193 protein-coding genes, 6 tRNA genes, 7 pseudogenes and 2 riboswitches (1 of these 208 cut by a window edge) are annotated in these 213,488 nt (G+C 46.6%); of the genes and pseudogenes, 149 read left to right on the top strand and 57 right to left on the bottom strand.

Annotated features, from left to right (window positions below; translation table 11 throughout):
* The 12 genes from CRO25_RS12935 to CRO25_RS12990 all read left to right on the top strand — a co-directional run.
* A protein-coding gene (locus CRO25_RS12935; RefSeq protein ID WP_373560308.1) for a helix-turn-helix domain-containing protein crosses the window boundary here: on the top strand, nucleotides 1-22 show its final stretch. 914 nt of this gene lie to the left of the window's left edge; 22 of the gene's 936 nt are visible here — the last part of the coding sequence; its start codon lies off the left edge, out of view; its stop codon occupies nucleotides 20-22.
* Nucleotides 23-48: 26 nt separating this feature from the next.
* Nucleotides 49-537, top strand: a complete 489-nt coding sequence (locus tag CRO25_RS12940) for a DinB family protein (RefSeq protein WP_079695255.1) — start codon at nucleotides 49-51, stop codon at nucleotides 535-537.
* A gap of 176 nt (nucleotides 538-713) precedes the next feature.
* Nucleotides 714-1,001, top strand: a complete 288-nt coding sequence (locus CRO25_RS12945) for a hypothetical protein (protein WP_079695256.1) — start codon at nucleotides 714-716, stop codon at nucleotides 999-1,001.
* A 183-nt stretch (nucleotides 1,002-1,184) separates the two neighbouring features.
* Nucleotides 1,185-1,865, top strand: coding sequence for a hypothetical protein (locus CRO25_RS12950; protein WP_256863644.1), 681 nt, complete (start codon nucleotides 1,185-1,187; stop codon nucleotides 1,863-1,865).
* 121 nt (nucleotides 1,866-1,986) lie between these two features.
* Nucleotides 1,987-2,508, top strand: coding sequence for a GNAT family N-acetyltransferase (locus CRO25_RS12955; protein ID WP_079695258.1), 522 nt, complete (start codon nucleotides 1,987-1,989; stop codon nucleotides 2,506-2,508).
* 397 nt (nucleotides 2,509-2,905) lie between these two features.
* A complete protein-coding gene (gene rhaD, locus CRO25_RS12960) occupies nucleotides 2,906-3,757 on the top strand; it encodes a rhamnulose-1-phosphate aldolase (protein ID WP_079695259.1) in 852 nt (283 codons plus the stop codon).
* Nucleotides 3,758-4,041: 284 nt separating this feature from the next.
* Nucleotides 4,042-5,859, top strand: coding sequence for an APC family permease (locus tag CRO25_RS12965; RefSeq protein WP_063564464.1), 1,818 nt, complete (start codon nucleotides 4,042-4,044; stop codon nucleotides 5,857-5,859).
* Nucleotides 5,860-6,261: 402 nt separating this feature from the next.
* Entirely contained in the window at nucleotides 6,262-7,224 is a 963-nt protein-coding gene (locus CRO25_RS12970; protein WP_079695260.1) for a carbohydrate ABC transporter permease, read from the top strand.
* A complete protein-coding gene (locus CRO25_RS12975; RefSeq protein WP_064640050.1) occupies nucleotides 7,221-8,042 on the top strand; it encodes a carbohydrate ABC transporter permease in 822 nt (273 codons plus the stop codon). The genes CRO25_RS12970 and CRO25_RS12975 overlap by 4 nt, the downstream gene beginning before the upstream one ends.
* A gap of 300 nt (nucleotides 8,043-8,342) precedes the next feature.
* Nucleotides 8,343-9,716, top strand: coding sequence for an ABC transporter substrate-binding protein (locus tag CRO25_RS12980; RefSeq protein ID WP_063564461.1), 1,374 nt, complete (start codon nucleotides 8,343-8,345; stop codon nucleotides 9,714-9,716).
* A 487-nt stretch (nucleotides 9,717-10,203) separates the two neighbouring features.
* Complete coding sequence (locus CRO25_RS12985) at nucleotides 10,204-15,759, top strand: S-layer homology domain-containing protein (protein WP_079695261.1); 5,556 nt, start codon at nucleotides 10,204-10,206, stop codon at nucleotides 15,757-15,759.
* A 155-nt stretch (nucleotides 15,760-15,914) separates the two neighbouring features.
* The gene (locus CRO25_RS12990; RefSeq protein WP_064640044.1) at nucleotides 15,915-16,127 is read left to right on the top strand and encodes an immunity 17 family protein; all 213 of its coding nucleotides are present in this window, start codon (nucleotides 15,915-15,917) and stop codon (nucleotides 16,125-16,127) included.
* Between the two features lie 181 nt (nucleotides 16,128-16,308).
* Here the strand turns inward: CRO25_RS12990 and CRO25_RS12995 are convergent, their stop codons facing one another.
* Nucleotides 16,309-18,900 carry a glycine betaine ABC transporter substrate-binding protein gene (locus CRO25_RS12995; RefSeq protein WP_079695262.1) on the bottom strand — a complete coding sequence of 864 codons (2,592 nt, stop codon included), beginning with the start codon at nucleotides 18,898-18,900 and terminating at the stop codon, nucleotides 16,309-16,311.
* Nucleotides 18,866-20,095 carry a glycine betaine/L-proline ABC transporter ATP-binding protein gene (locus CRO25_RS13000; RefSeq protein WP_063564457.1) on the bottom strand — a complete coding sequence of 410 codons (1,230 nt, stop codon included), beginning with the start codon at nucleotides 20,093-20,095 and terminating at the stop codon, nucleotides 18,866-18,868. Before CRO25_RS13000 ends, CRO25_RS12995 begins: the two co-directional genes overlap by 35 nt.
* Before the next feature lie 497 nt (nucleotides 20,096-20,592).
* Here CRO25_RS13000 and CRO25_RS13005 point away from each other — a divergent pair, with 497 nt between their 5' ends.
* The gene (locus CRO25_RS13005; RefSeq protein ID WP_063564456.1) at nucleotides 20,593-21,165 is read left to right on the top strand and encodes a GbsR/MarR family transcriptional regulator; all 573 of its coding nucleotides are present in this window, start codon (nucleotides 20,593-20,595) and stop codon (nucleotides 21,163-21,165) included.
* 97 nt (nucleotides 21,166-21,262) lie between these two features.
* On the opposite strand, the gene CRO25_RS13010 is transcribed toward CRO25_RS13005, so the two are convergent.
* The 4 genes from CRO25_RS13010 to CRO25_RS13025 all read right to left on the bottom strand — a co-directional run bounded on the left by CRO25_RS13010 (nucleotide 21,263) and on the right by CRO25_RS13025 (nucleotide 26,260).
* Nucleotides 21,263-22,891 carry a helix-turn-helix domain-containing protein gene (locus tag CRO25_RS13010; protein ID WP_179132164.1) on the bottom strand — a complete coding sequence of 543 codons (1,629 nt, stop codon included), beginning with the start codon at nucleotides 22,889-22,891 and terminating at the stop codon, nucleotides 21,263-21,265.
* Between the two features lie 198 nt (nucleotides 22,892-23,089).
* Nucleotides 23,090-24,376, bottom strand: coding sequence for a hypothetical protein (locus tag CRO25_RS13015; protein WP_063564454.1), 1,287 nt, complete (start codon nucleotides 24,374-24,376; stop codon nucleotides 23,090-23,092).
* A gap of 152 nt (nucleotides 24,377-24,528) precedes the next feature.
* A complete protein-coding gene (locus CRO25_RS13020) occupies nucleotides 24,529-25,362 on the bottom strand; it encodes an ABC transporter permease subunit (RefSeq protein WP_063564453.1) in 834 nt (277 codons plus the stop codon).
* On the bottom strand, nucleotides 25,355-26,260 hold the full coding sequence (locus tag CRO25_RS13025) for an ABC transporter ATP-binding protein (RefSeq protein ID WP_179132165.1): 906 nt from the start codon (nucleotides 26,258-26,260) through the stop codon (nucleotides 25,355-25,357). Before CRO25_RS13025 ends, CRO25_RS13020 begins: the two co-directional genes overlap by 8 nt.
* A 448-nt stretch (nucleotides 26,261-26,708) precedes the next feature.
* Here CRO25_RS13025 and CRO25_RS13030 point away from each other — a divergent pair, with 448 nt between their 5' ends.
* Both CRO25_RS13030 and CRO25_RS13035 read left to right on the top strand, forming a co-directional pair.
* Complete coding sequence (locus CRO25_RS13030; protein WP_079695265.1) at nucleotides 26,709-28,544, top strand: HSP90 family protein; 1,836 nt, start codon at nucleotides 26,709-26,711, stop codon at nucleotides 28,542-28,544.
* Nucleotides 28,544-29,599 (top strand): hypothetical protein, encoded by a 1,056-nt coding sequence (locus CRO25_RS13035; protein ID WP_079695266.1) that lies wholly within the window; start codon nucleotides 28,544-28,546, stop codon nucleotides 29,597-29,599. Before CRO25_RS13030 ends, CRO25_RS13035 begins: the two co-directional genes overlap by 1 nt.
* A gap of 160 nt (nucleotides 29,600-29,759) precedes the next feature.
* Here the strand turns inward: CRO25_RS13035 and CRO25_RS13040 are convergent, their stop codons facing one another.
* A complete protein-coding gene (locus CRO25_RS13040) occupies nucleotides 29,760-31,940 on the bottom strand; it encodes a serine hydrolase (RefSeq protein WP_079695267.1) in 2,181 nt (726 codons plus the stop codon).
* Between the two features lie 154 nt (nucleotides 31,941-32,094).
* A complete protein-coding gene (locus tag CRO25_RS13045) occupies nucleotides 32,095-33,345 on the bottom strand; it encodes an MFS transporter (protein ID WP_079695268.1) in 1,251 nt (416 codons plus the stop codon).
* Between the two features lie 141 nt (nucleotides 33,346-33,486).
* Here CRO25_RS13045 and CRO25_RS13050 point away from each other — a divergent pair, with 141 nt between their 5' ends.
* Nucleotides 33,487-35,316, top strand: a complete 1,830-nt coding sequence (locus tag CRO25_RS13050) for an ABC transporter substrate-binding protein (protein WP_079695269.1) — start codon at nucleotides 33,487-33,489, stop codon at nucleotides 35,314-35,316.
* Nucleotides 35,317-35,359: 43 nt separating this feature from the next.
* Here the strand turns inward: CRO25_RS13050 and CRO25_RS13055 are convergent, their stop codons facing one another.
* Complete coding sequence (locus CRO25_RS13055) at nucleotides 35,360-36,853, bottom strand: serine hydrolase (protein WP_079695270.1); 1,494 nt, start codon at nucleotides 36,851-36,853, stop codon at nucleotides 35,360-35,362.
* A 295-nt stretch (nucleotides 36,854-37,148) separates the two neighbouring features.
* Between CRO25_RS13055 and CRO25_RS13060 the strand changes: the two genes are divergently transcribed.
* The 6 genes from CRO25_RS13060 (at nucleotide 37,149) to CRO25_RS13085 (ending at nucleotide 45,817) form a co-directional block, all read left to right on the top strand.
* Nucleotides 37,149-38,351 (top strand): outer membrane lipoprotein-sorting protein, encoded by a 1,203-nt coding sequence (locus CRO25_RS13060; RefSeq protein ID WP_079695271.1) that lies wholly within the window; start codon nucleotides 37,149-37,151, stop codon nucleotides 38,349-38,351.
* 460 nt (nucleotides 38,352-38,811) lie between these two features.
* A complete protein-coding gene (gene alr / locus CRO25_RS13065; protein ID WP_064640023.1) occupies nucleotides 38,812-39,999 on the top strand; it encodes an alanine racemase in 1,188 nt (395 codons plus the stop codon).
* Between the two features lie 261 nt (nucleotides 40,000-40,260).
* The gene (locus CRO25_RS13070) at nucleotides 40,261-40,542 is read left to right on the top strand and encodes a CopG family ribbon-helix-helix protein (RefSeq protein ID WP_024630715.1); all 282 of its coding nucleotides are present in this window, start codon (nucleotides 40,261-40,263) and stop codon (nucleotides 40,540-40,542) included.
* 3 nt (nucleotides 40,543-40,545) lie between these two features.
* On the top strand, nucleotides 40,546-40,896 hold the full coding sequence (locus CRO25_RS13075; protein WP_024630714.1) for a type II toxin-antitoxin system PemK/MazF family toxin: 351 nt from the start codon (nucleotides 40,546-40,548) through the stop codon (nucleotides 40,894-40,896).
* A 234-nt stretch (nucleotides 40,897-41,130) separates the two neighbouring features.
* Nucleotides 41,131-43,320: an alpha-galactosidase gene (locus CRO25_RS13080; protein ID WP_079695272.1), complete on the top strand. Its 2,190-nt coding sequence runs from the start codon at nucleotides 41,131-41,133 to the stop codon at nucleotides 43,318-43,320.
* Nucleotides 43,321-43,594: 274 nt separating this feature from the next.
* Entirely contained in the window at nucleotides 43,595-45,817 is a 2,223-nt protein-coding gene (locus CRO25_RS13085) for a Tex family protein (RefSeq protein ID WP_079695273.1), read from the top strand.
* A gap of 152 nt (nucleotides 45,818-45,969) precedes the next feature.
* Here CRO25_RS13085 and cmpA read toward each other — a convergent pair whose 3' ends face one another.
* On the bottom strand, nucleotides 45,970-46,113 hold the full coding sequence (cmpA, locus tag CRO25_RS13090; RefSeq protein ID WP_090808144.1) for a cortex morphogenetic protein CmpA: 144 nt from the start codon (nucleotides 46,111-46,113) through the stop codon (nucleotides 45,970-45,972).
* Nucleotides 46,114-46,346: 233 nt separating this feature from the next.
* Nucleotides 46,347-46,703: a hypothetical protein gene (locus CRO25_RS13095; RefSeq protein ID WP_024630711.1), complete on the bottom strand. Its 357-nt coding sequence runs from the start codon at nucleotides 46,701-46,703 to the stop codon at nucleotides 46,347-46,349.
* A 120-nt stretch (nucleotides 46,704-46,823) separates the two neighbouring features.
* Here CRO25_RS13095 and CRO25_RS13100 point away from each other — a divergent pair, with 120 nt between their 5' ends.
* The 5 genes and pseudogenes from CRO25_RS13100 to CRO25_RS13120 all read left to right on the top strand — a co-directional run bounded on the left by CRO25_RS13100 (nucleotide 46,824) and on the right by CRO25_RS13120 (nucleotide 49,957).
* Entirely contained in the window at nucleotides 46,824-47,285 is a 462-nt protein-coding gene (locus tag CRO25_RS13100) for a SprT family protein (protein WP_072734302.1), read from the top strand.
* A gap of 137 nt (nucleotides 47,286-47,422) precedes the next feature.
* Nucleotides 47,423-48,118: pseudogene (locus tag CRO25_RS13105) on the top strand (response regulator transcription factor); the annotation flags it as partial.
* A 214-nt stretch (nucleotides 48,119-48,332) separates the two neighbouring features.
* Complete coding sequence (locus CRO25_RS13110; RefSeq protein WP_244552174.1) at nucleotides 48,333-49,661, top strand: HAMP domain-containing sensor histidine kinase; 1,329 nt, start codon at nucleotides 48,333-48,335, stop codon at nucleotides 49,659-49,661.
* Between the two features lie 126 nt (nucleotides 49,662-49,787).
* Nucleotides 49,788-49,863, top strand: a tRNA-Asn gene (locus CRO25_RS13115).
* A 5-nt stretch (nucleotides 49,864-49,868) separates the two neighbouring features.
* Nucleotides 49,869-49,957 (top strand) — tRNA-Ser (locus CRO25_RS13120).
* A gap of 115 nt (nucleotides 49,958-50,072) precedes the next feature.
* On the opposite strand, the gene CRO25_RS13125 is transcribed toward CRO25_RS13120, so the two are convergent.
* Nucleotides 50,073-50,771: a helix-turn-helix transcriptional regulator gene (locus tag CRO25_RS13125; RefSeq protein ID WP_072734299.1), complete on the bottom strand. Its 699-nt coding sequence runs from the start codon at nucleotides 50,769-50,771 to the stop codon at nucleotides 50,073-50,075.
* A gap of 100 nt (nucleotides 50,772-50,871) precedes the next feature.
* Between CRO25_RS13125 and CRO25_RS13130 the strand changes: the two genes are divergently transcribed.
* Together CRO25_RS13130 and CRO25_RS13135 are read left to right on the top strand one after the other, a co-directional pair.
* A complete protein-coding gene (locus tag CRO25_RS13130; RefSeq protein ID WP_079695275.1) occupies nucleotides 50,872-51,540 on the top strand; it encodes a flavin reductase family protein in 669 nt (222 codons plus the stop codon).
* Nucleotides 51,541-51,750: 210 nt separating this feature from the next.
* Nucleotides 51,751-52,422, top strand: coding sequence for an MgtC/SapB family protein (locus CRO25_RS13135; RefSeq protein WP_079695276.1), 672 nt, complete (start codon nucleotides 51,751-51,753; stop codon nucleotides 52,420-52,422).
* Between the two features lie 57 nt (nucleotides 52,423-52,479).
* Here CRO25_RS13135 and CRO25_RS13140 read toward each other — a convergent pair whose 3' ends face one another.
* Together CRO25_RS13140 and CRO25_RS13145 are read right to left on the bottom strand one after the other, a co-directional pair.
* Nucleotides 52,480-53,376, bottom strand: a complete 897-nt coding sequence (locus CRO25_RS13140) for a Cof-type HAD-IIB family hydrolase (protein ID WP_079695277.1) — start codon at nucleotides 53,374-53,376, stop codon at nucleotides 52,480-52,482.
* Nucleotides 53,377-53,379: 3 nt separating this feature from the next.
* Entirely contained in the window at nucleotides 53,380-54,156 is a 777-nt protein-coding gene (locus tag CRO25_RS13145; RefSeq protein WP_063564436.1) for a DeoR/GlpR family DNA-binding transcription regulator, read from the bottom strand.
* A gap of 308 nt (nucleotides 54,157-54,464) precedes the next feature.
* Between CRO25_RS13145 and CRO25_RS13150 the strand changes: the two genes are divergently transcribed.
* The 4 genes from CRO25_RS13150 to CRO25_RS13165 all read left to right on the top strand — a co-directional run bounded on the left by CRO25_RS13150 (nucleotide 54,465) and on the right by CRO25_RS13165 (nucleotide 55,414).
* Nucleotides 54,465-54,536: transfer RNA gene (locus tag CRO25_RS13150), tRNA-Glu, on the top strand.
* 113 nt (nucleotides 54,537-54,649) lie between these two features.
* A tRNA-Lys gene (locus CRO25_RS13155) sits at nucleotides 54,650-54,725 on the top strand.
* Between the two features lie 17 nt (nucleotides 54,726-54,742).
* Nucleotides 54,743-54,825 (top strand) — tRNA-Leu (locus CRO25_RS13160).
* 172 nt (nucleotides 54,826-54,997) lie between these two features.
* Nucleotides 54,998-55,414, top strand: a complete 417-nt coding sequence (locus tag CRO25_RS13165) for a helix-turn-helix domain-containing protein (RefSeq protein WP_063564435.1) — start codon at nucleotides 54,998-55,000, stop codon at nucleotides 55,412-55,414.
* A 168-nt stretch (nucleotides 55,415-55,582) separates the two neighbouring features.
* Here CRO25_RS13165 and CRO25_RS13170 read toward each other — a convergent pair whose 3' ends face one another.
* Genes CRO25_RS13170 through CRO25_RS13195 form a run of 6 tightly spaced genes read right to left on the bottom strand, consistent with a single transcriptional unit; the run spans nucleotide 55,583 to nucleotide 60,355 of the window.
* A complete protein-coding gene (locus CRO25_RS13170) occupies nucleotides 55,583-56,545 on the bottom strand; it encodes an urease accessory protein UreD (protein WP_143806542.1) in 963 nt (320 codons plus the stop codon).
* A complete protein-coding gene (gene ureG, locus CRO25_RS13175) occupies nucleotides 56,460-57,182 on the bottom strand; it encodes an urease accessory protein UreG (protein ID WP_053781689.1) in 723 nt (240 codons plus the stop codon). The genes CRO25_RS13170 and ureG overlap by 86 nt, the downstream gene beginning before the upstream one ends.
* 33 nt (nucleotides 57,183-57,215) lie before the next feature.
* On the bottom strand, nucleotides 57,216-57,914 hold the full coding sequence (locus CRO25_RS13180; protein ID WP_063564433.1) for an urease accessory protein UreF: 699 nt from the start codon (nucleotides 57,912-57,914) through the stop codon (nucleotides 57,216-57,218).
* Between the two features lie 15 nt (nucleotides 57,915-57,929).
* Nucleotides 57,930-59,648, bottom strand: a complete 1,719-nt coding sequence (ureC, locus tag CRO25_RS13185) for an urease subunit alpha (RefSeq protein WP_079695279.1) — start codon at nucleotides 59,646-59,648, stop codon at nucleotides 57,930-57,932.
* A complete protein-coding gene (locus tag CRO25_RS13190; protein ID WP_079695280.1) occupies nucleotides 59,645-60,034 on the bottom strand; it encodes an urease subunit beta in 390 nt (129 codons plus the stop codon). The genes ureC and CRO25_RS13190 overlap by 4 nt, the downstream gene beginning before the upstream one ends.
* A gap of 18 nt (nucleotides 60,035-60,052) precedes the next feature.
* The gene (locus CRO25_RS13195; protein ID WP_063564430.1) at nucleotides 60,053-60,355 is read right to left on the bottom strand and encodes an urease subunit gamma; all 303 of its coding nucleotides are present in this window, start codon (nucleotides 60,353-60,355) and stop codon (nucleotides 60,053-60,055) included.
* Between the two features lie 260 nt (nucleotides 60,356-60,615).
* Here CRO25_RS13195 and urtA point away from each other — a divergent pair, with 260 nt between their 5' ends.
* From urtA to urtE, 5 genes are all read left to right on the top strand, one after another.
* A complete protein-coding gene (gene urtA / locus CRO25_RS13200) occupies nucleotides 60,616-61,866 on the top strand; it encodes an urea ABC transporter substrate-binding protein (RefSeq protein ID WP_064640007.1) in 1,251 nt (416 codons plus the stop codon).
* Nucleotides 61,867-62,015: 149 nt separating this feature from the next.
* A complete protein-coding gene (gene urtB, locus CRO25_RS13205) occupies nucleotides 62,016-62,921 on the top strand; it encodes an urea ABC transporter permease subunit UrtB (protein ID WP_063564428.1) in 906 nt (301 codons plus the stop codon).
* Between the two features lie 18 nt (nucleotides 62,922-62,939).
* Entirely contained in the window at nucleotides 62,940-64,034 is a 1,095-nt protein-coding gene (urtC, locus tag CRO25_RS13210; RefSeq protein ID WP_072734292.1) for an urea ABC transporter permease subunit UrtC, read from the top strand.
* Nucleotides 63,997-64,806 (top strand): urea ABC transporter ATP-binding protein UrtD, encoded by an 810-nt coding sequence (gene urtD / locus CRO25_RS13215; protein WP_079695281.1) that lies wholly within the window; start codon nucleotides 63,997-63,999, stop codon nucleotides 64,804-64,806. The genes urtC and urtD overlap by 38 nt, the downstream gene beginning before the upstream one ends.
* Nucleotides 64,784-65,479, top strand: a complete 696-nt coding sequence (gene urtE / locus CRO25_RS13220; RefSeq protein WP_072734290.1) for an urea ABC transporter ATP-binding subunit UrtE — start codon at nucleotides 64,784-64,786, stop codon at nucleotides 65,477-65,479. The genes urtD and urtE overlap by 23 nt, the downstream gene beginning before the upstream one ends.
* A gap of 25 nt (nucleotides 65,480-65,504) precedes the next feature.
* Here urtE and CRO25_RS13225 read toward each other — a convergent pair whose 3' ends face one another.
* The 3 genes from CRO25_RS13225 to CRO25_RS13235 form a co-directional block, all read right to left on the bottom strand.
* Complete coding sequence (locus tag CRO25_RS13225) at nucleotides 65,505-66,158, bottom strand: hypothetical protein (RefSeq protein WP_079695282.1); 654 nt, start codon at nucleotides 66,156-66,158, stop codon at nucleotides 65,505-65,507.
* A gap of 27 nt (nucleotides 66,159-66,185) precedes the next feature.
* Nucleotides 66,186-66,389: a hypothetical protein gene (locus tag CRO25_RS13230; protein ID WP_063564423.1), complete on the bottom strand. Its 204-nt coding sequence runs from the start codon at nucleotides 66,387-66,389 to the stop codon at nucleotides 66,186-66,188.
* A gap of 277 nt (nucleotides 66,390-66,666) precedes the next feature.
* Nucleotides 66,667-67,368, bottom strand: a complete 702-nt coding sequence (locus tag CRO25_RS13235; RefSeq protein WP_179132167.1) for an urease accessory protein UreF — start codon at nucleotides 67,366-67,368, stop codon at nucleotides 66,667-66,669.
* 421 nt (nucleotides 67,369-67,789) lie between these two features.
* Here CRO25_RS13235 and CRO25_RS13240 point away from each other — a divergent pair.
* A tRNA-Leu gene (locus tag CRO25_RS13240) sits at nucleotides 67,790-67,872 on the top strand.
* Nucleotides 67,873-67,977: 105 nt separating this feature from the next.
* A pseudogene (locus tag CRO25_RS34275) lies at nucleotides 67,978-68,043 on the top strand (hypothetical protein); the annotation flags it as partial.
* Here the strand turns inward: CRO25_RS34275 and CRO25_RS13245 are convergent.
* Nucleotides 68,022-68,498 carry a glutathione peroxidase gene (locus CRO25_RS13245; protein ID WP_024629320.1) on the bottom strand — a complete coding sequence of 159 codons (477 nt, stop codon included), beginning with the start codon at nucleotides 68,496-68,498 and terminating at the stop codon, nucleotides 68,022-68,024. The pseudogene CRO25_RS34275 and the gene CRO25_RS13245 overlap by 22 nt on opposite strands.
* A 367-nt stretch (nucleotides 68,499-68,865) precedes the next feature.
* Nucleotides 68,866-69,041: riboswitch (cyclic di-AMP (ydaO/yuaA leader) on the top strand.
* 120 nt (nucleotides 69,042-69,161) lie between these two features.
* Between CRO25_RS13245 and CRO25_RS13250 the strand changes: the two genes are divergently transcribed.
* The gene (locus CRO25_RS13250; RefSeq protein WP_024629322.1) at nucleotides 69,162-69,557 is read left to right on the top strand and encodes a hypothetical protein; all 396 of its coding nucleotides are present in this window, start codon (nucleotides 69,162-69,164) and stop codon (nucleotides 69,555-69,557) included.
* A gap of 158 nt (nucleotides 69,558-69,715) precedes the next feature.
* On the top strand, nucleotides 69,716-70,408 hold the full coding sequence (locus CRO25_RS13255; protein ID WP_179132168.1) for an HAD family hydrolase: 693 nt from the start codon (nucleotides 69,716-69,718) through the stop codon (nucleotides 70,406-70,408).
* Nucleotides 70,409-70,548: 140 nt separating this feature from the next.
* On the opposite strand, the gene CRO25_RS13260 is transcribed toward CRO25_RS13255, so the two are convergent.
* Nucleotides 70,549-71,844 carry an Nramp family divalent metal transporter gene (locus CRO25_RS13260; RefSeq protein WP_063564630.1) on the bottom strand — a complete coding sequence of 432 codons (1,296 nt, stop codon included), beginning with the start codon at nucleotides 71,842-71,844 and terminating at the stop codon, nucleotides 70,549-70,551.
* 446 nt (nucleotides 71,845-72,290) lie between these two features.
* On the opposite strand from CRO25_RS13260, the gene CRO25_RS13265 reads away from it, so the two are divergent.
* From CRO25_RS13265 to CRO25_RS13295, 6 genes are all read left to right on the top strand, one after another.
* Nucleotides 72,291-72,710 (top strand): organic hydroperoxide resistance protein, encoded by a 420-nt coding sequence (locus CRO25_RS13265; protein ID WP_063564421.1) that lies wholly within the window; start codon nucleotides 72,291-72,293, stop codon nucleotides 72,708-72,710.
* 205 nt (nucleotides 72,711-72,915) lie between these two features.
* Nucleotides 72,916-73,161 (top strand): zinc ribbon domain-containing protein, encoded by a 246-nt coding sequence (locus CRO25_RS13270; protein WP_024629326.1) that lies wholly within the window; start codon nucleotides 72,916-72,918, stop codon nucleotides 73,159-73,161.
* 98 nt (nucleotides 73,162-73,259) lie between these two features.
* Nucleotides 73,260-73,538, top strand: a complete 279-nt coding sequence (locus CRO25_RS13275; RefSeq protein ID WP_024629327.1) for a hypothetical protein — start codon at nucleotides 73,260-73,262, stop codon at nucleotides 73,536-73,538.
* A gap of 143 nt (nucleotides 73,539-73,681) precedes the next feature.
* Nucleotides 73,682-74,104: a thiol-disulfide oxidoreductase DCC family protein gene (locus CRO25_RS13280; RefSeq protein WP_079695285.1), complete on the top strand. Its 423-nt coding sequence runs from the start codon at nucleotides 73,682-73,684 to the stop codon at nucleotides 74,102-74,104.
* A 99-nt stretch (nucleotides 74,105-74,203) separates the two neighbouring features.
* Complete coding sequence (locus CRO25_RS13285) at nucleotides 74,204-75,067, top strand: DUF6612 family protein (protein WP_079695286.1); 864 nt, start codon at nucleotides 74,204-74,206, stop codon at nucleotides 75,065-75,067.
* Nucleotides 75,068-76,048: 981 nt separating this feature from the next.
* Nucleotides 76,049-76,432: a VOC family protein gene (locus CRO25_RS13295; RefSeq protein ID WP_079695288.1), complete on the top strand. Its 384-nt coding sequence runs from the start codon at nucleotides 76,049-76,051 to the stop codon at nucleotides 76,430-76,432.
* Between the two features lie 286 nt (nucleotides 76,433-76,718).
* On the opposite strand, the gene CRO25_RS13300 is transcribed toward CRO25_RS13295, so the two are convergent.
* Nucleotides 76,719-77,057, bottom strand: coding sequence for a hypothetical protein (locus CRO25_RS13300; RefSeq protein WP_079695290.1), 339 nt, complete (start codon nucleotides 77,055-77,057; stop codon nucleotides 76,719-76,721).
* A 545-nt stretch (nucleotides 77,058-77,602) separates the two neighbouring features.
* Here CRO25_RS13300 and CRO25_RS13305 point away from each other — a divergent pair.
* From CRO25_RS13305 to CRO25_RS13350, 10 genes are read left to right on the top strand one after another with little or no spacing between them, the layout of a single operon-like run.
* A complete protein-coding gene (locus CRO25_RS13305; protein ID WP_079695291.1) occupies nucleotides 77,603-78,826 on the top strand; it encodes a hypothetical protein in 1,224 nt (407 codons plus the stop codon).
* Between the two features lie 14 nt (nucleotides 78,827-78,840).
* Entirely contained in the window at nucleotides 78,841-80,106 is a 1,266-nt protein-coding gene (locus tag CRO25_RS13310) for a CpaF family protein (RefSeq protein WP_079695400.1), read from the top strand.
* 40 nt (nucleotides 80,107-80,146) lie between these two features.
* Nucleotides 80,147-80,914: a type II secretion system F family protein gene (locus tag CRO25_RS13315; RefSeq protein ID WP_079695292.1), complete on the top strand. Its 768-nt coding sequence runs from the start codon at nucleotides 80,147-80,149 to the stop codon at nucleotides 80,912-80,914.
* Between the two features lie 12 nt (nucleotides 80,915-80,926).
* A complete protein-coding gene (locus CRO25_RS13320) occupies nucleotides 80,927-81,796 on the top strand; it encodes a type II secretion system F family protein (protein WP_079695293.1) in 870 nt (289 codons plus the stop codon).
* 11 nt (nucleotides 81,797-81,807) lie between these two features.
* Nucleotides 81,808-82,002, top strand: a complete 195-nt coding sequence (locus CRO25_RS13325) for a Flp1 family type IVb pilin (protein ID WP_063564414.1) — start codon at nucleotides 81,808-81,810, stop codon at nucleotides 82,000-82,002.
* Entirely contained in the window at nucleotides 81,980-82,657 is a 678-nt protein-coding gene (locus CRO25_RS13330) for a TadE/TadG family type IV pilus assembly protein (protein ID WP_063564413.1), read from the top strand. The genes CRO25_RS13325 and CRO25_RS13330 overlap by 23 nt, the downstream gene beginning before the upstream one ends.
* 57 nt (nucleotides 82,658-82,714) lie before the next feature.
* Entirely contained in the window at nucleotides 82,715-84,865 is a 2,151-nt protein-coding gene (locus CRO25_RS13335; RefSeq protein WP_079695294.1) for a hypothetical protein, read from the top strand.
* Nucleotides 84,862-85,980 carry a pilus assembly protein gene (locus CRO25_RS13340; protein WP_256863637.1) on the top strand — a complete coding sequence of 373 codons (1,119 nt, stop codon included), beginning with the start codon at nucleotides 84,862-84,864 and terminating at the stop codon, nucleotides 85,978-85,980. The genes CRO25_RS13335 and CRO25_RS13340 overlap by 4 nt, the downstream gene beginning before the upstream one ends.
* A gap of 8 nt (nucleotides 85,981-85,988) precedes the next feature.
* Entirely contained in the window at nucleotides 85,989-86,501 is a 513-nt protein-coding gene (locus CRO25_RS13345) for a prepilin peptidase (protein ID WP_072734279.1), read from the top strand.
* A 26-nt stretch (nucleotides 86,502-86,527) separates the two neighbouring features.
* Entirely contained in the window at nucleotides 86,528-88,444 is a 1,917-nt protein-coding gene (locus CRO25_RS13350; protein WP_079695296.1) for a DUF6382 domain-containing protein, read from the top strand.
* On the opposite strand, the gene CRO25_RS13355 is transcribed toward CRO25_RS13350, so the two are convergent.
* Together CRO25_RS13355 and CRO25_RS13360 are read right to left on the bottom strand one after the other, a co-directional pair.
* Nucleotides 88,433-89,344 (bottom strand): TIGR01777 family oxidoreductase, encoded by a 912-nt coding sequence (locus CRO25_RS13355; RefSeq protein ID WP_079695297.1) that lies wholly within the window; start codon nucleotides 89,342-89,344, stop codon nucleotides 88,433-88,435. The two genes, CRO25_RS13350 and CRO25_RS13355, sit on opposite strands and share 12 nt — an antisense overlap.
* A 157-nt stretch (nucleotides 89,345-89,501) precedes the next feature.
* Nucleotides 89,502-89,972: a DUF2621 domain-containing protein gene (locus CRO25_RS13360; RefSeq protein ID WP_063564408.1), complete on the bottom strand. Its 471-nt coding sequence runs from the start codon at nucleotides 89,970-89,972 to the stop codon at nucleotides 89,502-89,504.
* Nucleotides 89,973-90,142: 170 nt separating this feature from the next.
* Between CRO25_RS13360 and CRO25_RS13365 the strand changes: the two genes are divergently transcribed.
* Together CRO25_RS13365 and purU are read left to right on the top strand one after the other, a co-directional pair.
* A complete protein-coding gene (locus CRO25_RS13365) occupies nucleotides 90,143-91,270 on the top strand; it encodes a deoxyribonuclease IV (RefSeq protein WP_079695298.1) in 1,128 nt (375 codons plus the stop codon).
* 22 nt (nucleotides 91,271-91,292) lie between these two features.
* The gene (gene purU / locus CRO25_RS13370) at nucleotides 91,293-92,186 is read left to right on the top strand and encodes a formyltetrahydrofolate deformylase (RefSeq protein ID WP_079695299.1); all 894 of its coding nucleotides are present in this window, start codon (nucleotides 91,293-91,295) and stop codon (nucleotides 92,184-92,186) included.
* 80 nt (nucleotides 92,187-92,266) lie between these two features.
* Here the strand turns inward: purU and CRO25_RS13375 are convergent, their stop codons facing one another.
* On the bottom strand, nucleotides 92,267-92,767 hold the full coding sequence (locus CRO25_RS13375; protein ID WP_079695300.1) for a hypothetical protein: 501 nt from the start codon (nucleotides 92,765-92,767) through the stop codon (nucleotides 92,267-92,269).
* A gap of 433 nt (nucleotides 92,768-93,200) precedes the next feature.
* Between CRO25_RS13375 and tkt the strand changes: the two genes are divergently transcribed.
* From tkt to CRO25_RS13400, 5 genes are all read left to right on the top strand, one after another.
* Nucleotides 93,201-95,243: a transketolase gene (gene tkt, locus CRO25_RS13380; RefSeq protein ID WP_063564404.1), complete on the top strand. Its 2,043-nt coding sequence runs from the start codon at nucleotides 93,201-93,203 to the stop codon at nucleotides 95,241-95,243.
* 141 nt (nucleotides 95,244-95,384) lie between these two features.
* The gene (locus tag CRO25_RS13385) at nucleotides 95,385-95,702 is read left to right on the top strand and encodes a pyrimidine/purine nucleoside phosphorylase (RefSeq protein ID WP_053781719.1); all 318 of its coding nucleotides are present in this window, start codon (nucleotides 95,385-95,387) and stop codon (nucleotides 95,700-95,702) included.
* Between the two features lie 187 nt (nucleotides 95,703-95,889).
* The gene (locus tag CRO25_RS13390) at nucleotides 95,890-97,245 is read left to right on the top strand and encodes a glucose-6-phosphate isomerase (protein ID WP_063564402.1); all 1,356 of its coding nucleotides are present in this window, start codon (nucleotides 95,890-95,892) and stop codon (nucleotides 97,243-97,245) included.
* Between the two features lie 164 nt (nucleotides 97,246-97,409).
* Nucleotides 97,410-98,042, top strand: coding sequence for a YigZ family protein (locus tag CRO25_RS13395; RefSeq protein ID WP_079695301.1), 633 nt, complete (start codon nucleotides 97,410-97,412; stop codon nucleotides 98,040-98,042).
* A gap of 5 nt (nucleotides 98,043-98,047) precedes the next feature.
* Nucleotides 98,048-98,650 (top strand): TetR/AcrR family transcriptional regulator, encoded by a 603-nt coding sequence (locus CRO25_RS13400; RefSeq protein WP_063564400.1) that lies wholly within the window; start codon nucleotides 98,048-98,050, stop codon nucleotides 98,648-98,650.
* A gap of 194 nt (nucleotides 98,651-98,844) precedes the next feature.
* Here CRO25_RS13400 and CRO25_RS13405 read toward each other — a convergent pair whose 3' ends face one another.
* Nucleotides 98,845-99,246 (bottom strand): secondary thiamine-phosphate synthase enzyme YjbQ, encoded by a 402-nt coding sequence (locus CRO25_RS13405; protein WP_079695302.1) that lies wholly within the window; start codon nucleotides 99,244-99,246, stop codon nucleotides 98,845-98,847.
* Between the two features lie 365 nt (nucleotides 99,247-99,611).
* Between CRO25_RS13405 and cysT the strand changes: the two genes are divergently transcribed.
* The 16 genes from cysT (at nucleotide 99,612) to CRO25_RS13485 (ending at nucleotide 114,618) form a co-directional block, all read left to right on the top strand.
* On the top strand, nucleotides 99,612-100,427 hold the full coding sequence (gene cysT / locus CRO25_RS13410; RefSeq protein ID WP_063564398.1) for a sulfate ABC transporter permease subunit CysT: 816 nt from the start codon (nucleotides 99,612-99,614) through the stop codon (nucleotides 100,425-100,427).
* Nucleotides 100,424-101,221, top strand: coding sequence for a sulfate ABC transporter permease subunit (locus tag CRO25_RS13415; RefSeq protein ID WP_064639962.1), 798 nt, complete (start codon nucleotides 100,424-100,426; stop codon nucleotides 101,219-101,221). Before cysT ends, CRO25_RS13415 begins: the two co-directional genes overlap by 4 nt.
* A gap of 1 nt (nucleotide 101,222) precedes the next feature.
* On the top strand, nucleotides 101,223-102,287 hold the full coding sequence (locus CRO25_RS13420) for a sulfate/molybdate ABC transporter ATP-binding protein (protein ID WP_079695303.1): 1,065 nt from the start codon (nucleotides 101,223-101,225) through the stop codon (nucleotides 102,285-102,287).
* Between the two features lie 56 nt (nucleotides 102,288-102,343).
* Complete coding sequence (locus tag CRO25_RS13425) at nucleotides 102,344-103,408, top strand: sulfate ABC transporter substrate-binding protein (RefSeq protein ID WP_079695304.1); 1,065 nt, start codon at nucleotides 102,344-102,346, stop codon at nucleotides 103,406-103,408.
* Between the two features lie 223 nt (nucleotides 103,409-103,631).
* Nucleotides 103,632-105,239, top strand: a complete 1,608-nt coding sequence (locus CRO25_RS13430) for an ABC transporter substrate-binding protein (RefSeq protein ID WP_079695305.1) — start codon at nucleotides 103,632-103,634, stop codon at nucleotides 105,237-105,239.
* A gap of 271 nt (nucleotides 105,240-105,510) precedes the next feature.
* Entirely contained in the window at nucleotides 105,511-106,461 is a 951-nt protein-coding gene (locus CRO25_RS13435) for an ABC transporter permease (RefSeq protein ID WP_064639956.1), read from the top strand.
* A 7-nt stretch (nucleotides 106,462-106,468) separates the two neighbouring features.
* Nucleotides 106,469-107,314, top strand: a complete 846-nt coding sequence (locus tag CRO25_RS13440) for an ABC transporter permease (RefSeq protein WP_053781729.1) — start codon at nucleotides 106,469-106,471, stop codon at nucleotides 107,312-107,314.
* A 222-nt stretch (nucleotides 107,315-107,536) separates the two neighbouring features.
* Complete coding sequence (locus tag CRO25_RS13445) at nucleotides 107,537-108,562, top strand: ABC transporter ATP-binding protein (protein WP_079695306.1); 1,026 nt, start codon at nucleotides 107,537-107,539, stop codon at nucleotides 108,560-108,562.
* Nucleotides 108,559-109,494 (top strand): ABC transporter ATP-binding protein, encoded by a 936-nt coding sequence (locus tag CRO25_RS13450; protein ID WP_063564391.1) that lies wholly within the window; start codon nucleotides 108,559-108,561, stop codon nucleotides 109,492-109,494. The genes CRO25_RS13445 and CRO25_RS13450 overlap by 4 nt, the downstream gene beginning before the upstream one ends.
* A gap of 55 nt (nucleotides 109,495-109,549) precedes the next feature.
* On the top strand, nucleotides 109,550-109,996 hold the full coding sequence (locus CRO25_RS13455; protein ID WP_079695307.1) for a hypothetical protein: 447 nt from the start codon (nucleotides 109,550-109,552) through the stop codon (nucleotides 109,994-109,996).
* A 158-nt stretch (nucleotides 109,997-110,154) separates the two neighbouring features.
* Nucleotides 110,155-110,934 (top strand): MBL fold metallo-hydrolase, encoded by a 780-nt coding sequence (locus CRO25_RS13460; RefSeq protein WP_079695308.1) that lies wholly within the window; start codon nucleotides 110,155-110,157, stop codon nucleotides 110,932-110,934.
* Between the two features lie 133 nt (nucleotides 110,935-111,067).
* A complete protein-coding gene (locus tag CRO25_RS13465) occupies nucleotides 111,068-111,934 on the top strand; it encodes an RNA polymerase sigma factor (RefSeq protein ID WP_079695309.1) in 867 nt (288 codons plus the stop codon).
* Between the two features lie 18 nt (nucleotides 111,935-111,952).
* On the top strand, nucleotides 111,953-112,534 hold the full coding sequence (gene clpP / locus CRO25_RS13470; RefSeq protein ID WP_072734265.1) for an ATP-dependent Clp endopeptidase proteolytic subunit ClpP: 582 nt from the start codon (nucleotides 111,953-111,955) through the stop codon (nucleotides 112,532-112,534).
* A 218-nt stretch (nucleotides 112,535-112,752) separates the two neighbouring features.
* Complete coding sequence (locus tag CRO25_RS13475; protein ID WP_063564387.1) at nucleotides 112,753-113,133, top strand: GntR family transcriptional regulator; 381 nt, start codon at nucleotides 112,753-112,755, stop codon at nucleotides 113,131-113,133.
* A complete protein-coding gene (locus CRO25_RS13480; protein WP_063564627.1) occupies nucleotides 113,133-113,999 on the top strand; it encodes an ABC transporter ATP-binding protein in 867 nt (288 codons plus the stop codon). The genes CRO25_RS13475 and CRO25_RS13480 overlap by 1 nt, the downstream gene beginning before the upstream one ends.
* Nucleotides 113,992-114,618, top strand: a complete 627-nt coding sequence (locus tag CRO25_RS13485) for an ABC-2 transporter permease (protein WP_072734264.1) — start codon at nucleotides 113,992-113,994, stop codon at nucleotides 114,616-114,618. Before CRO25_RS13480 ends, CRO25_RS13485 begins: the two co-directional genes overlap by 8 nt.
* A gap of 186 nt (nucleotides 114,619-114,804) precedes the next feature.
* Here the strand turns inward: CRO25_RS13485 and CRO25_RS13490 are convergent, their stop codons facing one another.
* Nucleotides 114,805-116,226, bottom strand: a complete 1,422-nt coding sequence (locus CRO25_RS13490) for a PLP-dependent aminotransferase family protein (protein ID WP_256863638.1) — start codon at nucleotides 116,224-116,226, stop codon at nucleotides 114,805-114,807.
* 120 nt (nucleotides 116,227-116,346) lie between these two features.
* Between CRO25_RS13490 and CRO25_RS13495 the strand changes: the two genes are divergently transcribed.
* Both CRO25_RS13495 and CRO25_RS13500 read left to right on the top strand, forming a co-directional pair.
* A complete protein-coding gene (locus tag CRO25_RS13495) occupies nucleotides 116,347-117,291 on the top strand; it encodes a DMT family transporter (protein WP_079695311.1) in 945 nt (314 codons plus the stop codon).
* A gap of 40 nt (nucleotides 117,292-117,331) precedes the next feature.
* Nucleotides 117,332-117,637 (top strand): hypothetical protein, encoded by a 306-nt coding sequence (locus CRO25_RS13500; RefSeq protein WP_079695312.1) that lies wholly within the window; start codon nucleotides 117,332-117,334, stop codon nucleotides 117,635-117,637.
* A gap of 111 nt (nucleotides 117,638-117,748) precedes the next feature.
* Here the strand turns inward: CRO25_RS13500 and CRO25_RS13505 are convergent, their stop codons facing one another.
* Nucleotides 117,749-118,552, bottom strand: coding sequence for a Cof-type HAD-IIB family hydrolase (locus tag CRO25_RS13505; RefSeq protein ID WP_076291747.1), 804 nt, complete (start codon nucleotides 118,550-118,552; stop codon nucleotides 117,749-117,751).
* 238 nt (nucleotides 118,553-118,790) lie between these two features.
* Complete coding sequence (locus CRO25_RS13510) at nucleotides 118,791-119,792, bottom strand: lipoate--protein ligase (RefSeq protein WP_064639935.1); 1,002 nt, start codon at nucleotides 119,790-119,792, stop codon at nucleotides 118,791-118,793.
* A gap of 210 nt (nucleotides 119,793-120,002) precedes the next feature.
* Here CRO25_RS13510 and cobD point away from each other — a divergent pair, with 210 nt between their 5' ends.
* The 11 genes from cobD (at nucleotide 120,003) to CRO25_RS13565 (ending at nucleotide 131,214) form a co-directional block, all read left to right on the top strand.
* Nucleotides 120,003-121,151, top strand: a complete 1,149-nt coding sequence (cobD, locus tag CRO25_RS13515; RefSeq protein ID WP_097115767.1) for a threonine-phosphate decarboxylase CobD — start codon at nucleotides 120,003-120,005, stop codon at nucleotides 121,149-121,151.
* Complete coding sequence (locus CRO25_RS13520) at nucleotides 121,132-121,950, top strand: adenosylcobinamide amidohydrolase (RefSeq protein ID WP_079695314.1); 819 nt, start codon at nucleotides 121,132-121,134, stop codon at nucleotides 121,948-121,950. Before cobD ends, CRO25_RS13520 begins: the two co-directional genes overlap by 20 nt.
* A 44-nt stretch (nucleotides 121,951-121,994) precedes the next feature.
* Complete coding sequence (gene cbiB / locus CRO25_RS13525) at nucleotides 121,995-122,975, top strand: adenosylcobinamide-phosphate synthase CbiB (protein ID WP_079695401.1); 981 nt, start codon at nucleotides 121,995-121,997, stop codon at nucleotides 122,973-122,975.
* Nucleotides 122,966-123,613 carry a histidine phosphatase family protein gene (locus tag CRO25_RS13530; RefSeq protein ID WP_179132169.1) on the top strand — a complete coding sequence of 216 codons (648 nt, stop codon included), beginning with the start codon at nucleotides 122,966-122,968 and terminating at the stop codon, nucleotides 123,611-123,613. Before cbiB ends, CRO25_RS13530 begins: the two co-directional genes overlap by 10 nt.
* Before the next feature lie 154 nt (nucleotides 123,614-123,767).
* Nucleotides 123,768-123,916: riboswitch (cobalamin riboswitch) on the top strand.
* A 199-nt stretch (nucleotides 123,917-124,115) separates the two neighbouring features.
* A complete protein-coding gene (locus CRO25_RS13535) occupies nucleotides 124,116-125,117 on the top strand; it encodes an ABC transporter substrate-binding protein (RefSeq protein WP_079695316.1) in 1,002 nt (333 codons plus the stop codon).
* Entirely contained in the window at nucleotides 125,114-126,160 is a 1,047-nt protein-coding gene (locus CRO25_RS13540) for an iron ABC transporter permease (RefSeq protein ID WP_064639927.1), read from the top strand. Before CRO25_RS13535 ends, CRO25_RS13540 begins: the two co-directional genes overlap by 4 nt.
* Nucleotides 126,157-126,978 carry an ABC transporter ATP-binding protein gene (locus tag CRO25_RS13545; protein WP_372828772.1) on the top strand — a complete coding sequence of 274 codons (822 nt, stop codon included), beginning with the start codon at nucleotides 126,157-126,159 and terminating at the stop codon, nucleotides 126,976-126,978. Before CRO25_RS13540 ends, CRO25_RS13545 begins: the two co-directional genes overlap by 4 nt.
* 47 nt (nucleotides 126,979-127,025) lie before the next feature.
* Nucleotides 127,026-128,156, top strand: coding sequence for a nicotinate-nucleotide--dimethylbenzimidazole phosphoribosyltransferase (gene cobT, locus CRO25_RS13550; protein WP_079695402.1), 1,131 nt, complete (start codon nucleotides 127,026-127,028; stop codon nucleotides 128,154-128,156).
* Complete coding sequence (gene cobU, locus CRO25_RS13555) at nucleotides 128,153-128,713, top strand: bifunctional adenosylcobinamide kinase/adenosylcobinamide-phosphate guanylyltransferase (RefSeq protein WP_079695317.1); 561 nt, start codon at nucleotides 128,153-128,155, stop codon at nucleotides 128,711-128,713. Before cobT ends, cobU begins: the two co-directional genes overlap by 4 nt.
* The gene (cobS, locus tag CRO25_RS13560; protein ID WP_079695318.1) at nucleotides 128,710-129,600 is read left to right on the top strand and encodes an adenosylcobinamide-GDP ribazoletransferase; all 891 of its coding nucleotides are present in this window, start codon (nucleotides 128,710-128,712) and stop codon (nucleotides 129,598-129,600) included. The genes cobU and cobS overlap by 4 nt, the downstream gene beginning before the upstream one ends.
* A 72-nt stretch (nucleotides 129,601-129,672) precedes the next feature.
* On the top strand, nucleotides 129,673-131,214 hold the full coding sequence (locus tag CRO25_RS13565; RefSeq protein WP_079695403.1) for a cobyric acid synthase: 1,542 nt from the start codon (nucleotides 129,673-129,675) through the stop codon (nucleotides 131,212-131,214).
* 151 nt (nucleotides 131,215-131,365) lie between these two features.
* Here the strand turns inward: CRO25_RS13565 and CRO25_RS13570 are convergent, their stop codons facing one another.
* Entirely contained in the window at nucleotides 131,366-133,066 is a 1,701-nt protein-coding gene (locus CRO25_RS13570; RefSeq protein WP_079695319.1) for a methyl-accepting chemotaxis protein, read from the bottom strand.
* 334 nt (nucleotides 133,067-133,400) lie between these two features.
* Here CRO25_RS13570 and CRO25_RS13575 point away from each other — a divergent pair, with 334 nt between their 5' ends.
* Nucleotides 133,401-134,798, top strand: coding sequence for an L-cystine transporter (locus tag CRO25_RS13575; RefSeq protein ID WP_063564371.1), 1,398 nt, complete (start codon nucleotides 133,401-133,403; stop codon nucleotides 134,796-134,798).
* A gap of 259 nt (nucleotides 134,799-135,057) precedes the next feature.
* A complete protein-coding gene (locus CRO25_RS13580; RefSeq protein ID WP_063564370.1) occupies nucleotides 135,058-135,741 on the top strand; it encodes a queuosine precursor transporter in 684 nt (227 codons plus the stop codon).
* A gap of 104 nt (nucleotides 135,742-135,845) precedes the next feature.
* Here the strand turns inward: CRO25_RS13580 and CRO25_RS13585 are convergent, their stop codons facing one another.
* On the bottom strand, nucleotides 135,846-136,937 hold the full coding sequence (locus tag CRO25_RS13585; RefSeq protein WP_064639917.1) for a Xaa-Pro peptidase family protein: 1,092 nt from the start codon (nucleotides 136,935-136,937) through the stop codon (nucleotides 135,846-135,848).
* 266 nt (nucleotides 136,938-137,203) lie between these two features.
* Between CRO25_RS13585 and CRO25_RS13590 the strand changes: the two genes are divergently transcribed.
* Nucleotides 137,204-138,412 (top strand): sorbosone dehydrogenase family protein, encoded by a 1,209-nt coding sequence (locus CRO25_RS13590; RefSeq protein WP_079695320.1) that lies wholly within the window; start codon nucleotides 137,204-137,206, stop codon nucleotides 138,410-138,412.
* Between the two features lie 101 nt (nucleotides 138,413-138,513).
* Here CRO25_RS13590 and CRO25_RS13595 read toward each other — a convergent pair whose 3' ends face one another.
* Both CRO25_RS13595 and CRO25_RS13600 read right to left on the bottom strand, forming a co-directional pair.
* Entirely contained in the window at nucleotides 138,514-139,245 is a 732-nt protein-coding gene (locus CRO25_RS13595) for an MBL fold metallo-hydrolase (RefSeq protein ID WP_079695321.1), read from the bottom strand.
* 71 nt (nucleotides 139,246-139,316) lie between these two features.
* Nucleotides 139,317-139,862: a hypothetical protein gene (locus tag CRO25_RS13600; protein WP_079695322.1), complete on the bottom strand. Its 546-nt coding sequence runs from the start codon at nucleotides 139,860-139,862 to the stop codon at nucleotides 139,317-139,319.
* A gap of 129 nt (nucleotides 139,863-139,991) precedes the next feature.
* Between CRO25_RS13600 and CRO25_RS13605 the strand changes: the two genes are divergently transcribed.
* Entirely contained in the window at nucleotides 139,992-140,855 is an 864-nt protein-coding gene (locus CRO25_RS13605) for an SDR family oxidoreductase (protein ID WP_079695323.1), read from the top strand.
* 116 nt (nucleotides 140,856-140,971) lie between these two features.
* On the opposite strand, the gene thrS is transcribed toward CRO25_RS13605, so the two are convergent.
* The 3 genes from thrS to CRO25_RS13620 all read right to left on the bottom strand — a co-directional run bounded on the left by thrS (nucleotide 140,972) and on the right by CRO25_RS13620 (nucleotide 145,953).
* Complete coding sequence (gene thrS, locus CRO25_RS13610) at nucleotides 140,972-142,951, bottom strand: threonine--tRNA ligase (RefSeq protein ID WP_256863639.1); 1,980 nt, start codon at nucleotides 142,949-142,951, stop codon at nucleotides 140,972-140,974.
* A 477-nt stretch (nucleotides 142,952-143,428) separates the two neighbouring features.
* The gene (locus tag CRO25_RS13615; protein ID WP_079695324.1) at nucleotides 143,429-145,189 is read right to left on the bottom strand and encodes a sensor histidine kinase KdpD; all 1,761 of its coding nucleotides are present in this window, start codon (nucleotides 145,187-145,189) and stop codon (nucleotides 143,429-143,431) included.
* Nucleotides 145,186-145,953 (bottom strand): response regulator transcription factor, encoded by a 768-nt coding sequence (locus CRO25_RS13620; RefSeq protein WP_079695325.1) that lies wholly within the window; start codon nucleotides 145,951-145,953, stop codon nucleotides 145,186-145,188. The genes CRO25_RS13615 and CRO25_RS13620 overlap by 4 nt, the downstream gene beginning before the upstream one ends.
* Nucleotides 145,954-146,170: 217 nt before the next feature.
* On the opposite strand from CRO25_RS13620, the gene CRO25_RS13625 reads away from it, so the two are divergent.
* Nucleotides 146,171-147,319, top strand: a complete 1,149-nt coding sequence (locus tag CRO25_RS13625; RefSeq protein ID WP_079695326.1) for a M23 family metallopeptidase — start codon at nucleotides 146,171-146,173, stop codon at nucleotides 147,317-147,319.
* 99 nt (nucleotides 147,320-147,418) lie between these two features.
* The gene (locus tag CRO25_RS13630; RefSeq protein WP_079695327.1) at nucleotides 147,419-147,922 is read left to right on the top strand and encodes a GNAT family N-acetyltransferase; all 504 of its coding nucleotides are present in this window, start codon (nucleotides 147,419-147,421) and stop codon (nucleotides 147,920-147,922) included.
* Between the two features lie 86 nt (nucleotides 147,923-148,008).
* On the opposite strand, the gene CRO25_RS13635 is transcribed toward CRO25_RS13630, so the two are convergent.
* Nucleotides 148,009-148,509, bottom strand: a complete 501-nt coding sequence (locus CRO25_RS13635) for a DinB family protein (protein WP_079695328.1) — start codon at nucleotides 148,507-148,509, stop codon at nucleotides 148,009-148,011.
* A gap of 281 nt (nucleotides 148,510-148,790) precedes the next feature.
* Between CRO25_RS13635 and CRO25_RS13640 the strand changes: the two genes are divergently transcribed.
* The 8 genes from CRO25_RS13640 (at nucleotide 148,791) to CRO25_RS13680 (ending at nucleotide 157,531) form a co-directional block, all read left to right on the top strand.
* On the top strand, nucleotides 148,791-149,204 hold the full coding sequence (locus CRO25_RS13640; RefSeq protein WP_063564360.1) for a hypothetical protein: 414 nt from the start codon (nucleotides 148,791-148,793) through the stop codon (nucleotides 149,202-149,204).
* 2 nt (nucleotides 149,205-149,206) lie between these two features.
* A complete protein-coding gene (locus tag CRO25_RS13645) occupies nucleotides 149,207-150,496 on the top strand; it encodes an ammonium transporter (protein ID WP_079695329.1) in 1,290 nt (429 codons plus the stop codon).
* A 155-nt stretch (nucleotides 150,497-150,651) separates the two neighbouring features.
* Nucleotides 150,652-151,596, top strand: coding sequence for a DUF1963 domain-containing protein (locus CRO25_RS13650; RefSeq protein WP_064639896.1), 945 nt, complete (start codon nucleotides 150,652-150,654; stop codon nucleotides 151,594-151,596).
* Nucleotides 151,597-151,770: 174 nt separating this feature from the next.
* The gene (locus tag CRO25_RS13655; RefSeq protein WP_256336556.1) at nucleotides 151,771-152,238 is read left to right on the top strand and encodes a DinB family protein; all 468 of its coding nucleotides are present in this window, start codon (nucleotides 151,771-151,773) and stop codon (nucleotides 152,236-152,238) included.
* A gap of 338 nt (nucleotides 152,239-152,576) precedes the next feature.
* On the top strand, nucleotides 152,577-153,299 hold the full coding sequence (locus tag CRO25_RS13665; RefSeq protein WP_063564620.1) for a response regulator transcription factor: 723 nt from the start codon (nucleotides 152,577-152,579) through the stop codon (nucleotides 153,297-153,299).
* A 54-nt stretch (nucleotides 153,300-153,353) separates the two neighbouring features.
* The gene (locus CRO25_RS13670) at nucleotides 153,354-154,490 is read left to right on the top strand and encodes a cell wall metabolism sensor histidine kinase WalK (RefSeq protein ID WP_079695333.1); all 1,137 of its coding nucleotides are present in this window, start codon (nucleotides 153,354-153,356) and stop codon (nucleotides 154,488-154,490) included.
* Nucleotides 154,491-154,886: 396 nt separating this feature from the next.
* Nucleotides 154,887-155,675 carry a hypothetical protein gene (locus CRO25_RS13675; protein ID WP_143806544.1) on the top strand — a complete coding sequence of 263 codons (789 nt, stop codon included), beginning with the start codon at nucleotides 154,887-154,889 and terminating at the stop codon, nucleotides 155,673-155,675.
* Nucleotides 155,669-157,531, top strand: a complete 1,863-nt coding sequence (locus CRO25_RS13680) for a transglycosylase domain-containing protein (protein ID WP_079695335.1) — start codon at nucleotides 155,669-155,671, stop codon at nucleotides 157,529-157,531. Before CRO25_RS13675 ends, CRO25_RS13680 begins: the two co-directional genes overlap by 7 nt.
* A 243-nt stretch (nucleotides 157,532-157,774) precedes the next feature.
* On the opposite strand, the gene CRO25_RS13685 is transcribed toward CRO25_RS13680, so the two are convergent.
* The 12 genes and pseudogenes from CRO25_RS13685 to CRO25_RS13735 all read right to left on the bottom strand — a co-directional run bounded on the left by CRO25_RS13685 (nucleotide 157,775) and on the right by CRO25_RS13735 (nucleotide 167,581).
* Entirely contained in the window at nucleotides 157,775-158,242 is a 468-nt protein-coding gene (locus tag CRO25_RS13685; RefSeq protein WP_246318271.1) for a threonine/serine exporter family protein, read from the bottom strand.
* Between the two features lies 1 nt (nucleotide 158,243).
* Nucleotides 158,244-158,939, bottom strand: coding sequence for a threonine/serine exporter family protein (locus CRO25_RS13690; RefSeq protein WP_372828774.1), 696 nt, complete (start codon nucleotides 158,937-158,939; stop codon nucleotides 158,244-158,246).
* Nucleotides 158,940-159,304: 365 nt separating this feature from the next.
* Nucleotides 159,305-159,610, bottom strand: coding sequence for a hypothetical protein (locus CRO25_RS13695; protein WP_063564352.1), 306 nt, complete (start codon nucleotides 159,608-159,610; stop codon nucleotides 159,305-159,307).
* A 64-nt stretch (nucleotides 159,611-159,674) separates the two neighbouring features.
* Entirely contained in the window at nucleotides 159,675-160,718 is a 1,044-nt protein-coding gene (locus CRO25_RS13700; RefSeq protein WP_079695337.1) for a S66 peptidase family protein, read from the bottom strand.
* A 94-nt stretch (nucleotides 160,719-160,812) separates the two neighbouring features.
* On the bottom strand, nucleotides 160,813-162,150 hold the full coding sequence (locus CRO25_RS13705; RefSeq protein ID WP_079695338.1) for a DUF4179 domain-containing protein: 1,338 nt from the start codon (nucleotides 162,148-162,150) through the stop codon (nucleotides 160,813-160,815).
* Entirely contained in the window at nucleotides 162,147-162,662 is a 516-nt protein-coding gene (locus CRO25_RS13710; protein ID WP_179132171.1) for an RNA polymerase sigma factor, read from the bottom strand. Before CRO25_RS13710 ends, CRO25_RS13705 begins: the two co-directional genes overlap by 4 nt.
* Nucleotides 162,663-162,895: 233 nt before the next feature.
* Nucleotides 162,896-163,303 carry an NUDIX domain-containing protein gene (locus CRO25_RS13715; protein ID WP_256336572.1) on the bottom strand — a complete coding sequence of 136 codons (408 nt, stop codon included), beginning with the start codon at nucleotides 163,301-163,303 and terminating at the stop codon, nucleotides 162,896-162,898.
* Nucleotides 163,304-163,504: 201 nt separating this feature from the next.
* Nucleotides 163,505-163,996: pseudogene (locus CRO25_RS33850) on the bottom strand (GNAT family N-acetyltransferase); the annotation flags it as partial.
* Between the two features lie 229 nt (nucleotides 163,997-164,225).
* Entirely contained in the window at nucleotides 164,226-164,636 is a 411-nt protein-coding gene (gene flgB / locus CRO25_RS13720) for a flagellar basal body rod protein FlgB (RefSeq protein ID WP_079695340.1), read from the bottom strand.
* A 181-nt stretch (nucleotides 164,637-164,817) separates the two neighbouring features.
* Nucleotides 164,818-165,633, bottom strand: a complete 816-nt coding sequence (speD, locus tag CRO25_RS13725; protein ID WP_064639879.1) for an adenosylmethionine decarboxylase — start codon at nucleotides 165,631-165,633, stop codon at nucleotides 164,818-164,820.
* 121 nt (nucleotides 165,634-165,754) lie between these two features.
* Nucleotides 165,755-166,333, bottom strand: coding sequence for a DUF1273 domain-containing protein (locus CRO25_RS13730; protein WP_072734237.1), 579 nt, complete (start codon nucleotides 166,331-166,333; stop codon nucleotides 165,755-165,757).
* A gap of 114 nt (nucleotides 166,334-166,447) precedes the next feature.
* On the bottom strand, nucleotides 166,448-167,581 hold the full coding sequence (locus CRO25_RS13735; protein ID WP_063564345.1) for an RluA family pseudouridine synthase: 1,134 nt from the start codon (nucleotides 167,579-167,581) through the stop codon (nucleotides 166,448-166,450).
* Between the two features lie 189 nt (nucleotides 167,582-167,770).
* Here CRO25_RS13735 and CRO25_RS13740 point away from each other — a divergent pair, with 189 nt between their 5' ends.
* Nucleotides 167,771-168,187, top strand: a complete 417-nt coding sequence (locus tag CRO25_RS13740; RefSeq protein WP_063564344.1) for a hypothetical protein — start codon at nucleotides 167,771-167,773, stop codon at nucleotides 168,185-168,187.
* A 111-nt stretch (nucleotides 168,188-168,298) separates the two neighbouring features.
* Here CRO25_RS13740 and CRO25_RS13745 read toward each other — a convergent pair whose 3' ends face one another.
* Nucleotides 168,299-169,009: a GT-D fold domain-containing glycosyltransferase gene (locus tag CRO25_RS13745; RefSeq protein WP_079695341.1), complete on the bottom strand. Its 711-nt coding sequence runs from the start codon at nucleotides 169,007-169,009 to the stop codon at nucleotides 168,299-168,301.
* A 355-nt stretch (nucleotides 169,010-169,364) separates the two neighbouring features.
* Here CRO25_RS13745 and CRO25_RS13750 point away from each other — a divergent pair, with 355 nt between their 5' ends.
* The 5 genes from CRO25_RS13750 to CRO25_RS13770 all read left to right on the top strand — a co-directional run bounded on the left by CRO25_RS13750 (nucleotide 169,365) and on the right by CRO25_RS13770 (nucleotide 174,444).
* On the top strand, nucleotides 169,365-170,054 hold the full coding sequence (locus CRO25_RS13750; protein ID WP_063568332.1) for a glycosyltransferase: 690 nt from the start codon (nucleotides 169,365-169,367) through the stop codon (nucleotides 170,052-170,054).
* Nucleotides 170,055-170,072: 18 nt separating this feature from the next.
* Entirely contained in the window at nucleotides 170,073-171,062 is a 990-nt protein-coding gene (locus tag CRO25_RS13755) for a polysaccharide biosynthesis protein (protein WP_063568331.1), read from the top strand.
* 25 nt (nucleotides 171,063-171,087) lie between these two features.
* A complete protein-coding gene (locus tag CRO25_RS13760) occupies nucleotides 171,088-172,515 on the top strand; it encodes a nucleotide sugar dehydrogenase (RefSeq protein WP_256336574.1) in 1,428 nt (475 codons plus the stop codon).
* Nucleotides 172,502-173,248, top strand: a complete 747-nt coding sequence (locus CRO25_RS13765) for a bifunctional 2-polyprenyl-6-hydroxyphenol methylase/3-demethylubiquinol 3-O-methyltransferase UbiG (protein ID WP_063568330.1) — start codon at nucleotides 172,502-172,504, stop codon at nucleotides 173,246-173,248. Before CRO25_RS13760 ends, CRO25_RS13765 begins: the two co-directional genes overlap by 14 nt.
* Before the next feature lie 80 nt (nucleotides 173,249-173,328).
* The gene (locus CRO25_RS13770; RefSeq protein ID WP_079695408.1) at nucleotides 173,329-174,444 is read left to right on the top strand and encodes a glycosyltransferase; all 1,116 of its coding nucleotides are present in this window, start codon (nucleotides 173,329-173,331) and stop codon (nucleotides 174,442-174,444) included.
* A gap of 80 nt (nucleotides 174,445-174,524) precedes the next feature.
* Here CRO25_RS13770 and CRO25_RS13775 read toward each other — a convergent pair whose 3' ends face one another.
* Nucleotides 174,525-175,049: a DUF5412 family protein gene (locus CRO25_RS13775; protein ID WP_079695342.1), complete on the bottom strand. Its 525-nt coding sequence runs from the start codon at nucleotides 175,047-175,049 to the stop codon at nucleotides 174,525-174,527.
* A 331-nt stretch (nucleotides 175,050-175,380) separates the two neighbouring features.
* Here CRO25_RS13775 and CRO25_RS13780 point away from each other — a divergent pair, with 331 nt between their 5' ends.
* The 10 genes and pseudogenes from CRO25_RS13780 (at nucleotide 175,381) to CRO25_RS13820 (ending at nucleotide 186,140) form a co-directional block, all read left to right on the top strand.
* Nucleotides 175,381-176,247 (top strand): Rpn family recombination-promoting nuclease/putative transposase, encoded by an 867-nt coding sequence (locus CRO25_RS13780; RefSeq protein WP_079695343.1) that lies wholly within the window; start codon nucleotides 175,381-175,383, stop codon nucleotides 176,245-176,247.
* 39 nt (nucleotides 176,248-176,286) lie between these two features.
* Nucleotides 176,287-176,571 (top strand): annotated as a pseudogene (locus CRO25_RS13785) (Rpn family recombination-promoting nuclease/putative transposase); the annotation flags it as partial.
* Between the two features lie 344 nt (nucleotides 176,572-176,915).
* Nucleotides 176,916-178,796, top strand: coding sequence for a DNA helicase RecQ (recQ, locus tag CRO25_RS13790; protein ID WP_072734229.1), 1,881 nt, complete (start codon nucleotides 176,916-176,918; stop codon nucleotides 178,794-178,796).
* A gap of 72 nt (nucleotides 178,797-178,868) precedes the next feature.
* Nucleotides 178,869-180,905, top strand: coding sequence for a B12-binding domain-containing radical SAM protein (locus CRO25_RS13795; protein ID WP_079695345.1), 2,037 nt, complete (start codon nucleotides 178,869-178,871; stop codon nucleotides 180,903-180,905).
* Nucleotides 180,844-181,155: a hypothetical protein gene (locus tag CRO25_RS33035; RefSeq protein ID WP_143806545.1), complete on the top strand. Its 312-nt coding sequence runs from the start codon at nucleotides 180,844-180,846 to the stop codon at nucleotides 181,153-181,155. Before CRO25_RS13795 ends, CRO25_RS33035 begins: the two co-directional genes overlap by 62 nt.
* A gap of 265 nt (nucleotides 181,156-181,420) precedes the next feature.
* Nucleotides 181,421-182,349, top strand: a pseudogene (locus CRO25_RS33855) (tyrosine-type recombinase/integrase).
* Nucleotides 182,350-182,533: 184 nt separating this feature from the next.
* Complete coding sequence (locus CRO25_RS13805) at nucleotides 182,534-183,433, top strand: GIY-YIG nuclease family protein (protein WP_079695346.1); 900 nt, start codon at nucleotides 182,534-182,536, stop codon at nucleotides 183,431-183,433.
* Nucleotides 183,434-183,610: 177 nt separating this feature from the next.
* Nucleotides 183,611-184,510, top strand: coding sequence for a toll/interleukin-1 receptor domain-containing protein (locus tag CRO25_RS13810; RefSeq protein WP_063563989.1), 900 nt, complete (start codon nucleotides 183,611-183,613; stop codon nucleotides 184,508-184,510).
* Nucleotides 184,511-184,727: 217 nt separating this feature from the next.
* A complete protein-coding gene (locus tag CRO25_RS13815; RefSeq protein ID WP_079695347.1) occupies nucleotides 184,728-185,423 on the top strand; it encodes a GNAT family N-acetyltransferase in 696 nt (231 codons plus the stop codon).
* Nucleotides 185,424-185,609: 186 nt separating this feature from the next.
* Nucleotides 185,610-186,140 carry an AAA family ATPase gene (locus CRO25_RS13820; protein WP_079695348.1) on the top strand — a complete coding sequence of 177 codons (531 nt, stop codon included), beginning with the start codon at nucleotides 185,610-185,612 and terminating at the stop codon, nucleotides 186,138-186,140.
* Nucleotides 186,141-186,462: 322 nt separating this feature from the next.
* On the opposite strand, the gene CRO25_RS13830 is transcribed toward CRO25_RS13820, so the two are convergent.
* On the bottom strand, nucleotides 186,463-187,170 hold the full coding sequence (locus tag CRO25_RS13830; protein WP_079695349.1) for a CAP domain-containing protein: 708 nt from the start codon (nucleotides 187,168-187,170) through the stop codon (nucleotides 186,463-186,465).
* A 644-nt stretch (nucleotides 187,171-187,814) separates the two neighbouring features.
* Here CRO25_RS13830 and CRO25_RS13835 point away from each other — a divergent pair.
* The 16 genes and pseudogenes from CRO25_RS13835 (at nucleotide 187,815) to CRO25_RS13910 (ending at nucleotide 203,046) form a co-directional block, all read left to right on the top strand.
* Nucleotides 187,815-188,336, top strand: coding sequence for a GNAT family N-acetyltransferase (locus tag CRO25_RS13835; RefSeq protein ID WP_079695350.1), 522 nt, complete (start codon nucleotides 187,815-187,817; stop codon nucleotides 188,334-188,336).
* 315 nt (nucleotides 188,337-188,651) lie between these two features.
* Nucleotides 188,652-189,035, top strand: coding sequence for a nuclear transport factor 2 family protein (locus CRO25_RS13840; protein ID WP_079695351.1), 384 nt, complete (start codon nucleotides 188,652-188,654; stop codon nucleotides 189,033-189,035).
* Between the two features lie 192 nt (nucleotides 189,036-189,227).
* Entirely contained in the window at nucleotides 189,228-189,995 is a 768-nt protein-coding gene (locus CRO25_RS13845) for a nucleotidyltransferase domain-containing protein (protein WP_079695352.1), read from the top strand.
* A gap of 181 nt (nucleotides 189,996-190,176) precedes the next feature.
* Entirely contained in the window at nucleotides 190,177-190,896 is a 720-nt protein-coding gene (locus tag CRO25_RS13850; RefSeq protein ID WP_079695353.1) for a ferritin-like domain-containing protein, read from the top strand.
* Nucleotides 190,897-190,953: 57 nt separating this feature from the next.
* A complete protein-coding gene (locus CRO25_RS13855) occupies nucleotides 190,954-191,463 on the top strand; it encodes a tetratricopeptide repeat protein (protein WP_079695354.1) in 510 nt (169 codons plus the stop codon).
* A gap of 21 nt (nucleotides 191,464-191,484) precedes the next feature.
* Nucleotides 191,485-191,727: pseudogene (locus CRO25_RS33860) on the top strand (hypothetical protein).
* A gap of 139 nt (nucleotides 191,728-191,866) precedes the next feature.
* Nucleotides 191,867-192,214 (top strand): VOC family protein, encoded by a 348-nt coding sequence (locus CRO25_RS13865; protein ID WP_076290119.1) that lies wholly within the window; start codon nucleotides 191,867-191,869, stop codon nucleotides 192,212-192,214.
* A 226-nt stretch (nucleotides 192,215-192,440) separates the two neighbouring features.
* Complete coding sequence (locus CRO25_RS13870) at nucleotides 192,441-193,121, top strand: transcriptional regulator (RefSeq protein WP_079695355.1); 681 nt, start codon at nucleotides 192,441-192,443, stop codon at nucleotides 193,119-193,121.
* A 36-nt stretch (nucleotides 193,122-193,157) separates the two neighbouring features.
* Nucleotides 193,158-194,327, top strand: a complete 1,170-nt coding sequence (locus tag CRO25_RS13875; RefSeq protein ID WP_079695356.1) for a MalY/PatB family protein — start codon at nucleotides 193,158-193,160, stop codon at nucleotides 194,325-194,327.
* 39 nt (nucleotides 194,328-194,366) lie between these two features.
* Nucleotides 194,367-195,854 (top strand): Na+/H+ antiporter NhaC, encoded by a 1,488-nt coding sequence (gene nhaC / locus CRO25_RS13880; protein WP_097115769.1) that lies wholly within the window; start codon nucleotides 194,367-194,369, stop codon nucleotides 195,852-195,854.
* 78 nt (nucleotides 195,855-195,932) lie between these two features.
* Nucleotides 195,933-196,316, top strand: a complete 384-nt coding sequence (locus CRO25_RS13885; protein WP_079695357.1) for a RidA family protein — start codon at nucleotides 195,933-195,935, stop codon at nucleotides 196,314-196,316.
* Between the two features lie 223 nt (nucleotides 196,317-196,539).
* Nucleotides 196,540-197,592 (top strand): LacI family DNA-binding transcriptional regulator, encoded by a 1,053-nt coding sequence (locus CRO25_RS13890; RefSeq protein WP_079695358.1) that lies wholly within the window; start codon nucleotides 196,540-196,542, stop codon nucleotides 197,590-197,592.
* 609 nt (nucleotides 197,593-198,201) lie between these two features.
* A complete protein-coding gene (locus CRO25_RS13895; RefSeq protein WP_079695359.1) occupies nucleotides 198,202-199,164 on the top strand; it encodes a sugar ABC transporter permease in 963 nt (320 codons plus the stop codon).
* 15 nt (nucleotides 199,165-199,179) lie between these two features.
* Nucleotides 199,180-200,064, top strand: coding sequence for a carbohydrate ABC transporter permease (locus tag CRO25_RS13900; protein ID WP_079695360.1), 885 nt, complete (start codon nucleotides 199,180-199,182; stop codon nucleotides 200,062-200,064).
* Between the two features lie 41 nt (nucleotides 200,065-200,105).
* The gene (locus CRO25_RS13905; protein WP_079695361.1) at nucleotides 200,106-201,731 is read left to right on the top strand and encodes an ABC transporter substrate-binding protein; all 1,626 of its coding nucleotides are present in this window, start codon (nucleotides 200,106-200,108) and stop codon (nucleotides 201,729-201,731) included.
* Nucleotides 201,732-201,774: 43 nt separating this feature from the next.
* Entirely contained in the window at nucleotides 201,775-203,046 is a 1,272-nt protein-coding gene (locus tag CRO25_RS13910; protein ID WP_079695362.1) for a Gfo/Idh/MocA family protein, read from the top strand.
* Between the two features lie 86 nt (nucleotides 203,047-203,132).
* Here the strand turns inward: CRO25_RS13910 and CRO25_RS13915 are convergent.
* Nucleotides 203,133-203,309: pseudogene (locus CRO25_RS13915) on the bottom strand (transposase); the annotation flags it as partial.
* Between the two features lie 57 nt (nucleotides 203,310-203,366).
* Here CRO25_RS13915 and CRO25_RS13920 point away from each other — a divergent pair.
* The 9 genes from CRO25_RS13920 to CRO25_RS13960 all read left to right on the top strand — a co-directional run bounded on the left by CRO25_RS13920 (nucleotide 203,367) and on the right by CRO25_RS13960 (nucleotide 213,149).
* Complete coding sequence (locus CRO25_RS13920) at nucleotides 203,367-204,491, top strand: GntR family transcriptional regulator (RefSeq protein ID WP_079695364.1); 1,125 nt, start codon at nucleotides 203,367-203,369, stop codon at nucleotides 204,489-204,491.
* A gap of 427 nt (nucleotides 204,492-204,918) precedes the next feature.
* Complete coding sequence (locus CRO25_RS13925) at nucleotides 204,919-206,220, top strand: ABC transporter substrate-binding protein (protein WP_079695365.1); 1,302 nt, start codon at nucleotides 204,919-204,921, stop codon at nucleotides 206,218-206,220.
* A gap of 78 nt (nucleotides 206,221-206,298) precedes the next feature.
* A complete protein-coding gene (locus CRO25_RS13930; RefSeq protein WP_079695366.1) occupies nucleotides 206,299-207,234 on the top strand; it encodes a carbohydrate ABC transporter permease in 936 nt (311 codons plus the stop codon).
* Between the two features lie 17 nt (nucleotides 207,235-207,251).
* Entirely contained in the window at nucleotides 207,252-208,088 is an 837-nt protein-coding gene (locus CRO25_RS13935; RefSeq protein WP_063564008.1) for a carbohydrate ABC transporter permease, read from the top strand.
* 341 nt (nucleotides 208,089-208,429) lie between these two features.
* On the top strand, nucleotides 208,430-209,014 hold the full coding sequence (locus tag CRO25_RS13940; protein ID WP_079695367.1) for a chloramphenicol phosphotransferase CPT family protein: 585 nt from the start codon (nucleotides 208,430-208,432) through the stop codon (nucleotides 209,012-209,014).
* Between the two features lie 130 nt (nucleotides 209,015-209,144).
* A complete protein-coding gene (locus CRO25_RS13945) occupies nucleotides 209,145-209,423 on the top strand; it encodes a hypothetical protein (RefSeq protein WP_079695368.1) in 279 nt (92 codons plus the stop codon).
* Nucleotides 209,424-209,559: 136 nt separating this feature from the next.
* The gene (locus CRO25_RS13950) at nucleotides 209,560-210,600 is read left to right on the top strand and encodes an ABC transporter substrate-binding protein (RefSeq protein WP_079695369.1); all 1,041 of its coding nucleotides are present in this window, start codon (nucleotides 209,560-209,562) and stop codon (nucleotides 210,598-210,600) included.
* Between the two features lies 1 nt (nucleotide 210,601).
* Complete coding sequence (locus CRO25_RS13955) at nucleotides 210,602-211,378, top strand: IucA/IucC family C-terminal-domain containing protein (protein ID WP_079695370.1); 777 nt, start codon at nucleotides 210,602-210,604, stop codon at nucleotides 211,376-211,378.
* Between the two features lie 46 nt (nucleotides 211,379-211,424).
* Entirely contained in the window at nucleotides 211,425-213,149 is a 1,725-nt protein-coding gene (locus CRO25_RS13960) for a helix-turn-helix domain-containing protein (protein WP_079695371.1), read from the top strand.
* The last annotated feature ends 339 nt before the right edge of the window (nucleotides 213,150-213,488 follow it).

Consider the following 213,488-nt stretch of genomic DNA (forward strand, 5'->3'; position numbering starts at 1 on the left):
TTCAGATATACTGAGATCGTGAGAATAATAGTAAAGGAGATATCATATATGAATGGAACATTGCAAATTCGGGATCATCTGCTCAATGAATTGGAGACAGGAGTACGTACGGGGGCGAGTCTGATCCGCCTAATCCGTCCAGAGGATTGGGCATACCGCCCGCAGGACAATATGCGTTCACTGGTGGAACTGGTCCATCATTTTATTCAGATCACAGCATCGGACCTTGCCATTATGCAGGAGAAGAGCGAAGCTGAGGTTGGTGTGGTAGAGAATAGCCTGTCAGGGATCGAGGATATTGAAAAACTGGAGGCGATACTTTGGGGCAATTTAAAAGCCTACAAAGCTTATATTGTATCGCTGAGCGAAGAAGATCTGTTGAACCGCTCAACCAAAGCCTTCTATATGGAGCACGGTCATTTGCAGGCTCAATGGCAAATTGAAACGCTAACTCACGTATTCCATCACCGTTCACAGTTGTATAATTACCTCAAACAGCAGGGGCATGAGTTGAACTTTTTCATGCTGTATGCTTAAAAATCTTAGAATATGAGTTTTGTGTAATTAGCTCCGCCTAATGACTGGCGGGGCTTTTTTGTGTCTAGTATTCTAGCGTCTCTATTAAAATGGACGTTATCACACGGTCATTTTACCGTTACATTAATAGATTCCAAACATAGAATACTGTATCAAAGCAAAAGGAGGTGATTTCCATGGCCATCCTTTTACCGCAACAATTTTATGCCTTAGATGCAAGCGTGGGTAAATCGTATTATGAAAACCTCGCTGGAGGCACGAATGCCAGCATCACGGTAAACAATTTTGGTACTGCCCCGGTAGACCTGGTTGTAACTCGTGTTAACGCTCCAGTAATCACGTATTTGATCCCTGCTGGCAACAGCCTTACGTTGTCTGTTGATTTGCTGCTCGTAGCTGCTTTGTTGACTACTCCGTCAGGTGCTTCAACAGGCACAATTCAAATCGCAACATCTGATTTCTAATGAATGTAGCGTGCTTTGTGAACCTCTGTCGGACATGTTGTCGGCAGAGGTTTTTCTTTTTTTATGGATGCATCTGGGGTGGAAGTGATATTATACTAGGGTCTTTATAAATTTAAGTAGTTGTTATAGGAATGATTGATATTCTTATATCAAAACGAAAGGGAGATTGTAATTTTGAAAAAGATGTTGTTGTACGTTTTGGGATTAACCTTGTGTTTATCATTGTTCATGTCTCCGCACGATTCAGATGCAGCCTCTTCAATGAGCACCTTGGAGCTTGGAAATGGAGTAACTTATTACGGTGAAACCAAGAATGGCAAGCCTCATGGCTATGGAACGATGACCTGGGGAAAGAGCAAGACTTATAAGGGAAACTGGGTAGCAGGTAAACGTTCGGGGTATGGTGTCTACAAAGCAGTGACGAGTGATGAGGACCGTGTTACAGACCTCAAGTATGATGGCTTTTGGAAGAATGACAAAAAGGATGGAAAGGGTGAACTGGAGATTAGAGAAATATCCTACGAAGCAACTATGCTTGAAAATCGTATTCAGAAAGGGAATTTTGCTAAGGATCAGTGGATTTCAGGATATGATGTTCGACATGGAGAATACGACCCTCCTTATTACTTTGCGTACAAAGATTCAAATTTAAGTCTTAAAATAATGGGCGGTGCAGAAAATATTTTAGATGGGCTGAAGGACGGTTATTTCTTCTCATTTACATATAAAAAAGGAAAAGTATACAAAGATGTAGGTGTTGGAGATGAATTCAGTCAGAAACTGTTTAGATCTTTTATCAAAAGTGTAGAAAAAGAGATTAAGCCTCATATCAATCAGTTTGAGAAACTGGCTCAGAAATTATAGCTATTAATCTTAGTAATATAACGGGTACAATCAAATTTTTGTTTACATAGGATACTATTTGAGTAATTTATATTAGGAACATCGTGAAGACTGATGTTGTGAAACAGGAGGGTATTGGACGATGAACAGACCAACGTTTCTTGAAACCGAGCGGCTTGTTTTCTCGAACTGGAATGAAGAAGATCGTGCTCTGGCTTCGGCTCTATGGGGAGATCATGAGGTATCAAAGTGGATTAGCAGCAAGGGATTTCTGAGCGAGGATGAAGTGGAAGCGCGATTTACGCAGGAAATAAAAAGGCAAGAAGAGGTGGGAGTGCAATACTGGCCAATCTTTGAGAAAGATTCGGAAGTGTTTGTTGGTTGCTGCGGCTTTCGCCCATATTCTCCAGAAGAAGAGATATATGAATTGGGATTTCATCTTACCCGGGATCATTGGGGCAAGGGCTACGCCATGGAGGCGGCACGAGCGGTGATTGACTATGCATTTGGAGAACTGAAGGCTAAAGCGTTGTTTGCTGGGCATCATCCGGATAATGAAGTGTCACGTCACATGCTGTCCAAGCTGGGCTTTGAGTATGTACGGGATGAGCGGTATGAACCGACAGGGCTGATGCACCCGTCTTATTTGCTGAAAAAGAAATAAAAATGTTCTACATTCAGGGCAGCACAACGAAACGTCTTTAAATATATAGCTTAAATGGATGAATAGTAGCGATGACCTCCATTTTTTGCTAAAGGGGTTTTCATCGTTTTTTTATTTCATTTTCAGCTTCTATTAAGGTAGCAGAGGTAAGATAATTCTTGTAAACCCCTTCTCGTGTTAGATAGATGTGTGACTGACCTCGCCGGACGCCGGTGAGGTATTTTTTTGCTTATTTTTATAAATATACACAAAACAAAGATAAACAAAAATAAATAAAGCAAATAACGCTGTGAATCATTGACTAATAAAAGCAAACAAAGGTATAATGAATGTGAAAAAAGGAACTTACTATGTACGTGATGGGCATTCTATTTTTTATCATGAGGAGAGAATGATGATGAACGTGACCCTTACCAATGAAACAACGCAGGCTGCAGGCTTCCATATCCCATTTGTTCGTGAGATGGCGGAGATTACTCAACATATGTGGAAAAACGGGTGGGATGAACGCAATGGTGGCAATGTCAGCTATCTGCTGGGGGAAGAGGAAGTTGCCAAATATATCGATATCAACCTTGTGATCCGCAAGATCAAACCAGCATTTTCGATGCATGAGCTGGCAGGCAAGTATTTTATTGTGACTGCTTCGGGCAAATATTTCAAAAATGTACTGGCTGATCCGGAGAGCAATCTGGGGTTGCTACGAGTATCGAATGATGGACAGGAGCTGGAAGTGCTGTGGGGGCTAAAGTCGGGAGCGAACCCAACGAGTGAATTGCCTACGCATTTTATGAGTCATATCGAACGTCTGAAAGTCGACTCGAAACACCGGGTTGTGATGCACAACCATGCGACCAATGTGCTGGCGATGACCTTTATACATGAGTTGGATGAAATGAAATTTACAAAGACGCTGTGGCAGATGTGTACGGAATGCGTTGTCGTATTTCCTGACGGTGTTGGTATTATTCCGTGGATGGTGCCTGGATCGAATGAAATTGGACGGGAAACGGCTGAGAAAATGAAGGAATACCATGCGGTCATTTGGCCGCAGCATGGGATTTTTGGAACAGGTACAACGATTGATGAAGCCTTTGGCCTCATTGAGACTATTGAGAAAGCGGCTCAGGTGTATATGCTGGTTGCAGGTCATGAGATCAGACAGAGAATTACGGATGAGCAGCTAGCTACATTGGCCCAAGCTTTCGGTGTCACTCCACGTCCTGGTATATTGGGCATAGAAGTTTGACGGATCGAAATCGTATAAAAGAAAGAGCTACAACACAGCCTAATATGAATGGTCTTTGGTTTATTAAACCGAAGGCCATTTCCTTTTTTTCGGCGAACAAACGCCATTTTGGTTCAAAAACGTTCAAAAAACTGATAAAGCGCGGCTTTGTTATCGATTATTGAATCGTAGAATGCATTATCACACGCTGGCGAAATTCGGGTGAAATGACGTATTGTCAATGGCTCGGCGATTTTGCATAATAACAATGCTTCACAGATGAAAGACGGAAGGAAGTTATGATCATGCTTGGCAAAATGAAGAGAATCTTAATAGGCAAGCCAATGAAATCGGCTGAATTGGATGCAGAAAAATTGGGGAAATGGAAGGCACTTGCCATCCTATCCTCCGATGCACTATCGTCCGTTGCCTACGGTACGGAGCAGATCTTACTGGTGCTCGTTGCGGCCGGATTCGCCGCCTTGTGGTACTCTGTTCCAATCTCCATCGCCGTGTTGGGATTACTCGTCATTTTAATTTTTTCCTACCGCCAGACGATTTTTGCTTATCCAACAGGAGGCGGCGCGTATATCGTAGCCAAGGATAATCTCGGCACGGCTCCGAGCTTGATTGCCGGAGGATCTTTGCTGGTCGATTATATTCTGACTGTTGCGGTAAGTTCGTCCGCAGGGACCGATGCGATTACATCTGCCTTTCCAATGCTTCATGATTACAGCATCGTCATTGCACTGATCATGATTGTATTTCTGACTATTATGAATTTGCGAGGGGTGACGGAATCAGCTTCCGTATTGGCGATCCCCATATATCTGTTTATCTTTTCGATTGCGATTCTGATTATCTCCGGAGGTATCAAATTTCTGGCTGGTGGCATGGAAGCTGCGGCCCCAGAATTCGGAACGAGTATGTCTCATGTGAGTCTGTTTCTGCTGCTGAAGGCATTCAGCTCGGGTTGTTCGGCCTTGACCGGGGTTGAGGCGGTGAGTAACGCCATTCCGAACTTCAAGCAGCCTGCGGAGAAAAATGCAGCAGGAACCTTGATGCTTATGGGATGTATTCTGGGAGCCATGTTTATCGGGATTACGTTACTTGCTTATGGTTACGGGGTGAAGCCTGATCCGAAAGCCACAGTCATTTCCCAGATTGCCGAAGCGACATTTGGCAGGGGTACGATGTATTTTATTATTCAGGGTGTAACGGCCTTGATTCTGTTCCTGGCAGCGAATACGGCCTATTCTGCTTTCCCGCTGCTGTCATTCATGATGGCAAAGGATAAATATATGCCACATATGTTTATGGTTAGAGGAGACCGCCTTGGCTTCTCGAACGGTATTATTTTTCTCAGTGTGATGTCTGCCTTACTGGTTGTCGGATTCAAAGGGAATACAGAAAGCCTGATTCCGCTCTACGCTGTGGGCGTGTTCATTCCATTTACCCTGTCACAGCTGGGCATGATGATTCGCTGGATCAAAGTCAAACCATCCGGATGGGGTGTGAAGCTGCTCGTCAATACGATTGGTATGCTGACCACGCTGTCGATTACATTGATTTTTATTTTCACCAAGTTCACACAAACATGGGTTATCTTTATTTTCCTGCCACTCGTCGTTTATGTGTTCATGCGCATTCACCGTCATTACTGCAACATTGCGGATGAATTGCGGATAGATATTAAGCTGGAGAAACCGGTAAGAAAGGGCAATACCATCGTTATTCCGGTGGCTGGCATTACGAGGGTGGTCATGAATACAATCTCTTACGCCCAGACGATGTCAGATCATGTGGTTGCCTTGTATATCGGGTTCGATGATGAAGCCATCCGCAAGATGGAGCAGAAGTGGGAAGAGTGGAACCCTGGCGTTCGCCTGGTTGTAATTAAATCAAGATACCGCAGTATTATGGGACCGCTCAAGAAGTTCATTGATACCGTGGAATGGAAAACGGCCGAGACGGACCATATCACGATTCTAATTCCACAGTTCATCACCAAGCATTGGTGGCAAAATGTACTGCACAACCAGACCAGCTTCATGATCCGTGCATATCTGATCAATTACAAAGACGTGATTGTCACGACTGTGCCGTATCATCTCAATCGTTAAAAGGCTTCGTCTACACTGGCCAATGGCATGAAAAGAGTATGTCATATGCTTATATGCCATCCATTTTCTTTGGGAGTCTCTACCGGAAATTTTGCGTTAACATTAAATATCCAGTTTTCTGTTAAATTGATTGAGTTGATATCTAATCGTTGTTCATCTTCCCTTAACACACAAAACCGCACGAACCTTCCCGAATCAAGGGAGTTCTTGCGGTTTTTTTGCTGTTTGCTGAGCTTGTTTTGAAGTCTATTTAACGTCCCTTGTTTGGTAAAGTCGCTTGTCCACGATTAACGCTGCGTTGATTCAGAACGGATGCTGCTGTGACAGTTGGCTTTTACACTAGATAATGTGGGTGATGAAGTTCACACACCGAATGCGTAGATCAAGGGGGAAGAAAATCCGATGAGTGAGCTTGACAACCGGATCGGCTTGCCTGCTGCCAGACGGCGCGTATCCAGTACAAGTCAGCGCCGGACAGCTTCGCTGCGTGTGCAGCGAATGCGGGAGAATATGCTGGCCTATGGTTTCCTGGCACCATCGCTGCTTTTATTTGCAGTGTTTCTGTTTTATCCGATGTTCAAGTCGGTGTACCTGAGTCTGCATTCCACTGACCCTACCGGACAGATTGCAGCTTATGTGGGACTGGACAATTTCAAGGCGGTATTCCAGTCCGGACTGTTCCTGCAAGGCATGAAAGTGACATTGCTATTTGTCCTGTTTACCGTGCCAACCGGCATGCTAGCAGCTCTGATTCTAGCGGCATTAACACACAACCGTTTCAAGGGAATGCGTATATTCCAGTTTGTATTCTCTCTGCCCGTGGTATTGTCTGTCGGTTCATCGGCGGTCATCTGGAAGTTTTTGTTCCATCCGACCTTGGGCATGCTGAATTATTTATTAGGAAAAGTTGGGATCGATCCAATTCCCTGGCTGACCAGCCCGGATTGGGCTTTAATATCGATCTCCATTATGACGATTTGGATGAATCTCGGATTCAATTACATTATTCTATCCAGCGGATTACAGGGCATCCCGGATGAAATTTATGAGAGCGCGAAGATTGATGGCGCAGGTCCTTTGCTTACTTTTCGCAAAATCTCGATGCCACTGCTGTCGCCAACCCTGTTTTTCGTCACAGTTGTATCGATCATTGGTGCGTTCCAATCATTTGGTCAAATCAACATTCTAACCCGTGGTGGCCCGATGGACAGCACCAATGTATTCGTATATTCCATCTATCAGGAAGCCTTTGTTAATTTCCGCTTTGGGACGGGCAGTGCGCAGGCGCTTATCCTGTTCGCGGTCATTATGCTGCTGACCCTGATTCAGTTCAAATGGGTGGAAAGGAAAGTGCATTACCAATGAGGACACCATGGACCAAAACATTGCTGTATGTGTTGCTTACAATCTGTGCGGCACTTGTACTGTATCCGGTGCTGTACACCTTTTTCATGGCGGTCATGACGCCGGAGGATGCCAGTGCGTATCCGCCTCATATCATCCCGCAATCGATAGACCTGTCCAATTTCACGGAAGTATTCGATATCGTTCCGATTGGTTCGTTTATCGGCAATACATTCCTGGTGGCAGGACTGACGATGCTTGGTCAGCTTGTTACAGCGAGTATGGCGGCCTATGCATTCGCGAAAATGGAGTTTAAAGGCAAGAACGTCATCTTTAGCATGTTTGTGGCGACGATGATGATTCCTTGGGAAGTCACCATGATCCCGAACTATCTGACGGTGCGCAGTTGGGGCTGGCTCGATACGTATCAGGGACTGACCATTCCGTTCCTGGCAACAGCGTTCGGTACATTCCTGCTGAGACAATTCTTCATGCAGCTGCCCAAGGAACTGTTTGAAGCAGCGAAGATCGATGGCTGTGGGCATATCCGGTATTTTGTGTCCCATGTCCTGCCATTGTCTCGCCCGGCACTTGGAACATTGGCAATCTATTCGTTCCTGAGCATGTACAACTCCTATCTGTGGCCGCTGCTCGTCACAAATACTCCAGAGATGAGAACGGTACAGATCGGGATCTCGATGCTGGAGTTCCAGGAATCCACAGCATGGAATCTGGTGTTTGCCGGCACAGCGCTTGTTATTTTACCGTCGCTGCTGCTTCTGGTCTTCGGCTTGAAACAGCTTGTCCGCGGTATGGCAGCAGGTGCCCTGAAGGGTTGATTAAGTTAAAAGTGTATGGATTTAACGGGTTAGTGGTTTGGATACCCAGGAGCGAATAAACAAGGCTCACTCTTGAAATAAGATGTTGAGAAGATATACCACGGTAGTAGTGAAGGGAACGAAATCGATTCTGTAGAAGCGAAGCGTTCGCCTTTATCCCCGGATTTTCCCCTTTGAAGGGAATTGAATAAAATCCGGGGATAACAGCGATCGAAAGAACGATTCGGACCCGTAACGGCCACTCCGTGTTATCTCCAAGGTTTTATTTTGAAGTGAGCCCCAAAAAAAAGGAGAGCGATTATGATCGGGTTTCGTTTGAAAAAAAGAGGAACATTTGCATTGATGTTGGCTGCACTTATGCTGGTATTGTCCGCTTGTGGCGGAAAAACCGAAACAACAAGCACAACGGGCGGAGCGCAGGCAGATGCTGCAGCTGCTGAACCGGTACAACTGACGTGGTGGCATTCGATGTCGGGTGCAGGGGAGAAAGCCATTAATCAACTCGCTTCCGATTTCAACGCAAGTCACCCGGACATTCAGGTGAAGGCAATCTATCAAGGGAAATATGATGAGAGCCTGAACAAACTCAAAGCTTCCATGGGATCGGACAGTGGTCCGGATATTATCCAGGTGTACGAGATCGGCAGCAAGTTCATGATCGATTCGGGCATGATTACGCCGGTACAGCAATTTATCGATAAAGATAAGTTCGATCTGTCCCAATTGGAGCCCAATATCATCCGTTATTACACCATCGATGGCAAATTAAATGCGATGCCGTTCAACACATCGAACCCGATTCTGTATTACAACAAAGATATGTTCAAAGCTGCTGGTTTGGACCCGGAGAACCCGCCTAAGACATATGAAGAGTTTGAGCAAGCAGCTAAAGCACTGGCGAAAGACGGTAAACCAGGTGCATCCATGGCCATCTATGGCTGGTTTATGGAACAGTTCTTTGCGAACCAGAATGCAGATTATGTAAACAATGGTAACGGAAGAACCGGTGCAGCGACTGAATCCATGCTGAACTCTGAAGCTGGTGTGAAGACTTTGACATGGTGGAAAAAGATGATGGACGAGAAAACCGTCTCTAATCTGGGACGCAGCACTGACGATACGACCGCTGCGTTTACCGCACAGCAAATCGGTATGACGCTGGATTCCACCGCTGGATTGCGCAAAATTGTAGAGGGTGCTGGTGGCAAGTTTGAGCTGGGAACAGGCTTCCTGCCACGTCCAGCAGATGCCAAAGAAGGCGGCGTCGTTGTTGGTGGCGCAAGCTTGTATATTATGAACAACAAATCCGAAGCTCAACAGCAAGCCGCTTGGGAGTTTATCAAGTACCTGGCTACACCTAAGGTACAAGCTAACTGGAGTGTTGCGACAGGATACTTCCCTATTACGACAGCAGCCTACGATGAGCAAGTATTAAAGGATAATATGGCGAAGTACCCGCAATTCCAGACAGCAGTCGACCAATTGCACGCTTCCGCTGATTCGACAGCAACATCCGGGGCTGTAATGGGTGTATTCCCCGAAGCCCGTCAAATTGTCGAAGGAGCGATCGAGACAGTTCTGAATGGACAAGGTACACCGCAAGACGTATTGGATGCAGCAGCGAAGCAAATTACAGACAAGATTGGGCAGTATAACAGCACGGTGAAGAAGTAACTTATTTCTTGAAATAGGACAAACTTTAGGCTGGATATAGCAAAGTTGAAATGTATGGCTTAACTTAGGATTTCATAACGAGTGAGACGTATGCGATGGTCAACCCTGACTGTCGCATCGTTTTGCTGTGAAAATATCTTGAACAAAATTGCTTTAAGGCGAATTGGCTATAGGGATATCTAGCAATATATGTCGAATACAGAGATCCACATCTTTATTATGTCAGTTTAAGTTACTCAATATAGGTTTTTATACACAGAAATTCACTATAAAAGTAATAAATCTGACATATAAAAGCTGTGAAGTAGTACTTTTTTACCTATTTTTATTTTTTGTCATCAATTTTGTGATGTTTGTGTTCTATTTTATATCATTAAAAAAGAATATTGTTTACACGTAATAGAAGTTCAGTTATCTTATATTTGAACTAATGTACAAGCTTCATGAACAAATGATTATGAATTTAAAACATGGAGGTAGGTAAAAGATGCATGTTCTGCAAATGAAGAGGTGGCTCAGGTTGTTCCTGGCCATGGTCCTGCTCATCACGGGTGCCATTCCAGCCGGATTGTTCAGCAGTAAGGCAGCCGCGGCGGATGAGCCGTTAACGGTTGCTCAGGCGATAGCTCGCAACAATGATGGACTACCGGGGACAGTAGAAGGATACGTTATCGGGTACTTTAACAATAATTCTAAAAACCAACTTCAAACCGAAGCTCCGTTTAGTGGAGGAAGTAATTTCGGACTTGCCGATACTCCAGGGGAAAGGGATTTAAGCAAGATTATGTCTGTTCAAATTCCCAGTGATACCTCCGTACGTGACATATTTGGATTAAATAAAAATCCCGAGCTGTTTGGTAAAAAAGTCAGGATAACCAATGGAACGTTAGCTTCCTATCTTTCTCTTCCTGGCCTCAAATACATTGACTCCTCTTCAACAACCTTCCAACTGATCGATGAGACTCCAGTAACTAAAGTGGCAAACGTCACAGCTAATCCTACTTCCGGCGCTGTTCCAACAGGGACCCAGGTGGCCTTGGAAACAACCACAGTCGGTGCAACTGTATACTACAAACAGAATACGGATGTTGATTATCTTCCCTACACCGTGCCCATCACGGTAAATGATGCAACTCACATTGAAACCTACGCAGCCAAAGAGGGGATCGACAATAGTGATGTTATCAGTTTTGACTACACCATCATCGACAACAGCCCTATTTCCATCTCTGATGCAAGAAAAGCAATTGAAAATACGACCGTTACCGTTCAAGGCATTGTAACTTACAGCGAATTATCCGGAAGTGTATCCAATCTGTATATTCAGGCTAACGATGCCGGGATCGTTGTGCGCGGTAATGCTTCTGGTGTGGAAGTGGGAGACCGAATTGAAGTCTACGGCCCAATTACGATCTACAACGGCCTTATCCAGGTTGAAGCAAGCAAATCGGGATTTCAGGGTGGATATATTCGGACTGTCGAAAAGTCACAGGATCTACCTTCACCTGTACCACTCAATTCTTCCCATTTTGCTTCTGGCGCGGGGGGGAGTAAGGGTTCTGGAGGGCAGTATGAAGGGATGCTTGTCGAAGTAAACAATATTCAAGTGACAAAAAGCAACACGCCCACTTACACGGCGACAGATGAACATGGCGGTGAAATGCTGATTTATGCCAAAAACAGCCCGTCTGCTCTCTCCGTTGGCAAATCTTATCATAAAGTGACAGGAGTCTTGACGTACCATTCCACTTACGGTCTGGAGTTGATTCCTCGAACGGCGTCGGATATTCTGGAGGATTTGCTCTCCGTAACAGCGAGCACACCTTCCGGTGGTATTGTAAAAGGAACGGAAGTTACGTTGTCTTCCCCTTATGTAGGTGCCCAAATTTTCTATACACTGGACGGTTCTGAACCAACTGTGAATTCAACGGAATACACACAGCCTATTACGATTAATCAAGATCAAATCATTAAAGCTGTTGCCACTGCTGATAGCAGAGTAAGCACCATTTTTTCTTTTGAGTATACTGCGGTGGATCGACTTGATGGTGTACGTATTCACGAAATTCAGGAGGCAGGCCATTATTCCATCTATGATGGATTGAATGTACAGAATGTAGATGGGATTGTTACATCTCTAGTTAACGCAGATTCATTCTATATGCAATCCATTCCTGGTCAGGAAGATGGAGATCCGGCAACTTCTGAGGGGATTTTAATCTATAAGAAAGATCATGGAATGAAAGTCAAGGACCAGGTAAAGGTTGCCGGCAAGGTGAAAGAGTATGCAGCAAGCGCAACAGACTTGCCAACCACTGAAATTGTAGCTTCTGAGATTAGGTTGGAACAACCCAATGTTGAATTGCCACAACCCGTAATCATTGGAAAAGGTGGTCGCGTAATACCGAATGTCATTGATTCGGATGGATTGAGCGAATTCAACCCGGACGTGGATGCCATTGATTTCTATGAAAGTCTGGAAGGCATGCGTATTCAGTTAGATAATGCTACTATTCTTGGACCTTATTCCTACAATCCTGGATTAGCAGTGACGGTAGACAACGAACTTAATAATCCATTGCAGACCCCGGCAGGAGGACTAATCTTACGTAGAGATGGAGCTGGAGAGTTTGAAAGTTCTCTAAATCCTCAACGCTTATTCATTAATAAAAAACCTTCTCAAGCTGTGACCACGGGTGATAAATTTGCAGGCCCAATTAATGGTGTGATTTCTTATTCGAGTGGTAATTATAAGGTCACCTTGGAAGGCGATTTACCTCTGATTACATCCAGTGGTTTGAAACAGGCAACAACCTCAATTGAATCACAACAAGACAAGTTGACTATTGCTACATTCAACGTAGAGAACTTCAGTAAAAAAGATGCAGCACGTGGAAACAAAATCGGTAAAATTATCGTTAACAATCTAAAAAGCCCTGATATTATAGGGATCATGGAAGTTCAGGATAACGACGGCGCAACAGATAGCGGAAACACAGTTGCGAGTGAGAGCTTCAAAACGCTTCTGGATGCAATTAAAAGCAATAATGGACCAAGTTATCAGTATACCGATATTGCACCGCTAAATAACATGGATGGTGGAGCAACCGGAGGCAACATTCGTGTAGGGTTCCTGTACAATCCGAATCGAGTATCCTTAAAAGCAGGTACCAAGGGTGAGGCAAAAACAGCACTGTCCCTTGATGCAAGTGGAAACCTGTCGCTGAATCCAGGGCGAATTAAACCGGATAATGTTGCATTTGAAGCGTCAAGAAAACCGCTTGCTGCGGAATTTGAATTTAACGGTGAACGTGTGGTCGTTATCGCTAACCATTTCAATTCCAAGGGTGGAGATTTAGCCCCATTTGGTAATGTCCAGCCTGCAACCCGCAGCAGTGAAGTGCGGCGTGCGCAGCAAGCAACGATTGTCAATGATTTTGTAACTGAATTAATTAACAAAGACCCTGACGTAAATGTCGCTGTACTTGGAGACTTCAATGACTTCCAGTTCTCCAAGACGCTGAACATTGTTGCAGGAGACAAGCTGGACAATCTGGTAAACAAACTGCCAGAGAACAAGCGATACTCCTACATCTATGACGGAAACTCTCAGACACTGGATCACATTCTGGTGAGCAAAAATCTGTCCGAAACAGCGGCTATCGAAGCGGTTCATGTGAATGCTGACTTCGAAGATTCCCATGGTCGGGTCAGTGACCATGATCCGTTGCTCGCGCAGCTGAGCATTGGAAGCACGGCAGAAGAGGGCGACTTCAACCTGCGTGTATTGCATACCAATGATACGCACGCGCATTTGGATAACATCCCGCGCCGCGTAACAGCTATTAAAGAAACACGCAATGATAACACCCTGGTGCTGGATGCAGGGGACGTATTCTCGGGTACATTGTACTTTAACCTCTTTAACGGTCTGGCGGATCTGGAGTTCATGAACATGATCGGATACGATGCGATGACCTTCGGAAACCATGAGTTTGATAAAGGCCCAAGCGTACTTAAGAAATTTATTGAAAAAGCAGAATTCCCATTTGTGAGTGCCAATATTGACTATACGAAGGATGCGAGTTTGGGTGGCTTGTACAACAGTACCATCGGAAATCCAGGTGAGAATTCCCAAATCTATCCGGCCATTATCACGGAAGTAAACGGCGAGAAAGTCGGAATCTTTGGTTTGACGACACCGGATACCGTATCCCTGTCATCACCGGGAGATGATCTGAAGTTTAAGGATTACAAAGCAAGTGCGCAGGCGACAGTGAACATGCTGCAAGATGAAGGTATTAACAAAATCATCGCACTGACGCATCTGGGTTACTCGGAAGACCTGAAACTAGCAGAAGCGGTAGAAGGCATCGACATCGCAGTGGGTGGTCATTCACACACAATTCTGAACAAACCGGTGGTTGTAGATACACACACCGATCCGACGCTGGTCGTACAGACAGGAGAATATGACGTTTCCCTGGGTCAACTGGATGTAACGTTCAACGAAGCAGGTGTACTGAAAACATGGAACGGCAAATTGCTGAACCTGGATGCGAAGGATGCCACCGGTAAGTATGTTTACGAAGATGATAAGGAAGCAGCCAAGAAATTAGAAAGCTATGCGAAACCTCTGGCTGAGTTCAAAAAAGAAGTTATCGGTAAAACAAATGTATTCCTGGACGGAGAACGCGGCAGTGTGCGCAAGCAGGAAACCAATCTCGGTAACATGGTAGCAGACGGCATGCTTGAGAAAGTGAAATCTATTGTGAAGGAAAACAATGTTAAAGGATATGTCGCCATCCAAAATGGTGGAGGCATTAGGGAATCGTTCAAGGAGGGGGACATCACCCTGGAACAATTGCTGAAAATGATGCCAAATGGAAACAACCTGTCTGCGCTAAAAATGACAGGTAAGGAAATTACGGCTGCGCTGGAAAATGGCGTGAGTGGTGTAGAAACAGGCGAAGGGCGCTTCCCGCAAGTTTCAGGCATGCGTTTCTACTATGATTCCACGAAGCCGGGCGAGAAAGTTGACGCTATAACCAATACGGTGACCCAAGTCGGTCAACGCGTGCTCAAAGTACAGATTAAGAATGCCAATGGCACGTACACAGACATCGATCCAAACGCATACTACATCGTAGCGACGAACTCGTTTATGGCTAACGGTGGAGACTTCTATCGGTCCATGAGAGCGGCGAAGGATGACAACCGGTACTATGAACTGAACTTGGTCGATTATGAAGTCTTCCATGAACATCTGGACCGTGTAGGTACGGTAAATCAGACAACGGAAGGACGCAGTACCGATCTGAAGGGAGCTCCACTTCCGGGGGATGGCAACGGAAGCAATCCGGGCAGTGGTAATAGTGGTGGAGGTACAACGACACCAACCACACCTGTAACACCAACAGATCCAACAACTCCGACCACGCCTACAACACCTTCCGTTCCGGGGAATGGGAATGGAGGAGGTACTACACCAACCAATCCGGGTATGATTTTGAAAGATATCGGCAATCACTGGGCAGCAGTTGCCATTGAGCAAGCCATTTCCCGGGGAATTGTGAATGGATATCAGGACGGTAATTTCCGTCCAAATGGACCGGCAACACGCGCCGAATTCATTGTAATGCTGGCAAGAGCATTTGAACTTCCAGCCAGCAGCAAGGCGTTGACGTTTAAGGATGCTTCCAAAATTCCAGCATGGGCACAATCCTTTATTGCTCAAGCTGTAGAACAAGGGATCATTAGTGGCTATACGGATGAGACGTTCCGTGCATCCGGCAAAGTATCCCGTGTAGAGATGACGGTTATGCTCGTAAGAGCGCTCGGACTTCCAGTTAAATCGAATGCCACACTAACCTTTGCAGATGCAAATAAAGTACCTGCATGGGCCGTACCTTATATCGCAGCTGCATATGATGCAGGACTGGTGAAAGGTACAGGCAAGAACATGTTTAATCCACTCGTTGAAGCAACTCGTGCTGAAGTTGTAACCCTGTTGATGTCAGCGAGTGAGTTTCAGGCGAAGTAATAAGACTAGTCAATCTTCCTATGAAAAGGAAGCCAATACTCTAATGAGAACAGCTTGCAGACCTTCATCTGCAAGCTGTTTTTTACTAATTAATGACTGTTCATTTTTACCAGAGGAAGGTATAGTAGACAGGATTATATTGAAGGAGTGTTGAAATGCAAGATCAACCGGTTTTAATCGCACTATTGGCTATTGCCGCAGGGATTTTCAGTTTGTTGGGTGGAATCAATAATTGGGATTGGTTTATGAAGAGTTTTAGAGCAGGTCTCTTTGTGAAAACCATTGGACGTCAGGGTGCAAGAGTGGTGTATGGGATTTTTGGTATTGTGCTGATTACCATTGGCGTATTATTGTTGCTGATTGGGTAAGCGTAGAAAAAGAAAAGAAATTTGTAGAGTCTGAATACATAATTCAGTTTCACAGCTTTAAACACCTGATAGCTTTAACCCATTAGCTTACCTAATCAATTAAAAGTTACACTAAAAAAGACCACCGAAATTTTTTCGGTGGTCTTTTTGCTAAATTCAGGTTTATCCATCTTAATCTGGTTTAATTATCTTTTAAATCTTCAATGGAATTGATGTCCATATAGGTTGGTACAACCAGACCTGTTTTGGCACCGTCCATATTTGGACCGAGATCATCGATCTGATCCTTATATTTGTTGAAATAATCTACAGAGGTGAGCGGCAACCATGCAGCTGGAGTTGCATCAACATCACCATTGGCAATGCCGGTCCACATTGGACCGATTTCCACTTGAAGAGAGGTTACTTTGTAACCCAGTTTTTCTTTAAGGATGTACTCCAGCAAGTTCGTACTTGCAATCTCGGAGTCCCAGGCTACGTAACTCAGTTTAATGGAATCTCCATTCACCGGGGTCAGACCTTTGGTCCATTCAGCCACTTTGTCGCTATGCTTCTCTGCAAAAGCTGCTGCGGCTTTTTGGGGATCTTCTCCGTTTTGAATGGCAACCATGATTTCACCCATATCCTCAGGTGTCCAGGAGAAGCGATCCAGGAATTCATAAGCGACAGGTTTGTCTTCCTTTAACCCTTTACGGGCAATGGTATGAATTTGTTCTGCTTCACCGTAGACGCCTTCCGGATCGTCCAGGTATTTCAGGTCATATGCATTGAACATCCAATGCGGTGTCCAACCGGTAACGATAACCGGTTCCTTATTCTTAACCGCTTTATCTAGCGTAGCTGTCATTGCGGCTCCTGAACCTTCAACCAGTTTCCAGTCAGACAAACCGTATTTCTCAATGGCACTCGCTGTGGATTTCATAATTCCGGCACCTGGATCGATACCGATAATTTGGTGATTCACTTCATTTCCCACATTGGCATTCGCCGATGGAGTGGAGGAAGAAGCACCTGTTTCCAAATCTGCAATCGAATTAACGTCTGTCATGTATGCAGGAACAACGAGCCCTGTGCGTACACCGGTCATGTTGGCTCCCAGATCATCCACCTGGTCTTTGTAACGTTCCCAGTAGTCAGCGTGAGTCAATGGCAGCCAAGCTGCTGGAGAGGCATCTACGTCGCCTGAGGCGACACCCGTCCACATAGGTCCAGCTTCAACTTGCAGGGCGTTAACTTTATAGCCAAGTTTGCTTTCCATGACATATTTCAACAGGTTAGTACTCGCAATCTCAGAATCCCAGGCTACATAGCTAAGTTTAAATGCATCACCGTTAACTGGCGTCAGACCTTTGGTCCATTCGTCAATCTGGTCTGCATGTTTCTCAGCGTAGTCTTTTGCGGCTTCTTCTGGAGATGTACCATTTTGGATGGCACTCATCATTTCGCCCATTTCATCTGATGTCCATTGGAAACGGGACAGGAATTCATAAGCAACCGGGTGATCTCCTTTCAAGCCTTTACGTGCGATGGTGTGAATTTCTTCAGCATCACCGAAAGATTTTTCGGGATCATCCAAATATTTTAGATCATATTTGTTGAACATCCAGTGTGGAGTCCAGCCTGTAATAATGATCGGTTCTTCCGCTTTAATGGCTTTGTCCAGTGTGGCGGTCATCGCTGCACCAGATCCTTCAATCAGGGTCCAGTCCGTCAAATGATAATCTTCAATGGCTTTGGCAGCGGATTTCATAATTCCGGCACCCGGATCAATACCAATGATCTGATATTTGACTTCTTCACCTACAGCATTCGCTGGAGTGTTGTTACCGCCGGCAGAAGTACTGTTGCCGCCAACAAAGTATTGTGAGAAACCAGCTACGAGCACAACAAATGTGGCTGCAGCAGTAATCCAGGCTTTTTGTTTCGCTGAGAAGCGTGAGCTTTTCTTACGGCCTGGCATAAACAGATTTTGAGTGAAACGGTCAAGTACGATCGCAAGAACCACGACAGCCAGACCAGCTTCAAAACCTTTACCAATCTGCAACTGTGTTACCGCACGATAGACTTCCGCACCAATACCCTGTGCACCGATCATGGAAGCAATAACAACCATGGACAGCGACAGCATGATGGTCTGGTTAATCCCTGACATTACGGTAGGCAATGCGAGTGGAAGCTGTACTTTGAACAACTTTTGCATGGACGTAGAACCAAAAGCATCCGCTGCTTCGACCAGTTCGCCAGATACCTGCTTAATTCCGAGGTGAGTCAGGCGAATCGTAGGTGGAATCGCGAATATAACGGACGCGATAACACCGGGAACCACACCAAGGCTGAAGAAGGTTACCGCTGGCAGCAAGTAGACAAATGCAGGCATGGTCTGCATAAAGTCAAGCAATGGTGTAATAATCCGGGCTGCAGTTTTGCTGTATGCGAGCCAGATACCGATGGGAACACCAAGCAGAATGGAGACTAATCCTGACGTAATAACGAGGCCCAAAGTATCCATCGATTGGGACCAATATCCGAGGTTATCTACGAGCAAGAAACCGATAACTGTAAACAGGGTCAGTGGTATTCGGCCAACAAGATATGCCAATACACCGAGTATTACAATAAACAGGAGCGGATGGGGGAGCATGAACAGCCCGGAGAAAAATCCGACAACCTCCTGAATAACAACAGAAATGACTTTAAATAATCCGGAGAGCGAGGTGCTCATCCAGTCAACAATCGCTTCAATCCACGATGCTAGTGGTATTTTGGGAATCATTCACAAGTTCCTCCTTTACTGCAACTTCACCGCTTAGTGCTCCAAGCAGGGCACCGCGGACGATAACACCTTGCAGACGGCCGGTTTCGCCAACAACAGCGAGCGGCACATGGGCTGAACTTACAATTTCGAACAATTCATGAATCAGGGTTTCAGGCGCTACAGTCGGCCCATCCGTAATCAGAATATCGTTCAACACTTTGTTTTCGCGCATTGCTCGGGTTGCATCCTCTGCTGTAATAACACCAAGCAGCTTCTTCGAACGGTCAATGACAAACAGGTTGGAAATACCACGTTCGCGCATTAATTCGAGGGCAACACGAGGACCACGGTCAAGCGTAATCGTTTCAGGACGTCGCATAACATGAGATGCGGTAAGGACCTTGGACAAGTCCACGTCTTCGACGAAGCGGGCCACATATGAGTTGGCCGGTTGAATCATGATTTCTTCCGGAGTACCGATCTGCACGACTGCGCCGTCTTTCATGAGGGCAATACGATCGCCGATGCGCAGCGCTTCGTCCAAGTCATGGGTAATGAAAATAATGGTCTTTTTCATTTTATCCTGAAGCTCAATCAGCTCATCCTGCATATCACGACGAATCAGTGGATCAAGTGCACTGAATGCTTCATCCATTAACAGGACTTCCGGGTCATTCGCCAGCGCACGAGCCAAACCTACACGTTGCTGCATCCCGCCACTCAGCTCATCCGGCATTTTGTCTTCCCAGCCTTTAAGGCCAACCAGTTCAAGCGACGTTTTTGCTTTTTCCCGACGTTCATCTTTATCTACCTTTTGAACTTCGAGTCCATACTCCACATTATCAAGAACGGTACGGTGCGGGAATAACGCAAACTTCTGGAATACCATGCTGATCGTTTTCCGACGCACTTCGCGCAATTGTTCTTTGTTCATCTTACGTAGATCTTTACCATGGACAAGAATCTCTCCCGATGTCGGTTCAATCAGACGATTGAACATTCGAACAAGTGTAGACTTACCACTTCCGGACAGTCCCATGATGACGAAAATTTCACCTTCCTGAATTTCCATGTTGACCCGGTTGACACCAACCGTTATCTGTTTTTCTTTGGCCAACTTTTCTTTGCCCCAACCTTGCTCCAGTAATTGTAGACCTTGCTCGGTTTGGGGTCCAAACAGTTTACTTACATTTTTTACTTCAAGTATGGTCATGTTTTCACCCCTTCTGATGTGTTGTGCACTTCGAACGGCTTTCAGCATCCACAAGCCCATACACTTGTGCGCCCAGCCACGAAATCCGGTAATCGTTGCTTCGCTTCCCGTCTTTCTGGGTAACGTTTTGTATTCTAACAATACTTAACCCGTATAGCAACCGAATAAACAGTACATAATGTTTGTACAGTAAAAACTGTACAAAGTTTTCCGTCCATATGCTCCGTCATTCTCCTTATTCTGGCTAATAAGACACCTTTACATTTGATATCGCTTTTTCTACAATAGAAAATGTGCTGAATCTAAGCAGTTTTTTTTGGTTAAAAGATAGTCGTAGGCGTTTGCAACTTGGTCAAGCTCCCATGAAATACATGGGGTAACCTAAAGCCTGTTGGCATATAGGATGTCCTGCCGGATACTTTCCCATGTAAGCCGGATCTTAAACAGTTGCAATTATTTTGCCGAGACTGGGAATGTTGAGAATGGAGGTTGCAAGCATGAGCTTGGACCATTTACAAGAGGAACAGCAGGCAACCGTTCTTAGGATCCGTAAACGCGTCATTGAAGCCATTGGGCGTAATATGGATCTCTACGGCGTTACGCTGTCCACGGGACACTTATATGGATTGCTTTTTTTTGCAGACAAACCTATGACCCTTGACGATATGGGCCGGGAAATGGAAATGAGCAAAACGAGCATGAGTACCGGCGTACGTACACTGCTGGATCTAAAAATGGTGAATAAAGTATGGAGCAAAGGCTCCCGGAAAGACCTATATGAAGTGGAGTATGACTGGCATCAGACGTTTACGGATTATTTTGTGATTAAATGGAGAAAAGCCGTGGAGAGTAACCTTCAGGTACTGCGCAAATCCGTTGATGAACTGAATCGTTTGATTGCTGATCTGGATGAACAAGCAGATGCTGAACTTCTTCACATTCTTAAGGAAGACAAGCATAAGGTGCTTCAAGCAGAGGCCTACTACAAATGGCTGGATCGCTTGATTGATACCATGGAAGATGAAGAAATATACAAACTGGTTCCGAAGGAAGAGATTAAGGAACATTAATAACAGCAAAAGCAAAGAGCCCTTTCCGAATTGGAGAGGGCTCTTTTGTCTTGGGGGTTACGCACTTGTACATTTATAATGAAGAAAAACACATGCTTTACAATTGGCCGATTAATCCCACACGTGATAAGGTCACAAGCTGCTGAACGATCTGTTCCAGTTCGTCCATGATCTGATGGCGTCCGCTGGGGGTCCAGGATCGTACAGACCAATCGGATATATCGTGTACGTTACCTTTCAACACGGCTGGAGATCGATTCCAGGCTGTAGTTTGTTTCATACGCCGAAGCAGTTTCTCACTGGCAGGAGTATTGGAGACGCGGTTCATGAACAGATGATCCGTATCCAGCATGGGGATGCTATCTGCCGCATACTCATCTGTCATTAAGTCTGTACATATGATCTGTGCAGGGTTCAGTCCAAGTTCACCGTAGATAAGGCGATTTAATGGATGCTCGATATTTTCCTGGAGCCGGATAGACTGATTCGTAACCTGCATAAGCATAATACGTTCTTGCCCGAAATGATGCTTCAAACGGAGTCCGATATCAAGGTTGCGAAGCTCAAGCTGTTTGAAATTCTGTAAGGCCTGCTGCTCCCGTCCGACCAGTTCAGCCAAGCGTACATGATTTTCTTTCCATTCATGGGCCTGATCCATGATAACCGTAGGTGCAATACTTTTGAGCTTATCGTAAAAGGGTTGATGATAAAAGTCACCGATAATCAGGTCCGGCTTGGCCTGACGTAATTTCTCCAATTGTGTGGATAGCCGCTGCTGCTGCTCGACTTCATCAAGCTCCCGATCATGGAATCCGTCCATTGCAGCTACGGGAGACAATCCGAGCGAAGAGAGGTTCTCATGAAGTCCCATTCTGGACGCGGTAGCCACGCGAATTTGGTCTTTTTTCATATATAGGCTGGGTGCGATCCCCAAGGTTTGTTTGAATTTGCGGCTAAAATAATATTCATTGCCATAGCCAACAGATACGGCGACGTCTTTGATTACACATGTTTCCTGCTTGAGCTGTTTTTTGGCCTCGTCAATCCGTAAGCGATTCAGATACTCGGTAGGTGACATGCCCTTGGCTTTCTTGAAACTGCGAGAATAGGAGCTTGGCGTCAATCCGGCAATTTTGGCCAGTTGATCCATGCTGATACCTTCACTCATGAACCTTTTCATATACATAATGCTGCGTTCAAGCGCCGGATCGACCTTCTCATAATTTTCTTCAAGCCGGTTCTCCGAGAGATACTGCAAAAGCTCGTGCAGCTGGCTATGTATACTGATAAAGTGATCGGGGTGAACGCCGCGGTAGGCTTCATACAATTGTTTAACTCGCGCTCTGGCTTGTTGGTCATGACGAACCATCAGTCTGCCTGTCTCCCAATCCAGCGGGAAACCAGAAGAGGAGGACATTTTCCATTGGCCACGCACTTGCTGCAAACATACCGTATCCATGCTAAGTATTATAAACTCCGTAACAGCCGAGCGTGCAGCCGCCTCAATCGTTGTTCCTGGCTTAAGAACATACAGTTGATTGGCTTCGGCGGTATAGACTGTATCGTTCAAGACCAGAATACCGTCTCCTTGTAAAATAAGACAGAGCATGGGCCGGGACACCCTCTTGCCCTGCACACGGAAATGCTCCCCGCGCCGTACACGGCACATGGAAGAGAGGAGCGGTAGAGATGAGGTTTCAGAAATGAAGGAAAGCTGTTCAGTCATACGGACCATCCTTTTGTCTTATTTTCTTAATGATAACAATTATCATTCTCATATAGAAGATGTTTTTGAAAAATAGTTTTGGACATGAAAAAAAGAGGATACCCAGAGCCGTGATGGCTTTAGAGTTATCCTCTATATTTGAAACTAGAATGTTGAGATAGCTATAAGTCTCTATAAGTCTATACCCACATGCGTGGGTTAGTTTGGCACGACCAACAGGATATCATCCAGGAAAACGTCGCTTAGCACCTTTTTGCCTGTGCCATTGGCTTGCACATGATACAGCCGATAGAGATCATTTGCGTTGATGTAGAACATGCCCGGAACATCGTCATGAAGCTGGAACGTTGACCATTCCTCTCCAGCAAGCTTGGTTACTTTGAGAGCTGTGCTCACGGAATAAAGACCATTTGTACCGGATAGATATGCAATAGTTGGTGTTCCGTTGGTCAACTGAGCAGTTACGAAAGTGACACTGTTCAAATTCAGGTTGGCAGATTTGGATACCTTGTTCCCGGCGATGGTTTTGGCATACGCCTTTTTGTCTGCATCCACAACGACAACCTTATCCGTACCCAGTGGATTGACCTCCCGGATGCTCTTACTATGAATCTGAAGTGTTTTGCCAGAAGTGGTTAATGCAAAGGCTTTGCCTGTTGAATAATCATAATCCTTGTTGCTATCCAGCTTGATGCCTTTGTTGTACACATACAGATTGTTGCCCCAGCCACCAGCATAAACAGCGTTCACATCCAGCTTTGCTTTGGGATTAACTGCTGTACCTTTGCCTGTATTGTAGTTTACCTTGTACATGATAATGGCGTTGGTAGAGTAGTACTGCTCGTATGGGTCAGTGTTCACCATCAATTGCAGTTCGTTTTTGGCCACGTTCATAAAATAACGACTCTCTACTGCACCAGCAGCAATTCGTTGCACTGCTCCGCTTCCATTGGATGCCTTAGAAACGATCCATGGGTTTCCATTAACGAGCCCGTTATAATATACACGGCCTTTCGTTACGGCGAGCAGCGGGAAATCTGTATCTGCTTTGTCTGCAATTTTGGTGGCAGCGGAAGCTTCGCTATTGCCATTTCCACGATAGATCGTTCCTTTGGAATCCATATAATAGATGAACCCGTTATCCGTAAAGTAGCTCAATACATCTGTCGCATACGTTTCAGCGGAATCACTAGAACCGTCATTGGGAACGCGAAGCAGCGTTGTGGAAGACTCGGAACGAGTGTAATAGAGATAGGTTCCAGCCGCAGACAGACCATCTCCTTCAAAATCAAGCAATACCTCTGTAGTTCCGCTTCCGTCACCGGATACTTTGTACAATACACCATCGGACTCATAATATACCGTAGTTTGGCTGAGGGAAGCTGCATGAGCATTGGCTCCGCCTCCAAGCACTGCTGCCGTGATCAGTGTGAACAGCAGCAAGGTGCAAACCGTGCGATGCATACGTGTAGACCATTTGTTCATAAATCAATCGTCACCCTTCTTTTTATGTATGTAAGTAACACATTATCACCTTACGTTATATCGGTAAACTATGGAAAATATGTTACACATCTCAGTCAGATAAAAACGACAGAAGATCAGATCTTCTGCCGTTATATTCAACCATATTCAGCCTAAATCTGACTTTCAGCCAGCTGTTGACGACTGTTCCACAAAGTAACCAGACGAAGCAAAATGAAACTGATGAGCAGAAGTACTGCTCCGACCAGGATTAACATGAGAGGACTGATAAGCAGCATGCCGCTCGCCTGACCAGCAATCAGCGCAAGCAATGGAAGAACGACCAGTCCTCCGAGTTGATAGGCCTCCTGAAATCCACGTACCTTCGCCGAGATCAGTACATTTAACAGAATGACCACAAGACTGCACGTTGGAACAACCCATAGAACCAGAATGATCCAGTTCAGATTGGGAAACATCCATGCCCCGAACATGGGATACAACAGGATATTGGCAATGATTCCGTAGATAATGAAGGTAATCCAGGATAACAGCAGGGAAGGAATAAGGGCAGCTAACACCTTGCCTTTAAACAACGTATCCATACTCATCGGAGTGAACAGAAGACTTTCCAGAGTCTTGCGCTCCTTCTCGCCTGCAAAACTGTTGGCCGTCAGAATGCTGGATGCCATCACCGGAATGATGAGAAACAGGGGTGCGAACATGTACAAGGCCAGGTAATAGACAATACGATGGTTATCCGTAGGCATCGAAGCAAGCTGCGGAATTCGCCCGGCATGGGTTAGGTTATCCAGTGTATCAAGCAGGAAGCTCATATTGCCGAGGGAAGCAAGTTCCATCCTTGAGGCTGCCCAAATGAGTATCCCAGGCATGATGATCCCGATAACTAGCGGAACGATCAACATGGGCAACCAAAGCTGCACGCTGGCTGTGATAGCTCGAATATCTTTACGAACAAGTGCACGTATGGCTTGTCGGTTATTCATGATGATGTGCCTCCCTAATGGCAAAATAAATACTCTCCAGATCGCTGCCCGTAATCCGGGCCTGATAGACTTGTCCACGCTCACTCAATTGTCGCAGTAACAACGGAATATCTTCACGGGTTTGAAGCTGAAAAACGGCTTTGTTGGCGGAAACCATCTCCGGTGTATACCCTGTTACCGTCTGCCAGCCATTCGGCATGGTCGCTTCAACCTCAATCCGGGGTGAGGTCAGGTATCGGTTAATGATCTCCTGCTCCGTACCTTCCTCAACCTTGCGCCCCTTTTCCATAAAAATATATCGATCACACACGGCCGATAGTTGGGATAACACATGAGACGATACCAGAATCGTCATATGTTCCTCTTGATTTAGCCGACGGATGATTCGGAGGACCATCTGAATCCCATCCGGGTCAAGCCCATTGGTTGGCTCATCCAGAAAGAGAATGGAGGGGCGGTGCAGCAGCACCCGCGCTAGACCTACGCGTTTTTTCATGCCTGTGCTGTAGGTACCTACTTTTCGATGTTGATATTCCTGCAATTCGAACAGATCCACAAGCTCATCAATCCGTGCTTTGGCATGTTGTACACCGAAAGCTTCAGCGAAAAAGATCAGGTTGTCACGCCCACTCATATTTTCATACAATCCACTCTGCTCGGTTAATGTGCCGCATAGGGCGAGTACGTTCTCCGTCTCACGGAAGGGATCGAGGCCGTTAATGCTCACTTGCCCACCCGAAGCGCCGAGAACGCCGTTCATGATGCGGATCAGGGTGGTTTTGCCCGAACCGTTAGGACCGATCAACCCGGTAACGCTGCCTTGTTCAACCGTGAAGCTGACATCGTTCAGTGCCTGATGCACTTTAAATTGCTTAGAAATGTTGCGAACTTCAATCATGCACATTCACCGTCCGATCTGAGTTTGGAGATTATACGTCCAGATGAGATATATCGTTCAAATGGAGGGCCGAAAAATAAAAATTATACGTCTTTAGTCCCAAACGCAAACAGCAACTTCACCCTAAAGTCCGGCGAAATCGGGTCTCAGGTTTGTTTTCACTGTGGTCTATACCATGTATTCTGGTTAAAAGGATGCAATATCTCGTTTCATTGCCATCCATAACGTGGTAATTAGACTTAAGGCCTCTTACATATCATGAATGCCTGAATATTCATCTAACGCCGGTCTTGGTTAGCCAAGGCCGGTTTAACGTCGTTACTTGGCGTATTCATCCAATGGAACGCCTCATTTCTTGTGATTACATAACTATTTCGTCTAACACATCATATGAACACTTCCAAGTAGGAAACATCAGATGTGTTTGGACCAGAGGAAGGTGAGCGAAATGACAGCATCCAATGAGTATCGCTTCCAGGTGAATCTAAGCGGTATGATCCAGATTCTATCGAACCATCTATACAGCAGCCCTAAAGTATTTTTACGTGAATTAATGCAGAATGCGACCGATGCCATTACAGCTCGAACAGAAGCGGAACCGGGATTCCAGGGTGAAGTACGTGTGGAACTGACCGGAACAGGCGAGCAGTTGACCATGATGGTGGAGGATAACGGCATTGGTTTGACAGAAGCCGATATCCATGAATTTCTCGCGATGATAGGTCAATCCTCGAAGCGTGGGCAGCAGGCCTTGCTGGATGGAGAGACTTCGTTTATCGGGCGATTCGGAATCGGATTATTGTCCTGTTTCATGGTGAGTCATGAAATCGTCATGCTGACGCAATCCGCGAAGGGTGGACCTTCGATGGAGTGGCGGGGTAAGCCCGATGGAACGTATACGATTCGGCAATTGGAGACACAGTTGTCTCCTGGAACGAAAGTATATCTGCGTTGTACGCCGGACGCAGCGCATTATTTTGAAACGGAATATGTGAAAGAAGCCTTGTTCTATTATGGAGCGCTGCTGCCTTATCCAGTCATCCTGCATAGTGACGGTGTTCAACATATCGTCAATAGCGAGTCACCGATCTGGTTGATGGAGCCTGGGCTTGCACGTGGACGCAGAGCGGAAGTGCTGGCTTTTGGTGAACGATTGCTGGGAGAGAAGTTTCAGGATTTCATCCCACTGACGACGGCTTCAGGTCGTACAGGAGGCATCGCATTTGTTCTTCCGCATGCAGTTAATTTGAATGCCAAGCGTTCTCACCGGGTGTATCTGAAGCGGATGCTAATCTCGGAGAAGGCGGAGAATATTTTGCCGGATTGGGCCTTTTTCGTGAAATGCCTTATCTGGACAGACGAGCTTCAACCTACAGCTTCACGGGAACATTTTTATGAAAATGAAAAGCTGGAAGAGGTTCGCTCCGAACTTGGCGATGCCCTTCGTAAAGGATTGGCCGACATGGCTGAGCGCCAGACGGAACGGCTGCAAAAGCTGATTCGCCTGCATGCGCTGTCGATGAAGGCACTGGCTGTGCAGGATCAGGAGTTCTATGCCATGATTCACCGCTGGCTTCCATTTGAAAGTACCCGTGGTCATCGGGAACTGGGCGAGTTGATGAGTGAGGGAGAGACGTTGTACTTCACTACCACAGTGGATGAGTATCGCCAGATTCATCATGTCGCGTCAGCCCAATCGATGCTGGTCATTAACGGTGGATACATCTACGACAGCGATTTGATGACAATGCTGCCACAAGTGGTGCAGCATGTACAGACGCAGCGGTTGCAGCCGGATGAGGTATCCATGAGTTTCACCGATGTGCCACCAGCTGAACGGAATCAGTATTATGATGCCTTGCGCCTTGCTGACTCTGCTTTGCAACGTTTCCGCTGCCGTGCAGAGGTCAAGGGCTTCAAGCCAGCTGATTTGCCGGTGCTGTTCACGCTCTCGCAGGAGTCTTCCACGCTGCGTGCATTGGAAAAAGCAAGTGAGGAGAGTACAGAATTATTCTCCTCCGTCCTTGGATCATTGTCATCCGGAATTAGTTCCGCAGGTTATTCGACCCTGTACCTGAACATCAGCAATCCAATTATTCAGCGGGTCCTGACTACACCGGATGCCCAAATGACTCCCATTGCCATTGAGATGTTGTATGTCAATGCATTAATGATGGGGCATTATGCGATGAATCGACAGGAGCTTGAGGTGCTGAATCAGGGCATCGTTCGTTTTATTGATTGGGGTTTGCGTGCGAATACAGATCGTAAGGGGGATGCCTGATGAAGACCGAAATGGATTTTGAGGATTTGATGGATGAGGCCTATGGCCTGCCTAATGGAACAGCGAAGCTTGGCATGCTAGAGGAAGCGGCAAGAGTCGCCGATGTGAATGGCATGGAGGAGGAAGCGTACGAAGCGCGTTCAGAGATCGTGGAGACCGCGACATTCTGCGGTTATCCGATGAAAGCACTGATTGCTTTTTCCTGGCAGCTGGGCAAGTTTGATCAAGAGCCAGAACGCTATGACGAAGAAACGTTAATGTGGTCGTATAAATGGATTTTGGGAGAACTATCCAGCTTCCCGGAAGTGTCTCGCGATAAAATGATGGAGCTGCTGGAGGACTTTGGACGTCGCTTCAAATCATTTGGGTACAGTGAACGTTCGTATTGGTATTATCGATTCCGCATATCCATGGATCTTGGCGATCTGGAGGAGGCGGGTACCAGTTATACGAAGTTCAGAAGTATGGATCGTGACTTTATGAGTGATTGTGAAGCCTGTGAGCAGGACGAGATCATGCGCTACTGGTTATTGGCAGGTGATGATGAGAAGGTATTGGAAGCAGCGAAGCCCATTTTGAAAGGGAGAATGAGTTGTGCCGAAATTCCGCACCTGACCTTATCGGAGATTTTGATGCCACTATACCGACTTGGCAAGATTGATGAAGCTGACAAACATCAGGCCAAAGGCTATCGCATGATCAAAGGACATAATGATTTTGTGCAGAGCTTTGCTGAGCAGATGGATTATCTTGCACGCACGAACCCGGCGAAGGGCATCGATGTACTGGAAGAAAGTATAGTGCTCGCGATGGACCATGAAGATCCGTTTGCCAAAATGATGTTCTATGCCAGAGCAGCACAATTGTTGCGCCGCTGGGCTGATGAATCTCCAGGATACCGATTGCGGCTTCCCGCTTCATTCCCTTATGAAGGAGATTCAGGAGATTTGCGTATACTGGCCGACTATTTTGCGGCATATGCCAAAGCGGCCGCAGACAAATATGACCAGCGGAATGGCAATCAACATGTCTCTTCCATGTTAAGCGAGGTATAGGAGAAGAGGAAGACAGCAGAGCATTCCGGCTACAAATGGTCAGCGTACAAACCAAAACAGGCTTGTTCAGAGGGAGGAAGCTCCTCCTTCGAACAAGCCTGTTTAATTTTTTATGTTATGAGTGCGAGAGTAATACTGTTATTGCAATCTGGTGTTCAGTTTATTCAGGATTCACGGTTGCAGGTGCAGCCGAAGCATCTTCAGCAGGTTTTTCGTCTTCAGGGGAAGCCTCCGCTTTTGACTGTTTTGCCATCAACTCAGCTACGATTTTATCGGTTGGCTGCGTGAACAATTTATACATAATCGCTGCCTCTTCCTGGCGGATCAGTGGTTTGCGGGAGAGGAAGTCAACCGCCCCATCCTCCAGCACCTTCACTTCCGGGCCGTGAATGCCCAACTTGACCATCATTTGGATCGCAGGCACCGCCCAGACATCCGTCTGTCCGGCCAGCTTCACATCTTCGAACAGTTCGTTCGGGTATTTCAGCTGGAAGGTTCTCCAGATCATCACCATGGCTTCCTGACGTGTGATGACCTGATCTGGTTTGAACTGTTTCTCATCGGCACCCGCGATCATGCCGGATTCATAACCTAGCTGAATGTAACCGGCAGCAGGGTGAGTTGCCCAGTCGGTATCCGTAGGTGGCGTCGTTTTGCTGGCTTTCAGCCCGCTCATTTTAAGGACGTCCTCAATGAATTCAGCCCGTGTAACGGCATTTTTGGGTTGAAAAGCTTCATTTGCATCATTTGTATAGTATCCAAGGGATTGTAATCCATAGATGGCTTCAGCATAAGGACTATTCGCCTGGACATCCCGGAAGCCTTGGGGTTTCTGTCCTTTTTTCTCATATCCGAACGGGTTGAGATAAGGTTCTTTCATGTAGATGGTTCCATCTGCATTTTCCTTAAACGCCGTGAACTGGCCTGTTAATTCATCCTTGAAGAGATGATCTTCAACCTGGATCAGATTACGTGGGCCTATGAAAGCATCTGAAATGCTCAATTGTCCGGGTTCTTTCCCGCCATCTTTCAGGGAACTGACAATGGTGCTCAGTCGCAGATCCGCGTATAGACCAGCGAAGCGTTGCAGCTCATCCGCTGATTGAGGTGTATATTCCTTGAATTTGACGGGCTCCGCATATTGCGGGAAGAACGTCTGGATAAAGGCCGGGTAGAAGAAATTACGAAGTGCTCCCGTCTGGTTGTAAGTAAGGAAAACGCCGGTGTTTTGCTCAGGAATAAGGAAGAGATAAGAGCTGAATCCGATCAGGTCGCCAGCTTTGGTAATAATTTTGGAACTGCTGCCTGCACCCGGAAGCTGAAAAGCAGCTTCAAATCCATAAGTGGTATTGGGTAGCAGCGGATGAATGGAAGAACGGTATTGTTCCATGCTTTTTACCGTAGATTCTTTCCAAATACGTTCGTTATCCTTCACACCATCATTCAGGAAAGCGATCATGAAATTCCCGATATCCTCTGCCGTTGAGAGCATGCCGCCTTGAGGCATAGGTGTTGGGGAAAGGGTGTACAGGTCGAGTGGATTATGGCCCGCATCATAGGCTGTTGCAAGTTGGTTTTTGAACTTGCCGTTCAGCAAGAAACTGCTGTTATCCATACCCAGAGGTTTGAAGATATGCTGCTGCATATACGATTCAAAAGGCTCGCCGCTTACATTCTCCACAATCATGCCAAGCAGCAGGAAGGAGAAGTTGTCGTACATGTAGGCGCTACCAGGTTCTCGAACGACAGGTGGCATATGTAACTTGGCATAATCCTCCATCGATACACTTTTGTCAAAGTCATCATGGATGTCTTCCTGCTGCGGGTCGCGAATCTCGAATCCGGTGGTGTGTGTGAGCAGATTCTCTACCGTTACAGGTTTGTCAAAAGGATTATCGAAATCCAGTCCTTTCACATAGGTCTGGAAATCAGCCTTCAAATCCACCTTGCCTTGCTCTACGAGCTGCATGACAGCGGCTGATGTGAATGTTTTGGAGACCGAAGCGATACGAAAGGTGGTATTTTTCGGATCAACGGGCGTTTTACTCTCCAAATCGGAATATCCATACCCTTTCTCTGCCACGACTTTTCCATCTTTGACAACGACTACGGAAGCACCAACATATTGTGCTTTCGCTTCGGCGGAATCAAAAAATGTATCCAGAAAGGCTGTCGCGGACTCCGTTGTCAGCGCTGTCACTTTCCCTTTTTCATTGACCGCAGCAGGTGCAGTCTCGGCCTGCACGGCGGGTGCCCATAGACTGAGGGATAGGACAAACGCCATGAACGCCCCCGTTATGGAGGTGAGCCTGAAGCGGGCGCTTCGATTGGATAAATGCATGTAAACACTCCTTCAAAAGAAAATTTTGTAAATAGGACTCTCCTGTTATTACTGATTACTGGCCCGATAAGTTTCAAGATAGTAGATTGTGATATACACTTCCAATAGAACTCAAAACTACCAGGAGAAAATCCAGCATAGAGGAGCTTGGAATTTATGAGGCATCTGCACAGGGTCGTGGTTCACTTTGAACCGTTGACGTCCGGAGCGACTGACGGAAAAATACGAGAGCACCGATCCCCATCAATACATACAGGCCAGCCATTGCATAGGAAGGCAGGAAGGCCCCAATCGTCAGCCCAAGACTACCCAGCAGAGCGGCTGCATTATAACTCATGCCGTCAGCAGCCATATAGGCAGCACGGTCAGATTCAGGAATCATGCCAGCAAGCATAACATGACGAACAGGCGCATACATGAGCTCACCGATGGTTAGCAGTACAGCGGATGTGATAAGCAGCCAGGCCCAATTGCTGAATGCGAGCACGCCAAATCCAGTAGTGTACATACACATGCCGACAGTCATAATAAATCTGGACTGGAACCGCCCCAGCCATTTGGAGAAAGGAATGGCCATGATTACGACGAGTACAGTGTTAATCGCCATGATCAGACTGAACATCTGCAGACCTGAGATATCCCAATGGAACAGTTGGGCGTTGAATTCACTTTTCAGACGAACGGCGATGTATTTATCCATTTGGAATTCCAACGAGACAGCCAGCACTGTTGCGGTGAAAAACACCATAAATTGTTTGTCCCTAAATACACCGCCATACGTTTTCAGTATATTCCTATTAATTGGGACATCAAGCTGATTGGAGTGTCTATTATCCATTGTTTCATGAATATATAACAACAGAATAAATAGTGTAATCATGCTCTCCATGCATACCAGACTGAACAAAATGAAGCGGAAGGACTCGAACAATAACCCGCCCATGAGCCCTCCAATCGTAATGGCAACGTTGGTGGTCCAATATTGCAGCCCATACACATACTGACGTTCATGCTCACTACTCACGTCTACAATCATGGCATTGGCAATGGGCCCAGTAATGCCAGAACTGATGCTGCTAAGCAGAAACATGACACAAGTTAAAGGAACGGAGTCCATCCACGGGGAGTTGGCGGCAGCCAGCCAGAACAGGGCGAATACCTGCAATATTTGGGCGATGACCATCAGTTTCTTGCGTCCGACTCGGTCAGACCAGTATCCTGCGCCCAAGCCAACGATCATGGAGGCCACAATATTAACAGTTAACAGCATACCTGCCCAGCCTGCACCAATCTGGACACTCAGATAAATCGCCATAAAAGGAATAATGGATTTCTGAGTTAGATCCGTAAAAAAATCAGTAATGATACGAATCTTGATGTTGCGATGCAAATCAGTATATTTCATGTGCAGTTCTCTTCCTTCCCGCTGGTGTTGTCGATGTACCTGAGTATAATGGAGGAAAACCTGAAGAAAAACTGTAGAAGCATACGGGTCAATTTCGCATTTTAATTAGGGGAAGGAAAGGCAGGGATAGTTGTGGAGGTCATGGATCATTATATTCAGCTTCGCGTGGCCTTTTCGAACGTGGACGAAGAGGAAGAAATACACACAACGATTGGTGAGTTGGCTAATCATTTATGTTGTACGATGCGCAATATGAATCTGATTATGAACAAATTTATGGATCATGACTGGATCAGATGGAGCCCACAGCGCGGCAGAGGGAAGACATCAGTGCTCGTTTTTTGCCATCCTCTGTTACAGGCTGTTCAGGAACGATTCGACCGCCTGTTGCAAAGCAACAGGTTGGAAGAGGCCTATGCGCTGGCTTCGGCAATGCCGTTCTCGATGCGAGAAATATTGATGCAAGGGTTGCAAGGCCAGTTCGGTCTACGTTCCGATCACGGCACTCAAGGAAGAGTTGATACATTGCGAATTCCTCAGGAGACGGCTTTTGAGACATTGGACCCGACCCGGGCTTACATGTGGGGAGAAGTTGGAATTGTTGCGCAGGTATTTGATCGCTTGGTGCAGTACAACGCTGAACGCCAAGTCTGTGAACCGAGTCTTGCCGTTGCATGGGAGAGCAACCCTGAGGGAACAGAGTGGACCTTTTATTTGCACAAAGGCATACTCTTTCACCATGGCAGGATGCTTGATGCAGAGGACGTAAGATATACATTTGAACGAATTATTTCCGATCAGGTGAACCCTTGCAAGTCACTGTTTGTTTCCATTCATCACATAGAAACGTTCGACGAGCTAACGGTGCGTTTTGTATTGCGGTTTCCCAACTTTATGTTCCCGGATCTGATGAGCAGTATGAATGCATCCATCTTGCCCCGTGATGTGGAGTTTGACCCGATGTATCCGATTGGTACCGGGCCTTACCGATTGACACGTAATCATCCCAAGCTGCTTGTGCTGGAGGTGTTCCCTTCCTATTTCAGGGGGCGGGTGTTTATTGATCGGGTTGAAATATGGCAGCTTCCCCAGACGGGTCGAGTGGAGTCGGCGATCAAACAGGACTTGTTTCCAGACGGACAGGCTCGCTTGATTCAACATGAGGTTCAGGGCGGTGTGTTTATGACTTTTAATATGCGAAAAGAAGGCCCACAGCAGGATTTATACTTTCGTCAGGCTGTTCAGCAACTGATGGATCCACAAGAGATGATGGGGGCGTTGGCACACACAGGTGTACAGGCTGCATATAGCCTGATTCGGGACAAGTCCAAGGAAAAGCAGATACTTGAACGAATAGAATCGAAGCCAACAGCCCTTTCTGCTGACTTATCTCTCGTAAGAGCTTCAGAGCTGTTACAACGCAGCTGCTACGCAGGCCAGATCATGAATGTGTGGGTAGAGGAAGGCGAGAAAATGGAGACAGACATGGCCTGGTTCGCACAGCGTTGTGCACTTATTGGACTGAAAGTGAGTGTTACGCCAGGTAATCCGGTAGATGCCGTATACCATGATGAATTCGCCTCTTATGATGTGATTTACACGGGTGAAGTGTTCGATGAGCATGTGACGCTGAGTCTATTAACGATGTATACTTTCCAAAATACGCTGTTCCTTATGGCATTGGATGACGAGCGAAAAAGCGAGCTAGAACGTGAATGCAGACACGTCGTTATGATTCAGGATAGTGCTGAGCGGTTGCGTACGCTAATGACGTTGGAGGGGCGACTCATTCAAGAGGCCTTACTCTTGCCTACATACAGCTTCAGGGAAGAACATGCACACCACGTTTCGCTTCAGGATTACCGTGTCGTAGCATACGGTATGCCTGATCTGCGTCGATTGTGGGTGAAGAGAAGTCCAAATACAGAAGAAGATACTGCGAGTTATCCGGCGTATATCCCATTGTGGTAAAGAGTGTAATTACTACAATGGGATAGGCCGGTGGGGGATACTTTTATACTGAAGGTGTCTTTATAAATTCAATTGGATTCGTGCCCGGTTCCAGCAGTAGCGGAATGGAGAGAGAGCTTATGGTGTCCTCTTCATCCGTCTTAAACGTAAAAGTGATTTTCAAGCCAAACAGGACAAGCTCTACGGAAAACGTATCTTTTCCAGTGTATTCCATAGGCATTTCAATGGCATTCAATGTGGCCTGTAACCCATCGTTCGTCTGTTGAATAACGATCTCGCCGTAACCCGGATGATTATAACTTCCCGCATACGCATGGATAGGACGATCATGGGGATGAACCTGAGCTTCCACTGGTTTTTCCTCAACCGAGGTTTCTGGCGTAGTTGGTGTTTCTATGTTGTCTGTTGCTGCTTCGGAATCAGTTGAATCTCCAGTCATTAATTTGGCTAATCTCCCACTCCAATCTACAGGTTTCAATTCAAGCAAACGATCAATAACGTTAAAAGAAATCGTGTAGGGAAGAATGCTTCCATTGGTATTGCAAAGGACTACAACACCGATCTGTTCCTCTGGTAAAAAGGCGACCTGTGAAGCGAATCCATCGATTGCCCCGCCGTGATGAATCATGGCGTTCCCGCGATAAGAATCGATCATCCAGCCCAGACCGTACGTGCTAACAGGCAGCTCTTTGCTGTGGAATGGTGAATCACAAGCCATTTGCGGGCTGTGTGTAACAGCCAACTGTTCTTTGGAAATCAGTTGATTCCCACCCTGTTGCCCTTGATTCAACTGAAATTGCACCCAGGCGATCATATCGACCAGATTGCTGTTAATGGAGCCAGCAGGGCCTACGGCATCAATTTTCCGAAAAGGTATCCGCGTATTCTCACCATTTTGATCCATATAAGGGAAGGCGAAGTCAGGTTGATTCTGCATCTCATCGACAGAGAAGACACTTGAATTCATACCAAGTGGGTTAAACAGGGACTCCTGGACAACATTCTCCCATGAAGTTCCTTTGAGTTGACCCACCAGATAACCAGCGGCCATATACATCAGGTTCTGGTATTGCCATTTGTTCCGAAAGTCCTCATTAGGCTCCAGATACTGAAGCGCGTTTACGAGTTCTTCTCTGCTCCGTGATGAGTTATACCATGCCATATCGTGCCTTGGAAGTCCGGAGCGGTGACAGAGCATATCGCGGATGGTCAGGCGTTCTGTAGCTACCGGATCGAACATTTTGAAGTCTTTCAAATACGTTCTAACAGGTGTGTCCCACTTCAGAATGTCCTGATCCACCAGCAGGGCAGCGGTTGATGCTGTGAAGGCTTTGGTACTTGAACCGATCGCGAATAGGGTATGGGGTGTAACTTCAAGCTGGGACTCCAGATCGCGATAACCGTATCCTTTTTGCAAAATGACTTCATCCTTGTGAATAACCGCTACCGCCACACCTACTCCTTTCCAACGTTGAAGCTGCTCTTCCACAAAATCATCCAATCCATTCAGCAATGAGTGAAGATAGGTTGTGTTCATTATTTTCCTCCAATTTAAAATAGAGTTGTACATCAATTAAGCTACATAATCGTGGTATGTAATTACATGGGTTGGGTTGTTATCTGTATTTACTATGAAGAATCTGGTTGGATTTTACATCCTACCCGAGACTGATTTTGTTACCAGATAGGGTGTTGCGGCACTGATTGATGGAATGCTTGTCAAACTAGTCCGCATATATCGAACAAGTCCCTCATAACATGTACTAATCAAGTAGGGGTTCTGCTGTACGCACAATCCTGAAGTGAAAACATGTGCTAAAGGGGATGATGTCATGCGCCGAATATCATGGATGCTTGCCATGGTATTGGTCTTATCGACCTTACTTGCCGCCTGCGGGAAGAAGGATGCGGCAGCCGTGGTCAAAGATTTGAACGAAGTCGTAGGAGAAATGGAAAGTTATCAGGGGGTAGGCGTTATGACGCTGCATACCGGAGATACGCCGCAGCAGTACAAGGTCGAGGTATGGCATCAAAAGCCTTCATATTATCGTATCGCGTTAACGAATGCCAAAAAGGATGTAACACAAATTGTACTGCGCAATGATGAGGGCGTATTTGTCCTGACACCGAGTCAGAACAAAAGCTTCCGTTTCCAGAGTAACTGGCCGGATAACCAAGGCCAGGTTTACCTCTACGAGACGCTGATCCGCAGCATAACAGGTGATTCGACCCGCCAGTTTGCCGATGAGAAGGAAAGCTATGTATTCGATGTAGCTGCCAACTACAATACACATGCATTGGTCAGACAGAAAATATGGTTAAACAAAAGCGATTACGCTCCAAAACAGGTAGAAGTATCCGACTCGAATGCCAATGTGGTGGTCGATGTGAAGTTCGATAGCTTCAAATTTGGTACCGAATTTGAGAAAGACGCTTTTGATATGCAGCGTAATATGACTGCTGCTACTGAAAATGGTGGCAAGGTTGGTACTGACTCAGGCGCGGCTCCTGCTGGGGAGGGTAAAGAGACTACCAATCCTCAAGCTGCAACAGAGGAAGGTTCTGCATCCAATCCAAGCGGAACCGTTAGTGATGGACAGACGGGTGTGAGTGATAACGCCGAGCAGCAAGGTTCAGAAGATCCAGCCAGTGGGAAAGGAACCGAAGAACCGACATCGGCCGAGCCGGAAGGTACAGGCAGCTTCGGGGTTATTCAGCCGACCTATGCACCGGAAGGCGTCAAGCTGAAAGACGATCAGATCGTGGAAGGATCAGGAGACTATTCGGTTATGCTTCGCTACGAAGGAACATATAATTACACGATTTTTGAAGCGCGGCCGCAGGACAGAGCGGTATCACTTGCGCCATCCAGTGTCGTGGATCTTGGATTCACGCTGGGTATGTTGAGTGGAGATGCCTTACAGACACTTACATGGATGACAGATGGAGTGGAGTACCGGATCACAAGTGCAGATCTTCCACAGAATGAGATGGTACAGATTGCGACATCGATGCAGGAAGAGTCAGGGAAATGATTTGCAAAGTATAGTCGTCCTAACATAAGGAATGCTAAGAAGCATCGGAGATGAATTCTCCGGTGCTTTGCTGCATATACAGGTCTTCGTTCCTGTTTTATATCAGTGATTCGCAGGATTTGATTTTCAGTTGAAGCTATGTGTATCAACAGCCAATGATCCTGCGTAAGATAAGCAAGAATTAGGTCCAGTGTACTCAATAATGCAAAACACGCTTCTACGCGGGAGGAACCGGGTAAATAATACGATATAAGCAGATGAGTTACGTTATGGAGAGATGAATATCTCATTCATGGTCTGGCTTATAGGTCTTATTCCGCGTTTGCTCCCGACTTCAGGATAGCGCTCCTGTATGTGTTTTGGACTACAGATCTTCCGTTCATTTGACAGTCACATGCTTGAGCATTACGATGGAGTCTGACGTGAGCCGGATTAAGATGATTAGAGAAGGTGACTTAACGTGCAAGAACAATATCGGCCGACCCAAGCGGAAATCAATTTGGATCATTTGTGCAACAACGTAGACGCTTTCCGTGAAACATTGCCGCAAGGCAAGAAACTGCTCGCTTGTGTGAAGGCTAATGCCTATGGACATGGGGCAGTGGAGATGGCCAGAGAACTGGAACGAGTTGGCGTGGATTACTTAAGTGTAGCTTTTCTTGACGAAGCGCTTGAATTGCGACAACACGGAATTACCCTTCCGATTCTGGTATTGGGCTACACGCCGCCAGAAGGCATCGCTGAAGCATGGAAACATGATGTAACCATTACGCTGTTCAGTAAGGAAGTACTCGAAGCCATTCAACATCTGGAGACGGGCACATCCTCTCGTAAGCTCAAGGTTCACATCAAAATCGACAGCGGCATGGGCAGACTTGGCCTGTTGCCTGGCGAAGAGGCAGTTGCTTTTATTCAGGAAGCAGCCAAGCTGAAGCAGGTGATGCTTGAAGGCATGTTTACCCATTTTGCCAAGGCGGATGAAAAAGACAAGACCTATACACTGGAGCAGTATCGACGGTTCCGAGGCGTGGTTGATGCGCTGCGGGATCAGGGATGTGTCATCCCGATTATACATACGGCGAACAGCGCCGCTACCATTGATACACCGGAGTTGTCCTACGATATGGTACGTGTGGGAATTAGTCTGTACGGATTGTATCCTTCGGGAGAGGTGAATCATCAGGTAGTGAAGCTGTCCCCGGTATTGACACTGAAGACGAAGGCGGTTCTGGTCAAAACGCTGCCACCTCATTGGGGTGTCAGCTACGGAACCCGTTATGTAACACAAGGGAACGAACGAATAGCGACCCTGCCTATAGGCTATGCAGACGGATTTTCAAGAATGCTGTCAGGTAAAGCACAAGTACTTGTGCGCGGCCGCCGCGTTCCCGTCGTCGGTACGATCTGCATGGATCAGTGTATGGTGTCGCTACAATCTTTTGCAGCAGAAGCAGAAGAAATTCAAGCCGGCGAAGAGGTTGTTCTCATCGGCCACCAATCGGGTGCAGTCATTACTGCAGACGAAGTGGCATCTCAGCTCGGTACGATTCCCTACGAAGTGATCTGCATGATGGCGCATCGAATCCCGCGGGTTTATACCCGTAATGGAGCAGTAGTCGCCAGAATCAACCCTCTTTTGACATCCTGATAGCTCGACTGGACGCTATTACCAATAAACTTTTTTTCAGAACAGAAGGAAAACTGTCGGAGCATCTCGAATTATGAATGATGACTGGGATGAAAAATCCTGAAAAGAGATGTTTGGTCTGTACGAATATTGTTCCCCGTGTTTATAATGGAGTACAGCATACTTGATATACTCGGGGCATATATATTCCTTTGTATAAAAGTTCTGGAAAAACGTAATACTGGTTCACAATGGCGAAAGGTTTGTGGGGGTGGAAGAAAGGTGGCCAACTTGCAGAACACCAAGCGGATCATGATCAGTTTGCCTGATTATCTTTTGCAAGAAGTGGATGGCATCGTAGCGCTGGAGAATTCCAACCGCAGCGAATTGATTAGGCAGGCCATGAAGCTGTATTTGACGGAGCGTAAGAAACGTTACATCCGTGAATCGATGCAGCGAGGGTACATGGAGATGGCGAAGATTAACCTCACCATGGCATCCGAGGCCTTTCACGCGGAGGAAGATGCGGACAGCACTCTGGACCGCTTAGTTAGCGGGGTGTAGACATTGATCGTAAAACGCGGTGACGTTTTTTTTGCGGATCTTTCTCCCGTTGTTGGTTCCGAGCAAGGTGGAGTCAGGCCGGTTCTGGTCATCCAGAATGACATCGGCAACCGGTTTAGTCCTACTTGTATTGTGGCGGCGATCACCGCCCAAATCCAAAAGGCAAAGCTGCCGACGCATGTAGAGATTGATGCGGCGGCACACGGCTTTGACCGGGACTCGGTTATTTTGCTCGAACAAATACGGACGATTGATAAGCAGAGGCTGACCGACAAGATTACCCATCTGGACGAGGAGACCATGAAACTGGTCAACGAAGCCTTACAGATCAGCCTGGGTTTAATCGATTTTTAAGGCACCAGGCAGTTGTTTCTTTGTTCTGCCGTGCCATCCGTAGACAATGGATGTTCCTTGCAGGAACACACAATTTCAGACAGCAATCAAAAGAGCGTACAACAGCCTAATGGCTGGGGTACGCTCTTTTGATTAAAGCTTCATGAAAGCGTAGAACATTGTGAAGCTTTTCGTTATAATGATACCTGAGAAACCGTTTACGTTAATCGACATATATAGAGGTGGAGGAGACACATGAGCATTTATATTGATCAGGAGAAGCTTCAATTTCATCTACAGACTCAAAAGGCAAGCTATGTATTTCAGGTCCTGCCTTCGGGATATTTGGTACATTTATATTATGGCAAAAAACTGCGTGATACCGATCTGAGCTGGCTTCATGTGCGTACAGAGCGTGCTTCGTTCAGCCCAAATCCGGTGCCGGAAGATCGGACGATCTCTTTCGACACGTTGGCAGTAGAACTGCCGGTGTATGGTACAAGTGATTTCCGTAATCCGGCAATCCAATTGGAGCTTGAGAATGGTTCAACCGTTTCGGAGTTTACGTATACAGGCCATCGACTGATCAAAGGAAAGACAGCGCTTACCGGACTGCCTGCAACTTATGTTGAGTCCGACGATGAAGCCGAGACACTCATCGTTGAACTGGAGGACCGTGTTGCAGGGATCAAGATTGAACTTAGCTACACGGCCTTTACGGCCTTTAATGCGATTACGCGTTCCATGCGGATCATTAATGAGAGCGCTACCTCGGTGAATATTGCACGTGCGCTCAGCTCTTCCGTTGATTTCCCGCATGCCGATTACGAATTGCTGCAATTGTCAGGAGCATGGACGCGTGAACGGGACATCGTTCGCAGACCGCTTGCTTCCGGCCTGCAAGGCATCGAGAGTCGTCGAGGCTCAAGCAGTCACCAGCAGAACCCGTTCATTGCACTGATGACACCGGGTACAGACGAAGATCAGGGTGAAGTCTACGGGTTCAGTCTTGTATATAGCGGCAGCTTTACAGCACAGGCAGAAGTGGATCAGTTCCACACCACTCGTGTATCGCTTGGAATCAATCCATTTGAGTTCAGCTGGAAGCTGGATTCGCAGGAGTCATTCCAGACGCCTGAGACGGTCATGGTCTATTCGGACGCAGGTCTCGATGGTATGTCTCAGTCGTATCATAATCTGTATCGCGAACGCCTTGCACGTGGCAAGTTCCGTAATGCAGAGCGTCCGGTTCTGGTCAACAACTGGGAAGCGACCTATTTCGGCTTCAACGCAGATAAGATTGAACAGATCGCCCAGGCAGGGAAGAAGCTTGGCATTGAACTGTTCGTACTGGATGATGGATGGTTCGGACATCGGGACAGCGATAACTCCTCACTTGGTGACTGGATTGTGGACAAGAACAAATTGCCACAAGGCCTGGATGATTTGGCCAACCGGGTAACCAGTTTGGACATGCAGTTCGGACTATGGTTCGAGCCTGAAATGATTTCGCCAGACAGCGAATTGTACCGTGCTCATCCGGACTGGTGTTTGCATGTGCCGGATCGTCGTCGTACGGAAGGGCGTCAACAATTGGTACTCGATTTCTCCCGTCAGGATGTGCGTGATGAGATTGTACGCATGCTAAGCGATGTGCTTGGATCTGCGCCGATCACTTATGTGAAATGGGACATGAACCGGAATATGACGGAAGTGGGTTCTGCATTGCTTCCAGCAGATAGACAGCGTGAGACTGCGCATCGTTATATGCTTGGATTGTACGAAGTCATGGAACGTATTACTTCGGCGTTCCCGAATATCCTGTTCGAGAGCTGTTCAGGTGGTGGCGGCCGTTTTGATCCAGGTATGCTGTATTACATGCCGCAAACGTGGACCAGCGATAATACGGACGCGATATCCCGCCTGCGTATTCAGTATGGTACAAGCCTGGTATATCCGGTAAGTTCAATGGGGTCACATATCTCAGCGGTTCCAAATCACCAGGTCAACCGAATTACTTCTCTAGAGATTCGTGGACATGTCGCGATGTCGGGTAACTTTGGATACGAGTTGGATTTGACTCGTTTCACAGAGGAAGAGAATGCTATCGTGAAGGCTCAGGTTGAGCTGTACAAGGAAATTCGAGGAACCATCCAATACGGAACGTTCCGGCGCTTGCTAAGTCCGTTTGAGGGAAATGAAACGGCATGGATGTTTATTGCCCCAGATGGCAGCGAAGCCGTTGTATTCTACTTCCGTGTGCTGTCTGAACCAAATGCACCGCTCCAACGTCTGAAGTTGAAGGGCCTGGACCCTGATGCGGATTACCGCCTGAAAGGTGGTTCCGAGACGTTTACCGGGGATGCGCTGATGTATGGTGGGATCTCTGTAGGCCGTGCATCGGGAGACTATTGGAGTGAAATGTTCCGCTTCGAACGGGTATAATAAACTGGCGTGAATGCAGTGTTTGTCAGGGGAGACCGGAAGACGTCGGGGAGACGTTTTTCGGTCTTTTCTTATGGTTGAGATGAAGGTTTGATACGTAATCTCAATTGTAAGAACTTGTAACATGGACGAATGCTGGAAATCTGAACGGGATTTTGTGATAATATAGGGGAGAGGAATCTGCATGAATGCAGGTTCGATACTGTGATTACAGCAGCAAAGCTGCCCTGAACAAGCTTCAACTGAACGATTCAGGAAGGAAAGAGGGATTTATTTGTCTGAACAGGAAACGGTTCTGGAACCCAATGAAGAAACAATAAAGGCAGAACGCCATGAACGAATCATCAAACAGGTAGCCAAGGAACTGTCACTGTCCTTGAAGCAGGTCCGCACAACGTCGGAGCTTCTGGACGAAGGCAATACGATTCCATTTATCGCCCGCTACCGTAAAGAAATGACTGGAGAGCTGGATGAGAACCAGCTGCGGCTCATTGAAGAACGCATCATATACTTGCGTAATCTGGAAGACCGCAAAGTGGAAGTCATCCGTATTATAGAGGAACAAGGCAAGCTGACCGGAGAACTGAAACAGTCTATCACTCAGGCAGTTAAGCTGCAGGAAGTGGAGGACTTGTACCGTCCGTTTCGTCAGAAGCGGAAAACCCGTGCCAGTGTAGCGAAGGAAAAAGGTCTCGAACCACTCGCTGTCTGGATCTGGGGTCAACCAAAGCAAGGGAATCCTCTGGAGGAAGCTGCGCGTTATATCAATGCTGAACTTGGGGTAGAAGATGCAGAGGTTGCACTTCAGGGAGCCAAAGACATTTTGGCTGAGAATATTGCAGATGATGCTGCTATTCGTGCATGGATTCGTCGTTATACGCTCGATCATGGCATGCTGACTTCGGAAGCGAAGGATGCTGAGCAGGAGTCTGTATATGAGAACTACTATGATTATCGTGAATTAGCCAAAAAAATGCCTCCTCACCGTATTCTCGCCATTAACCGCGGTGAACGTGAAAACATTTTGAAAGTGGGTCTGGACGTGCAGCCTGAACCGGCTCACCGTCATATGGAAGGACAAATCATCAAGGGTGCATCTGCGGTCCAAGACGTTTTGCGTGCTGTGATTGAAGATGCTTACAAACGATTGATTGCCCCTTCGATTGAGCGTGAGGTTCGTGCAGAACTGACGGAAAAAGGTGAAAACCAAGCGATATCCGTATTCTCGGCTAATCTTCGTAATCTGTTGCTTCAGCCGCCAATTCATGGCAAACGTGTGCTTGGTGTCGATCCTGCCTATCGAACCGGTTGTAAACTGGCTGTGGTCGACGATACGGGCAAGCTGTTGGAAGTGGCTGTTACGTACCCAACGCCACCACACAACAAGAAGCGTGAAGCTGCCGAGGTTTTCCATCGGATGATCAAGCAATATGATATCGGGTTGATTGTTATCGGTAATGGTACCGGATCCCGTGAAACTGAACAGTTTGTTGCCGAGATTATTCAGGAGAACGGGGACGAAAGTCTCGTGTATCTGATCGTCAATGAAGCTGGAGCGAGTGTATATTCTGCATCCAAGCTGGCGCAAGAAGAATTCCCGGATCTTGACGTTGCTGAGCGGAGTGCTGCTTCGATTGCTCGTCGGGTGCAAGACCCGCTGGCTGAGCTGGTTAAGATTGATCCAAAAGCCATTGGTGTAGGCCAATACCAACATGACGTATCTCAAAAAATATTGGAAGAAAGCCTGAAGGCTGTTGTGGAATCCGCAGTTAACCATGTGGGCGTGGATGTGAACACGGCTTCGCCTTCACTGCTGTCCTATGTTGCGGGTGTAAATGCCACCATTGCCAAAAATATCGTGAAATACCGCGAAGAGAACGGCCGGTTCACGAATCGTCGCCAGTTGCAAAAAGTGCCGCGTCTGGGTGCCAAAACCTATGAGCAATGCGTAGGCTTTATGCGGATTGGTGAAGGCGAGAACCCGCTGGATCGCACACCGATTCACCCTGAATCGTATAAAGTCGTAGACCAGCTCTTTAAGGAGCTTCAGGTTGCGCTGGACAAGCTGGGCAGCAAGGAACTGTCTGTTCTCCTGTCTGAGCAACAACCGGAACAGCTGGCTGTGAAGCTGGATGTGGGTGTACCTACACTGCGTGACATTCTGGACAGCTTGCAGCGTCCGGGTCGTGACCCGCGTGAGGAAATGCCGCTACCGATCTTCCGCACTGATGTGCTCAAAATTGAAGATTTGGTGGAAGGCATGGAGCTGCAAGGTACGGTTCGTAACGTGATCGACTTTGGTGCTTTTGTTGATATCGGCATCAAGAGTGACGGACTTGTCCACATCTCACAGCTGAGCAACGGTTACGTCAAACATCCGATGGATGTTGTATCTGTCGGGGATAATGTAACGGTCTGGGTGATGAACGTGGATACCAAAAAAGGCCGTGTCGGCCTCACGATGAAGAAGCCTGCTTCTTCTAAGCAGTCTTCCTAATCCAACACAATGATTGGAAAACAGCCTTCCCTGTAATGGGAAGGCTGTTTGTTGTCAGTTATAATAGTACTGTTGCCCGTACTGTATCCTTCGAAGGGATTTTATGAAAGAAGTGAGAGCTTGAAGTGGACGGGGAGAGTGGCGTCAGATTCTTAGAGTTCGCTGTCCGCGCTGCGCGGGGTGCCACTTGTCGGTTTGTTTCGGTAAAAGAACCAGCATTCGTTCAGCAGCTTGATCTGTCTGCTGTCTTTTTTGTGAAATGCACGCATCAGTTGATTGCAAAGCCATTGAGGCAAGGGTATCTCCTCCTCTTGCATAATTCATCTGTACGTTAGCATATGTGGCAATAGCCTGGACTGTGCGAATTAACCCTTGATGAACTCGGAAAATTCAATATCTATACGGATATGTACTGAAGAGCGGGGCGTATGAATGTAGGGTTGAAAGAAAATGAAAAAAAGCGCAGCCCCTGTTTTTAGGAGATGCGCTTTTAGTTCCATCCTGCATTAATAATAAGTCCATAGGTGGATTAGAGTGATTCCATCTCTTCTTCATACCATTGCTCTAATTGAGCCTGAAGCGCCCGGATCTCAGTGAGCAGGGAAATCAAAGGATATTCACTCTCTCTTAGTGCTGCAAAGCTTTGTTCAAGCGCATTGATATAATCAAGGCCTCCGATGATGGAGAGTTGCTCGTCCAGAAGATCAAGATTGTCACATTCGGCGATTGCCCAAGGCAGAACAGGTACATCTGCTGCGGTAAGTTTGTCAATTTCTTTGTGCAGGCGCAGGTTGAGCGCACTGAGTTGATAAGCGTAATCGGCAGGCATTTCCACAAACTGCAATTGCTGTTCCTGCTGCAGGATGACGTAGCGCATTGTAGGCATAACGAGTAATAATCTCCCCTCATACATTCTACTTGACAGTGTAGCCTACGAAACGGTTAAAATTCAAGTATTATGGCGGAAAAACAAATGGCCCAAGAGGTGTGAAAGGAGGACAAACCGATGGAAAATGAGGAATTGCAGCAATGGATTGAGCAGGTGTCACTCGATCATTTCGGGGTTCCGTTCACTCACGAGGCGCTGTTTAACCGTCGTCTGACGACTACAGGTGGGCGTTATATGCTCAAGAGTCACCGAATAGAGATTAATCCTCATCAGCTCGAAGCCTATGGGCGGGAAGAGGTTGAAAAAATCATCAAGCATGAGCTTTGTCATTACCATCTGCACATTCGTGGACGCGGCTACCAACACCGGGACCCTGAATTCAAAGCCTTGTTGCAGAAGGTGGGCGGTTCGCGGTTCTGCCAGTCCCTTCCGGATGGAAAGGGTAGAAAGCCATTACCGTATCGCTATAAGCTGGTGTGCAAGAGCTGTGGCACGGAATATTTGCGTAAACGCAAAGTTGATCCGAAGCGGTACCGCTGTGGTCGATGTGCCGGCAAGTTGCTATTGAGTGAAATATAGTGAAAATAAAGTCTATCCGAATTATATATAGCCATCTTAAGAAAATTGTAATGTTTTTATTAACATCCTTGTCATTATTTTGTAGTAAGCTGGTGTAGTTCAGATCACCAAAAGAGTAATGGCTAAGGAGGAAAGACAAGTATAGGGTACTTGTAGTAGATGACGATCCCGATATCCGCAACGCGATTGAGATTTATTTGCGGATTGAAGGAATCTTGGTGACTAAGGCAGCAGATGGGCAGGAAGCGATAAGAAAAGTCAGGGAAGAAGAAGTTCACCTCATTGTGATGGATGTAATGATGCCCATTCTGGATGGTATACAAGCAACTTTCAAAATACGCGAGGACTGCAATGTACCGATTATTTTTTTATCTGCCAAAACCGAGGACAGCGACAAAATTCTTGGTCTGAATATTGGAGCTGATGATTACATAGCCAAACCCTTCAATCCATTAGAACTGGTGGCTAGAGTGAAGTCCCAGTTGCGTCGATTTACAGGACTTGGAACACAACAAATCGACCGGGATAATGAACAAGAAATTGAGGTTCGGGGGCTAGTACTTAACAATAGGAGAAAAAAAGTAACGCTGGAAGGTGAAGAGATTCGATTGACTCCAACGGAGTTTCATATTTTAAAATTGTTGATGGAGAATACGGGACGCGTTTTTGCCATTGATGAAATCTATGAACGTGTTTGGAAAGAGCCGGCCTTTCAGCCGGAAAACACGGTGGCTGTACATATTCGCCGAATCAGGGAGAAGATTGAGTTTAATCCCAGAGAACCGAAATATGTAAAGGTGGTGTGGGGCATTGGCTACAAGATGGAAGGTTAATGTGATTCCCTATATGGTTCGATTTGTTTTGATCAGTTGCAGTACCCTCATGTTTTTTTATGCCGTCTCACGAAGTTTCCAGAATATTGATTTTGTTTTTCGAGGCTGGGGTGTTCAGAGTGATCCGTCTTTAATCATATGTTTGTTCCTGATCGCTGTTTTATTTGTGTTTAGGAACCGATTCCCACTGCCTCCGGAGAGCAGATATGTGAAGATGAAGAATTGGATGTCGGTCAGATTAACTATGGATGTACAAATATTGCTTTATTTTGTCATCGGTTTAGCGTTGTTCTATGGAACGATTCTTGTCATGCAGGGGAACGGCATACGGATGAGCCAACATGAGTGGATCAACGACTTTGTCATGTATTTATCTGCATTCCTGTTATCATCCTTGCTGCTCTGTTTTGCTGGGGAGTATGGTAGGGCGGGAATTCGGTTGATCTCAGATCGAGCCGCGCTTTGTCAGATTCTCAATGAATTATGGTTACGTACGACGATCCATATGATACGGGATGAACTGAAACATGGGACCCCACCTGGAAATAGGATCATCAAAACCCTCATCGTTTGTTTTGTATCTCAATTCGTATTACTGATCATTGCGTTTGTGGTAGAGGTATTTAGGTTTCCAATCCTACTGCTGATCGTGGCGTTCAGTGTGATTATCCTGGGTCAGATCGTACGAATCATTCATGGTTTGCAAGGTGTAACACAAGCCGCTTCGGCCATGGCTTTAGGACGTATGGACGTTCAGCTTCCTCAGCAGACAAACGGTATGCTTGACCAACTGACGATGCATATGAACGATATGAAGCAAGGAATTCAGAATACCGTCGAAAAAAGAGTGAGAAGTGAGCGAATGAAGTCGGAACTGATAACCAATGTCTCACATGATTTAAAAACGCCGCTGACCTCGCTGGTGAGCTATGTGGATTTATTAAAACGTAATGAAGGGACTGCTGAGGAAAAGGCAGAATATATTGAGGTGCTGCAACGCAAGACGAAGCGGCTGAGTGTACTTGTTGAAGATTTATTTGAGGCGGCTAAGATGGCCAGTGGGGATGTGGAGCTTCATTTGGAGCAGGTTGATGTTGCGGCCTTATTACATCAGGCTTTGGCGGAATATAGTGAGTCTATCGTACAGTCCGGTTTGATTTTCAGAGTAAGTAGTAGGGATGGTCCGATGTACGCTCACCTGGATGGAAAACGTACATGGCGTGTATTCGAGAATTTGCTTGGTAATGTCACTAAATACGGAATGAAGAATTCAAGGGTATTTATTGAATTATCAGAAGATGATGTGTATGTGATATTGTGTATCAAAAACGTTTCTACATATGAAATGCAGTTTGCAGCAGATGAAATATTTGAACGTTTCAAGCGGGGCGACCATTCCCGGAGCGAAGAAGGATCAGGGCTGGGTTTATCCATTGCGAAAAGTATTGTTGAGCTGCATGGAGGAAGAGTTAACATCGAAATTGATGGCGATCTGTTTAAAGTGACGGTCCATTTTCCAAAATGCATTCAGCAGAAGCAATAAAATAAGCGTTATGACCGACTTTTCTATGCGTTCGAATGAAAGATGCAAGGCTTCCAAGAAAGTCACCGGAGGCATGTTGACTTGGAATATTAATCATGATAAATTTAGGTTATTCAAGAATATTATTCCCTGATAGCTCAGTTGGTAGAGCACTCGACTGTTAATCGAGTTGTCACAGGTTCGAGCCCTGTTCGGGGAGCCATTCTTGGAGAGATACCCAAGTGGCTATAAGGGGACCCTCTGCTAAGGGGTTAGACTGCGTAAGCGGTGCGAGGGTTCGAATCCCTCTCTCTCCGTTCTGAACAAAACATAATCCCCCTCCTCAGTAACCTTTAACGGATACTGAGGAGGGGGATTTTTGATGTATCGTCATTTTGCCAATGTACAAGAAAAGAATGCCCGATTGCGTCCCTATAATGAAATGCCCAATACCTCGTACAAACCCTTCTTGCCAGCTTCCGTGACTTCCACGGAACGGCTGCCTTCCTTCTGGCGGGTCCAGTCCAGCTCAGACAAGCGGCGTCCCAGTTCGTCTCCCAGTACTCCGGAGATATGGTGACGACGCTCACTCCAATCCAGACACTTGCGAGCCACAGCGCGGCGTGATCCGGCTTTCCCTTCAAGCATAATGCCAAAAGAAGTGAACCATTGAATCCCTTTCTCTGTAATGTGGTAATCCTTGGCCTGCTCATCCTCAGGTTCTTCGAGATAACCTTCCCGTAATAAAGCTTCACACAACGATATCCCCAATTTTCCGGCAAGATGCCCATAACAGGTTCGAGCAAAGCTTAGATGTTGAAGCTGGTTGGACTGTTTGAGGGATCTCACTTGTACTGGTGCGGCGATACTTCCCATCGTCTCAATCAGAAAAGCAACCTCTTTGCCTGCGAGACGATAGTATCGATGTCGTCCTTGCTGTTCAACGACGAGCAGCCCGCCTTCTACCAGCTTGGCGAGATGACTGCTTGCTGTTTGAGGAGTAACACCCGCCATGTATGCAAGTTCGCCGGCAGGAAGCGCACGACCATCCAACAAAGCTTCCAAAAAAATAGCACGACTGGGATCAGCAATTAACGATGCAATCACAGAAATATTCGGATAGGTATTCATACTTCGATGATACCTTAACTATTGGTGTATTACAATTAATCATGCATGAATTAGAACCCAAGAGATGGAAGGGATGGATTGAAGAATGGAGGAAGAAACAATGTATACCAATGATAGATCGCAAGAAGAGTTTGGATCAGAGCATCAAGTGGGCTGGACCAGCGAATTGATACAGCACGAGGTGATAAATCCAAGTATTTTGTACTATGGCACACCGGTATTGCTGCTGAGCACGTTAAATGAAGATGGAACGACAAACTTGTCGCCCCTTTCTTCATCATGGGCACTTGGAGACTGCTTGGTACTTGGAGTCGGTATTCAGGGCAAAGCCTTTGAGAACCTGAGTCGTCATCCCGAATGTGTGATTAATCTGCCGGATGCATCCATGTGGGAGCAGGTTGAGGGACTGGGGCGTTATACCGGAATATATCCCGTTCCTGAGGAGAAAAGCAGGATGGGATTTGAGTTTTGCGATGATAAATTTGCCGTCTCTGGACTGACACCCCAAAGTTCAGTTCAGGTTGAGCCGGATAAAATAGAGGAATGTCCGCTCCAGATTGAAGCCGCGGTACAACACATTCGTATTCCCGAACATACACCTTTCATGGCGATTGTGGAAGTGAAAGCGTTGAAGGTACACGCACATACCCGACTGATTTCAGGTTTGAACAAGATTAACCCAGAGAAGTGGAACCCTTTAATTTATAATTTCCGACACTATTATGGACTTGGAGAAAGGTATGGGGAGAGTTTTCGGGCAGAGAAGTGATTTGTGGATTCTGAAATAGCATAGACAATCAATAAGTAATCCAGAATATATGAAGTGGGGCCAGTTGTGGTGCTACTTCTTTCTGTCTATATGAGGCTTCATTAAGGTTTCATGCGAGTAATCAAAGAATTCGGTTATTTTATTAGGCAGGGATTGGGTAAATAGTAAAGAAAGATACATGTAAGCATATACATAAGAGGGGTGATGAACATGGAAATGGAATACTTAATGCGTGTACTCATAGCTGGCATATGCGGCGTGTTGATCGGATATGAGCGCAAGAACCGAATGAAGGAAGCGGGGATACGTACACACTTTGTTGTTGCGGTGGGTGCAGCATTGATGATGATTGTATCTAAGTATGGCTTTCAGGATCAGGCAGGCTGGGCGAATCTCTCGCTTGACCCATCCAGGATTGCCGCACAGGTGGTCAGTGGGGTTGGCTTCATTGGAGCCGGGATGATCTTCACACAGCGCCACACGGTCCGGGGATTGACGACAGCGGCGGGAATCTGGGCGACTGCAGGAATGGGACTGGCTGTGGGTTCGGGATTGTATTGGACTGGGGCTGGGGTAACGCTGCTTATTGTAGTGGCACAGATGCTGCTGCATCGGCCGACACGCTGGTTGGTGTCCGCGAGAACAGAGACGCTGACCATTCGACTGCTAAAGGAAGGGGACACCCTCAAAACCGTTTTGGCTTTGCTTGGACAGGAGAAAATCTCGGTGGTTGGGTTCAAAACAGAACAGCAAATAAGCACAGACTCCGGGGAGGAGACTGTACTTGAATTCACTCTTCAACTGCCTGGATCATATCGGGCCGAGCAATTAATTGTTTTATTACAGGATGTGCCTCACGTTCGATCCGTTGATATGAGGTGAGCCCAGGCTATCGCTGGTTCGTTATGTCGCGCAATGCCGAGCTATCACGACAATCGATTACTGACCGCCTTCAACGACGGTCTCCGGCCGGGAAACGGGCTTGCCTTCAAGAACACACTGAATGGCATGTGCGACACCATGCTCCACATTGGTCAAAGAGATAGCCTTGGCAAGCGCCTTAATCTCCGGTTCAGCATTGCCCATGGCAATACCGAGTCCTGCCATTTTCAGCATGGATACATCGTTGAAGTTATCACCAATGGCTGCTGTATCTTCCATGGAAATGTTCAGATGAGCTGCCAGTTTGCTTAAGGCGTTACCTTTGGATACATCAGGATGCTGCATTTCAAAGTTGTGTTCAGAGGACACCACCATGGCTACATCGGAGCGAGAAGCAAAGTATTCGCGTCCCTGCTGCAATTGAGCCGGATCCATTGAAAAGGCCATAATATTGTAAATGTAAGCTTCGGAAGGGATTTCCTGATGGGAGTTTACGCGGTAATAGTCTTTCTTGTCATAGTGCTTCTTAACAGCTCGAATAAGGCGTTCAATATCCTCCCCAGGACTCGAACCCAGGATGCGATCCATCTCAGCGAGCATCGCCTCGTGGCTGCTTATAGGAGCGTAAATACCCTGTTGTGTGGAGGCCTCGTAGTAGCAATGATGATCTTCCAGCCACTGCATGACGGATGCGGCAGTTTCACGCTCAAGTGGAAGATGGAATAGGCGTTCACCGTTGGCATCGTGGATGGTAGCTCCGTTGGAGCCGATGACTGGTGTGTTAATTCCGCCTTCGCTGCTTATAGTTAATACGTCGGAATAGACCCGACCTGTAGCAATCGTAATCTTCAATCCTTCTTGTTGCGCCTTATGGATTGCAGCTGCGTTTTCCGGGCTGATCTGACTATCTCTGTTCAATAGGGTTCCATCTAAATCGGTAGCAAATAATTTCATATGTTACAACTCCTTTTCAATTGTAGGTTCAGGAATGAGAATCTCGACTTGTTGCTCGGCTAGAAAAGTCCGCCAATCTTGGGAAGGCCATTGATCTGTAATTAACATATCAACGAGTGACCAGTCCGCAAAACGATAACCATAACGCTTATCAAACTTGGAATGGTCAGCGAGTACAATAACCTGTTTTGCAGCCTGCATCATTTTGTGCTTGATCTTTCCTTCTTCTTCAGAGGCACTGAAGCCATCCATCGTAATTCCGCCAATGCCGATAAAGGCTTTGTCTACATAATAATGGGAAAGAGTTTCAATCACTGAAGTACCATAGACATAACGTTGCTCCTTATCGACTTTGCCGCCCAGCAAACGAATCTCGACAGCAGTATGATTGGAGAGAAGATCAGCTGAATAAATGGAATTGGTGATGACAGTACAGGACTTGCCATTTAGATTTTCGGCACAAGTCTGCACTGTAGTGGAAGAATCCAGAATAATGTGTTCGCCTTGGCGGACGATAGCAGCGGCTAGCTTGCCAATAGCTCTTTTTTCATTGGAAATGTGGAGCAAACGATCTTTATAGGATCGGTGCTCGTCTGGTGGAACGGGGAGAATTGCACCGCCGCGCGTTCGGATAATGGCATCCTGTTCTTCGAGTTTGATCAGATCCCTTCGTGCTGTGTCCCGGGAAACGTCAAAGAGGGATACAATATCATCAGCTGAGATGCGATTGTGTTTACGCAAATGTTCAATAATCAGCTGCATTCGTTCTTCCTGAAACAAACGTGCCGCCTCCTTATACGTAGCTGACCGTGTATATAACTGATAGGTTAATTATAAGTACTAATAATGATATTTGCAATATTATAAGTGAATGTAAGTGTATTTAAGTTTTTTGATATTAATTTAACAAAATGCGAAGATTACGATGATAAATTTGTGAAAGACATTTCAGGCGTGAGCAACGCTCTTGACCTCATGGAGAAGGGGAAAAGGAGTGCATAAAAAAAAGTTTGAAAAAAAGTGTTGCACATTTAAGTTGGCCTATGATATACTCATTCTTGTCGCCAAGAAAGACAACTTGTTTACAAGGCCCGTTGGTCAAGGGGTTAAGACACCTCCCTTTCACGGAGGTAACAGGGGTTCGAATCCCCTACGGGTCATTATCTTCACCACCTCAGGGATGTACAATCCTGATGAGGAATCCTCAAAAAGTCATAGCTCCTATACAAAAGAGTTACGCATGGCACACACACATTCGGTGAAGTTACAGCAAGAGACATTAGCTCAGTTGGTAGAGCACCTGACTTTTAATCAGGGTGTCGAAGGTTCGAGCCCTTCATGGCTCACCATTTTTACAATTGAATATGCGGTCGTGGTGGAATGGCAGACACGCTATCTTGAGGGGGTAGTGGGTGTATACCCGTGGAGGTTCGAGTCCTCTCGACCGCATCACAGTAACAAACGTTATAAGATAGACTCTCATGATTATTCATGGGAGTCTATCTTTGTGTTATGAGAAATACCAGAACGTATTCCTGGGATTAAAAGGCTGAGGATTCAGGAAGGTTGTGGTATAATTTAGGTACATGTATTGATTATTACGGTTGGAAGGCGGTTCTGTATGCAGTCGATCTATGAGCGAATTGAACACCTGATTGCCGAACGAGGAATGACCAAGAAGGCTTTCTGCCAACAGCTGAAGATCAGCACGGGCAATCTGGGTGACTGGAAACGCGGTAAATCTATTCCGAGTACGAATAAACTAATTGAGATTGCTTCGTTTTTTGATGTGAGCCTTGATTGGCTCATGATTGGGCGTCCATCCAAGGAGGCGATGGTACGGGAAAAACGGGAGGATTATTTTTTTGACGTGTTGCGGCAATTGAATTGCCAAGAAAGCGAATTATCGACTGTGGAACAGTCTTTTATCAGTGAATATATTGAATTTACCCGTTATCGCAAATCCAAGGAAAGCAGAGATTCAGGCGACTTTCGTTACAAGGGAGAAGATAAGCCCAAAGGAGACGATCTGTTGTAGTACAAGTTAGTGGAAGCTACGACTTGACTGGATTATCTGCGTATATAAAAAAACCTCTGAACACTTCCGAAACCCGTCGGAGAGTGGTCCAGAGGTTTTTTTCTTTGAAACTCGTTGCAACATGAACATGCGATTCCGAAAGTTGTTAGTCTGATAGACGTGTAGCCTTCACTTGCGGAATGTGAGGCTAGGTTTACCCAAAAGATCGGAGCGAAGGGTGTTCCAGATCTGAAGGCATTGCTCCTGAAGTTCCCAAGCAGCCATTCCGAGCAAACGAACACCAATCCCGCCTGTAGCGAGCAAACTAGCCCCGGCAAGCATGCGACCATCTGGGGGAAGGATGGACCGTACGGACTCCAACTGTGCTGCGCCCAATCCGGGGGCAATCATCCATAAAGCTGCAGTATGGGTGTAGTTTAACAACGCTGCGGATGATTTTGGATCGTCCGACTCTGGTTCGAGCCCGAAGCGATCCCATACGGCCAATTGCTTCCCTTGCCAGATTTCTGTCAGACTGCGATATCGCTTGAACTGAAAGACTTCTCCCCGATGAATCCGTCCAGCGGACCAGATATCAGCATACGCAAGTATTGCTTGTTCACCCAGCTCAAAGGTCGTGGTGAGTGAGGATGAGCTGCCTTTAAACGGGATAACGCATTCAGGGAAGTACTCCAGCACCGCTCCTTGCTCCAGTCGAAAGTGATGGTTCACAGATGACGGAACAGTAGGTGTGGGATGAAGCCTCGTGGCTGATGTGCTGCTTAGCATTAAGTGAGTGTTCTGGCCCAATTGCCATTCGGATCGATAATGATCACCGTTCAGCACGCCTGGAGAGACATCTGAGGTGTATACACATAATCCATCTCCGCCACCCGGAGGTCGAAAGGATCGACTGAACCGCAGAGGGGCGCTATAATACCGATCGGTCATGACGGTGCGCCCGCCTTGGAGGGCGAAAGTGGCTCGAAGCTCGCTGCGGCGTATCACGGCCTCTCCGGTACTGCGGTTCGGTCTATGTTCAACTCCATGTGAAGAGGAAGAAGGATTAGTGGCTGTGAGTCGTTCCGTGCTCATGGGTGTGGGTATGCAGATGCGCAGCGGAAGCATCGTCATCCATATATTGATGTTCAAGCCAATGGACGATTTCGGATACCCCTTCACCACTCATCAGGTTCGACATCACATAAGGCCGTCCTTCGCGTACCCGTTCAGTATCATCCTTCATCACTTGCAGACTTGCGCCAACATAAGGGGCGAGGTCGGTCTTATTAATCAGTAGCAGGTCAGAACGTGTAATACCCGGACCACCTTTGCGAGGCAGTTTTTCCCCTTGAGCCACATCAATAATGTAAATGAATACGTCCGCCAGTTCAGGGCTGAATGCAGCAGAGAGATTGTCGCCGCCGCTTTCGATAAAGATCAGTTGCAAGTCCGGGAAGCGTTCAATCAACTCATCAACGGCTTCGAAATTCATTGAGGCATCCTCTCGAATAGCGGTATGTGGGCATCCTCCTGTCTCTACACCGATAATACGTTCCGGTGCGAGCGCGTTCTGACGCAGCAAAATCTCGGCATCTTCCTTTGTGTAAATATCATTAGTAATAACGGCCAGGCTGTAGCGTGTACGCAATGCCTTGGACAGCTTCTCTACTAAGGCCGTTTTTCCTGAACCTACCGGCCCACCGATTCCGATTCGCATCGGGCGACTCCGATCAAATACCTTACGTTCCCACTCCGCATGATGCGTATGATTAGCTCCTCCACACATAACAAATTCCTCCTTGGTTTTGAATTAATGTAGTTAGGACATAAACAGACGGGCTGGCAGGCTCTCGTGCCGCATAGCATAGATTTCCTGGGCAATACCGAAGCTGTGCATGTCTTCCGGGTCGTTATCCCGAATTTGAGACCATTCAGAATCAATATCATTCAAAAGTTTTTGGATAAGCATCTGTGCTTCGGTTTGCCCGATGGGCAGAAGACGCAGAGCGCTATTTACATAAGCATTAACTGAGGTGTACAGATGTCCGGTGACGGCTTCGTCCAGTCCAATTTCCAGCTGATAATTGATGTAGCCGTGAATGGTTGTAATACCGCAAAATGCACCGTGTTCCTGTACGGCTTCATCGATTAGAGAAAAGTCCATCCACGGATATAGTGATCTCGCGAGTTTGAGTAATCGCTTACCCATCTTGTGCCCACTTTCCCGTAGTTCCCTGGGGGTTCGCTGGGCGTGTACACGTTTGTCGTAAAGGGCTAGAAGGGCGGCATCCTGTTGCTCAATGGCTTGGTAGACACCCTTGATGGCAAGACCATCGAGCCGTACGAGGCTGGAATGAAGCTGGCCGCGAATGAATTGTTCAAGCTGGGCGGTGGTCCGTATTCTACCGTCATGAGTGTATGCCTCCAGACCGAACGAGTGGGAGAACCCGCCAATGGGCAAGGCCGAATCCAGCAGTTGAACATAACGGAGTAATTTCGTGCCGCTGTGCATCATCATGCGTGTCCCCCTTTGTCAAAACATGAAATAGCGTTGTGCCATCGGTAATTCGTCTGCGGGCTCACAGGTGAGAAGCTCGCCATCAGCCCGTACCTCATAGGTTTCGGGATCGACTTCAATGAGGGGTGTCACGTCGTTGTGAATCATATCCTTTTTGCTCACTGATCGGCAGCCTTTGACGGGTTCCACACGCTTGTTCAAGCCTAGCATCTCCTTGATTCCTGCATCTGCTGCGGCTTGGGAGACAAAAGTGATCGACCCTTTGGCAAGTGTACCGCCGTAAGCACCGAACATCGGTCTGCCGAATACGGGCTGCGGCGTAGGGATCGATGCGTTGGGGTCACCCATCTGGGCGAAAGTGATCATACCGCCCTTGATAACCATCTCGGGCTTTACCCCGAAATAGGCCGGGTTCCAGACGATCAGGTCTGCCAACTTGCCAACCTCCACGGAACCGACGAGATGGCCTATGCCGTGAGCGATAGCTGGATTGATTGTATATTTGGCGACATACCTTTTGATCCGATCATTATCGGACGGGGAGCCTGAGGTCAGTTCAAGTTTGCCTCGCTGCTTTTTCATCTTGTCGGCAGTTTGCCAGGTGCGAATAATGACTTCGCCAACCCGGCCCATCGCTTGCGAATCGGAACTGATGATGCTGAATACACCAAGATCATGCAAAATGTCTTCGGCCGCGATCGTTTCGGGACGAATACGTGAATCAGCAAAAGCAACGTCTTCAGGGATAGACGGGTCCAGATGGTGACAAACCATCAGCATATCAAGATGTTCTTCTACGGTATTGCGTGTGTAAGGACGTGTTGGGTTGGTCGAAGAGGGGATGACGTAAGACTCTCCGGCAGCGCGAATAATATCCGGCGCGTGTCCGCCGCCAGCACCTTCTGTATGGTAGGTGTGGATTGTGCGTCCGTTAATGGCCGCCAGTGTATTTTCGAGAAATCCGGTCTCGTTCAGCGTATCGGTATGAATGGCTACTTGAACATCATGTTCTCCGGCTGCGGTCAGACAGGCATCGATAGCGCTTGGCGTTGTGCCCCAATCTTCATGCAGCTTCAGTCCAATGACACCGGCTTCAATCTGTTCAATTAATGGAGCGGTGCTGGAACTATTGCCTTTACCTAGATAACCGATATTCATGGGAAATGCCTCTGCGGACTCCAGCATCCGGTGAATGTGCCAGGCTCCGGGTGTACAGGTGGTGGCTTTGGTGCCTGTTGCAGGTCCTGTACCGCCGCCGATCATGGTTGTTACTCCTGAAGATAATGCCGTTTGAATCTGTTGTGGACAAATAAAATGAATATGGGTATCAATGCCTCCAGCGGTCACAATCATGCCTTCTCCGGCAATGATTTCGGTCGATGCGCCAATAACCAGCGCGGGATCGACTCCATCCATCGTATCCGGGTTGCCGGATTTGCCGATTGCGCAGATGAGGCCATCGCGAATACCGATGTCCGCTTTTACAATCCCCCAATGATCGATGATGACGGCGTTGGTAATGACGGTATCAGGTGTGCCATCACTGCGAAGGGCAGATGTGGACTGACCCATCCCGTCACGAATAACCTTACCGCCACCGAATTTGCTTTCATCCCCATAGACAGCGTAATCATGCTCAATCTCCGCCCATAGTTCCGTATCCGCCAATCTGACGGCATCCCCGGTTGTAGGCCCGAACATGGACGCGTATTGTTCGCGGCTCATTCGTTTCATAAAGGGTCCCCTCCGTCCTGCATAGGGGGTGCAAATGTCTTCAGAAATGTTTCTAGTTTCTGTGGATCAGGTGGCTGATCTGCCGATCCTTCGGTTAATCCGTTAAATCCATAAATCTGACGTTTGCCACCGAATGTGGTGAGTTCGACCGGTTTTTCTTCACCAGGTTCAAAACGAACAGCGGTGCCTGCCGGAATATGCAGGCGGTGCCCAAAAGCGGAAAGGCGATCAAAGTCCAGCGCAGCATTGACTTCATAGAAGTGAACGTGAGAACCGACCTGAACCGGACGGTCGCCACGGTTCAATACAATCAGACGCACGGTTAAGCGATTGGGATGACAGACGATCTCATCATCCTGTTTTAAGCGATATTCACCTGGGATCATGGAGTTCTCCTGCCTTTCTCAGCGTATAGGTTCGTGGACAGTGACCAGTTTTGTTCCGTCAGGAAAAGTGGCTTCCACCTGTACCTCAGGAATCATATCGGATACACCTTCCATGCAGTCTTCGCGTGTCAGGATCGTGCCGCCGTATCTCATCAACTCTGCAACACTCATCCCATCGCGTGCACGTTCCATGAGTTCGGAGGTCAACAATGCGATAGCTTCAGGAACATTCAGTTTAAGTCCACGTCCTCTGCGTTCGCGGGCGAGGTTAGCAGCCACGGTAATCAGGAGTTTTTCTTTTTCCTGCTCAGTCCAGTGCAAGGTAATCCGACCTTTCCCTTAGATAGTCTATGTCGTCATGGATCATGTTATATGTTAAATATACTCACACAGGGTGGACCCTTTGTCAATATGGTTCCAATTATATTAGCAGCATGCATGAAATGAGTATGCATAAAATAAAATTGTGTAAGCATTATTGACACGACGAGTGTGACCCTCCATAATTTGGATCAACGAACATTTCGGACATATATGACCTTAATGTTCGTCAATAGACTAAAAAAAGGGAGTGTAGGCTATTGAAGAAGAGGACGGTCAAGTTATGGAGTGTTTTGCTCGGTGCAGTCATTGCGTTGACAGGATGTGTGGAGGGTGGAACGCCGCCGGAGGCATCGGGTTCCGGTGGGGCGGGAGAATCAACTTCGTCCGGAGAACCGATTAAGGTAGGTGTTCTTCACTCCCTAAGTGGAACGATGGCAATCAGTGAAGTGTCGGTTAAGGATGCGGAGATGCTTGCCATTGAAGAGATCAATGCAGCGGGCGGAGTTCTGGGTAAACAGATCGAGCCTGTGGTCGAGGACGGTGCTTCCGATTGGCCTACATTTGCGGAGAAGGCTGGAAAGTTGCTGCAGCAGGATAAAGTAGCCGCTGTATTCGGTGGATGGACCTCTGCGAGTAGGAAAGCGATGCTGCCAGTGTTTGAACAGAACAAGGGTCTGTTGTTTTACCCGGTGCAATATGAAGGATTGGAATCGTCCCCCAACATTTTTTATACAGGAGCCACAACGAATCAGCAGATCGTTCCATCCGTAACTTGGTTGCTGGAGAACAGGGGCAAGAAGTTTTATCTGCTTGGTTCCGATTATGTTTTCCCAAAAACGGCCAATCAGGTCATCAAAGCTCAGCTTGCAGCTGAGGGTGGCGAAGTCGTAGGCGAAGAATATACACCGCTGGGACATACGGATTACAGTACGATTATCAGCAAAATCAAGGCTGCCAAGCCGGATATTGTATACAACACGCTGAATGGAGACAGCAATGTCGCCTTTTTCAAACAATTAAAGGATGCCGGGATCTCTTCGGAACAGTTGACAACTCTGTCAGTGAGTGTGGCGGAGGAAGAAATTCGGGGGATTGGTGCGGATGTGCTGAAAGGGCATTTGGCTTCGTGGAACTATTATCAAACGACAGATACACCTGAAAATAAAACATTTGTAGAGAAATATAAAGAGAAATATGGAGCTGACCGGGTGACGGCCGATCCGATTGAAGCGGGATATGTGGCCGTTTATCTGTGGAAAGCAGCCGTGGAAAAAGCCGGATCAACTGATGTTGAAAAAGTGAAGGAGGCAGCCAAAGGTCTGGAATTCGATGCGCCGGAAGGAAAAGTGACGGTGGATGGAGAGAACCAGCATATCTACAAAACGGTGCGGATTGGTGAAGTGCAGGAAGATGGACAGTTCAAGGAATTGTGGAACTCCGGAGCACCCGTCAAACCTGATCCGTATCTGAAAACGTACGATTGGGGCGCTTCCCTTAGTACCAAATAGCATGGGCATCTCACGTCAGAACTGCTGAATAACAGACGAGGGTGAGACAACACACCCTCTTACAACATCACAGTAAAGCGTTGATGCGAAACGTAAATTGATGTCTTGTATAAAATTTCAGATGTTCACAGCATGAGGAGGGAAAGGCGATGGATATGTTTGTCCTGCAAATGTTCAATGGGTTAAGCATCAGCTCCATCTTGCTGCTGATTGCATTGGGACTCGCAGTTACATTTGGATTGATGAATGTCATTAACATGGCTCATGGTGAATTGATCATGATCGGCGCTTACGCTACATATGTGACGCAAAACCTGTTCATTTCGTATGCTCCGCAAGCGTGGTTCGATGTCTACTTTATTGTGGCTCTGCCTATCGCCTTTGGTGCGGCGGCTCTTATAGGCTGGTTGCTGGAAGTGGTGCTGATCAGGCATCTGTATGGGAGGCCGCTCGACAGTCTGCTTGCTACATGGGGCGTAGGTATGATGCTGCAACAATTGGCCCGAACGATATTTGGGGCGCCAAATGTAGGGGTATCCAGTCCGGCTTGGCTCAACGGAGGTCTGACCATCGCGGACGGTATTGTGTTTCCGTATAAACGTCTTTTCATTATCGCGCTGGTTTCTGTTGTACTGCTGTGCATGTATCTGTACATCTATCGGACTTCTTCCGGGAGACGGATGAGGGCCGTGATGCAAAATCGAAGCATGGCGGGCTGTCTCGGGATTTCCACCAGACGGGTGGATGGCATGACCTTTGCGATTGGTTCGGGCATTGCCGGCATCGCTGGATGTGCATTGACACTCATTGGCCCGATTGGCCCTTCGCTGGGGACGTATTATATCGTAGATGCGTTCATGGTGGTTGTACTGGGCGGTGTGGGGAAACTGGTGGGAACCGTGTGTGGTGCGCTTGGAATTGGCATGTTCAATACGTTATTTGAAACGTATACCTCAGCCTCTATCGGTAAGGTGCTGGTATTTGTCTGTATAGTAGCTTTTCTGCAATGGAAGCCGCGTGGGCTCGTTGCCATACGGACTCGGAGTCTGGATTAATGCGAAGAAGGGGGTTATATGATGTCGGCACTTCTCAAGACAGGTAGTCTGAAAATGAAGATCATCTGGGCGGTTGTCCTGATCATGATGTGTCTGGCTCCACTCATTTCCACGGAATTTCGGCTTAGTCTATTGGCGAAATTCCTGGCCCTGGCCATTCTGGCGATCGGTCTGGATTTAATCTGGGGATATGGAGGGGTGCTTAGTCTGGGCCATGGTGTATTCTTCGGGCTTGGTGGGTACGCCATGGCGATGTATCTGAAGCTGCAAGCCAGCGGTACAACACTTCCTGACTTTATGGGATGGAGTGGTCTTAGTGGTCTGCCGTGGTTCTGGGAGCCGTTCAGGTCATTCCCAGTGGCGCTATTGCTGGGCATTGCCCTTCCGGCATTGCTGGCCTTTGCCCTGGGGTGGTTTACGTTCCGTAACCGGATCACCGGTGTGTATTTTACAATCCTGACCCAAGCGTTAGTCCTCATTACCGTAACGTTATTTGTGGGCAAACAGGAATGGACGGGAGGGACCAATGGTATAACGGGATATAACGCGATCTTTGGTTTTACCCTTCATTCGGCAGGGACAACGATTGCTCTCTACTATATAACGCTTGCTGTTCTGGTGCTCGCCTACCTGCTTTGTCGCCGGGTTGTGAACAGCAGGTTTGGTCAGGTGCTTGAAGCTGCGCGGGATGGGGAGAATCGGGTTCGCTTTCTTGGCTATGACCCGGCAGGGTTCAAGACGCTGGCTTTCGCCCTTTCCGGAGCGTTGGCGGGAATCGCAGGTATGTTATTTGTGCTCCAGGTAGGGATCATTTCACCTTCCATGATGGGAATCGTGCCATCAATTGAAATGGTATTATGGGTTGCCTTGGGCGGGCGTGGGACGCTGATTGGTGCGGTAATCGGAGCTGTGGTACTGAACGCAGCCAAAACGGGCATCAGTGAAGCTTATCCGGAAGGTTGGTTGTTTGTCATTGGTGGGCTCTTTGTAACAGTGGTCTTGTTCATGCCGAATGGACTTGTTGGTGTATATCGTCATGTGGTGCGCTTGCTGAAACGGAGAGGAGAGGTTGTGCATGTTCCAGTCAGTCAGGAAAAACCAAAAGTCTACTGACGTTCCGGTAGTCCTGGTCGCTGAGGAAATTACGGTGGCATTTGGTGGTTTTGTTGCGGTCAAAGGTATGAATCTGAAGCTGCATGAACATGATCTGCATTTTCTGATCGGCCCCAATGGTGCGGGAAAAACAACGATGCTGGATGTGATTTGCGGCAAAACCAAGCTCTTGTCCGGTACAGTGAAGATGGCCGATGGTACGGATCTGACACGTCTGAAGGAGCACCAGATTGTTCGAAAAGGGGTAGGGCGCAAGTTCCAGGCTCCGTCCATCTTTGCTGGTCTGACCGTGCAGGAGAACCTGATGCTGGCTGCGGAGACTCGTCGTTCTCCTTTACAGGCTCTGGGTATTCAACGGTATTCAAAAATAAGTCCGGCAATGGAGCGGATTACGCTCCAGATTGGTCTGCAGGATCGTGTGGACGCACGTGCAGGTGCTCTATCACATGGGGAAAAGCAGTGGCTTGAGATTGGCATGCTACTGCTGCAGGAACCCCGTGTATTGCTGCTGGATGAACCGGCAGCGGGGATGACGGACGAAGAAACACACAAGACGGGTCGCCTACTGCAGGAGATTGCGCGAGAAAGGTCTGTTGTGGTAGTGGAGCATGATATGGAATTCGTCCGCGAGTATGCAGCCAAAGTGACGGTGATGCATGAAGGCAAACTTCTTAAGGAAGGTACGATGGCGGAAGTGCAGGAAGATCCGAGAGTGGCTGAAGTGTACCTGGGCAAAAGGAGGGATGACCATGCTGTCGCTGCAACGAATTGAGTCCGGCTATGGGGAAAGTAATGTGCTGCGCGGTGTGAATCTGGATGTCGAGCCAGGTCAGGTAGTATGCCTGATGGGGCGTAATGGTGTAGGGAAAACCACCTTGATGAAGACGTTGATGGGGCTTCTTAAAACGCGCAAGGGAAGTATTCAGTGGAAAGGTCAGGAATTATCCACCCACGATCCGGCCAAACGGGCCAGGTCGGGGATTGGATATGTGCCGCAGGGGCGGGAAATATTCCCGCAGCTTACGGTAAAAGAAAATCTGTTGCTGGGTCTGGAGACGAGTGCTGCAGGGGTGAAGACGTTCCCAGAGGATGTGCTAGCGATGTTTCCGGTGCTTGCCACGATGTATGGGCGGCAGGGTGGTGATTTGAGTGGTGGGCAGCAACAGCAGTTGGCATTTGCCCGCGCGCTGGCTTCTCGGCCGGGATTATTGCTTCTGGATGAACCGACAGAAGGTATTCAGCCTTCCATCGTAGAGGACATCCGGCAGGTCATTTTGCAAATTAAGGAAAAGGGTGAGATCTCCATCTTGCTGGTGGAGCAAAGCATTGATTTTGTACGCGGTGCTGCAGATTATATCTATGTAATGGACAAAGGGGCAATTGCACTGCAAGGAAAACCGCGAGAGCTGGATATGTCGCAGTTTGAGCACCATCTGTCTGTGTAGCTAAGGTTCATGGCGTAGGATGAGTTCAGGAGCGCTTGTCCAGAATGTTGGAGTACTTCGGATATAGTCTTCGGATGCAATCCGGGCAGATATCATGAGTGAATTCGGCATGGGTGTGCTTCTCCAAATAACTTTCAACAGAGTTCCAGCTGTCCTGTTCATCCTTAATCTGTTTGCAGACAGCGCAGATGGGAAGCAGTCCACGCAAAGTACGCACTTCAGACAGAGCCTTCTTCAATTGGCGTTCTGTCTGTTTCTGTTCGGTAACATCCGTGTGTGCAATCAGTGCAAGATCAGACAGCAGGGATGGGTCGGCCTGAATCAATGGGGTGAGTTCCAGACGGAACCACCGCTGTTCGCTATGAGCGGTTTGAACGGAGATATCGTATGTATAACTGTCTTTAAAAGGTGCAGTGATACTTTTCAACTCCTGAACAATCTTCGCATTTTTTGCTTTCTCCTCGCGTAATGTCCACCCCTCTACAAGATGAAGGTAATGAGGCGGTTCAGGTGCTGTTCTGGAGGGGCTTGTTATGCTCTGTTTGGGAAGCAGTTGCCCAAGTCCATGTTGCCAAGCGGTGTTGCAGCTTCGAATGATCCAGTTGTGATCGACGATGATAAGCTGGTGTTGCATGGACTGGAACGATAATCTCTCCAGATCGGATATTAAGTATCTCATGAAATGAGCTCCTCCTTGGCAGAAATCTTATCTTAAATCATCTGGAATTTCCAAGATGTCTGCGACCTGGTTCCTGAACCGGGTTGCTTTGCGGGTACCGTGAATGAGATTGGACAGACGATATGGCGGAATGCCATACTGTTCACAAAATGTCTTTTGGTCGACCTGGAGTTCGGTTAGTCGTCGTTTAATGGCCCATCCGAAAGGAGTCACAGGTTTCTTTTTGTTCAAAAGGGTTCACCCCTCGTTGGAATGTAGTGTTCAGCTGGTTATTCTTGGTGTAAAATATATAGATATGCGAGCTGTATGTTTTATTATATACGCATTTGCGTCATCTAACAATTAAAAAAGACGTAAATAAGTGTATTTTAATATGGTAAATGGCGTAAATGCGTTAAATAGACAAAATAAATGACATAAAAAACACGCCGGCAATGAGGTTGCGGCGTGTTTTTTTATATTTTACTGTGTGAGGAGGTGGGTTGTATGAAGAAAGAGGGGATGGGGATTAGGCTCTGTATGCGTGAAGCCCTGCTCCAAGCATGTGAAAGCTTGGAAACAACGTTTTCATGGACAATGAGGTTGGTTGTACCAGTCCATCCGCAGCGGAGGCGCTGACGGTATGCCATTCATGCTCCAGGTCTGCGGCCAGGCGAACCAGCAGGTCCTGGGTTGTATCGGTGTTAAGGGGAATCACTTTGGAGGCTTCGGTTATGCAGGCACTCATGGCTGAATGCAGATAACCAAGGACCGCCTCCTCGACAGGGATTTCGAGGTGGTGGTTAATCCAGGCGTGAACAGTGGGGAGACAGCCAACAGATTCATACTTAGCCAGCGTTTGTTCGAGATGGCTAAAATCAATCCAGGGGTGTAGTGCGCGAGCTAGCTTAATTAGTCGTTTGCCCATAATGGAGGCATGTTCTCTAAGATTGACTGGGGTGCGCTGGACATGAACGAGCTTGTCGATGAGGGCTGTACGCCATGCGTCCTTGTGATCTGCGGCGGTGTATATGCCTTTAATCGCCATGCCTTCCAGACGCACGATGCTGGGATGCAATTGACAGCGCATGAATGATTCGAGATCTTCAACACTACGAATGGTACCTTCAGCGATATGGGCATCCATACCGAAGGAATGGGTGAACCCTCCGACCTGGATAGAGGAATCAAGCAGTTTGACATAATCGAGCAGCTTATTCCCACGGTTCACAATCTTTCGCCTCCTACGTTCGTTAAATGTTATGTTAAATAACATTTATACTCCTTTTTGGTTCGTTTTATGTTTGTGAATCCGAATTATATGATATATATATTCACATAAATATCCGCTTTTTGTCAATAGTTTCTTTGTTTTTTGAATATTAAATCTATTTAGTGTTATTTTATATAACTTTATGAGTTACTTTATACTAAGAGGATGTGAAGGATGGTAATACAAATAAAGTAGAGTGATCGGCCTAATCGGGTATACAAACGAGATTAAATTTAATCATATGCACTTCGTAGGAGAAAATGACGAGATTATACGATTTATGGAAGGAAAAGCGCAGTTAAAATGATATTAAGAAAAATGCTTTACTTTTAAACATGAACCGGGTATAATCAATTTTGTTGCCGATTATTTACGACATGCGGTCGTGGTGGAATGGCAGACACGCTATCTTGAGGGGGTAGTGGGTGTATACCCGTGGAGGTTCGAGTCCTCTCGACCGCATCATAAGAACGATAAAAAAGAAGCTTCCCGTATGGGAAGCTTCTTTTTTTGTTTTATTTACAGTACAGATGGGCCAGACAAAAAAAGGTCACCCGTTTCCCCTGAATGCATGCTCATTCTGTCTGCTGGGGTCGGATGGCCTTTACTTGTTATTTAAGCAATTCTTTGATGTCCGCTTCAATTTTATCAGGTGTTGTTTTGGGAGCATACCGTTTCAGAACACGTCCGTTCTGATCCACAAGGAATTTGGTGAAGTTCCATTTGATGGCTTTGGAGCCGAGTACGCCTGGCGCTTCTTTGGTAAGGTGCTGGAAAAGAGGGTGAGCGCTTGAACCATTCACATCGATCTTCTCAAACATCGGGAAGCTAACACCATAGTTCATCTGGCAGAACTCGGCAATATCATCAGAAGAGCCTTTTTCCTGTGCAAACTGGTTGCTTGGAAAACCAAGAACTTCGAATGGGGAGTCTTTAAACTTATCCTGAAGCTCTTGCAGACCTTTGAATTGAGGTGTGAGGCCGCATTGGCTTGCTGTATTCACGATAAGCAGTACTTTGTCACGATAGTTGGACATTTCAACTTCCTGACCGCGAAGGGTGTTTACTTTGTAGTCGTAGACTGACATGAAAATCGCCTCCATTTCATATTCTTCTTTCTTCTATTATATTGATTACAATTAAATAATGCAAAATTAATATTGCTTTTTTAACTCAATTTGAAGCTGTCGTGTATGATCTGTGACTGATTTGCTACCTGAATTTCGCTAAAGAGAGAATTAGAGAGCTTTGATGAGATGGGTGGAGAATGGATACGTTGTAAGCGCTATTATTGATGTGAAATGGCAAAAATCCGTCGATTCGGTGATCTGCGCAGACTTTACACCAATATGGCACGGGTGTATGATTCATATCGTAATTCCAATTTAAATTAAATTTTACATGAAAAACGAAACAAACGATAATATCGCTCTGATTAATGATTATAAAAGAACGATGTTTTAATCGCTGAGTTTCCATTCATTCATGGGTGGGAAACGGGGGAACCAACAGGATGAACTGTCCAGGACAGTAGGCATCCATGGGGTGAATTTTCCGGTGACAGCCGGAAATAGGGCGACTCTCGCGCCCGAATCCGTCAGCTAACCTCGTAAGCGTTAAAGGGAGAGGCAACAAGCCGTACGCTGGTTCATAGTGTCTTTTTGCTATGGATTATTGAAGAAGCGTCCGGGAGGCCTTGGTCCCCCACGCTTCTTTTTTGTTGTCTTTTCACGCCAAGGGAGGAACGAATGATGGATAAAGAGATGATCTTAGTGACTGCTCCAAATGAAGCAGGACGTAAATTTATCAAATTGCTGATGTACAAAAAAATGCCGTTTGCCGTTCTGACCAACAGTGCAGGGGAAGAGCGCAGGCTCCGGAGGATTGGTGTGGAGCATGTCATTCGCATGAACACAGCTGCTGCTCAGAAATGGTTTTTGCCGCAAGGTAGTGTCGGCAATGTTTTTATTTTTGAAAATAGCCTAAACCTGACCTGTCGATATTTACAGATCTGCCGCTCCTGGACATCCAAGTCCCTGTGTGTCATTACGGAACAAAGCCACCCCAAAGGGATCTATCGGGGAATGGGAGCAGACCGTATTGTATATTCCTTGAATGGGGAAGTTGGGTTTCTACTGAATGGCTAGTGCTATTCCTGTGATTGATCCAGTGTCAGCTGCCTGTTATAATTGAAATCATAAATAAACGGAAACTTGAGGAGACTCATGCATGTTGGTGGGTCTTCTTTTTTATGGTTTGGGAAATAGGGATATGGATTTCCTGTGGCTAACGAGGAGGAATAGGCGTGCCGGATGTACGTGGAATACAATGGTTGTTCTTTGATGTGGGGGATACGCTCGTGGACGAATGGGAGCCGGTAGATGATATTATCGGTCAGTTCGTTCGTGAAGCTTGTGCGCTTGGTTATCAGGTGGAGATGCAGACGGTGCGAGAACTATTTGCCGCCTCCTACCGAAATTACGAGCAATGGCCGATGAAATTGGCTATTCGTACCCTTATCAGCGATGAGGGGCACCGGGAACAGATACAGGAGAAGCTGAAGTTCCGCAAAGAGCTTGAGCGCCCTTTTGCGTCAGCCGACGCTGTTCTCCAGACGTTGTCGCAACACTATAAGATTGGTATCATTGCCAATCAGAGTCCGGGGACGGAAAATCGGCTGGATAGCTACGGCTTGCGCAAGTATGTGGATGTGCTGGCCTGTTCGGCTGAAGAAGGAGTGTCCAAGCCTGATCCTGAATTGTATGCTGTAGCGTTGAAACAGGCGGGATGCAAACCTGAGGAAGCGGTCATGATCGGCGACAGGATTGATAATGATATTATTCCGGCTAAGAAGCTGGGTATGCACACGATCCGGATTTTGCAGGGTTATGGCAGATTCCAGCCGGAGCTTGCGGATGCAGAGCGTCCAGACTGGACTATTGAATCACTGGAGGAACTTCTTCCTTTGTTAATGGTAACTCAAAATTCAGACAACTAAATAAGAGCAGTATTTATGATCTATTCGGTATAATTAGGCTGCTGCTCTAACATATAAAAGGCTGATCGTCTCAAGGGGTACGTTACTTGAGTTGATCAGCCTTTTTGAGTTAGACAAAATACGGCGTAATTCCGTTTAACCTAGAACAACAGAATGGTCTGGATAATCAGATACACATTCAGGACAACGATAACTCCGGCAATGATCCAGGAGATGATTTTGAGCCACAGCTTGTTGGCAAAAGCCCCCATGCTTTTTTTGTCACTCGTAAACATTACCAGCGGAATGACGGCAAAGGGTAGCTGCAGAGACAGCACAACCTGGCTAAGAATCAACAGTTCTTCTGTTCCGTGCTCTCCAGCAATGGCTGTTACGATGACGGCCGGGATGATAGCGATCAGACGTGTAACCAGTCGACGAAGCCACGCTGGAATACGAATGTTCAGGAAGCCTTCCATTACAATCTGTCCGGACAACGTGCCGGTGAGTGTTGAGTTTTGGCCTGAAGCCAGCAGGGCTACACCGAACAGGATGCTGGCGATAGTGGTTCCCAGCAAAGGTGTCAACAGATGGTAAGCATCTGTAATTTCCGCCACCTGGGTCATACCCGCACTATGAAACACGGCAGCAGACACAATCAGGATGGCTGCATTAATGAACAGAGCTAGCGTTAAAGCGATGGTTGAATCCATGGTGGAATACAGAATCGCTTCTTTTTTTCCTTTTGGCGTCTGTTCAATCTGACGGGTCTGCACAATGGAAGAATGCAGATACAGATTATGGGGCATCACGGTTGCACCGATAATCCCGATGGCGATGTAGAGCATAGCCGGATTTTGCAAAATCTCGACATTCGGTACGAAACCATGCATGACGCCACCCATATCTGGTTTAGCGAGAAACAGGTCAATCCCGAAGCAGAGGGCGATGGTAGCCATTAGTACAATTACGAGGGATTCCAATGCGCGAAAACCTTTATTTTGCAGCAAAAGAATGACCAGTACATCGACAGCGGTAATAATGACGCCGTATAACATGGGGATGTTAAACAGCAGCTTGAGCGCGATGGCTGAACCAATAACCTCGGCAAGGTCAGTGGCTGCAATCGCAAGCTCACACAAAATCCATAATACGATCACAACAGGCATGCTGAATCGTTCGCGGCAGGCTTGCGCCAAATCCCGTCCTGTGACAATCCCGAGCTTGCCAGCGAGAGACTGTAACACAACAGCCATTAAGTTCGAAATCAGAATAACGGACAATAACGTATAACCGAATTGTGAACCACCCGCAATATCCGTTGCCCAGTTCCCGGGATCCATATATCCAACGGCAACGAGGTAACCCGGTCCAACAAAAGCAAGGAACTTTTTCCACCAAGCAGCGTTCTGAGGCACCTTCATGGAGCTGTGGGCTTCCCCGAGAGATGGGGCCATGCCCGCAGCCAATGGCTCATTTGAAGGAGTGTTGAACGGATTTTTTTTACTCATAATATAATCACCCGACTTTGAAGTATTGATATTCTATATGAAGAGGAACGGTGTCATTCCTTTGATTAAATTGGAACATTGAAACCAAAATCTTAAAAGCGTAATTAAACGACTTCACATATGTCTAAACGTTTATGTTGATACTTACATTGTACTCCTTCAATTATTTTTGTCTAGTGCAACTTTTGTGTATGAGGACAAAATTTACCGGAGAGTGAATTGTGCCTTAGTATATTACCCAACCCTGGATAAATTACCTGTGTTCATCCCCAATGCATGAAAAAGATAAAGATGTAAAAGCTGAATAAGGAGCAACAACGTTTCAAAATGAGCCAGAAGTTTAAATTGAATTGTAGGCAACAAAAAACTTAAAGGTGAAGGAGAGATTCTTAATGGAAGCTTTATATACAGCAACAGCGACAGTTAAAGGTGGACGTACAGGTTCGGTGGCTTCTTCGGATGGCGTGCTCAAGCATGATCTGAAAATGCCAAAAGAACTTGGAGGCTCCGGTGGTGAAGGAACCAATCCTGAGCAGCTCTTTGCAGCGGGATACGGTGCATGTTATGAAAGTGCTCTTGCCAATGTGGCACGCAAAGCAGGCGTGAAATTGGAGAATGTGGTGGTCACAAGTAATGTATCCATCGGCAAAGATCCGGCAGATGATGGTTTCCAACTGTCTGTACGTTTGGATGTGAGCATGCCTGGCGTGGATCACAGTCAAGCAGAGGATCTTGCACGCAAGGCACATGATTTCTGTCCTTACTCCAAAGCAACACGCGGCAATATTGATGTGGTACTTAATGTAGTTTAAGACCTGACTCGTAGGAGTAAAGGGAACATATAGAGCAGGGTATCTTTGGATACCTGATGTTCGAGTACAAGACCCTGCTGGCCTTCGGCAGGGTTTTGTATTTTATAATACAGATGAGATGCAGGAGATTGCATGTTGAACAGCGTACTATTTTACATAATCTACTCTTGCTTGAAGTCATACATTCGAATAAGGGGGAACGACAATGAGTATTGAAGAGATGATAGAACGACGATTTGTATGTACCAAATGCAGGGGTACGGATTGCAATATTAAGGAAGTATCCATGTCAGGAGCAGGACTTAGCAAAATGTTTGATATTCAGCACAATCATTATCTCTTCGTCGCCTGTTCTTCCTGTGGATATGTAGAAGTATTCGATCCGGATGTGTTGAAAGGGAAAAAACAGGGTCAGGTGGGTACCATTCTTGATATTCTATTTGGTGGGTAAATGTGCGTGAGTTGACATCGAACTAAAATTTCTTTAATATGATTTAGTACTAAGAAGTGTCAATGCATGAACCAAATTTGAATTAACAGGTGATATCCATGTCTTATAGACCGCGTATTGCAAATTTAGAATTAGCTAGTGGCAACAAGGAAGACGGATTGTATGAATTTAAAATGAAATTGGTAGACGGTACACAATGCCGTGTATTCTACTCCCATTCCCCGGAATGGAAGCTGACCAATATCAGCCGTCTACAGAAAACACCTTGTCCGGTATGTCGCAAAGATTTCATTTGCAAATGCATGGACCAGTGGGCTGGTGACCTGCACCAACAGATGATCGACGACCAATGGATGGAAAAGGCAATTGCCGAGTAATTGCCAAAACAGATACGAGCGTGGGCATAGAGCCTGCGCTCTTTTTCTATTTTCCGTTATACTTAAATAAAATGTGAAAAAGCGACCGAGATGACTCAAAACGGGTAAGTTATGCTAATAGCACACATGAGGAGGCCACGATTATGACAGTAAATCAAACGGATCAGCATCAGGGACACCCGATTGTGCTTGTGGACGGAGTCTGTCATTTCTGCCAAGGATTAACGAAGTGGATTATCAAGCGTGACCCTGAGGGGAAATATCATTTTGCATCACTCCAATCGGATGTAGCGAAAAAATTGCTGGAGAAGGGCAATTTGTCCACAGACAGCATGGATACTTTTGTACTCATTGAGGATGAAAAATATTATACACGTTCAACTGCAGCGCTGCGTCTGGCCAAAGGATTGAAATTCCCCTATCCATTATTGTACGTGTTGATTATTGTACCGAAATTTATTCGAAATGCCATATATAACACTGTAGCTCGCAACCGATATCGCTGGTTCGGTAAAGATGAAGCGTGCATGCTGCCTACACCTGAAATTAAGGATCGATTCCTTTGAAAGGCTGAAGTGTGACATATTTTATCGGTGACGATTGATTAATAACGGAAATAATTGGGTAATGAGTACGGATCAACTCTATTTTGGGAGGCAAATAACTTGAAGAAGTGGACTACATTAATTATTGGGGCATTATTAGCAGTAAGCATGACAGCTTGCAGTAGCGATGCAGATAACAGTACAGCAACGCCGCCAGCTGGAAACGAAACGTCTAACGAGGGGAATACAACTGCGGAGCAGGAGACAAAGATCCCTACATTGGACGAGTTAATTGAGAAAACGAATGCAGCTACTAAAGATATGAAAAGCTTCACTACGGAAGCCAATATCGATCAAAATTTGAAACTGGTGGCTGGCGAGCAGTCTCAGGATCAACAGGTGAAAACATCGCTGAAGATGGATATCATCAAAGATCCGATGATGATCTATCAGGAGATGAAGATGGAAATGTCCGGACAGGAAGCACAGAATGTGAAGCAGTACATCACTTCGGATAACATTTATTCGCAGGTGGGAAACCAATGGGTCAAAATTCCTGACGAACAAACGAAACCACTGATTGAGCAGATGAAGGCAAGCATGAATCCGGAAGGTGAACTGGAGCAATTCAAAAAGATTGCCGAAGACACCAAGATTACGGAAGAAGGCGACAACTATGTCATTAACGCTGACGTATCCGGTGATAACGTGAAGGAACTGGCCAAAGCGGTTATGGAGCAAAATGGATCGGATGCCCAAACTCAAGCGATGCTTGATCAAATGAATATTACCAGCATGAAAATGAAATATATGATCAACAAAGAAACCTACCTGCCTGCAAGTACGGATGTCAACATGGTTATGAATATGGAGCAGGAAGGACAGAAAATCTCGATGGACATGAAGATGACCAGTACGTTCTCTAACCATAATGGCGTGAAAGAGATCAAGATCCCGCAAGAAGCATTGGATAGTGCTAAATAAAAAGCGTTCGGATAAGCAGGTATGATTCTCTCTGATGAGAAGTTAGCCTGGTAATGCTGCTATGATGTGGATATTCTGGAGAAGGCACTTCTGATATGAATTTGTGTGAACCGACAGGTTCGCTGAATTCAATCAGGGGTGTTTTTCTTTTTGTATGCATTGTGGTTATAGTATTAACAAACGGGTGAGCAGTAGCGGCTTCCATATGGGTAGTGATAAGCCTATAGACTACAGATTGCGTATTTTAGGCATAATTTCGCTTTGGCACATGATTGATCGAGCGGCGAAGTTGCATCTCTTACTTCCGCAGCTCTTCTAAGCCTTCTGCGTAGCGCACCAGGCTGCCAAATTCGTTGTCTCGAAGGTGAGGACTGGGAATGACTGAGGTCCCTTACGGAGCGTTTAAGCGTCATAGCAACCAGATAGGTCAGAGGATTTCCTCAGAGGTCAGCATCACTTCCGTTAACCTAATCCTTTCGTGTCCTCAAATATGACTGATAGAAGCTCTCTCCCTTGGTCATACAGGGTTCGATTGTAGGCGACGTTAAGACTGATTATCCTGGCTGTATCCTCATCCTGGAAGTATCGGCGTTCGAGAACCGTATTTCCCACTGCTGCGTATTGAGAAAAATTTATTTGAGCTTCTTCCTGGCCAAGAAAGCCAGAGTAAATGTCCCACGTAGCGCAACATACCACAACAAACAGATCGTCAGCGAAGAAAGTCTCGATGGCAGTGTCTGCGTGCCGTTCGGTCCGCCGCACGACTTATCCCCGGAATTAGGGGAACTGGGCACGCTTTCATTATGGCTTCGCAGCTAGTTGTTGCGAAGGCAGGTCCATAGCTGCTCTATTTTTTGCTTTTTCTGAACTTTTTTCCCTTGGCGAAAGCGCTTGGATTTTCTACAATAGTTATGTAAGCGGTTGAATTTAGAGTTGGTGGGAAGCTGAAGAAAGTCTATTTCAGGGAAGAAGGTCGAAGAAATGATTGAATATGCACATATACACCACGTGAGTCTGGCTGTACGTAATTTGGAGGTTGCGAAGAAATTCTATTCCGGTTTGCTTCGCATGCAGGAGATTGAACGTCCGCCTTTCAACTCCACGGGCACCTGGTATGCCATTGGTAGTCAACAGCTTCATCTATTACAGCATCCGCAGGGACATACGCTTCGTGAGGCTGGCATTGATACAACAGATGGACATTTTGCGATCTGGGTGAAGAGTTACAAGGAGACTTTGGTCTGGCTGGAACAGCAGGGAATTGAATATGAGGCAAGACCAGATAGTGTTGCAGGGTTCGCCCAAATTTTTGTGCTTGATCCTGACCGCAATATTATTGAGTTTGATGCACCTTATCATTCTTGATTTTTTTGAAATAGGGGACAAAGAGATACTAGAAGAACGATTTTATTTTATGATTTTTAAATACCATTTGTATTCTGAATTGAGAGTTATTGATAAAATAGTACTTATGGGAATCGCCTTCCATATACTGCATGTTAATGCGGTTATTGGATGGCGTTTTTTTTCGAGGAAGGGAATTAGAATAAAGGTCTAATAAATTTACTTTTCTAAAATCTATTAAAATATATTACATAAATTATCATAGGAAAGAGGGGATGAGTTAGATCCCCTCTGATTAAGTATGAGTTTATCGTACAGTGACAGTGTAGAGTACAGTATCACCGTTAGGTAAATAACCAACTACTGTACATACACCAGGTGATAGACCAATTATTAATCCTTGTTGGTTTAAATAAATGCCTCCATAATCTCCGCTAATCCAAAAATTAGAGCCAGCTACGGTGATGCTCTCACCAACTCTTAAGCTAATAGGGACGGAAATTTGATCTGCAAGAGTTATTACATTGGAAGTCTCTGCAAGTGTAGTACTAGGGCTTGGTGTTGTAGCACTAGCCGCAAAAGATGTAGAACCAACAGTGAAGCAAGCAACGACAGTTAATAGACCAGTAATAAGTTTCTTTTTCATCGTTATCATCCTCTCATATTTGGAATACTACTCTAGTATATAGAATATTTATCCAAAAGTAAATTATATTTGGCAAATAAAGTTTTTTATTGGATGAATATTATGTGAACCAAGTATTAATTTTGAGATACTTAATTTTGTGAAACTACTAATAATAATTTATTTTTTTCTCAGTAAAATTGATTAAAATATAGGCTTCTGTGGTGTAACGTTTATGAACAGGGATAATAGAATGCGCGGTGCCAAACACTTTGTTAGACAAAGAGGTGATACAACAAATGGATTTATTGTGACCTGGATGACCAGCTCTATAAGGAGTAGGTAAATTAGTTAGAGTAGATTTTGAGGTTCACCCTCGTCTATTTCAACTTTAGGGTCATTTTGGTTGTTTCAGTTGAATAAATCCCTTGCTCCCCCAGAAATTGTATGCTATATTATCCATACATTCATAGCACGTGACGGAAGCACCGTCCATACACTGCATATTCTTGCGGTTATTGGACGGTGCTTTTTTGTGCTTTTTTTTTGCAGGGAGGGAAGAAGAATTGATTGTTCTTAAGGCAGTACTGGCTTCCAAAGATAGAGAGTATATCAGCGCCTGGCTTGATTTTGTACAAGGAAGTCCTTCCGGCTCCGGTATACGATTTACCGCCTTTTCACAATGGGAAGCGTTCAGGGATCACATGAATGAACAGGAAGGCAGGGAACTGCCGGATCTGGTGATTGCGGAACCGGAATTTCTGAACAATTGGCTGGGTAACGGTGGCGAAACCTCAGGTATTCCATGGCTGATGCTTAGTGAAGGATTAGATGTGGTGGATGAGGATAAACGGCTGATGAAATATCAACCATTGCCTACGCTGATGGACGCTGTTCTTAATGCTTGTCGGCAGCCGCGTCGGAAGAAGGCCCATCGTCCAGGACAGGAGACGCTTTCTATTGGAGTTGTATCAGCCTCCGGCGGGAGTGGCAAAACGGCGGTGGCGATGCATATGGCGAAGCAACTGGGGCTTGCAGGATATGCTGTTCTATATCTCAATCTGGAGACGCTGGATAGCTCAATGCCATTTCTGGAGAAGGGTATGTCTAGAAGTGGGCAGCGTATAACTGATGCAGAAACAGGGCTTTCACGTCTGCTATACGATTTGAAGGTGGGCAGGAAAGAATCAGGCAAACAGGGACAAGTGCAGTCTTCCACCAAAGGGGTTGATGGATACGTGCTTCGTCACGAAGCGCTAAAGTCGGATGTATTCTGGCCATTATCGAATCGGAAGGAACTGCTGCAAATGTCCCGAGAAGATACGAAGAGCCTTATTCGGTATTTGGCGGACTGTGGACAATATGATGTGCTCATTCTGGATGGGGACTCAGGTTGGGATGGACGCAGTGAGGGGATTTTCGATGCTGCCGATGCATTCGTGTGGCTGGTTGAGGATGACATCTCTTCCATGCATCGCTGGGGTCAATGGATGCAGCATATGGAGCGCACGAGGCCGGATCTGCATGAAAGTGTACTGGACCGTGCCCGTTTCATTGTCAACAAGTATCGGGACAACGTTATCAATGCCTTGCCAAGGTCTGATCTGCATCTGGATGCTGTGCTGCCGTATATCCCTTCCTGGAAGCAGCTAAGCCAGGAGGAAGTGATGCTCAGCTCACCGATCTTTCAACGCGAAGTGAAGAGACTATGCGCCATGATCGTACAGGATGGGGAAGAAGAACTGAAGCAGACAGGACGAATCCAGAAGGGTGATGGTTGGTCACTATGACGGATTCATCCAAGATGATACTGGACCTTGAAGAGCAGTTTCAGATCATGCGTCGCGAGGTTACGGCTGGCCTCGATTTAACGTCGTCTGCGGGAGACGAAGAACTGTGGCAGGGAATTGAGCGTAAAGTGCTCTCTGACCCGAAACTGGATGATCTGACCTCCGGGGAGCGTCATACGCTGGTACAACGGTTATTCGACTCCTTTCGAGGGCTGGATATTCTGCAACCCTTGGTGGATCATCCCGAAATTACGGAGATTATGATTAACAGCCACCGGGAGATTTTCGTTGAGCAGGAAGGTGAAGTCAGACAGATCACGCTGGAGTTCGAGTCCAGGGAACGACTGGAAGACATTATCCAGATGATTGTATCCGGGGTGAACCGGATTGTGAATGAGTCTTCTCCAATCGTGGATGCGCGGTTGAAAGACGGCTCTCGGGTCAATATCGTGTTGCCTCCTATTGCATTGAAGGGTCCGACTATGACGATTCGGAAATTCCCAAGTGAACCGATGAAGATGTCCGATCTGATTGGTAAAGGTGCCCTGCATGAGAAAGCGGCAGAATTGCTGCAGCAGTTGGTACGCAGCAAATACAATATTTTTATCGGCGGCGGAACCGGGTCGGGGAAAACTACTTTCCTAAATGCATTATCTCAGTTTATCCCGGCGGATGAACGGATCATCACGATTGAGGACTCTGCTGAATTACAGATTGTCACGGTACCCAATCTGGTATCGCTGGAGACGCGTAATGCCAATACCGAAGGCAAGGGGCAAATATCTATTCGTGATCTGATCAAGTCATCCTTGCGGATGCGTCCAAATCGAATTGTCATTGGTGAGGTGCGGGGGGCAGAAGCGCTGGATATGTTGCAGGCCATGAACACTGGACATGATGGCTCGTTGTCCACGGGTCACGCCAATACGATCTCCGATATGATCAGCAGATTGGAGACCATGGTGCTCAGCGGAGCGGATCTTCCCATTGCGGTTGTCCGGCAGCAGATCAGCTCGGCCATTGATATCTTTGTACATTTATCCCGGCTGCGTGATCGTTCACGTCGGGTGACCGAGATTAGCGAAGTGATTGGCATGCAGGACGGAGAAGTACTGCTCAATCCACTGTTTCGTTTCCAGGAAATCGAAGAAAAAGAAGGCAAGATTATTGGCGGACTCGTGCAAGTTGGAACACTGAGACAAGTGGATAAAATTCAGATGGCTGGGCTAGCGGAATGGTTGAACGAGTACATAGAACGCAATAGTGATGAGTTGAATTGATCGGATAACAACGTGAAATAGTCGATTTTATTGGTAGGTGATGAAGTTGGGTGAGGCCAGACAAGCGTTAACGGACTACACCATATATACGCTATCTCGAAGACAGCGGATTGTCTGCATGCTGATTAGTGGTTTGTTGTTCTTTGGTGTCGGTATTCTGTTCTATCATCAGTGGTTGGCCGGACTGATATTGGCTGCGGGGTGTATATGGGTACCAAAACACTGGACAAAAGTACTGCTGGAACGAAGAAGAATGACTCTCAGTTTACATTTTAAGCAGGCATTATATGCGTTGTCCTCTGCGCTGGCTGCGGGAAAATCAGTAGAGAACGGTTTTAAGGAATCAGTGGAGGATCTGCGCATGCTCAATCCTGAGGCGGATACAGATCTCATTCGTGAATTCACCATTCTGAGGACGCGGATGGAATATGGTCAGCCCATTGAAGAGGCGCTGCAAAACTTCTCGGATCGGGCCAAAATTGAGGATATCACAAACTTTGCCGATGTGTTCATCACATGTAAGCGAACGGGTGGAGATCTGGTCGAAGTGGTAAGGCGAACCTCGGCGGTAATTGGTGAGAAGCTGGATATTCAGCAGGACATCATGGTAGCGGTGGCACAGAAGAAGTTTGAATCTAAAGTGATGTTTGCCGCTCCATTTATTTTTCTGATTTTTCTAAACTTTACGGCCAAGGATTTTATGGAGCCGTTATACAGCGGGATGGGATATATGATCTCCAGCGGGGCATTGGCGTTACTTGCCTGCTGTTATTTGTGGATTACACGCATTATGGATATCAAAGTATAAGGAGCTGACACGATGCTGCTTCCCGTTATTTTCGGAGGGGTGCTCGGAGCAGGGTGGCTGGTGCTTGATCGAACGCGAGGGCAGACCTACCGACATTTGCGCAAACTGGATATGGAAGGAATACGTCTGAAGAAGCTGCATGGCCCCTTTTTGTTTTTACTGGACAAGTTCGAGGTGGGCCGCAGATTGCCTGTGCTCATGTTCCGTATGCAGCATGCCATTCAGAAAATGTATGGCATACAGCATAGTGGAGAGAAAACGATGCTCTACTGTGCTGAGATGCTGACTTATTCGTGGCTGATGTTGCTCGTAGGCTGCCTTTTGGCGCTCGTTGGGGACATGGGGCTTGGGGGTATGGTAGGTGGATTGGCACTCGGTGCTGCACTGCCCTTTGCGCTCTACAAAGATCTTAACATCAAAGTACAGCGAAGAGATCAGGACATACTCATGGAGCTGCCGGAGTTGTTGAACCGAATTGTTCTGCTAGTTGGTGCGGGAGAAACGGTGCAGCGTGCCATTGTTCACTGTGTAGCCAGTCAGGGAGAACGGAATCATCCCCTCTATAATGAGCTGCGAAAGACGGTCGGGGATTGGAACAACGGATACTCGTTTCAACAATCCTTTGAACAGTTCAGCCGCCGCTGTGGTGTACAGGAAGTGACGATTTTTACAACAACAGTGCTGCTGAATTTCCGGCGAGGGGGAGGTGACTTTGTATTGGCGCTGCGTGATCTGTCCCATGTGCTGTGGGAGAAACGCAAGGCCGTTAGTCGGGCTAAGGGAGAACAGGCTTCTTCCAAATTGGTGTTTCCGATGGTACTGATCTTTTTTTCGATTGTGGTGATGATCGGGGCACCTGCTTTTATGATGATGAATATGTAGGAGGAATTGGGATGCTGGAATTAATGAAAAGCAAAGTAATTGGACTTTGGAAGGAAGAGGACGGGCTGGGTACGTTGGAGCTCATTCTGATTATCGGCGTAATTATCATTATTGCATTAATATTCAAAAATCAAATAACAGCATTAATTACGAGCCTGCTTAGTAAAGTGGACACGAAAAGCAATGAATTTTTCCCGGGTAAGTAAATTGAAAAAGGAAGAAGGGAGCTTCACCATTGAAGCCTCCCTGGTCTTCCCTATTGTGTTGTTTATTCTCGTGTTACTTTTATTTTTCTCCATGTACATGTATCAGAAAACATTTCTGAACCAGCATGCGTATGCAGCTTCTGAACGTGCCGCCTACAGCTGGGATAACAGCCACAAGCAGGCGATGACAGGAGAAGTTGTTGCTGGGGAACATGACAACTTGTACTGGAGACTGACCGATGATCGATTGCTCGGAGCACTGTTTGGTTGGGTGGGAGCGGACAATGAGGTTATTGTGTCAGTACCCGCAGGAGAAGGCGGAAGTCTATCGGAAAAGAAACTGTCCCAAGCGGCACAAGGTATGCCCTCTGGCATGAACGGGACAATTGAATATCAGAACTCGCTGATCCAGCGAAAAGTAACGACTAAGCTGGAGCAGGTGATTTCTTTACCGCTGCCTTCTTTTTTATTTGATTCAGGTAACAGTGTACTAACACAAGGTTCATCTGCAGTTGTAGAGCCGACGGAATTCATCCGAACGGTGGATCTGGTCCGTTATTATGCAGCCAAGTTTAAAGGCAAGGGCGGAGCCGCAGCCAGTACTGCCGCTGAAGCGGGACAGGTTGTACAGCATTTTGGCAAAACCAAAAAATGAGGAAAGGAGGAGGAAGCACTGTTCAGAAAAAAAGACGGTGAATCTGGAGCCGTAACCGTGTTCTTGATCTTGATTTTGGCTGGAATCTTTATGTTTGTTTCCATTTTCATTGATTATGCACGTATTGCTGCTTTCAAAGTACAGGCAGAACGAATGACGCATGCAGCGATGAGATCTGTGATGTCAGCCTACGATACTTCCTTGCGGGAGTATGGTCTATTTGGATACGGTGACAGCAGTGGTGACTCCATTATGGCCAAGGTGCTGAATGATAGTGTGAAGCCCTCGGCTGTGAAAGATGGGTTTCCCATTCTGGATATCCAATGGGATACGACTTCACTAAGCATGGAGCGTGAACTGGGCAGATACGATATTTTTAATCGCCAGATCCAGGAGGATATGAAATATCGTGCGCCGGTTGATTTTACCCTGGAAGTGGTCAACCGTTTTAAGCCGATGTCAGAAGAGATGAAAGAAGCTGCTCATACCGTGGATCTGCTCAAAAAATTGCAAAAACTGTATGACAAACGTGAGGAATTGCTGGACGAAGCAATAGCCAATCAGACGGAATCCGCCGATAAGCTGAAGGGTCTGCCTGCACTGATCATGAATCCGCCTTCCTCTGCCATTTACGATGAGATGTTAAGAGAGACGCCAGAGACAGCTACCGAAGCAGCAGCGCGTTATGCGGATTATCTTAACAAAAAACAAATGGATGAAGGGCTGCCATTTAACCAGCAACAGTACATGCTAGAGCTAGCTTGTTATCGGACAGGTGTAGGGAATGTGGCGACAGGCATAAGCACGATCATACAACCAGCATTGCAGGCACACCAGACAAAATTGGAGGAAGCCCAAGCTAAGATTGAAGAAGCTCGCAAGATCAATGAGGAAATGAAGCAGGTAATCGCTGAAGGGGAGAACCGTTCACAGAATGCCAGTTATGAAAACGTAGGCAACTCACCGCTGCCTGGGACGAGCCCTCCGTCTACCGGATCGGGAAGTGAAGCCAAGAGTACACGCTCCCTTGCTTCGGAACTTGTAAGAGCAGACACGCTGTTTGATCAGTTAAATGCACATGTACGCTCACAAAATTCGGATTTCACCAATGTCAGAAATGACAGTATGGAGCTTAATACACAGCTTCGCACTGTTACGGTAATGAGTGGTGTTTCCATTAAACCAGCGGTTAGACAGGCTAGTCAGGTCACGGAACGATACATGGACACTTATGTAAGAAGTGGTCCCTCCAATGTTATTCTCCAAAGCAAACAGCTGTTGGAGAGCGGTCGCGGATCTGATGCCCAGCGCAAAGCGAATGATAAGGAATCCAAAGGGAAGTTGAAGGAAGTTAAACGCATATTGTCACAAATCGAAAAGGGGAGCTCCGGCTCCATGGAAGCCTTCAAACAGCTGGAGGAGTACTACAACGCCAACATCGCTTTTAACGAAGCGAGCCGTGAGGAAGCCAAAAAGGCAGAGATTGCTGGCGATCCGTATGACTCTGGTGGTGATGCCATGAACGGAATGGACAGTTTGTTCGGCGGGATGTCCAATTTACTAGATAGTCTTGGTGATGAATTGTTTCAGAATGAGTACGCACTGGCGTATTTCAATTCCATGGATTTTGGGCAATTGTTGGGCTGGACTGAAGGCAGTGGAGATGCTGGTGAAGTGTTCAAACTGCAAAATCAGGAATTGGAGTACATCGTATATGGTTTTCATAATCCTTCGGGGAACATTGCTGCTGCATATGCGGAGATCTTTGGCATGCGTCTGGCGATTCGAACTGCAGAAGGATTAATTGAGAATAGCAAGCTTGGGAATCCACTACTTGTATTATCTGCTGCAATTTTATACGGAATTACAAACGCTATAGCAGATATGGTGAAACTGGCTAAAGAAGGTAGTGTGGAATTGTCCAAATATATCAAAGTCAAGCTTACATACAGGGACCATCTGCGTTTGTTCCTATTAATGCATAGCAACAATGAACGCAAAATGTCCAGAATGTTGGCTTTGATCCGATTGAATACCGGCGTGAATCCGGATGAGAAGCAGACATACGCTTCAGGAAACATGCGCAGCAGTATTAAATTGTGGTTTTTACCAGGAGTCACAAGAAGTATAGGTGCTCTCATGGGTAGTGCAGACCAAGTAGAGGATGGGCGATTTTTCATTGATCGAAAGGCCGATTATTCCTATTGAGTAATCTGGGTCGTTTCGGTGGAGGGATTATGGATAAGCAGCATCTGCAGGAAAAAATATTGGCACGATTACAGAGTCGACTTACACGAGTGCGTAGACTGGAAAGATTAAAGTCTCTGACTGAGCAGATACATTCTATTTCCAAAGTGCGTTTTCCAAAAAAAGAAGGTTCCCCAAAAAAGACGAGTTCATCAGAAAAGGAAATGGGCAGCATCGTTTTGGAAGCCTCACTGGTTTTGCCTGTATTCCTGTTCTTTGTCATGTTCCTCATTTACATCGTACAGATGTCGTTGGTATCAACAGCATTGCAGAGCACGGCAGGAGAGGCAGTAAAGCAGTTATCCACGAAAATATATCCGGTCTCCCTTGTATTCAGCCCCTCTGATTCCGCAGGTGGTGAAGGTTCGGAGGGTGGGTGGAAAATACCGGAGTTGTCACTGACGGAATGGGCCGAAGAGTACGCCTCTTCACTGCCAGAGCCGCTAAGTGATTGGGTACGTGCAGCTGCTGCCAGGGGTGAACAACCGTTACAGGAGGTGAAGACATCCGTTCTTGAGACAGTACTTGATCCTACCGTTAAACCGCTGCTTGAGCCTTTTATTAATACTTCTGTACTGGATGTAGAGCGTGTGCATGTTAACGGTGTTTCCATACCTGATCTCAAAAATAAAACGAATCCTTACTTTCGGCTTGAATTGAGCTATGAATTGCCTGTTAAAGTCCCCTTTCTAGGGAAATCTTTACGTATTCAAGCGGCTGCGGCAGAACGGGTATGGATCGGAGATACCGGAGAAGGCTCCAATAGTAGTGGGGGAGACGCCGATTCTGCAGGAACAGTAACCGTGTTATCCAAGCCGGAGCCAGCATACATAGGCAACAATGCAACAATTAAGGTCAAAGTAGAGCCCGGAGCCACAGCGAACTTGACCATATTTTACAAGTCCGGTGAAAGTTCAGCCAAGCATATCGGGTGGGCGACTGCTGACGAAAATGGTGTGATTGAGTGGAACTGGTTTGTTGGTACACGTACAACGGAAGGCACATGGACATTTGTTGTAGAGACTGCGGATGGTGCCAAGACGGTGACCGAGTTTAATGTGGCTTCCAGAAAATAAGGAAGGAGATGGTGGAGGTGGAGTGGTTTTACCTGGCCTGTGGTCTGTATGTGATTGCAGCTTTTGTTACAGATGTTCGTTCGATGAAAATTCCAAATCGTTTAACTTTACCAGTGACTGTCGCTGGAGTGCTGGTCCATATTATCTGGGGAGGTTGGGAGGGGTTTCTGTTCTCCGCAGCCGGATTCGCGATGGGGTTTGGTGTCTTATTTCTAATGTATCTAATCGGGGCAGTGGGTGCGGGAGATGTGAAATTGTTTGGAGGAATTGGAGCTTGGACAGGACTGGCCTTTGGCGTTCACGTTATTATTTACTCCGTTTTGTACGCAGGGGCAATTGGATTAGTTATTCTATTGTTCCGAAGGGATTCTGCGAAGCGGATTCGCGGGATGGCAGGAAATCTTGCCGGTTTCTTCATGCTCGGTTCGCTCAAGCTGGTCAATCAGGAAAAGACATTGAAGTTTCCTTTTATGCTGGCCGTATTGCCAGGATTCATTAGCGCCTATATCTACATGATTTAACTAAGCAATGGAAAGAGAGGATTGGCATGTATGGATTAACGAGAGATTTCATTCGAAACGGCGGATCGTTTATGGTTTTGGAGAAAGCGGAAGGGCTGCGAATGGACGAACTGAGCCGTGTGCAGATGGGCATGTTGTCTTCTAATCAAATTCCCCGACTTCTTCCCGTTCATATTCGAGAGGTAGACCGAAATGTAACGTTACAATACGATATTTCAGGATATAAGATGTTACCTCAAATGTTGAAGTCAGGAAAAATCAAGCTGCGTGTGTTATATGGTCTATTGTTTCAGCTGGCAGACACGTTTACAGAGTGTAGACAATATATGTTGGATTCGCGTAAATTACAGATTCAGGAAGAGTACATATTTATCAATGGTTCACTTGAACTGGGAGAGCTTGGCTTAGTATATATTCCAATGGTCGATGCAGTTGAGGTAGATCCGACGCCTCAGCAATTCCGCGAACTGGTTATTAGGTTAATGGCCCATGTTCAGGAACTTCAGGGCGAAGGGATTCAGCGTGTCCTCCAGCTATGTGAGATTGAACAATGGGATATTAGACAACTGCGTGAACTTTTGCTTGAATTATATGCAGATGAGCAGAGTGGTTCAGGCCAGGCAACGTTTATGTCTTCACGTGGGTCATCCGGCTCAAGTGACAGTAAATTAGGAATGCCACTTTCTGCAGTTCCGGAGCAGGGAAATGATCTGTTTTCCAATAGAAGTGGGCAAGATCAGTATCGTCAGTTGGATCGAAATGGCGAAGCTGGGCAGCAGTTAAAATCAAATCATCAACCGAGGATATCTACTGCGGAGGATGACAAACCACTTAACAAACCCTTTTCAGGATTTTCGGGCAGACGTTCACCGATAGAGTCCTCATTGCAAGCGAAAGGTGTTACGAATCCGTCACAGCGCCAAACGTTTGATTCAATACAGGACGATGATATGGAAAAGGACGAGAAGGACAAGAAGCAGGATTCTTCCAAAACGACCTATATCATTCTGGGCTGTATGATTGCCATCGCGCTGGTATGGAGATTCATCTATATGGAACAACCAGGGCAGACACAAAAGATTCTATCTGCATCATTAAGTGCTGGCTTGCTTGGGATCGCGGGTTGGGCATGGGTGACCAAAGGGAAATTCGAAAATTCGAAATCCAATTTGCTACGCAAAAAGATGCCGAATGAAGAATATGCAGATGGCGAATTACAAGAGGGCTCTACCAATAAGAAATCTGCTTTTTTTGGATTGGGAAGAGGCAAAGGTAAGCAGAAAGAAAGCCAAGAAGAGATGTTTCAGGAGAGCTGGCGTTGGAATGCAACTGAAATGTCACCAGAAGGTAACACCTATGGACAAGGTTACACGAGTCAACAGAGCTCTGGTGATATACAAAATGCTCAATCAGAACGGGGGCAATCTATTGAATCTAGGTCATCTGTAGCAGGAAATTCTCGCTTTCAAAATCTACATATACCATCTGAAGCTTCTGATGAACCTTTTGTTCAGCATACTGTCGAATCCGTGGCTGCAACATCGGAGCTCATTCGTCATCATGCGGCGGCTGATGCTACAGTAAATTTGCAGAGTGTTGCTGGCGGAAGCATTACGGGAGCAGGTCTAGTAGTACCTTCCTTTTATCTTGAACGCAGATCAGCAACAGGGGACAAAAATGAACGGATGGATGTCCGAGGAGCATCGTTTGTTATTGGCCGATCGGCGGACATGGTCCAGTGGGTAGATTCAGCAACCGGTGTGTCCCGTGCTCATGTGGAATTGAGCCGGAACAAATCGGGCTATGTCATTAAGGATTTGGGTTCTGTGAATGGAACCATTCTCAAGGGCGATGTTCTTGCTCCGTACAAAGAATATCCACTGGAAGATGGGGATACCTTTACGTTAGCTGAGTCTGTTTACACGTATCGATCAGTCGGATAGACCCCGGTGTTTTAGATCTTCCAGTGCATCGGTTAATGTAGGAAAGGTGAACTGGAATCCGTGATCCAACGCTTTTTGCGGGATAACCCGCTGTCCTTGAAGCAGCACGACAGAGAGTTCTCCGACCAGTGTTTTGATCAGAATTCCGGGTACGGGGAACCAGTGCGGACGATGATACACTTTGCCTACCGTGCGTCCGAATTCATCGTTGGTTACCGGGTTGGGCGAAGAGGCGTTCACCGGACCGGAGATTTCTTTATTTTGGATCGTGAAATCAATCAAACGCACAATATCCATAATATGAATCCAACTGGTCCACTGTTTGCCACTTCCCACCCTGCCCCCAACACCAAGCATATAAGGCAGTTTCATTAATGGAAAAGCACCTTTTTTATGACCAAGCACGAGGCTAACGCGGATTTTCACAAGTCTCACATGTTTGATGGCATCAGCAGCAACTTCCCATTGTTGAGAAACGCGGGATGGGAAATTCACCGATTTTTGAGGACTGTTCTCATCAAATGTTTCTGTAGGAGAGGTGCCATAGATTGCCATGGCAGAAGCCTGTACGACCACCTCCGGTTTGTGTTCCAACGAATCTACCAATTTAGCTACGCGCGCTACAGTAGTCACTCTGGATTCAACAATCTCCAGTTTCGCTTTTGTTGTCCAACGTTGATTCAACGTTTCTCCAGCCAGATTCACCAAGGCATCCATTCCCTCCAGCAAATGAGGCTGTTCCTCTACCTGTTCCCATGAGACATAAGTAAGGTTTTGGCTGGGATTATGTAAATTCGGCAGTTTGCGTGTAATAACTTTCACATGATGGCCTGTCTGAAGCCAGTAATCAACGAGTGCTCCTCCGACAAAACCGGTACCTCCGCAAATTGCAATCTTCATCTTGGCGACCTCCTTGTTATTTTGACTATGCTGACATGTAATATTGGATCGACAAACAGCCCCGGGCGGTAAGCACTGCCTTGCTGGGAATGACTTACCTGACGGAGCATGTTTGCAAATATGTAAGCCTAATACATGTTCGGCTGTATTCCATTTTCTATTTATTCATCAAATGTTTATAAGGCGAATAGTCAATTTGGTTCTTCTCCAAAAATTTCACCAGAAACTTATTATCCCGCTTCGGTGTGGCTATAATGTATCCTTTAATGCAATGATCTCTGGATACTTCAGGTGCATTATTTTCGTACGCAATTTTGCCGATTTCTGCTGCAATGGAATGTTTGGCGATATCTCGAAATGGGCCAGGAACAGGCTCCACAAGCTGGTCGAGAAAAGCTTTTGCTTCATCTGTCCATAAATGACGGCTGGTTTCAACCCAGTGGTTCTGCCAATCGAGTTTCGACTTCCCGTCTGCCTTCGGAAGCACTTTCAAAAACTTGCGCATCATAAAAAATCCGCCAACACACATACTTCCAAGCAAAAGAACGGTCCAGAATGCGATCGTGTTCATAAACCAATTGCTGGGGGAACTACTAGTCAACGTCCAAGCGTAGGAGCCGAAAATCATTGCGGAGTCACCTCGGTTTATTGATTTTCACGGAAAGACGGATTCCGCCCACCCATGTTCCAAATTACAGCTGTAAAAAATAGCCTATATCCCGAATTATAGCGCATTTCTAGATTTATTTCGATAATCGCGTTAGAATAAGGGATAATTCAGAAAAAGGGGGATTAATGATGCTTAAAATCGGCTCCCATGTGTCCTTTTCGGACAAGGGATTATTGAGTGCAACGAAGGAAGCGTCCTCGTACGGTTCCAGTTCGTTTATGATATATACAGGTGCACCGCAAAATACCCGCCGCAAGCCTATTGAGTCCATGTTTATTGAGGAAGGCAAGCTTGCGATGCAAGAGGGCGGAATGGAAGATATCGTTGTCCATGCGCCATACATTATTAACCTCGGATCCTACAAAGAAAACACGTATGAGCTGGCCGTGAGTTTCCTTCAGGAAGAGATTCGTCGTACACATGCGATTGGTGTCAAAAATATCGTGCTGCATCCCGGCGCATTTACGGACAAGGATGCTCATTACGGCATCGGACGTATTGCTGAAGGCTTGAATGAAGTGCTAGACGGAGTGAAAGAGACGGATGTGAACATCGCTCTGGAAACGATGGCTGGCAAAGGAACTGAAATGGGCCGCAGCTTTGAAGAGATCGCTCAGATCATGGAGAAGGTTACACACAATGAACGCCTTACTGTATGTATGGATACATGTCACATTCACGATGCGGGTTATGATATCGTCAACGACCTGGACGGTGTTCTTGAACAATTTGATCGTACGGTAGGGCTTGACCGCATTGCCGTAATGCATATTAATGATAGTAAGAACCCTGTGGGTGCGCACAAGGACCGTCATACACCGATTGGCTCTGGCTGGATTGGTTTTGAGGCTATTAACCGTATCGTGCATCACGAGGCTCTTCAGGGACGTCCGTTTATTTTGGAAACGCCATGGATTGGTAAAGAGGCCAAAACTCAGCGTCCTATGTATGAAGCAGAGATTGCATTGCTTCGCGGGGATGTTGCTGGTCGATTTGGGCCCGAGTTCCTGACAGAAGTGGAACAACTGCATCATTTCTTCAAAGGAAAAGAGATTGAGTCCCGTTCATATGTTCTGGATATCTGGACATTGCTCAAAAATGATGCCAAAGCGAAGAAAGCCGATCCACGTGAGCCGTTGGAACGTCTGTATGACCTCGTGGCTGAAGCCGCATTGTTCCCGCATTTGAATGAAGAACAATTGAATCATCGTTTGATCGCCTGGCTTGCTGGAAAAGATATTTTTGTCACGGCCTAGTTGAAGGAGGAAAAATAACCCGATGGAGATTCACGCTAAACAAGTACGTCCTGATGTTAAAAACCGCGCCGATCGGGCGCGGATGCTCATTTCCTGTCCGGATGGACCGGGAATTGTTGCCGCAGTATCCCATTTCTTGCACCAGCATGGTGCAAACATTGTACAGTCGGACCAATACACAATGGACCCGGCTGGCGGCATGTTTTTTATGCGGATCGAGTTCGATCTTCCACAATTATCGGTGAACCTGTCTAAGCTGGAAGCTGATTTCGAAGAAGTAGCAAACCGTTTCAAAATGGATTGGAGTCTTTCAGCGGTTAGCCGCAAGAAGAAACTCGCCATCTTTGTATCCAAGGAGGATCACTGTCTGGTTGAGCTGTTGTGGCAATGGCAGGCTGGCGATCTGGATGCAGACATTGCGCTTGTTGTGAGCAATCATCTGGATATGAAGGACTATGTAGAATCATTTGGCATTCCTTATCACCATATTCCGGTTACAGCGGATACGAAGAAGGAAGCGGAACAACGCCAGTTGGACGTCATCGGTAATGATATCGACGTGATTATTCTTGCGCGTTACATGCAGATCATTTCCCCGATGTTCATTGAGCATTACCGCAATCGTATTATTAACATTCATCACTCGTTTCTGCCTGCCTTTGTCGGCGGTAAACCGTATGCCCAAGCGTACAACCGTGGTGTCAAAATTATCGGTGCTACAGCTCACTATGTTACGGAAGAGCTGGATGGTGGACCGATCATTGAGCAGGACGTTCAGCGTGTAAGCCACGGGGATGATGTAACCGAGTTGAAACGCATTGGACGTACCATTGAGCGTGTAGTTCTTGCTCGTGCCGTGAAATGGCATGTTGAAGACCGTGTACTGGTTCATGAAAATAAAACCGTTGTGTTTTAAGCTAATGCTTTAATACTGCGCAAGGTTGATTCGTAAAGATACAGTTCAGTTCTATTCCGAAAAAAAGAAAAGGCGGTCCCCTATTCATGTCTGAAAGGGGGATCGCCTTTTTGGTTGTGCTTCTGGCTGTGCTTCCATACATGACCGCACCAACCAACGACCACGCCAAATAACAGATGCCCTGTCAGCCAGTAAAGTATCGCTTTTATATCATATAGATCAGGCACACGACTCGACAGCTGGGAGAGTGGGATATACAGCAGGGAAGAGAGAGCGCCGATCAGGACGCCTTTGGATATCGGATGACCTGAACGCTGAATCCACCATATGTAGAAGTTGCCAATGATTATGGAAACGATAAGATGCAGCCCAAATTCAATGAACTCAGGTAGCGTGGGCGGAAGCCATGGAACAAAATCAATGTTCATCAGCAAGGTATAGACTTTTTCACCAGTGTAAGTCTGAATAGCCTTTAAAAAGAACCCGAGCACCAGTCCGGATGTAAGACCTGTTAAAACCCCGGCTTTCCAGGGTAATATGTGCTTTAGCGAATTTGTTGACTTAGCCAAATGTTCCGGCATATGTGAATCCTCCTTTCCATATGAAGTACAGCCTGATGTGCACAAAAGTCCGATTTTTCCAATCATGATCAAGGACCATTATATGCAAAATCAACTTCGATATCTAAAAAGAGTATGGTTTTCCGCTTAAAGGTTATACTTCATCCGATGGATTTGCGATGCTGGCTGAGCTAGAAGATATGCTGAAATGCTCAGTATGACACTCTTTTTGCGCAACTGGAAACAAATCCCTCGTCATAAACAGCCGAATTTTCCCGATCTTCTAAAAGAAGGTTATGGAAAACCTTCACGCCAAGTGATACAATACAAAAGTGAATAAGTCAAAATGAAACACTCAAGCGGATTCACTTATTGTGAAATTCGGTTTGCTTGTATGATGAGAGGGATTCGCTTGCGCAACCCGACTTATCTAAAGACATGAGGAGGACAAACCATGACTGACAAGAACGAAGCGATTCAAAAGGAAGAGAACAACACCATCGACAACCTGTCGATCACTACCGTACGTACACTGGCGATTGATGCAATCGAGAAGGCAAATTCCGGACACCCGGGAATGCCTATGGGCTCCGCTCCAATGGGGTACCAACTTTTTGCAAAAACGATGACACATAACCCGGACCACCCAACTTGGGTTAACCGGGACCGTTTTGTTCTGTCCGCAGGACATGGCTCCATGTTGCTGTACAGCTTGCTTCACCTGAGCGGGTATGACCTGCCTATGGAACAATTGAAACAGTTCCGCCAGTGGGGAAGCAAAACTCCGGGTCACCCGGAATTCGGACATACTGCAGGCGTTGACGCAACAACTGGACCACTGGGCCAAGGTATTGCAATGGCTGTAGGTATGGCTATGGCTGAAGCTCAACTGAGTGCAACATATAATAAAGACAAATTCAACGTAATCGACCACCACACTTACGCAATCTGTGGTGACGGTGACTTGATGGAAGGCGTATCCCATGAATCAGCTTCCCTGGCTGGACGTTTGCACCTGGGCAAATTGATCATGTTGTTCGACTCCAATGACATCACTTTGGATGGTAAATTGAACCTGTCTTCTTCTGAAAGCATCGCGAAGCGTTTTGAAGCTTATGGCTGGCAAGTGCTGCGCGTTGAAGATGGTAACGATCTGCCTGCAATCCAAAAGGCAATTGAAGAAGGTCAAGCAGATACGCTTCGTCCTACACTGATTGAAGTTAAAACTGTAATTGGTTACGGTAGCCCGAACAAACAAGGTAAAGGCGGCCACGGCGGTACTCACGGATCTCCACTGGGTGCAGACGAAGCTAAATTGACTAAAGAGTTTTACAAATGGGTTTACCAGGAAGATTTCCACGTTCCAACTGAAGTTCGCGAACACTTTGCACAAGTGAAAGATCGTGGTATCTCTGCTAACAAAGCATGGGACGAGAAATTTGCTGAGTACAAAAAAGCATTCCCTGAGCTGGCAGCTCAATTCGAAACGGCAATCAATGGCGACCTTCCAGAAGGTTGGGATCGCGATCTGCCTAAATATGCAGCAACAGACAAAGCTGTATCCACTCGTGTAGCATCCGGTAATGCACTGAACGGTTTGGCTCATAACGTGCCACAACTGACAGGTGGATCTGCTGACCTGGAAAGCTCCACAATGACTCACCTGAACAACCTGGAGAACTTCTCACCTGAAGATTATTCCGGTCGCAACATCTACTTCGGTATCCGTGAATTCGGTATGGCTGGGGCAATGAACGGTATGGCACTGCACAGTGGTGTGAAAGTATTCGGAGGTACATTCTTCGTATTTACAGACTACCTGCGTCCAGCTGTTCGTCTGGCTGCCCTGATGGGTCTGCCTGTAACGTACGTCCTGACTCACGACAGTATCGCTGTTGGTGAAGACGGTCCTACTCACGAACCAATCGAGCAATTGGCATCCCTGCGTATCATTCCTAACCTGACAGTTATTCGTCCGGCTGACGGTAATGAAACTTCTGCAGCATGGGCTTATGCGCTTGAGAACAAGAGCAACCCGGTTGCACTCGTACTCACTCGTCAAAACCTGCCGATTCTGGAAGGTACCGTTGAAGGTTCACGTGAAAACGTGAAACGTGGTGCGTATGTTGTCTCTGATGCAAAAGAAGGCAAAGCTGTTGCCCAAATCATCGCTACAGGCTCCGAAGTGCAACTGGCTGTCAAAGCTCAAGCAGCACTTGCTGAACAAGGCATCCAAGTTCGCGTAATCAGCATGCCGAGCTGGGATCTGTTCGAGAAACAGGACAAAGCATACAAAGAATCCGTCCTACTTCCAGATGTTAAAGCTCGTCTGGCGATTGAAATGGCTCACCCAATGGGTTGGGAAAAATATGTCGGCGACCAAGGCGACATTCTCGGAATCAACACATTTGGTGCATCCGCGCCTGGCGACCGTGTTATTCAAGAGTATGGCTTCACTGTGGAAAACGTGGTTAGTCGCGTAAAAGCATTGCTGTAATAGCTTGAAAAATGCTGTAGGAAGGACAGTTTAATTTCTGTCCTGCCTAGCAGCAAGTGATTTCCGGCAGAGAATGGGCGGGCAACCGCCCTGATCTGTTTTGCCTTTTGTTTTGATTAACTTCAGGGGGAGCGGGTATGCATGTCACAGTTTGATCAAGTCAGTGTAGTGAAAGAGGCCAACATTTATTATGAGGGCCAGGTAACTAGTAGAACGGTTATTTTGGGGGATGGCAGCAAGGTGACTCTGGGTATTATGCTTCCAGGTAGTTATGAGTTCGGTACAGATTCCCGTGAGATTATGGAAATACTGTCCGGCGATCTGAGAGTATTACTTCCCGGAGAAGAAGATTGGCAAGAGATTCAAGGTCAAGCTACGTTCCACGTGCCTGCCGAATCCAAATTTAAACTGGAGATACGCAGCGTTACCGACTACTGCTGTTCGTACCCGGCGGAATAATACAAGAAGGGTAACCAGAACCGCAAGTCGCGGATTCGGTTAACCCTTTTTGCTTCTTAAACTCTAACGACAAAGTTCGGGCTGCAAGCTTGTCAGCCCTGTGGATTTGAAGTATCCTTAGGCTAAGTTGTTTTAGAATGGAAAACGGAAAAAAATACGCTACCGATATCAGGAGGTTTTATAGATCATGGCAAAAAAAGTGAAGTTTGACTACAGCACTGCCCTGCAATTCGTCAATCAACATGAAGTGGACTATTTCGCTGAACCGATTCGTTTGGCTCACGAGCAGCTCCACAACGGAACGGGAACCGGATCGGATTATCTGGGCTGGATCGACCTGCCTACCGCTTATGACAAAGAAGAGTTCTCCCGTATTCAAAAAGCGGCTGCTAAAATCCAAAGCGATTCTGAAGTGCTGATCGTCATCGGTATTGGTGGATCATACCTTGGTGCACGTGCAGCGATTGAGATGCTTACGCACTCTTTCTACAACAATCTGCCCAAAGACAAACGCAAAACGCCTGAAATCTACTTTGCAGGAAACAACATCAGCTCCACGTATGTAACTCATTTGCTGGATCTGGTTGAAGGTAAAGATTTCTCCGTTAACGTTATCTCCAAATCCGGTACAACAACGGAGCCAGCGATTGCTTTCCGTATCTTCCGTGCAGCACTGGAGAAAAAATACGGTAAAGAAGAAGCTCGCAAACGTATCTATGCAACAACAGATAAAGAGCGCGGCGCACTGAAAAAACTGGCGAATGAAGAAGGCTATGAATCCTTCATTATCCCGGATGATGTAGGTGGACGTTATTCCGTTCTGACGGCTGTAGGTTTGCTGCCGATCGCAGCAGCTGGCATCAGCATCGAAGAAATGATGCAAGGTGCGGCTGACGCTTCTAAAGAATACAGCAACCCGAACGTAGCTGAGAACGAAGCATATCAATATGCAGCTGTTCGTAACGCACTGTATCGCAAAGGTAAAGGAACAGAAATCCTCGTGAACTACGAGCCATCCTTGCACTTTGTATCCGAATGGTGGAAACAGCTTTACGGAGAGAGTGAAGGTAAAGACTATAAAGGGATTTATCCTGCATCCGTTGATTTCTCGACTGACTTGCACTCCATGGGTCAATTCATTCAAGAGGGTAGCCGGAACATCTTCGAAACTGTGATTCAGGTTGCTGAAGTATCGGAGCATATTTCGATCCAAGCTGACCCGGATGATCTGGATGGTCTGAATTTCCTTGAAGGTAAAACAATGGACTTTGTTAACAAAAAAGCGTTCCAAGGAACACTGCTTGCACACACAGATGGTCAAGTACCAAACTTGATTGTGAACATTCCAGATATGTCTCCATATTCTTTCGGATATCTGGTATACTTCTTTGAAAAAGCATGCGGCATTAGTGGGTACCTGCTAGGAGTCAATCCATTTGACCAACCAGGCGTGGAAGCTTACAAGAAAAATATGTTCGCTTTGCTGGGCAAACCAGGCTTTGAAGAAGAGAAAGCAGCGCTGGAAGCGAGACTTTCTGAATAATTCATCGGTCTGCTCATATAGTTAAATAAGGTAATGTAATTACATTCGGGGAGTCATTGTGAAGCAATGGTTTCCCGGATGTTAAACCAAGGCAGTTCGTCCGCGTGCGCGCGGGGAACTGCTTTCTTGTAAAATGGATCAAATTGGTGGAAAGTTGGATAGGGATGATTGAACGTTATCGCACGGTTCGAGGACCGGGCAATCTGGAAATTGTAATCAAAAAGTCGCGATTTATCGGTCATATTATGCCGGTCACGACAGAAGAAGAAGCCAACGCTTTTATTGATGAAATCAAGAAAAAACATTGGAATGCTACTCATAACTGCTCGGCGTATATGATTGGTGAGCGGGATGAGATCCAGAAGCAATCCGATGATGGTGAACCAAGCGGAACCGCTGGAAAACCGATACTTGAATTCATCAAAAATCAGCAATTGAAGAATGTGGCTATCGTTGTTACACGTTACTTTGGAGGAATTATGCTTGGAGCAGGTGGGTTAATACGCGCTTATACGGATGGAGCAGTTGCAGCCATAGAAGCCGGGGAAGCGATTACCAAAGTGCTCCATCGTGAAGTGTTTGTTGAACTGGATTACACATGGCTGGGCAAAGTGGAAAATGAATTAAGGAGCCGGGAAGTCCGTACAGGTGAAACTGGGTTCACCGATAAGGTTACGTTGACTTGTCTTCCGCCGGATAGTGAAACCGGGGCATTTGTGGCCTGGATCACAGATTTGACGCAAGGGCAATCCCGGATCACGGAGGGACAGCGGCTTTATTTTATTGAAGGGGAATAAAATATATGGCTAGAAGAGCAGTCGAACAGGAGTTGTCGAGGGAGCGGATACTGGAGGCGGCAAGGCATCTTTTTATTACCAAAGGATACCGTGCCATTTCGATGCGAAGCATCGGCCAGCATCTAGGCTATAGTCATGGGTCGCTGTATTATCATTTTAAGGAAAAGGCAGAGCTGTTTTATGCCATCGTGGTTGAAGATTTCAATCATCTGGGGCATTTGCTGCTGCAAGCCATGGTCAGGCCAGTCATGGGCGGCGTGAGCAAGGTGGAACATATCATGATGGAGTTTATTCGTTTTGGTTTGGAGAATCCGTATCAGTACGAGATTATGTTCATGATTCGGGATGAGGAATTGCTATCGTATTGTCGTACAGAGCAAGGAAGATGCTTTGAATTGTTCGCCTCCATTATTCGGCAATACATGAATGAAGAGGGCTGTACAGAAGAGGATATTCAATGTGTACCACGTACGCTGTTTTTGTCCATGCACGGATTCATATCGTATTATATTCAGGACCGTTTAACCTTTGCAGAGATTGAATCGGCTGCGTTATCTCATGTCAAAGTACTCTGCCGTAATCTCCAACACCAGCCTGGCGTCCAATAAGGCGCTTTTGTCGCACTCCACACTTCAGGGCGGTGAATTGTCATAACATTAATTCTTTATAACGTTGTCTCGCGAAAGTTTTTGCGCGAAGTAGATCATTACAGGCGGGTTACATCCCTAGAATAGGGTGGGCCGCCTGTTTGTTTTTTTATTTTAATCAATGGCAAATCATTAGAAATGGGGTTGAAATGGAGCTAACCTTCCATGATTTTAAGGAAATATTCCCGTTGACGAGGACCATCAAATTCGCAAAAATAGATGCCCTGCCATCTGCCAAGCAGTAATCTGCCCTCATGTATAATCACCGTTTGTGATGGTCCGGTTGTGATCGATTTCAAGTGAGAAGCCGTATTTCCTTCAGCATGCCGATATTCGGGATGTTCCCAGGGGTATACTTCGTTTAGACGAAGCAGCACGTCATGTTTGACATCCGGGTCTGCATTTTCATTAATTGCAATGCCTGCTGTCGTATGTGGACAATAAATCAATACAGTCCCATTCTGCACACCGCTGTCACCGACAACCTGCTCCACCTCCCGCGTAATATCCTTCATCTCATCCCGTCGGGATGGCGATAAATTCTTCGTATATAACATATTACTCCACTCCTTTGCTCCACATTTTATCCTCTAGATTGTACCTTAACCATTCCATACCAAACAAACCACTTAGATAAAGGGGGATCAAAGAAATCTGGGGATAACAGCGATAGGATGGTTGTTCTGGCCGCGTAGTAGGCAGTGTAATTACATATGAATCCATCTCACAGGTAAGCCGATTTTATTCAATAAAAGCATTGACGATTAGCACTGCAAACTGGTAAAGTATCAGATAAGCAAAAACCAAGTAGACTAATGGGAATAATATTAAAGTAATAAAATCCAACTTAGGAAAATGGTTGTACCAAAGCAGGAAGACTGCCGACCGGACATAGAACCGGAGGCTGGGAGGGAATGCAGCAATGAATACCGTTCTTCGTCACAAGGGATGGACTTGGGGATTCCGCAGTACCGTATTGCTATATTTTATCGTACTCATTGTACTTCCAATCATCGGTGTGTACGTCAATTCCTTCTCTGAAGGATGGAGCAACTTTATCCAAAGCATTATGGACCCAATTGCATGGAAAGCCGTGCTGTTAACGATCCGGCTGGCTGTTATAGCTACGGTGATTAACGTCATTTTGGGAACCATGATTGCCTGGGTGCTGACACGTTATCGCTTTTTTGGGAGGTCGTTCCTTAACAGTCTGGTAGATCTTCCTTTTGCTCTTCCTACAGCCGTTGGTGGCCTGATGATTATGCTTCTCCTAGGTCCGATCAGTGCCATTGGCAAATTGGCGGAATCCATGGGTTTTGAAATTGTGTTTCACCAGCCTGCGATTGTGATCGCAATGACCTTTGTTACGTTTCCATTTGTCATCCGTGCGGTGCAGCCTTTGCTCGAAGAGATCGATCCTTCAGAGGAAGAGGCATCCTACACGATGGGTGCGTCGAAGGCTCGCACGTTCAGGCAGGTCATTCTTCCGTCCATGGCTCCGGGCATGATTAGTGGGGGAATGCTCGCATTCTCCAGAGCACTGGCCGAATTCGGGGCTGTTGTGCTGGTGGCAGGCAATATTCCGGGAAGAACATTGACGGCTTCCGTATTTATTTACGGCGAGATCGAAAGTGACAATCCAACCGGTGCCGCGGCCGTGTCCGTACTGCTCTTAACACTCTCCTTCCTGATCCTCTGGCTCATTAATCTGGTGCAGATGCGGGGGAGAAGACGATGAGGCGACTATTAATCGGACTGACGTTTGCGGTGTTCATTGTACTGCTGATCATCCCGCTTGGACGTATTTTTATTGGTGCATTTGAAGACGGGGCAGGAGGATTCCTGGATGGGCTGTTGCGCCCTGAGGCGCTGCATGCCTTGATGATGACTGGACTTGTTGTACTTGTCGTCACGCTGTTAAATACATTGTTTGGCGTTATGATGGCCATCTATCTTGTTCGCGCCGGATGGCTGAGTGACCGGGTGAAAGGGCTGCTGAACAGCATTGTGGATCTGCCCTATGCCGTATCGCCAGTCATTGGTGGATTGATGATTGTACTACTGCTGGGTCCCAACAGCATTATGGGCGCTTTTTTTGAAGGAATCGGATTTAATGTGGTCTATGCCTTCCCGGGTATGGTCATTGCAACGTTGTTTGTCACTTTTCCACTGATGGTTCGAGAGGTGATGCCTGTCTTGCAGGAGCTTGGATCTCAGCAGGAAGAGGCTGCGTCAACGCTTGGTGCATACGGCTGGAGAACGTTCTGGAGTGTTACCTGGCCTTCCATCCGCTGGGCGGTTGTGTACGGTCTTGTGTTGACGGTTGCCCGCTCGCTTGGGGAATTCGGTGCAGTGCTGGTTGTTTCGGGTAACATTATGAACAAAACGCAGACGGCAACAACGCTTGTATATCAGGATGTAGAGAATTTTAACGTAGCTGCCGCAAATGGTGTGGCATTGGTACTGGTTACTTTTTCTGTCGGGCTGCTGCTTATGATGGAATGGGCCAAGAAGCGAAAGGAAGTGCATTGAGATGCATGTGGAAGTCCGTGATCTGAACAAACATTTCGGTGATTTTCATGCGGTAAAAGATGTCTCGTTCGATATTGCCAAAGGCCATCTTATCGGTTTGCTGGGACCCAGCGGAGGTGGGAAAACATCCATTCTGCGTATGCTGGCGGGTCTGGAGAATCCGGGTTCCGGAGAGATTCGTTTTCACGGAAAAGTTGTAAACCATCTGCCTCCGCAGGAGCGAGGAATCGGATTTGTATTTCAGAACTATGCTTTGTTCAAACATATGACGGTATTTGATAATATCGCCTTTGGACTCAAGGTCAAAAAGGCTCCCAAAGCCCAGATCCGTGATCGGGTCATGGAGCTGGTTGAATTGACAGGGCTGAAAGGTTTCGAACAGCGTTATCCACATCAATTGTCTGGTGGACAGCGGCAGCGTGTCGCTTTTGCCAGAGCATTGGCCCCTGAGCCGCAGCTGCTGCTGCTGGATGAACCGTTCGCCGCCATTGATGCCAAGATCCGTCAGGAATTGCGTTCGTGGCTCAGAGAACTGATTGAACGGGTGGGCATCACTTCGATTTTTGTAACCCATGACCAGGATGAAGCGATTGAAGTTGCCGACGAAATCATGATTATCAGCCAAGGGCGCTTGGAGCAGAAGGGTACGCCATGGGATATTTACAAAAATCCAGAGACGCCTTTTGTTGCCACATTTATAGGGGAATCTACCGTTGTGGAAGACGCTTCACAGCTTAAGGGCTTCGAACATGCGGTGGAAGGAGAGCGCACACGTGCACTGATCCGGCCTGAGTATATCGAGATCGGTTTGAAAAACGAGTTTAGCATGCTGTCCGCTACTGAAAAGGGTACAGTCAAACACCTTCATTTCCGTGGAAGTGAATGGATGGTGGAAGTGGAAGTTGAGGGCCATAAACTCATTACGTATCGATCCCTGGAGAAAACAACGCTGCAAGTCGGCCAACAAATTCGAGTGCTTGTGCATCGGGCATATCTGTTCAATGATACCCATAGCTGGGTTGTTGAGAACCGATTGAAGGAAGATCCAATGCCGGTCATCATCTAATCAGAACATCATTTAATTCAGGAATGATCCTTATTTTTGGAAAAGAGGGGCTGCCCATGCAGACGAGGAAGAAGAAATTCAACCCTTTATATGTTGTCCTCATACTTCTGCTCGTCTGCATGACCGTTGGATGTAGCAAGCAGGAAGATGTGAGCGGACAGAACGGAACCTCGACGGACGACCAATCCAATACGCTGGTAATCGGTGCTTACAGTGTAGCCAAAGACGCCGTCGGAGAATTGCTGCCCAAATTTCAGGAAGAATGGAAGGCAAAGACCGGACAAACGGTTCACTTTCAGGAATCCTATGAAGCTTCTGGCACACAAGCCAGAGCCATTGTTGGTGGATTCGAAGCTGATGTTGCGCTACTCGCGATGGAAAGTGATATCGACAAGCTGGTCAAAGCCGATTTGGTCAGCTCCAATTGGAAGCAGGCTCCGAATAAAGGCATGATCACCCGTTCCATTGTAGTTCTGGGTACAAGAGCAGGCAACCCGCTGGGGATTCGTGATTTTGAAGATTTAACCAAGCCGGGTGTTAAAGTGCTTTATCCTAATCCCAAGACGTCAGGCGGAGCACAGTGGGACATTAATGCCATCTATGGTGCAGGGTTGAAGTTATCTGAGAAGGAGCAAGGCAAGAAAGATCCTGCCGTGGCCAAAGCTTTTCTGGAAAAAGTACATGAGAATGTCGAGTCACTGGATAAGAGTGGTCGATCCTCTATGGCGGCTTTCGAATATGGCGTGGGTGACGTTATCGTTACGTATGAAAATGAATTGCTTGCCCGGATTGCCAAGGGTGTAAATTATGACATCGTGGTTCCCAAAAACACGATCCTGATTGAAAATCCGGCAGTTGTCGTGGACAAATATGCAGATAAGCATGGCAATCGTGAATTGGCGGAGGCTTTTGTAGCCTATCTACGAACACCGGAAGCACAGCGCATTTTTGCCAAGCATGGTTTCCGTTCGGTAGACCCTGAAGTGTTTGCAGAGACGAAGTCCTCGTTCCCAACGCCAGAAGGTCTGTTCGATATTAACTACCTCGGCGGATGGGACAAGGTACGCAGTACACTGTATTCCAAACGAGGCGTATGGTACCAGGTGTTAGCCGGGTTGTAAGCCCGTACGAGCATCGTCCTGTTATTGAATTTCAGAAGATGAATTGTCATCCAAACCTTCATTTCACGACATAACGTGAGCTGGAGGTTTTTTGCATTGCTAGACAATAATGTTATTTCATTTAAACCCGATAGGTTAAGTTGGAAAAAATCGTTGCAATTTGTCGAATCCTTGCCTATACTATCTAACAGAACGTTAAATTACAGCGAGGGGAAATATCATAATGAAATCGAAAAAAATGTGGCTGTCATTGATGCTGGTTCTGGTTGTGGCAATCATGAGTGCATGCGGAAGCAGCGGTGACGGAACAAGTTCTTCGTCTAATACCGCAGAAAATACAGCAACAACGGATGATGGGCAACCGAAAGACGGAGGAAGCATCATTATTGCCGTTCAGGACGATCCTAAAGTGATGAATCCGATCTACGCGGGTGACCGTGTAACGTTGACGATTGATCAATCCTTATATGCTCCACTGTTCAATGTGAATGATGGCAAAAAAACGTATGTGCTCGCAGAAAGCGACAGCTTCTCTGATGATCACCTGACGTATACATTGAAGCTGAAAGACGGTCTGAAATGGCATGACGGACAGCCTCTGACAGCCGATGATATTGTGTTCACAATGGACAGCATCCTTGATGAGAAACAGCACAGTTCTTCCCGTAGTCAGTATGTTTTTGATGGCAAACCGGTGAAAGTAACCAAGGTCGATGACCTGACGGTGGAATTCAAATTGCCGGAAGTATCTGCTGCTTTCGAAGGAGCATTGGTTTCTTTCTCTCCAATCCCTAAACACATTTTCGAAGGCGAAGCCGATATTGAGAAAAGCGACAAAAACAACAACCCGATCGGTTCCGGTCCGTTCAAGTTCAAGGAATACCGTCCGGGCGAATACGTAACACTGGAACGTTTTGATGACTACTTTGCAGGCAAAGCTCATCTGGATAGCGTGACGTATCGTGTAGCGAAAGATCCAAATGCAGCGAACCTGGCTTTGCAAAACGGCGAGATTCAAATGCGTATGGTCGACACACAGGATTACAACAAATTGAACGACACAGGCAAATTCAACATGCTGACTTACCCAGAAGGCCGCTTGCAATACATGGTGTTCAACCTGAACGTGCCTTCGATGCAAAAGAAAGAAGTTCGTCAAGCCATCGCTTATGCTTTGGATAAAAATGAACTGATCACCGCTTCGTATTCCTCAGCTGATTTTGCTGAACCGGCTCCGTCCATTCTCACACCGGACACGCTGTACCAAACGGATGATGTGGAGAAATACGACTACAACGTAGAAAAAGCAAAACAATTGCTGGCTGATGCAGGCGTAAGCAACTTGAAATTGCGTCTTGCTTACACAAATACGAACAAACCACAAACAAGCCAAGCGCTGTACATTCAGCAAAAGCTGAAAGACGTGGGCATTGAAGTGGAATTGCTGCCGATGGATGGAACAGCTTATGGTAACCGTACACTGGACATGAACAATACAGACTTTGAATTGTCCTTTGGTGGATACATCATGGGTTATGAGCCAGATGCTTATAAATCTCTCTTCTTGAGTGATGCGGCATACAACTACTCCCATTACAAAAATGCCGATTTCGACAAGCTGTGGAATGAAGCAGCCGTTCAAATTGACGAAACGAAACGTGGTGATTTGTACAAACAAATCCAACAAACTGTAGCAAACGAAATGACTGTATACCCAATTGCCTACACGAATGCTGTAGTGGCTGTGGATAACACATACGGCGGCGTTGAAGATGCAAATCCAAAACCAGTCGTTATGCTTGAAGATCTGTCCAAAATTTATAAAAAATAATCATATAGAATGAACGTATTGTTTGAACCTTTGAGATTTACAAAGAACGTAGAGGGCAGAAAAAATCTGGAGAAACGACGTGTTCGCCTTTATCACTGAATTTCTTCCTCTAGAATACGAAATCAAGAAATCTAGTGATAACAGCGATCGGAAGATTGTTCTGCCATCGGAGTGGCCGATGTGAATCCTTTGTTCAATCCACTTGCGTTCATTCTATATAACAAGCCAATAACGCCGGCCGCGAGGCCGGCGTTGATTCGGAGGTGCCCATGTGAACAACTATATTGTCCGAAGGATCGCACAAGCGATCCCTCTTCTTTTTGTAATCTCCATCGTATCGTTCACCTTGATCAAGCTGGCGCCGGGCGATCCGGTGCTTTCCTTTGTTACCCCGAATATGGGGGCAGAAGATGTGGAGCGTATTCGGCAAAACCTCGGTCTTGATCAACCGATGTACGTGCAATATGTCGTATGGCTCAAAAATGTACTGTCTGGTGACCTTGGTTATTCACTGGTGAACCATCGCCCGGTTGCCGAAATGATTGTTGAACGTTTGCCTGCTACGTTTGGTTTAATGGGGGCATCGCTATTATTGTCTTTGCTGATCTCCATTCCGCTGAGCATGATTGCGGGTTCGCGTCAGAACAGTCTGTTTGACCGTGGACTCAGCCTGATCTCATACATCGGGATATCGATTCCTAGCTTCTGGTTCGGTATGATGCTGATCTATTTCTTTGCAGTAGAGCTGCACTGGTTGCCAAGTATGGGTATGCGAACGGTTGGTATGGACTCCGCTTGGGATATTATCAAACACGGCATTTTGCCATGTACCGTTTTGACCTTCATGAACGTATCCGTGTACATGCGGTACATTCGATCGAATACAATCAGTCAACTGGAAGAGGACTATGTTCAAATCCAATATGCCTACGGGGCAACCAAAGGAACGGTACTGCTTCGTCATGTACTCAAAAATGTACTGCTGCCTGTAATCACGATTCTCGGTATGTCTTTGCCGGAGCTGATTGCGGGAGCGTTTATTACGGAGTCCGTTTTCTCGTGGCCGGGGATGGGATCTCTCGGGATTTCGGCCGTTCACGGTTTGGATTATCCAATTATTATGGGCATTACGATGATGTCCTCTGTGCTGCTGGTCGTCGGAAACCTGGTAGCTGATATCTTATATGGCGTGGTAGATCCACGAATCAAGACAACGGGGTGAGACAAAAATGAATTCAATGCGCTGGCGTAATCTACGGACGCAGTTCCGACAGCAGAAACTGGGCCTTGCGGCTGTCATCATATTGGGCATCTTTGTACTCGCATCCCTGTTTGCGTTTCTGTCTCCACATGATCCAAATGAAATTGTAGTGATGGAGCGGCTTCAACAGCCGAGTGCAGATCACTGGTTTGGTACGGACGATTACGGACGGGATTATTTGGCTCGGGCGTTATACGGAGGACGAGTGTCTCTCGCCGTAGGTTTCCTTTCGATGGCAATTGCCGTTATTATGGGAACACTGGTAGGGACGGTTAGTGGTTATTTTGGCGGCTGGGTGGATAATACGTTGATGCGTATTGTTGACGTGCTCATGTCGATTCCATCCTTCTTCCTGATGCTGATCCTGAACGCATATCTGAAGCCGGGGATCGGTACGATTATTGTCATTATCGGGGTGCTGAGCTGGATGAATATTGCCCGGATTGTCAGGGCTGAGGCGATGTCGGTCAAGCAGCGGGAATACGTACTGTATGCGCGTGTATCGGGTCAAAAGCCTGGCCGGATCATTATGAAGCACATTATTCCCAACATTATTCCAACCATTATTGTCGCAGCAACCATCAACATCGCGAGTGCGATTCTGATGGAATCGTCACTAAGCTTCCTCGGACTGGGTGTTAAACAACCGAACTCTTCTTGGGGCAGCATGTTGAATGATGCACAGGGCTTTATTAGTGAAGCGCCGTATATGGCAATTTTCCCGGGATTGTTTATTTTGCTGACGGTGCTGTCGTTTAACTTCCTGGGGGATGTGTTCCGCGTAGCCTTCGAGCCCAAAGCGAACAAGCGATAGATGATTTTCGACTAAATATAGGTTCGACTAAACATTTTACACGAGAACGGAGAAGACAGAAATAACCTGAAGAAGCGAAGAGTTCGCCTTTATCACCGGATTTTCCCTTACGAAAAGGGAATCAAAAAAATCTGGGGATAACAGCGATCGGAAGGTTGTTCTGTCTTTGGAGTGGCTAGTGTAAATATTCTTTGGTTGAACTTACACAGCGGGGTGAATACAATGACAGATTTATTATCGGTCAAACAACTGAAAACGTCCTTTGCAACTCGGGAAGGTGAGGTACAGTCCGTCCGGGGTGTGAGTTTTACGTTAAAAGAAGGCGAAGTGGTTGGGCTGGTCGGCGAATCCGGAAGTGGCAAAAGTGTTACCGCCCGTTCGCTGATTCGGCTGATCCAGTCGCCGGGCCGGATTACGGATGGTCAGATTCTGTTCCGTGGAGAGGATCTGCTGACCAAGTCGGACAAGGAGCTGCGCAAAATCCGGGGCAACCGCATCTCGATGATTTTCCAGGACCCGATGACATCACTTAATCCAGTGGTTCTTGTAGGCAAACAGATGACAGAGGTCATTCATCGTCACCGGAAAATGGACAAGTCGGCTGCACGCAAGGAAGCGATTGAATTGCTGCGGCAAGTGGGCATTCCTTCTCCGGAAGAACGGATTGACCAATATCCACACGAGTTCAGCGGAGGCATGAGACAGCGGGTAATGATCGCCATGGCTCTGTCCTGCAAGCCGGAGTTATTGATCGCGGATGAACCGACGACAGCGCTGGATGTGACCATTCAGGCACAGATTTTACAGCTGATGCAGGAACTGAAAGATTCCACGCAGACATCCATTCTGATGATTACGCATGACCTTGGTGTCGTTGCTCAGGTCTGTACCCGAGTGATTGTGATGTACGGTGGACTCATTATGGAAGAGGGGCCAGTGGAGCGTATTTTCGCTCATCCCCAGCATCCATATACTCAGGGATTGCTGCGCTCCATTCCGAAGCATGGTGAGGAAGGTGGACGCCAGCGGCTGGCAACCATTGAAGGTACACCGCCCAATCTGCTTCATCCGCCAACCGGATGTCCGTTTATGGAACGTTGCCCACACGCCATGGAAGTATGCAAACAGATGCCTGCGTATACCGAGACTGCACCCGGTCATCGAGCGCTATGCTGGTTGCTGGACGATCAAGGTCGGGAACAACATCAAGTACAAACAGGAGCATCGTCAGAGGAGGTGGAGAAATGAGTACAGGAATCGATCAGCGTGAAGTACTGCTGGACGTGCGTGGTTTGAAAAAACATTTTCCGGTACGTGGTGCTGGCAAAGGCAAAGACGTCGTGAAAGCCGTGGATAACGTCAGTTTTCATATTCACAAGGGAGAAACATTTGGACTGGTTGGTGAATCCGGCTGTGGCAAATCAACGACTGGACGCAGCATCGTGAGACTCTATGATGTGACGGACGGAAGCATTATGTTTGGCGGACAGGATGTTGCGAAAATGAATGAACGCCAGTTGAAGCCTTTTCGCAAACGGATGCAGACGATTTTTCAGGACCCCTATTCTTCACTAAATCCGGGTATGAATGTCCTGCAGATTATTAGTGAACCCATGGAAATTCATAATTATGCTTCCAAAGCAGAGATGAAGGGGCGAGCGCTTGACCTGATGAACCGTGTGGGCCTGAAGCCAGAGCACGCGGAGCGTTATCCACATGAATTCAGTGGAGGGCAGCGTCAGCGGATCAGCATTGCCCGTGCATTGTCGGTGAACCCGGAGTTCATTTTGTGTGATGAGCCGTTGTCCGCTCTGGATGTGTCCGTACAGGCACAGGTGGTCAATATGCTTGAAGATTTGCAGGCAGAGCTGGGACTGACCTATTTGTTTATTGCCCATGATTTGTCGATGGTACGCCACATCTCCAATCGAATCGGTGTGATGTATCGCGGTAAGCTGGTGGAAGTGGCACCAACAGAAGAACTGTACCGTAATCCGGTACATCCGTATACCCAGGCATTGCTGGCAGCAATTCCTGTACCTGATCCAACGGTACGGAACGTTATGCCACCGATCTACAGTGGGGATACCGACCCATCCGCTCGGGGACGGGATGAAGAACCGGAGTGGATGGAAGTTTCACCAGGACACTTTGTATCCGGCTATCGAGACAGGATATAATGGATTAGGAATATCATGGAATAACGATATATAGTGACAGGAAGGTGTGAGTTGGATGAGTGCTGAGTTTAAGTTGTCCCAAAATACAGCCATTCGATTGGAACAGGCTCGTAGCAAAGGCATGTCGGATGCAGCTTTGTTGGAAGCGATACAGGCCAAAGATGTTGCTGCTTTTGATGCCGTGTCTGAGGAGCACTACAGATATGATGATCTTTTCTCCTATGCGGACGAGCATGGCGAGAATCTGGAAGGCGCGGTTAAAGACGGCTACCGGATTACCTTTAACACTCGTGGTGGTCTGGGGATCTACTTGGAGAAGTCCTTCGGATTACAGCCGGAGAAAGACTTCACTGTTGGTGAAGGCATCGTAACCGGGTTGAAATTAAAACCGGAGCAGGCAGATGTGCTGGCAAAACGCCTTGCATCAAACTGGGTGATTACCGAATCCAAAGATGTACCTGAGGGCCAAGAGCTGACGTTGAAGCTGCGGGCTTTGGTTTAGTGAAACAACAGACTGTCCCGTTTGCAGTGAATAACTGCGGCGGGATGGTCTTTTTTTTTTGCAAAAATAGAGGTGGGAGATTACAATTTACATATCATTAATCGGATGGAACATAAATTTGGATGTATTGCTTCCGGGATAGAGAGGGGACTTTCATAATGAATCAGCTAACATTTCTGGGAACCGGGGATGCGATGGGTGTTCCGCGGGTGTATTGTGATTGTGACGTTTGCACAGAAGCCCGACTTACGGGGATCAATCGCCGCAAACGTGCTGCTGTTTTGATTCATAGTGATGGCGAGCACGAACCTTTCATGATTGACTGCGGACCGGACTGGAGATCACAGATGGAAGACCAGGGGATGCGGATGGTGCAGACGCTGCTGATCACTCATGCGCATTTTGATCATATTGGAGGCTTGCCCGAATGGGCAGATGCATGTCGATGGTTGGGTGTAAAAGGGCAGTTGTATGCACCACGGGAGGTGATCACTACCATCCAGAGTCAATTTCCATGGCTCGGTCGTCATATGAATTTCATGGAAACGGATGCGGATATTGAGCTCGGTGGATGGAAGGTGCATTCCTGGAAAGTTTGCCACGGTCATAATGGCTATTCGTATGCGTATCGATTGGAACGTGAAGGATACACCTGGGCGTATTGCTCGGATGCCATTGATCTGAAAGCTGCGGAGAAGCAGCCGCTATACGGGCTCGATCTGCTGGTACTTGGAACGAGCTTTGTTCATGAACTTGCGGAATTCTCCACACGCTCGGTGTACGATATGGTTGAGGCGCAGGAGCTGTTGCAGGATTTAAAACCGGGTCAGACCTATTTTACACATATGTCTCACGACGTCGATGTACGCCAGAATTATGATCTGAATCAGGGGATTACGCTGGCACTTACCGGTCTGAAGGTGAAGCTGGGAGAATAGGACAACAATGCTAAAAATAAATTCAGAAGAGCGTATCCTTTGCCGGAGGTTCTTCGTTTACATAGTGTAAGGCAATTACAGCAAGTGAATTGAAGCAAGATCAATCAGGAACCAACAAAGGGGGGCCCCAAACATGGCCTTTGTGAAGTCCGTGGATTGCAGAATCAACAGACCACATAATGATAAACAGGTTGCACCATTTAGCCATTCCGGTGTTCAAACCGGATATACGTTAGAGCAAACGATTGAAGCTGCGCTTCCGAGCCTGCTGGGCTCGTTGTACGCCTATTGCATGTCATTGACTGGTTCAGTCTGGGAGACGGAGGATCTGGTTCAGGATACATGTGTTAAAGCATTATCCTTTTCAGCTACCCGAAGAACGGGAATGACAGAGGACATGAACTGGGAAGCCTATCTTATCCGTGTTGCACGCAACACCTGGATTGACGCCATACGGAAGCGTGAGAACTTGGCAAGCAAATTGGAAAGCATGAAGCCATTTATGCAGGAATTTGAGGAAGAAGAGCGATTCGAGGAAGTCGAGTCCGCTGTTCAAATCCTTGTGGATGAACTGCCACCGTGGCAGCGAGCGATATATATGTTACGTGATTTGATGGGATACACGACGGTAGAGACTGCTAAACTGTTGGATACGACGGAAGGGGCGGTCAAAGCTGCCCTAAGTCGTGCCCGCTCTGCTCTGGCGAAAGTGAGGCACAGCCTGAACGAAACGGATTCTGATCAGACGAATCGATTGGAGGAACATCAGCAAAATCGAGAGGAACTGCGCAGTTATTTACTGGCGTTCCGCAGCGGTGATACAGCCCGTTTAATTGATCTATGCCTGAATCAGACCGATGATCCGATGGCTGTGGCGGGAACGATTTTGCAGCAGACTCTGCCGTCTCAATCAATGCAGCCAGTGATGTACAGTTATTCAAGCTCCGGTACGAATTCCATGTCGTATGGGGGAGGATATACGGTCAGCATGGTTGCATAAACCGGGGAGGCAAAATGCATGAACGTGGTACCTTATGTTGTTGAACAGACAGCCCGCGGAGAGCGGAGCTATGATATTTATTCCCGTTTGCTGAAAGATCGGATCATTATGGTGTCCGGGGAAATTGAGGATCAGATGGCCAATGCGATCGTGGCCCAGTTGTTGTTTCTGACCGCAGAGGACCCGGAGAAGGATATCCAGATGTACATCAACAGTCCTGGTGGTTCCGTAACTGCTGGATTCTCCATCTATGACACAATGCAATTCGTGAAACCTGACATTTCCACGATCTGCACAGGCATGGCGGCTAGCTTCGGTACGATCCTGCTGGTTGGTGGAACAAAAGGGAAACGGCTGGCGTTGCCGAACAGTGAAATCATGATTCACCAGCCGCTTGGCGGAACACGGGGGCAGGCCTCGGATATGTTGATTCATGCCAACCGGATTATCCAGCACCGTCAGCGCCTCAACAAGCTGCTTGCCGATCATACGGGACAGCCGATGGATCGGATTGAAAAGGATACCGACAGAGATTATTTCCTGACCGCTGTGGAAGCCGTCGAGTATGGTCTTGTGGATAAGGTGATTTCCAGTACGTAAGAAAAAAAGGTACCATACGTGCCAAGAAACACGACTAAAAAAACAAGGAAAATGAACAACAAAGTAGCCTGGGAGGTCATTCGACTTTTCGGGCTACTTTGCTGTTTTGTCTGTATTGGGAAAAAATTGAATGATTATTGACTAAATCCATGTACAGTGTATATATTATATATATACACTATACATGGGCTGGATTGAAACCAGTGAGGTGAGAGAACATGAACATACTAATATCAAACGCATCAAGCGATCCCATCTACATGCAGATTCTAACCCAGATTAGACAGAGCATTTTAAGCGGGGAACTGGTTGCAGGGGAGAGTCTCCCCTCCATCCGTCAACTTGCAAAGGATCTGCAGGTCAGTGTAATTACTACCAAACGTGTCTATGAAGAACTTGAGAAAGAGAAACTGATTGATTCTGTCGTAGGCAAAGGCTCCTTTGTTTCCGGGGCCAATCAGGAGTTTATTCGGGAACAGCGGCTGAAACGAATCGAAGATAAAATGCTCGATATCCTTCGTGAGAGCAAGGAACTGGGCATGAGTGTTCAAGATGTAGTTAAGCATTTTACGTTGCTAGTTGAGGAGGAAGAAGCATGATGAACGCAATTGAGTTGCGCAACCTATCCAAAACGTACCCCTTATTCAAGCTGGATCAGATCACTTTGGATGTAAAACAAGGTTATATTACCGGACTTATCGGCCCGAATGGGGCGGGGAAAAGCACACTGATTAACCTGATCACCGGCTTGATTCATCCGGACTCTGGGAGCATCAAAACATTGGGAAAAGAGATGCCTGCTCAGGAAGTTAACGTTAAAGAACGCATTGGTATTGTTTCAGATGAATGTTTCTATTATGAGCATCTTACGATCCGTGAAATGAAAAGCATGATTGCTCCTTTTTATAAGAAATGGGATGAAAAGCAATTTAACAACTACCTGGAGCAATTCGAATTGTCTCCCAAAAAGAAGATTGAAGAACTGTCCAAAGGCATGAAAATAAAATTTTCACTGGCTATCGCTTTATCTCACGATGCTGAGCTACTCATCATGGATGAGCCTACATCCGGGCTTGATCCTGTGTTTCGGAGAGAACTGCTTGACCTGCTTGCAGATATGATACAGGACGAAACTCGATCCATTATTTTCTCGACTCATATCACGACGGATTTGGAGCGTATAGCAGATTATATTACATTCATTAATAAAGGAAAGATTGTGTTTAATGAAGCAAAGGATGATGTGCTTGAAAGGTACACGATAGTAAAGGGGGACATGAAGCTGCTTGATGCGGACACGCGAGGACAATTCGTCGGAATCCGTGAGACAGCGGTTGGTTTTGAAGGCTTGGCAGATAACAAGGCGGAGGCAGAACGATTATTTGGCAATTATGCTCTTTTACATAGACCCTCCCTCGAAGACCTTATCTATTTTACGGCCAAGGGGGAAAAGCATCATGCTTAACTTGCTTCGCAAAGATTATATCGCTTTGAAAAGCTCGCTATGGTCCATCCTTTTTTATTTTGTTGTATTCAGTGTCGCATTTATCCCGACAGTGGAAATGTCGATGTATTTTGTAGGGATCTATACCGCTTTCGGTTCGATTATGCTTGCAACCATGATTGATATCAAAAACCATAATCATAAATTTCTTGTCACGCTCCCGCTTAGTCGCAGAAACATTGTGCAAGCAAAGTATCTGTCTGCCGTTCTCTATACGCTTTTTGGAGTTTTCGCTTCGTCAGGCGCTCACTGGCTGGTTAACTTTCTTTTTCCCGAACTGAACAAGCCCGACTTTTCGGTACTGGACATCCTGATTTCGATTGGAATGGTGCTGGTTTTAATTTCGATCTATATGCCTCTTTTTTACGCCCTTAGTAAAAAGGGAGCGGGAATAATTAATACGGTTTTCATGATCGTTCTTATTATTTTAGCGCAACCTGTCGCCTCGCTCTTATATATGGCAGGCGAGAACGGAATGGGTCGTGCTTCGGTTTATGTTTTTGTTTCAGTTTGCATTCTTCTGTTGTTCATTGTCTCCTATTTTGTAACGGTCCGACTGTTTGCAAGGAAAGATCTATAGGATGGATGAAGAAGAATTTCAATAAAAAAACTTTAAAACTTACTTTGCCAGTCGAGAACAGCAGAACAGCAGCCCAAAAAGTAAAGTCGCCAAACGGCGACTTTTTGTGTTACAGAAGATTTAAAATTTGTGACCTGCCAGACAAGCTGTCGTTAATCTGCAAATGCAGATTTTGCAAACGTATCATCACGTATTTTCAGCCAACGCAATGAGTCTGCTCATGCCTTCTCGGATTTGCTGCTCGTGAGCATAGGAGAAGGAGAGACGCAGCTTGCGACTGGCGTTCGCATCGGAAGGATCGAATACCGTTCCCGGCACAAAAGCGACGGAATGCTCCATGCATCGGTGAAGCAAGCGCCCCGTATCTACACCTTCCGGAAGCTCCGCCCAGATGTTGAGTCCACCCTCAGGACGAGTCCACTTCCAATTGGTTTGTTGAAGGCACTGTTCCATTACTTCCATCCGTAGCTGAATAGCGGTACGCAGCTTGGACAAGTGCTGGTGCATGCGTGGGGACTGGAAATAACGGAGGAAAAGCTTCTGATTAAGCAAAGGTGATCCGTTATCTGTCAGTGCTTTTACGGCTTGTAATCCTGGCATGAACCGGGGACGGCACATGATTGCGGCAATTCGTAGCCCCGGTACGACATATTTGCTATAGCTGCGAATATAGAGTGTATGCCCTGTAGTATCGTATGTGAAGATTGGCGCAGGAGGCTTTTCCTTGAAATAGATATCATAGGTACTGTCATCTTCCACCAGAAAACATCCGTACTGTTCCGCTAGCTCAGGTAGTTGTTTGCGTTGCTCGGTCGGAATATTGATGCCCGTAGGGTTTTGGAAGGTCGGCGTCATATAAAATACTCTCGGCTTTTCCTGCTTCATCAGGCGTTCAATCTGTTCCAGATCGTAGCCATGAGGATGAATATCCGTAAAAATTAACTTGGCACCTTGTTTGCGGAAAATTTCCATCGCAGGGCCATACGTTGGCCTCTCCATGAGCACACGGTCACCGGGTCTGACGAGACTGCGGGAGATCACATCAATGGCTTGCTGTGCCCCGGAAGTGATCAGCACTTCATCAGCCGAGATGTAGAAACGTTCTCTCGTCGTCAGATGGCTTGCCAAGGCACTACGCAGCTCCAGATCTCCTTGAATCGTGGAATACGTCCCAAGCAGACGGGGATATAAATCCAGCAAATCCCGCATTAATTCTCCCCAATATCGGTTTGGCAGCAGGGCGGGGTCGATCAATGATTTGGAAAATTGGTATTCCGCCTCAAGGGATTGCACGCGGGCAAGTGAATCCCAATGCAACCAGGCAGAGACTGCCGGGTCATCGGCCTGATCTGTCACGGGAGAAGGGTCAGCAGGACTGACATAATAACCGGACTTATCCTTGACGTAAACGTTCCCCCGTTCCTTTAATTCCTGATAGGCCTTAAAAACGGTGAGGCGATGTACACCGAGCAGCTCGGACAGGCTCCGCACGGACGGCAGCTTCTCATGCTCTTTCCACTCTCCGGCTTCGATCCGTACAACCAGATAATGTACCACTTGCTCATATAGTTTCAGGCTGTTATCTGTCATCATAATGGCTTTGCCCACCCGGCTCACGCTCCTTTTGAACTCCATTGTAACAGCAAACGGGAACTAACTGTTCTGTTTTATTCATTCTGTTCTGTGGACAGTGCTATATGATGGAGAACAGATGAAGGAGGGGCTAGCATGGTTGCAGTAGCATTTACCGTAATGTGTCTTATTTTTGGAACAACGTTTCTAGCGATTAAAATTGGCGTGGAGGCAGGCATGCCGCCTTTCCTGTCGGCCGGACTACGCTTTATCATTGCAGGTGCTCTAATGTTTACATGGATGTGGATAAAAGGGAAAGTGAACTTGTCTTTATTATGGCGTAAAGAGATGCTCTTGACGGGTGCGGGACTGACATTTGGTACGTTTGCGACCTTATATTGGGCTGAGCAATATGTGAGCTCGGGTGTTGGGGCGATTCTGTCAGCAACAGGTCCACTGATGATTATGGTGATGCAGACAGCGTTGTTGCGTCAAAAAACGTCTGCACGCATGATTGCGGGCTGCCTGATCGGTTTTGCTGGAGTTATCCTCGTCGTGTTGCCGGGTGTATCGATTGGTGGTAGTTCCCTGTGGCTTTGGGGCTGTATTGCCGTATTGGTGGGTGAAGTCTGTTACTCGGCAGGTGCGTTGTACTCCAAAAAGGTCATTAACCAGTTTAAGGAGGCTAATCCTGTAGCGATCAATGCGGTGCAAATGATGTACGGAGGAGTGCTGTTATCCGCGCTTTCGGCGGTGACGGAATCATGGAACACTACTGGACTGGATTGGATGCCAGCAGTATCATCCCTGATCTATCTGACAGTAATCGGTTCGATGGTCGGGCACAGCTTGTTCTACTGGATCATGTCTCGTACCAACCCGTTATTCCCGGCGACCTGGTTATACATTTCTCCTCCGATTGCGGTCGGACTTGGGGCGGTTCTCTACAATGAACATGTGAGCTGGATTACATGGTTAGGCGTTGCGCTGATCGTTTCAGGTTTGCTGGCGATGAATGAAAAAGTAATGAACTTGCTGAAGAGAGGCAAACGCACAACTTCAACTTCATTGGGTCAGACTTCCAAATCCATGGTAAAATAGGGAATATATATTTTACGCAGGAATGAGGCGAGACATCCATTTGAATAGACAGGGGATCGGTGCTGTTTTATTGTTTGCGGGAATCGTGCTCTATGGCATGATCCATATTGGGACCATTATTCATTTACCGGACGTAACGATCTGGTTCAATCAATGGGGCCGTTATCTGCAAGCCACTTTTGAAACGGGTGGCATCATTGGACTTATCTTGGCCATTCTTTTATTCATTATAGGAGTAACACTCCTGCTTCCTAGGCCATTAGCCGATTTTTCCAAAGGGAGAGTAATGAAGGAGATCAGTGAGCGGAATCGTGAATTTGACGAGAAGTATGGCAAAATAGAATAATTAACAGTTTTATTACAGAAACAGCCCTGCACAAGCGATTCATCACCGTGCAGGGCTGTTTCATTGTATCTTGAAATAACATGTTTTATATGGACTCGACCTCTTAAAAGCTTACTCTGCGTTCAGTACAAACTTCTCAATCACTTGCTTCACGCCGTCTTCGTTATTACTCGCGGTAATGTAATCTGCCAGCTCTTTCAGAGCAGGGATGGCATTCCCCATCGCTACACCAAGACCAGCGACTTCCAGCATCTCATGGTCATTCCAGGAATCGCCGATGGCAATGCACTCGCTCAATTGGTGACCGAAGTGATCTGCCAGGAAGGTTAGTGCATGGCCTTTTGTTCCTTCGCGGTGCATGATTTCAAGGAAGTATGGCTTGGACTTGGTGATGTGTACTTCTGATCCGAGCAGTTCGCGCAGGGCAACCGCAACCTCATCCAAGTAATCCGGCTCATCAATGATGAGCAGTTTCGGTGTTTTTTGCTCGATCACTTTGATGAAATCCGGTTCAATGTGGTACTGAGTACCATTCAGTTTAGCGTAGTCACGCAGCTTGTCGTTTTCTTCACGGGCGTAAAGTTTGTCGTCAATGTACGTTTGCAGGTGCAGATTATGCTCCAGGCAGTAGTCGTATAATTTGCGGGAAGCGTCCTGTGGAACGTAGCGCTCGTAGAGTACTTTTTCGTCCAGCAAGTTTTTCACCAAAGCGCCTTGATACGTAATGATTGGCACGTTCAGCTTCGTTTGGCGAGCGAGTGCTTGTGCAGAAGCATAGGCACGTCCGGTTGCCAGTGTTACAACGACACCATGAGCTACCGCTTGTTCCAGGGCAGTCTGTGTTGCAGGCGTTACTTCCTTGTTATCGTTGATCAGGGTATCATCAATGTCAATTGCGATTAATTTGTAGGTCATCTAGTTTCTCTCCTTTTTATCTGTATCTATACCCGACTTAATCTATATCACTTCAACTAAACTTTTTACACGAGAACGGAGAGGACAGAAAAAACCTGAAGAAGCGGAGCGTTCGCCTTTATCACCGGATTTCCCCTTTAAAGAAGGGGATCAAAAAAATCTGGGGATAACAGCGATCGGAAGGTTATTCTGTCATCGGAGTGGCAGGTGTAAACTTTCTTGGGTTGAACTTATATACCTACTCCTCAAGGAAAATGAGGCCAATAAAGTCCTCCAGCTCCAGGTTACCGAAGTAATGTTTTACATCCAGACCCTTAAGTGCAGTACGCACTTCAGATTCCTCGTAACGCTTGCCACGCAGCATATCTTCGATATCCGCCACATCGCCTACGCCGAAGAAATCACCAAAGATTTTGATATCTTCAATCCGTCCATCTTTGATATTCATGCGCAGATCAATGATGCCGACAGGGAATTTACGTGTATGCTTCACATTGCTTTCCGGGGAAAGCCCGTAGTTCCAGTCCCAATTGTTATAACGCTCAGCAGAGATTTCGTTGATTTTGTCCCAGTCTTTCTCTGTGAGTTCATATTGAGGAACGTCTTGTGGCTCCATACGGAAAATGTGGCGCAACAGCTCGTCCCGGAATTGTTCAATGGTCAGATTGCTGTCAATCAGATCACGAATATTCGCTACACGAGAACGTACGGATTTGGTGCTCTTGGATTTGAACTTCTCCGGATTAACGTTGAGTGAAGCCTGGACGTGGTCGAGGTTCAGGTTGAACATCAATGTACCGTGACTGAACATGCGGCCACGCGTAGAGAATTGGGCGTTGCCCGAAATTTTCTTCTCTCCGACTTGCAGATCGTTACGTCCCGTCAGTTCGGCATTAACGCCAAGCTCTTGCAGGGCTTCCACCACAGGCTGCGTGAATTTACGGAAGTTATGGAAGGATTGTCCGTCATCCTTGGTAATAAAGCTGAAATTGAGGTTGCCCAGATCGTGATAAACGGCTCCGCCTCCTGAAAGACGACGTACGACTTGAACACCGTTATCCTGAACATATTCAATGTTGATCTCTTCAATGGTATTCTGGTGTTTTCCGATAATAATGGACGGGCGGTTGATGTAAAACAGCAAGTAACTGTCATCCATCGGCAGATGCTTCAGAATGTATTCCTCAATGGCGAGGTTTACAGAAGGATCTGTAATGCCCTGGTTATCAACAAACAGCATGGTCATTCCTCCATTAATGTATGTGAGGGATGTATATCCCTTATGTAGTGATGCTTACGGAATCGAAATTCCTTCTCTATTGTAAACGAATTGTCGAAAGGACACAAAGAAATTGAAGCCGCAAAGGGCTTGAATAGCCAAATCAGGATTGACCCCTGCCTGCCACCACATCCATAATAAAAAGGACATGCAGAAAGGATGACGGACAGGATGACCGGTTTAATTGAAGTTTTCGGACATGGCGGTGATGTGGAGACGGCCGCGGCACGTTTTGGAGGGAATCCTGCGGATTTCCTCGATTTTAGCGCAAACATAAATCCTTTGGGTCCACCTCGGGAAGTACTGGAGGCTCTGGAGCAAGGATTACATATGGTACTTCGTTACCCCGATCCGGGCCATCGGGCGTTCAAAATGTTGCTTAGTGACCGACTGGGTTTAACCCCGGATCACATATCTGTGGGCAATGGGGCGGCGGAAAGTATGGCTCTAATCTTACTTGGACTCGCGCCTCGTAGAGTAGGTACGGTAGAGCCCGGCTTTTCAGAGTACAGTGCATTATCCAGACAATTTGGAGCAGAAGTCCACCATGTTCAAGGACGGGAAGAGCTGGACTGGCGAGCAGAACCGGAAGATATTGAGAAGCTGATGGAGCGGGTGGACCTGCTTTTCCTTGGACAGCCCAACAACCCCAATGGGGTACAGTATCCGGTGGACGTTCTGCAACGGCTTGCTCGTAAAGCAGAGACAACAGGCACAATATTGGTTGTCGATGAGGCATTTATCGATTTTATTGCTGAATCACAGCGGCAATCGCTGGCGTCCAGCTTGAAAGATTATCCGCAAGTGATCATCATTCGTTCAATGACCAAGTTTTATGCGATACCAGGCCTGCGTCTGGGTTATGCGATGGGGCGTCCCGAACTGATCCGTGCCATGACAGAGAAACAAGTCACCTGGAGTGTGAATGGGCTGGCACTGATCGCAGGAGAAGCCTGTTTGCGCAGCGGAGAGGATTTTGAACAGGAGACATTGGCACTGGTTTCACACGAGCGGGGGAGATTAACGGAAGGCCTGAAGGCTTTGGGATGTAAGGTGACGCGAGGGGAAGCGAACTTTATACTGGTAGCTCTGCCAGAGCCGTGGACAGCGACGTCCATCCAGGCTGCCCTCGGTGAACGCGGTATACTGATCCGAAGCTGCGCAATGTATCCCGGACTTGGGGAACGACATGTACGTTTTGCGGTCAAGGACGCGGAGGCTAACGGACGTTTGCTGGAAACGATAGGAAATGTAATTACGTCTAATCCGACAACCGGATTAGAGGCAGGGGGACAAAGCGATGGCACTGCCATTCTATAATTATTACTCCCATGTACTAAAGGACCAGAACGAATACAGATCTTCTGTATGGCCAGGATTATTCGTCTCTGCACATGAACGGCATATTAAAGCGTCCAGCCCCTCTGTTGTAACAGCACTCTCCAGTGCCGTGTATGGGGGCGGCATGATTGAACTGGATCGTATATTCAACATCTATGTGGACAAACATTATCGCTGTGACGATCCACCACGTGATATTGCTGATCTGTTGAGTGAATGGCAGGAGCAGCAGGATCAATGTGCCGGTCTTCTGACTGCCGTTCGATTGGAGCACACAGCGATCCAGGAATACGAAAGTGATGAGTTCGGATTACTTTGCTGCACTACAGCAGGGGTATCCAATGCTGCACGGGCGGGTTCTGCAAGAACCGTGTTTGATGCTGCGGGGAATGAGATGAGCAATGGGACGGTGTCCCAGAAAATTGGGAAGGTTTCGGCTTCAACCTATACTCCCGGTACGATCAATATCATGTTGTGGATGAATGGGCGTATGACTGCTGGAGCGATGGTGAATGCCATTCAGACTGCGGTAGAGGCGAAGGCCGCTGCGTTAGCTGATTTCGGTGTGGCCGATTCAGAGAATGGTCTAACCGCAACCGGAACAACAACGGATGCCATCGTACTCGCGGTAAGCCAGGCTGAAGTAAATAAACCGCTCATAAGTTACGCCGGGACGGCTACGGTCATGGGTGCAGCGATCGGCAGGCTGGTGTATGACACGATAATGGAAAGCCTGAAAGCCGCGCAGGAGTGGAAAGAGAGGAATAACAAGCAATGACATCTCTGCTGATTCAATGGGCTTCTTGGCCGATCTGGACGGGAATGGCTGGAGCCTGGATTATTGTAGGAGCATACATATTGGATCGCTGCATCGGAGATCCACGCTGGATTCCTCATCCGGTGATTGGCATGGGAAAGGCCATCTCTGCACTGGAGCGGGCGATAAGATCGCGGGCGGACTCGAACCAGGCTCTCAAAAGAGCGGGCGTATTATTTCCCCTTTTGATTGCAGGCGGTTCTTTTGCACTGACTTGGGGATTGATCTATGTGCTGGGTCTTATTCATCCCGCTGTTGCGGTTGTGGCAGAAGTGGTGTTAATCGCAACCACCATTGCCTCGAAAGGTTTGAAGGATGCAGGTTTGGAAGTTTACCGCTATCTGAGTCAACAGGATTGGCCTGCGGCGAGACGTTCACTGGGTATGATTGTAGGACGTGATACGGCTCATCTGGATGAGCCGGAGGTTGTGCGTGGGACGGTAGAGACTGTGGCGGAGAATATCGTGGATGCCATCGTCTCTCCACTGTTCTATGCCCTGATTGGTGGTGCACCACTTGCCATGGCCTATCGAGCGGTGAATACACTGGATTCGATGGTAGGTTATAAAAATGAAAAATATCTGCATCTCGGTTGGGCGTCTGCCCGTCTAGATGATTGGGCCAACTGGATTCCCGCGCGGCTTACCGCCTTGCTGTTGATTATAGGAGCTTGGTTCATGAAGCTGGATGCCAGAGGGGCTGCACGCATGGTGTCCCGGGATGCAAGACTTCACCCAAGCCCAAATAGCGGTTTTCCCGAGTCAGCGGTGGCCGGAGCGCTGGGCATAAGACTTGGTGGACATAACGTATATCACGGCGTGGCTTCATTTCGCGCATATATGGGCGAGCCTACAAGACGGATGGAAGCAGAAGATATTGTACGAACAACACGGCTTATGTTCTGGTCGGCAGGTTCTTTTGTTTTATTATGTTGGTTGGTCACCTTCGGGATATGGTCTGCTGGAGGTGCACTGTTATGGAGATAGAAGCTGGACATGGTGGCATGCAAAGCCGTGAGATTATTTTGATACGTCATGGTACAACGGCGTGGAACTTGGAAAAAAGGTATCTTGGGCATACTGACATCGGACTGTTGCCTGAGGCAAAGCAGGAGCTATCTTCGCTGCGTGAGCAGTGTAGCGATATCACATGCGACGCCTTGTATTGCAGTGATATGCTGCGTTGTCAGCAGACACTTTCACACATTGCATCGTCCCAAATGGGACAGGCCAAGCTTGATGCCCGACTAAGGGAGATCGACTTTGGTCAGTGGGAGGGGTTGACCTACGATCAGCTCAAGGACAATCCGCAGTACCGAGACTGGATCGATGCGCCGCATGAGGTAACGCCACCGAGTGGCGAGCCTTGGACAGCATTTGCAGCGCGGATTGATTCATTTATGGAAGAGTGTCTGATGTCCTTTTCACCAATACTGCACTCTCGCAGCATAAACGTGCCAAAAGTAGCCGTGATTACGCATGGCGGTGTTATTCGTTATATTGTGTCACGTCTCATTCCGAATCAAGATTTCTGGGATACGCAGGTGATACCAGGACAAGCGATCAAGATCCGGCTGGATGGTGATGGGGGCAACTGGGTTGGAACCAGATTGACTTTTCCGTAAATCGGGTTGTAAGGATGTACAATATAACCTATAATCACAACAGAAGTGTGACTTAGCAAGTGCGTCATTGATGGAGGCTCAACAAGCTCTAGCAAGGATGCAAGATGCTCACTTGAATGGTTGAACAATATTAGCGACCAAGGGTCCCGCGTGCATGCAGCAATGTTTCATGGGTTCATATGAGGCCATGAACGGCAAACGGGTGAAATAGGGAAGCCGGTGTAAATCCGGCACGGTCCCGCCACTGTAAATCAGGATGAATTCCTGTAAGTCAGGTTACCTGCCCTGGACGTATAAACCGGTGTTCCTTCGAGGAAAGGACAGCGTTTCGGGCAGTTCTCTGTGCATTTACAGCGCCAAGCTGACCATGCATAGATCGCCACATGCGAGACGTCATCCCTGATCCTGACCCAAGGATTGGGGATTTTATTTTTTCGGAACACAAATTCAAGCGGAATTGGGACAGGAGCACTACTCACTAGAATGGATAGAGAAGGGGAGAATGAACACAATGAATTTCAAGACATGGAAAGGCGTAGCGTCACTGCTGAGCGCAGCGATGCTGGCACTGACGTTGGCCGGATGTGGTACAACAACAAACGAGGGTACAGGAACCTCGCAACCTGCACAGGAGCAATCCCAGGAACAGGCTAAAACAGATCTCAAAACACAATATCCACTCACGGTTACAGATGCTACGGGTGAATCGTTTACCTTTGACAAAGCACCAGCCAAAATCGTATCTGTATCTCCGGCTGAAACGGAATCCCTGTTCGCACTCGGATTGGACGAGCAGATCGTAGGGGTATCCGACTATGACGATTATCCAGAAGCAGCAACAAAGAAACCAAAAATGGGCGGCATAACAAAGCCTAATGAAGAGTCGATTATTGCAGCTGAAGCAGATATCGTATTTACAGGTATCTCGATGAGCAAAGAGTCGGTGAAGAAACTGCGCGATCTGGGCATTACCATTTTCAAAACAGATCCTAAATCAGTGGATGATGTGATGAATAACATTGAAACTTTTGGTAAAATCACGGATCATCAGGAAAAAGCACAGGAGATCATCACCCAGATGAAAAAAGATGTGGCTGATGTAATTGAAGCTGTGAAGGCAGTTAAACCAGAAGAAAAGAAAAAAGTATACGTTGAATTCTCCCCAGGCTGGACTGTGGGTAAAGGCGAATTCATGGATGAATTGATCACACTTGCCGGAGGAAACAACGTAGCTTCTGACTTGACTGGCTGGAATCAGATTAATGAAGAGAACATTATTGCTTCTAACCCGGACGTCATTCTATATGCGAACGATGTCATTGATGAAAATTCCAAAACATTGGATCAAATCATCAAAGCACGCAGCGGATGGGATCAAATCACGGCTGTGAAAAACGATGCAGTCATCGGATTGGATGCCAACCTGTTGAGCCGTCCGGGACCACGGGTAACTCAAGGTCTGAAAGAAGTAGCCAAAGCGATCTACCCTGATCTGTTCAAATGAGTAAAAAGCTGGCAGTGTACGGAACGGCCGGAATTGTGCTGCTTGTGTTAACCGTGCTCATCTGCACGGGCATCGGTTCGGTTGCCCTGCCTGTCCGGGACATTGCGGGCATCTTGCTTCATCGCATTCCCTGGCTGGGCGACTGGATTGTTCCTGACTGGAATACAGCAGCAGAACAGATTATATGGAAGGTCAGATTCCCACGTGTACTGCTTGCCGTGCTTGTAGGTGCATCGCTGGCGATTGCCGGAACTGGATTCCAGGGGGTTCTTCGTAACCCTCTGGCTGATCCGTTTACCCTGGGCGTATCGTCCGGTGCATCGGTAGGTGCGGCTTTTCTGATTTTTTTCGGATTACAGTATGCGCTGATTGGAATCTGGACTCTGCCACTGGTCGCGTTTCTGACGGGAGTAATCACATTGTGGTTTGTGCTGGCCCTCGCTCGTGAGGGACGCAAAATACCGACACACAGCCTCATTCTGGCTGGCGTGGTCATGCAAAGTTTCCTGGGAGCAGTCGTCTCCTTTCTGTCGACCATGTCGAAGCAGACAATCAATGAAATTATATACTGGACGATGGGAAGTCTGGCACTGCGTGGGTGGTCGTATACGGCCATCCTTTTCCCGTATTTTGTACTGGGGCTGATTTTCCTCTGGAGCCGTGCGCGTTCATTGAATGTGCTTGCCTTGGGGGAACGACAGGCTGCTCATATCGGGGTTAAGGTAGATGGATTGAAACTGTCAGTGTTAGCTGTGGGTACGCTGCTTACGGCAGGCGCTGTCTCCGTATCGGGCGTGATTGGCTTCGTCGGATTGGTCATTCCGCATATTCTTCGGCTCATCGTCGGACCTGATTATCGATTGCTGGTGCCTTTGTCCGCGATTGGGGGAGCCATCTTCATGGTCTGGGCAGATACGATTGCACGCTCATTGCTGGCCCCAACCGAAATTCCGCTGGGTGTGGTTACGGCTTTCGTTGGAGCGCCATTCTTCGCGTATCTGCTGCACCGGAACAAAAAGCTGCGGAAGGGGATGATGCCATGAGCACATTCATGAAAACAGACCTTACCGAGAGCCGGCCGATGATAGAGGTCACGGAAGCTGGTAAAATGTATGGTAACCATCGGGCTCTGCATGCAGTGGACTGGAAAGTCAAAGAGGGTGAATGGTGGGGCGTTGTTGGTCCAAACGGCAGTGGCAAATCGACCCTGATTCAGCTACTTGCCGGAACCGAACAGCCGAACGCAGGCAGCATACAGATTGATGGACGCGACATTTCCTCATACACCCGTAAAGATTTGTCACGTATGATTGCGGTCTTGCAGCAGGATGGTCTGCCGGCCATCTCTTATCCCGTAAGAGATGTTGTCGAGATGGGACGTTACCCTTATCAGAACTGGCTTGGCAAAGAAACGTCGGATGGAGCAGCAGTAGTTGATAAGGTGTTAGAGGAGTTGGGTCTGAGTGACATGGCCGAACGACCTTTGGATGCACTGAGTGGCGGACAACGGCAGCGGGTTGCGCTTGCCAAAGTCATGGCTCAGGAACCCAGGCTATTATTGCTTGACGAGCCAACCACCTTTCTCGATATCAAATATCAATTGCAATTCATGGAGTTATTATCAGCGTGGCGTCAAAAAAATCATATTACGATTGTGGCGGTGCTGCATGATCTGAACCTGGCCGCACAATTTTGCGATCATATTCTGGCGCTGCGTGACGGGACTTGTGTAGGCAGTGGCACACCCCATTCGTTGATGACGGAAGAGAACATCCGGGAGATCTTCCGGGTGAGCCCGGCCATGGTGAATCATCCCGACAATGGATTGCCACAGCTTTTGCTAAGACGAGAGAAGAAATGAATGAAGCGGGGGATACCCTATATTTTAATAAAGGAAGTGCTGGCTGTATGAATAATGAACAGGTGTTGGAACAGTTAATGGGTCGGATCGTGTGTCCACATGAGGCAGTTGCGGCTGAAGCTTCCGCGCATGTGGATGCATTGACGAAGCCACCCGGCAGTCTGGGCAAGCTTGAACAGCTAGTTATTCGTCTGGCGGGGATCACCGGTGAGGCTCGGCCTTGCTTTGATCGAAGAGCTGTCATCGTTATGGCTGCGGATCATGGGGTGGTTGAAGAAGGGATTAGTGCTTTTCCTGCTGAGGTAACGCCGCAGATGGTCCTGAATTTCCTAGCAGGGGGAGCGGCTGTCAATGTACTTGCGCGCCACGCTGGAGCTCATGTGATCTGTGTGGATATCGGGGTGAATGCGGATCTGGATCATCCAGACCTGGTCTCCCACAAAGTCCGCAAAGGAACAGCCAACATGGCGAAGGGTGCTGCCATGACCCGGGGCGAGGCGATTCAGGCCATTCTTGCAGGAGCTGAAGTGGTCTCCACCGAGGTTGCGAAGGGAACGCAGTTGTTTGTGACCGGAGAGATGGGGATCGGGAATACAACTGCTAGCGCTGCAGTGATGTGTGCATTAACCGGAACAGCACCTACTTCAGCGGTTGGGCGGGGAACAGGCGTGGATGATGTCGGTTTGCAGCGCAAAGCCGCCGTGGTCAGCCAAGCCCTCAGCGTGAATGCTCCGGATGCAGACGATGCACTCGATGTACTGTGCAAAGTGGGCGGACTGGAGATTGCCGGACTGACAGGCGTGATTCTCGCTGCTGCTGCAAACGGATGCCCGGTTGTCGTGGATGGATTTATCTCCACCGCTGCCGCGTTGATTGCAAGTCATCTTGCTCCGCTCAGTACAGAATACATGATTGCTTCCCACACATCGCATGAAAGTGGACATGCAGCGTTGCTGCGTGAGCTTGGTCTGAAGCCCATGTTGGATCTGGACATGCGACTGGGTGAAGGTACCGGGGGCGTTCTTAGTCTTCATCTGATTGATGCGTCATGCCGCATTCTAAATGAGATGGCGACATTTGCAAGTGCAGGGGTATCTGGTGGCACGAACGAGACTCAACCTACGGAGTCTTCATCAGCTTCTGCTGATTCCTCTGTACAAGGAGAGGTATCCTCATGAGTGTACTCGTGACAGGCGGGGCGCGAAGTGGCAAAAGTTCGTTTGCCGAGCGTCTCTGTATGCAGCGATCCTCTGAGGCTTGGTATATCGCTACGGCTCAGGCTTATGATGACGAGATGCGTGAGCGTATACGTCTGCATCAGAACCAGCGGGACGAAGCAGGATATCTGTGGCATACGGTGGAGGAACCGCTGGCATTGCCTGAATTAATTACACGCATGGGAGAGTCCCATACAGGTACGTCTGCACCGACCATTCTGGTCGATTGTCTGACACTGTGGCTCAGCAATGTGCTGTTAGCGCATGAACATGAACCGGTGCAGGTGCTGTACGATCATATGGACGTGCTGGTAGCGGCGATCCATTCGTATCCGGGTCTGCTCGTGCTTGTCACCAATGAAGTAGGGGACGGTATTGTGCCGGAGTATGCGCTGGGCAGAAGATATCGGGATCTGGCGGGCATTCTCAATCAGCGGATTGCCGCGATTTGTCGCGAAGTGTTTCTGGTGACAGTGGGTATTGCGATTGAGCTGAAAAGCAGGGAGTATCGTTTATGAGTAAAGGCGATTTTGAACAAAAACATGCGGCCGCGGCCGCTTTTCAATTTCTGTCCCGTTTCCCGGTGAAAATGCAGCTTGATTTCGTTCCGCCATTATTGCGGGAGAGTGTAGTGTATTACCCGCTGGTTGGTGCGGTCATCGGATTATGCGTCTGGCTGGGCGGAGCCCTGACGGGTGCACTGCTTCCATCGTTTCCGGCAGCGGTGTTAACCTTGACGTTATGGGTATGGCTAACCGGAGGCCTTCATCTGGATGGCTGGATGGATACGGCAGATGGGCTACTCAGTTATCGAACCCGTGAGCGAATGCTGGAGATTATGAAAGACAGTCGTGTGGGGGCCATGGGCGTAATCGCCTGTGTCCTGCTGTTGATGATGAAAGCAGCATTGATTGCTGACTTTATCGCTCGTGGCAACTGGGCCTATGGAGCTTTACTCATCCTGCCGATGATCTGGAGCCGTTGGTTCATGGTGTATGCCATGGCGGCTTGGCCGAATGCCCGCAAGGACGACGGACTCGCTGTCCTGTTCAAGGGATTGGGGGAACGGAGGGAAGTCCAGCGTGCACGAAGCTCCGCGGTTGGGCTAACCATTCTGGCAGGTGTGATCACATGGGCTGCGGTATGGATCTTCCAGCCGGATACAGCCATGTTCCAGGTACTGGCGACGGAGAATGGATTGGGGACGTTACCATGGTGGCTATATCCTGTTGCAGCGATCATAGTGGTGCCGCTGGCTGGTTATGTAATTGGCAAATTCGTTGCCGGGCGTATCAGTGAAAGGCTGGGTGGACTAACAGGGGACACGTATGGAGCCATGAATGAATTGCTGGAAGCCGCCCTGTTAACCGTACTTAGTCTGTTGCAGGGATTCTTTTTGATATAACGCTGAGAGTGGAGGTGAGGGAACGTGGAAGATACTTCTGCACAAACGTCCGAACAAACGGCAGCAGTATTAATGCTGCAAGGGACGGCATCGGATGTGGGGAAAAGTGTAATTACGACGGCCTTATGCCGAATATTCAAGCAGGATGGCTTCAGGCCAGCTCCGTTCAAATCACAGAACATGGCACTGAATTCTTACGTCACGGAAGACGGCAAGGAAATCGGAAGAGCCCAGGGAGCGCAAGCCGAGGCATGCGGCATTGAAGCGACGACGGATATGAATCCGATCCTGATCAAGCCGGTTCGGGATATGCATTCCCAGATTGTCGTGCACGGTGTGCCTCTTACACAGATGAGTGCATGGGACTACCGGCAGCATTTCCTGCCCCAAGCCAAACAAACGGTCATGGATGCACTGAATCGGTTGCGCGCGACGTATGATATTGTGCTGATGGAAGGTGCAGGCAGTCCGGCGGAGATCAATCTGAAGGATCGGGATATCGTTAACATGAATCTGGCGGGCTGGGCGGATGCTCCGGTTATTCTGATCTCGGATATTGATCGTGGTGGTGTCTTTGCCTCCATTGTAGGTACACTGGAGCTGCTTGAGCCGCACGAGGTTCAGCGTGTAAAAGGATTCATCATCAACAAGTTTCGTGGAGATCTGTCCTTGCTGCAGCCTGGGTTGGACTGGCTTGAAGAACGGACAGGTATTCCCGTATTAGGCGTATTGCCTTACATAAACGATATTCAGATTGAAGCGGAAGACTCCGTGGTACTGGATTCCATGCGACACGGCAAATCCGGTCAGCAGGAGCTGGACCTTGCGGTAATTCGTTATCCGCGTATTTCCAACTTTACAGACTTTGATGCCCTTTCCAGGGAGCCGGATGTGAATGTGCGATACGTGACTTCTCCCGATGAACTAGGGTATCCCGACGCCATTCTGCTTCCGGGTACGAAGGATACGATCGGTGATCTGACATTTCTGCGTGCGTCAGGACTGGAGCAAGCGATTGCCAGCCAGACGGAGCGTGAACACGTTCAGCTTGTCGGGATATGTGGTGGATATCAGATGCTCGGTCAGCATCTCAAAGATCCATTTGCGGTAGAAGCGAATCAGATTCAGGAAGCCCATGGATTGGGATGGCTGCCCCTATCGACAACATTTCTACAGAACAAACAAACGGTGAGAGCCTCTGGGCATGTACACGGTCTTCATCCAATTCGTTTGCCCAAGGAAAGTGATGCAGCAAACTCGTTGCCGATCAATGGATACGAGATTCATATGGGTGTTACCGAGTGTATTGAGCCTGAACGTGTAACGGCCTTATTCGAAATCGCCCATCCGGGAGGTCAATCCTTCAATGAAGGCTGGGGCACGACTGACGGCAAAGTGTGGGGAACGTACCTACATGGTTTGTTTGAAAGTGATCAATTCCGGCGCTCATGGCTTAATGGTCTACGTGAAGGAAAAGGGCTTGCTCCGTTGCTGGAGACGTACAGCGCACGTGAACGTAAGGAAATGGAGTTTGACCGTGTAGCTGAATCATTACGTTCTTCTTTGGATATGCAGCGTTTATACGAGATTATGGGCGTTCAGGCACCTGAATAAAAGGAAGCATCCTGATGTGCAGTCCAAAAGAATACCCCCATGCGTGGCAACGTTCCCTGAAACCTGGAACGATGCTGAGCATGGGGGTATTTGTGTACCTAATGTTAAAGTTTGATTCGAAGATGGAAATAATGGGTTAAAGGTATTCCGGTTAGTTTATTTTGAAGTTCTTCATGGCGGATTGCAGTTCTACCGCTTGCTCATGTAGATGACGTACCGTGCTGGAATGGGAGTCCATTTCATTCAGTTGGAGATCCGCTGTAGAAGCAATCTCTTGCATGCTTTGACGGGACTTGGACGTGATCTGAGCTGTTTCTTCCACGGAAGCACTGACTTGTTCAGCTCCAGCTGATACTTGCTGGGTAGAGGCCGATACCGTCTGAATGGTCAGATTGACGTTCTGGATCAATTCGTTAAGCTGCTGGAATGCGGAGCCTGCCTGTTGAACCACGTGAGTACCTGATCCAATCTCTTGGGTTACCCGGTTCATGGCATCAACGGAACGTTCAGCATCTTCACGGATAGTACCCAGGTAATCGGAGATTTCCTCCGTAGCTGTCTTGGATTGCTCCGCCAGTTTGCGTACTTCTCCGGCAACAACGGCAAACCCGCGTCCATGCTCTCCAGCACGTGCTGCTTCAATGGAAGCGTTGAGGGACAGCATGTTAATCTGTTTCGTGATTTCAAAAATGGATTGAACGATAGTTCCTATCGCGATCGAGCGCTCGTTCATCGTTTCCACATAACGCAGAGATTCGCTCGCGGTCTGGCCGACACGTTCCATTTGCTGAATGGCATCCTGTGCCAGACGGTTACCGTTAACAGCTTCGTTTGCAGCATCTCCGATCTGCTCGGATACTTCGGCAGAAGAGGAGGCAATATGCATGATGCCTTGCGTGATTTCTTCCATGGCTCTGGCATTTTCGGCTGCGCTGGAAGCGATACTTACGCTGCCTTTCTCGGCACTTTCTGCAGAACGACTGGAGTCTTTCACCATACCGGACATGGATTCTACCCGTTTGAGCAAATCATTGGAGCCTTCCACAACTTCATTGGATGTGGAGAGGGCACGGCTAATCATTTCTTTCAGATTATGAGTCATCGTCTGGAAGCTTGAAGCGAGCTGTGCAATTTCATCCTTACCTTTAATCTGAAGTTCAGCAGTCAGATCTCCTTGTGATATCTGTTTGCTATGTTGAACGAGCTGAATGATCGGCTTGGTTACACGTTTGATCATGCTTGTTGAGATGAGCCATCCGAGCAAAAAGACCAATGCCGTGATACCGAGGCACAACCAGAAGATCTGTGCAATTTTGTCCTGAATGAATTGGGCATCCATGCTAACAGCCATGATCATGTTACTTCCTGCGATCGGAATAAAGGCTGCTTTATGTACACCGAAGGAATCGGCATAAACTTGGCTGATTTCCATTTCTTTTTTCTCAGTGGCCTCATTCATTGCTGCTTCTACTTTAATCTCATCTCCGGCTTTCATGCCCGAGGAGGTATTTGCGATGACAACCGTAGCTTTATCATCCTGAATAGAGACAACGTATGCTCCGTCCAGATTATGCTCTTTGGCTTTGCCAGCCAAATAGGATTCCACGGTCAGTGCAGCACCCTCAGAGCCAGCTCCGCCACTCTGTACTTGCAAAATTTTAGAAGCGGATGTGTTTTTGTATATATCCTGAATGGACGTGCCCAGGACCTTGTCGAACTGTGGAAGCACGTAACTCTGCATAATATTCATGGAGACAGCATAGAAACTGATACTAAACAACAGGGAAGCAACCAGCAGTACGAGGAACAAAGTGCCTCTGATTTTACCGGCAACGGTGCGATTTCGAAACATAGGATCATCCTTTCACGTCATGTTCATTAACATCGTCGCTTTTCCGTTATCTTAAGACTAAATACCAACGAAGAAAGGCCTAATTTTCACGTTGAGAAAACTTGGGAATAAGCGGATATACCTATATTACAAAATTAACCGGAGGTTGAATACAATAATTTTCACGATTCAGTGTATTTTTTTCAGGAATAGATGAATTTATTACACGCATATTACATAATATCAATTAATACCTACCAGAATAGTTTGTTATGTGATATATTGTTGAATATCGCTTTTGAGCGAGTAGAAAACCGGAATATCCGGTTACTCACACTGAGGAGGATTTATACAGATGAATACCTTTTTAATCATTTTGAACGTAGTGGTTATGCTCGCTCTTCTGGGTGTCCTGTTCTGGATGCAGAAGAAACATATTTCCTTTACCAAGCGTGTATTTGCGGGTTTGGGCATCGGGGTTGTATATGGCGTCATTCTGCAACTGATCTACACATCTGATTCTGAAATCATTACCAAGTCGGTCGATTGGTTTAATCTGGCCGGTTCAGGATATGTTCGTTTGTTACAAATGGTCGTGATTCCATTGATCATGGTCTCTATCATATCGGCCATCATGAATCTGAAAGGCAAGCAGAATCTCGGTAAAATGAGTGTTTCGATTATCGCGATCTTGTTGATCACGACGGCTATTGCCGCAGGGGTCAGCATTGTGACAAGCTTGAGCTTCAACCTGACTTCCATTGAGATCGAAGGTGGAGACCGAGAGCTTGCACAGGGGCAGAAGATGGAGGAACGTCTCGTTGACGTGAAGGATCAGACGATTCCACAGCAAGTACTGGAGTTCATTCCGTCGAATCCATTCGCGGACATGACCGGAGAACGTCGTACATCCACACTGGCGGTTGTTATTTTCTCGGCGTTTATCGGTGTGGCGGTGCTCGGATTGGATCGCAAAAAACCACAGCAGGCGGAAACATTCCGAGGTATGGTCAATGCGGTATATGCGGTGGTTATGCGAATTGTAACACTGGTGCTCAGGCTGACGCCTTACGGGATTTTGGCTCTGATTACAAAGGTAACGGCCACCACGAATGCGGATGAGATTCTGAAGCTGATCAAATTCGTGATTGCATCCTATGTTGCGTTGCTCGTCATGTTCATCATTCATCTGATTATCATTGCGCTCTCTGGGTTCAACCCACTCACGTATCTGAAAAAGGTTCTGCCGACTCTGGTATTTGCCTTTACCTCTCGTTCAAGTGCGGCAGCAATTCCGCTTAACGTGGAGACGCAGACGAAGAAACTGGGTGTATCCGACGGGATTGCGAATCTGTCAGCAAGCTTTGGGGCCACGATTGGTCAAAACGGCTGCGCCGGGATCTATCCGGCCATGCTGGCGGTGATGATTGCTCCAACGGTCGGAATCGATCCGCTGAGCTGGGACTTCATTATTACCCTGATCCTGGTTGTCATGATCAGTTCATTCGGTGTAGCTGGTGTAGGCGGCGGGGCAACCTTCGCTTCCCTGATTGTGTTGTCCACGATGAACTTGCCGGTAGCTCTGGCAGGATTGTTGATCTCGGTTGAACCGCTGATCGATATGGGTCGTACAGCATTGAACGTGAACGGGTCCATGACTTCAGGACTTGTGACTAGCAAAATTCTGAAAGAAAACGATCATGATACATTTAATGATCAAAGTCGTGATCTGGATTCAGCCGTTCAGGCGTAATTCAGATTCATAATAGGCGGATGGCAGTTACTGCCACAAGCCATGCAAGAGCAGCCGTTCTTCGGGTTAATCCGGAGGGCGGCTTTTTGCTTTTAGCATCCGTTGGGCATACGGTAAATATCATCTGAAGCCAGTTGGAGTTATTTAGTGCTGTTCAAGCTTGGGGAAATGTGATAGAGTATTCATGTTTTGGCCCAGAGTCAAACCGCGGTTCGTAACCATCCCGCGTAATCAAAACTAGGAAGGCAGTGTATTTATATTGTTTAATTTAGGATGGGGAGCGCTTTTCGTTCTCGTAACGTACGGCTTTTTTCTTTTGTGTTACCGCTTGTTCGGCAAAAAGGGTCTTTATGCCTGGATTGGTGTGGCAACAGTCATTGCCAATATACAGGTGACCAAAACGATAGATATTATGGGTATCGTTCTGACGCTGGGCAATACGATGTATGTCAGCATGTACTTGACCAGTGATTTGCTCAATGAGAAATATGGACCAGGTGAGGCACGTAAAGCCGTATGGTTCGGGTTCTTCACTTTGATTATGACGACAGTGCTGATGCAGATGGTATTGTTCTTTGAGCCAGCATCGACGGACTTTGCACAGGAGTCGATGGAAAAATTGTTTGGTATGCTGCCACGTCTGGCACTCGGTAGTCTGACAGCCTATTTCATCAGTCAGTTCCTGGACGTGCGACTATACACTTGGCTGCGTAAGGTGGCGCCAGGGCGTAATCAGTTGTGGATACGAACCAACGGCAGTTCGATCATCAGTTCGTTCGCGGATACACTGGTATTTTGCACGATTGCGTTTGCCTTCATCTATCCATGGGACGTTTGGCTTGAAATTTTCTTGACCACATACGTGATCAAATTTGTATTGACCGCGGTAGGAACGCCGTTTCTATATGCTGCACGAAGCTTTAAATTCAAGGATGAAGCTTAGATTCGTAGTTAAGTTCTTCTGCAAAATGCTGAATCCAAACACAAAAGTCCCGCAAAGCCATGCATTCATGGTTTCACGGGACTTTTGCTTATGACCAAAAAGGATTAGTCCGTCAGGATTTGCAGCTCTTTCGGATATGTCGTCAGAACTTCTACACCCGTCTCCGTCACAATTACATCATCCTCGATACGTACACCGCCTGCTCCGGTTACATAAATACCCGGCTCAATCGTAAATACCGTACCTTCCTCCAGAATGTCCATGTTCTGACCATGCAGTGAAGGATACTCATGCACGTCAATGCCCATTCCATGTCCAACTCTGTGCAGGAAACGTTCGCCGTATCCGGCTTCTTCCGTAACCTGGCGTGCTGCACGGTCAATATCCGCACAGGTGACACCTGGCTTAACTGCACGAATGGCAGCTTCGTTTGCTGCGAGCACAGTGTTATAGATGGTTTTAAGTTCAGGTGAAATGTCACCAAAGGCAAATGTGCGCGTAATATCTGATGCATACCCACCAGCGTAGACACCCATATCGAACATCAACAGATCGCCATGCTGCAATTTCCGTTCACCTGGTGTGCCGTGTGGCAAGCCTGTTTTGGGGCCAGTGAGCACCATCGTATCGAAGGAAGGGCCGTCTGCACCCAGTTTCTTCATCTGATATTCCATTTCGGCAACCAGTTCGATTTCGGTTACGCCTGTACGAACGTGAGACAGTCCTTGACGAAGTGTCTCTTCGATCAGATGAATGGCGTGGCGAATGCGAGCAACTTCATCCGGTGTTTTTTTCACACGCAAGGTGCGAAGCAGAGGACCGACATCTTCAAAATTGGCAGCACCAAGGGCTGCGGTCAACTGTTCATAACGTGCGACAGTCACGTATTCTTTTTCGAGACCTACACGGCCCAGGCGTCCTTGATAACGCTCAAATAAAGCGTAAGGATTGTCCGTATCTGAATGCGTGGCAATGTTCGAGACCGAAGAAGCGGCTGCTGCAGCTTCCTCGTCAAGTGCAGGCACGATCAACAGCGGATCTTCGCCGCGTGCAAGAACAAGCCCAAGGAAACGTTCATGCGGATTACTCGCAAAACCTGTTAAATAGTAAATATGCTTCGGATCCGTAATCAGCATGGCGTCCAATCCTTGCGTAGACAGACCAGCTTCCAGCCGGGATAAAGGAGTTTGATTCATGAGTTATATGTCCACCTTTCAGTTCGTTCTATCTTTCTATTATAGAAGAATGTCGGGGAAATCCAAATGGAGGAAGGAATGATGACCGAAAATTAGCTTTAACTACCCGTTTGAGTGGTAGGTGGGGAGGGTAATACAGGGCGAAACCGCGAAGGGTTGCTAATTTGCTTACTCAATTACTTACTTATTTACTTACTTTGAAAATGGACAGTCCTTGAAACTAGGATTACACGATATAACAACGACATTAGAAGGGAGATGTATTCATGAATAATCGACTAAGCGTTCCGTTATATGCTTCGTTACTCAGTATGGCTTTGCTAACAGCCTGTACTTCGGGTGACCCGACGACAGAATCGCAGCAGACGTCACAAGGACAGGGTACAGGTCAGGGACAGACAGCGGAAGGTGGTATTAACAGTACTGGTGGTGGGGAAGAGGAAACAGATGAAAATGCTGTAATTCCTTACGAGGCTTCCGTGCTGGTCGACGGACTCAATGTACCTTGGGAGTTGGTAAGCGTGCCTGATGGACGGATGTTTGTAACAGAGCGACCGGGTACCATTCGGGTCATCGAGAACGGAGAGCTGGCATCTGAACCTCTGATTGAATTTTCTGCACCGTTTAATGAAGAAGGGGAAGGTGGCCTGCTTGGACTTGCTGCTGATCCGGACTTTGACAATAATGGCTATCTGTATGCATACCATTCCTATCTGGAGGGTGGTGGTGACATTGCCAATCGGGTGTTGCGTTTGAAAGTGAGTGATGGGAAGGCGACCATAGACAAGGAGCTGCTCAGTGACATTCCTGGCGGCGTGAATCACAATGGAGGACGGATCAAGATTGGCCCGGACAATCTGCTTTATATTACGACAGGTGAACGCTATGAGCCGGAGCTGGCTCAGAACGAAGATAGCTTGGGTGGCAAAATATTGCGGATTGGTCTCGACGGCTCGATCCCAGAATATAACCCTTGGCCTAATTCACCTGTGTACAGCATGGGGCATCGGAACGCACAGGGCCTGGCTTGGAACCTGGACAATAACTATCTGTATGCCACAGAGCATGGTCAGCGTAATTTTGATGAAATTAACCGGATTGAAGCTGGTGAGAATTATGGCTGGCCAGAGGTGGAGGGAGACGATGATAATAATGGCACATATCAGGCTCCGCTTGCCCATAGTGGAGATGAAACATGGGCTCCATCGGGTGTAGCCTTTATAGAGGAAGGTCCGTGGGCCGGATCACTGCTTGCTGCCAATCTGCGGGGTGAACAACTGCTTAAAATTACTCTGTCCGAAGATGGTACACAAGTAACGCAGGTGGAACCGATTTTTAAGAATGAGTGGGGACGTATTCGCAATGTGACTGCCGGAGAAGACGGGAAGTTATACGTGCTCACGAACAACCGGGATGGCAGGGGATCTCCACGCGATGGAGATGACCAACTGATCGTTCTGACGCCGAAACCGTAACATTTACAATAGAAAAGGGGTTGTCCCGTCATGTTTATGACGTATGGGACAGCCCCTTCGATTCAATATTTACGTAAATATAACTTAGTTGCAGGTACCAATTAGTCCGCGCTTTCCGCGAGTTCGGCAATGCGACGACTCGGCTCATCGGTGTACTCGCCACCATGGTAACAAAGTACCTTCTCCAGCTTCAGGCCAAGCAACCTCTTCAAGCTGCGTAATGCTTCAGGCATATCCGGTGTTGCGGGTGGAGCAGGACCCACCAATTCATCATCGACCACACGTAATTCATCGGCAGCGAGCAGGAATTGTTGCTCCCGGAAGTACAAGCAGATATGTCCAGGAGTGTGTCCTGGTGTATGAATGACCTGGATACCGCCTTGTAGAGGCAACATGTCACCGTCCTCTAACACTTTGGATATTTTGAACTCAGTCCGCTGTGAGATCAATTGTTCCGCCATCTCCGCTATAGGTCCAGGCAGCAACGCTTTGCGTTCTGGTGTGAACTTGATCATGGGCTCTTTGCCTGTGATAAACGGAATTTCATCGCTATGCGCCCAGATTTCCACTTCCGGAATAGCATTCACCAAGGCACCAAGGTTACCAATGTGGTCTATATCGGAATGGGTTACAATAATGCGCTTGATATCAGATAGCTGAACGCCTTCATGCTCCAGTGCGGACTGAAGTTCGGCGAATTGGCCAATCATGCCTGTATCCACAAGCGTAATGCCATCTTCATCGCGCAACATAACAGGGTAGATCGGGTTTTTACCCGCAGGTGTAACAATATGAAGATTTAGAACCGTAATATCCATGGGTTGATTGTTCATATTTGTTTCCGGAGCGAATCCGGAGCACCTCCTTTGTCGTGTATGACCATTTTGCATATATCATGTATTCGTCAGTTCTCTGGCTGATTATATTTCAAGTGTTTTCTATACTTCTTCACCGTATCCAGGGTGGATTCAAACTCTTGCCTTGCATCGTGACTTTCTCTAATAATGGAAGCATAAGAAAAGTTGGAGTGAATAAGTTTATTTCTCAGTTGAAACACTTTGGCTATTTCTTCTTCAAATTTCTCTTCTTCCGATTTTAGGGACAGATGTTGATTTTTCAAATCAGCCTGAAGGATCTCGATATTGGATAATGAGCGGTATGCAGGAGTTTTCATCAACTGGATCGAATTAAATTTTTTTTGATACGTTTGCTGGTATAGTTGATTCAGCAGGTCTTCAATGATCGAGCATAATTCAATTGTCCATGAACTATATTTTCGCTCTTTTCGTTTTTGGGTAAGCTCACCAATCTCTTCATCGTTCCACAGTTTATCTTTTTCATACAGGGATGAGTCTATCTTTTGCTGGAGATTGTGAGCTTCCTGTTCGATTAGTGCAATCTCAAGTTTCGCTTCTTTTTTCAGTTTCTTGAAGTCTTCTTTGGTTAGCATACGTATCCTCCCTATAAGACCAATATGTGATCTTTCAATTATCTCATATTGACGTCAGCAGTGCTTAAAAAACAAAAGGATGACTGTCTCAAAATATGAAGAACCTCTGGTTCAGAAGGGAAGTACCTGATGTCCATTCCAACAGCCGTTGTTACGGGAGCCAACTCAGGCATGGGTCTGGCAACCACCATTGAACTTGCAAGGCAAGGGTATCACGTGATTATGGCATGCCGCAGTGAGAAGCGCGGACAGCAGGCACTGGAGGAGGCGCTGCGTCAGTCCGGCTCTACTGCGATAGAACTGATGCTGTGTGACCTGGGGTCACTGGAGAGCATCCGTCATTTTGCCCAATCCTTCCGTGAGCGTTACGACACACTTGACGTTCTCGTTAATAATGCGGGTGTCGTCATGTTGAAGCGTCAGGAAACCTCCGACGGTTTCGAACAAGCCATCGGTATTAACCATCTTGGACATTTCCTGCTTACCTTACTCCTGATCCAACCTTTGAAGTCTGCGAAGCAGGGGCGTATAGTGAATGTTTCGTCTGGTGCCTACAAAGCCGGCAAAATACATTTCGAAGATCCCCATCTGCATAAAGGCTTCAATCCAATCAAAAGTTACGCTCAATCCAAGCTGGCTAATGTGTTGTTCACCCGTGTACTGGCCCGCAAATTGGCGGAAACCCGGATCACGGTCAACTGCCTTCATCCCGGTGCGGTTGGTACAAGTATTGGCGTAGACCGCAATACTGGGTTTGGCACACGCATTATGGCTTTGGTGGGCAAGCTGCCGTTTTTCCTTTCACCTGAAGAAGGGGCACAAACGGCCATCTATCTCGCCACAAGCCCTGAAGTCGCCGGCGTAACCGGGCGTTACTTCTATCAACAAAAGGACCAGGAATTGAAAGCCCATGCGCTGGATGTCGCAGCTGCTGAGCGTTTCTGGACATGGAGCGAAGAGCAAGTCGGACTTAGACCTGAAGAAAAATTGTAATTGCTGACCGCTTGAAGCAGAAGGGGAGACATTCTTGGAACAGAATTAGAGGTAGCCGTTTTCCATATTAACGGCTGCCTCTAACGTTAAGTTTCAGCCCATTCCTGATTAAGCGCTTAGGCTTTGGCCTTCACAGCTTGCTGAATCAGCTCAATAAATGCTTCAATGCGCTGAATGCCTTGATCGCCCTGACCGTATGCACGGACAGAGGCTGATGAGGCATTTTTCTCATTTTCCCCCAGTACAAGCGAGTAAGGCACTTTCTCCATCTGAGCTTCACGGATTTTGTAGCCTAGCTTCTCACTGCGCAAGTCTGTTTCTACTCGAATACCGGCAGCCCGCAGCTGGCTCTGAACTTGAAGGGCATAGTCTGCGTAATGATCCGACACCGGCAGCAGCTTGACTTGCACGGGTGCGAGCCAGAGTGGAAACGCACCTGCATAATGTTCAGTCAGGATGCCGATGAAACGATCGATTGAACCATAGATGGCACGGTGGATCACGACAGGACGGTGTTTCAGGCTATCCTCGCCAATATAAGTGAGATCGAACTTCTCGGGCATTTGGAAATCGAGTTGAATTGTTCCACACTGCCAGCTGCGCTTCAGTGCATCGAGAATGTGGAAGTCAATTTTCGGACCGTAAAAGGCACCATCACCCTCGTTAATGCGGTATTTCACACCGCGCCGATCAAGTACATTCTGCAATGCTCTTTCTGCTTGATCCCACAGTTCTTCCGATCCCATGGAATCGTCCGGACGAGTGGACAACTCAATCTTGTACTCAAATCCAAAGATGTCGTACATACGTCCGATCAATGAAATCGCCTGGTTAATCTCTTCCTCGATCTGCTCTGGCATCACATAGAGATGGGCATCATCCTGACAGAAAGTCCGCACCCGCATCATACCGTTCAGAGCGCCTGAGAATTCATGGCGGTGGACCTGACCGAATTCCATCATACGAATCGGCAGCTCACGATAGGAATGGAGTGTATTTTTGAAAACCAGCATGTGTCCCGGGCAGTTCATAGGTTTCAGGGCAAAAGTCGCATCGTCCACTTCCGAGAAATACATATTGTCCTTGTAATGTTCCCAGTGCCCCGATTGCTCCCACAGACGGTTGTTCATCATGAGGGGAGTACGAACTTCCTGATAGCCTTCCTGCAGCTGCAATTCACGGGAGAATTGCTCCAGTTCTGTACGAACAGTCATGCCTTTGGGCAGATAGAACGGCATACCGGGTGCTTCTTCAGAGAACATGAACAGTTCAAGCTCCTTACCCAGTTTGCGGTGATCTCGTTTTTTCGCTTCTTCCAGCATGTGCAGATGTTCATCCAATTGGGCTTTGCTCGGGAAAGCAGTGCCGTAGATGCGTTGCAGCATTTTATTATCCGAGTTGCCGCGCCAGTATGCACCAGCCACATTCAGCAGTTTGAATGCTTTGATCCGACCAGTGGACGGAAGATGTGGGCCTCGACAGAGGTCGAAAAATTCTCCTTGGTCATAAATTGAAAGCTCAGCGTCCTCTGGTAAATCCTGAATGAGTTCAAGCTTATACGGGTCCTGAATCTCTCCAAAGATGCGAAGTGCGTCCTCCCGGCTAACTACCCGGCGGCTAATCTTTTCATTTTCTTTTATGATTTTGTTCATTTCTTGCTCAATGGCAGCCAAATCACTGATGGATAGAGCATGCTCCAGATCGACATCGTAATAGAATCCATCTTCAATGACAGGTCCGATGCCCAGCTTCACTTGTTCCGCACCGTAGATGCGTTTGAGAGCCTGCGCGAGTACATGAGCTGTGCTGTGTCGGTAACGATACAGACCTTCCGCGCTGTCTAAAGTAACGATGACGAGTTCGCAATCTTGCTCAAGCTCCCAGTCGAGATCGACATTCTTACCATTTACGATTCCGCCGATGGCTTGTTTGCCCAGACTTGTGCTGATGGATGAGGCGACCGCTCCTACAGTGATGCCTGCGTTGTAAGAACGTACAGCTCCGCCTTGCAGGCGAATTTCAATCGGATGCCCGGGTTGCTGTTGATCATTCTTCGATTGGTTGCTGGATTGGCTGTTTTTATTCGGATTACTCATGTGAACCACTCTCCAATATTCAAATTTGAAGCGCAAAAAACACCCGTCCCGGAAAAGGGACGAGTGCGCTCAGCTCGTGGTTCCACCCTAATTTGGTTATGAATGCTCCTGAACACGACCAGCCGCCGCAAGCAAGAACATCATAACCCTCATTGGAATCCGTTATCGGGGATCAGGCGGTGAACTCTACTGACAGCTTTGTCGGGAATTCATGAAGAAGACCGAAAAGCTGAAGTTCGAGGTCACGGCTGCAGAGGGGTAATTCCGGTCCGTTCGCTGAAGAAGGTTTCACCAATCCCTTCTCTCTCTGGGCAGCACGCAAACGGAATCTTGTCTCTGGTCATCGCCAAATATGCAAAATCGATATCAATTGAATTGATCTTAATATCGTTGAAGTCCATATCAATATATTGGAACAGGTGTTATTGAGTGTCGATTATATAGATTGAAAATGAAAAGGTCAAGCGGAATGTTTTTTTACCCATGTTCTGATTGTCCATCCCATATTAATCGAATGACAGTACCCTCACCAGAAGTCGATTGTACTTCAATACGGCCCTGCATCGCTTCAATTAACCCTTTTGTTACCGCCATACCAAGGCCTGATCCGACATCGGACGTACCTGTATCGGTCCCTCGGTAATATCGTTCAAACAGCCTCCAGACCAGTTCCGGGTCCATTCCTTGACCGTCATCGGCAAAATGAACACTGAACTCACCTGTCTGCTTACCCGGATGCACACTAACGGTCAGAGTTGACTCCGCTGGATTATGCAGAAGGGCATTAGCGGTCAGATTATCCACAATGCGTTCAAACGAAGGAATATGCACATGGCCGTATACCGGAACTTTCGCAGGCCGGAAAACAATACGTCCCTCGCCATATACCGGGTTGCGTTCTGCACGCTGGACGAGATCATGAAGTAGCGTATTTACGTCAGTTTCTTCCACAGGTGGCTGGTATCCACCGCTGCGCAATCGGTACGTCATGGCAAGGTCATTCACAAGTCGGTCCATATACATGGATTTATCCAGCATAATGCCCGCAAATTCTCTCACTTCTTCCGCGGACCAGCTATATTTCTGTGCTTCAAGCATATGCGCGTATCCCTGGATGGAGGATAGCGGTGTCTTGAGATCATGCGTTATTCCGGCGATCCATTCCTCACGCAGAGATTCGGTCTGTTTACGGAGCTCTTCATCTTGTTTCAATGTTGCGGATAATGCCTGCATGGAGCGAAGCACTTCGGCATACACGTGGTATTTCCGTTTCCATTTGCCATTTCGTCGCTGACTGCGAGGTATGCCGCCAATGCCTTTGGGTTCTTCATAATGTCCTTGTTCCAATCGTTGGAGCCATTGGAGCATATGCAGCATGGGGGAACCGAAACGATTGGCGTACCATAGGGCCAGCAGAATTAGCAAAATGACAACGGATAGGATCAGCACGATGAGCACTGGGGTCAAAATGAAATTATAGGGATTTTCTTCCCCTGTAGCAGTTGGATCGACAGGTATACTGAGCATCCAGGTCGTGCCATTCTGTTCATCGTAAAAGGTTGCGATCGATATTCCATATCGATTGGGATAACGAATACGCAAAGCCAGTTCCTGTATGTTGTAACTGCTGGGAACGCCCATGGCAGGTTTATTATAAGAGACCAGCTCTTGACCGTAGGCATCCAAAATTTGCAGATAGGCACCTTTGGAACGGATGGCATCCTCTTGTTTGGGGAGAAGTATAAGCTCTCCATTGGTGTAATGACTGTCCTCACGGGCTTGATCGAGTAAGGATTTGGTCTGATTGCGTTCGCCGTACAGCAAGGTGAACATCTCGCCGTTTTTCTCCCGAATCAGCATGACGATCTGGTATGGGAACGGCTTCTTGGCCTCCCAGTAAGCGATCAGCTCTCCAGGCTTGTATTGCTTCGGAACGTCATCCGGTGTATTAAAATCATCAATGACGTAGCCTTTTTCATCCACAACTTGAAGCCATCCCTGATTTTTCTCGACCTGCTTCAGCAGCCTGGGATCATAGCGGACCGTCCCATCGGGCATGATTTCTGCGGTATTAATCAGTTGGTCAAGACCGCTGGTAGCGAAGTCATCCACCAGGCTCACTTCATTCACCTTTTGAATGACCCAGTAGGTGGCTGCCGAACCCAACAGGATGATGAGAACGACTGCGCCAGCAAGCATACCGATAAATCGGGTCATTAATCTGCGACGAATACTCATGCGCGTGACACTTGGTTAGGCTGAATGAGTTTGTACCCCAGCCCCCGGACGTTGACGAGAAACGTAGGGTTAGAGGGATCAGCCTCAATCCGCTCACGAATACGGTGAATATGAACCATAACGGTGTTGTCATCGCTGATGGATTCCGAACCCCATACGCGCTCATACAATTCCGATTTGGTGAAAATACGATTGGGATGCTTGCAGAAAAAGAGCAGCAGCTGGTAGACAAGAGCCGGACAGGTTACAGGCTGTCCTCCAACCTGAAGTTCACCGGCGTGTTCAAATACTTGAAAACGACCAAAATCATATACCCCTTCCTGCACGGCAGGAGATGACGAAGTTACGTCAGAAGAGGGTGTAGTCGCCGTTGTAGTCGCCGCCATTTTGGTAGGTAAATAACGTTTCAGCAGTGATTTGATCCGGGCGACCACTTCCAGTGGATTAAATGGTTTAACGACATAATCATCGCCGCCAACGGCGAATCCGGTTAACTTGTCATAATCCGTTGTTTTGGCGGTCAAAAAAAGAATCGGTGCATCGGTTACCTGCCGCAGGAAGGGACAGATCTCCAGTCCGCTTTTGCCGGGCAGCATGATGTCCAGCACGATGCAGTGATAGGTTTTATTTTCGCAGGCGGTAATCGCCTCTTCTCCAGTGGTAACGGTGTCGATGTCTACAAATTGCTCTTTGAGCAGGACGGTTTTGAGCATATGTAAAATGGCTTGTTCATCATCAACTAGCAGTATGGAGACGTGATCCATGATGTGAAATGACCTCCTAGGGCTTCCTGTTTGTTTATTGCTAATCATACCATCCGAAAGGGCTATGTAGTGTGTGTGCTATCTTAACGGAATCTTAATTATGAAGCCATAGCAGACGCCACAGTTTAACTACATGTAAGGATGGGTTAGACGAAGGATAAGATTCATTCTGTACACTTAACTGGAAAGTATAACGAACACAGAAGGGATGTAGAGAATGAACAGTTTAAAAGAAGGATCTAAAATTCGTGCGAATCACTTAAATGGCGGGGGAAGTCTTCCGAAATCAGGATATGCTGCACATGAGAAGTTACAGAGCAAAAAGAGCTGGAAGTTGCTTGCCATTGCCCTTGGAGCCTGCGTGATGTTGTCTGCCTGCGGTAACAGTAACTCGATTACATCTGAGCAGGCGGAGCAGCAGTCCAAGGAACAGACGACAAATGCCAATGAAGCGAGTGAGAGTACCCATCAGGAAGAGAATTCAGGCACAGAGGTGAGCGCCATCATTACACCCGACAATTTCATCGATACGTTAATGAACGGTTCCAAGGATGCCATTTACAGTCAGATGAGTCCCGAGTTGAAGGAAGCACTAACACTCGAACAGTTTACAACGTCTGCGGACCAATTTCTTGAGGGCGTGACTTCCTTTGATCTAGTGGTGGATGCCAAAGTAAATCATTTAACTGAGTTCGCCTGGAAGGATCAAACAGGAACCAAAGGCATTCAAGCTTATTTTACCGAAGCCAATCAAATTGAAGGTCTGTTAATCCAACCACTGGAACTGCATGAGGATACAGATCAAACGTTCACCAAAACCGAATTTCAATTCCCTATGAAGGGTGAATGGTATGTGTTCTGGGGAGGCAATGATGTGATGTCGAACTATCATTACGAGCATGAAACACAGCGCTATGCGCTAGATATCATTCGCACCAAAGAAGCTTTCAGTTACAACGGAGATGCAAAGGTGAACGAAAACTACTACGCTTTTGGTGAGCCGCTCTATGCAGCTGCGGACGGAACTGTAGTTGAGATCAAAAACGATATTCCAGACAATACCCCAGGCGTGATGAACCCGGAAGAACCAGCGGGTAACAATGTGGTCATTGACCATGGAAACGGAGAATACAGCATCACCGGGCACATCAAGGAAGGCAGTGTGTCCGTCAAAAAAGGGGACAAAGTCAAGCAGGGAGACCTCATTGGAGAGCTGGGTAACTCAGGTAATTCCAGTGAAGCTCATCTGCATTTTCAGGTATCGGACGGCCAGGATCTATTCACTTCCCGTTCTGTTAACATTCGTTGGGCTGATCAAAGCCAGCAGCTGACCCGGGGGAACACGATTCAAGGGCTGCCTGAGTAAGTGTGGAGTTGAGTTGAATGTTGTGGATGACGTCGACTTCCTTCCTCCGTTATAATATCGTCATAAGATAGATTCGATCTGGAGGATGGAGGAGTAGACATGGAGTTGGATAGTGTACAGATTGAGTATGCGTGTCGTGAGGATTTGCCAAGGATTGTTGAGATCTATAATTCCACGATTGAGAGCCGAATGGTGACGGCGGATTTGGAGCCGGTGACCGTCGAGCAACGAATTCCGTGGTTTGAGGAGCATTCATTGGATCACCGCCCACTCTGGGTGATGAGATATGAGGGACAGGTTGTAGCCTGGGCCAGCCTGAGTTCGTTTTATGGACGTCCTGCGTACAATGGGACGGTGGAAGTCAGTGTGTATGTGGATCAGCAGTGCCGGGGAATTGGGGCTGGCGGACGTTTGCTGAACACGATTTTTGACGCTTGTCCTGCGCTTGGAATCAAGACGATTCTGGGCTTTGTGTTTGGACATAATGAACCGAGTCTGGGATTATTGCGCAAGCATGGCTTTGAACAGTGGGGCTATTACCCTGAAGTGGCTGTGCTGGATGGCGTCAACCGGGATTTGGCGATTTTGGGCAAAAAAATATAGCATGTATCAAAATAAATGAAACCTCCAGATCCACAATGCGTGGATTGGAGGTTATTTTTGCTTACATCGAGTAAATAGGGGATGACTTAGGTGTGCGACACGCCAAGCCTTTGTTTAATATCCTGAATCTGTGCCAGATGACGCTCTTCATGATAGCTTGCAAAATCGACCCATTGAGCCAGATCCATCTCACCGAAAACCGGGTGAAGAAAGGACTTGCTTCGCAGCAGTTCAGACTCATGATCTTGTGCAACGTGCATCAATGCTTGATGGGAGTCTTCCAGGTCGTGGCGTACATTCGCCAGCGTTTCTGGTTCCGCAGGAGGCTGGAGATGAGACGGGGCGTTGACAGAGCGGCTGCGATCCAGCGTAAGCTCATATGGTTTTTTGTCCACAGAAACGGTCTGTTCCTTCATTAGCGCGGTGCGGGCTTGCTTCACAATGATGTTTTCCATCAAATTCAGGTGACGGAGAACTTGCATAATACTCCAGTGGTCAGGTGTGGGTTGGAGGTTCAATTGCTCTTCATTGAGTCCAGAGACGGCTTCCCAGATTTGGCTCCGAATGTCGTCATTACGAGTGAACATCGTGCGATCCTCTCCTTTAAATGAGTTCTATGATGTCAGCTTGTGTAAGTGCAGTGCCTAAAATGTGGATGCTTAATACACATCATAGAGGATATGAAAGGTGAATGCGAAGATGTGTTTGAATTACTTTGTTAGTTGAAGTTTTGTGCATGAGAATGAAGCTTTTTTTATAAATGGGTCATATGAAATCATGCCATCGCCAAAAAAGGATTGACGCTAAGTAGTGCTGGACTCTATAATCGATAACAAGTAACTTGATATGTAAGGAGTCCTGACATGATATGTTAGTAATTGACGAGGTGTATCACCATACAGCATTGCAAATATCATCGTCCGATTTATTGTACCTTATCCAACAGCTCAAGGTCAAAAAAGAAAATGAGATCGAAACGCTTAAACATAAAATTGAACAATTCGAACAAAAAAAACGTGCGGAAGAAGTGGCTTATCAGTCCTTGTCGACTGTACGCAAATGGTTCGCAGGCCGCCCTGCATCCCATCACCAGGCGGTGGAATATATGGTCCAGGTGAAGGAGCGTTTTCGCAAAATGGAACAAATCCGGCGGCGGATACGAGAACTGGACCGCATTGCTGAACGAATCAAGCATCCGGACAGCATCGAACGGGATGAAATCGAGCTTACGCCCGAAACGATCCGGGAGATTAGACAGCTTAGGGAAACGGAGGATGTATAAGCATGACTTTGGAGACGTTAAGCTCCGGGATGGATACGGTCTGGGTCGTACTGAGTGCAGCCATGATTTTGTTGATGGAGGGCGGATTCGCGCTCCTGGAGGCTGGCTTTGTACGTTATAAAAATAGCGTAAATATTATTATGAAGGTTTTCGCTGACATTACGATTGGAACGTTGCTTTTCTATGCCATCGGATTTGGCTTGATGTATGGCTCTGATGCCGGAGGTTTTGTAGGCATAACCGGATTTTTCCTCAATGGAGACTTGTCTCACCTGGATGTACCCGTTTCATTGGAAACATTCTGGCTGTTCCAGGCCGCGTTCACCATTGCCGTCATTTCCATCGTATCGGGTGCTGTAGCTGAACGGATTAACTTTCGTGCCTATCTGCTGTACATCATATTGATGACGGCAATCATTTATCCGATTGGTGGACACTGGGCATGGGGCGGCGGTTGGCTCAGCAAGCTGGGGATGCAGGATTTTGCCGGTTCCGCAGTTATTCACGCGTTGGGCGGGTTCTCTGCACTGGCTGCAGCGATTATTATTGGGCCGCGTAAAGGCAAATACACACCGCTTGGCGTGAGTGCCATTGCGCTTCCGAGCAATCTGCCGCTGGCATCTGTAGGTGCATTTCTGCTGTGGTTCGGCTGGTTTGGCTTCAATGCAGGAAGTACGCTCAGTGCGACTGATGTAAGGATCGGTCACATTGCCATCGTTACGATGTTATCTGCTGCTTCGGGCGGTGCGGCTACACTGCTTTACACCTTGTTCCGATTCAATCGTTCAGACGCACCATCGGTCATTAATGGCTCGCTGGCCGGTCTGGTCGGTATTACGGCGGGGTGTGCTTTTGTCAGTGATGTAGCTGCGATATTCATCGGGGCGGTATCTGGATTACTCATGATGGCTGCAACGAATTGGCTGGACCGCAGGCAGATTGATGACCCGGTGGGTGCGTTCCCTGTTCATGCTGTATCCGGGATGTGGGGAACGATTGCCGTGGGTTTGTTTGCAACCGATGGTGGCTTGTTCATGGGAGGTGGCTGGAGGCTGCTGGGTGTTCAGGCGCTCGGCCTAACGGCTTTGGTCGTCTGGGGATTTGTCATGACCTGGATTGGTCTGAAACTGATTGGCAAGATCGTTCCTGTCCGTTCCACGGAAGAAGAGGAAGATTTGGGTCTGGATATTAGTTATCATGGTGTAATGGCTGCACACCAGTCCCATGAATTTTTAGATGGCGAGGAGCATATTCGTGCTTTCCAGAATGATTCACCGAATCGGGATCGTTAAGAATGAACCGACTGGATAATAAGGAAGCAGACTGACACCGGATGTCAGTCTCTTTTTTTGCAAGAAGCAGGGAAAGAAGACTCAGCGGAAGAATATACAGGTGTGAACCTGAATATGTCTCACCATAGATGTATTGTCAGAAGGGGAGGATCTGTATGATTAAACCTGAACAATGTGAACGTCTGACCAGAAAAGCCCGGAAAACTCTTGAGGAGTATGGATTGGGTAATGCTGCCGATCTGCTGTTATCTTCAAGCCGTTGGGGAATTCGCCTTGATGTATCGACAATCGATGAGTATCGCAGAACAGGAAATTCACGTGTAGGTGGAAATCCGGATCTGCCGAGCAACATGAAATGGCCTTTGACACAGGACGGGGTGCCCATGACGTTCCTGGCCCAGTTGAATCTCGTGGATTTGACGCCATATACGCCTAATGATGGGCGCGGGAGTTTGCCCGAACGGGGCATGTTATACTTCTTCATTGGTGTGGATGAACCGGCTTATCATATTGAGCATCGTGTGATTTACGAGCCGGACGCTCATAACCTGATAAGGCGAGAGCCTGATGGCGAAACCGCGCTGGGTAAGGACGATTTTGTAGCACATTCGGTAACAGTGCTGCCTAATCTCGAGTTTCCTACATATGCATACATTGATTCTCTGGCTCTGAATGCAATCGCCGCCCCGCTGTCTGGTGGAACGGTAGCTGTCGAAGGGGAGGAAGGTCTATATGACCGATACCTGGAATTTGAGTCCAGCTGGAATCATCCGAGTACGCAGAACTGGGGTGGCATGTTTGGATACCCTGACGGTCAGCATCCGGATGCCGAACACCAGGCGCTGTTACAGATCGTACTTGGTGAAGAGTATACTTATGACGAGCAGGCGTGTGAGAGGAAGCTGACTGAACATTATGGCGGGGATGAGAAACGGACACAACAAGAGCTTGCGGATACCTTGCTTCTATTAAAAATTGATACGCATGACGCTATCGGTTTTCAATGGTGGGATTGTGGGGAATTGCAATTTTTCATTCGTAAGGCTGACTTGTTCGCAGGACGATTCGATCAAACGTATTGTTCGTTATATTCAAGTTGAGTTCATGTTTGTTATCATCGGAGCAACAAAATGTCCCAAATTCCGTCTATATGGGGGAGGAGGGACTTTTTTTGTTCATTATTGTTGGTTTTCGATCAAAGCTGGTTTATATATAAAGGGGGAATTTATGGTTGATTAGCGATCATACGTTCTATATAATGGGATAAAAAGGGAGTGTTTCTGTTGATTCAGTCTGCATTTAAACATATTGATGTGGCAGTGACATCATTAATCCATTTATGTGACCAACTGTCGGAGCAGGACTTGGCTTTGACTCCGATTGAGGGCAAACGGCCGGTCGGAGAATTGCTTTCTCATCTATCCGTCATTTGTCGTGCAGATGTACATATTTCGGAGGGAGCTTCCGAAGAAGAAATGGCTTTGTTTTACGAGGAAAATCAGCCGAATTCACTGAGTGAGATCAAAGAAGCGCTGATTGCGAATCAGATGTACCTCTATCATCGATATAGACAGTTTAATACAGAGGAATTATTACAGGTGACTGACTCCTATTGGGGAGCTTCGTACAGTCGTCTGGAGTGGCTGCTTGAGATCATGGGACATGTGTATCACCACAGGGGGCAACTGCATACGATGCTGACACTGACTGGAATAGAGCCCAAAGTAGCGTTGTTTGAATAGATAGATCCAGGTCCATAATGTGAGGTTCTGCCTAAATATAGAGCAAGATTTAATAGAATACATAGAACATGTTATCCGGAACAAGCAACGGTTAAGCAAGGATTAGATCGACGATACTATATGTTAATAATAGAGATTGCGAAGTGGAAGAAAACAATACCACTGATGAGAGAGATAGATGAACCTATTCAGAAGCTGCATCGGGTTTCCATAATCGTTTCCATTATGGAGGGTACTCAGTTTACCGGAAATCCAACGTTTTTGCTTCTTTCCGAGGGCGATGATTTTCGCAGATTCATTTCCTAGTGGTATACTTTGATCAAGCAATGATTCAAGGAATGGAAAGGAATAATGCCGTGGCACAGCCAGCAACCATTCTGCTTGTGGATGATGAGCAGGATATTATTAAACTGATGGAGATTTATTTTGGCAATGAAGGATACCGGGTTCTGACAGCCAGTGATGGGATCGAGGCGCTTGAGCAATTGAAGAAAGAGCCAATTGATCTGATCATTCTGGATGTCATGATGCCGAATATGGACGGAATTGAAGCATGTATGAAAATTAGGGAAGAGCAGAAAATGCCGATCATTATGCTGTCCGCCAAAAGCATGGATATGGATAAAATCACAGGGCTGAGCATCGGTGCTGATGATTATGTGACCAAGCCGTTTAACCCGCTTGAACTTGTGGCACGGGCAAAGTCACAGCTTCGCAGGTACCATACCTTCAATGAGGGCCGGGAAAGCAAGGAGCATGAGTGGGTGATTGACGATCTGGTCATCAACACCGATACGCATGAGGTCTGGGTGGATGAGCAGCCTGTTCGCTTGACTCCCCGTGAATTTGCCGTTCTGGAGCTGCTGGCACGCCATCAAGGCTCTGTGCTGAGTATGGAGCAGATCTACAGGCAGGTCTGGAAAGAGGAGTTTATGGAGTCCAACAACACTGTCATGGTGCATATCCGTAAGATTCGTGAGAAAATCGAACTCGATAGCAAACATCCCAAGTTCATACAGACGGTATGGGGTGTTGGCTATAAGATGATCAAACCACAATAAGCACGTGCGTCTATAAGGTTCTTTGGATAAAGAGCGTGAGCAGGGAGTTCCGAGATGAATTCAAAATTAATTAACACAGTCCGGTGGAAATTTATCTACGCATTTCTGCTGAGTGGCATTTTGACGGCGGCTATTTTGTATGGGGGCAGCAAAGTTGTACACTCCATTCTGGCGGCTCAGACCTATCCTAATTATTCGATCCCTGCAAGGGGCATCAGGTGGCTGGTGAACCATATTGGGTCGGTGCCATTAATGATTATGGTTGGCATACTTGGCTTTGTGCTGTTCTTTTTCCTGTTCACGCGCAGGGTGATGCTGGTTCTGGACGAGATTACGGCGGGAATTCAGGAAGTTGCCAAAGGGGAGCTGTCTCATCGGATCGAAGTGAAGACATCGGATGAATTTGGCGTTGTGGCTGCCAGTGTTAATCAGATGGCTGAACAATTGCAGCTGTCATTGCAGGAGGAGCGCAGCGCAGTTGCTGCCAAAAATGACTTGATTACAGGCATTTCTCATGATTTGAGGACGCCGCTGACCTCCATTCTCGGATTTTTGGAATACATAGAGAAGGATCGGTACCAGGATGAAATTGAGATGCGCTATTACGTGAGTATTGCGTACGAGAAATCCTTAACATTGAGGAAGCTGATCGACGATTTGTTCGAATATACCCGTGTCAGTGGTGGTAGCTTACCCTTGTCATTGACTTCCTTGAACCTGAATCCATTCCTGATGCAGCTTGCGGAGGAGTTCGCTCCGATGCTGGAAGAAGCGGGCATGACATACAAGATCATTGATGGACAAGAACCTTTATGGATTCAGGCCGCTCCAGGAGAGCTTGTTCGTGCGTATGAGAACCTGTTCAGTAACGCGATCCGTTATGGGGCACAGGGCAAAGTGATGGAGATTGCGTTGTCTCTTGAAGGTGAAGAAGCTGTGGTGCGCATTAGCAATTATGGTGAACCCATTCCGGCGCAGGATTTGCCGCACTTATTCGATCGATTCTACCGGGTGGACAAATCCCGCTCTCGCGACACAGGCGGCACCGGACTGGGGCTGGCTATTGCCAAATCCATGATTGAATTACATCGCGGGAGTATCACTGCCTACAGTGAACAGGGCCGGACCGATTTTGTTACGCGTTTTCCGGTGACTGCTCCTCCGATGAACAGAGATACAGAGGAACGGTAACTTGAAAGAATTCTCGTCCGATGTATTAGATCTTGCTTGATTCAACATATCTATATAAATTTAACTAAACATTTACACGATAACGGAGAGGACAGAAATAACCTGAAGAAGCAGAGCTAAAAGCTTTCTGAAAGAAAGCTGCATCGAAAGCATACGCTTCGCCTTTATCCCCGGATTTCCCCCTTTAAATAAGGGATTCAAAAAAATCTGGGGATAACAGCGATCGGAAGGTTGTTCTGTCATCGGAGTGGAAAGTGTAAATATTCTTTAGTTCAATTTATATAATTGCTGAATTAAGAAAATGATAAGAAGTTACCCACTTCCTCATTAAGAAATATTCGGTATTCTTAACCTCAATCGTACACATGAACTGCAAAATTGAGGAGGATACCGAATATGAGATTATTATTACGTACAGTCAGATTGAGCTACATATATATTTGCGGAGCAAGCGCGTTACTTAGCGTAGCGCTCCTATTTGTCGTTTATCACATGTTACGTTTTGCCCACCATCATATCCTATCGGAGACAACAGGAATAACTCGCATTATGTACTGGGTGATAAACCATATCGGTACAACGCCATTGGTTATATTCATCGGTGGGGGTATGTTTGCGTTGTTTTTTTGGATTCGATCCCAGAAGATTGCAGATGACCTCAAGGTGATTGGTCGTGGAACTCATGAACTGGCAAATGGCCGAATTCCAGCACTGATAGAAGTGTTGAACGGAGGTGAGTTGCGACAGATTGCCGCGGATCTGAATGACATTGCGATACGTATTCAAGCGGAGCGCTTAAATAGTTCAGACCAGGAATGGATAGATCGAGAGCCGAGAGGCGAAGATTGGTTCAATTCTAGTATGTATGGTGATGAAAGTAGCGGGCAACAAATGGTGTTAGAAAGTGAGAAAAGCCATAAGCAACGTATTCAAGCAGATTTGGTTGGATCACAATCAGGTCGCATAAGTGCCGACCTGCCGATTAAACTGACTCTCTACGGTGTTCGTTCTTCGCTGGATACGATCATGGAAGGACGCTGCCGGGATGAAGCGGAGGTTCAGCGCTGGGTCAGGTTGGCGTATGAACAGAGCTTAAGGCTGGAGCTTGCCCTGGATTCTATGGAAATGAAGCCGCAGGAACAATCAGGCTCCAATCCACATGTATTTAGGGAGCCTGAATGTTGAGATCCAGCATAAGGCGCGGTATCTATCACATATTTGATGCCTCTGTAGTCATCGTTATTTTGCTAGCGGTCGGCTACATCTATATTGTTACTTACGGCGAAGGTGTACTTCGCAATCATCCTGAGGCCATTTCGGTGGCCTCTTCCACCATCATTACCAATGCGGATGGAACAGAAATTTCGAGATTACAAGTACAAACCAAGGGATATGCGGAGTATGCCGATTTGATGGATATGCCCAATCTGTTAAAGCAGGCTTTTCTGGCTACAGAAGATCGACGTTTCTATAATCATGATGGACTGGATTTTATCGGGATTGGCAGGGCGGTTGTGCAGGATGTTTTACATATGAACCTGAGTCAGGGAGGCAGCTCGATTACACAGCAACTAGCCAGAAATCTGTACTTGAACGGAGATAAAACGCTGGTTCGCAAGGTGAATGAAATGTCGATTGCCATGGCGATGGAAAAGAGATTTAGCAAGGATGAGCTATTGGAGCTGTATTTGAATCATATTTATATGGGACGCCAGCAATATGGGGTTAAATCCGCGGCATGGCGCTACTTCGGCATCAAGGATTTACATCAACTGGAGATCTGGCAAATGGCTACGCTGGCCGGAATTCCGAAGGGACCTTCCATATACAATCCGGTGGATCGGGAAGACCTGTCCAAAGAGAGGCGTTCTGTAGTTCTTGGACTCATGCATAAGCAAGGAATCATTACCAAGAAACAGATGGAGGAAGCGCGAAGTGTGGACTATACCCCGCCTAATTTAACATCTGCATCGGCTCCAGGATCAACAGTGCCTGCCTATGTGTCTGCCTTGGATGCGGTAATCGAGGAGGCTTCCCGACTCACAGGCAAGAGTGGAGCAGAGATTGAATCCGCAGGCTGGACCATTCGTACGGGATTGGATGATCAAGCGCAGCTGGCGATGGAGCAAGCATTCCGTGAATCTTCACGGTTCACCGATGATCGTGAGGATGAGCAAGTGCAGGCGGGTATGGTCATACTGGACCAGCATAACGGTGAGGTCAAAGCGATGATGGGAGGGCGTGACCCCGTAAAAGGAGGCATTAACCGGGCAACCACGGATGCAAGGCAACCAGGCTCTGCATTTAAGCCTATTATTGCATACGGACCTGCATTGGAATCAGGTCGGTTTAAGCCAGAAAGCATGCTGCCTGATCAACGCATGAAATATGGGAGTTATCAACCAAGCAACTTGGGTGGGCGTTACAGAGGTACAGTTACGATGTCGCAAGCCATTGAAAATTCCATCAATGCTCCGGCCGTATGGCTGCTGCATGAGACAGGACTGGGACGCGCACATCAATTTGCAGGTCGATTGGGCATTGAACTGGGCAGGGAGGATCTCAATCTGTCGATCGCTTTGGGTGGTTTGCATGAAGGGGTGTCTCCACTGAAAATGGCTCAGGCATATTCCGTGTTTGCTAATAACGGCAAGTTCAATACGGCACATCTGATTCGTGAAATTACGGATTCACGCGGCCGGACAATCTATGCTTTTAAGCCAGAGAACAAACAGGTGATCTCCAACAGTACGGCAACGGCCATGACCGGCATGCTCCAAGATGTGGTCAGTCAAGGAACAGGTAGCCGGGCACAGCTGAGTCAGCATAAGGTAGCGGGGAAGACAGGAACAACGCAGGCTGCATTACCTGGTGTAAGCAAGGAGGCTAACAGGGATCTTTGGTTTGTAGGATATACGAGCAAGTGGACGGCTGCAGTCTGGATGGGATTTGATCGTACGGATGCAGAGCATTATATGAGATCCGGAAGTGGTGTTGCGGCGGATTTATTTGCATCGGTTATGAAGCGTGTTTTGCCATAAAAGAGAATGGTTTACCGTACACCAATGGACAAGGATTGTCCAACAGACATGGGGAGTTCTTTTTTATGGATTGTACAGTTATCACACAAATGGATACAAGGATGAAAACAAAACACTGCAAAATTTGATGATAACGGCTCAACATTGGTTGGAAATATAGAAGACCCGTGAAGGACAGCGTTTACCCTGTCTCCAACAGGCCTTTATCGTTTTAGTTTAGTGATAATATATTCTTCTGCTGTGTTAGGATTTTGCTCGCAATGATTCAGGTATACGACGAATCATCTGGTTCAACACCTCGGACAATACAAGTCCGATCGCGATGGCACCGGATAACATGAGCGCTTTGGCAGCCATCTCCATGGCTGCACCGTAGTCATTTTGCACAAAATTACGCATCGCATTGTAAGCCAGTCCACCGGGAACGAGCGGAATGATACCTGCTACGCTGAAGATAATGACAGGCGCGCGAAACATGCGGGAGAACAGCTGGCTGATGACACCTACCGCGATGGTCGCTGCCAGGGTAGCAGGAACAGCATCCGCAGCATATTCGAGCACAATATAGATGATCCAGCCGATCATGCCGACAAATCCACCGTGAAGCAGCATGCGCCGAGGAGCGTTGAAAATAATACCGAATGCGGCCGAGGCAACAAAGCTGGTCAGGGCCTGTTCAATAAAATGAAGCATAACCTGCAACTCCTCCATCTTACGTAAAAAGTGAAAAAACAACAGCAATGCCGGTACCAATCGCAAAAGCCGTCAGAAACGCCTCGGCTCCCTTGGATAACCCGGACACGAGATGCCCGGCCATCAGGTCACGCACAGCATTGGTAATCAGCAGTCCCGGTACCAGGGGCATGACTGAGCCAATAATGATTTTGTCCCGTTCATGACCCACGCTCATATAGACAAGCAAAAAGGCGAGCAAACCGATGACAAATGAAGCTGTCAGCTCGGCAAAAAATTTCACGAGTACCAGTCGATGGAAGGCAATGACCGCTGCATAACCAATACCACCGCAGAGTACCGCAGGGAGAAAGTCGACCCAGCCTCCACCAAACATAATGGTAAAGCACCCACTGGATAACGCCGCCGCCGTAAGCCGCACAACCGCAGAATAGGAGGAGGGCTGTCCCTCAATTTGTTGTAACAATGCATAGGCATCCTCAACGGACAATTCACCTTGTCCAATACGCCGGGAAACGGCATTCACTTCGGAGACCTTGTGCAAATCTGTGGTTCGTTCAGAGATCCGTATCAGCTTGGCAGGCTCGGTTGCATCAACCGAGAAGAAGATACCTGTGGGCACAACATAACTGTGCGAATGGGGAAGGCCCAGCGCGGCAGCCATGCGTTTCATCGTATCTTCCACACGATAGGTCTCACCGCCGCTTTGCAGCATGATCTTGCCTGCCAATAGACAGATTGCAATCACGCGGGATTGTTCAGTATGATTTGTCCCAACCAGCTCCGTCTCAGACTGAGGCACGGGTGGAGGATCATGAGGGATATATTCCAACCGGATCAAGCTCCGTTCATATGAGATAAGGCTTGGTGCCGACACCATTGTATCATATTTCACACGTTAGCAAGGAAACATACCGCACGAACCACAGGAAGTCATCCAGGTTGCAGAGATTAATGCCATACATTCACACCAAATTGATAACCCGATAACTCCTAAAACCCAAAAAGGCTTCGCTCCCGGGCCTGATAGTTAATGGGAGTGAAGCTTCTTGGGTTAGGCTCAATCGAGACAAAAAACAACTACATCAACAGGGTAATGACCAACAGCTCATACAGCACGAGTGGCAGAATGGTTGGTCCAAACAAGGCACGTGGCTCAGGATATCCATGCATCGGCGTAACCTGGAGATACAGTATTCCCCGATCTGCGCTGATAATGACACCTTCCCATACCTGACCATCGATATTCTGGACTTGCACATTCTTGCCTACATGCTGCCGGGCTGTATGATGAAGCATATTCCGCACACTTTGCACGGATTGGAGCATTGGTTGATTGGCTTGGTATACGACCCGTGCGGATGGTGTGGATGTGGATTCAGACATGATGCACAACCCTTCCTCAAAATCATTTCTTACTTCAAGGTATGCATCTGCCTACAAAAGGTGATCACACAAATGCCATCTCAAGTCTTCCATGCCCATTCTCATAAGCCACATTGCCCAGCGCGCCATTCACAAAAGTTAATTGTGGCGGGATGTGGCCAAGATCCACATCATACAGTACGGGAACATCCATATCTCCGAGAGCCGAAGACAGGGCATCGATGAAGTTGAAATCTCCTGTATCTGTATAACCAGCAGGTCGACCGAACATGAAGCCTTTTACGCCTGCAAACCAGCCTGCCTGTCTCATCTGCCACAGATGACGGTAGATATCACCCGCATTCATCTCACAGCTTTCCAGATACCAGATCGTTCCTTCTTCTGCACAATACTGATCAAGATACGCTTCAACTGGTGCATAAGGTGTGCCAATCAGACAGGTGATCGTATCCATGCAGCCGCCGATCAACCGACCTGAGAATGTAACTTGCGAGTCTGCTCCTTCTGGTTGACCCAGATGTTTCCAGTGAGAAGGAGTATCCAGATTGAACGTCGACAACTCCGGTTTCCATTCCGATTGATAGTGAGTGGAAGAAGATTGAGTAACCTGCCCTCCCTGGCCCGTCTGTAATACATCAATCCAGCGGGCGGTCACCGGATCGAGTTCATTGGATCTTAGATCCACGTAGTTCGTACCATGTGCCGAAGCCGTTCCGGTGATCAGGGTGTATGCGAATAAAAAGGTGCTGATATCCGAATATCCCATAACCCATTTGGGAGGCAAGGTTTTCAAAGCTTCCCAATCGAGAAGGGGTAGAATATCCATAAGGAACTCTCCACCCCACGGAGGAATAATAGCCTGAATCTCAGGGTCGCGGAAAAATGCATTGATCTCGGCAGCGCGATCTTCCTTGGAGGAACTTACACATTTGGCATTATGTCGTAGAAATGGGCTCTCCAGAACACCAAAACCAAGGCGCTCCATGTTGTGCCTGCTCTCTTCAAGGTAATGATGCAAGGATTCACTTACACCGCTGGATGGTGCAGCCACGCCAATGGTATTTCCCGGAGCGAGTGGTTGCGGGTAACGGATAGAACGGTTATTCATTTTGGAAACACCCTTTCTTGTGAACATATCAATTTAACGAATGTTTCCATTATAAAGAATAATTGCGCTTATACCAGCATGATTCTGAAAATGATTAAGGGTTCACCGGGATTTCCATTGAAAATGGTGATTTAAATTTCATTGGATAGGTGGAAATATGCATCTTTATTTCCCCTTTCATCTTAGCCCCATTTTGAATAGTAGAAGAGATAATTGTATGTCTTTCATCTGTTCCATCTCCACTGCTCCAATTGGAGCCTGGAATCTGATATTCTTTACCTGCTTTGTCCATAACATCTCTGAAAGCTAGAATGAACTTGCCTTCCATACTACCGTCCACAGAGAAATGGATAACCAAATCTTTACCAACGACCTTGCTTCCAAGCATCTTCAATCCAGATGGACCGCCTGTAATTTTGTGTGATTTCAGATCAACGACAATATCCAGTTCATTTTTATTCAACCCCGAAAATCCAGATCCTTGTAAAGTCAGCTTTTTCGGAATAGAGAAGTACATGCTTTCAAAATAAATGGATCGTTCATCCTCACCTGTCGTGGTGTTTGTTCTCCATGCGCGGCCTTGTTCATCGACCAATTGAAGATCATCCAGTCCAAAGATCTTCTTTGTATTTTTTGGATCGAATTTTACATCAAGCACAAAACGAGTTGGATAAAGGGTAGCCTGTTTAACATCAATACGCTGCCCATCTACCATTAACGTTTGATTTACCGGGATGATTTTTTTCATACCTTTCGTTAAATCAGTGTCTACTGGGAAAGTAACTTTCCACTCTTTAGAACTCCCTTTATATCTGGATTTAAATACAACACTTAGTTCTTCGGGGGGGGAAGCATCGCCCGTAAAGATAACATCGATATAATTTTCATAAACATTCTCGTCTGAAGTCGGTTTAGGGGAAGAATAACTAAATCCAACAGGAAGATTCTTACCATGCTCATCAAGCAAATCGATGTCATACATACCCTTGTCTGGATCTTTCATGCCTTTCATCGTGTAAAAAATAACCATGCGTGACTCATCTGTAATGATGCTGTCCACGGTCACCGAAGCTCCATCATGCTCATCGGTCACACCAACCTTCTGCAAGAGGGATTGATCGATAGCCATCATTAACCCTTTGTCCTGGCGAATCATACTGACGATGCCCTCCATGCCTGGCAGTTGCTCCACAAAGGACGCAAAAGTGGGGGAGACGCGGATACATCCCGTAAACACGAGGATGATCGCGGCTGCAGATATGGAGCTCATATACCAGCGCAGCCGTGACTTGCGCTTGCGCGCAGCCTGACGAATTCCGGCCTGTACAGCCTGATATGCTTCGGCATCCGGTACAGACATGGCGTCGTATTCTGTTTTACGATCATTCAGACGCTGCTCAATGGCTTCAAATGGCTTCATTTCATCGCTCATGATGTTACATCTCCTTTCGTTTCAAGTTGGTCCCGGAGCTGCCTAAGTGCCCGGTGCAATCGGGATTTTACGGTTCCGGTCGGGACTTCTAGAATATCAGCGACCTCTGTTAAGGAGAAACCTTCGAAATAGCTTAGAATAATAATTGGTTTGCAATCCCGATCCAGCGCAGAGACGGCTGCGGCCAGATCAGGGTCTGCGGGCTGGTCCCAGCTGCTGGGTTCATGAATTTCGGTAACGTGGCTGAACCGGCTCTTGCGTTTGCGTTCGTTTGCACAGTAGTTCAGCAGAATGCGGATTAGCCAAGTGGCGAAATAGGAGGGTTCTTTTAAATTCTTGAGCTTTCGATAAGCTCTGTAGGTGCATTCCTGTATCGCTTCCAGCGCATCGCCCTCGTTGTGCAGATAGGCACAGGCGATCCGGTACAGTCGGCTCTGATGCATCTCCATTAAGGCTGCAAAAGCCTCGGCATCCCCTTTTTGTGCGGCGATGGTCAGTTGAGCAGGGGTCACATGGCTCCTCCTTTCATGGATGTTGTTGCGTATTAGACCGTGCAAAGGGCCAAACGGTTCTTGATTTTGGAAAAAAAGTTATGTATACACGTACTGAGACTACCACAAAGAAGGAAATTGCGCAGAAAACTGAAAACAACCGCCAAGCTCCCCTAATGTTAGAGTGAGGAGTTCGGCGGTTGTTTTGCTTCATATGACTTGTCTGACCGTAATGAGATTCGTTTCTCCCGATTTCAATCTTCCGAATAAAGATGGAGTTTCTTCGCAACTTCCAGACCAGGCACCGCGAAACTAGCAAGTGGCGATGGCAGATCATCCAGCGGGAACCAACCGATCTCACCAATCGCTCCGCCTTCTTCGAGGTTACGAGCAACGCCGCCAATAACTCGAGTTGAGTAGAGGACGGAAATCCAATGTTCTTGTTTTTCAGGTCGGATCGTCTCTGCGGTGCAGAGCAGCTTGTCGATGACAATATCCAGATCGACTTCTTCCTTAATCTCCCGAATGACCGTCGTTTCAATGGATTCGTACGGGTCGACTTTGCCCCCAGGGATACTCCAGGTGTACTGTTCAGGCTGACGATTCCGCCAAACCAAAAGGACTTCATTACGTTCGTTGAGGATGACCGCTCCGACACCAATCCGAGGTTGGACAGGAGAGTTCTCAGTCCCTTTGGTGTTAAGTAAGGACAACGCAGATCCTTCGGCAGCGACCAATCGTGAGTCTGAGTGATCTTCGTTCTGTTTAGTTCCTTGGGCATGAGTGGACTGAAACGCGAGCGGAAGTTTTGTCTGCGTTGACCATTCTTCTGCAAGGATACTCATGGAGATCAGATCATAATGCGTGCCATCCCGTAGAACGGCAGAGCGCTGACGGCCTTCCTCCCGAAATCCGGCTTTCAGATAGGCGCGCCTCGCAGCTTCATTGTATTCAATCACTTCCAGCGCAATCCGGTTCAGATTCAATTCATGGAATCCATAACGAATAATCAGGGCAAGAGCATCACTGCCGTATCCTTTACCCCGATCTTTGTCATCACCAATGCCAATGGCCAGGCGTGCAGAGCGGTTATTCCATTCGATTCGGTAGAGGGCCGTGAATCCGATGAACCGATTGTCCTCCAGTGTACGCAGTGCAAATTCAAAGCCGTTGTCTCTGCGAACTGCGGATGACCCCGTCTCATCCGGCGTTAGCGGAACAGCAATGTCGGTATCCAGATTACGCAAGTAATCATAACTGTCAGTGAAGCGGGAGAGCCGCATGCAGTCTTCTGGGCAAGGAGCGGCCAACCGGACTTTGGAGCCTTGAAAAGCATTTAAATGACGTGGAGCCATGTTGCACCTCTTTTATTGGATATGAAATCATACATTTTATCTCATTATACTACGAAACAGAGAGGATACCGAAAAAGGGCACAAGTAGGGGAGCATATCCTCCTGATTAGGAAAAGAAAAGCGACGCTAAATGCGTTTAATATAGATCAATATAATTCAATATAGATCATCTGGGTATTTCCGAATGTAGACAAAACAAAAAGCAGCCAAAGGGCTGCTCTACCATTCATTATTTCATATCCTGCAACAGGTTTTTCATTTTCTTGTAGTGCCCGCTGACCCGATCAACCATGTAGTTATACATAAGCTGATTCTCCGAGAGGTTCGCCATTTCCTTGTCAATATCAACGTTATTGTTGTTATTATTCATGGATGTTTCGTTGTTCTCGACAATACGGTAGTTTACGATGGAGTCATTGGGATTACTGACCGGAAAGTGTTTTTCATGAGTCCGCTTCATATCGAGCTGATCTGTTTTGCCATTCTCAATGATACGTCTAAGTTCTTCCTCAAACTCCACCGATTTCTTTTTGTAATTGGGTGTGTCTGCATTGGCAATATTTTCAGTGGTAACCTTGTGCTGCGCGTTCAGCGCTTGTAACAGAGATTCATTGCGTCTGGAAGTGTTCGTTTCAATCAACGGCTCAGTCTCCTTCAATGGAAAATGCAATTGCTTTCATCATAAAAAAATGAGCTGCTGCCTGTCAAGTTAGGCAAAAGAAAAGGACAAGCGCATGGCGGAGGTTTCATTACGAAATCCTACCTTTATGACATCTTATCCTTGTTCCAGTCCGTATGAATCAGTCCTCACGAATCAGCAATTAAGAAGGACGATTGATGTTTTTGCCATAATAAATCTCATCCATCTCCAGCTTCAACCACTCCGTAATTTCCTGTTGCTCGGCCTTGCTCAGTTTATCTTTGGTATAACCAAACAGATAATTATCGAGATCGAATTCTTTCAGTTTACACTTGGTGTGAAAAATGTTCTCCTGATAGACGTTCACGTCAATCATGTCGAAGCTGCTCTTGATCTCATCCGGAATGTAATTCTGGATTGAGCCGATCTCATGATCAATGAACAGCTTGCGTCCACTCGTATCCCGTGTAAAGCCACGTACCCGGTAATCCATCGTCATGATATCCGTATCGAACGAGTGGATCAGATAGTTCAGTGCCTTTAGCGGCGAGATTTCACCGCAGGTAGAGACGTCAATATCTGCCCGGAACGTACTGATGCCTTCGCTCGGGTGGAATTCGGGGTACGTATGAACGGTAATATGGCTTTTGTCGAGCTGCATGACGACATTATCGGGCAGAGGGCCTGGAGATTCATCGAAGGATTCTTCAGGGATCTCCACAATGGGGCCTTCCGAGACAAGCATCGTCACACTTGCGCCCTGGGGAACATAGTCCTGTTGGGCGACATTCAGCACATGGGCACCGATAATGTCAGACACGTTGTTCAGGATTTTGCTCAACCGGGCCGCATTATATTGTTCATCAATATATTCAATGTAAGCTTCGCGCTCATCTTTGGTTTTCGTATAACAGATATCGTACATATTGAAACTCAGCGACTTGGTCAGGTTGTTGAATCCATGCAGTTGAATGCGCTGCTCTGGCGTTAATGTCATGGTTGCAGTTCCCCTTTGTCCCATACGACATGGTAATCGCAGTTTTACTACTACTTATACCCAACCTACCGCCAAAAAAAACATATGTACGTCATTCTTTGCTACTCCAGTCGTGCGCAGATCAGAATGAAGAATCTTCATAATCCCCAACATCGTTCATCCGTTCATCTTCGGCGACCGATTGGATATCCTCTGAGGTGACGCTGATGATCGTATAATCTTCATTCTGCTGTTTTTTGACCGCTTTTTCCTTAATAAAACGGGGACTTCCATCCCCGGCATCTTCATCATACACGAGCAGGAGACCGTCGCTTTTGCGCAGCAGTAAGTCATCCCGCGCAGTAAACTGCCACGGGCCGATATACGGCTGATGACTAATCGCACCATAATAGTCCACACCTTGCAGAATGGAGCGATAATATTCCTGTTTGTCTTCCTTCCATTGTTCCTCGGGATTCTGAAAAGCGGTAATGATGGACAGCTTCAGATCCGGGAACGTCTTTTTCAGCTCAAGCACCACTTCGCAGGCCCACAGGTCTACACCGTATTGGCCCGGTGTCAGCACCCATTCCAGCCCGTCTTCGACCAGGGGCGTAAGACGGGAGGAGATCGCCTTTTTGATGAAAGGAATTCCCTCATGCTTCTGTCCAAAGATCTGTAGTTCATGTGCGCGATAACCGGTAATCAGCAAGTTTTTCAGTATCGCTTCCTCCTTTCAGGCGTGGTCAGTCCATCGGCCAGTTCCGGCACCGAGGCTTGTCCAGAATCGGCTGAAATCGCTGAGTCAGCAATGCCTGTTCTTTGAATCATCCCGTTAGTTCGCTGGTGGAGCATCCGTACGGAATGGATAGAGGAACTGTTTCGGAATGTCGGTCTCAAATCTCATCAACTCACCCGACGTTGGATGGATGAACGAGAGAACTCGTGCATGCAGTCCCAGGCGACCCAGTGTTTTGGTATGAGCACCGTATTTTTTGTCGCCTGCGATGGGATGGCCCAGATCTTCCATATGCACACGAATCTGGTTTTTGCGTCCCGTTTCCAGACGGACTTCCAGCAAGGAGAACTCGCGGTTCGACTGTAGACGTTTGTAGTGAGTAATGGCATGTTGTCCATCATTCGGGCGAGAACTAGAATACATTTTGAGCGTTTTGGTTTCTTTCAACCATGAGGAAATGGTGCCCTCTTCTTTCGCAACGGCGCCTTCCACAAGGGCAATATACAAACGTTCCTGTACATTCTCTTTCCAGTTGTCCTGCAGCTTCTGCTGCACTTCTTCACTCTTGGCAAACATCATGACACCTGAAGTGTCGCGGTCCAGACGATGGACAATAAATATTCGGTTCAGCGCGTCGGTACGGCGAACATGCTCGGTCAACTGGCGATAAGCGGTAAGATCATCACTTTTGTCAGCGGCAATGGATAGCAGTCCGGCTTCCTTGCGAATGACGATGATATCATCGTCTTCATGCAAAATGTTAATGCCCGTCAGGGAAGGAGCGGCAACTGCGCCTTCTTTGCTGATCGTTACGATTTGCCCTGGCGTCAGCTCCAGATTAAACTTGGTCACCACTTTCTGATCAACGGAAACCTGACCACGACCCAGAATGGATTTGACCGCATTCCGGCCGGACTTCAAGTGCTTCAGCAAGAAGTTGAGCAGCTCATCCGGTTCAGTAACCTTGTATGGGCGTGGTGGTTCTTGCTTGCGATAATAGGAATTGCCCGAGCGTTTGGCTGCTTTGGGTTTGGGTGCTCCGGCCTTCTTGGGAGCCGCGGAGGATTTGGCGGCTACTGGCTTCTTCGCCGCTCCTGCATTGCGTGATGCGGATGGTCCTGATGATTTGGCGGAAGTAAAAGTGGACCGACCAGACCGTGCTGTGGACGAACCTGCGGATGCTTTCCCCTTGGCCGATGTATTGCCTGTTGGGCGTTTACGTTTATTCATAAATAGTAATCTCCTTCTGAACAGCCTGTACCGCTTGTGTGCATACGATCCGTTCATTTCGTTATGCAGTTCAATATACCATTAACCGAGGGCAAATAAAAATAGGTGGATGGAATCTGTTACCCATCCAGTCCAAAGAGAGTCGAGATTCATAGAATAACGTATCCCATAGCATTGGAGGTGTTACTCATGGGTGTGTTTCTCGATATGAGAAGTTCGATGAACTCGGGATTCGTAGGACAGCCGGGTTTGTCCCTGTCTCCTTCGCCGGAAGCGTTTGGCTCCATTGGTCTGCAGACCCTTGGTGTCCCAAACCCCATTATCACCTTGAATGGCACGGTTGGCGTTACTGGAGAAGTGGGGGATACGTTCGTTGTTGAACTTGTACGGGGCAGTGTTTACGATCCGTTCTTTGTAATCTATCGCGCCGAAGGTACAGTAGGTCAGAACGGTGGCGCTGAATTTCATTCGTTCACTGCACAGGATCTGTCCGCACCGCCTGCACTGGAAAGTGTGTATACCTCGTTTATTTCAGGGGTATCCACATCGGTACGAACCGGACCCGAAGTGTTCTATGGTATTGCAGCCACCAATTGGTTCCTGTGAACAGAAGGTTCAACAGGAAGAGTGTTATCATATGGCATCTTATGATGAACAGACAAAAATCCCGGCTCCAAGGAGTCCGGGATTTTTTGTTGTAGTATCCACTTTTACAAACTAGTTGGCGCGGCCTTTCAAAATGATGTTGTTGGCTTTGCCGAAGTCGATGGCGACTTTGCCCGCAAGTGCCGCTGTCCGCTCCGCAAGGACAACCGCGTTTACGCCACAGGAGAAGAGAGCTACATCGAAGGTATCCTGATTCGTTTGAATCCATTGCAGTGTTTCCTGCATCTGATCCCAGCTGTCGAACCGCAGCGCAGCTGTAATATTCAGGTGATACGGCTCCTGAACGAGCATGGCCCGCAGCTGTTCAATCTCGCGGGTAACGAGCAGTATTCGCTTGCCTGCGAGCATACTCCAGAAGCGGGGCACCTGCGCGAGTTCCCGATTGACACAGGCATGGCAAGTCAGTGCCGGAGAAATGCCGAAATGCGCGAACACCGTGTCGGTCAGCTGTCTTTTGAGATGCTCCGGGGCTTTGATGGTACTGTCCCCGTGTGGAAGAACGCCTACGATATTCGCCCGTTGTAAGGAAGCGGCTACCTCATCCCGGAGCTGCAGATTGGGTAGACGCAGTCCTTTTTGACCCAGATTGGCCTTGATGGCCCAACGCTCTTGCAGAACCTGCTCCGTGGTCCAGACCGTTTCCTGGGACATGACGATATTCTCCCCATCGCCCACACGGACCAGAGAGAAAGGACGCTGCTCTCTCACAGCGGCTTCAAGTTGATCCAGCACACCATCCATTTCAAGATAGATTGCATTCATTCTGGTATAAGGCCCCCTTTGAAAATTCAATTGCTCTATTCTATGTTGCGGATTCGACTACGTATTGTGCGTTCGACCCGCAGGGCGCATCTTCGGGTATATATCAATCTACTTCCGGTACAGGTGAGCGCTGGCGGGCTTATGTAAAAGCTGATTTATGGAAGAACACGTGCAAGTGTCCGGACCGGTTCTATTATTTTTTCATACGTTATAGAGTCGGCTGGATTGACTAGAGCTTCTGTATGGCAGCTTCAAGCAGACAGAGGCCGTTTTTGGCGTGGAAAGGGCTGCAAAGACTATGAAAATAGTCTGACTGAATTGAAAGAAGATCACAGAATGAATGAGGAGGAAGGGTATGTCCAGAAGAGTGGTTATTGAGATTAACTTCAACAATTATGGGATGGACCCGCAGCGGCTGACGAGAGAGTGGTTGGAGCGGCGGGTGGGTATTTTTCGTAGATTCACCTTGCATTGCCTTAAGGCCCAGACGAATCAGGATTTCCTGACCGTGGTGAAGCTGTCCAAGGAATCCGGGGAACTGATGCAAGAGATTCTGGCCGAACAGGAGCCAATGCCTTCCAATATCCGTTTTGGAACAAATATCGAAAGTGTGCGTGCCATTCTGGCTTTTGCCGAGGGAGCAGAGGATATCTATATTGCCCGACTGGATTCGGATGATCTGTATCACAAGACGTTTGTTCAACAGCTCTATGATGTGCAGCCGCAGCCCGGAACGATGGCACTCATTAATCAGAATGGATATCTGTGGGACAGCGTGAATCATGAGATGGCACCAGCGTTCCATCGTTCCCCGCAGTTCTATGTCTACCTATATAAAACGGCGGAGTATGCAGCAGGATACCGGGTGAAGCTGCCGGGCCGAGGAACACATGGCAATGTCATTGAGCTTCCGCATGAGCTGCTAGCTCCGCGCAATTACGTGAATATTGTGCATTCCAGCAATACTTCCATCAAAAAAGTACCGCCCAAAGATCGGTTAAACCGGGAAGAGATGGCTGCGGTATTACGCGAATTCATGATCTGAACAAGGAGGGATTCAACCATGATTAAAGGACAAACGATTCTGATCACCGGAGGAACAGGCTCCTGGGGACAAAAACTGACCGAGGTACTGCTGGAGCAGAATCCAGCCGAGATTCGGATTCTCTCGCGTAATGAGTACGCCCAGATTGCGATGCAACGGGATTTCGGTCATGATGCACGTTTGCGTTTTGTCATCGGGGACATTCGCGACTATCGTGCTGTGGAGGAAGCCTGTCGTGGGGTGGATGTTCTCTTCCATCTGGCTGCACTGAAGCATGTTCCGGTATGCGAGGATCAGCCGGATGAAGCATTCAAGACCAACGTCATCGGCACGCAGAATATTATTCGCGCTGCGATTCGTATGCAGGTTGCCAAAGTCATTGACGTGTCCACCGACAAGGCGGTAGATCCGATTAACGTTTATGGTATGACCAAGGCTCTGGGTGAGAAGATGATGATTCGTGCCAATGGACTGAGCGAGTCCACCCGTTTTGTGTGTATTCGTGGGGGGAATGTGCTCGGAACCAGCGGCAGCGTTGTTCCATTGTTCCGTCGTCAGATTGATGAAGGCAAGAGCCTGACCATTACGGACAAAGGCATGACCCGCTTTTTCCTGACGCGAACGGAGGCCATCCATTTGTTATTGAAGGCGTCTGAGGCATCAGTGGGCGGTGAGACGTTTGTGATGAAAATGAAATCCTGCAAGATGACAGATCTGGCGTCGGTCATGTTGGAACAGGCAGGTCGTCCGGCTCACGATTATAAAGTAACCGGGATTCGTCCAGGCGAAAAATTGCATGAAGTACTCATTTCTCCATTCGAGGCACCACGTACCTACAAATATGACGAGCAATATTATGTGATTTTGCCACAAGAACCGGACAAAAGCCTGACAGATCCGTATAGTGGTCTGCCTCGTGTGACCTTTTCCGAGTATCGTTCGGATAGCGCGATGATGAACCGGTCAGCGATTGCCCAATTTTTGCGTGCAGGCGGCTTTATCGATTAATAGAAGGGAGGCGGACCGTTTGGAGGTGGAAGGAATGGTAGAGAGCAGCAAGCACGAAGGAAATAAGGAAACACAGGAACGTACCACGCTTCAAAACATAAACAACCGCTCCCTGAAAGCTGCCGTCATTGGTCTCGGGTATGTTGGGTTACCCATGGCGGTGGAGATGGCGCAGGCTGGATATCAGGTGCACGGAATTGACATCGATGGTGCGAAGGTGGCTAAGCTGCGTGCCGGGAAATCGTATGTGATCGGCATTGAGGATAAGGTGGTGCAATCCCTTGCTCAGGCCGGGTTGTTCATGGTAGGCACGGATTTCACAGCAGTGGCGCAGGCCGATGTCATAGTTATCTGTGTGCCTACGCCTTTGACCGCCGAGCATCAGCCGGACATTTCATTTATCGCTGCAGCGGTGGATGGCATAACGCCTTATCTTCAGGAGGGCAGCCTTGTCATATTGGAAAGTACCACATATCCTGGCACCACCGAAGAGCGTGTGAAGCATCCGATCGAAGCTGCGAAAGGGTGGAAAGTAGGACAGCAGTTCCATGTCTGTTATTCTCCAGAGCGGGTAGATCCCGGAAGTGTGCATTACGGGGTGAAAAATACACCGAAGATTATTGGCGGCTCCACGCCGTCCTGTCTGTCTTATGGAAAAGCATTCTACGGTTCGTTCCTGAACGAAATCGTTCCCGTTAGTTCAACGACAGTGGCGGAGACGGCAAAGTTGTTCGAAAATACGTTTCGCAGCGTGAACATCGCGCTCGTGAACGAACTGACACCTGCCTGTGAGCAAATGGGCGTGAACATCTGGGAGGTGCTGGACGCTGCGGCAACCAAGCCGTTCGGTTATATGCCGTTCTATCCGGGTCCGGGTATTGGTGGACACTGTATTCCAATTGACCCGATCTATCTGTCCTGGGCCGCTGGCCGTCAGGGATCGGAACTGCAATTCATTTCGCTTGCAGATGCGACCAATCGGCAAATGCCGGAAAGAGTCGTCAAGCGTGCCGCCGAGCTGCTCGAACAGAACGGTTCATCGATGCAGGGAGCCCGAATTGTGCTGGCGGGTATGGCGTACAAAAAAGATATCGACGACTTGCGTGAATCGCCAGCGCTGGATGTCTATAGACTGCTTCGTGAAGCAGGGGCAGACGTGGTCTTCACCGATCCTATGGTGCCTGTGTTCCGCAAGGATGATGGCACGGTTGCTCATGCTCAACCAGCATCACCAGCATTGTGGGCCGGGGCTGATCTGGTCATGATTACGACGGATCATACGGGATTCGATTATCAGGAGATGGCGGATCATGCCAAGCTGATCTTCGATACACGTAATGCCACAGCCGGATGTGTCGGTGGAAATATAGTGGTGCTTGGACAGCCGACTCGGCCGGATGTGAGCCCTGAAAGCTTGAGGGAAACGTCAGGAGGCAGCCATGGCGAATCATGATCGGGTAAGTGAGCGTTATTATGGCGAGATCAATTCGGAGGAATCGCATGAAGCCACACGTACCCGCATTCACTGGATGTGCCGGGAAGCGACAGGTAAACGAATTCTGGATATTGGATGCAGCCAGGGCATCACCTCCATTTTGCTGGCACGGGAAGGCTTTCGGGTAACGGGGATTGATCTGGAAGAAGAGAGCATTCGGTATGCCAAGCAAGAGCTGGCGAAGGAATCGAAGCCGGTACAGGATAAAGTGGATTTTCGTATGCTGGATATTACCCAGTGGAAAGGCAGAACACCGTTCGATACGGTGCTGCTGGGTGAAGTGCTGGAGCATTTTGCCCATCCCGAAACGTTGTTAATGAATATTCATCGCCTTTTGCATGAAAAAGGGACGCTGGTCGTCACAGTTCCTTACGGGTATCATCCGTTCTACGATCACAAGCAGACATTCTACGCCGGGAACCTGGCGATGTGCCTGATGCCTTATTTTGAAGTATTGAAGCTGGAAATTCATCATAAATATCTATGTTGCGTGGCACGCAGGCGGCGGGAAACGCAGCTGCATGTCTCACCTACCACAAGCCAACTGACGGAGTGGATGAAGCTGGATCATGTACATTTTGCCGCCGTGGAACAGAATCACCTTCGTCTGATGAATCAACGCAAAAAGGCGTTGGACAATGCGGTGGAGCAGGTTAAACGTCTGCGTCGTCAGGAGACTGGGGAAGGGTAGCAGATAAGGCTGAGAAGAAAAAAACTGCAATACGCGTAAGACAGGAAGGGGCTTAAACCGTGATCACCATCAGTCTGTGTATGATTGTGAAGAACGAACAACGCACGCTTGCTCGCTGTCTCGACTCGGTCGCCGGCATCGTGGACGAGATCGTTATTGTAGATACCGGTTCATCTGACCGTACGAAAGAGATAGCCGCGCAATACACCGACCGGGTCTACACGTATGAGTGGAAGGACGATTTTGCTGCAGCGCGGAATTATTCTTTCGACCAGGCCACGCAGGAATATATCCTGTGGCTGGATGCGGATGATGTGCTGCTGCCCGCGGAACGGGCGAAGCTTGAAAGGTTGAAGCAGCAGCTGCCGTCCGGCGGTGAGACGGCGGCTGTGATCTTGGGCTATACGCTGGCCGAGGGGCCGGAGGGAAGTCCGCTCGTGACGGACCGACGGTTGCGCCTCGTTAAGCGGGAAGCGGGGTGCCGCTGGCATGGCCGGCTGCACGAGCAGTTAGGCTTCCCGCAGAGCGGTGTCATTACGGCAGACATTGCCGTCACGCACCGCCGCGAAGCGGGCCATCATTCGGCGCGAAACGTGCGCATTCTGCGCAAATGGATCGCCGAAGAGGGCGCAGCCCAGGGACGCCTGCTGTTCTATTATGCAGGCGAATGTTACGACCGCCAGCGTTATACGGCGGCGGTTCGGGCGTATGCGAAGCTGCTGCTGGAGCCAAGCGGCTATCGCGAGGATCGGCTCATAGCCTGCGCGCGGCTGGCGGAATGTTATGAACGGCTTGGCGAGCCGGGGCGAAAGCTGGGTGCGCTGCTGCAATCATTTCAATTCGACCTGCCGCATGCCGATTTCTGCTGTGCAATTGCAGCCTGTTTCCAGGAGCGGCAGGAGCTGGTCTCTGCCATCTACTGGTATATGCAAGCGCTCGATGTCAACAGCCACGATCCAGGTTTGCGTCCCGTGCCTGCGGCATGCCGCACTTGGCTGCCACACGCCAGGCTCTCCCTTTGTTACGCTCACATGGGAAACTGGGAGCAGGCGCTTCTGCATAACAGCAAAGCAAGGGAGTATCTGCCGAATGACCCCAGTCTGATTGCCAATCGGGAGAAGATTGAAGCGATGGTGAGTAGGGGGAACAGTGGGCCGGAAGAGAAAGAGAAAGAGAAAGAGAAAGAGAAAGAGTAGTGTTGATCTGTTCTAGAGGTGGAATAAGAGCAGCCCCGCTTGCCATGAGAGTCGGCGAGAGGGGCTGCTTATTTGTGTTTTTATTTTTCAGGTGCTAGACACCGAACGTACTGGTCTTTCGTACGCAGGCTTTGGCATGCCCAGCCCCAACCGTCATAGATTTCTTCATCGATGTTTAGCGTAATGGTTTCATCTACATACTCATCCCAGTTTTCGATTCGGAGGGTATTTTCACTTTCCCATTCCAGATGGTCATGTCCGTGGTACTCGGCGTGATATATATTTTTTACGGTAGAATCATTCGGATCATTCGTTTTCTTCACGTCGACCCACATAGTAACTCCACCTGCCGCACCACCATAAGGCACGCCGTAAATCTCGGCGGTATATTCTCCGTTTCTTGAAGGCATGGAGTAGCTCAGATCTCCTTGTTCGGATCGATCAAACGTGGAGAAGTAAGGGCGAAGCCAGAAATACAGGAATACAGCGGCGAACAGCACAAAAATCAGTACCGAAAATGTAGTGAATATCGGGTGTCGGCGTATCCACGATTTTGGTGGTGAGATGTTTGAAGAGTCACTAGCATGTGCATGTTGTTTCGACATAAATAAACCGGCCCTCCTTTAATGGTAGTGGGATCGAACGATATAGGGTAATGGATATGTAGGTACGCAAATGTCTTTTCTGTAAGCTAATCATTAATCGATGGTAACACATTGTGAATATTAATTAATAACAAATAAGTTAAAATAATCCTTAATTGAGCGGGAGTTAAGTTAAATGGAGGAAGAGAGCCTTGTTAGCAAATTCAAGACTTGAAGAAGCAGTAAGAGACCGTAGTTTGGTGTGGAATGTTTAACTTGCCCAAAGGTGGTTGATGCTGCAATTAAACATGCCAAGCATGGTATAATAGAAAGAAACGGAGTTGATGGTCAGATGTCTGATTTGCTCGATCCTCGGAACGATTTTGTCTTCAAGCGTATTTTTGGCAGTGAAGAAAATAAAGATGTACTGCTAGTTTTCTTGAACCGAACGTTTGCAGAATCGGGGGAACAGCCGCTGACGGAGATTGTACTCCTTAATCCGTATACCGATAAAGATGCTCCGCTGGATAAACAGTCCATATTTGATATTTGGGCGAAAACAGCTGAAGGTAAATTGATCAACATTGAGATGCAGTTATTTAATAAATACGATATTGAAAAGCGGACCTTATACTATTGGAGCAAGCGTTATTTCAGTCAGTTGCAGGAAGGGCAAACTTACAAGGAACTGAAAAAGTGTGTGACAATTAATATTTTAAATTACTCGTTTATCGAAAATGAGCGTTATCATAATGTATTTCATCTGAGGGAAGACCATACTGGACTTGAATTGAGTGATGATCTCGAAGTTCATTTTATGGAGCTGTCCAAGCTGGATGATCAATCCGTTCCGATGGAAGGTGGTCTGATTAACTGGCTTTTGTTCCTGAAAGGTGCTGACAAATCAAATTGGGAGGTGCTGCAAATGAATGAACCTACATTGAAGAAAGCGATGGATACGCTGGAGTTTCTGAGTCAGGATCGTGAGGCGCGTCGCTTGTATGAAGAACGGCAGAAGTATTTGCACGATGAAGCCTCGATGATTGAGTGGGCTACGGAGAAGGGGATTGCTAAGGGAATCGAAAAAGGATTAGTGGAAGGTGAAAAAAGAAAGGCGATTGAAATAGCTAAAAATATGCTTTCATTCGGCATTGAAGGTCCAATCATTGCCAAAACGAGTGGTCTAACTGAATCTGAAGTTGAGGCGCTAAAAGATTAGCAACGCAACCCACAGAAAAAAACTCGTCCCCACAAACAATGGGAGGTGCTGCAAATGAATGAACCTACGTTGAAGAAAGCGATGGATACGCTGGAGTTTCTAAGTCAGGATCGTGAAGCATGTCGTTTGTATGAAGAGCGGCAAAAGTATTTGCACGATGAAGCCTCAATGATTGAATGGGCTACGGAAAAGGGATTAGCGGAAGGTGAAAAAAGAAAGGCTTTTGAAATAGCTAAAAATATGCTTTCATTCGGCATTGAAGTTTCTATCATTGCCAAAACGAGTGGTCTAACTGAATCTGAAGTTGAGGCGCTAAAAGATTAACAATTGTGTTTTAAATCTAAACAATTGTCTTGTCCCCAAAAGGGCAGGCGGTTGTTTTTTAATTTGTCCTAGAATGTTCACTCACACCTGATTCTACTTGCATTCTTTCCGGATCACTCAGGATATACCGCTGTTACACATTTGCCAAAGATCGTTTTACAGTAAAACGCGGTTGCTCATTCGGGTCTGGGCCGTTAAACTAAAGGGAGCGGCGTTTGCTTGACGGACAAGTCATGAGAACGCCATTTTGTTGTCAAGGATGCGGTATATGCCGCTTTCGGATGTCAGAATCGGATCGGACCAAGCTGGTGGAAGAACACCGGTGATAAGTAAGGAGTCTTTACATGAGTGTGCAAACACCTACATTAGAAGAAGCGCAGGGTCTCCTGCAAAAATATTATGGCTACCCCGACTTCCGTGAGGGACAGAAAAAGATCGTGGCCAGCCTGCTCGAACGTGAAGATACGCTGGGTATTATGCCAACCGGGGGCGGGAAATCGATCTGTTATCAGATCCCCGCTTTGTTGTATTCGGGTCTGACGCTTGTCGTCTCCCCATTGATCTCATTAATGAAGGACCAGGTTGATGCCCTGACCACGGCTGGTATTGCAGCCGCCTATATTAATAGTACGCTCAGCGGCAAAGAAGTGAATGATCGCATCCGCGCAGCGCAGCGCGGTGAGCTGAAGCTGCTCTACGTCGCGCCTGAGCGACTGGAGCTAGACTGGTTCCGCGAGGAGATGGGCTATTTGCCAATCTCGTGCGTTGCTGTGGATGAGGCCCACTGTGTGTCGCAGTGGGGGCATGATTTTCGGACAAGCTACCTGGCGGTAGCGCCGTTTGTGGACAGTTTGCCGGAGCGGCCGGTGGTTGCGGCCTTTACGGCTACAGCGACGCCCGAAGTCATGGGAGATATTCTGCGGCTCCTGCGTTTGCAGGACCCGCAGACGTATGTGACCGGACTTGGGCGAGATAATCTGGCGTTTAGCGTGCTGCGCGGCGAGAGCAAAAAGGACTTTGTCCTGAATTACGCGCGCGAGCATGCCAGCGAGCCGGGGATTGTGTACGCCGCGACCCGTAAGGACGTAGACGATCTGCATCAGCGTTTGCTGCAGGCGGGATTGCCAGCAGGACGCTACCATGCCGGGATGACGGACGATGAACGGTCCCAGAGCCAGGAAGCTTTTTTGTACGATGATATCCGGGTGATGGTGGCGACAAATGCGTTCGGGATGGGGATTGATAAATCCAACGTGCGTTACGTTATTCATAACAGCATGCCGAAGAACATGGAGGCATATGTGCAAGAAGCCGGGCGTGCGGGACGGGACGGAGAGCCGAGCCAGTGCATTTTGTTATTCGGAGCACAGGACATTATCACCCAGAAGTTCTTGATCGAGCAGAACCCGATGGAGGGCGACCGCAAACAAAACGATTACCGGAAGCTGCAACAGATGGTGGATTACTGTTACACGACGCGTTGTTTGCGCAGTGCACAGCTGGATTATTTCGGTGAGGTGCATGAGGACAAGCCATGCGGCATTTGCAGTTCATGTACGGACGACCGTGAGCTAGTGGATATGACGATTGATGCGCAGAAAATATTCAGCTGCATTCACCGCATGCGTGAACGGTATGGTGTATCGTTGGTTGCTTCGGTGCTCAAAGGTTCCCGTGCCAAAAAAGTGCTCGATTACGGCTTCAACTCCCTGCCAACCTACGGCGTGATGGGTAATCGTACGGAACGTGAGATCGCCGAGATCATCAACGTTATGGTGTCCGAAGGGTACCTGATGCTCTCCGAGGGGCAGTATCCAGTTGTTCGTTTGCAACCACTGGCAGTGGAAGTGCTGAAAGGTCAGCGTGAAGTGATGCAGCGGGTGGTCCGCAAGACGGCGGCGACGGCTTCGGGTACAAACTACGGTGGACGTCGCGGACGCGATGCAATGCCATCTGCGGTTAACGAGACGGTATTTGAGCAGCTGCGTCTGATCCGCCGTGATCTGGCGGCGAAAGAGCATGTGCCGTCGTACATTATTTTCAATGATGCGACCTTGCGCGAGATGAGCGTGGTATGTCCAAGGACAGAACGTGACATGCTGGATATTAAAGGGGTCGGTGAGGTCAAGTACCGCAAGTACGGGCTGCCGTTCCTGGAGTTTTTCCAGAAGCAAACGGGCGAAGACGTGGATACGGATGACGATGCTTTTTATGAATACGAGTGAGATGTTGGATGAAGATTCTTACGTTTTGAAATGAAAAATATAGTCTGGTGGTCCAGACAAAGGTTGTGAACCATGAAAGTTATTCTCTCTACATTAAATGCAAAATACATCCATACCTCTTTGGCCTTGCGGTGTCTGAAGGCGTACAGTGAGAAGGATTTTGATATTGAGCTGGCCGAGTATACGATTAAGGACCCGGTCATGAATATCGTGTCCGATCTGTATCAGCGCGGTGCTGACATGATCGGGTTCTCGTGTTACATCTGGAACATTGAAGAGACAATCAAGGTCATTGATATTTTGAAAAAGGTTATGCCTGAGGTGAAAATTCTGCTCGGCGGGCCGGAAGTGTCCTACGACACGGAATATTGGATGAACCGGATTCCCAATGTCGATTTCATCGTGATGGGTGAAGGGGAAGAGACGCTGCATCAGCTTTTGACGGAGCTGGAGGGGGACAAGAAGTTCCACTTCGTCTATGGACTGGCGTATCGCAAAGGGGAAGAAGTCATTCTCATGCCGGGACGGCCAAAAGCGGATCTGAATGATTTGCCGTCACCGCACCGTTTTGAAGAGGATATCCCGGAGCTCGGGAAACGGGTTGTATATTTTGAGACTAGTCGGGGCTGCCCGTTCAGTTGTCAGTTCTGTCTGTCCAGTATCGAGGTCGGCGTGCGGTATTACGATATTGAGCGGACAAAGTCGGACATTCTGTACCTGATTGAGAAGGGTGCGAAGCTGATCAAGTTTGTGGACCGGACATTTAACATCAAGCGGGATTATGCGCTCGAAATGTTCAAATTCCTGATCGAGAATCATCAGGGGACGGTGTTCCAGTTTGAAATTACGGCTGATATCATGCGTCCCGAGGTACTGGACTATCTGGCAGAGAATGCGCCGCCGGGCACATTCCGGTTCGAAATTGGGGTTCAGTCCACGAATGATCCAACGAATGAACTGGTGAAACGCCGCCAGAACTTCTCGAAGCTAAGTCGTACCGTGAACAAGGTCAAAGCCAGCGGCAAAATCGACCAGCATCTGGATCTCATCGCCGGATTGCCGGAGGAAGATTACAATACGTTCCGCAAGACGTTTAACGATGTATTTGCACTGGGGCCGGAAGAGCTTCAGCTTGGATTCCTCAAAATGCTGCGTGGTACCGGTCTGCGTCTGGATGCGGAAAAGTACAACTACACGTATATGGATCACGCGCCGTATGAGATTCTGGGAAGTGACGTGCTGCCGTTCAGCGACATCGTACGCCTGAAGCGGCTGGAGGATGTGCTGGAGAAATACTGGAACGCACATCGGATGGACCATACGTTGAAGTATCTGATGGAGCAAGAGTTCGATTCGCCATTTGATTTCTTCCAGGCGTTCGGGGATTACTGGGAGGGTCAGGGCTGGCAGAAGATCGGTCACCAGCTGGAGAATCTGTTCACCCGTCTGCACAGCTTCCTGGAGTCGCGCAACACGCCGCATATGGATATTGTGCTCGGCTTGATGAAGCTGGATTACTTCCTCGGCCACAAGTACAAACCACGCAAAATCTGGTGGGAAGATCCGCTCCAGAAAGATCAGTGGGCGGGTTATATGAAAACGTTGGCTGAACGTCCGGAAGACGTTCGCCTGCCGCGTATTGCCGGTGCCACAGGCACGGCGTGGCTGGAAAGCAGCGGCACGAGTGCAGTTGCCGCTGCGGGAAGTTCGACTGCTGCCGGAGAAGACTCTGCCGCGGATGCGGCGGGTGTGATCGGCAGCGATGGTGCGGCGTCGCTTCCTGTGGGCGACGCAACATGGTCCGCCGCGGATGGAGCGGCGGACACGGTGGACGGCAACGCTTCGCGTGCGTTGCCGATGACCACAGCCATGACCGCACAGACGGTCATGGGTGCCCGTGCTTTCGCCGACCTCGGTCTCGGCGAAAAAGAACTGCAGAAGCACACCGTATTGGATGTGCTTCCGTTCCGGCTTGAGCGTGTGCTTGCTGGCGCCAGCCCGCTTGCCGCGAAAGGCCGGACGCTGCTGGTCGTAGTGTACCAGCAGCATGAAGGGCAGCAGGCGCAGTATTACACGCTGCCGCTGGGAGAAGAAGCCGCTGCCATGTAGGTGCAGCGGCATTGGGGAGCTGCATGGCCGATGGCTGCATGCAGTGGGGGAAGCACCATGGCTTTGCCGTTCTGGTGCTAAAACGTTGAGCACCGCGGTTATGGCCGCGGTGCAATCCCGTGAGGTGCTGCCCCATTGGGAGCAGCACCTCATCCTTACGCGGCTTGCCACTGCACAAGCCGCGCTGTGCTTCACCTTTTATCAAAACATATATGTTCCGAAAGCATCGGAAGGTCGTCTGATTCCCTAGTGGATGAAGAAGGGCCTTCCTTTTTGTTTTCCGAATTTGGGTCAAAAACATAACCTATCCAAACGAAGGAGAGTTTCCTATGAATAAATATGCTACTACTGAAAAGACGATTACCATAACTAAAGGTTCCTCTGAGTTACTGCGCATTCATATCCCATATAACCCTGCATATATTGAGCGGATTCGTCGGATTAATGGAAGAACGTGGGAAGCCAAACAAAAAGTGTGGATCATCCCATACACCATAGCTGCTCTTCAGGACTTCATGAATCAATTTGATCCAGATGACGTTCTGATTACCCCAGAGTTGTGGGTTGAAAATGAGAATTTACAGCAATGGAAAGCTAGTAAGGCAAACCATCCATGGAGCAAAGAGCCGTTACAGAAGCCATTAAAGTTACGAGGATACAGCCGCAAAACGATTAAAGCATTTTGTAATCAGGTCGAACGTTTTCTGAGTAGCTTTCCCCTTAAAGATACCGATGTGACTACTTCTAAAATTCAGACGTATTGTTTAGGTTTGCTTGAGCGAGGGATCTCCCATTCAAGCGTGAATCAGACGATTAGCGCGCTCCGCTTCTATTGCAAACATGTACTCCATCACCCTACGGAAATCCAGTTTATTTGTCCCCAAAAGCAGACCAAGCTTCCGCAAGTATTGTCGGAAAAGGAAGTCGCTCAATTGCTCAAATCCGTAACCAACCCTAAACATAAGGCCATATTGTTTCTAACCTATTCTTCTGGACTTCGTGTAAGTGAAGTTGTGCGTTTGCGGTGCAGCGATCTTGATATTGAAAGGCAAACACTCATCGTGAGACAGGGGAAGGGCAAAAGAATCGGAGAACGATCCTATCGAGTCTAGCGTGGGATATGGTGCAGAAATACGTCACTGAATATAGACCAACTCGTTGGATCTTTCCAGGGCAATCTTCAGAGCGATATCTTACCGAGCGGAGTGTGCAGAAGGTGTTTGAAGAAGCCAGACAACGTGCAGACATTGTGAAAATGGTTAGTATTCATGTCTTGAGGCACTCTTTTGCTACTCATTTGTTGGAAAACGGAACAGACCTGCGCTATATTCAGGAACTACTTGGTCACACGAGTGCACGCACAACACAGCGATATACGCATGTTAGTACGAAAAATATTCAGCGTATTCAGAGCCCATTGGATCATTTGGATTTGGGAGATTGATCGTTAAATCTCCCTTTTTCACCAAATTCTTCTTCGCAAATACCACTGCTTAGGTTATCATATACGTAGTTCAGAAATCATGCAGGATGTGTGGTATCTACGAAGTACATAGATTAGATGTTAGATGAAACTCTCAAGAGTTGAAAAGTGCAAATACCATTTAGCTGATAAGGAGACTTTAATAATGAGAGGGAAGTCGATCAAACTTTATATTATGGGAGAGAAATACAAGAGCTTAAAAACGGCCGAGCTTAGTAATTGGACAGGCAAAGCATACATTGGTCAAAGAAAACACGTGCAAATGCTCCAAGACATTGAAGAACTGGCTTCGCCGGGTATTTACATATTGATTTCTGAAATAGAAGATTCTTATCAAAAGAAGATTTACATAGGTGAAGCCGATGAAGTAAATAAACGAATGGCAGACCAGTTTAAGCAAAAAGATTGGTGGAACGATTTTGTAGTATTCATAAGTAAAGATGCCAATTTAACAAAGTCACATGTTAGATACCTTGAGAGAGAACTTTATGACATTGCTTTAAAGAATAAAACAACTATTGAAACAACTAACGGAAACACACCACCAGGTTCAAAGTTGCCTATTTCGGAGTGCGATGATATGAGTGACTTTAATGAAAATATTATTTTTGTGCTAAATAATTTGGGGATTATAGACTTTACGAAGACTGAAGTGAATCATCAAAAAATTGAGAATACCAAAAGAGAAAGCGACTATTTCTATATGAGTGTTCCTGGCCCTAAAGGAGAGAGTGCTAAGGAAGCGAAACTTGTGATCGTAGAAGGAACATATAGACTACTAGCAGGTTCCTACATTAGGAAAGATAATGTTAGTAGTTTTGCTAGTCATAATTATGCAAAGTTAAGAAAACAACTTGAAGAAGATAATTTTTTTGAATCCTCAGAGAGTGGGAGCTACTTTAAGTTGTGTAAGGATGTTGATTTTAAATCTCCCTCTGCAGCAGCGGCTATAGTCAGAAACAGTTCTATGAATGGAAGGAAAGAATGGAAATTGAAGAATGGACTAAACTTAGATGAGTTCGAGAATAGACAGATAGAATCTTAATTGTTAGCTTTTCGAAGAAGTGAGAGCATCATCTAACATAATATTCAAGCAGCGGCTCCTTCGGAGCCTTGGTCTGTGAGAAGGATTTCTAAGAGGAATTTCAGCAGACAACCTCTTCGGGGTTCATGAATACAGGAACGGTAGCCGAAATTCTTGCAAATAAAAGGAGAAATAAAAATGCCTAGTATATTTCTTAGTCATACAAGTATTGACAAGCCATTTGTAGAAAAACTTGCAAGAGATTTAAAAAGAATAGGTGTTAATGTTTGGTTTGATAAGTGGGAAATAAAAATCGGTGATTCTATTACATGGAAAATTGAAGAGGGAATTAGAGAGAACGAATTTCTAGGGATAGTATTATCACCAGAAGCGCTAAATTCAGAGTGGGTTAAGAGTGAGCTAGGGGCTGCATGGGTAAAGCAAATGCAAACAAAAAAAGTTTTTGTCTTGCCGATTTTTTATAGAGAATGTCAGATACCATATTTTTTATCAGATCGCAGATTTGCAGATTTCAGAAGTGATTATGAAAGTGGTTTTAGTGAATTAGCTACTATATTTGGCATTGAAGAAACAGAAGCAATAACACAAGATAACTGGAGAAAGTTTGTAAAAAACAAGAAAGTTAATTGGAAAAAATATAAAATTAAAGAATTTGAACAATTAGTAACAACATTAGTTGATAGAGCGTATGACTACAAGTGGTCTGCGTGGGTTGGTGGTACTGCCAATGAATACTCCATAACTTTTTATTGCTCTATTAAACAGGAGAATGCGTATTTAAGCAAATCTATCTCAATTAAGTTAGTTGGAGAAAGTAATGCTTATATGGTAAGTTTTAAGAATGAATCAAATCCTAATAACATTAAAGTAAGTCATTTCGATACATACATTGGCAACTCGGTTGACGCATGTGATGAGTACGTATGGAGATTTATAGATGACTTTAATTCGGAAAATGGTACTCCAACCGGTAAGCCTTATTATCATACTGAACGATTTTCAAGAGGTAATGAAATCCATGAAGCAGCAAAAGAGATCATTAATAAGTTTAATTGGTACAAAGGAGATAAGTTGTAAGTGGTGCAAAGAAGAAAATAACATCGTCTAACAAAGTATTCACGCGTCGTTCTAACTCCATCGGTCCGCAGGAGATTTTGGCAGGGGAGTAGTTTCAGCGGACAAGTCCTGCGAGCCTAAGTCTGACGACCCGTTCCCTCCAGTCACTTAAGGCTCTCGGTTCGTGAATACCCAAACGTTATCCGAAATACTTGAAAAATAAGGAGATTAATACGATATGTATATTGAATTTGAAACATTTGAAAACGGATTAATGAAAATTGAAATTTCACCTCAAGTTAAATTGGTGACATATGGTAGGCTGTTCGAATTCCCAGAGATAAAGCTTGATGAATATACTCCAATATATCACTCTATAAAACTTGTATATCCACTTGATCTTATTGAATTGGAATACTCTTTAACCGAGGAGATTGAGAATCAAATTAAAGCTAAATACTATGTAGAAGATAATCAAATAATAATTGCAAGTTTAAACATTACTGAATTTCCAGATAATTGGAAAAAGGAGATGGAAACATCATGGTTTAATTGGTTAGATGTTCTAGATGGGGATCACGCTATAATTGGTGCAAGGGCAGATCAAATAGTTGATGAAGATGTTTACAATGAACATTTTCATTTTGGAAGTTTATACTATATACAACGGTTAGATGTTCACCCTAATTTTAGAGGGGAAGAGATTGGAATAAAGTTGATTAACCATACATTCAAGTATTTGTTAAGAAATGCTCAAGGTATTGTTTTCTTAATTGCTAAGCCAATGCAGTCAAAGCTTTCAGAATCTCAGTTAGACTTTAACAGTTCAAGTAGACTATCAAGATATTACAAACGGTGTGGTTTTAAGAGGGTAACAAAAGAAAGAAGTAAATCTATTTTAATGGAAGTACAAGTAAACAAAATGAAAATTTGAAAGCAAATCGAAGAAGTCAAGTACTTCGTCTAACATAATATTCAAACAGCGGCTCCTCACGCAGCCTTGGTCTGCTGGATGGATTTCGAAGAGGAATTTCAGCAGACAACCCCTTTGGGGTTCGTGAATACAAGAACGTTATCCGAAAGACTCGCAAATACTATTAATTAAGATAGAGGTGTATGTATGTTTTTTTTACAGATGTCAGGATTCCCTGGTTCAGGAAAGTCGACATTAGCAAGACAGATTAGCCAAACAACTGGGGCTGTCATTGTTGATCATGACATTTCTAAAACAGTAATCTTAAAATCGCTATCATCACAAGGATACACAATGGAAGGTAAAGTAATAGGACAACTGTCCTATGATGTAGATTGGTCGTTGGTGGATTATTATTTATCGAATGGACATAGCGTGATCATGGATAGTCCTTGTTTGTACAGCAATTTATTAGAAACTGGGCTTGAATTAGCGAGAAAACACAAAAAGAAATATAAGTATGTGGAATGTTATGTCGAAGACATTGAATTAATTCGAAATCGATTAAAAAATCGAGAAAGACTTTTGAGTCAAATCGAAGCACCATCATCAGAAGAAGGTTTTTATAGAGCTTTAATAAACAGTAAAAAACCAGAAGAAGAGAATTATATAGTGGTAGATTCATCGAAACCAATCGCAGAATACTTGTCAAAAGTCCTAGAATACATAAACGAATGAAAACAAAAGTAAAGACGATGAAAGCAGAATCAAGAAGGCAAGTCCATTGGATAACACAGTATCTACGTCGCCCTCGGAAATGTCTGGGTTGGAAAACCGCTCACGAATCTTTCACAGAGGAACTGTCGCACTTGGTTTGACAATCTATCACATAAAAAGGGTAGGTGAAATTAATGCAAATAAGATGAAGATGGATAAGATTTACAATTTAATCCGGTTCGAGGAAACAAAAAAACTGGTGGCGTATGCAGGATCTGTAAGTATCAAAAACCTGACATAAATTGCGGGTTTTTGATACTTTATTGTTGGGAGATGAAAGGCGCTACCCAGTAAATTCCTGAACCCATGTGTTGTTATAATAAGCAATACCGATATGAGTATAACTATTATTCAGTATATTTGCTTTGTGGCCAGGGCTATTCATCCACTCCTTCATAACCTGAGTAGGGGTGGTTTGCCCTTTTGCGATGTTTTCTCCAGCGGTATTATATGTGATCCCGAATTCATTCATCATATCGAAGGGGGATCCATGTGTTGGCGAATTATGATCAAAGTAACTGTTGTTGTACATGTCCTGTGCCTTGACCATAGCCACATTTGACAATTCTTCATTCCTACTCAAGGAACTTAATCCTGTTTTGGCCCTTTCTTGATTGACTAGATCCAGAACCTGCTGCTCAAAATCGGTTTTATCCGTAGTATTTTTTTTACCTTCCTGTACTTGTCCTGTTGGCTCCTTATTTTCAGGATTTCCTGCAGGTGCCTGGTTTACTGGATTTCCATCCGGTGTTCGAACCAGATCCAACAAATCCAATGGAATTCCATTTTGGGCTTCTTTTGTTGTAATAGATCTCTCTTGCCAAGATGTAGCTGTTGATGATGCCTGTGTGAGGACAGAGTTTGGTGCAGCAGCATGATCATGAATTGAAATTTGTTTTTGCTCAGGAGTCACTTGTTTTTGCATCATATTGTTATGGGACGAACAGCCTGCCACCAATAATATTATTATTAAAACGAAAAACTTTGCCATTTGCCGACCTCCTAGATCCGTTAGTTAATGAAGTTCCCTGATTTATGTTTTCCTGTATGCCATTTACTTATTCCTAATATGCTTCTCTCCTTTTCCAGTACTTTTTTATGATCGATACCATTTAGATAGCCTTGTCTTTTTTTGTGTCTCGAGGAAAGCGTGTTGCCAATGGTTATGGATAAAGAAGGCCATATCGGGTCATAAATGCATCACGGGATGAATGTTATCTATTTCAATGGGATTCCTGATGATTGGAGTATTTCGATGGATAATTGGGAGAATCTATTCAAACTAATAGACAATTTTATAGAATATAAACCATATGCTGCATCATATAAAACAAACTGAAAGCAAATATTTGATAATTCGATGAAGTCAGCAACTGCGTTTAACACACTATTCAAGCTGTAGGGCTATCGCCCCTTGATTGAAATGTGTATAATTATGGAAGAAATCTCAGTCAACAAACGCCCCAGCCTAAGATAAGAGCTATCTAAGGCCGGGGCGTTTCGTGAATACAAGAAAGTTATGAGAAATCACCGTAAATAAATTACAAGATAGGAACTGTATAATGCTACTCATTATATACAGTTATGGCTAAGTGCTTGAAATATTCGTTTTAACAATCTTATGAGGTGGTTATTATGCAAATAAGAAAAGCAACGATTAATGATGCAGAAGGCATTGCAAAAGTTCATGTGGATAGTTGGAGAACAACTTACAAAGGTATTATTCCAGATGAATTCTTATATAATCTATCATATAAAAAAAGAACTGAATTATGGATCGAAAATATTGAAAGAGAAGATAATTTTGTAGTTATAGCAGAAAACCCAGAAGGAGAAATTATTGGATTTGCAGATTCTTGGAAGAGAGAAACAAATATAATAGCCAATTCTAGTGATTTAACATCTATATACATACTTAAGGAATATCACGGAAGAGGTTTAGGGAAAGAATTACTTAAACAACTATTTCTACAATTTAAATTCTTAGGCTATCAAAAGATATTTGTTGAAGTTCTAGAAGATAATAATACACGATATTTCTATGAACATTATGGAGCTAAATTATGTAAATCAATTCAAATAATAATCGGAGGAAAAGTTCTAAATGAATTAATTTATGAATGGGATAACATTGATGAGGTTTTAGCGAAATTATAAGTTTATTAAACTCTAATTGAAATAAAACCGGATTTAATAATATTCTTGTATTTCATTGGAGTCGATGACATCTCATAACATTATATTCACGCTGCGGGCCTGGTGAGGCCCTGGGTCGACCGGAACAAGAGAAGCAGATTCATAACGAGGCGAAATTCAGTAGAACGGAAGCGGACTCAGGCGACCCACTGAGAGGCTAGGTCCTGACGGACCCAGTCGCTACGTTCCTTTGAGCCTCTCGGATTCGTGAATACAGCAACGTTATCTAAAATCAGGACAAATATGTAATATCAAAATCTAGGAGTGTGATTCGACTTGGAGAACTCAAATTTAAAAGATCTTATTGAAAAATACCTGAGCGCATATAATACGTTTAACATTGATGGAATGATAGGAGTTTTGAATGAAAATATTCATTTTCGAAACATTTCTAAAGGTGAAGTGAATTCGGAAACAAAGGGGATTCAGGAATTTCGCACATTAGCAGAGCAGTCAATTCAGGTATTTTCTCAAAGGCGTCAAGTAATAAAGAACATTATTTTGGCAGGAGATAAAGCAGAGGTTGACATTGATTATGAGGGAATATTGTCCAGTGATCTCCCTAATGGAATGAAGGCAGGAGAAACATTAAAACTTCAAGGGAAATCAATATTTCAAATGAAAGATAAGAAGTTAATACTGATTGAAGATCATAGTTGAAACATTATTGAAAGTTATTCATAGATTACCCTGAAATCAGATAACAATATATTCACGCATCGAGCATGCGCCCTCGGTCCTGCAGAAGTATTTCAGGGAAGCAGAGGCTTGCCGGACACACTTGGCATTTGCCAAGCGTCATGAATACAACAACGTTAGCCGAAAGAAGTTCTTATTTTAGGAGGAGTCTATATGATATTAGAAAAAGTTATAAATAGAATTGTAATACAAAATGAATATAAGGATTTTGTTGATAAGTATGTAGATCTTATACTTAGCGAATTTAAAGGTAAGATTCATAGCATTTATATGTGTGGCTCGATTCCCAAAGGAACGGCTACACCTTTTAAGTCAGATGCAGACTTTACTATTGTATGTGTAAATCCCAAAGATGTTGATTACGAAAGATTGTCAAATATTAAAGACAGGCTTTTGGAAGAATATCCAGTCCTAACTAAGATCGATACGATTATTTGCTCGATTGACGATGTATTAAGTAAACCACATGAGTGGGGTTTTTGGGTTAAGATCATTTGTGTTTGCATACATGGGGATGACATTGGTGAAAAAGTACCCCCGATCATGATTTCTCCAGAATTCATTTTAGACTTAAATACAGAGACCAAGGAGGAAGTGGATCGTGTACATCGTTCACTTTCTAATGCTAGTGATAACACTATGAAAACTAGATATATTAAAGGTTACTCTAAGAGATTAATTCGTGCATTATACTCTTTGGTTTTAGAACATACAGGGGTATGGCAAGATGATATTATTAAGATGAAGAATGCCATATTAAACTATTGTGAGATTGACTCCGCTTTAGTTGATTATCTGTATGCTTGTTACTTGGATAGTGATGTACTTGTTGAAGAGTTTCTGGGAATTGCAGATGAAGTATATAGCTATTTTGAGAACGCCTTAAATGCAATGGCTGCTTCCAAAACTTCTGTCGACTAACATTGCTCGGGGTCACTCTGAGAAGCGAGTGAGCCCATCCAGCCCGCTAAACCCATCGGGACGTTACTGCATTAGGTGTTCGGCAAGCCTCACAACTATAAGCAGCGACTCTAAGGGGCCAGGACGTCGTCAATACAAAACGGTTATCTGACATAAACCTATTACATTTTAGGAGCAAATAATGAATATCACTTTCTCGAAATGGGTGCAATATTATCGGAGAAATAATCAAAACCTCAAATATATTCATTGGGATGACAACTATAAATTAACAACTAATGAAAGAGAAATAATCATTAAGTCAATTCAACAGTTTCAATTAGGAGAAAACTCTGAAGGTAAATATCTAATTAAACGTGCGCAAGAATATGTACATCAGACACAAGATCAGGATTACTATGAAGCACTTATAGAATTCATTAAAGAAGAACAGAGGCACGCTAGAGATCTAGGCAGATTTATGAAGGTACAGGGAATCCCGCTCCTTCGTAGACATTGGGTGGACAATGTATTTAGAAGATTACGTCGATATGCGAGTCTAGAACAATCAGTCATTGTTCTATTAACTGCTGAGATCATTGCTAAGTTGTACTATAAAGCCTTGCAAAAATCTACAAAGTCAGAAGTATTAATCGATTTATGTAATCAGATTTTAAGTGATGAGGAGAAACATGTTCAGTTTCAATCCGAAACGCTTCAACAATTTGCTCAAAATAGAAACGTTCTTTTTAACAGAATAGTTTATATCCTTCGTAGAATCCTTTTTGAAGGAACGCTAATTATAGTGTGGTATCAACATAAGCCTGTATTTAAAGCTGGGGGATATAAACTCAAAAGTTATTACTATGAATGCCGTCATGAGTTTAACTTAACAAAGAAGATTATAGCTAATGCACAGTAGAGGTTTACGTCAGATAACATTATATCCAAGATTTCAAAAAGAGAGGTAAATGTAAAAATGAAAAGAGAACTTTTGGATAAGGCCATACAACTTCGCGAAGAGGGACGAGCTAAGCAGGATCAAGCGATACTTGCTGAAGCGCGTACAATGCTTTTAGATTTGCTTTTCACTTACCCAGACGATGCGGAAATCAATTTTCAGACGGCTGTTGCTCATGACAATTCAGGACTAGGAAAAGAAGCCATTCCATTTTATGTTCGAGCTATTGAACAAGGACTATCCGGGCCGGATCTTGAAAGAGCCTTGCTTGGTCTGGGAAGCACATATCGATATTTAGGATTTTATCAGGAAGCAGAGGAAACATTGCGTCGAGGTGTAAAAGAGTTCCCTGATCATAGAGGCCTTCAAGTGTTTCTGGCGATCTCTCTTTATAATACGGGAAAATACAAAGAATCAACTGAACTTCTTTTAGCTAATTTGCTAGAAACAACTTCAGATGAAAAACTTCAGTATTTTAGCAGACCGATCCAATACTATGCACAACATCTTGATGAAACCTGGGGATGAGTTAAGAAGGGAGTTGTTCATATTAGTAATATAGACAAGCGAAATAGACTGAGTGAGGAAGTTTTCTCTTATAAATTAACGTAGGACAATAAAGTCTTTATATACTGGAATGGAAAGCAAGTTTCAATATTATCCGGCAAGGCAAGTAATAAATTTTTAAATTCAATTGAAGGTAAAGATCATAAGGAAATACAGTTAGTCATGGCAAAGATTACTGGGAATTTTATACGCGGCAATGAGAAAGATAACAAATCTGAGCAGTAAAATGCAGCTGATGCATGAAGGTCTGACATCTCATAATGCCATAGCGCGTTGAGGGCATCCTGTTAGGTGATTAAGGTTGTTGGATTCGGGATATATCTAATCTAATGGATATTTAAATGATAGACAGGAGCTGGAAACGATGATAAAAGGCTTCGGAGGGATTTTCTGGAGAACTAAAAATCTTGAAGTGATAAGAAAATGGTACAGTGATGTGCTGAAGATTGAAATAGAAAATTGGAATGGGACTGTGATCAAACCCGAACCAGGTAATGAGACTATCTTTTCTTTCTTTTCGGAGGATGACAGTTATTTTCCGACAGAACAACAAGTGATGTTAAATTTCCAAGTGCATGATCTAAACGAGACTATTCAACATCTTGAACATATTGGGGTACCTCTTGTTAAGAAAAAAGAGATTAGTGAATATGGAAAATTTGTCTGGATTGAAGATCCTGAAGGTCGACTGATTGAGCTTTGGGAAAAATAACGCGTTGTAATTCAGTTGTGTTATTGACTCAATGTTCGAGAAAATGAGTGAGAAGCTTGCACAGGTCACAGGAGTGATCGTGCAGGCTTTTTTTTGTTTAATTGAGGGTCATCTAAAAAAAAAGTTGAAAGCGTTTTATAGGTGTGATAATATTTTATTAAGATAATAATTTATTATTTGTACAATAAAAATACATTGTTGAATGAAGAGAAGGGAGTTCGAATTGATGGGGAGTGAGAATCGGCAGTATCTGGAGAGATTTTTTCCGATCGCTTCATTTATTGCGGCAATTATAGGACCTAAATGTGAAGTCGTCGTACATGATATCAGTGATCCGGAGCACTCTATTGTTTTTATTGAGAACGGTTATATTAGCGGACGTGAAGTAGGCGATGCATCCACTGACCTTGTTTTGAAAATCCTCAAATCGGAAGCTTATCATGAGGAACAGTATATAGCCAACTACAAAGCGTCAGGCAAATTCGGTCAGAGTTTCCGATCGTCTACCTACTATATAAAAAATGATGAGAATAAGCTGGTTGGGCTGCTCTGCCTGAATATAGACGTTACTCATATGGAAGTAGCGGCTGAATGGGTTCAACATATTTTACAAGGAGGACCTAACCCGTATGTAATGCCTGCTGCTGCTGAAAAGTCGAAGGAAGAAAAGCAAACAACGGAGTACCTGCAGGGAAATGCAGATGATCTGCTGCAGCATATGATAACTTCGGTTATTGGCAAATTAAAAATTCCGCCGGAACGTTTGTCATCGCAGGAGAAGATTGAAGTTGTACGCGAATTAAACGAGCTTGGAGTTTTTTTACTGAAAGGCGGCGTTTCACAGGTAGCAGATTCTTTATCAATATCTGAACCTACAGTATATCGCTATTTACAAAAGCTGAAATAAACAGAAATCCAGATGGAAAACAAGAAGGTGAGATACATGAGCTATAACTTTGATCAAGTGATTAGCAGAGTAGGTACCAATAGCGCGAAGTGGGACGGGGTTGTGAACAGTTTGGGGGACGATATGATCGTTCTCTCTGTTGCGGATATGGATATCCAAGCGCCTCCTCAAGTCGTGAATAAGGTGAGCGAGATGGCGCGGCACGGAATCTACGGATATACCGATGCGTTCCCTCCGTATTATGAGGTCGTACAACAATGGCTTGATAAAGCTTACAGATGGGATGTACCGCAAGAATGGATTGTGTTCTGCCCGCGAATTGTACAGGCTGTATCGATTATAATCGAGAGATTCACAGAACCTGGTGACCGAATTTTGATGCATACTCCGACATATCAACCTATCGCTAATGCTGTTGAAATTAATCATAGAAAACTAGTGGAAAGCCGGCTGCTGCTTAGAGATGGACGATATGAGATCGACTTTGATGATATGGAGTGCCAAATGAGTGCAGGGGTCAAGATTGTTCTGTTAATCTCTCCACATAATCCGACCGGGCGTGTATGGACAAAGGAGGAATTGGAACGTATAGCCGAGCTCTGCATTCGTTATGATGCCCTGCTCGTATCGGATGATATCCATGCCGATTTTATTCACGAAGGACATGAGCATACGATTATCGCGAAATTATCAGAGCAGATTGCGGAGCGTTCCATTATTTGCACTTCGCCAGGTAAAACCTTTAACTTAGCAAGTCTTGAAATCTCTAATATTGTGATCCCGAATATGCAGTTAAGAGAGCGATTCCAACTTGGGTTACGACAGGCCGGCATTCATAATCCTACTTTTTTTGCCATCCCTGCTTTGGAAGTGGCTTATACGGAGTGTGATGATTGGCTTAACGAGCTTCGATTTTATATTAAGGACAATATTTCATTTACGGAAGATTTTTTTGCTGAGCATATGCCTGAACTAAAAATAGTGAGAGCAGAAGGAACCTACCTTCTGTGGGTAGATTGTACGGCCCTTAGCAGAAATGAAAGCGATTTAATGGAATGGATTCAACAAAAGAGCCGGGTTAGCGTCAGTTTTGGTTCGTCCTTTGGCGTGGATGGCGAAGGATTTATTCGCCTGAATCTCGGTGCTCCTAGGGCACTATTGCAAGAGGCTTTTGAGCGAATGGTCAGCAATTACCCTTTAAAGTAACAGATAACTTCTTACATCATCGATAGGGGGAACCTTACAATGGCTATGCCAAATAAGGAAAAGACGGTTAAGCAACCTACTCTGTTTTTAGCTTTATTACCGATTGTTACTATGGTTTTACTGTTATGTTTAGGATATGTTCTATTCGAATTGCCGCCTGAGCCGTTAATCATTATATCCACAGTAGTTGCCGGAATTATCGCTATTAAGCTGGGTCACAACTATGACGACATTATGAATTCCATCGCACAAAAGATCGCAAAGACCATGCCGGCTATCTTAATCCTGATTACTGTCGGTTTTATGATTGGCGCCTGGATGATCGGCGGTACGATACCGATGATGATCTATTATGGACTTGATATTATTAATCCGCAATTTTTGCTGATTACGGCATTCTTGGTCACTTCCATTGTCTCCTTATGTACAGGAACCTCTTGGGGATCGGCAGGTACGATCGGGATAGCATTTATGGGAGTAGGAGCTGGTCTGGATGCAAATCTGGCTGCTGTTGCAGGTGCAGTCGTAGCTGGAGCCTATTTTGGAGACAAACTGTCCCCTTTATCAGATACAACAAACTTGGCAGCGCTGTCAACAGGAGTTAACTTGTATGAACATATAGGTCATTTGCTGTATACCACGGTCCCATCATTTATCGTAGCTGGAGCGGTCTTCTTAATCACTGGTTTTAATAGCGGTGGCTCGGATATGGCTATTCCTGAGAAGGTTGTTACGATTATGGATACTTTAAGTACAGTGTTCAACTGGAATTTATTATTACTGCTTCCGGTATTGATCGTATTGTACGGTTCAATTCGCAAAAAACCTACCATACCGGTGATGCTGATTTCCTCTTTTGTAGCAATGGCATGTGGCATGATCTTTCAAGGCTTCACACTGCATGATGTAATTTCTTCCGTCATTAATGGATTCGATGTAGCTATGATTAACGTTCAAGGCTTCGATGCCGCTACAGTGATTTCAGATATTCCTAGGTTGCTGAACCGCGGTGGGATGAACTCCATGATGGGAACATTGTTGATTTGCTTCTGTGCCATTACCTTCGCCGGTACCATTTCGTTGACCAAATCTTTGGAATTGATTGTAGGTAAGATCCTTAAATTTGTACATTCGACAGGATCGCTAATTTTGGCAACAATTGCTACCGGTCTGACGATGATCGGGGTAACGAGTAATGGGCAGGTATCGATCCTGATGCCTGGTGAAATGCTGCGAGAGGCTTACATTCGCCGCGGACTGCATCCGAAGAACCTGGGTAGAACCATTGAGGACTCCGCTACCATTATTGAACCGATCTTACCGTGGACCGCAGCAGGGGCTTATATGGCTGGTACGCTTGGCGTCGCAACTCTGTCATATTTGCCTTGGGCAGTCCTCTGCTGGACGAGTATTATCTTTGCGATCATATGGGGTTTTACAGGCTTTGGAATCACCAAGCTGACTCCAGAGCAGCAGCAGGAAATGCTCAAGGAATATGATGATGCAAAAGCAGCCAAATCATTATAAGAGGGGGGATCACACTCCTCGCTTGTGTAACAGAAAAAAAAAAGCGTATTAATGCGTGGATAAAGGGAGAGAATTTCTATGACAAAACAAGAGAGAAAATCAATCGCAACTTCAAACGCTCCAGGTGCTATCGGTCCTTATTCACAGGCTGTACAATTTGGGAATATGATGATTACTTCCGGGCAGCTTGGAATGAATGCTGCAGGAGAGTTTCCGGATTCTGTATCGGAGCAGGCGAAGCAATCGCTAACTAATGTGAAGGCAATTTTGGAAGCTGCAGATTATGCCATGGAGCATGTAGTGAAAACGACGGTATTTCTAAAAGACATGAACGATTTCCAAACTGTTAATGAAGTATATGCGACTTTCTTTGCGGAGCCTTATCCGGCACGTAGCGCCGTTGAGGTTGCAAAGCTGCCGAAGGACGGACTTGTGGAGATTGAAGTGATCGCGGTAAAATAACTAGTATTCGATGAGCCTCCGGGAAACCGGAGGCTTTTTTATCGTACAGATTGTCAAACAATTTAAAAGCTTATGAAAAGTGGCAAAAATCGCGTGTTGACAGTATAACGGTACTTGTATGGCGGCTTGTTTAATTGACGCCAAAATATTACAATATTATGATATGATCATTGCTAAACATAAATTTTGGCTCCAAATGAAGAGAGCAAGGGGAGGTGCTGTAATGCCAAAATTAAAAGATATCGCAGAACGTGTAGGCGTATCCATATCAACGGTTTCGCGTGCGATCAGCAATGATACCAATCGACCGGTCAATGAAGGGACAAAGCGAAAAATTAGGGAAGCTGCTCTTGAGTTGGGATACAATTTGGATGAATCCTCCAAATCCATTGGCAAAGAGATTACCTCAGCCAAACGGATAGCTTGTATCGTGCCACAGATTTTGATGGATGATCATCCGTACTTTTCACAGGTACTGACAGGTTTTCACGTTAAAATGACGGAACTGGGACTGCCTCCAGCAATTGTCCGCACTTGCGAAGAACTTAGTGACACTGAACGGATAAAGATGATGCTTCAGGAAACGGGTACTCAAGGTATAGTCGCAATCAGCTGGTACGATGAAAAATTGTTTGAGCTGCTTGAGCAAGAGAATATCACTGTATTGGGTGTAAGTCTCAATGACGAAAGGCTTACTGTACCGGTCGTTGACTGTGACCGAATATTTTCTGCCCGCACAGCAGTCCGTCATTTGATCGAGCAAGGCCATACCCGGATTGGGTTTATCGGTGGCCCCGCATATTCGGAACAAATAGAGAGCGAAGAAAGATACGTCGGTTATAAATTTGCCATGCTGGAAGCAAACCTGAGTCTGAATGAACATTGGATTATCAACACCAACTGGAATGTGAATCTCAGCTACAGCAGATTGACGGATCTCCTGACCGAGACGCCCAAGTCTGATTGGCCGACGGCAATTTTTTGTGCAAGTGATATGCTCGCTATTCCTGCGATGCGGGCAGTGGTTGAACAAAATGGCCGTATTCCTCAAGATATAGCTTTCGTGGGCATGGATAATATTTCTATGGCGCAGTATACAACCCCACCTCTGACGTCCGTGCAAGTTCCAAAATATGAAATCGGCAAAGTAGCAGCACAATTAATTAACGATTATCTGGAAGGACGTTATTCATCTCTCCATAAAGTGTTGTTGCCCAGCACCCTTATTGTGAGGGAATCATCTGTTTATGATCGTACAAATCGTACGAATGACTAGATAGTTGTGTGATATTTTGTTACATATGAATCCAGATAACTTTAATATAAAACCTACGAGGAATACATCCACGTGGGTTTTTCTTGTTTTATTTAGCCAAATTTAATCCAAATAAAGCCAAAAAAATGTTTGACAACTGTCTGTGGGCTATATTATGATGTATGAAATTAAGCGTTTGGATTTGTTCTCTATGTTTTTGGATTTAGCCAGAAGCTAAGATTATATGTTAAACCAAATTATTGATTGCGCTTTCATCCCCATAAAATCAATGTTTATATAAAATATACAAGAAACCTCTAAAACTCTTATAACCTATTATCCAAACTGATACCTTCCCATTTACATATAATATATTCCAAACTAGCACCAAATATATATCCAAATATATATCCAAAAAATAAATCCCCTTGCGGTAGATGATGAACTCATTTATTAACGTTATCCACTCACTTTGTGTAATAACTTCTAACATATAAGTACTTCAAATCAAATCTCAGAAATCAAAAAAGAAAGGTGGGAACTGCTTCGAGCAGCGTAAGGACGCTGGTGGTTTAACACAAAGACATTTTGCCAGGCAGAATTGTAGTAACGATTCCAGGGGGGATGTTCATGGCCAATACAACTGTACAACCTGCAATGAATGCAGTACATGAAAAGAAGAGAAGAAGACGTCAAAAGTGGAACCCGATTTTACGAAATTGGCAGCTTTATTTGTTAATCTCACCAGTTGTTGCTTATTACCTTGTCTTTCAGTACTTGCCGATGTATGGCATTCAAATCGCGTTTAAGGATTTCATTGCAACGAAGGGAATCTGGGGAAGCCCCTGGGTCGGTTTTGAACATTTTGAACGTTTTTTTCACAGTTATTTCTTCTGGAGATTAATTAAAAATACGCTTGGACTTGGGTTGTACAGCTTGGCAGTAGGTTTTCCAGTCCCTATCATTTTGGCGCTTCTGATGAATGAGGTAAGGGCGGAAAAGTTTAAAAAATTTGTTCAGACCATTACCTATGCGCCGCACTTCCTATCAACCGTCGTGGTCGTAGGCATGATGATGATGTTTTTATCGCCGCGATACGGAATCATTAATCACTTCATTGGTATGTTTGGCGGTAATCCCATTAATTTCTTGTCTGAGCCTTCCTGGTTCAAGACCTTGTTTGTGATGTCGGATGTATGGCAGACCATGGGCTGGAGCTCGATTATTTATTTGGCGGCATTAGCCGGCGTGGACTCTCAGCTTCATGAAGCAGCGCGTGTGGATGGGGCAACCCGGTTGCAGCGGATATGGCATATTAATATACCAAGTATTATGCCGACAATTATCATTTTGTTCATTTTAAATATCGGAAGCATCATGGGTATTGGTTTCGAGAAAGTCCTGCTGATGCAGAACACACTGAATTTAGAAACCTCGGACATTATCTCTACCTACGTTTACCGGAGCGGGATACAAGATGCTGAATACAGCTTCTCGGCGGCGATTGGTCTGTTTAACTCCATAATCAATTTCATCTTATTAGTTACTGTTAACCAGATCTCAAAACGTATGAGTGAAACGAGCCTATGGTAAGGGGGTTGCTGATGCATGCTTGTTGAATCTAGAGGAGATCGTATTTTTAATATAATTAACCATTTTTTGTTAATTATAATTACGCTCATTGTTATCTACCCGCTTGTTTTTGTGTTAAGTGCTTCGTTCAGCGATCCGCAGGCCGTCCTGCGTGGTGAAATGTTCCTATGGCCTAAGGGGATCAATTTCCATTCTTACGAGAAGATTTTTCAGAACAAAGATATCCTCAGAGGTTATACCAATACACTGATTTATACGTCAGTAGGGACGCTGATTAATCTCGTCATGACGATTCTGGCTGCATATCCGCTATCTCGAAAGGATTTTATAGGCCGCAATGCCATCATGGCCCTGTTTGTTTTCACGATGTTCTTCAGTGGCGGATTAATTCCAACCTATATGCTAATCAAAAACCTTGGCATGTTAAACACGTTGTGGGTCATGATCATTCCAAATGCCGTTTCGATCTGGAACATCATCATTATGCGGACATTCTTCCAGCAATCGATTCCAAATGAGTTGCATGAGGCGGCGACGATTGATGGCTGCTCTAATATTCAAACGTTAACCCGGATTATCCTGCCATTATCCATGCCCATAATAGCGGTGACGATTCTGTTCTATGCTGTTGGGCACTGGAACGCCTTCTTTAACGCAATGTTGTATCTGTCAGACAAGGACAAGTTTCCACTTCAACTCATTTTGCGGGAAATTCTGATTCAAGGGCAGACGAACGATATGGTCAAAATGTCAACCGAGTCTGCGATTAAGCAGCAAAGGGAAGTGGAAGGCATCAAATATGCTGTACTCGTCGTTGCCAATATACCGGTGCTCCTGCTTTATCCTTTCCTGCAAAGATATTTTGTTAAAGGCGTAATGATTGGTGCCATTAAAGGATGATTCCTTGTATGGATAACGATGGGACAAAGGGAGGAATAAGAATGACACTCAAAAAGTGGGGGAGTATCGCTCTGGTTTGTATCATGTCCGTTTCGATGCTGGCCGGGTGCAATTCTAAGGATGCTGATTCGGGAAGTAGCAAGGATAAAGGAGCTGCCAATGGCAACGTCAATGCGAGCGGATTTCCGATCGTAAATGACACCATTACAGTAAGCGGATTTGCCGGAAAGTTTTTTGCCAATGCAGACTGGAACGATCTCAGACTCTGGAAAGAGTATGAGAAGATGTCCAATGTTCATATCCAGTGGGATACGGTGCAGAAGGATAATTTGAAGGAAAAACGCAATCTCCTGCTGGCAGGCGGCGCTTACCCGGAGCTGTTCTACGCCTCGGCGTTTTCCAGATCGGATCTGCTGAAATACGGCAAGCAAGGTGCATTCATTCCTCTGAATGATCTGATCGACCAATACGCGCCTAACTTTAAGGCACTAATGAAGAAGTATCCAGTTATTGGCAAAGGGATTACGATGCCGGATGGTAACATATATGGGTTGCCAACCTTGTATGATCCGGAATTCAAGTCGGTTCTGTACGGGACACCTTGGGTGAAGCAAGAGTGGCTTGATAAATTAGGTATGCAGGAACCGCAGACATTAGATGACTTCTATACTATGTTGAAAGCTTTTAAAGAAAAGGACCCGAACGGCAACGGGCAGAAGGACGAGATAGCCTGGGGCGGTGTGGGAACGGCTGGTGTGGTGAACTACCTGAGAGGTTCATTTGGGTTGAATAATCATGGAACCTCCAACATTAACATTGATACAGATCCTCAGACGGATAAAGTACGCTTTATTCCAACCGATCCCCAGTACAAGGAGCTGCTACAATTCGTGAATAAGCTCTACAAGGACGGATTGCTCGAGCAGGATATTGTATCTGTTAAGAGTACGGAAGTGGATGCTAAAGGTATGGAGGGCCTGATCGGTGTCGTGGATAATGTCGATCCGGTTGCGATATACAATCAGCAAGGTTATGTTGGCATGCCAGTACTGAAGGGTCCTCATGGCGATCAGAAATACAATGCCTATGGTTCTCCACTCGGTAATATCGGGATGTTCGTATTGACAGATAAAGCCCAAAACCCAGAGGCCATGATCCGCTGGATGGATTATTTCTATAGCGATGAGGGCATCAAAACGTTCTTCATGGGCTGGAAAGATGAGACGTATAAAGAAGACGCAGACGGGAACGTAGACTATGTCGATAATATCAAAAACAACCCGGATGGCCTTAATCTAGACCAGGCGGTAGGTCAATACCTGATTTGGCCGGGTGGATATTACCCTGGTTTTGTGAAGCAGAAATACTTCAAGGGTGCTGAAGGTCTGCCAACTTCGGTTGATAATGCGAAAAAAGCAGAGCCTCACATCTTACCACAAGATCAAATATGGCCTCCATTTAATTTCACACAGGAAGAGCAGCGGGATCTGACCACTTTCCAGACGGATATTGAAACGTATGTAGATGAAATGCGTGATAAATTCATTACTGGAAATGAATCCTTTGACAATTGGGATCAATATGTGGCAGCTCTCCAAAAGATGGGCGTAGAACGATATGTAGCGATCTATCAATCAGCAGCAGACCGTTATACTCAAGCGGATTAGAAGGTTCATCCGTAGATTTCAGATCATAAAGGAGTGAACAAATATGAGTCAATTGAAAGCAGTCCTGATTGGAGCAGGTGCGAGGGGAGCGGGTGGCTATGCACCCTATGCACTTGATTATCCGCATGAGCTTACCTTCATTGCGGTTGCCGAAGCCGATCCAGTGAGAAGAGCAAGATTTGCTGAGAAGCACGGGATTCTGCCGGAACACTGTTATGAGACTTGGGAGCCCCTGTTGGCTGAACCTAAGCTGGCTGATATTGCGGTTATTTGTACACAGGACAGAATGCATTATGGCCCAACCATGCAGGCTTTAGATAAGAAGTATCATGTTATGCTGGAGAAGCCGATGTCTCCTGATCCGAAGGAATGTCTTGAGATGGAACAAGCGGCCAGAGATAATGACCGGCTGCTGACGATCTGCCATGTGCTGCGGTACACACCGTTCTGGAATACAATCAAGAAGGTGATACAAGAAGGACGTATCGGAGAAATTGTCTCCATTCAGTTGAATGAGAATGTGGGTTACTGGCATATTGCCCACAGCTTCGTGCGAGGAAATTGGAACAATTCCAACACATCCAGCCCGATGATCCTGTCCAAGTCATGCCATGATATGGACGTATTATCCTGGCTCGTGGATCAACCTTGCCTGAAGGTCAGTTCGTTCGGATCTCTTAAACATTTTCATGAAGGCAATGCACCGGAAGGTTCCGCTGACAGATGCTTGGATTGTGCCGTAGAACCAACCTGCGCGTATTCTGCACCAAGATTTTATTTGAGTGACCAGTTCAGGGGTTGGGCAGGACATTTTACACAGGAGCTGACAAAGCCGAATATCATACAGGGCTTGCGTGATACCGATTACGGCCGGTGTGTATACCGGAGTGACAATAATGTGGTAGATCATCAGGTTGTGAATATGGAATTTGAAGGTGGAGCTACGGCCATGTTCAGTATGTGCGGCTTTACATTTGAGCAGGAACGTAGAATCCAGATCATGGGGACGAAAGGAGAACTTCGTGGTGAGGAAGATCAAATTACGGTGTACGACTTTTTGACACATCAAAAAACAGAAATCACAATCCCTTCTCAAACCAGTGGCCATGGTGGGGGAGACAGCGGCATTGTGAGGAATTTTCTGAATGAGGTGCGTCACTATAACGGCCAGGAAAGCCTGACCTCGGCTGCAGCTTCCGTCCGGAGTCATCTGATCGCATTCGCAGCTGAAAAATCACGGCTGAACGGGGGCGAGTCTATCGATCTGAATGAATATGCCCGTCAGCTTATGGTCAAGGAAGAGCTATCTAAATAATCAGCAGTGTATCGATAAGCTGCCCCTCAAGGTATGAATATATTTTGAGGGACGGCTTTTTTTTGTTTGTTTGGGGTTGGAGAGTTTTCTTCACGGACCTTCAATACCATCGTATCCACTAAGATAAACGGGAATCGGCTGTCGACTAAAGACTGTTTATTCCATGACCCTACCATGGGGTCTAACTGTAAGCAGAGGTCTGACACAATAGACTTTGAAAACGCCATGCCACAGAATTCGTCGGTAATCTGAGTAACTTTGCGAATTACTTCTTGTGTAATATACTTAGTATATTAATATTATGATGTCAGGGTGGTTTTGTGGAATTGCATTTATACGAGCAGATATATGTCTATATTGTACAAGAGATTAAAGAAGGTCGATTAAAAGAAGGAGACCGAGTCTCTTCTGAAAAAGAGTTGGCTGAAAAATTTGGCGTCAGTCGTATTACATCTAAAAAGGCTCTGGAGAAATTGGCAGATTCTAGGGTTATTAATCGAATACAAGGAAAAGGTTCATATGTGGCCGATGGTATAATTGGAGGACAAGAACCGAAGCAATACTCAGAGGTAAAAACGACCTTGGTGCCTGAGGATGATAAGCGGTTGATCGGTTTTATTATACCGAATTTTTCTGACGAGTTTGGCTTACAACTTCTTAGATCGATGGAAAAGCGGAGTGCTGAGCATAATTATCAACTCATTATTAAACGAACTTGCGGGGATCGGGATGAGGAAAAACGCGCGATCGACTTATTTATTGGTTTGGGCATCAAAGGATTAATCGTGACCCCCATTCATGGTCAACACTATAATTCGGAGCTGCTTCGACTTGTATTAGATCGGTTTCCAATCGTTTTGGTCGATAGATATCTAAAAGGAATTCCGGTTTGTTCGGTATACACAGACAATAAGAAAGCAGCCATGGATCTTACGCGGCATCTGATTAGCAAAGGTCATAAAAAAATTGCCTTTTTATCTCCGCCGGAAGAGAACACTTCAACATTGGAGGAAAGGCTGCTCGGATATACGTTTGCCTTCACCCAAGAAGGAATGAACTTGAACAAAGATTATGTATTGACGAACTTGAAGGGCACCCTTCCCATGAACATAAACGGGACAGCGATTGATAGTGATAAAGAAACAGTAAAGCATTTTTTAAAACAACACCCTGATGTAAAGGCGTTTGTCGCGTCGGAATTTCTAATAGCTACCATGCTGGCTCAAGTCATCCACTCCATGGGGAAATCTTTGGAGGAATTCGAGATTGTTTGTTTCGACTCCCTGAACGATCACTTGGGTCAACCCATCTTCACACATATTAAGCAGGATGAGAATCAGATGGGTGAATTGGCAGTGGATATGCTAATCTCTCAGTTGCATGGAACAGCAGTTCCCGAGCTGAACATCATTGAACATCGTATGGTCGTGAAAAATAACAGGTAGGGTTAATACAAGCGCAGCTCAACAAAAGCAAGCATATTGTTCAAGGTGTCGAGAAGTCCCCGGGGGCTTATCGGCACCTTTTTTGATATCAGAAATAAACTTCGAAGCATGGACCTTCCTTACCTGGGAGATTAACGAACCTTGAAACGTCGATTTATATATCTAATTATAACCATACGTCATGAATATTTATGTCGTAATATTGCAATTGACATGCTTCGTGATGTCATATTAATATACTGAGTATAATTAGTATAGCCAGTAGGATTCTTATAACAAATTCACTTTGTTCATCATTTTCTGATTTTAATAGTTCATATCACCAGTCTTGTTAGCGCTTACATAAAATGTGGATTGATCAGAAAATGGAGTGGATTCTATAGGAATTCAAGTTAAACTAATTAATTTAACTTAAGGGGGACTTTGAATGAGGAGATCCAAAAAATTCGCATTTCCAATTCTTGTTTACTTTCTGGCTATGTCACTACTTGTAACCGCTTGCTCAACGAAGGGAGACTCAAGCGATCAGGCCGGAGAGGGGAATACAACGGTAACGATGTGGCATGGTCTTACCTCCATTGATTTAGATAATTTGAATAAAGTCGTGAAGGCATTTGAAGAGAAAAATCCTACCATCAAAATGAAATTGGTTTATACAGAATCCAGCGAGGGATCCGATCAGAAGCTGCTGACTGCAGTCGCAGGCGGCAATCCTCCTGACGTTGCACTTTTCGACCGTTTTAAGGTCGGTACTTGGGCTGCGCAAGATTCTCTGACTGACTTATCCTCGATGGCAGCAGAATCTGGAATTCGTAAGGAAATGTATTATCCATTTGCTTGGGAGGAGTCCAGTTATCAAGGAAAGCTTTATGCAATGCCGATGGATACGGACTCTCGCCTGCTATTTTACAATAAGGATCATTTCAAAGAAGTAGGGCTGGATCCCAACAAACCACCACAAACGATCGCCGAGCTTGAAGCTGCCGCCGAAAAGTTAACCATCAAGGAAGGTAAACGTTTCAAACGGATCGGGTTCATCCCATGGTATTCACAGGGCTGGTTGTATACTTGGGGATGGGCATTTGGAGGAGAATTCCAGGACGCTGCCACCGGCAAAATTACCGCAAATGATCCTAAAGTCGTTGAAGCGCTACAATGGATGGCCGACTTCGGCAAAAAATACAATGTCGAGGATATTGCCGGATTCACAAGCGCAGCTGGCACGGAGGAAATGGATCCGTTCATTTCCGGTCAAGTCAGCATGAAGATAAGTGGAAACTTTACGGTGAAGGGTATCGAAAAATTTAAGCCGGATTTAAATTACGGTGTTGCACCAATACCGACCCCAACAGGTACTAATTTTACGACATGGTCGGGAGGCGGGTCCGCTATTATCCCTAAAGGCGCCAAGAACGTTGCTGCTGCTTGGAAATTCCTCGAATTCTTAGGGAAAGAAGAGGGGCAAACGTTATTAAACGCTGACTCTCAAATTTCCGTTATCGATTCGGTTAATGACAAATACGGTTACAAGGACGATCCGATTATGAAGGAATTTATTAATATTTTGCCCAATTCACACAACCGCCCGGTTATTCCTGAAGGACAGCTGTTGTGGAATGAGTTAGCTTCCGCTACGGAAAAGGCTACCCGCGGTAACGGTACTCCGAAAGAGAACCTGGATAGAGTAACAGAGACTATTAATAAGGCTTTAGAAAAATACGACAAATAGGGTGCTCGGTAGGCAGGGAGCGAAGCGAACCTCTCTCTCCTTGCCTATTAATGAATGACTTTTGGAAGGAGAATGCACATGGCGAAACTGGCCGATTCAGTTCAAGTAAACGCAATTCCATCGGCAAGGAAACGAGCACTCCACAGAACTAACGTGATTGGGTGGCTGTTTGCTTCACCTTGGGCTATAGGGCTGCTATGCTTTTATGCAATTCCGATGCTAATGTCCATCTACTTCAGCTTCACTACTTACAGCATTCTGCAGCCTGGTGAATTTGTCGGAATGAGTAATTATATAGATCTATATCATGATCCTTTGTTTTGGAAATCCATATACAACACGCTTTATTTCACGGTATTTTTTGTTCCATTAAGTATATTTTTCGGTGTGGCACTCGCTATGATGTTGAATATGAAGGTCAAGGGAATGGCTATATTCAGAACGATCTTTTTCTTGCCTACACTTGTTCCACAAGTGGCATTGGCTGTTCTGTGGATGTGGTTGTTACATCCAAACTTCGGATTGGTGAACGGGATGTTAGCGAATATCGGTATCGATGGGCCTTCTTGGCTTGGTGGTGAATCGTGGTCCAAGCCTTCGCTCATCTTGATGTCGCTTTGGGGTATTGGGCAAGCCGTCGTCATCTACCTTGCTGGATTAGGAGATATCCCTGATGAGTACTATGAAGCAGCACAAATCGATGGAGCTAACTGGTTTCAGAAAACGAGAAAGGTAACCCTGCCTTTGCTCACTCCCGTTATTTTCTACAACCTTGTCATGGGAATGATCGGTGCATTCCAACAGTTTACTCTTCCCTATACGTTGACCAAAGGGCAAGGAACTCCTGCAAATTCCATGACTTTTTACGTCATGTATTTATATGAGAACGGATTCAGGTATTTCAAAATGGGTTATGCCTCCGCAATGGCCTGGATCTTATTTATTATCGTTATGGCATTAACCGGAATTATTTTTATTACATCTAAACGCTGGGTTCATTATCAAGGGAAATAAGGAGGAGGAAGTAAGGGATGAATCCTACCGCTATCAAAAGAATCAATCGTGCGTTAGCTTATTTATGTCTAATTGTTGCTTCTGCATTTTTCATTATTCCGTTCATTTGGCTGCTTTCGACTTCTCTTAAACCGCTCACACAAATCTTTACATTCCCACCAGAGTGGATTCCGCATCCAATTCTGTGGAGTAATTATTCCCGTGCCGTCGAGTATATCCCTTTCTGGACATATCTGAAAAACACGGCGATTATAACAATCGTTAGTACGCTTGGTGTGATCATATCCTGTCCCTTGGTTGCCTATAGTTTTGCCAAGTTAGAGTACCGTGGGAGAGGTATACTTTTCTTTGTTACCCTTGCTGTGATGATGATCCCCGGACAGGTGACGATGATTCCTCTATTCCTGCTGTTTACTAAATTAGGTTGGGTAGGAACATCTCTTCCACTGATTGTACCCCAATTTTTTGGAGTGCCCATTTACATTTTTCTACTGCGGCAGTTTTTCATGGGACTGCCTGATGCCCTGCGCGAAGCGGCCCGCTTAGACGGCGCTAGTGAGTTCCGCATATATTTACAGATCATGTTTCCACTAGCCAAATCCGCCGTTTTAGCCGTGGCATTGTTTCAATTTATGGGGAGCTGGACTGATTTCATGGGCCCCTTGCTCTATTTAACCAATGAACCATCTTACACGGTTTCGCTCGGATTGCAGCAATTTCAGAGTCAAAAGGGATCTGAATGGGGTCTATTAATGGCCGTATCCACCTTGATGACATTACCTATAATTGTTTTGTTCTTTTTTCTTCAAAAGACGTTTATTAGCGGCATTACATTTAGCGGTATAAAAGGTTGAACATCATAACGCTGGATAGGTCTGTTTGAAAAAAGTTAATAAGCAAAAAGGCAGCGATGTGTAATGCAGAAGCTGCCTTTTTGCGTACCAAAATAAGAAGATTCAGGAGATCCTCGGCCACTCAAGCCTTAAGACAACCTGTCGGAGATGGAGGATTAGTCCTCTCTTCGTCTAATAATATATATGGGACATTAAGCGAATTCGTATATTTGCTCCTACGCGGGAAATGGGGTAGAACACCATGGTAATAGCCCAATTAAGTGTACAGGTTAGCTCGAACTTAGCAAAACAACAATGTGATCTGAAAGGTAATGCCAATTTTAATGATAAGGGTGATTGATATGGAACGAGGACTCATTATATTTTTAAATGGTACGTCAAGTGCGGGAAAGACGAGCATCGCGATGGAATTGAAAAATCAGGGAGAGGTTCCGTTTCATCATCTGTCTGTAGATCAATTTGCCCAAAATTATGATCAGTTTATCGACAATACATACCCAGATATGAAACCAACTAGAGAAGTAGAGCACCATGTGATGACAGATATCCTGTTCGACCCCATCAATTCGTTGTACTATGCAACCATTAAACTGTTTTCGGAAATGGGTTTGAATGTCATCGTGGATACGGTCATCAGCAATGACAAGTGGTTTAATGGTTTTTATGATTTACTATCGGATTATCCGATATTGTTTGTAGGTGTACACTGCTCGAAAGAAGAACTCACCAGAAGAGAGCAGAGCAGGGGAGATCGTGCGATTGGACTCGCCCATTCCCAGTTCGACTACATATACTCCTATAATGAATATGATCTGGAAGTGAACACGGAAGAGCTTAGCTCAGCTGCATGTGCGGAAAAGATATTAAGTTATATGAATTCCGAGCAGGAATACGCGGCATTTAAGAAGTTAAGTAGAAGAGATTGAAGGAGATTAGTAAATTAAACGATTAAAGATTATCATTGGAAAAACAGAAAGCAACGGAAGGTTGTCTGATTCCCCATGGGAAGAAGGAGGGCCTTTCTTTTTTTTGCACAGTTGAAAAGGGGAGGACTTTATGAATGCAGAAGAACATATCCAGCACATGTTACAGGCAATCATTGAGAAAACACAATCCATCATCAACGACAGTCTTAAGCAATCTTTCGGCTCTTTAGAGTATTTCTTGGAGCATGTTCTAGTGTATCGAGATAAACAGCAATACATGTCTAACGAGTGGCATATCCGCACACCGCGCTGGCTAGGGGAGTATGGAAATACGCCGGAGGAAGAAGAGCTTCTTTCAGACATTTACCGACTGCAAGCGTATATCGCTGAGAAATTAAAGGGCGGATAAGCGGCTGGTGATGTCGCATTAGTCCGACTCAAATGTCGCAAAAGTACATGGTAACGCGATGCGGAGATCGTTTATACTCTCTTTATGTTTCGATAATGAAAATCATTATCAGTATTATACATAAGGGGGATTCATCATGAATCAAGGAACAAAGGGGCAGGCTGCCGGAAGCAAGGCCTATGCTGCTCGCAAATCACGATTATTCATGGGCTTGATGCTGGCCCTTATTCTTGTCCTGACGGCTTGCGGTGCCGGAACAGATACAGATAGCGGCAAACCGTCTGCGGCAACGCCAGCGGAGACACCTGCGAATGAAGGAACTCAGACGGACGGAGCTTTTCCCGTAACGATCAAACACATGAAGGGCGAGCTGACCCTAAATGAAAAACCAAAGAAAATTGCTGTGCTTGATGTCAAATTCCTGGATCAAATGTTAGCGGTTGGCGAGAAGCCGGCTGGCAGTGTTATCGCTGGAGGCAACACCGATTTTCCAGAATACTTAGGCGATCAGCCGAGTGATGTAAAGGTTCTGGGTACACGGGACGAGCCTAATCTGGAAGCAATTGTAGCACTAGATCCAGACCTGATTATCATGACGGACTTCCAGGAGAAGCAGTACGAGAGTGTAAGCAAAATTGCACCTACCCTGGTACTTGATTTTTACGAAGACTGGCGTGATACGTTAGCCACAGTTGCTAAGATTACAGACAAGCAGGACGAGGCCGAGAAAGTACGCACTGCATATGAGGACAAAGTCGCTGGATTGAAGGCGAAGTTGTCAGAGAAAATAGGAGATGAAACGGTAGCCCTTATTCGTCCGAGAAAAGAAGGCATCCGTGTTCATGGGATTGAGCATCGTACAGGTGTTATTCTGTATCAGGATCTGGGCTTGAATATGCCTGCACTGGTTGAGGGAATCAAGGATGATACTTCTGTTGAAATCTCAATGGAGAAGGTGCCTGAGATTGGCGCAGATCGTTATTTTGTACTGTCAGATGAGCTGTTTGCGGCAGAAGCTGAGGCTATGGTAAGTAATCCGGTGTGGAAGTCCCTTGATGCAGTGAAAAATAACCGCACGTATGACGTAAACTCAACACTTTGGATGGCATATTACGGACCGCTTGCGATTAATCTAATTGTAGATCAGGCATCGGAAGCTCTGCTCGGATCGAATTAATATGACCCATTATCTCTCGACAGACTCATGGAAAGAGACAGTGAAGGATCATTCGATTTTGCTTGGTGAGCCGCCTGAACATAGTGTCCGTACCATTGCTTTGAGTGAGTTGCATGACGAAGCAGCATGTCGGGAGTATATCAGCTGGTTTCAGGAGTATATCGATGCACCTGACATGAAGGTTGCCGCTTCCATGTTAGCCAAGCGAATTGGCTATCTGTGGACGGCTCCGCTGGTGACCGCGATGACTTTTCATCATCAGCATGTTTCGTTTCAGCTGGAGAACAGCTTTCTCTATCATCCGGCGCTCTCAGATCATGAAGGCGGCACACGATTTCCTTTTCTAGCGGTGAATGGACTTCAGGCTGAAGGACTAGCGGGAGACAGGGCAGTATGGCGGGAAAAGGTGGTCGAGGAGATGTTTGCAGTACAGCTTACACCGCTGTTAAAGACGCTTGCTGTGATTGCGCCTCTTTCCATGAGTATCCTTTGGGAGAATATCATGGTACGCATTGGCCGACTATACACAACGGATGAAAACGAGACGGAGCAGGAAAGAGAGCAAATTCAGGCAGACTTTGCCTATCTGACGCAGGTGGCATCCGGGCAGATTTTCGGCGTGAGAAAGAATCCGTTAACTCGCTTCACCGAATGCAAAGACAATGGGTACGTTGCCAAAAGCGAGCGGATCACCTGTTGTTTTTATTATCAGATGTCAGGGGAATATTGCAGAAAATGTCCGAAAATTGACAATGAGAATAAATCTCAATTAAAATGACAACAGCAACCATTTTACCTTTGCTATTTGTCAGGAGATGAGAGAAATGCCGCTGCAGGAACAGACAAGTGGTTGGAGTGATACGACGATCAAGATGCTTGACGGGTATAGCGGTACTTTGCAGACAGGCAGTGTTCTTAGCGAAACAGAATTAACTTCAAATGTGTTGCTGCTGGCATGCGGAGGGGAAGGGGAGCTTGCAATGAATGGTGATGTTTGCCACATTGGAGCTTCTTTTGCCTGTCATGTGGTGGAGGGCACATCCTTCACGCTGACCGCCAGATCAGACGAACTTTATTATATCGTGATCATGTACAAGGCTTCTTCCATGGAGGGAGCCTCTCATGTTATACCCTCGTATCGCAAACACCCACTGCAAACTTCGTTTATTCAGAATCCGGTGACCCAAGCGGAATGGATCGAGAATGCGGAAAAAATCGTTGCCAAATGGCGTCGTGGCGAAGGGCTGGAACGTTTTCATGCCAATGCGTTGCTCCAGGTGATGATCTACGAACTGATCATGGAGTATGAATGTGGTCAAGGCGGAGCAGAGTCCGACATGGTGGATGTTGTCGTTTCATATATATCATCGCATTATCGTCAGAATCTGGAGCTTAAAGAGCTGGCAGCCCTCGCTGGGTGCAGTGTAAGACAGTTGCAGCGACGATTCAAACAAGAGAAGCAGCTCGGACCGATGGAGTACGTCATCCAGCTACGCATGGAAAATGCTTCGCGGATGCTGCATCATACGGATGCTCCCATTGGGGAAATTGCTGACAAAATGGGCTACCGTGACATGTATTATTTCAGTAGGGCGTTTAAGAAATATTATGGCGTTCCTCCGCTGCGTTATCGGCTTGCTGCCGCTTCGGAAACAGATGCAAACTATGCTCATTCCTTGCTGCGGAATCGATTGGCTTCTTCGTACGAGTCGGGCCAAGGCCCGGTGATATGCCATATGCGAGGTGAATATCCTGTCACCAGTGCTCCACAGCGTATCGCCGTACTCGATGTGCAATATGCCGATCACCTGCTTGCGCTTGGGTTGCATCCAGCAGGAAGTGTAGGAGTGGGAAGTGCAGTGTTAACGTTCCCTCAATCGCTCCGGGCAGGACTTCAGCATACCGAATTGCTCGGAACGTATGAGTACCCCGATCTGCTTGCTGTGGAACGACTTTCTCCAGATCTGATTATTTGTACTGAGGTGCATGATCAGCACGTTGAACGGTTAAGCCGGATCGCTCCAGTTCTCATGTTTAAACGCAATGAGAGCTGGCAGACCATTCTGAGCCTGTTCGGTGAACTGACAGGCAAGCGAGCAGAGGCAAAGCGAATAATTGCGGATTATCATCGACGAACCGCATTGCTGTCAGAAGAACTTGCAACCGTCCTCGCAGGTAAGAGCGTAGCACTGATTCGTCCACTAGATTCTTTGGTTCGCGTACATTCTGCCTCGCATCGTACCGGTGCAGTGCTGTACCGTGACCTAGGTTTACCTGCTCCATCATTTGTGGCAGATACTTCCGACACAGCTTATCATATTTCAGTTGAAAGACTACCAGCTGTACATGCCAGCCACTATTTTTTGCTTAGCAATGAAATGATGCAAGAGGGAATAATATCCGCGACAGAGCAACGTGTCTGGGGGATGCTCGATGCGAGTGAGCGCCAGCACATACACTCGGTCGATGCCGCGACATGGATCGGCTGTTATGGACCAACAGGCATCAATGGCATTGTGGATCAGATTGAACAGGCGTTGTTGGCTTGAGGGGTTATGATTTTTTTGTTGTTTGTAAAGCGGCAAGGTAGCTCTTTGATACGGCTCATCGTAAATCATATTATAACTTATTGAAATTGCTTGCAGATTTAATATTGACGGTAATTGCAATTTAGTCTCACGTAATGTAAAATTACTTAACGGAAAAACATGGAAGGGGTGGGGGTATGAGGTGGAAACGGAAGACTTACATTCAGTCGACTTGCGTAATTTCATATTTCCATTCCATTAGGACACTAAAGCATTTATTGCTTTAGTGTTTTTATTTTATGGGGGTGTAATCATTGTCAAGGTACAAAAGGGTTCTCGTTAAGCTAAGTGGTGGAGCAG

This window comes from Paenibacillus sp. RU5M (assembly GCF_900221055.1).
Lineage (GTDB): Bacteria > Bacillota > Bacilli > Paenibacillales > Paenibacillaceae > Paenibacillus > Paenibacillus marchantiae.

What these genes read in the sequence shown, in the direction of transcription:
- CRO25_RS13425 (WP_079695304.1), top strand. Translation starts at nt 102,344, where the DNA reads ATGCAGACGAGGAAGAAGAAATTCAACCCTTTATATGTTGTCCTCATA.
- CRO25_RS13245 (WP_024629320.1), bottom strand. Translation starts at nt 68,498, where the DNA reads ATGTCAGTCTACGACTACAAAGTAAACACCCTTCGCGGTCAGGAAGTT.
- CRO25_RS13465 (WP_079695309.1), top strand. Translation starts at nt 111,068, where the DNA reads ATGGCCTTTGTGAAGTCCGTGGATTGCAGAATCAACAGACCACATAAT.
- CRO25_RS13095 (WP_024630711.1), bottom strand. Translation starts at nt 46,703, where the DNA reads ATGCCTACAATGCGCTACGTCATCCTGCAGCAGGAACAGCAATTGCAG.
- CRO25_RS13875 (WP_079695356.1), top strand. Translation starts at nt 193,158, where the DNA reads ATGAGCTATAACTTTGATCAAGTGATTAGCAGAGTAGGTACCAATAGC.
- urtE (WP_072734290.1), top strand. Translation starts at nt 64,784, where the DNA reads ATGCTGTCGCTGCAACGAATTGAGTCCGGCTATGGGGAAAGTAATGTG.
- CRO25_RS13475 (WP_063564387.1), top strand. Translation starts at nt 112,753, where the DNA reads ATGAACATACTAATATCAAACGCATCAAGCGATCCCATCTACATGCAG.
- CRO25_RS13045 (WP_079695268.1), bottom strand. Translation starts at nt 33,345, where the DNA reads ATGAAATATACTGATTTGCATCGCAACATCAAGATTCGTATCATTACT.
- CRO25_RS13430 (WP_079695305.1), top strand. Translation starts at nt 103,632, where the DNA reads ATGAAATCGAAAAAAATGTGGCTGTCATTGATGCTGGTTCTGGTTGTG.
- CRO25_RS13565 (WP_079695403.1), top strand. Translation starts at nt 129,673, where the DNA reads ATGCTGCAAGGGACGGCATCGGATGTGGGGAAAAGTGTAATTACGACG.
- CRO25_RS13770 (WP_079695408.1), top strand. Translation starts at nt 173,329, where the DNA reads ATGATTGTGAAGAACGAACAACGCACGCTTGCTCGCTGTCTCGACTCG.
- CRO25_RS12990 (WP_064640044.1), top strand. Translation starts at nt 15,915, where the DNA reads ATGCAAGATCAACCGGTTTTAATCGCACTATTGGCTATTGCCGCAGGG.
- CRO25_RS13925 (WP_079695365.1), top strand. Translation starts at nt 204,919, where the DNA reads ATGAGGAGATCCAAAAAATTCGCATTTCCAATTCTTGTTTACTTTCTG.
- thrS (WP_256863639.1), bottom strand. Translation starts at nt 142,951, where the DNA reads ATGAGTAATCCGAATAAAAACAGCCAATCCAGCAACCAATCGAAGAAT.
- CRO25_RS13355 (WP_079695297.1), bottom strand. Translation starts at nt 89,344, where the DNA reads ATGAAGATTGCAATTTGCGGAGGTACCGGTTTTGTCGGAGGAGCACTC.
- CRO25_RS13310 (WP_079695400.1), top strand. Translation starts at nt 78,841, where the DNA reads ATGATACTGGACCTTGAAGAGCAGTTTCAGATCATGCGTCGCGAGGTT.
- urtB (WP_063564428.1), top strand. Translation starts at nt 62,016, where the DNA reads ATGGATATGTTTGTCCTGCAAATGTTCAATGGGTTAAGCATCAGCTCC.
- CRO25_RS13625 (WP_079695326.1), top strand. Translation starts at nt 146,171, where the DNA reads ATGAACAGTTTAAAAGAAGGATCTAAAATTCGTGCGAATCACTTAAAT.
- CRO25_RS13040 (WP_079695267.1), bottom strand. Translation starts at nt 31,940, where the DNA reads ATGCATTTATCCAATCGAAGCGCCCGCTTCAGGCTCACCTCCATAACG.
- CRO25_RS13895 (WP_079695359.1), top strand. Translation starts at nt 198,202, where the DNA reads ATGGCCAATACAACTGTACAACCTGCAATGAATGCAGTACATGAAAAG.
- CRO25_RS13135 (WP_079695276.1), top strand. Translation starts at nt 51,751, where the DNA reads ATGGAAATGGAATACTTAATGCGTGTACTCATAGCTGGCATATGCGGC.
- CRO25_RS13325 (WP_063564414.1), top strand. Translation starts at nt 81,808, where the DNA reads ATGCTGGAATTAATGAAAAGCAAAGTAATTGGACTTTGGAAGGAAGAG.
- CRO25_RS13535 (WP_079695316.1), top strand. Translation starts at nt 124,116, where the DNA reads ATGAACACAATGAATTTCAAGACATGGAAAGGCGTAGCGTCACTGCTG.
- CRO25_RS13110 (WP_244552174.1), top strand. Translation starts at nt 48,333, where the DNA reads ATGAAGAATTGGATGTCGGTCAGATTAACTATGGATGTACAAATATTG.
- CRO25_RS13690 (WP_372828774.1), bottom strand. Translation starts at nt 158,939, where the DNA reads ATGCTGCAAAGCGGCGGTGAGACCTATCGTGTGGAAGATACGATGAAA.
- CRO25_RS13845 (WP_079695352.1), top strand. Translation starts at nt 189,228, where the DNA reads ATGATATTAGAAAAAGTTATAAATAGAATTGTAATACAAAATGAATAT.
- CRO25_RS13695 (WP_063564352.1), bottom strand. Translation starts at nt 159,610, where the DNA reads ATGTCTGAATCCACATCCACACCATCCGCACGGGTCGTATACCAAGCC.
- CRO25_RS13445 (WP_079695306.1), top strand. Translation starts at nt 107,537, where the DNA reads ATGACAGATTTATTATCGGTCAAACAACTGAAAACGTCCTTTGCAACT.
- CRO25_RS13440 (WP_053781729.1), top strand. Translation starts at nt 106,469, where the DNA reads ATGAATTCAATGCGCTGGCGTAATCTACGGACGCAGTTCCGACAGCAG.
- CRO25_RS13225 (WP_079695282.1), bottom strand. Translation starts at nt 66,158, where the DNA reads ATGAGATACTTAATATCCGATCTGGAGAGATTATCGTTCCAGTCCATG.
- CRO25_RS13870 (WP_079695355.1), top strand. Translation starts at nt 192,441, where the DNA reads ATGGGGAGTGAGAATCGGCAGTATCTGGAGAGATTTTTTCCGATCGCT.
- CRO25_RS13635 (WP_079695328.1), bottom strand. Translation starts at nt 148,509, where the DNA reads ATGTTCACTCGTAATGACGACATTCGGAGCCAAATCTGGGAAGCCGTC.
- CRO25_RS12975 (WP_064640050.1), top strand. Translation starts at nt 7,221, where the DNA reads ATGAGGACACCATGGACCAAAACATTGCTGTATGTGTTGCTTACAATC.
- cbiB (WP_079695401.1), top strand. Translation starts at nt 121,995, where the DNA reads ATGGCTGGAGCCTGGATTATTGTAGGAGCATACATATTGGATCGCTGC.
- CRO25_RS12995 (WP_079695262.1), bottom strand. Translation starts at nt 18,900, where the DNA reads ATGATTCCCAAAATACCACTAGCATCGTGGATTGAAGCGATTGTTGAC.
- CRO25_RS13750 (WP_063568332.1), top strand. Translation starts at nt 169,365, where the DNA reads ATGTCCAGAAGAGTGGTTATTGAGATTAACTTCAACAATTATGGGATG.
- CRO25_RS13050 (WP_079695269.1), top strand. Translation starts at nt 33,487, where the DNA reads ATGGATCATTATATTCAGCTTCGCGTGGCCTTTTCGAACGTGGACGAA.
- CRO25_RS13670 (WP_079695333.1), top strand. Translation starts at nt 153,354, where the DNA reads ATGAATTCAAAATTAATTAACACAGTCCGGTGGAAATTTATCTACGCA.
- CRO25_RS13025 (WP_179132165.1), bottom strand. Translation starts at nt 26,260, where the DNA reads ATGATTGAAGTTCGCAACATTTCTAAGCAATTTAAAGTGCATCAGGCA.
- CRO25_RS13450 (WP_063564391.1), top strand. Translation starts at nt 108,559, where the DNA reads ATGAGTACAGGAATCGATCAGCGTGAAGTACTGCTGGACGTGCGTGGT.
- CRO25_RS12940 (WP_079695255.1), top strand. Translation starts at nt 49, where the DNA reads ATGAATGGAACATTGCAAATTCGGGATCATCTGCTCAATGAATTGGAG.
- CRO25_RS12955 (WP_079695258.1), top strand. Translation starts at nt 1,987, where the DNA reads ATGAACAGACCAACGTTTCTTGAAACCGAGCGGCTTGTTTTCTCGAAC.
- cobS (WP_079695318.1), top strand. Translation starts at nt 128,710, where the DNA reads ATGAGTAAAGGCGATTTTGAACAAAAACATGCGGCCGCGGCCGCTTTT.
- CRO25_RS13130 (WP_079695275.1), top strand. Translation starts at nt 50,872, where the DNA reads ATGTATACCAATGATAGATCGCAAGAAGAGTTTGGATCAGAGCATCAA.
- cobU (WP_079695317.1), top strand. Translation starts at nt 128,153, where the DNA reads ATGAGTGTACTCGTGACAGGCGGGGCGCGAAGTGGCAAAAGTTCGTTT.
- CRO25_RS13735 (WP_063564345.1), bottom strand. Translation starts at nt 167,581, where the DNA reads ATGAATAAACGTAAACGCCCAACAGGCAATACATCGGCCAAGGGGAAA.
- CRO25_RS13495 (WP_079695311.1), top strand. Translation starts at nt 116,347, where the DNA reads ATGGTTGCAGTAGCATTTACCGTAATGTGTCTTATTTTTGGAACAACG.
- CRO25_RS13955 (WP_079695370.1), top strand. Translation starts at nt 210,602, where the DNA reads ATGACCCATTATCTCTCGACAGACTCATGGAAAGAGACAGTGAAGGAT.
- CRO25_RS13700 (WP_079695337.1), bottom strand. Translation starts at nt 160,718, where the DNA reads ATGAATAACCGTTCTATCCGTTACCCGCAACCACTCGCTCCGGGAAAT.
- CRO25_RS13605 (WP_079695323.1), top strand. Translation starts at nt 139,992, where the DNA reads ATGTCCATTCCAACAGCCGTTGTTACGGGAGCCAACTCAGGCATGGGT.
- CRO25_RS13360 (WP_063564408.1), bottom strand. Translation starts at nt 89,972, where the DNA reads ATGATTTTCGGCTCCTACGCTTGGACGTTGACTAGTAGTTCCCCCAGC.
- CRO25_RS13545 (WP_372828772.1), top strand. Translation starts at nt 126,157, where the DNA reads ATGAGCACATTCATGAAAACAGACCTTACCGAGAGCCGGCCGATGATA.
- CRO25_RS13645 (WP_079695329.1), top strand. Translation starts at nt 149,207, where the DNA reads ATGACTTTGGAGACGTTAAGCTCCGGGATGGATACGGTCTGGGTCGTA.
- urtC (WP_072734292.1), top strand. Translation starts at nt 62,940, where the DNA reads ATGATGTCGGCACTTCTCAAGACAGGTAGTCTGAAAATGAAGATCATC.
- CRO25_RS13590 (WP_079695320.1), top strand. Translation starts at nt 137,204, where the DNA reads ATGAATAATCGACTAAGCGTTCCGTTATATGCTTCGTTACTCAGTATG.
- rhaD (WP_079695259.1), top strand. Translation starts at nt 2,906, where the DNA reads ATGAACGTGACCCTTACCAATGAAACAACGCAGGCTGCAGGCTTCCAT.
- CRO25_RS13300 (WP_079695290.1), bottom strand. Translation starts at nt 77,057, where the DNA reads ATGAAAAAGAAACTTATTACTGGTCTATTAACTGTCGTTGCTTGCTTC.
- CRO25_RS13780 (WP_079695343.1), top strand. Translation starts at nt 175,381, where the DNA reads ATGTCTGATTTGCTCGATCCTCGGAACGATTTTGTCTTCAAGCGTATT.
- CRO25_RS12985 (WP_079695261.1), top strand. Translation starts at nt 10,204, where the DNA reads ATGCATGTTCTGCAAATGAAGAGGTGGCTCAGGTTGTTCCTGGCCATG.
- CRO25_RS13935 (WP_063564008.1), top strand. Translation starts at nt 207,252, where the DNA reads ATGAATCCTACCGCTATCAAAAGAATCAATCGTGCGTTAGCTTATTTA.
- CRO25_RS13455 (WP_079695307.1), top strand. Translation starts at nt 109,550, where the DNA reads ATGAGTGCTGAGTTTAAGTTGTCCCAAAATACAGCCATTCGATTGGAA.
- CRO25_RS12945 (WP_079695256.1), top strand. Translation starts at nt 714, where the DNA reads ATGGCCATCCTTTTACCGCAACAATTTTATGCCTTAGATGCAAGCGTG.
- CRO25_RS13260 (WP_063564630.1), bottom strand. Translation starts at nt 71,844, where the DNA reads ATGGCCCCATCTCTCGGGGAAGCCCACAGCTCCATGAAGGTGCCTCAG.
- CRO25_RS13815 (WP_079695347.1), top strand. Translation starts at nt 184,728, where the DNA reads ATGTATATTGAATTTGAAACATTTGAAAACGGATTAATGAAAATTGAA.
- CRO25_RS13675 (WP_143806544.1), top strand. Translation starts at nt 154,887, where the DNA reads ATGAGATTATTATTACGTACAGTCAGATTGAGCTACATATATATTTGC.
- CRO25_RS13685 (WP_246318271.1), bottom strand. Translation starts at nt 158,242, where the DNA reads ATGGAGGAGTTGCAGGTTATGCTTCATTTTATTGAACAGGCCCTGACC.
- nhaC (WP_097115769.1), top strand. Translation starts at nt 194,367, where the DNA reads ATGGCTATGCCAAATAAGGAAAAGACGGTTAAGCAACCTACTCTGTTT.
- CRO25_RS13540 (WP_064639927.1), top strand. Translation starts at nt 125,114, where the DNA reads ATGAGTAAAAAGCTGGCAGTGTACGGAACGGCCGGAATTGTGCTGCTT.
- CRO25_RS13650 (WP_064639896.1), top strand. Translation starts at nt 150,652, where the DNA reads ATGATTAAACCTGAACAATGTGAACGTCTGACCAGAAAAGCCCGGAAA.
- CRO25_RS13080 (WP_079695272.1), top strand. Translation starts at nt 41,131, where the DNA reads ATGAGCATTTATATTGATCAGGAGAAGCTTCAATTTCATCTACAGACT.
- CRO25_RS13035 (WP_079695266.1), top strand. Translation starts at nt 28,544, where the DNA reads ATGAAGACCGAAATGGATTTTGAGGATTTGATGGATGAGGCCTATGGC.
- CRO25_RS13505 (WP_076291747.1), bottom strand. Translation starts at nt 118,552, where the DNA reads ATGACCTACAAATTAATCGCAATTGACATTGATGATACCCTGATCAAC.
- CRO25_RS12965 (WP_063564464.1), top strand. Translation starts at nt 4,042, where the DNA reads ATGCTTGGCAAAATGAAGAGAATCTTAATAGGCAAGCCAATGAAATCG.
- clpP (WP_072734265.1), top strand. Translation starts at nt 111,953, where the DNA reads ATGAACGTGGTACCTTATGTTGTTGAACAGACAGCCCGCGGAGAGCGG.
- CRO25_RS13320 (WP_079695293.1), top strand. Translation starts at nt 80,927, where the DNA reads ATGCTGCTTCCCGTTATTTTCGGAGGGGTGCTCGGAGCAGGGTGGCTG.
- CRO25_RS13890 (WP_079695358.1), top strand. Translation starts at nt 196,540, where the DNA reads ATGCCAAAATTAAAAGATATCGCAGAACGTGTAGGCGTATCCATATCA.
- CRO25_RS13960 (WP_079695371.1), top strand. Translation starts at nt 211,425, where the DNA reads ATGCCGCTGCAGGAACAGACAAGTGGTTGGAGTGATACGACGATCAAG.
- CRO25_RS13855 (WP_079695354.1), top strand. Translation starts at nt 190,954, where the DNA reads ATGAAAAGAGAACTTTTGGATAAGGCCATACAACTTCGCGAAGAGGGA.
- CRO25_RS13570 (WP_079695319.1), bottom strand. Translation starts at nt 133,066, where the DNA reads ATGTTTCGAAATCGCACCGTTGCCGGTAAAATCAGAGGCACTTTGTTC.
- CRO25_RS13375 (WP_079695300.1), bottom strand. Translation starts at nt 92,767, where the DNA reads ATGCCGGAACATTTGGCTAAGTCAACAAATTCGCTAAAGCACATATTA.
- CRO25_RS13165 (WP_063564435.1), top strand. Translation starts at nt 54,998, where the DNA reads ATGCAGTCGATCTATGAGCGAATTGAACACCTGATTGCCGAACGAGGA.
- CRO25_RS13680 (WP_079695335.1), top strand. Translation starts at nt 155,669, where the DNA reads ATGTTGAGATCCAGCATAAGGCGCGGTATCTATCACATATTTGATGCC.
- CRO25_RS13265 (WP_063564421.1), top strand. Translation starts at nt 72,291, where the DNA reads ATGGAAGCTTTATATACAGCAACAGCGACAGTTAAAGGTGGACGTACA.
- CRO25_RS13060 (WP_079695271.1), top strand. Translation starts at nt 37,149, where the DNA reads ATGCGCCGAATATCATGGATGCTTGCCATGGTATTGGTCTTATCGACC.
- CRO25_RS13000 (WP_063564457.1), bottom strand. Translation starts at nt 20,095, where the DNA reads ATGACCATACTTGAAGTAAAAAATGTAAGTAAACTGTTTGGACCCCAA.
- tkt (WP_063564404.1), top strand. Translation starts at nt 93,201, where the DNA reads ATGACTGACAAGAACGAAGCGATTCAAAAGGAAGAGAACAACACCATC.
- CRO25_RS13575 (WP_063564371.1), top strand. Translation starts at nt 133,401, where the DNA reads ATGAATACCTTTTTAATCATTTTGAACGTAGTGGTTATGCTCGCTCTT.
- CRO25_RS13395 (WP_079695301.1), top strand. Translation starts at nt 97,410, where the DNA reads ATGATTGAACGTTATCGCACGGTTCGAGGACCGGGCAATCTGGAAATT.
- CRO25_RS12970 (WP_079695260.1), top strand. Translation starts at nt 6,262, where the DNA reads ATGAGTGAGCTTGACAACCGGATCGGCTTGCCTGCTGCCAGACGGCGC.
- speD (WP_064639879.1), bottom strand. Translation starts at nt 165,633, where the DNA reads ATGACATTAACGCCAGAGCAGCGCATTCAACTGCATGGATTCAACAAC.
- CRO25_RS13585 (WP_064639917.1), bottom strand. Translation starts at nt 136,937, where the DNA reads ATGAATCAAACTCCTTTATCCCGGCTGGAAGCTGGTCTGTCTACGCAA.
- CRO25_RS13315 (WP_079695292.1), top strand. Translation starts at nt 80,147, where the DNA reads ATGAAGTTGGGTGAGGCCAGACAAGCGTTAACGGACTACACCATATAT.
- CRO25_RS13640 (WP_063564360.1), top strand. Translation starts at nt 148,791, where the DNA reads ATGTTAGTAATTGACGAGGTGTATCACCATACAGCATTGCAAATATCA.
- CRO25_RS13530 (WP_179132169.1), top strand. Translation starts at nt 122,966, where the DNA reads ATGGAGATAGAAGCTGGACATGGTGGCATGCAAAGCCGTGAGATTATT.
- cobT (WP_079695402.1), top strand. Translation starts at nt 127,026, where the DNA reads ATGAATAATGAACAGGTGTTGGAACAGTTAATGGGTCGGATCGTGTGT.
- recQ (WP_072734229.1), top strand. Translation starts at nt 176,916, where the DNA reads ATGAGTGTGCAAACACCTACATTAGAAGAAGCGCAGGGTCTCCTGCAA.
- ureG (WP_053781689.1), bottom strand. Translation starts at nt 57,182, where the DNA reads ATGTGTGGAGGAGCTAATCATACGCATCATGCGGAGTGGGAACGTAAG.
- CRO25_RS13805 (WP_079695346.1), top strand. Translation starts at nt 182,534, where the DNA reads ATGAGAGGGAAGTCGATCAAACTTTATATTATGGGAGAGAAATACAAG.
- CRO25_RS13950 (WP_079695369.1), top strand. Translation starts at nt 209,560, where the DNA reads ATGAATCAAGGAACAAAGGGGCAGGCTGCCGGAAGCAAGGCCTATGCT.
- CRO25_RS13830 (WP_079695349.1), bottom strand. Translation starts at nt 187,170, where the DNA reads ATGGCAAAGTTTTTCGTTTTAATAATAATATTATTGGTGGCAGGCTGT.
- CRO25_RS13900 (WP_079695360.1), top strand. Translation starts at nt 199,180, where the DNA reads ATGCTTGTTGAATCTAGAGGAGATCGTATTTTTAATATAATTAACCAT.
- CRO25_RS13365 (WP_079695298.1), top strand. Translation starts at nt 90,143, where the DNA reads ATGCTTAAAATCGGCTCCCATGTGTCCTTTTCGGACAAGGGATTATTG.
- CRO25_RS13940 (WP_079695367.1), top strand. Translation starts at nt 208,430, where the DNA reads ATGGAACGAGGACTCATTATATTTTTAAATGGTACGTCAAGTGCGGGA.
- CRO25_RS13705 (WP_079695338.1), bottom strand. Translation starts at nt 162,150, where the DNA reads ATGAGCGATGAAATGAAGCCATTTGAAGCCATTGAGCAGCGTCTGAAT.
- CRO25_RS13595 (WP_079695321.1), bottom strand. Translation starts at nt 139,245, where the DNA reads ATGAACAATCAACCCATGGATATTACGGTTCTAAATCTTCATATTGTT.
- CRO25_RS13795 (WP_079695345.1), top strand. Translation starts at nt 178,869, where the DNA reads ATGAAAGTTATTCTCTCTACATTAAATGCAAAATACATCCATACCTCT.
- cysT (WP_063564398.1), top strand. Translation starts at nt 99,612, where the DNA reads ATGAATACCGTTCTTCGTCACAAGGGATGGACTTGGGGATTCCGCAGT.
- CRO25_RS13740 (WP_063564344.1), top strand. Translation starts at nt 167,771, where the DNA reads ATGGGTGTGTTTCTCGATATGAGAAGTTCGATGAACTCGGGATTCGTA.
- CRO25_RS13125 (WP_072734299.1), bottom strand. Translation starts at nt 50,771, where the DNA reads ATGAATACCTATCCGAATATTTCTGTGATTGCATCGTTAATTGCTGAT.
- CRO25_RS13930 (WP_079695366.1), top strand. Translation starts at nt 206,299, where the DNA reads ATGGCGAAACTGGCCGATTCAGTTCAAGTAAACGCAATTCCATCGGCA.
- CRO25_RS13405 (WP_079695302.1), bottom strand. Translation starts at nt 99,246, where the DNA reads ATGTTATATACGAAGAATTTATCGCCATCCCGACGGGATGAGATGAAG.
- CRO25_RS13345 (WP_072734279.1), top strand. Translation starts at nt 85,989, where the DNA reads ATGGTGGAGGTGGAGTGGTTTTACCTGGCCTGTGGTCTGTATGTGATT.
- CRO25_RS13835 (WP_079695350.1), top strand. Translation starts at nt 187,815, where the DNA reads ATGCAAATAAGAAAAGCAACGATTAATGATGCAGAAGGCATTGCAAAA.
- CRO25_RS33035 (WP_143806545.1), top strand. Translation starts at nt 180,844, where the DNA reads ATGAAGGGCAGCAGGCGCAGTATTACACGCTGCCGCTGGGAGAAGAAG.
- CRO25_RS13400 (WP_063564400.1), top strand. Translation starts at nt 98,048, where the DNA reads ATGGCTAGAAGAGCAGTCGAACAGGAGTTGTCGAGGGAGCGGATACTG.
- purU (WP_079695299.1), top strand. Translation starts at nt 91,293, where the DNA reads ATGGAGATTCACGCTAAACAAGTACGTCCTGATGTTAAAAACCGCGCC.
- CRO25_RS13600 (WP_079695322.1), bottom strand. Translation starts at nt 139,862, where the DNA reads ATGCTAACCAAAGAAGACTTCAAGAAACTGAAAAAAGAAGCGAAACTT.
- CRO25_RS13755 (WP_063568331.1), top strand. Translation starts at nt 170,073, where the DNA reads ATGATTAAAGGACAAACGATTCTGATCACCGGAGGAACAGGCTCCTGG.
- ureC (WP_079695279.1), bottom strand. Translation starts at nt 59,648, where the DNA reads ATGAAACGAATGAGCCGCGAACAATACGCGTCCATGTTCGGGCCTACA.
- CRO25_RS13415 (WP_064639962.1), top strand. Translation starts at nt 100,424, where the DNA reads ATGAGGCGACTATTAATCGGACTGACGTTTGCGGTGTTCATTGTACTG.
- urtD (WP_079695281.1), top strand. Translation starts at nt 63,997, where the DNA reads ATGTTCCAGTCAGTCAGGAAAAACCAAAAGTCTACTGACGTTCCGGTA.
- CRO25_RS13190 (WP_079695280.1), bottom strand. Translation starts at nt 60,034, where the DNA reads ATGATCCCAGGTGAATATCGCTTAAAACAGGATGATGAGATCGTCTGT.
- CRO25_RS13905 (WP_079695361.1), top strand. Translation starts at nt 200,106, where the DNA reads ATGACACTCAAAAAGTGGGGGAGTATCGCTCTGGTTTGTATCATGTCC.
- CRO25_RS13330 (WP_063564413.1), top strand. Translation starts at nt 81,980, where the DNA reads ATGAATTTTTCCCGGGTAAGTAAATTGAAAAAGGAAGAAGGGAGCTTC.
- CRO25_RS13350 (WP_079695296.1), top strand. Translation starts at nt 86,528, where the DNA reads ATGTATGGATTAACGAGAGATTTCATTCGAAACGGCGGATCGTTTATG.
- CRO25_RS13820 (WP_079695348.1), top strand. Translation starts at nt 185,610, where the DNA reads ATGTTTTTTTTACAGATGTCAGGATTCCCTGGTTCAGGAAAGTCGACA.
- CRO25_RS13485 (WP_072734264.1), top strand. Translation starts at nt 113,992, where the DNA reads ATGCTTAACTTGCTTCGCAAAGATTATATCGCTTTGAAAAGCTCGCTA.
- CRO25_RS13765 (WP_063568330.1), top strand. Translation starts at nt 172,502, where the DNA reads ATGGCGAATCATGATCGGGTAAGTGAGCGTTATTATGGCGAGATCAAT.
- CRO25_RS13620 (WP_079695325.1), bottom strand. Translation starts at nt 145,953, where the DNA reads ATGGATCACGTCTCCATACTGCTAGTTGATGATGAACAAGCCATTTTA.
- CRO25_RS13015 (WP_063564454.1), bottom strand. Translation starts at nt 24,376, where the DNA reads ATGAACAAATGGTCTACACGTATGCATCGCACGGTTTGCACCTTGCTG.
- CRO25_RS13005 (WP_063564456.1), top strand. Translation starts at nt 20,593, where the DNA reads ATGAGCTTGGACCATTTACAAGAGGAACAGCAGGCAACCGTTCTTAGG.
- CRO25_RS13945 (WP_079695368.1), top strand. Translation starts at nt 209,145, where the DNA reads ATGAATGCAGAAGAACATATCCAGCACATGTTACAGGCAATCATTGAG.
- CRO25_RS12980 (WP_063564461.1), top strand. Translation starts at nt 8,343, where the DNA reads ATGATCGGGTTTCGTTTGAAAAAAAGAGGAACATTTGCATTGATGTTG.
- CRO25_RS13100 (WP_072734302.1), top strand. Translation starts at nt 46,824, where the DNA reads ATGGAAAATGAGGAATTGCAGCAATGGATTGAGCAGGTGTCACTCGAT.
- CRO25_RS13480 (WP_063564627.1), top strand. Translation starts at nt 113,133, where the DNA reads ATGAACGCAATTGAGTTGCGCAACCTATCCAAAACGTACCCCTTATTC.
- CRO25_RS13010 (WP_179132164.1), bottom strand. Translation starts at nt 22,891, where the DNA reads ATGACTGAACAGCTTTCCTTCATTTCTGAAACCTCATCTCTACCGCTC.
- CRO25_RS13140 (WP_079695277.1), bottom strand. Translation starts at nt 53,376, where the DNA reads ATGAAATTATTTGCTACCGATTTAGATGGAACCCTATTGAACAGAGAT.
- cobD (WP_097115767.1), top strand. Translation starts at nt 120,003, where the DNA reads ATGACCGGTTTAATTGAAGTTTTCGGACATGGCGGTGATGTGGAGACG.
- CRO25_RS13460 (WP_079695308.1), top strand. Translation starts at nt 110,155, where the DNA reads ATGAATCAGCTAACATTTCTGGGAACCGGGGATGCGATGGGTGTTCCG.
- CRO25_RS13295 (WP_079695288.1), top strand. Translation starts at nt 76,049, where the DNA reads ATGATTGAATATGCACATATACACCACGTGAGTCTGGCTGTACGTAAT.
- CRO25_RS13910 (WP_079695362.1), top strand. Translation starts at nt 201,775, where the DNA reads ATGAGTCAATTGAAAGCAGTCCTGATTGGAGCAGGTGCGAGGGGAGCG.
- CRO25_RS13180 (WP_063564433.1), bottom strand. Translation starts at nt 57,914, where the DNA reads ATGATGATGCACAGCGGCACGAAATTACTCCGTTATGTTCAACTGCTG.
- CRO25_RS13850 (WP_079695353.1), top strand. Translation starts at nt 190,177, where the DNA reads ATGAATATCACTTTCTCGAAATGGGTGCAATATTATCGGAGAAATAAT.
- CRO25_RS13520 (WP_079695314.1), top strand. Translation starts at nt 121,132, where the DNA reads ATGGCACTGCCATTCTATAATTATTACTCCCATGTACTAAAGGACCAG.
- CRO25_RS13745 (WP_079695341.1), bottom strand. Translation starts at nt 169,009, where the DNA reads ATGAATGCAATCTATCTTGAAATGGATGGTGTGCTGGATCAACTTGAA.
- CRO25_RS13810 (WP_063563989.1), top strand. Translation starts at nt 183,611, where the DNA reads ATGCCTAGTATATTTCTTAGTCATACAAGTATTGACAAGCCATTTGTA.
- CRO25_RS13510 (WP_064639935.1), bottom strand. Translation starts at nt 119,792, where the DNA reads ATGCTGTTTGTTGATAACCAGGGCATTACAGATCCTTCTGTAAACCTC.
- CRO25_RS13665 (WP_063564620.1), top strand. Translation starts at nt 152,577, where the DNA reads ATGGAAAGGAATAATGCCGTGGCACAGCCAGCAACCATTCTGCTTGTG.
- CRO25_RS13020 (WP_063564453.1), bottom strand. Translation starts at nt 25,362, where the DNA reads ATGAATAACCGACAAGCCATACGTGCACTTGTTCGTAAAGATATTCGA.
- CRO25_RS13280 (WP_079695285.1), top strand. Translation starts at nt 73,682, where the DNA reads ATGACAGTAAATCAAACGGATCAGCATCAGGGACACCCGATTGTGCTT.
- CRO25_RS13385 (WP_053781719.1), top strand. Translation starts at nt 95,385, where the DNA reads ATGTCACAGTTTGATCAAGTCAGTGTAGTGAAAGAGGCCAACATTTAT.
- CRO25_RS13885 (WP_079695357.1), top strand. Translation starts at nt 195,933, where the DNA reads ATGACAAAACAAGAGAGAAAATCAATCGCAACTTCAAACGCTCCAGGT.
- CRO25_RS13390 (WP_063564402.1), top strand. Translation starts at nt 95,890, where the DNA reads ATGGCAAAAAAAGTGAAGTTTGACTACAGCACTGCCCTGCAATTCGTC.
- CRO25_RS13615 (WP_079695324.1), bottom strand. Translation starts at nt 145,189, where the DNA reads ATGAGTATTCGTCGCAGATTAATGACCCGATTTATCGGTATGCTTGCT.
- CRO25_RS13030 (WP_079695265.1), top strand. Translation starts at nt 26,709, where the DNA reads ATGACAGCATCCAATGAGTATCGCTTCCAGGTGAATCTAAGCGGTATG.
- CRO25_RS13270 (WP_024629326.1), top strand. Translation starts at nt 72,916, where the DNA reads ATGAGTATTGAAGAGATGATAGAACGACGATTTGTATGTACCAAATGC.
- CRO25_RS13630 (WP_079695327.1), top strand. Translation starts at nt 147,419, where the DNA reads ATGGAGTTGGATAGTGTACAGATTGAGTATGCGTGTCGTGAGGATTTG.
- CRO25_RS12950 (WP_256863644.1), top strand. Translation starts at nt 1,185, where the DNA reads ATGTTGTTGTACGTTTTGGGATTAACCTTGTGTTTATCATTGTTCATG.
- CRO25_RS13250 (WP_024629322.1), top strand. Translation starts at nt 69,162, where the DNA reads ATGGATAAAGAGATGATCTTAGTGACTGCTCCAAATGAAGCAGGACGT.
- CRO25_RS13775 (WP_079695342.1), bottom strand. Translation starts at nt 175,049, where the DNA reads ATGTCGAAACAACATGCACATGCTAGTGACTCTTCAAACATCTCACCA.
- CRO25_RS13055 (WP_079695270.1), bottom strand. Translation starts at nt 36,853, where the DNA reads ATGAACACAACCTATCTTCACTCATTGCTGAATGGATTGGATGATTTT.
- CRO25_RS13865 (WP_076290119.1), top strand. Translation starts at nt 191,867, where the DNA reads ATGATAAAAGGCTTCGGAGGGATTTTCTGGAGAACTAAAAATCTTGAA.
- CRO25_RS13275 (WP_024629327.1), top strand. Translation starts at nt 73,260, where the DNA reads ATGTCTTATAGACCGCGTATTGCAAATTTAGAATTAGCTAGTGGCAAC.
- CRO25_RS13420 (WP_079695303.1), top strand. Translation starts at nt 101,223, where the DNA reads ATGCATGTGGAAGTCCGTGATCTGAACAAACATTTCGGTGATTTTCAT.